Source organism: Pseudoalteromonas sp. M8, assembly GCF_018141365.1.
Classification (GTDB): domain Bacteria; phylum Pseudomonadota; class Gammaproteobacteria; order Enterobacterales; family Alteromonadaceae; genus Pseudoalteromonas.
The window spans coordinates 2,176,056-2,406,741 of record NZ_CP047240.1 but is presented as its reverse complement, the minus strand read 5'-3'; the positions used below and the strand labels follow the sequence as shown (position 1 = coordinate 2,406,741).

Genomic DNA, 230,686 nt, shown 5'->3' with positions numbered 1-230,686 from the left:
AATAACCTGAGCTGCGGATAATTAATGCCTTTCTAGCAGCCAGTTTTAGCACTAACTGCGTTGAATTCACTTCCAATAGCCAGCTATTGGAAGTGAATTCGCCTTGCCTACAGGATGTAGGTACCTTAGCGAGAGCAGGACGCGGAAGCGGTGTTTTCCCTAAAACTCTCTGGCTAGACAAGGAAAAACTAAGTTGTGCTTTAGCAACAATGAGTTGGAACACTCCTTATCCAAACCTCAGGTTAAATAACTTGCCTAACTTCCAATCGAACTTTACAGCGCTGACGGCCGTTAAGATTAAAACAATCCCAAGCGTTTGTAGTATCGAAATCGTGTGCTCGAATGCAATAAAATCTACAAACAGCGCCACGACCGGATAAATAAAAGAAAGAATAGCGATTAATGTGGTGCTTAAGCGTTGAAACGCATCATACATGATCACATACATAAACCCTGTGTTGACGACGCCTAAGAATAGGATATTGCCCCAGCTCGATGAAGTCTCTGGGAAATGTGCAAAGTCAACCCAAGGCAATAAAAATAAACCGCCCAAAAAGATTTGGATCACAGCAACCACACCGGATGGCACTTGGCTTACCTTTTTTGTCATCAGCGTTGTAATGGTATACAGAAATGCAGCTCCAAGTGCCAGTAGCAGACCAAAAACGGCTTGATTGCTCTCTTGTGCAAAAAGAACTGCGACTATTTCTTGATAGGGGATCCCCACAACCAACCATAATCCCACCACAGCGATGGTCAACCATAAAACGATTGCTTTACTTGGATACTGACGATAAAGCACCGCACTTAATAATACCAACATCAGAGGTTGTAGATGGTATGCGATGATTGAAATTGAAAAAGGAATATAGTCAAACGAGGCGAATAACAGCACCCAGTTTCCGACCAGCGCGATTCCGCCGAGCAAGATGGTTATAAAAACGGGACCTTTAAACACCTCTTTTGTCAGTTGCTTTGTTACGAGCACGTATCCGAGAAGACACAACGCGCCAATAACACAACGTAAAAATACCACGTTCCAATAGGATTGTTGTGCACTGACGACAAAGTATCCTATGGTGCCAGATAGCACCATAGCTATTATCATCTCTATCGAACCTTTTTCTTTATCTGAGCCAAACATTGTTCACACCTTGTCATATTCAATTCTATACTTGCATATTACTTAGGGTTTGCCGTATTGCTAATAGACAATAAAAGGCTAATTTTTCTATTTTCCTAAAAATGAAAGGCAAAAATGCGAAAATTAATTAATAATGAAAAATGGTCGCTTGATGCGATAGATAGCAAGCTTATAGCGCTGTTAGAAAACAACAGCCGAGTGTCTGTTGCTGAAATGGCTCGTGCTGTGAATATGTCTTCACCGAGTGTGAATGAGCGCATGAAACGTATGGAAGAGTATGGGGTAATTAGTAAATACAGTATTGAATTAGACCCAGCAAGCTTTGATTACCCGCTGACAGCGATTGTGCGTATTCGCCAGCATCCTGGTAAACTAAAACAACTTGAAGCGATGATCCAAAACATTCCTGAAGTGATTGAATGTGACAAAGTGACGGGAGAGGATTGTTTTTATGTGAGGTTGTGTTTTGAGAGTATGCCTAAGCTAGACGAAATTCTGGATAAAGTCTCCACGCTGGGTGATACCCACACATCGGTGGTGAAATCAACAGTAGTCAAACGCAGAAACGTGCCATATCAGATCCGCAAAAGGTAATCGCTAAGTATGGCGAGTAGTAACGTTTTGACGGGATAAGCAATGCACAGCTAAACGTCAACAAATTTATAGTTTGTCACACTTTTTATAGCAATCCTGCCATCAATCTGGTTTTGAGTATGTTAGTATCCGTGCAGCAGTTTTTTACGAGATAGATTATGTTTCAACCAGTTAGCCTCTTTGTTGGGTTAAGATATAGCCGTGCTGCGAAAGGCAATGCATTTATATCGTTTATCTCATTTTTCTCAATTGCGGGTATCGCCCTTGGCTTGATGAGTTTGATCACCGTCAGCTCAGTGATGAATGGCTTTGAGCAAACCTTAAAAGCCGCCATGCTTGATTTGATCCCGCATGTGCAAATTAAGGAAAATGAGCAACTTGATCAAAATAAATTACAAGCCATTGAAAATCATCCTTTGGTTAAGCAAGTTTCGCCATATGTTGCAAGTGACGTAATTCTACAAACCAATCAAGATTTGGTGGGTGTGCAACTTCAAGGACTATTTCAAGGGTATGAAACAGCGTTAGATGACGCCGTACGCGCAGGTAGCTTAACTCGATTGTATGAGCAAAAATACCAAGTGGCGCTGAGTCGCTATTTAGCCAATAAACTTGGCGTCAGCGTTGGTCAACAACTTCGCGTGATCATGCCTGAATTCACCACATACACACCGCTTGGCCGCACACCGACGCAGCGCTTATTCACCGTAGCTGCCATATATGATGGCCAAAGCGAAGCTGACACTTATTTGGCATTTGCCGACGGGAAGAGTTTACAGCGGTTAATGCGCAAGAAGCCAGAGCAATACGACCTTAACATTCATTTATATGATGCCTTTAGTCTGCCTGATTTTTATCAGCAAGCGGATAGCTTGTTACAAGGGCTCGAGATACAGGATTGGCAAACTCAGCAAGGCACATTGTTTGCGGCGGTTGCAATGGAAAAGCGCATTATGTCGCTATTACTTGGCCTTATTGTGATAGTGGCTGTATTTAATATCATTTCAGCGCTGTCTATGATGGTGAGTGAAAAGCAAGGGGAAGTGGCTATTTTGCAAACGCTTGGCTTTACACCACAAATGATAGCTAAAGTATTTATGGCGCAAGGGATGTATAACGGCATTTTTGGCACACTCATTGGTGTTGCTGGTGGATTATTGCTTTCGAACAATATTAATGAGGTGCTCCACCTCGCAGGCCTTCAGTTGCTTGGTGGCGCTGAACTTCCGGTCAAAATAGAACTAACAGATTTAACGATTATGGCAGTGGGCAGCATATTGCTAAGCTTTTTAGCAACCTTGTATCCAGCTAAACGCGCGTCGAGTGTGCTGCCAGCAGAGGTATTAAGATATGAGTGATTTAGTCATTGACTGCCAAGATTTGGTCAAAAGCTACCAAGATGGTAAAGCCGAAGTAACGGTACTAAAAGGCGTTGATTTATCTGTAACCCAAGGTGAGATGCTTGCCATTGTAGGTAGCTCGGGTTCAGGTAAAAGTACTTTACTGCATATTCTCGGTACCTTGGATAAAGCATCCACCGGCAGTGTAAAAATCAAAGGTGTGGAAGTTGGCAAGCTGTCACGTAAAAAGCAGGCGGAATTTAGAAATAAGCATTTGGGTTTTATCTATCAGTTTCATCATTTGTTGATGGAGTTTAGCGCGGTTGAAAACGTGGCGATGCCATTACTAATTGCCGGTAATAAAGCAAAACAAGCCCGCGAAAAAGCATTACTCATGCTTGATAAAGTAGGCTTGAGTCATCGTGCTGATCATAAGCCTTCAGAGCTTTCTGGGGGGAGAGACAGCGTGTTGCGATAGCGAGAGCGTTAGTAACAGAACCTGATTTGGTGCTAGCTGATGAACCAACCGGCAATCTTGATAAGCATAATGCGCTAAGGATCTATGACCTCCTAGCTGAACTCAATCAGCAACTAAAAACCAGCTTTGTTGTTGTAACACACGACCTAGAGTTGGCAGATAAGCTTGGTCGTGCAGTGCAACTGGACGATGGCAAAGTAGGTGTGTATCAGCATGCTTAGTTATTTTTTAAGCAAACGTTTTAGAGAGTCTAAACGTCAGCTTGGCTTTATTGGTTTTTTAACCCGTGCTTCTACGCTTGGTGTAATGCTGGGTATGGCAGTATTGATAGTCGCACTTTCTGTGATTAATGGTTTTGAAGAACAATTAGAGCAGCGGCTGTTGTCGGTGGTACCGCAAGTTAGTTATCAAGCACCTTACGACCCTATTCAAGCGTGGCAGCAAAAAGTAGAGATCTTGGAGAGTCAACGTGGCGTCGTAAGCGCGACGGCTGAAATTAACTTAACAGCCATGCTGCAATACAAAGGCACCTTAAAAGCGGCGCAGTTAAAAGGGATCGCACCGAATAGGCATCATACGGTGTCGAGCATAGGTGATTTTATAAAAGGCGCAGAACTAAAGGCACTAAAACCGGGTGAAGTGATCATCGGCAAAGGGATAGCTGACAAGCTTGGCGTCGTGGCTGGCGATAATATCCAGCTCTTGGTTGCTAACAAACATTCGGATAATCCACTCGCTGCGCCAAAGCGATTAACGGCGACGGTGGTGGGGCTTATCGATATGGGCGGGCCACTTGACCAAACATTATCCTTAGTGCCACTTAACGCACTGCAAGAAGCGATGGATTTTAGAGAAGACCAAGTAACGGACTTGCGTGCCAAGGTGAGTGATGTGTTTCAGGCACAGCAAATTGCGACATCAGCGGGCAGGGCATTACCCGATTTAGTGTACGTATCGTCTTGGTTTCGAACGCAAGGCGGACTGTATCAAGATATTCAGATGGTACGCACTATCGTCTATCTCGTGGTATTTCTGATCATCGCTGTAGCGAGCTTTAATATCGTCTCTTCTATGGTGATGGAAGTAAAAGAAAAGCGGGCGGATATTGCCATTTTGAAAACGATGGGTGCACAGGACAGTACGATTTTTTCGACTTTTGCGCTGCAAGGTGTGACGTATGCAGGGATAGGTGCACTGCTAGGCACAGGGATCGGCATTTTTATTGCTATTAATATCCCCGATATTTTTAAAGCCTGGATCAATATGAGTGATACCAATCCGCTTGAAGGCGTCTACTTTATTGAGTACTTACCGAGCAAAATTATTTGGACAGACATTTATATCAGTTTAGTCACGACTTTTGTTATGGCTGTCGTCGCAAGCTTATATCCCGCTTGGCAAGCCACCAAAACGGATCCTGCCAAAGTACTGGGAAATGGCTGATGATGGCAAAAATTTATAGCCGGTAAAACCGGCTATAACAAGTATATATTGGCTGCAGATAGATTAAATTCCCAATAGAAGAGGAAACGTTTGATCAAGTATCAAGATGTTTGCATGTGTTCACATCACTAAAATGTCAAAGTGACTCGCACGGCTGGACAGGCCCTAACCATCAAGCTTAAATATATTTTTTAATACCAATTTGTCTTAATACTAGCTCAATTTGAAGGTGTAAATCTGACGCTACCTGCGTTAAAAATTTCTTATTTAGAACAACTCAATAGCAAAATCTTTGCCTTGCAGATATGGATGTAGGCACCTTGGCGGTAGCAGGATGCAGTAGCGGTGTTATCGACAAAATTTTCTCGCTGCAGAATAGATCACTTAATAAAGCAAATTGATATAAAGCTCCCTTGTCCGCAAACTGTCCGGTGTCCGTCCAAACCCTCTCAATAAAGCCGTTAAATTACATAAATAGCATATAAAACAGTAAGATAAATTATGGCACGCTACTTGTTATTAGTTACTCATAATAATCGCGGACACCCTCTTGTCCGCAAGGAGGTAGCATGATTAAAGATACAAGTGCGCAAGATAAACAAATCGCAAAGAAACGAACCATAAAAAAGCCTGTGCTTGCGTTGTTGGCCGTTGGCATCACCTTAGGTGGATTGACCAGTGCTTGGCCAAGCATTAACACAATTTTATCTGCAGAGCAGACGGTATCGCGGGAGCAAGTACGTCTCGCCACGGTAGTGAGAGGTGATATCAGCGAAGATATTCGTGTTGAAGGGCGTACGCTGGCTGCGAATAATCCCGACTTATACGCCATCGCATCGGGCACAGTAACGCTAAACGTTAAACCCGGTGATGCCATCAAAGCAGGGCAAGCGTTGCTTAGCATAGACAGTCCAGAGCTTACCAACCGTTTACTGCAAGAAGAGGCGACATTTGAACGTTTACAAACGGAAGTTGAGCGCCAACGGATCTCGATTAAACAGCAGCTACTTGATACTAAACAACGCATGGAAATGGCGAAAGTAGACTTAGAAGCGGCAGAGCGGGAAATGGCACGCTCAAAACAAAGCATCGAAAAGCAAATTATCTCAAAATTAGAGCTTGAACAGTCAATGGTTGAACTTAAGCGCGCGCAGCTACAAGAGCGTCACGCCATCGATTCGCTAAAGCTTGAGCAAGAGCGACTTGCGTTTGAGCTAAAAAGTAGCGAGCTGAGCCTAACCAGACAACAGCATATTTTAGAAGAAGTGCAGCGTCAGGTAGCGGCACTTAACATTATATCGCCGTTGTCGGGTATTGTTGGTACGGTGCATGTCCAGCAAAAGCAGTTTGTACAGCGAGATGCGGCACTAATATCCTTGGTTGACCTTTCAGAGCTTGAGGTTGAAGCGCAAATACCAGAAATTTATGCCGACAATCTAGGTGTCGGCATGGCCGCTGAAGTATTTATCAATCAATACCAATACCATGCAAAGCTTGTCGCTATTTCCCCTGAAATCGAAGCTGGCCGTGTCAGTGCGCGAGTACGCTTTGATGAACAACCAAGTGGTCTTCGCCAAAACCAAAAGGTATCTACAAGAATTATCCTGTCGCAAAAGCAAGACGTGCTCAAAGTAAGGCGTGGTGCATTTGTTGAAACTGGCGCAGGGCGTTTTACCTATACGGTTGTCGGTGAGCAGGCTGATCAAACACCCATTCAGCTCGGTGTAAAAAGTATTTCTGAAGTTGAGATTATCGAGGGCCTGAGTGAAGGACAAGAAATCGTGGTTTCAAGTTTAGATCCGTTCAATAACAAAGCGCGAGTGTTACTCGGGAAGTAGCCTCATCTTGCGTACCGAATAAGAATGAGAAGGAATAGACAATGTTAAAAATGAATGAAGTAAGCAAAATTTATCGTACAGATCTGATTGAGACCCATGCGCTCAGCAATGTTAATTTAACCATTGAAGAAGGGGAGTTTATTGCGGTCACAGGCCCGTCAGGATCAGGCAAAACGACCTTTTTGAACATTGCCGGTTTGTTAGAGCGTTTTGAGCGCGGTGACTATTTTCTAGATGGTGAAAACGTTGCCAATCTTAACGATAGAAAGTTGTCTCAGCTAAGAAACGAAAAAATTGGCTTTATCTTCCAAGGCTTTAACCTTATCAGCGACTTATCTTTATATGACAACGTTGAAGTGCCGCTCATTTTTCGTGGGATTAAGGCCTGTGAGCGTAAAAAGCGCATTGAAGAAGCGCTTGAACTCGTTGGGCTTGCAAGCCGAATGAAACATCATCCCGCACAGCTAAGTGGCGGGCAACAGCAGCGTGTGGCTATTGCCAGAGCTTTGGCGGGGAAACCGCGATTCCTACTAGCGGATGAGCCAACGGGTAACTTAGACAGCTTAATGGCAAGGCAAGTGATGGATTTATTACAAGAAGTGAATCAGGCGGGTACAACATTGATTATGGTAACCCATGACAATGAGCTGGCACGACGAGCGGGTCGTAACATCCAAATTCTTGATGGTGAGCTAACCGACATCACCAAATCTCAGCTAACTGAACTGGCAGTGTAGGAGTAAGCGATGAAAGAGCTAATACTATTAGCTTGGCAGGGATTAAAGCAAAAACCCAAGCTAAGCGCACTGATGGTGATCAACCTTGCAGTTGGGATCACCTTGATGTTGACGATGTCAGCCATTGTAAAACAAAGCAGCAGTGAGGTGATTGGTTATAAGGGAGATCACTTGTACACCGCGGGCCTAAATTTTTTTGATGGCGACCAAGACGTTGTCGATTTTAACCAATTTCCACGCTGGACATATCAAGATGCAGAGGCGCTTAAGCAAGCGGATTTACCATACGAGCATCTATCATTTAACTACACCACAGAGTTTATTGTGGGGCTGGCGGATAACTCAGTTAGACCTATTAGTGTAGAAGCTTCTGGTACAGATAGAGAAATGTTTAGTGTACTAGATGCGCCGTTTATCCACGGAGCTTCTTGGAGTGAACAAAGCCAGCAAAGTGGTGAAGCGGTCGCTGTGATCAGTAAAAACGCTAATGACCATCTTTTTGGTGGGGCGAATTCTGTCGGGCAGTTTATTCAAGTTCAAGGCGAACAAATACAAGTCGTGGGCGTGGTTGATTTGAGCAATTATAAACGTCGTTTCCAAGATTTGAGCTTTAGTAATAATTACAATCACGATGCATTTATCCCGCTAAATTATGCCTATGCGCAAAACTTTCCAAGAACAGGGCAAGTATCGTGTAGAACCGACGATTTATACACCGCAACCAACCCGCGTAGCGGCAGTATCGACATGCTGAAAAGTGCTGAATGTGGTTATTTGACGGTTTGGTTCCAGTACCAAAATGATATGGGGGTGGCACATCTTGCAGAGCTAAAAACTTGGTTGAATAACTATACTGCAAATCAGCAAGTGGTTGGCCGTTTTCAACACAAAAATCTCACCGATTTTTATAGCATGGGTGAGCTCTATATTTTGATCCAGCGTTTTATGGCATGGGAAGCCATTTACCTAACGTTTTCATATTTACTATTTGCCATTTGTCTAGTGAACACTGTGGGGATCCTACTGGCCAAATTCCAAGCCAATCGTAAGCTTATTTCCCTTTACCGAGCCCTCGGTGCAAATCGTGGGGTGATCATGAAAATTCATTTTCTAGAAATTCTCATGCTCACAGTTGCATCTGTGTTGCTTGGTTTTGTACTCGCATTTGCAGGACTCGAGTTGATGTTCCATTTACGTATGTATCAGACGGATTATATGGCATTTGCCGAGCAGGTTCGTCAAATCTATCAGTTTGATGGTGAGCTGGCACTTTTGACCACCATAGGTATTTTCTTGGCGGTTGGGATATCTGGATTATATCCGGTATACCGTAGTAGCCGTGTATCACCAGCTGCAGAGTTAAGGGGGTAAGTATGGCGATTAAACATATTTTAAAACTGATCTTAAAACAAAAAAGTATTGCGCTGTTAATTATTCTACAAATCGCGATCACCGTGATGATTGTCAGCAATACCGCGTTTATCAGCTATGCAACGCTGCAAAACTGGCTAATTCCTTCAAAGTTGGAAGAGCAACAAATTCTCAATGTAACGACGCGTGTGTTTGATACCTCCGTAGACGTGCAGTCACTTATAGAAAAGGATATTCAAGCGATTGAAAATGTGCCTGGGGTCGTTGCCGCATCTTATGCTGGTAGAGAGCTGGTATTAAACAGCTTAGGCCCTGGATGGACTATTTTTAAAGATACCCAACCAGAAACGGATTACAGCGTGTTCGGCTACTTTGGCTTGGATGAAAAAGGGGTAGATGTACTTGGGCTTGAACTCGTTGAGGGGCGGAGATTTTATGCCAGCGAATTTATCAAAGGTGATGAGGCAACAAAAAATGCAGGCGTTATTATGATAAGTGACGACCTTGCCACGTCTTTATTTGGTGGTGACTCTGCCCTTGGGCAGACGGTGTATATTTCAAGACAACGCATTCCACATCAAGTGATTGGTGTTTATAAAGGTAAAATGCTTGGAGAAGGCGCAACATACAATCAACAACACTACAATTCAGGGGTTGTACCTGAGGTCATATGGGGTAACCGTCAACGAGCCAATTATTTAGTCAGGGTTGAAAAAGGTGTGTCTGAGCGAGTGCTAGAAGAAGTTGAAACGGCACTGTATCACACCAGCGGACGAATGGTTGAGCGAGTAGAGTTTGTTGCTAGGGCAAAAAAACGTTTGTGGGATGGCCGTAGCACCTTTGCACTCACCATGGCAGGTATAAGCATCATAGCATGCGTGGTCACCGCGCTTGGTATTGTCGCACTTGTCAGCTTTTCTGTTAGCCTAAGAAAGAAAGATCATGGTGTACTTCGTGCGTTAGGGGCATCTAAAGGCAAAGTGATGTGGTCTTTAATTAAAGAAAATACAATTTTAGTCTTTATCGGTTTAGTGCTAGGCTTTGGTCTCTCGATTTTGCTTTACTATTTTTTGATGAATAATGTTCGCGTGCAAAGTGTGGTAGAGATCCCGTTATTGGTTGGGGTAGCTATTTTTACTTGGCTTGTGAGTACATTGGCAGTGTACCTGCCTGCCAAAGAAGCTGCGAAAGTGTCGCCGGCGCAAGTAACTAAATCCAGTTAATAATAAAAACAACAAAGCCCCGAAAGGGGCTAAATCTACAAATTAGGATCAAAAGCGTTCATGAGTGTATTGGTAATTGACGATAATCCGGATGTAATTCAAGCCATTAAAGTCCTTTTGTTGCTCAATGATATTCCGTGTGAAGGTGTTACCTCTCCGCAGCTGGGCCTAGAGAAGGTTCGTAGCAAACAGTTCGACTTAGTTATTCAAGATATGAATTTTACCCGAGACACCACCAGCGGCGTGGAAGGTAAAGCCCTGTATAAAGCCATTCGAGATTTAGAGCCAGACTTACCCATCATCTTACTGACCGCTTGGACAAATCTTGAAATGGCGGTGGAGCTTATTAAAGATGGTGCGGCAGACTACTTAGCCAAACCTTGGAAAGACCATAAACTCGTCACCTCAGTGAAAAACTTGCTCGAAATGCGAGAACTACAAGAGCAAGTAAGTAGCGCTGCTAATCAGCGCAACGCCAGGTTACAAAAGCTAAAAGCGCAATACGACCTGTGTGGTGTGGTGGTTGCCGATCCTGCCATGTTGAGCTTGCTTGAAATGGCGACGCAGGTTGCGCACTCCGACGCGCCAATTCTGATCACAGGACCAAACGGCGCTGGTAAAGAGAAAATTGCAGAAATCGTGCAAGCCAATAGCAGCTATAAACATAAACCCTTTATTAAAGTGAATGCGGGGGCCATTCCGGCGGACCTCATTGAGGCCGAGTTATTTGGGGTTGAAAGTGGTGCTTATACAGGTGCACAAAAATCGAGGGCTGGACGTTTTGAAGCCGCCGATGGTGGCACTTTGTTTTTGGATGAAATCGGCAACTTGTCTTTGACAGGGCAACAAAAATTGCTAAGGGTTTTACAAAGCGGCGAGTTTGAGCGCGTTGGCAGTAACGTGACCAAAAAGGCGAGCGTTAGGGTGATAAGTGCTACCAACAGTAATTTACCAGAGGCCATTCGCGCAGGTACTTTTAGAGAAGACTTGTATTATCGGATCAATATGATTGAGCTTAAATTGCCGCCACTATCTGAGCGAAAAGAAGATATTGCCGTGTTAGTGGATCACTTTTTACCTAGCAATAAGAGTTTGAGTAACGCAGCAATGAAGCAGTTAAAGCATCATACTTGGCCTGGAAATGTCAGGGAGCTTGAAAACACCATAGGTCGTGCTGTGTTGCTGAGCCCCAGGCAAGAAATTGAGTGTGAGCATTTAGCAATTCAAATACCACAACATGAAGAGCCGCTTGAATATACACAAGCAGATATCGAAGCTGCATTAGACAGCGCTGATGGCGTAGTCAGTAAAGCCGCAAGAAAGCTTGGATTAAGTCGGCAAGCACTATACCGGAGAATGGAGAAGTTTGGTTTAAAATGACGGTGTCTCTTCAAGCAGCGGTGTCTGCATGCCTATTTGTATCACTATTGGTGTTTGCGGCTATTCTATGGCTGGCAGCTTTATTTGCAATACCATTTACTCTGGCAATTCCACTGGGGCTAATTGTTGCGGCGGTAGTAGGCATTGTCGGTATCAGTTACTTTTTCTCTCGCCAACAACGGATCATAGATTGCTTAACGGACGGGATCCGCAGTTTTAAAGATCAAGACTTTTCAGTTCAAATTACGCATTTTGAAAGCATAGAAATGTCTGATCTAATTTTGGAATATAATCGTTTATCGACAACATTAAAAAAGCAGCGCCACGCCACCAGCCAAAGGGAGTTACTACTTGATACCATTTTGCAGGTGTCACCGGTATCTATTTTATTACTAAACCAATTTGATCAAGTGGTATACGCTAATGATAAAGTAGGGAAATTACTTAATAACAACAAGTCGTTAAGTGGCCTTGTACTTCATCATGCCATCGCGAATGCAGATCCTAAGCTGCAAACAATTTTGCTACAAAAAGAATCCGGGTTTGTGACCTTTCAAGCCAATGATGAAAAGCAAAGCTATTATTTTTCAAGGCAGAGTATCACACTCAACCACCAGCCACATGTATTGCTAATGTGTCAAAACTTATCTAGCGAAATGAGCCGTCAAGAAGTAGGGCTTTGGAAAAATGCGATCCGCCTTATCAGTCATGAACTCAATAATTCATTAGCGCCTATTTCTTCGTTGACTAACTCCGCAAATACGATTGTTGAGCGCAGTGCTAAAGAACAAAATCATACCCTAGTCCAGTTGTTGCCTGATATGCTGGCAACCATTAATCGCCGCACCGAAAACTTGAGTGAGTTTGTCGCTAAATATAGCGAATTTGCGAGATTACCGGCTCCTAATATTTCAGAGCAACCCTTGCAGCCCTTACTTGATACCGTAAATAAGCTTTATGACTTTACTCTGCTGGCACCACTTCCTGTGGAGCGCGCTTTTTTTGATCCCATACAGGTAGAGCAGGTGATGATTAATTTGGTTAAAAACGCCCATGAGTCAGGATCTAAGATAGATGAAATAGGCGTGAAGCTGCTGGTTGATTATCAACGCCTGATAGTCGTGGTTGTTGACAGAGGTGTAGGAATGGAAGAAGAAAAGCTAGCAAACGCAGTACTGCCGTTTTTTTCTACTAAACCCAGTGGCACAGGCATAGGGCTGAGTATTTGTAATGAAGTCGCGATTGCCCATGGTGGACAACTTAAACTCTTTAATCGCGAGAAAGGTGGTCTAATGGTCCAGTTTGATCTACCCCTCGTTGCACCAAAAACATAGCGTTGTAATAACACTTACCCATATCAGGTGGGAGCGGGTTCACCCCGCGATCTTTTAGGTTTTTATGCCGCGGAAATCTTTTTGTCGTGATAAATCACGACCTACAGATAATATTGGTTGAGCGCATATCTATCGACAGGCAGAGGCAGAGCAGCGATACTCAAGCAAGTTGACAATATAGGGAAATGAACTTGAACACGAAAACTCAAACGACCAACCACTTTTTACTCTTCGCGGGTGTGTGTACAGCCATTGCGGCAGTGGCGCACATTGGCTGCATTATCTTTGGCGCGCCTTGGTATCGCTTTTTTGGTGCGGGCGAGGAAATGGCTACTATGGCCGAACAGGGGCTTATTTATCCGCACATTGTCACTGCCGTTATCGCTACGATTTTACTGCTCTGGTCATGCTATGCGTTTTCAGGGGCGAAACGGATCCGACAATTACCTATGCTTAAAATCGCCCTGTGTGTAATAAGTGCAATCTTTTTAATAAGGGGAATTGGCTTTGTTTTTATCATGCCAACGATCCCAGATAACAGCATGACGTTTTGGCTGGTGAGTTCATCAATTTGCTTGGTTATAGGTGGGGCTTATACGCTTGGAACCAAAAAGGCATGGTCACAAATCTAGCAGCTTTAAAAGCTAGCACTTCAGGTGCTAGCTTTTTGTTCAGACTAGGCAGTTAACCTTATTCATTCAGTGCTGTTCTAACACCGGCTTCAAGTTCTTCGTGAACAGATTTAAATAACCCAAGTTGGCGTTCAATGATATGTTCAGGTACACCCGCCATAGCGCGCGCTATGTTGCCGTACAAGCGCTGCTTTTGGGCATCATCAAATAGGCAATATAGAGCACGAGGCTGTGAGAAGTCATCATTGTCTTTGCGGTGGGCGTATCTATCCGCCATTCCTTCAAGCTCAAGAGCAGGGCGTTTATACTCTGGGCTCTCTTTTGGGCCTCCCATCGAGTTAGGCTCGTAGTAAGCATCTTCGTTACCACCCGGCTCATTGTTAAAGAACCGCATTGCACCGTCTTTGTGGTAATGGTGCACTGGGCATTTTGGACGATTAACGGGTAATGCCTCATAATGCGTACCGAGTCGGTAGCGGTGAGCATCGGCATAGGAGAAAATGCGTGCTTGCAACATTTTATCCGGAGAAAACCCAATGCCAGACACCACGTTAGACGGACTAAATGCAGCTTGTTCTATCTCAGCAAAATAATTGTCTGGTACGCGATTTAATTCGAGAGTGCCAACATCGATGAGTGGAAAGTCGCCATGCGGCCAGACTTTGGTTAAATCAAACGGATTGTGTTGGAACTGTTTTGCTTGCGCTTCAGTCATCACTTGAATTTTCATATCCCATTTCGGATAATTTCCGCGCTCTATGGCCTCAAGCAAGTCCTCTTGAAAACTCTCTCTGCTTTCGCCAATTACTGATTTTGACTCTTCATCGGTATGATGCTGGTGGCCTTGTTGGGTTTTCATATGAAACTTCACCCAAACTCTTTGGTTTTCCTCGTTAATCAAACTAAAGGTATGAGAGCCATAGCCATTCATATGTCTCACATCCGTTGGCAAGCCACGGTCAGACATTAAAATCAATACTTGATGCAGGCTTTCTGGCGACAGTGACCAAAAATCCCATTGCGCGGTGTTGGAACGCAGGTTGGTTTTTGGGTGGCGCTTTTGGGTGTGAATAAAATCTGGGAATTTATACGGATCACGGACAAAAAATACGGGGGTATTATTACCAACTAAATCCCAATTTCCTTCATCAGTGTAAAACTTTATCGAGAAACCTCTTACGTCACGCTCCGCATCGGCAGCCCCTTTTTCACCGGCTACTGTTGAAAAGCGCATCAGAATGTCGGTTTGCTTACCAACCTCAGCAAATAGCTTTGCCTTGGTATATCGGCTTATATCGTTTGTTACCGTAAATGTTCCAAACGCACCCCATCCTTTAGCATGCACGGTACGCTCTGGAATACGTTCTCTATTTTGATGCGCCAGTTTTTCGATTAACTGGTAATCCTCAACCAATAATGGGCCTCTAGGACCTGCGGTAAGACTATTTTGATTATCGGCGATTGGATTACCAGCTGTGGTGGTTAATGGACACTTGGTCATTGCTCGTTTCCTTCATATAAAATTTAGAAACTAACAGCAAGAAATGAACCAAAGAAAAATTCAATTTAAACAATTAGTTGAGTAGTAGCTTAGCGGTGGTTGTGATTTTTACAGAGCAAAGTTTTCAAACGCGTTGTAAGAGCTACGTAAGTGGTGAGCTAGGATATTGCTCACCACTTACTCATCTTAGTTACTGAGATTCGGCAAATGCATCAAGCTCACTTTCCATTTGCTCTCGCATTTTGAACTTTTGTAGCTTGCCTGTGACTGTCATCGGATAATTTTCAACGAGCTTGATATGTTTTGGGACTTTGAAATAGGCGAGTTTATCTTTTAAAAATATACGAATATCCTCTTCCGAAATATAGTGTCCGGGCTTAAGTTGAACCCAAACACATACTTCCTCACCATATTTTTCGTCTTTGATCCCAAATACAGCGGCGTCTTGAATATCATGATGATGATAAAGCACTTCCTCAATTTCTCTGGGGTAAATATTCTCGCCACCGCGAATGATCATGTCTTTTATGCGGCCGACGATACTGACGAACCCTTCGTTGTCCATTACCCCTAAATCGCCAGAATGTAGCCAGCCATCGCTATCAATAGTTGCCGCCGTTTTTTCTGGGTCTTGCCAATAGCCTTTCATTACGCAATATCCTCGGGCACATACTTCACCAGGCGTACCAATTGGGGCAATATGTCCTAGCTCGTCAATAATTTTGACCTCGGTATGTGGCATAGCGCGACCAACAGTCTGCACGCGTTTCTCAACAGGCGAATCGATTTCGGTAATATTATTGATTGGGCTGCACTCGGTTTGCCCGTAACCAATGAGTACATCGGTCATATGCATTTGGGTTTGTACTTGGCGCATGACCTTTTCAGGGCAGGTAGAACCTGCCATCACGCCAGTGCGCAGCGAAGATAGATCAAACTGTGTAAAGTCTGAGTGCTCTAATTGTGCGATAAACATTGTTGGTACACCGTGAAGCCCAGTGCACTTTTCTCGTTCAACAACTTCTAAGGTGACAAGCGGATCAAAGCTATCGTTAGGGAATACAGCGCACGCCCCTTTACTGATACAAACGAGATTACCGAGCACCATGCCAAAACAATGATAAAGCGGCACGGGAATACAAAGCTTGTCTTGCTCTGTGAGCTTCATAGCATTGGCGACGAGTAATCCGTTATTGAGGATATTACTGTGGGTGAGGGTGGCGCCTTTCGGGTTGCCTGTAGTACCTGAAGTGAATTGAATATTGATTGCGTCGCTGGCACTGAGGTTGGCTGCAATCGCATTTGCCTCAAGATAATTGGCATCATTAGCTTTAGATAACAGGGTGCTGAAATTCATTAGACCTGGTTCAATATCCTCGTCAATCAGCACAATCTGTTTGAGAGAGGGAAGGCGCTGTGAAGACAATTCGCCAAACATGCAGTCATAAGATTCTGGTGCCAGCTCTCTTATCATGTCAACGTAATGGCTATGTTTAAATGATTTCGCCATAACTAACATCTTACACTCAACGTTGTTTAGCACGTATTCAAGCTCGCTTGGACGATAAGCTGGGTTAATGCACACCATGATCGCGCCAATTTTAGCGGTTGCAAATTGCACTAGACTCCACTCAAGATTGTTTGGAGACCAAATCCCAACTCTATCCCCTGGTTGTATGCCTACAGCTAAAAGGCTTGCGGCAAGTTGATTTATTTTGGCGAGATACTCTCGATAATTTAAGCGAACAGATTGATGAGAGACAACAATGGCTTCTCTTTCTGGATAATTGTCGACAATATCTTCTAGGTATTGCCCTATGGTGAGTTGAGTAAGCGGTGCTACTTGGGGGCCTTTGAAGTAACTATTTGTAAGTGCACTTGCATTTATTAATTGGCTCTCTGTTGTCATATCTTGTCCTTGCTGTTGATCTCTAGTTTTTATCATTATGCTTTATCAGTGATAACCTAATTGTCGACAAAATCAAGTGCATTTGGACGAAAAGCATGAAATTACGACTAATGGCTAGTGATAAAGTGTGTGATGGTGAGGTAGCGGAAAGGTCAAGAGTAGCTTTTTTGGGGTATAAAAAACGCCTGAAAATTCAGGCGTTTTGTGGTTTCACTTAAGGGATGTTATTAAGCTAATCCTTCATCTGTATCGACATGCTCATCTTTATGATGCTTCGCGATTTCATCTGAAAGTTCTTGCTTAGAACGCTTCTCTGACATCCGTCTTGCCATTAGCCAATAGAAGAATAGTGGCAAGAAGAATACTGCGAGGAAGGTAGCCGAGAGCATACCACCCATTACGCCAGTACCCACACTGTGTCTTGCTCCTGCGCCAGCTCCAGAACTCATCACCAGTGGAACTACACCAAGTATGAAAGCAAGTGAAGTCATGATAATAGGTCTAAAACGCAGTCTTGCCGCTTCAAGGGCTGCAGTTGCTGGACTCCATCCTTCTTGATACTTCATGAGTGCGTACTCGACAATAAGAATGGCATTTTTACTGGCAAGGCCGAGTAGGGTAACCAAACCGATTTGGAAGTAAACGTCGTTGGTTAGCCCAGCGATCCAGATTGAGACCAATGCACCAAAAGTACCAAACGGTAGCGCTAACATAACCGAGAATGGCAATGACCAGCGCTCATAAAGTGCTGCGAGGATCAAAAATACCATGATCACGGCCATACCGAGTGCAATACCGGTTGTACCAGAGTTTTGCTTTTCTTGGAACGCGGAACCCGTCCACTCGTAAGTCATATCAGGTGGTAGCACTTTGTTGGCGATACGCTCAAACTCCGCGATAGCTTGACCTGAGCTGTAGCCGGGTGCTGCTTCGCCCATTAACTTAACTGCAGATAAGTTATTGTAACGATTCATGGTTTCCGGGCCACGACTATACTCAACATCCGTAAATGCAGAAATTGGTACCATTTCGCCACGATTGTTTTTCACATAAATGCGGCCAACATCTTCCGGTGTCATTCTAAACTCGGCTTCAGCGGACATAATCACTTGCCATGCACGACCAAATTTATTGAAGTCGTTGACGTAGTAATTACCTAAATTGGCTGCAAGTGCGTTAAACGCAGAATTGATATTAACCCCCATGGCACGCGCTTGTTCACGATCCATATGCACTTTTAGCTGTGGTGCATCAGGACGCCATAGCGTTTGAATGCCTGTAAGGATAGGGCTCTTCTGCGCCTCGGCCATGATCATCTGCATGCCTTGCTTCAATTTAGCGGGATCAGAGCCGCCTTTATTTTGCAAGAAGACTTCAAATCCGCCTGTTGTACCCAAGCCGAAAATTGGCGGTGGGTTAAACGCCAGCACTAATGCTTCGTTAATATGCGCGGTTTTCATAAATAACTCACCAACAAGTTCCTTCGCCGACACATCGCGTTCATCCCAATGTGTTTGCGTCACGAACATAGTCGCCGCGCTATTTTTGAAGCCACCACCGATGAAGTCCATCCCCGTAAACGCCACGACGTTTTCGTTAGCTGGGTTTGACTTCGCTGCAGCTATCACTTCATCGGCCACTTTAGCAGTGCGCTCTAACGAAGAGCCATCAGGCAAGAACACCGCTATCATATAGTAACCTTGGTCTTCATCTGGTACCAACGAGCTTGGTGTTTTTTGCCACAGGAATACCGTTGCACCAATCATCGCTACCATTAAGGTTAGGCCTACAAAACCACGGCGAACCATAAAGCTAACCGCACCAACATAGCGTCCGGTTACACGATGGAACCAGTCATTGAACCACAAGAAAAACTTGGCATCCTGTTTGTGCTCGTGCTTAAGCAGCAATACACAAAGTGCAGGCGTCATCGTCAGTGCAACCACACCGGATAAACTTACAGAGATGGAGATTGTGATCGCAAATTGACGGAATAGTTCGCCTGTTAACCCGCCTAGGAAAGCGATAGGTACAAACACCGAACACAATACCAATACAATCGCGACTACGGGGCCGCTTACTTCTTGCATCGCTTTAACTGCGGCTTCTCTAGCCTGCAAGCCTTGCTCATGCATAATACGCTCGACATTCTCAAGTACTACGATGGCGTCATCTACCACGATACCAATCGATAACACCATGCCGAACAGCGTAAGCGTGTTAATCGAGTAACCGAGCATATAGAGACCTGCAAATGTACCAAGTAACGAGACCGGAACTGCAAGCGTTGGAATTAGCGTTGCACGCCAGTTTTGCAAGAACAGGTAAACCACTAAGAATACCAAGATCATTGCTTCACCAAGCGTTTTTAACACCTCTCGAATTGAGACTTCTACAAAGCGTGTGGTGTCGTAAGAGTTAACGTGAGCGAGGCCTGTAGGGAACTGAGGTTTGATCTGTTCAATTTCAGCCTCTACTGCTTTAGCCACGTCAAGCGCATTCGCGCCCGGTTGTAAGAATACACCGAGTAATACCGCTTCCTTACCGTTAATAGTACCTTGGAAGTTATAGTCTTTAGAACCAAGCTCTACGCGAGCAACATCCTTAAGGCGCAGTGTTGAGCCATCTGGGTTTGCACGAACGATGATATTTTCGAACTCTTCAGCCGTCGATAAACGTCCTTTCGCGGTGACACTATAAACGAGCGATTGCGCGTCTTGAGATGTCGGTGTTGCACCAATACTACCCGCAGCATACTGAGAGTTTTGCTCTCTAATTGCACCCGCAATATCGTCAGCTGTGACTTGCAGTTGACTCATAATATCCGGGCGCAACCAAATACGCATGGCATAATCTTTAGCACCGAAGATCTGCACATTGGTCGTACCAGGAATGCGTTTGACGCGGTCAAGGATATTCATGGTGACGTAGTTAGATGTCCAGAGACTTTCTCGAGTACCATCTGGCGAATAGAATGCGTGTACTTGTAAGAAGTTAGAAGATGTCTTTTGAACCACCACGCCTTGGCGTCTAGTTTCTTCAGGGAGACGAGCTTCTACTTGCTTCACCCGGTTATTTACATCTACGGCAGCCTGATCAACATCCGTTCCAATCTCAAAAGTAACTGCGATCGTCGTTACGCCAGAGTTGGTACTGGTTGATGTCATGTACATCATGCCTTCAACACCCGTAATCGCGTTTTCGATAGGGGTTGCAACAGTTTGTTCTAATACATCTGCTGATGCACCAGGGTATACCGCACGTACCTCAACTTGAGGTGGTGCAATTTCGGGATACTGTGCAACAGGCAAACTGCGCATTGCAGCAAGCCCCGCAAGCACTATTACGATAGAGATAACAAAGGCAAAAATAGGCCTGTTTATGAAATATTTGGAGAACATCAGATTATTCTCCTTGCTCGCTCACAGACACTGGCATACCAGGGAAGAAGATCCTCGCCATACCTTCAACGATGACAGGTTGACCTTCTTTTAAGCCTTCGCGAATAACCCACATATTCTCATTATTAAGCTTGACCCACTCACCAACTTTGACCGGTGCAGGCAGGGCTACGGTTGTGCCTTGTTCATTTTTGGTGGCAATGTATACAAATTTACCCGTGCCGTTGTCTAATACCGCTCTTTGCGGAAGTACAATGGCGTTATTGCGTACCGCACCAGAGAGTTTAACTCGAACAAACTGACCCGGTCTTAACTCGCCATTTTCATTAGGAATACGAGCTTGTAACTCACTGGTACCCGTGAAGCGGTTTACCCGAACGTCGCTAAAGTTTACTTTACCGGCTTGTCCGTATAGTGAACCGTCTTGCAGAATAATCGTGGTATCAAATTCATTATGATCTGGTAATGACAATGAGCCATTTTCTACATCTTGGCGCATTGTTAGCTGCTCACGCTCTGAAAAGCCGAAGCGAGCACGAATGGTGCTAATGTCGGTAAGTTCAGTTAATAGTACACTCGGACCAGAAACATAACTGCCTTCTGACATCAGTTCACGACCAACAATACCAGAAACAGGTGCTTCAACTTTGGCGTATTCAAGGTCTAGCTTGGCTTCACTCAATGCGACTTTTGCAGATTCTAAATTCGCAACTGCAATATCGTAGGCCGATACTGAGTTATCAAAGTCGCGCTTTGATACTGAACGCTCGTTCTTCAAACGCTCAAGCCTTTCGCTCTCGCGCTTAGTTTGATCAACGTTTGCTTTTGCTGCCTGAAGTGCAGCCTGCGCTTTTTCTACCGCTAATTCAAAAGGTTTAAGCTCGATGGTGAATAATGAATGACCAGCTTTTACAAATTGACCTTCCTCAAAGTTGCGAGATTCGATGATCCCAGAAACTCGAGAACGAATTTCGACTTCTTTATCACCCGCGAGAGTGGCCGGAAGTTCGATATCGAAAGGCACTGATTGAGTAGTAACTTGTTGTACACTCACTTGCGCAGGTGGCATTGCATGGCCCCCTTGCTGTGGTGCTTCTGAACACGCTGACAAAGTGCCTAACGTGAGCATTAAAAAAGATAGGTGTTTAACACGACTGCGTATTGATGCTGGATACATGAACACTCCAATTCCTATATTATCATTTTATGCTGCCCCGGCTTTGACGGGGAACTACCTTGCAATTTGCCTTTAATAACGCACACTCAACTGGATGCAATCAGTCAAGTGAGTTCATTTCATACCTTAACCACACCAAAGTAAAGGCTATTTGTTCGACAATTAAACAAGTAAACGGTAGTGTATACTTAAAGAAATAAAAGGTAAACGGTTGCGTGTACTTTTCTTCAATTTAGGTATACGATCATGTGTACTTTTTATTAACGACTTTATTGATTAAAATAAAGGGAATGTTGATTTATTACGAAGAAGGCTTATCTCTGTATAGAGAGGTGATTCTCGGTATACAACTGACCATGTGAGTAGCAGCTATCAATGGCTCGCTTTTCCCACTATTAATTAAAGACAGAATAAGTAAATGACGCAACTTTCACCAAAACAGCAGTCAATTTTATGTGCAGCGATAGAAGAGTTCGCTCAAAAAGGCTTGCAGGCGACGACGATGGAGTCGATCAGTCAATCAGCGGAAGTATCAAAGCGCACGTTATACAAGCATTACTCGACCAAAGACGAGCTCTTTGATGCCGTTGTTGAGCTGTTAATTGAGCGAATTAAGCCGATAACTGCGATACAATTTATCCCAAACTATGACTTTTCAGTGCAACTGCAACATCTTGCGAAAAGCGCAATGACTTTGTTGAATGACGAGGATTATATGCGTTTGTCGCGTATTGTGATGATTGAATCGATGCGTAGCTTTGAGCAAGCACAGAATTTAAATGAAAAGTTTAGTCATTGTGAAGCCGCGATGATCCAATGGTTCGAAGATGCTGCGAATTCAGGGTGTCTTGGTAGTTTTGATGCGGACTTTGCCGCAGCGTACTTTTGGGGCGCACTGAAAAAGCTAGGCTATTGGGAACGCGCGATAAAATGGCAAGCTCCGCTTCCAGAAGCAGAGCTTGATATATTAGTTGAAAAGGCGGTCTCGCTATTTTGTAATGGCGTTACTCAACGCCAATAAATCCACCGGTTTGATGCGACCACAGTTTGGCGTAAATACCACCTAAAGCTAGCAAGGATTGATGGCTTCCTTCTTCTACTATCCGACCTTCATCCATAACGATTAATCTGTCCATTTGTGCAATCGTGGATAACCTATGGGCAATTGCAATAACGGTTTTACCTTCCATCAGTGCATCTAAGCTCTCTTGGATAGCTTGCTCAACCTCAGAATCCAAGGCTGAAGTGGCTTCGTCTAAAATTAAAATTGGCGCATTTTTTAGTAATACACGGGCAATGGCGATACGTTGGCGTTGGCCACCTGATAGTTTCACACCGCGTTCACCTACTTGTGCGTCAAAGCCAGTATTACCGTGACTGTCTTCTAAGTCTTGGATAAAATCGTAAGCCTGCGCTTCTTTTGTTGCGGCTATTAATTCTTCTTCTGATGCATCAGGGCGACCATAAAGAATATTGTCACGCACGCTGCGATGGAGCAAAGAAGTATCTTGCGTCACCATGGCGATATGACGTCTTAAGCTTTCCTGTTTTACTTTAGCAATATTTTGGCCATCTATTTCGATGCTGCCGCCGTCAGTATCGTAGAACCTCAGTAATAAGTTCACTAAGGTCGACTTCCCCGCACCTGAGCGGCCAACTACACCAATTTTCTCGCCGGGTTTGATATGTAGGTTCAAGTTGTCGATGACGTTATGTTGTCTCGCTGCATCTTTACGCTTATAAGCGAAGGTAGTGTTACAAAAGTCGATTTTTCCGGCTTTAAAATCTAACTGTGGCGCTGTTTGTTGGTCAACAATATCAAGCGGTCTTGAGAGTGTGTTCATGCCGTCTGCAACCGTACCAATATTTTCGAATAGGCCGCTAATTTCCCACATTATCCACTGCGCCATACCATTTAGTCGTAAGGCTAAACCCACTGTAATTGCGATTGCACCAGCGGTTATCGCATTAAAAGACCATAAGTAGATGGAAAGTGCCGCGACGGAAAATACCAAAAGATAATTTAAGGCTTGAATACTAACGTTTAAGCTAGTTGCTAAGCGCATTTGCTTATATACAGGTTGAATAAACACATCCATGCTGTCTTTGGCATATTCTTCTTCTCGTTTGGTATAAGAGAAAAGCTTTACGGTTGAAATATTGGTGTAGCTATCAACGATCCTTCCCGTCATTTCTGAGCGCGCGTCAGCCTGCTCACTAGAAACACGTTTTAGTTTAGGAACAAAATAGAATTGGAAACAGATATAGCAGGCAAGCCAAATAACTAGCGGGATCATCAAACGTATATCACTGCTCGCAACAAGTGCGAGCATGGCGGTGAAGTACACTAAAATATAAACCAGCACATCGAGTAGCTTCATGACTGATTCGCGCACGGCTAGGGCGGTTTGCATCACTTTAGTTGCAATACGCCCTGCAAACTCGTCTTGATAGAATGTCATAGACTGCTTTAGCAAGTAGCGGTGTGCCTGCCAGCGAATAGCCATTGGGTAATTACCCAATAAACTCTGATGTAAAATGGCGCTGTGAAAAAAGACTAACAGTGGCAGCGCCACTAACGTGATGACAGACATTCGAATTAACTCGGTTTGTTTAGCTTCAAATAGAGTTTGTGGTGTATAAGTGGAGAGCCAGTCAACTAAATCACCCATAAAGCCAAATAATGTTACTTCCAAAATTGCGAGGAGCGCAGCACTTAGCGACATAAATAACAAGGGTAATTCCATTCCCTTAGTATAGAAGCGACAGAAAGCCAACAAACCTTGTGGTGGCTGACCAACTTCTTGCTCGGGAAAGGGTTTGGTAAAGCGTTCAAATACTCGATACATGGATGATCCCTAAATTTGTTCAGAAGCTAGTCTACCTTGATAGTATGAAATGCGCGAGTCACAGATTGGTGCTCAATTTGCACGAATGATTATAGTTGTTTTTGGTTGAGTAGTTTTTGTGTAATGAGCTCACCAGTGACAGCATCATAGCTACTCAAAGTCAGTGGCGTAGAATAGTGCTTTAAATAGACCTGATCATGTGGTTTTTCTACTGTAATTTTGTCGATTGGGACGAGCTTATTACCGTCATCGACAAAAAATGACAGCTCTAAATAGCATGGAAAAACCTTTTTACATACACCAAGTGATTGTTGTTGTAGATCAAACGTTGAAGAGAGCCAGCTTGGCCTATTATTGATTTTCGTGGTTTTGGGCCAAGTTACAGAAAGATCAAATCGTTGCGGATCTGAAGAATAGTGCTGAGATTGGCTTGCTACTCGTGCGAGGAGCAAAGGAGTATTGCCACTCACTGATTGAACCTCAGATAAGCGAACCTGATCAACGGTGAGTGGATTAATTTTCAATGTTTGCTTGAGTTCACTTGCCAGTTGGTTTTGCTCATCTAGTTGAGAAAATCCGAGGTGAACGAGTAATTTTGCATCACGATTGTTATCAAATACTTTTTCTTTTAAGTGTTCAGCCGCGGCTTTGGCTCTACCTTGTTGTGAGTCGTGATCGTAACTAATAATCTCGTAGCCAAGTGATTTGGCTTCAAATATCAAGCTAGCGTAAGTCGCTTCCATGGTGTAGATCCCATGCTCATATGTTGTAAAGCCATGTTTATTTATTTGCTGCTCAACGCTTACCTGCGGGGTGAGTGCTTCTAATGCAAGATAGCGATAGCCTTGTTCATATAAAGGCTTCAATAGGGCAATCGTTAGGGCTCGGTGTTTAGCATTATGATACGCTTCGTTTACCATAGTAATATGCGTTTCAGTTGCCTTTTGCTCTATGATTTCTAGCGCAGGAACTAGCCGATAATCGTTTAGCAACATATCTGGATTGATCACCCCAGAGGTGAGTTTTTCTGCTTCAAAATAATTGCCGACAATAGAATGATAAGTTGCTGCATATTGAATGTTTGCTGAGCTGCTATCTAAATGCCCTTTGACTGGAATTTGGCTTTCAAGTGACTGTGTGTTTTCAAACACACGTTTATCTGAGTTAACACCAAAGATTAAGGAAGCAGGGTTAGCGCTTGAATTTGCTAATGCTGTTACGGATATCAGCGAACATGCGCAAAAAATAACGGCTTTTCCATATTGTTGAGGTAACACCTAAATCCACTCCTTGCGGTTTATTACGGTTATATTAATAGCATAAAAGCGCGGAGGGCTGAATCAAATAAAAGCAAATTTTTTACAAGTATTTTATATTTGAATTATTTACAGGGGACATAAATGTGGAAGCAAATAAAAAGGCCAGTAGCTAAGTAACTGCTGGCCCTTGATATGATTATTCTTCTTTGCCGTATGTTTTACGAAGAATATAAACATAGGCATTGATGAAAGCTTGCTCTTGAAACTTTTTCAACCCAGTGTCTTCATAGTCAACAGGAATTGGGTTTCTTTTTAATTGCTCTTTTACTTCAGTGCCAGAAAGTAACTGCACGTCGACACCTGAAATTAACTGGATTGCAGCTTCCATTTTAAAACCAGCCGCACTACCTGCGAATTTGCCTTTGTGTGGGCGTTGACGAATGGCGATAGAATCTACGCCGTAATCTTCTACTAGTTTTGCAAAGTCGAATTGGAACTTGCGCATTTCATCAAGTTCTGTCCCTTGATTACTTAACGTAAAGCGTCGCTGACGAATGTCTCTGATATCAAAAACATCATCTTCTTTCGTTAGCATACAAAGCAGAGCTTCGCTGCCTGAAATTTCAACCCCAAGTGTTCTCATTTTCGTGTCCAGATTATGCAAAAATTGAATTATCTCACAGTGTTATTTCTATTGCTATCGCTGCATGGTCAGAATAGCAAATATCTTCGTCCATACGCTTCGGATCAAGGTGAGCATCGTAACTGTAGTAATGTAACGACTTCACCTTGGGCGTTTCTCGGTTGGGATTGAATTCTTTTGAACAAAGAATGTAATCAAGTACGTTACCTTCACCTTGATAGTAATGACTGGCTGGTTTTTCTTTATGGTTGTTGTCGGCGTAAAGAAAACTGTCGAACAACCCGACACTATCAAAGCCATTACTAGCAAGGACGGGTGGAAAGGCTTGCGTCATAAAAGATAATGCCGGGCTGTCTAACGCATCATTGAAGTCGCCCATCACTAACGTTGCAGCCTGTTTCTCCCTTTGTGTCTTTAATGCATCGTAATAAATGATGGAAGCTTCGAGTGAACGTGAGATCTGCGACTGCATCGTACCAACGGTTTCGTGAAGCAATGTAAGTAGCGGGTCATCTTGATTGGAATCTCCCAGCATGTGGGCCATTGAATGCACGCGTTGAGACTTGAAGTGGACGGCATAACACGCCAGTAACCCGAAGCCTGGAATGTCGAACTTGCATTTTATCGGGGTGCGATTGAATTTAAACTGATGTTGATTATTAAGGTATTCGAGTAATTCGGGGCAGGGCTCTAACGGCGCAAAGGATTTAAATGGTAGTTTTGATGCGATAGCGACCACGGGTTTAAACAGTACCGACGGGTAGACGTGATCAGGACTTGGCGCATCTACAGTGGCAAAGTGGACAAGACCCAAGTCTTCGCACAGCATCTGTAAGCTATCAGGTGAGAAGACCTCTTGAAACACAATGACATCGGGGTTTATATGCTGAATGAGTCCCGTAATAAACTGAGTTTTGGTTTGCCACTGTGTTTCATTATAGTGCTCATGAAGTTGATAAAAAGAATAAGGCGGCGCTGCAAAATTTAGTAGATTAAAGGTTGCAAACCGATATCGCTTTTTGGCCACGAATAATCCCAAAATAGTTTTTGTAAATTAATAGATTAATTTTAGCTCTAGGCTTGCACTTAGCCAAGTAACACGCGAGAATAGTGATTCTTATTCGAAAGTCCTCGGATGAGCCGCGATAATTCGCGCAAGACAATGCTTATTCGTAAAAGCGTTGATAGGCACACTTTAAAATTAATTAAATACATGTGATGCATTGTAGGTGTCACCACTGTAAATAGGATTTATCATGCCAGTTATTACTCTCCCTGACGGCAGTCAGCGTATTTTTGAAAACCCTGTCACTACTCTAGAAGTCGCTCAAGACATCGGTCCTGGCCTTGCGAAAGCAACGATTGCTGGCCGTGTAAATGGCGTTCGTGTTGACGCTTGTGACCTCATCGAAAATGATTCAGCACTTGAAATCATCACCGCAAAAGACGACGACGGTCTTGAAATTATTCGTCACTCGTGTGCGCACTTGATTGGTCACGCTGTAAAACAATTGTTCCCAGAAGCTAAGATGGCGATTGGTCCTACCATCGACAACGGTTTCTATTACGATGTTGACTTAGAGCATTCGCTTACTCAAGAGGACCTTGAAGCGATAGAAAAGCGTATGTTGGAGTTGGCAAAAACCGACTACGACGTAGTAAAGAAAAAGGTGAGCTGGCAAGAAGCGCGCGATGCATTTGCAGCACGCGGTGAAACCTATAAGATGGAAATCCTAGACGAGAATATCGCGAAAGATGACCGCCCAGGTTTATATCACCACGAAGAATATGTTGATATGTGTCGTGGTCCGCACGTACCAAATATGAAGTTCTGTCACCACTTCAAGATTATGAAAGTGGCGGGCGCATACTGGCGCGGCAACTCAGAAAACAAGATGTTACAGCGTATCTACGGTACAGCTTGGGCTGACAAAAAGCAGCTAAAGGCGTATCTTAAGCGTCTAGAAGAAGCTGAGAAGCGTGATCACCGTAAAATTGGTAAAGCACTCGATCTGTGGCATTGGCAAGAAGAAGCGCCAGGCATGGTATTTTGGCACAATGATGGCTGGAGCATTTATCGTGAGCTTGAAGATTTTGTTCGCGAAAAACTACGCGAATATCAGTACGAAGAAGTAAAAGGTCCGTTGATGATGGACCGTGGTTTGTGGGAAAAATCAGGCCACTGGGACAAGTATTCAGATGCCATGTTCACGACTGAGTCAGAGAAACGTGAGTATGCTATTAAGCCGATGAACTGCCCAGGTCACGTGCAGATCTTTAACCAAGGTCTAAAGTCATACCGTGATTTACCATTGCGTATGGCTGAGTTTGGTTGTTGTCACCGTAATGAACCATCTGGTGCACTACATGGTTTGATGCGTGTTCGTGGCTTTACACAAGACGATGCGCACGTATTCTGCACAGAAGAACAGATCATGGACGAAGTATCAGCATGTATCAAAATGGTGTATGATACGTATTCAACTTTTGGCTTCGAAAAGATCGTTGTTAAATTATCGACGCGCCCTGAAAAACGTATCGGTGAAGATGAAATGTGGGACAAAGCAGAAGCTGCACTTGCAGATGCTTTGAAAGCCAATGACATCGAGTTTGAATATTTACCTGGGGAAGGTGCGTTTTACGGACCGAAGATTGAATTCACGCTATATGACTGTTTAGAGCGTGCATGGCAATGTGGTACAGTGCAATTAGACTTTGCACTACCTGGCCGTTTAGGGGCAACATATGTTGCGGAAAATAACGAGCGTAAAACCCCTGTTATGATCCATCGCGCAATTCTAGGCTCACTAGAGCGCTTTATTGGTATCCTAACGGAAGAATACGCTGGTCAATTCCCAACTTGGCTTGCACCAAAGCAAGTTGTGATCATGAATATCACGGACAAACAAGCCGATTATGTCCACGAAGTTGTACAAAAGTTGAATAAACTTGGAATAAGAGCTTGTGCCGACTTGAGAAATGAGAAGATTGGTTTTAAAATCCGCGAGCATACTTTAAAACGTATACCTTATTTACTAGTGGTGGGTGATAAAGAAGTCGAGCAACAAGAAGTTGCAGTAAGAACTCGTACTGGTGAAGATTTAGGTAGATTCTCGGTTGACGATTTCATCGCGAAAGTTAGCGAAGAGATTAAAAATCGACTATAAATATAAACTTGCGTGTACTTTACTTTTTCTGGTGCACGCATTTACTTTTGAATTTTTTGGAGGAACGTACCATTAGAGGCGGCAAAAAAGGGCAAAATAACGCTCAGAAAAATCGTATTAACGAAGAGATTACAGCGAAAGAAGTTCGCTTAATTGACGCTGAAGGCGAGCAAGCTGGCATTGTCTCAACAAGAGACGCACAAAACATGGCGGAAGAAGCCGGTCTAGATCTAGTTGAGATCAGTCCAAACGCTGAACCACCAGTTTGTAAAGTGATGGACTACGGTAAGTTCCTTTTTGAAAAAGCAAAAATCCAAAAAGAACAAAAGAAAAAGCAAAAGCAAATTCAGGTTAAGGAAGTTAAATTCCGTCCTGGTACTGATGTTGGTGATTACCAAGTTAAGCTACGTAGCCTTCGCAAGTTTCTTGAGGGTGGCGACAAAGCTAAAGTCACAATTCGCTTCCGTGGTCGTGAAATGGCGCACCAAGAAATTGGTATCGACCTGTTAAACCGTATCAAGACTGAGTTGGAAGATATCGCATCAGTTGAGTCTTTCCCGAAAAAAGTAGAAGGTCGTCAGATGATAATGATGATGGCGCCTATTGCTAAAAAGTCTTAATCTCGGCATAATACGCATCGAATTTAACGCAGGTCTCAAGTGCTAACGCCACCTGCGTTATCCGGTTTTAAAGTAAGGTATTGATCCTTCACCGGTTTTAGGTAGTAAGCTAGGCCTACAAGTGAGTTTATCTCCGCCTACTTACATTGTGTTAAAGCAATATCATTCGGAGTTATTGCAAATGGCTTATAAGCTAAAATCACACAGAGGTGCTGCTAAGCGCTTCAAAAAGACTGCTTCTGGCGGTTACAAGCGTAAACAGTCGCATCTTCGTCACATTCTGACTAAGAAATCTTCAAAGCGTAAATTACACCTTCGTGCTAAGTCTATGGTTCATAAGAATGACCTAGGCCTAATCGATCGTATGTTACCATTCGCTTAATAGAGGATATCAGAAATGGCAAGAGTTAAACGCGGCGTAGTTGCACGTGCACGTCACAAAAAAGTATTAAAGCAAGCTAAAGGTTACTATGGAGCGCGTTCACGCGTTTACCGCGTAGCTTTCCAAGCGGTAACTAAAGCTGGTCAATATGCTTACCGTGACCGTCGTGCTAAGAAACGTACTTTCCGTCAACTATGGATTGCTCGTATCAACGCAGCTGCACGTCAAAATGGTCTTTCTTACAGCCGTTTCATCAATGGCCTTAAAAAGTCATCGATTGAAATTGATCGTAAGATCTTAGCTGATATCGCAGTATACGACCAAGTAGCTTTCGCAGCACTAGTTGCTAAAGCAAAAGATGGTCTAGCTGCTTAATAAGCGGAACTAGAATTAGTCTTAGGACTAGAACTGGTATTGAAAAGGAGCCTTTGGCTCCTTTTTTAGTTTTATATTCGTTATAAACTCTAACGTTAGCGGTTTTTTATTAAGATTTTATCCAGCATCTTACTGCTCAATATTCGTTTCAAGTATCCCATCAAATAGGTCGGAAACGTGACGTAATATCTTGGCTTTGCAGTCTTAGCACTCAGCGCGTGTTGCAGCACTTTATAAACAGCTTCTGGCCCCAAAGTGAATTTTTGCGGAGCTTCTTCTGAGCTTAAGCGGTTAAGCTGCGCCTGATATGCATTGCGATGTACGCTATTTTCGTGATCGATATTCGCTAAAAAGGCGTGTTTCGCGTTTTCTCTAAATTTAGACACGATTGGACCTGGCTCTATTAGGCTAACTTGAATATTGCTACCTGAAAGCTCCATGCGTAGGGTATCGGTAAGTCCTTCAAGTGCAAATTTGCTCGCGTTATAGGCGCCGCGATATGGCAGTGCGACTAATCCAAGCACGGATGAGTTATGAACAATGCGGCCTGCGCCTTGCTTACGCATTTGCTCAACTGCGAGACAGGTGAGCGTATGCCAGCCAAAAAAATTAACTTCAAATTGTTGCCGTAACACGTCTGTAGGCAGGTCTTCTACCGCACCAGGTTGGCCGTAGGCTCCGTTATTGAATAAGGCGTCTAGCTGACCATTTGCGATTGTCAAAGCTTGGTTAAAGCCATCGTTTATACTTTGCTCACATGCTAAATCTAGCAGAATACATTGAATGTTTGTGCCTTCAAATTTATTCAAGTCTTTTGCATTTCTAACCGAAGCAATAACTTGATATCCTGCTTTTGACAATTGCACAGCGCAGTAATAACCAATCCCGCTAGAACAACCTGTGATTAAAATTGATTTTTGTACGCTCATTTGATCCCTAAAGTTATGGTTATCTGCGATTAACTGCAAATTTTTGTTGAATCACCGCACATTGTAAGCCGATATCTAAAATATTGATATAATTGGCAGATAAAAGCAGAGGAATAGAGAAATATGATGAGTTCCAGCATTATTATGCTTACTGCAATGCTAGGTATGAACGGTCATTTACCACCCTTGATGGAGTGGCAGGGCAAAAGCGAACAACTATTACAACAACAGGGCCCATTAACGACTGATTTTGAACTAAGCGGTGCGATAGATTCTCCTAATTACGCAGATACGATGGCATTTGTTGACCGCCTAGTGGCTGCCAATCCGACCCAATTTAAGCTAGAGACCATTGGGTTTAGCAATAGTAATCGCGCAATTAAGATGATTGTTGCAACGGAGCAGGGCGGTGATAAATCAAATGTTATTAATAATGGTAAGCCAACCATTTTAGTACAAGCTGGTATTCATGCCGGAGAAATTGACGGCAAAGATGCCATGTTTATGTTGCTTCGCGATGTTGCAACAGGTAAGCGCCGTGATATTTTGACGAAAGTGAATTTACTCTTTATCCCTATTCTCAACGTCGATGGGCATGAAAGGCGCAGTGAGTTTAACCGTATAAATCAACGCGGTCCGACTGTTATGGGCTTTAGGACCAATGCCAATAACTTAAATCTGAATCGTGATTACACTAAATTGGACACGCCAGGAGTCAAGGCGGTCATGCAGGTAATTAACGAATACAATCCGGATCTGTACATTGATGTTCATGTAACGGATGGCGCAGACTACCAATACGATGTCACTTATGGTTTTAACCCGACTTTTGCAAGTGAGTCACCGGCAATAGCTGAGGTGTTAGAGAATCAGATTTCGCCACAAATTAATGCCGCGCTTGCTGCTCAAGGACATATTCCTGGTCCACTTGTGTTTGTCATGGATAAACGAGACTTTAAAAAAGGGCTGGCTGGATGGGTGGCAACGCCGCGATTTTCAAATGGTTGGGGAGATTTAAAGGGACTGCCGACTATACTGGTAGAAAATCACTCATTGAAACCCTATAAGCAGCGTGTACTGGGCACCTATGTGTTTATGGATGGCGTTATCAGTGGCCTCTCAAGCAATATTCAGGCATTACGAGAAGCGGTTCAAAAAGAGGCCGAATTCACACCTAAACAATTGGTAGTTGAACGCAGCTATGCAAAAGAGCCCGACTACATTCAATTTAAAGGCATCCAATACAAGCAGTTTGAAAGTGCATTGTCTGGTCATTTGGAAGCTAAGTACGTAGGCGAGCCACAAAACTATGAGAAGCTGCCAATTTATTGGCAGAAGGAAGTAAAAACAGCGGTGAATGTACCTGAGCAGTTTTACATTCCACCCGCATACCCTGAAGTGGTCGAAAAATTAAAACTGCATGGAATAACCGTTTCTACATTACCAGATGGAACGGTAGTGGAAAAAGTAAGTCAAGCTACAGTAAAAGACTACAAGTTCGATACTGCTCCTTTTGAAGGGCGCTTTAGAGTGAATGCGACTTTCGACATTAAGGAGCTCTCAGATAAGGTCGATCTCAGTGGGTGGTATAAAGTGGCAACGGCGCAAAAATCTGGAGAGCTGGTGACTCACTTACTACATCCAGAAGCGCCTGACTCATTTTTTGCTTGGGGGGAGTTCAATACTATCTTCCAACGTACAGAATATGTTGAAAATTATGCACTTGAACCTTTTGCACGAAAAATGCTAAAACAAAATCCAGCTATGGCATTAGCCTTTGATAAAAAAATACGTGAAGACAAGCAGTTTGCAAACGATCCAAAAGCGCGGATGGAGTGGCTTTATGCAAGAACGCCGTTTTATGATAAAGCGTATCTTAAATATCCTGTTTTGATGTCGTTTGGAGCAAACTAACCATGCAAGTGTTTACCATTCCAGTTACACCATTTATGCAAAATTGTCGTGTCATTGTGTGTCCAGAAACACAAGCCGCTGCAATTGTAGACCCAGGTGGTGAAGCGGAAAAAATTATTGCGCAGTTGAACACACAAGGGGTAGCGCCAAGCATGATTTTGCTTACCCACGCGCACCTTGATCATGTGGGAGCAAGTACAGTATTAAGTGAGCATTTTAATATCGAGATTATCGGGCCTCATCAGAGCGACCAATTTTGGCTGGAAGCCTTGCCAATGCAATCACAGATGTTTGGTTTTCCTAATCATGAAGCTTTTTTACCATCTAAGTGGTTAAATGATGGGGATAAGGTTAAAGTGGGGAACCTCGCACTCGAAGTCAGACATTGTCCAGGGCATACTCCGGGGCATGTGGTTTTTTATGAACCAAGCTCAAAACAGGTCTTAGTAGGAGATGTGTTGTTTAAAGGCTCTGTTGGTCGTACTGACTTTCCAAAAGGCGATGCAGCCCAACTAAAACAGTCTATACAAGATAAGCTGTTTACTTTGCCTGATGAGGTCGTGGTGCATTCTGGCCATGGTGAAAATACCTCAATTGGCTTCGAAAAGGCGACAAATCCTTTTATGAGTGGCCGATTTGGTTAGATATAGTGGAAGTGGCATAGTAGTGATGTGCATTTTTTTATTTGCTATGCTTCAGGGAATAACAATCAGCATCGGTTAATAGACTGGTGTGCTAATTAAACTAGAATAGATATGTCATTAAACCAAGTAGATCGCCAGATACTGGCATTGTTACAGCAAGACGCAAGTCTTTCTACCGCTGAAATCGCTGATAAAGTAGGGCTATCTCAGTCACCTTGTTGGCGTCGCATCGCTAAATTAGAGCAAGACGGCTACATCAAAGGCAAAGTTGCATTGCTGGATGAGAAGAAACTCGGATTTGATATGTTGGTTTATGCGCATGTTAGGCTTTCAAACCATGGCCGCAACAACCTTGCCGAGTTTGAAAAATTGATCTTAAGTTATGACGAAGTGACAGAGTGCTACTCTATGGCAGGCACCATGGACTTTATGTTGCGTATCATTTCGAAAGGCATTGAAGGTTATGAGCAATTTGTTCGTGATAACTTACTTAATTTAGAGTTCGTCCAAGAAGTACATTCAAATGTTACAATGACTTGCGTTAAGCGCAGCACTTCCTTACCACTTTAATGCAATTTGTTGCCCTGCTCGTTGGTAGGGCTTCCCGTCATCTTTTCACCATTGTTCTATACTACAATACAGACCGCTTTATTAAGTTATGTATTGCAAGCGAGTTTGTGATACAGGCTTGTATCTTATTTGTTAAAGGCGCTGCTTTTTGCTAAAATCCGCCGCCTTTGTGTTCATAGTCAATTCACACCAGAGGATATTGATGTTTAATCTTATCAGCAAAGCGCCTAGCTCTGCTAAAAACGATGTACTGTCTGGGCTTACGGTCGCTTTGGCACTTGTGCCTGAGGCTGTGGCTTTCGCTTTTGTTGCACAAGTAGACCCATTAGTCGGTTTATATGCAGCATTTATTGTCGGTCTTGTGACTTCAATCTTTGGTGGTAGGCCGGGTATGATCTCGGGTGCAACAGGGGCTCTTGCCGTGGTAATGGTGAGTCTCGTTATTGATCATGGTGTCGAGTATCTTTTTGCAACTGTATTACTCATGGGGCTCTTACAAATACTCGCAGGTATATTTAAACTTGGCAAGTTTATACGTATGGTACCGCACCCTGTGATGCTAGGCTTTGTGAATGGTTTAGCCATCGTTATCTTTCTTGCGCAACTTGGTCAGTTCAAAGTACTTAATAGTGAAGGTGAGCTGACTTGGATGCAAGGGGAAACCCTTTATGTGATGGTGGGCTTGGTAGCATTGACTATGGCCATCATTCACTTTCTACCAAAGCTAACAACTGCAGTTCCGTCTAGCCTAGCGGCAATTTTAGTGGTAACTGGTATTGTTATTGGTTTAGATTTAGACGCTCGTAATGTGCTTGATTATCTGAAAGATATGTCAGGTAACGTAGATGCAACGATTGCCGGTGGTTTTCCTGCTTTCCATATTCCAGAAGTTCCTTGGACATTTGAAACATTTAAAATTATCTTCCCATACGCGCTTATCCTAGCGGCGATTGGTTTGATTGAATCTTTATTAACGCTCACGCTAATCGACGAAATCACCGAAACACGTGGTCACAGTAACCGCGAATGTATCGGCCAAGGTGCGGCTAATGTTACTTGTGGTGTGTTTGGTGCGATGGGTGGCTGTGCGATGATTGGGCAATCAATGATCAATATTAATTCTGGTGGCCGTAGCCGTTTGTCAGGTATCACAGCAGCATTATTACTACTTGTATTTATTCTGTTTGCAGCAAGCCTTATTGAGATGATCCCGCTAGCGGCGTTAGTTGGTGTAATGTTTATGGTGGTATTGGGGACTTTTGAATGGTCAAGTTTTAGATTAATTAGAAAGATCCCTAAATCAGATGCATTTGTAATCGTCTTGGTGTCGGGGGTTACAGTGATTACAGATTTGGCCATCGCAGTTTGCGTTGGTGTCATTGTTTCGGCACTGGTATTTGCGTGGGAGCATGCGAAACATATTTACACCAATAATTATATTGATGAGCAAGGCTCAAAAGTGTACGAATTACACGGACCTCTATTTTTTGGGTCGGTGAAAAACTTTGCAGAGCTGTTTGACGTTAATAATGATCCAAACGACATCATTGTAGAATTTAAACATAGTCGTGTTGCCGATCATAGTGCAATTGAAGCAATAGATACGCTAGCTGAACGTTATAAAAAGGCTGGTAAAACGCTTCATCTTCGCCACTTGAGCCAAGACTGTAAAGTACTGCTAAGTAAGGCTAAAGATCTCGTTGAGCTAGACGGCCAAGCAGATCCTACCTATAAAGTGGCATCTGACAAGCTTGCTTAAGAGCGACAGTTTGAATAGATGAAGATAAATTAACTGGTTAATTTATTTCAAAAAAAGGCACTGAGGTGCCTTTTTTATTTGCGGCAGGGCGTGTAAAAACTGAGACCACCAGCAGTGAATAGAGACGACATGCTGAGATATAATCCAGTTAAGATAGAAGAGGTATAATCATTTTGAAGTGGCAATCACTGGTTGATAACAGGCAGAGATTTTTCTGGGTATTACAAATAGCTGGTTGGCTGGGCTACGCGCTAGTTAACTATATTGGCTCAAAAGTCTTTGAAATGCGGGATATTTATGTATTTGTCATCGCTTTAAATGCCTACGCAGGTTGTTTGATGACCGTACCGCTACGATACCTCTATCGTAAAATTTGGAATGCAACACCGTTGGTGCTGATATTCGTTGTGTTTACGGCGTCATATGTAACTGGAACACTATGGGCGGTCGTTCAGAAGTTTAATCATTGGGAAATTTATCGTCACGGGTATAGACCTGATGAATGGTTTTATTACTTACAGCAGGGACTAGACTCTGTCTATATCATACTCTGTTGGAGTGGGCTGTATTTTGGTATTAAGTATTACCAGTTGTTACAAAGTGAGCGTCAAAAGGCGTTGAAAGCCAATACTATGGCCCATGAAGCGCAATTGAAAATGTTGCGTTATCAACTGAATCCGCATTTTCTATTCAATACCCTTAATGCAATTTCGACGCTTATATTGGTTGAAGAAAATAAAGATGCGAATCAAATGGTCTCAAGGCTCAGTGATTTCTTGCGCCATACATTAAATACAGATCCGATAAAAAAGGTACCGCTTGAGCAAGAGTTACATGCGTTGAGACTGTACTTAGAAATTGAAAAGGTCCGTTTTGATGAGCGCTTATCTATTGAGCTTGATGTGACAGAAGAGGCTGAACAGGCGTTGGTACCTAGCTTGATCCTACAACCACTCATTGAAAACAGCATTAAATACGCAATTGCCCATATGGAGCATGGCGGCAAAATTGAAATAAAAGCGCAGGTGTTTGCCAATGAACTACTCTTGGAAGTAGGAGACAATGGTCCTGGCGCAGAATTGGAAGATGGGCAACTGAAAAGTGCACAGGGAGTGGGTTTAGCGAATACCAAAGACCGTTTAAAAACCTTGTACGAAAACAACTATTCATTTGTGCTCTCGGATAATGAGCCAACTGGTTTGAAGGTAAACATTCGCGTTCCATATGAAAGGGCGAAGAAGTAATGAGCAAAATTAGAACACTAATCGTAGATGATGAACCGTTAGCGAGAAAAGGGCTAGCGGTAAGGTTAAGAGATTTTTCTGAAATTGAAGTTGTAGAATTGTGTGGCAGTGGTCAACAAGCAATCGATCTATGCAAATCTGAGGACATAGATCTGGTCTTTCTCGATATTCAAATGCCGAACATGAATGGCTTTGAAGTAGCGAGAGCGCTGAGTGAAAGTGTTAAACCATTGCCTGCTATCGTATTTGTAACCGCGTTCGACCAATATGCTGTAAAGGCATTTGAGATCCATGCGCTGGATTACATCTTAAAACCCGTTGATGACAACAGATTAAAACAGGCGGTGGAGAAAGTGCAAAGCTATTTAAAAACACAACAAGACAATGCGCATAAGAAAAAGCTAGCCAGCTTTGTTGCAGGGATCACTGGTAATAACTGTGAAGAAATCCTTAAAAAACTTGCAACAGGAGATACAATTGAAGATAAAAAATTCCCAGAGTCGCTCGCAGTAAAAGAGCAGGGTGAAATCATTCGAGTTTCGACATCGTCAATTCAGTGGATTGATGCAGCCGGTGACTATATGTGCTTACACTGTAGCGATGGTCAGACTCATATTTTACGTAAAACAATGAAAGATCTAGAACAAGAGTTAGATCCAACGTTATTTGTGCGCGTACATCGCTCTGCAATTGTTAATACTAAGCAGATTAGTAAACTAGTCACACAAAGCAGTGGCGAGTATTTATTGGTACTTGAGAATGGTCAAGAGCTTAAAGTCAGCCGTAGTTACCGTGACAAAGTAAAGGCCGCACTCGCAAGCTAATAAAAGCGCGAGCTAAAGTGATTTGCGCCGTGTTTAGCCTACGGTGACGTAGTGTATTTTATGTGCTTGTACACTTTAGAGTATTCTAAGGAAAGATGAACTAGGCAGCAAGGCTACCTAGTTCAACGCTTTTACACTGTGACGATTTTCAGCGTGTTACTGGCGCCGATAGTTTCCATCTTATCACCGTGTGTGATGATCACTGTGTCGCCTTTTTCCAATGAGCCAGCAGCAACTAGCGTATCAAGCGCTTCGCGAACAGTTGAATCATCTGAGCATTGCGTCGAGTCAAATCTTACCGGATATACACCACGATAGAGTGATGCCTGCCCAAGTGTTGATTGATGGCGAGACAGTGCGTAAATAGGCAATCCAGAACTGATACGAGACATTAATTTTGCGGTATTACCCGATTCAGTTAGTGCGACAATCGCCTTTACTGAATCTAAATGGTTCGCAGCGTACATTGCCGACAGCGCGATAGTTTCACAGGTATCAGCAAAACGACTGTCTAAACGATGTTTAGAGATATGGATCTGCGGTTGAGATTCAGCACCTAAACACACACGTGCCATTGCCGCGACCGTTTGCTCAGGATAATCACCAGCAGCGGTTTCTGCTGAAAGCATTACCGCATCTGTGCCATCAAGCACTGCGTTTGCAACATCCATAACTTCAGCACGTGTTGGCATTGGGTTGTCAATCATTGACTCCATCATTTGGGTGGCAGTGATCACAGTACGGTTTAGTGAGCGGGCACGGCTGATAATTTGCTTCTGTTTACCAACAAGAGCGGCATCGCCAATTTCTACACCTAAATCACCACGGGCAACCATCACCGCATCAGAAGCCAATACGATATCGTCAATCGCTTCTACGGTTTCAACCGCTTCTGCACGTTCGATTTTTGCAAGTAACTGTGCATTAGAACCTGCTTTCTCCGCCAATCCTCTAACGTAACGCATGTCGTCACCACTGCGAGGGAACGAAACCGCAATATAATCCACACCAATTTCAGCTGCTGTGATCAAATCTTCTTTGTCTTTGTCAGTAAATGCAGGTGCTGTTAAGCCGCCGCCTAAACGGTTGATCCCTTTATTGTTCGACAATACGCCGCCCACTTTAACACTAGTGTGAACCAAGTGACCTTGTACTTCTTCAACAACAAGCTGAATAAGTCCATCGTTTAATAACAGCAAATCACCTTGTTTTACGTCATTCGGTAATTCTTTATAGTCGATACCCACGGCTTCAACGTGACCTTGGCCAGGCTCCATTTTTGCATCGAGCGTGAATTTTACACCCACTTCTAAGAACACTTTGCCTTCTTTAAATGTTGAAACGCGGATTTTAGGACCTTGCAAATCTGCAAGGATCGCTACATTTACACCTAAGCGTTTAGCAATTTCGCGAACGGCTTCGGCTCTATTTTTGTGATCTTGAGCTACACCGTGTGAAAAGTTTAGTCTGACTACGTTGGTGCCGGCACGAATGATTTTTTCTAAGTTGTTATCTCTATCCGTCGCTGGCCCCAGTGTTGCGACGATTTTTGTGCGTCTAAGCATCAGATTCTCCTGTTAGCTTATCAAGGTAAGCAAAAACTTATGAATGTGTTAAAAGTAAATCAAAATTGCTGTTTTTTTACACATGCCACATTGTAAAATCACGATTTAACTAATTAGAGCATAAAGAATTATGCAAAACCCTTTTTAACACTCGAATTAAGTTATATGATCTATATGTCATCATTATGACACCGGTGTCAGTGGCCGTCAATCTCGAATATTCTACCTTACAGCTTAGGGGGACCATTTGAGATTTATCACAAAATTGGTGAATTCGTGCTGCTGTCACTATATTGCTATACAGTGAATTGTGTTAGCTGTCATATTTTGGGGACCGATATGATACCAGTGAATTGTGTGTCTCGCTGGTCAATCATGGTCGCTCAGGTATAATGCACATACACGAACGCATAAAGTTTTGATGTTACCGAGGAGGAAACTAAATGCAGGTTGCATTAGTTGGTTTGGGTGTGATGGGTAAAAACCTCGCGCTAAATCTAATTGAGAAGGGGATGACCTTAGTCGCTTATGACAAGAACCCCGAAGTAGGTGCGGAATTATTGAGTTGCGCACAGTCGTTAGGTATGGCGGAGCGCTTACACATAGTGTCTGATCTCGGTGATATGATCAGAAGATTAGAGACTCCTCGCTCGATTTTATTACTCGTTCCAGCAGGTGAACTAGTAGATAAAGTTTGTAGCGATTTGGTTGAAGCTGGAGTTGAGAAAGACGATATCATCGTTGACTGTGGTAACAGTAATTACAAAGATGGTATTGCACGTAAATTGAAATATCAGAATAAATTTGAGTTTGCCACTATGGGGATTTCTGGCGGTGCCGAAGGTGCACGCCATGGTCCTGCAATGATGGCAAGTGGTTCAGAAGGTGGCTGGGAGCGTATCGAGCCTTGGTTCGAAAAAGTTGCTGCGAGCTACAACAACGAATCATGTTTCGCGCGTGTAGGGCAATCGGCCAGCGGTCACTTTGTTAAAATGGTGCACAATGGTATTGAGTATGCGTTGATGCAGCTTATTGCCGAGCTTTATCAATTGCTACGCTTGGGGACCGGTCGCTCTCCTAAAGAAGTTGCTGAGATTTTTGAATCTTGGTCTGAAGGTAAATTAAATAGTTATCTACTTGCAATTTCTAGCCACATTTTAAGTCTAGAAACAGATCAGGGCGAGTCTTTAGTCGACCTTATCGACAATAAGGTAGGAGCTAAGGGCACTGGCCTTTGGACGGCGCAAAACGCACTGGAGCTTGGTATTGCCGTACCTTCGCTTGTGGCTGCGGTACAAGCTCGCCATCTCACCAATACTATTGATACTCCAGCTGCAAAAGAAATGACGTATGCGAATAAATCAACGCAAACAATTGAGGTTGATTTAGACGAGTTAAAAGATGCGTTTTATTTTGCCAGTTTGCTATGCTACCGCCAAGGTCTTGCACTGATTAAGGGCGCGTCTCGTGCACACCAATGGAAAGTAGATCTCAATAAAACGCTACAAACCTGGCGTGCGGGCTGTATTATCCGAGCTGATTACTTAGACGATATTGCTGAAGGTGTTGAATTTATCGATTCACTTGAGAAGCCTGCACTTGCACTACGTAGTGTTACAGGTAAAGCGGTGGCGACTGGTTTGTCTTTCCCAGTGCTTGCTGCGACGCAAACTTATATTGCAACACTGAGCACGCCAAGCAACGGACACTTGGTGCAAGCACAGCGTGATTACTTTGGTGAGCACGGTGTAAAGACACACAGTGGTGAAACTTGTCACCTTACTGATCTTGTCGATATCGAAGCAAAAGTTAGATAATAATCGACGTTCGGAGTAGTTCGAGCTGATTTAAAAGCCGTGGTGAAGATATCACGGCTTTTTTGTTGCGATACTTTTCGCTTTATTGATATCGATTACTATCGAGTTAGCTCGCCGCGCAGATTGTCTTGCATCAAATGGCGGATCGTTTCTAGCTCAAGCTGCTGGCTAAATAAATAGTGTAGCTTTGTTAAGCACGCTTCTAGTGTCATATCGTAGCCACTGATCACACCACAGTTTAATAACGCATTTCCTGTCGCGTAGCCGCCCATATTCACTTTTCCTTGAATACATTGGGTGAGGTTGATAATTACCACTCCGCGATCGCTGATTGCTTTAAGCTCAGTTAAAAAATGCTCGTCTTGTGGCGCGTTACCAACACCAAAGCTCAATAAGATTAATGCTTTCATCTCACCACGCATTAGGTTCTTAAGGATTTCTGTTGAGATCCCAGGATACAAATGCATTACCGCGATAGGTTGAGGTGAAATCTTGGTGACTTGCAAGCTTTGCTCAACGTAAGGGCTTAGCTTCCCTTCGATCAGCTGAATATTGATCCCAGCTTGTGCCAGCGGCGAAAGGTTTGGAGAGGCGAATGCATCGAAGCCATCAGCATGAGCTTTGATTGCTCTATTACCGCGGTAAAGTTTATTGTTGAAAAACAAACTCACTTCGGCGATAGGGTAGTTAGCAGCCAAATACATCGCGTTTAACAGATTCACTTGACCATCAGAGCGCAGTTGTGACAACGGAATTTGAGAGCCGGTCACTATCACAGGTTTAGTTAAGTTCTCAAACATAAAGGATAGCGCAGAGGCAGTATAGGCCATGGTATCTGTGCCATGGAGCACCACAAAACCATCGTAGTCGTGATATTTTGATTGAATGTCATCCGCGATAAGCTGCCAGTGATGCGGTGACATATCTGACGAATCAATTAACGGGCAATATTCATGAATATCAAAAAGCGGCATTTCATCGCGAGTAAACTCAGCGTTATTTTTTACCGTATCTGTTAGATATCCCGCAACCGGAACGTAACCGCGACTGGATTGCTTCATACCAATGGTACCACCGGTATAGGCGATATATATTTTTTTTCTTTTCATAAAAAAGCCCAGAATAAAATCTGGGCTCAGTATAACAATTACAGCACCACAATTGCAGTGCTTAATCGATTTTACTCAGGTGAAACGTTACACACTAAGCAAAGCGTATAGACATGGTTAGGGTCGTTAAGCTGGCCTAACATTTGAGTTTGTAGTGCTATTGTATTGCTAACGCTGTCTAGGGCATTTAATGCAGTTTTTGCGAATATTGATTGCTCAGGTACAAGGGCACTAATGGCACTTTGCACCATAGACGCACCAAATAATTGCTGCATCAGCTTTTCTTGCTCGGTGAGTGTTTGTTCAATAGTGATAACATCATACATCTCTAAATTAGCAAGACTTGCAGCCGCTTCAATGGCATCATTTTTGTTACCTAACTTATCGACTAGGCCAAAATCAAGCGCCTGAGTTGCTAGCCATACTCGTCCTTGCGCAACCTCATTAACCGCTGACTTATCAAGGTTTCGTTCGGTTGCAACCATGGAAATAAATTTATCATAGGCATCTTCAACGCCCATTTGGATTAGATTTTTATAGCCACCATCTATCCCTCTGAATGGAGATTGGCCTTTTAGTTCGGTTGTCGCGACACCATCAGAGTATATTCCTAATGAGTTTGCTGCATTTTCAAAGGTCATTATCATGCCAAATACACCAATAGAGCCGGTGATCGTACTTGGCGATGCCCATATTTCATTAGCTGATGCCGCGATCCAATAACCGCCGGAAGCTGCAACAGAACCCATTGATGCTATCACGGGTTTTCCTGCGGCCTTTAGTGCAATAACTTCATTACGAATGGTTTCAGAAGCAAACATGCTACCACCGCCGGAGTCAATTCTTAGTACGACGGCTTTCACTTTGTCGTTAAGGCGAGCCTTCTTAAGTACTGCTGCTGTTGAATCGCCACCAATAGCTCCCGCTTTACGCTTGCCATCAGAGATTTGACCTTTAGCAACAACCACAGCGACTTTCTCGGTAAATGGATTTTCTGCAAACTCTTTAGGCGGTAACGTCGATAGATATTGACTGAACGAGACCTGTTTAAAAGATTTTCCCTTTGCATCAAGACCAACTTCATCGATCAGTTTCTGAGCAAATGCTTGATTGGTGGTTAATGCATCGACCCATTGGTTGTCGATAGCATATTTGGCGGAATCGCCTTGTGCAGCTTCCATTTTGTCTGTTAATGCTGCGAAGGTTTCATCAAAATTAGCCACATCAAAACCGCGGTTTTCGGCTACTTCTGTTTTATATTGTGTCCAAAGCGGGGTGATCCATCCAAGATTTGATTCTTTTGCTTCTGGTGACATATCGCTGCGAATATAAGGTTCAACGGCCGACTTGTATGTACCAACGCGGAAAATATGCTGCGTAACTTTAAGCTTATCAAGCGCCTCTTTGAAATACAGCGGGTACATGCCAAAACCGGTGATGTTAACCCCACCGTAAGGATGTAGAGAAATTTCATCGGCTACTGAGGCGAGATAATATTGAGCTTGAGTGTAATAAGCGCCGTGAGCATAGATTTTTTTGCCTGTTGCTTTGAATTGCGCGAGCGCGTCTTTGATATCTCGTAATTTGTCGAGATGGGCGCTATGAAGACGTTGTAAATCAAGATACATCACTGTAATGCGGTCATCTTGAGCTGCTTTATTGATAACATCAATGACATCATCTAACAAAATTTCACTTGGCTCTTCTGAATCGGCGAAAGCATCACTCATGGCCGCCTCAACTGGGTCAACATAGGTCAATTGTTCGACTATGATACCGTTTAGGTTTAAACGTAATACGCTTTTACTTTCGACCTCAACCTGATCCTCACCAGATACAATGCTTATCACTATGGCGATAAGAATGAATAAAAACAGCAGATTTAGAATTAATCGCCTAGAAAAGTTCAGTGTGGCCCAAATGCCCTTAAAAATATTCGCTATCAGTTTCAAAATGATCCCTTATGCTTAACTTCAATACAACTCTATACATTTATCATATATCAGAGCGAGTTTCATGAATAATAGAAAAACGTAACGAAGTATTTTCATGATTGAAATATCGCCAATGCTGCCAAATTCGTTAATTTCTTTCTTCTTAAGACTTGCCAAATAATAAAAAAACGTTAATGTTCACAGGTAAGACCAGTTTTGTGGGGCGGCAAATGTTAGAACAAGAACTACAACTTAAACATACCAGTTTGCGAAATCGCTTGGTAATGGGATCAATGCATACCGGGCTTGAAGAAGGGTGGCACAACCGAAAGCGGCTCGCTGCATTTTATGAAGAACGAGCAAGAGGTGGAGTGGGCCTGATCGTAACTGGTGGTTACAGTCCAAACCTACGTGGTAAGTTGACACCAATTTCTTCTTCTTTTAACTCGTTATACGATGTAATTAAACACAAAGCATACACCGAGGTAGTACATAAACACGGCGGCAAAATTTGTCTACAGTTACTACATGCTGGGCGCTATGCTTATCATCCATTCAACACTGCACCTAGTGCGATCAAAGCACCGATTAATCCGTATAAACCAAAAGCAATGAGCTTAAGTGCCATCAAAGGTACGATTAAAGACTTTGCTCACTCAGCTAAGTTGGCCGAAAAAGCAGGCTACGATGGTGTGGAGATCATGGGCTCAGAGGGCTATTTAATCAATGAGTTTATGGCGGGTCATACCAATAAGCGCACTGATGACTATGGTGGTAGCTTAGAAAACAGAATGCGATTGGCAACAGATATTGTAAAAGCGGTTAGAGCGAAAGTGAGCGATAAGTTCATTATCGTTTTTCGCCTGTCGGTCATGGACTTAATCCCAAATGGCTCAACTCCAGAAGAAGTTGTGCTTCAAGCCAAAGCTTTGGTCGCGGCAGGTGTGGATATTCTTAACACCGGTATTGGTTGGCATGAGGCGCGCGTTCCAACAATTGCGTCGATGGTGCCTCCAGGTGCCTATCGTGAAGCGTCACACAGATTAAAACAAGCCGTTGATATACCTGTTGTAGCAGTAAATAGGATTAACACGCCAGATCTTGCTAATGACATTTTAGCCAAAGGTGATGCCGACCTTATTTCTATGGCGCGTCCGTTGCTGGCTGATCCTGAATTCTTTAACAAATATCAAGAGCAGCGCTCAGAGCAAATCAATATTTGCATCGGCTGTAATCAGGGTTGTTTAGACCATGTATTTAAAGGCAAACGAGCAACATGTTTGGTGAATCCACAAGCGGGATTTGAATTGGATTATCCACTTCAGAGTGCCCGAAGGAAAAAACAAGTACTCGTTGTTGGGGCAGGACCTGCTGGGTTGTCTGTAAGTTACTATCTCGCCAAAAAAGGCCACCAAGTTAAGTTAATTGATAAAGGTAGCGAGCTTGGTGGTCAGTTTAATTTAGCGATGCGAATACCAGGTAAAGAAGACTTCCAACATACGCTTAAATACTATGTCAGCGAAATAAATCGCTTAGGCGTTGAGCTTTGCCTAAATACATCATACGAAGAAACAATGGCAAACGCGTTTGATGATGTGGTATTTGCAACGGGTGTAAGTCCACGGATGTCGAAAATTGAATGCGCAGATGGGAAACGTGTGTTTGCCTATGACGAAGTCATAAAAGGTGAAGTAGAACTGGGCAATAAAATTGCTATTTTAGGTGCCGGTGGTATTGGCTTTGACATGGTAGCGTTTTTAACTGAACAGCGAGAACAAACGATCCCTGATTTTAAATCTCAATGGGGAATAGAATGCGAAGCGCAGCCTTCACAAGAGCAAAGGCCGATTTATATGTTAAAACGCTCTGAAGGACGTTTTGGTAAAGACTTAGGTAAGACCACCGGTTGGATCCACAGAGCGGTTGCAAAACACCACAATGTTCAACAAATTGCAGAATGCGAATATATCAGCTTTGATAATCAAGGTTTGACTGTAAGAGTTGCAGGTGAAGAGCAACTGTTAGATGTCGATACGGTCATTGCTTGTATTGGACAAGTTTCTAACGATAGCTTGTTCGATAAAGAGGCACTACCTGAGAATCAGCACGTTATCGGTGGGGCCAAACTGGCTGCAGCGATTGATGCTAAGCGAGCGATTGCAGAGGCACTTCAAGTAGCAAGAAAGATCTAACGAAATAACCCAACCCAATCTGCGGTCTATACTGATAATTCAAACATCAACTATGGACCGCATATGCTTGCCAACCTACTAAAGCCGTATCGGCAACTACAACATTTATCTCAACATTTTTCTGGTATCGCGCCATTACTCATGCGCCTTATTCTTGCGCCCGTTATGATCATTGCAGGTTACAATAAATTAAATTTGTCTAATCCGGACGCGACATTTTTACAACGCCTCCTCGCCGATCCCAATATCGTCGCATGGTTTGGTAATAGTGAATGGGGCTTAGGTCTGCCTTTTCCTGACTTGCTTGCCTTTCTAGCCGCATGGACGGAGTTTTTAGGTGGTTGGTTAATTTTATTCGGCTTGCTTACACGCTTAGTATCAATTCCGCTCATGGTGACTATGGTTGTTGCTGCAACGACGGTGCATTTGGAGCATGGCTGGTTTTCGGTTACACCAACAAATCCAGACACCAGCGCGGCTAAAGTACTAGATTGGCTAGGCTTTGAAGAAGCTAAAGTGAGCCTAGAAAATAGCGTAGCAGCAAAGCAACGTCTGGATTCAATTAAAGAGATAGTCGAAGAAAATGGCAGACCAAATTATCTCTATGAAAGAGGCAATATTGTTATTTTAAATAATGGAATTGAATTTGCGGCAACTTACTTTGTATTACTACTTTCACTATTTTTTACCGGTGGTGGACGTTATGTCAGTGTTGACTATTGGTTGAGGTTACTTATTGATAGAAAACAACGCCATTTACTTCCAGAGTAAAACGAAATATTGCAAGGATGCTATCCAGAAATCCGTGATGTCGCGTGGTCGAATTTAAGGGAAAATGATAGACTACAAGCCACGTAATACCAATTTGATTAGATAGGTGCTCTATTTCGAGACACATAATAAGTCAAATTGGTATAATTCACGGCCATTTTGAAGGCGCAACACGGGATGAGTTAATGGACGCCATAGAATTACTCTTAACACGCCAGTCAGATAGCAATCTGTCTTTTCCTGGACCTAGTCCAGCTCAGTTAGAAATCATTAAAAAAGCAGCACTAAAAGTGCCAGATCATGGTGGCTTAACACCGTTTAGATTTATTACAGTAGAAGAAAAAGGCCGCGAAAAGCTAGGTGAAATCTACTATCAAGCGGCGGTGAAAGAGCAGCAAGAGCAACGAGTAATCGATAGAGCGAGACAGCTACCAGAGCGCGCGCCAATGTTGATCATCGCAATATCTCCTTATCAAGAACATCCAAAAGTGCCTCGTATTGAGCAAATTCAAAGTGCCGGTTGTAGTGTACTTGCTATGCAGCAAGCCGCTTTTGCACAGGGGTTGTCTGGTGTATGGCGAACTGGCTACTTTGCTCAGAGTCTAGAAGTGAAAAAGCAACTTGGTCTCGCTGAAAAAGATGAAATTGTTGGCTATCTTTATTTAGGTACGCCTACGGTGCAGTGTGCAAAGCCAGTAAGGCATAAACCAGAAGATTTCTTTAGCAGTTTATAAGGATACGCAGCCATGGCATTACATGTAATTGATCACCCATTAGTTCAGCATAAACTTGGACTCTTGCGAGAGCAGGGTATATCAACCAAAAACTTTCGCGAAATTGTCTCAGAAGTTGGCAACTTACTCACTTACGAAGCAACAAAAGATTTGACGTTGAGCGATCAGGTCATCTCTGCTTGGGATGGTAACGAATTAACAGTTAAAAGGCTGACAGGCAAAAAGATCACCTTGGTGCCAATTTTAAGAGCCGGTTTGGGAATGCTAGATGGCATACTGCAGTTGATCCCAGCAGCTAAAGTAAGTGTTGTGGGTTTACAGCGTAACGAAGAAACACTTGAGCCTGTGCCTTATTTTGAGAAGTTGGTGGGCAATATCGATGCCAGACTTGCATTAGTTATTGATCCAATGCTGGCAACGGGTGGCTCACTGATTGCTACTATCGACATGCTAAAAAAAGCCGGTTCAAAAGAGATCAGAGCAATTGTGCTGGTGGCTGCGCCTGAGGGAGTAAAGCTGGTGGAAAAAGCACATCCTGACGTTGAAATATACACGGCAGCATTAGATAGCCACTTAAATGAGAAAGGATATATAGTCCCTGGGCTTGGTGATGCCGGTGACAAAATCTTTGGTACGAGAACCTAGCAGGTTTAGTGATTAACAGATTTTGTTTTTTGATCTAAAGCAATGATACAAAAAAATATGGTAGTAAAAACATGCTTTCCGCTCTATTTTTGTTAAAACAACAAAATAATATTAAGGATAGACGATGTATTTGCTACGTATTTTTTTGTGGCTAAGCTGCATTTCTGCTTCAGCAAGCGAGCTCCCCAGCATTGAAAAAATAGAAACATTTGCAACCAACTATCATCTCAATCTCAACATACATACACAAACAAGCAGTCTATCTGGCAGCGCAACGATAACGGTTAAAAATCAAGGAACAACACCAACTAGCGTAATCCCATTAAGACTTTATCGCTTGCTTAGTGTTGTCGATATCACTTCGGAAGCGGGTAAGTCCCTCAACTATACACAAGGAGTAGTAAGTAATATTGATGACTCACTATTTCAGTCTAATTATATTAAATTATCGTTATCTGAGGCGCTCCAACCCGATCAACAAACAACTTTTACTGTTAATTATTCTGGCCATATAAAGGGGTATGTAGAAACTGGGATGGCTTATATTAAAGATGACATCACCCCTTTGTTTTCTATTATTCGTATGGACGCATATGCTTATCCGCTCATCACAGTGCCTGATGATAGGGTCAATCGCGCGTCACGCTTTTGGCAGAAGCTGTATAACTACACCGCTAGCATCGAAGTGGATAGCGGCTTAGTAGTAGCAAATGGTGGAATTTTACTAGGCGTAACAGAAACCGAACAAGGACGAAAGGTTTATTCATACAAAAACCAGAAACCCTCATGGAGAATGGACTTCATGGTCGCACCATATACCGTGACAAAAGGGCATGGCTTTAAGCTATTTACGTTACCGGGAAATAAATATGCAACTGACTATATGGAAAAGGCAAAACAAACCATAACGTTGTATGAAAGTTGGTTTGGTCAACGTCAAAGCACTGGTGAGTTTAGCTTTATAGAGATCCCAAAGGGGTTTGGTGCTCAAGCTGATGTTACCGCAATTATTCAAGACAGCGAGGGGTTTGTGGAGGTAACTCGTTTGTATCACGAACTGAGTCATCTATGGGACCCACGTTCGAATGAAAGCTACTCACCACGCTGGAATGAAGGTAAGGCTACCTTTTTAGAGTATTTAACGGATTCACGGCTGAATAAAAGGGTGTCTTTAAGCTCGCATATGACAAACGTACTAAAACGAGCAAAAAACCAGTTCGTTAAACAGCCTAAATATTTAACGACTGCGTTTGAAGAGTATGGAAAAGCTGGACTTAATGCCTATTCGGTAGGGGCGCTATTTTTTGCGCTTTTGCATCATGAGCTAGGAGAGGAAAGGTTTAATCATTTACTACGTACTTTTTATGCAGCACATGTTAAAAGCGGAGCATCAACAGGCGACTTTATCCTTGCACTGCGTGATTTGAAAGATCCTAACATTGATTGGATATTATCTCGTTGGGTGAATAGCCATAGGTTCACGCTTGATATTTTAGACGCTACCAACTTTGAGAACTTCATCACGTTGAGTATAAGAAGTAGTAAAATATAAATAATCCAAATAAAAAAGCTACCCACAAGAGGTAGCTTTTTGGCTTCTATAAAAGAAAGGAATCGGTATTAAAAGTAGCCTCTAATGCCAAGCTTGATATTACGACCTGGAAGAGGGGCTTGCTCTTTGATAAACGAGCTATGCACAAAGCCTAGCTCATCTGTTAGGTTATCAAGGTTAACATAACCAACCATGTCACTGCCCATAAACTCAAAGTCATAGTTAAACGACATATCCACTAACGTATAGCCCTTAGTTTCACTTTCATAGCTCGCGATGTTGTCTTGCTTGAAGTAATGTGTCACCGTGAAGTTAGCTGTTAGGTTCTCGTAACTGTGTTCGTAATCGAGACCTAGCTTGTTGCTTGGAATACGTGGTAAATATTCGTCGTTATCTAACTTCGCTGTCAGCGAGTCACCAAACACTTTGACGCGTGCAAAGTTGCTTAGTTTGTAATGGGCATCAAACTCAAGGCCGTATAGCTTGGCATCACTGCTTTCAAACTTAAACACCGGAACAGCGCCTTCATGTGCATGATCCGCCACTTCTAAACCGTGCTCTGGACTATAGATATAGTCTGTTAATGCCTGATAGTAGAAGTTTTCGATGTCGTTATAGAAGAAATTAACGGTATAGCCAAAGTTACCTGAGAACTTTCTAAAGCTAATGTCTAGGTTGTTTGATGTTTCTTGTTCGATATCTTGCGGCTCAAAGTGTAAATGATCACCTTCTAGCTCATAACCAAGCCCTAGTTCATAGGTGCTGGTTGCGATATGAATGCCATTTGAAAGCAATTCGGCGGTTAATGGTGCGCGCTCCGAGCGAGACAGCGAAACAGCGACGTTTTGGCCTTCAGCAAAGTCGTACACGCCACCAATAGACAAGCTTAGATTGGTCATTTCCAGGTCATAAGAAATAAACCCATTATCTAAGTTACCACCATGGTCATGGTCGTGATCATGGTCGTGTTCACCTTCATGGTCATGATCTTCTTCGTACGCTTCCAGTTGATTGCCTTTGCTTGATAACTGGTAGTCTTCAATACGAGCACCTAACTCAAGTGTGAAGTCTCCAAAACGACGTTCTTCAAGGATATAAAGTGCGTGCGTTTTGGTATTGGTCGATGGCGTGAAAGCTTCTGCACCGTTTGCGGCGTAATCGCTGTCGGAGAAATGATAACCAACAGTGCCGTGCCACTCTCCTAAGCGGTGCTCTGCCGTTAAGCGTAACTCAGTTGTATCATTCTCAAATACAGTGCCAATGTTTCCATCTTCAATTTCAGCGTGTTCATAATCGGTGTAGCCGACACGTAGGCCAACAGATTCAAGCCAGTCACTGTGTACTGCATAATTTACAAGCCCTTGCCAACGGTCTTGTTTTACTCGAGCAAATACGGATTCTTCTTCGTGGTCATGCCCTTCCTCTTCATGCTCGTGATCATGGTCATGACCAATATGAGAGTGAGCAGGAATGCCATAGTCCGTATCAACACGGCCATAAGAGAAACCAACGGTCAGATGATCGCCAACGTAACTTGTACCTAAGTTAAATTGCTCAGAATCGATAAAGGTATTGTCGACGCGATTGGCGTACTCTGTTTCATGCTCTTCTGCTTCGTGGGCATGATCTTCGCCTTCATGTTCATGCTCGTGTTCTTCATGTTCGTCGTGTGGAAGCGCGAAATTAGGGGTTTCATAATCACCACCTTTACGCTTAACGCCATCGAAATGGAAGTTAAATCCGTCAAAGCCGGATTCTAATAATACCGCAAAGGTATTGGTATTTGAGTTGGTATCATGGCTATAGTCGGCAGCGCCCTGAAGGCTATCGATCACGTCTGTCGGAATACGATTATCAACAACATTAACCACACCACCGATTGCACCTGAGCCGTAAAGTAGGGTTGCAGGACCTCTTAGCACTTCAATTTGCTGCGCAGCCAGCGAGTCATTAGTGTTGGCGTGATCTGGGCCAACGCGCGAGGCATCGCTACTGTCTAACCCGTTTTGCGTGATTTTAACCCGAGGACCATCTAAACCACGGATGATAGGGCTTGAACTCACCGGACCAAAGTAACTAGCATTGATCCCTGGTTGGCCTTTTAGTGTTTCACCCAGTGTTGGTTTGGCACGGTTTTTTAGCTCATCCCCACTTAATACACTGACCGGAGAGGTCATTTCCATACTATTTTTATGTAGGGCAGAAGAGTAAACAACAATGCTCTCAACAGATGTTGGTTTTAGTTCGACTCGAACAAATCCTTGGGCTTCATCTACATCTACACGTTTATCAAGATAATTAGGCTTAGTAACGTGTAATTGAGAATCAGCATCTATTGCAATGGTAAATTGGCCATTCTTATCTGATTTAACTGACTTGCTTTTGCCATGAAGATGGATGGTTACATTACTAAGTGGTTGATTGTTTGCGTCAACAACTTTACCTGTTAGTTGTGCAGCATAAGCTGGCGCTGCACCTATTATTGAAATTAATGCGCTGGCGATAAGAGACTGCTTAAACATATTTTTATTACCACGAGTTAGGTTATGTATTGAACGAGTGAGCTGTTCGACTAATAGAGTGATAATATAACACTACAAATTTTGCGGATCAATAACGTTATACTATAACTTAGTTATTGTTGAAATTAGAATTACAGCTATAGTTAAGAAACAAGCTAAAGTGAGCACAACATAATGAACAAGCCATTTGTTTTCAAGGCAAGGATTAAGGTTGCTGACTTATTTCACCATAGCCACCATGAAGAAGCGTTTACTACCGCCATGTTGTCAAAAGAAAGTAGCGAGCATTTTGCGATGAAACTGCTTGGGATATGCGCACTGTCTTTTGATAAGCCGGCAAAGTGGAGCAAGGCGGAGAAAAAACATTGGCCGGACGTATGGCTAGAAGACGACAACGACCAGGTTGAAGTCGCTTTGTTTATTGGTACCTTAGAGGTTGATGAGATACTCAAGTATGAAAAGCTTTATGCTAAGGTTGTAGTGTTGTGTGCTGACGGTGAGCAATGGTTTGAAGAGCGTCGAGCGCAATTACAGTTTATTGGATCTTTCTCTGTGTTTAGTATTCCCACGGACTTTGTAGCTGAATTGTGTGAAATGCTGACGCGAAGTTTACATTGGGACGTGATTTTTGAAAATGGGGCGATGAGTGTTACTGATAGTGAACACTACATTCGTACTCAAATTACCAAGCTGATTTAACGCACTAGTTAACCTAAACTCGGGATAACGGCTGCTAGAGAACAAGTTGTTATGTCGCGGATTTTGGTTATTTACGGCAACTCTATTTTAATATGGCTTGTGGGTCTGCTACAGCACAATAAAATTTCCCCATCTCTCACAAAAGCAAGCGGCTCGTTCGCGTACTGTGTTTGTCCTTCAATGAGCTTGGCGCGGCAGGCGCCGCAAAAACCCTCGCGGCATTGATAGGGGACTTCAATATTTGCGGCTTCAAGGGTTTCGAGTATCGAAGACGAAGAAGCCACATATTCCAGTGGCTCCTCAATATTCTCAACCTGAATTAGGAAGGATGGCTTTTCAACCATTACAGGTCGAAATCGCCAAAGTCAGAGGCATCAACTTCAGAGTCGATTTGTCCAACAAGGTATGAGCTGATCTCAGCTTCCTGTGGTGCAACTTGAACATTGTCAGAAACAAGCCAAGCATTGATCCACGGAATAGGGTTCGATTTGGTCTCAAATTGCGTTGGTAAACCAACCGCTGACATACGAATATTTGTGATGTACTCAACGTATTGACACAAAATATCTTTGTTTAGTCCAATCATTGAACCGTCTTTAAACAGATACTCAGCCCATTCTTTTTCTTGCTCAGCTGCTTCAACAAACATCTTAATCGCTTCGTCACGGCATTGTGCTGCCACGATAGACATTTCAGGGTCATCTTTGCCTTCTTGCATGATATTCAGCATGTGCTGTGTGCCAGACAAATGAAGCGCTTCATCACGAGCAATTAGCTTGATGATCTTTGCATTACCTTCCATAAGCTCTCGCTCAGCAAAAGCAAACGAGCAGGCAAAACTCACGTAGAAGCGAATAGCTTCTAAGATGTTTACTGACATGATGCAAAGGTACAGAAGCTTTTTCAGTTCAAACAAGTTTATGACGACCGTTGTGCCGTTAATTTCATGCTTGCCTTCACCGTATTGATTATAAAGGCTTACCTTTTCAATCAGTTCGTCATAATACTTGGTCACTGCATCCGCACGTTCAACAATTTTGTCATTGCCCACGATGTCATCAAAGATTAACTCAGGGTTTTGCGTTACATTACGAATAATGTGAGTATAAGAGCGACTGTGAATAGTTTCACTAAATGCCCAAGTTTCGATCCAAGTTTCAAGCTCAGGGATGGAGACGATCGGCAAAAGTGCAACGTTTGGAGAGCGACCTTGCACACTGTCTAGCAATGTTTGATATTTTAGGTTGCTCAAAAAGATATGTCTTTCGTGCTCAGGAAGTGCCTGAAAGTCCAATCTATCCTTACTTACGTCTACTTCTTCTGGACGCCAGAAAAACGATAATTGCTTTTCAATTAGCTTTTCGAAAATAGGGAACTTCTGTTGGTCGTAGCGAGATACATTAACAGTTTGTCCGAAAAACATCGGTTCTTTTAATTGGTCGTTATGATTTCTGCTAAACGTAGAATATGCCATAAATGTGTTACTCAATACCTAAAAAAGCGGGTGATGACCACCCGCATAAAAAGTTATATTTTACAAGCGCCGCCTTCACAACCATCGTCTTCTGCTTCTGGTTTCATCTCATCTTGAGCATCCGAAGCACCGTCGCGGGTGTTATGGTAATAAAGTGTTTTAACACCAAGTTTGTATGCGGTGAGTAAGTCTTTTAGCAATAGCTTCATAGGAACTTTACCTGCTTCAAACTTACTTGGATCATAATTGGTATTTGCAGAGATAGTTTGATCGATGAACTTCTGCATAATACCAACCAGCGCAAGGTAACCATCGTTAGATGGAATATCCCAAAGTAGTTCATAGTTGTTCTTGAGGCGATCGTACTCAGGTACAACTTGCTTCAAGATACCATCTTTACTTGCTTTAACACTGATATGACCACGAGGTGGTTCAATACCGTTTGTCGCGTTTGAAATTTGCGATGATGTTTCAGATGGCATCAAGGCTGACAACGTTGAGTTACGCATACCGTGTTCTTGGATACTTGCTCTTAACGCATCCCAGTCAAGGCGTAATGGCTCTTCACAGACTTTATCAAGGTCACGCTTATAGGTATCTATTGGCATGATACCTTGTGAGTAGGTCGTCTCGTTAAACTTAGGACAAGCGCCGCGTTCTTTTGCCAGTTCATTCGATGCTTTCATCAGATAGTATTGGATCGCTTCAAATGTTCTGTGTGTTAGGCCGTTAGCACTACCGTCTGAGTACTTAACACCATTCTTTGCAAGATAATAAGCAAAGTTAATCACACCGATACCCAGTGTACGGCGTCCCATCGTTGCATTGTACGCAGCAGGAACAGGATAGTCTTGATAGTCTAATAGGTTATCAAGTGCGCGAACCGCAAGCTCTGCTAACTCTTCTAGCTCATCTAAAGACTTGATAGCACCTAAGTTAAACGCTGAAAGCGTACAAAGTGCAATTTCACCTTCAGGGTCATTTACATGGCTTAACGGCTTCGTTGGTAGTGCAATTTCAAGACATAGGTTTGACTGGCGGATCGGTGCAACCTTAGAGTCAAACGGGCTGTGTGTATTACAGTGGTCAACGTTTTGTAGATAAATACGACCGGTGCTCGCACGTTCTTGCGCAAACATTGAGAATAATTCAATCGCCTTAATGCGTTTCTTACGAATAGACTCATCTTGCTCGTACTTAACATACAGTTCTTCGAATTTATCTTGATCTTCAAAGAATGCGTCGTAAAGGCCTGGCACATCTGATGGACTAAAGAGCGTGATATAGTCGTCTTTAATTAGGCGGCTATACATGGTTTTGTTGAACTGCACGCCATAATCTAAATGACGCACGCGGTTTTCTTCAACACCACGGTTATTTTTTAGTACTAATAGGTTTTCAACTTCAAGATGCCAAAGCGGGTAGAATAGGGTCGCTGCACCACCACGCACACCGCCTTGAGAACAGCTTTTAACAGCTGTTTGGAAGTGCTTATAAAACGGAATACATCCTGTGTGGTACGCTTCACCATTTCTGATTGGGCTACCTAGTGCACGAATACGACCTGCGTTAATACCGATACCAGCGCGCTGACTGACGTATTTTACAATCGCAGAAGAAGTTGCGTTGATTGAATCTAGGCTATCAGCACATTCAATCAGTACGCATGAGCTAAACTGACGTGTCGGCGTACGAACACCAGCCATAATTGGCGTTGGTAATGAAATTTTGAATGTTGAAACCGCATCGTAGAATCGCTTAATGTAATCTAGACGCGTTTCTTTCGGGTAGTTTGCAAACAGGCTTGCAGCAACAAGAACATATAAGAACTGCGCACTTTCATAGATCTCACCTGTTACGCGGTTTTGTACAAGGTACTTACCTTCCAACTGCTTAACGGCTGCATAGCTGAAGTTCATATCTCGGCTATGGTCGATGTAGCTGTTTAGCTCATCAAACTCTGCTTTTGTGTAGTCAGTGAGAAGGTGCTGATCATAGCGCTTGTCTTCAACCAGCTTTACCACATGGTCGTGTAAGTGCGGCGGCTCAAAACAGCCATAGGCTTTCTTACGCAAGTGGAAAATAGCCAAACGAGCGGCTAGATACTGATAATCTGGAGACTCTTTTGAGATCAGATCGGCTGCAGCTTTAATAATCGTTTCGTGGATATCACCAGTACGAATACCGTCATAAAACTGGATGTGTGACTTTAATTCAACCTGAGAAACTGAGACGTTATCTAGGCCTTCTGCCGCCCATGTAATGACACGATGGATCTTATCTAGATCTAACGGTTCTTTGCGACCGTTTCTTTTGCATACAGATAGCTGTTGGTTCATGTTATGTGCCTGTATTCCTTAGGAACGCGCTTTAGATATCGCACGAATATAAAATTGTTTAGCAAACCACCACTATATATGGTGCCCTAGTGGCTAGGGATCACAAGATAGTGGGGTTGACGTGAATTTGCAAGAGAACAACTCGGGCAGAATTGTGGATAAGTTTGGGATAATTTATTTATGTAAGTACCCACTAACCTATGACAATCCACTTATCTGCCCACAAAGAAAAATCAACAAAAAGATGATGCTTTTCAGCAAAAATAAAAAAAAATTCTAACTGATTTTTTTCTACACAAATTCGTATCTATTATAGCAAAAACACAATATATGGTGTTTTATTTTTTTATCGACACTAAATATGCGATAACGTGTCTAATGGGTTAGTAAGATAGAGATCCGCATGCCAAGACTTAGCTTCGGATTCAGATGGAATGAATCCCCACATTGCTGCTGCACTAATCATTTTTGCGGATTTTGCAGCAATAATGTCTCGCTCAGCATCGCCAACATAAATACACTGCTCTGGCGAAATCCCCAATTTTGAAGCCACTAATAGCAAAGGTTCTGGATGAGGCTTGGCCACCGCCAGTGTATCTCCGCATACTACTGTCTCGATCTTTGCAAGTTCAGGGATCTGTTTTAGTAGCGGAAGTGTTAAAAACTCAGGTTTGTTCGTCATGATCCCAACCTGAATCTCTTTTTCTAAAAGTGCCGCTAATAACTCACCAATTTGCGCAAAGCATTGGGAATGTACTGATAAATTCGCCAGGTAGTAGTCGAGTACACCCTGCCGTAATATTTGAATGTCGTAGTGCTTTAATGACTCACCAAATCCTACTTGCAACATCGCTGCTACGCCGTTTGAAATCGCACTGCTATAAACCTGTTTGCCGACAGTAGGCATTTTATTAGCAGCTAAAACGTGGTTTAGTGCGGCTCCCAAGTCATCACTGGTATCCAGCAAGGTGCCGTCTAAATCAAATAGTACCGCCTGGATCATGCCAGCTTCTCAAAGTGTAGAATGTAGTTAACTGAAACGTCTTTAGTTAAGGTAAATGTTTTGCCGATAGGGTTGTAGTTAACCCCTGTCGCCGCCCTAACTTTGAGGTCGTATTTTTCAGCCCAATCAATTAAGGTTGAAGGGCGAATAAATTTATCATGCTCATGCGTGCCTTCAGGAACCATTTTAAGCAGTTTTTCTGCGGCGACGATAGCCAGTAAATACGCTTTTGTAGTTTTGTTTAAGGTAGAAAAAAATACATGACCGCCGGGCTTAACTAGCTGTGCGACTGAACGAATAATGGATTCTGGGTCTGGTACGTGTTCTAGCATTTCCATGCAAGTTACTACATCGAACTCACCTTGGTGCATGGCTGCGAATTCTTCCGCTGGCACTTTTTGATAGTCTACGTTAACGCCGACCTCTAATGCGTGGAGCTTTGCGACGTTAAGCGGCTCTTGCCCCATATCGATACCGGTTGCATTTGCACCCAGCTTAGCCATGCTTTCTGTTAAAATCCCGCCACCACAACCGACATCCAATACTGTTTTTGCGAATAGGCCTTCACACTTATCGTTAATAAAGTCCAACCTCAACGGGTTAATGTCGTGTAATGGTTTAAATTCTCCCTCTCGGTCCCACCAGCGCTCTGCTATTTCTTCAAATTTAGCGATTTCATTAGGGTCTACATTTTGATGTTCGGTCATAAAAAACTTCCTCGTCGAATTGAGCGCATTATAAAGGGGATTAGATAAAAATAGCACCTGTAAAACGGTAAAAAGTGTGTTAGCATGCTTGACGAATTTTATAATAAACAAAGCCCCCGCTGATACTCTGAGGCAATTCGGCTATTTTTTGAAGTGCGTTTAATTGGCGCTTCAGCAGAAAAAGCAATTTGCTATTCAGATAGCATCTCAACACAAGTTGTAGTGTGACACAAAAGGGGTGGACACTGAAGGAAAGTGGAGTCAAATGTCTGATCTCGCCAATGAAATCCTGCCAGTCAATATCGAAGATGAATTAAAAAATTCATACCTAGATTATGCAATGAGTGTAATCGTAGGTCGTGCATTACCTGACGTACGTGACGGCCTAAAGCCTGTTCACCGTCGTGTATTGTTCGCGATGAATGAACTTAAAAATGACTGGAACAAACCTTATAAAAAGTCAGCTCGTGTAGTTGGTGACGTAATCGGTAAATATCACCCGCATGGTGATAGCGCGGTTTACGATACTATTGTACGTATGGCTCAGCCTTTCTCTCTACGCTATATGCTCGTAGATGGACAAGGTAACTTTGGTTCTGTCGATGGTGACTCTGCAGCTGCGATGCGTTATACCGAAGTACGTATGGCGAAAGTCGCTCACGAGTTACTTGCTGACCTTGAAAAAGAAACCGTTGATTATGTACCAAACTACGATGGTACAGAGCAAATTCCAGATGTGTTACCAACTAAAGTGCCTAACTTATTGGTGAATGGTTCATCTGGTATTGCGGTTGGTATGGCGACCAATATTCCACCTCACAACTTAACTGAGGTGATCAATGGCTGTTTGGCTGTGATCCAGAATCCAGACATCACCATTGAAGAGTTAATCGACTATATTCCGGGTCCTGATTTCCCGACTGCCGCCATCATTAGCGGTAAAAACGGCATCGAACAAGCCTATAAAACAGGCCGTGGTAAGATCTATATCCGCGCGAAAGCTGAAATCGAAGTCGATGAGAAAACAAACAAAGAAACCATCATCGTTCATGAAATTCCTTACCAAGTTAACAAAGCAAGACTAATCGAAAAAATTGCTGAACTTGTTAAAGACAAAAAGGTTGAAGGGATCAGTGCACTACGCGACGAGTCGGATAAAGACGGTATGCGTATTGTTATTGAAATCAAACGCGGTGAAGTCGGTGAGGTTGTACTAAACAACCTATATGCTCAAACACAACTACAAACTGTGTTTGGCATCAATATGGTTGCACTAGACAACAACCAGCCTAAGTGTTTCAACCTGAAAGAAATGCTTGATGCGTTTATTATTCACCGTCGTGAAGTTGTAACGCGTCGTACTGTATTTGACCTGCGTAAGGCAAGAGACCGAGCGCACACGCTTGAAGGCCTCGCAATTGCGCTAGCTAACATTGACCCAATCATTGAGCTTATTCGTAAGTCACCAACACCAGCGGAAGCGAAAGCGGCGCTAACTGCGCGAGCTTGGGATCTTGGTAACGTTAAATCAATGCTTGAGCGCACTGGCGAAGAAAATGTTGCGCGTCCAGATTGGTTAGCGCAAGAATTAGGGATCCGTGATGGTCAGTACTATTTGTCTGAGCAACAAGCCCAAGCAATCCTAGACTTAAGACTACACAAATTAACAGGTCTTGAGCACGAGAAAATTCTAGCAGAATACAAAGAACTACTCGATCTTATCGCTGAGCTACTGTACATCCTTTCTACTCCAGAGCGTTTGATGGAAGTGATCCGCGATGAGTTAGTTGAAATCAAAGAAACGTATGGTGATGAGCGTCGCACAGAGATCACCGCTGCTGCGCACGATATCAGTTTAGAAGATTTGATCAACGAAGAAGACGTTGTCGTTACGCTTTCTCACGAAGGCTATGTGAAGTATCAACCTCTTAGCGATTACGAAGCTCAGCGTCGTGGTGGTAAAGGGCGATCTGCAACTAAGATGAAAGATGAAGACTTTATCGAACGTCTACTCGTTGCAAATACTCACGATACAATTCTTTGTTTCTCCACTTCTGGCCGCTTGTATTGGTTGAAAGTTTACCAGCTGCCGCTTGCATCACGTGCTGCGCGCGGAAAGCCAATTGTTAACTTGTTACCACTCGAAGCTGATGAGCGTATTACGACAATTTTACCGGTTCGTGAATACGAAGAAGATAAGTTTATCGTCATGGCGACGGCGAGTGGTATCGTTAAGAAAACACCTCTGACTGCATACAGCCGTCAGCGTGCAAGTGGCATTATTGCTATCAACTTGAACGAAGGCGATAGCCTGATCGGTGCTAACATCACCACAGGTGAAAATGACATCATGCTATTTACTGAGCATGGTAAAGTTGTACGCTTTAACGAGAAGCAGCGAGATTCTGAAACAGGTGAAGTGAAGCGTGATCCTGAAACTGGCGAAGAAATGTTGGCTTTACGTCCGATGGGCCGTACAGCAACAGGTGTTCGTGGTATCAAGATGCCAGATGACGTGAAAGTGGTATCACTAATCGTACCACAAGGCGATGGTGCAATCTTGACCGTAACTGAAAATGGTTATGGTAAGCGTACACCGCTTGAAGAGTACCCAGCGAAGAGCCGTGCAACACAAGGTGTTGTGTCAATCAAAGTAACTGAAAGAAATGGTTCTGTGGTTGGTGCGGTTCAAGTTGATGACAACGATGAAATCATGCTGATCTCAAACCGTGGTACGCTAGTTAGAACGCGTGTAAACGAAGTTTCTACGGTAGGCCGTAACACCCAAGGTGTTATTCTGATCCGTACGATGGAAGAAGAAAAGGTAGTTGGTCTTCAACGCATCGAAGAAATTGAAGTGGAAGCGTTGCCTGAAGGTGATGTTGCAGAGTTTGAAGGTGAAGCAACACCGGCTGCGGAACCTGACGCAGAGGAATAAAAAACCCTATCCAAAAAAAAGCGACTTCGGTCGCTTTTTTTCTTTCTGTCAATTTTTTCAATCTGTTCCTCTATGACAAGAGCCTGAAGCCTGATAAATTAAGGCTACCAACAATCCGACGTTTTAGTCGGGCAGCCCACTGTTCATCCAAAAAGTCATGAGAATAACGCTATTCTTTGGATGATCTAGATTATTTGGAATGAGGAAAAATATGACGGTTTATAATTTTTGCGCGGGTCCTGCGATGTTACCTGTTGAAGTTATGAAAAAAGCGCAAAAAGAATTTTTAGATTGGCAAAATTTAGGCGTGTCGGTGATGGAAGTTAGCCATCGTTCAGCGCCTTACTTGGAGATGGCGAAGCAGTGTGAAGCCAGCTTACGTCGTTTGATGAACATCTCTGATGAATTTGAAGTCCTGTTTATGCATGGTGGTGGCCGAGGTCACTTTGCAGCTGTACCGCTAAATCTACATGTTGATGGTGTACCTGGCGTATATATCGAGAACGGGATCTGGTCTACCGGTGCGACGAAAGAAGGTGAAAAATTCACGCAAACGCATGCGATTAATATTCGTACTGACGAAAATGGTCAATTCGATATTTTACCTGTCTCCGAGTGGAAGCTACCAGAAAACGCTTCATATATTCACTATTGTCCAAACGAAACCATCGATGGTATTGAAATATTTGACGTTCCAAAGCATGCAACCGCACCAATTGTAGCGGACATGTCTTCCAATATTTTATCTCGTGAAATTAACGTCGATGACTTTGATTTGATCTATGCTGGTGCGCAAAAAAATATCGGTCCTTCGGGTCTCAGTATCGCCATTGTACGTAAGACGTTATTGAAGCGTGAAGGGCTGCCAAGACCTGCTATCCTTGATTACGCCATTGAGGCTGATCAGCAAAGCATGTACAACACACCACCGACATTTGCATGGTATCTTGCGTTTGAGGTATTCAAGTATCTTGAAAGCATTGGTGGTGTTAAAGCTATGGAAGCGCACAATCAAGAAAAAGCAGCCATTTTATACGATTACATCGATGGCTCTGACTTCTATTCAAACAAAGTTGCAAAACATTGTCGCTCATTGATGAACGTACCATTTTGGTTAAATGATGACAGCCTAAATGCTAAATTCTTGGCAGAGGCAGAACAAAACGGTTTAATTGCACTTGAAGGCCACCGTTTTGTTGGCGGTATGCGAGCTAGTATATACAACGCCATGCCAATTGAAGGGATCAAAGCGTTAGTTGCATTTATGGATAAATTCGCACGGGAGAACTGTTGATGGAACAATTGACCCTCAAGCCTATTACTAAAGTCAGTGGCAGTGTGACGCTACCTGGCTCTAAAAGCTTATCAAATCGTATTTTGTTGCTTGCAGCATTGTGCGAAGGCACGACAAAAGTGACGAACTTATTGGATAGCGATGACATCCGCCATATGTTAGGTGCGCTATCCCAGTTAGGCGTTGAAGTAACGTTAGAAGACGATAATACGGTGGCACTGGTCAAAGGAAATGGTGGCAACTTTCACACCCCCGTTGAGCCGCTATTTTTAGGCAATGCTGGTACAGCATATCGCCCATTAACAGCAGTGCTTGCAGCTATACCCGGTGATTATGAACTGATTGGTGAGCCACGAATGGAAGAGCGCCCAATTGGCCATCTTGTCGATGCCATGCAAACGCTTGGTGCCGATATTCAATATCTCAAAAACAAAGACTACCCGCCGTTAAAAGTTGCAGGTAAGCAACTTGCTGGTGGTGAAGTTGAGATTGACGGCAGTATCTCAAGCCAATTCTTAACTGCATTATTGATGGCAGCACCGCTTTTTAGTGGCGATACGAATATTGCGATTAAAGGTGAACTGGTTTCAAAGCCTTATATTGATATTACCATTGGCGTGATGGCGCACTTTGGGGTTCATGTCGAAAACCACGATTACCAACATTTTGTGGTGAAAGCAGGCCAGCAGTATCAATCTCCTGGAACACTTATGGTCGAAGGGGATGCCTCGTCAGCTTCTTATTTCATTGCTGCAGCTGCAATCGCAGGTGGTGAAATTGAAATAAAGGGAGTGGGTAAACAAAGTGTGCAAGGTGATATCGGTTTTGCCAAAGTGATGGAACAAGTCGGTGCAGACATTGATTGGCATGATGAGCGTATCGTTGTCCGAAAAGGTGAGCTAAATGGTGTGGACATTGACGCCAACGCTATTCCCGATGCGGCGATGACGCTTGCAACTGTAGCACTATTCGCAAAAGGTAAAACGGCAATTCGTAATATTTACAATTGGCGCGTGAAAGAAACCGATAGGCTAGCTGCCATGGCGACTGAACTTAAAAAAGTAGGTGCTGAAGTGGTAGAAGGGCACGACTTTATCGAAGTTACACCACCGGCTAATTTTAATTTCACGGATGTAGACACATATAATGACCATCGTATTGCGATGTGTTTCTCGATGGTTGCTGTGGGTGGCCAAGCAATCACGATTAACGACCCTAAATGTACTGCAAAAACCTTCCCAACCTATTTTTCAGTGTTAAAAAGCATTAGTCAGTATTAATTTCATCCAAGGTGTTGAAGATCTTCAACACCTTAAAATCTTCTCTAAAATAGTCAATCTTAACAAAGTCAAATACACGGGTGTTTGATTGAGTTTTATTCAATCAAAGCCAGTTCGCACCTGACGTATAGCATTTTTCGTTGCACTAATAATTTGAGATATAACAAAAAATGACAGGTAAATAAGGATATATTCAGCAAATTGACGTATACTATGCGCCGTCAAATTCAGGTGAGCATTTTTAGGAGGTCTAAATGCAGGCAGCTATGCCAGTTATCACCGTAGACGGCCCAAGTGGTTCAGGCAAAGGAACTGTTTGTCGCTTGTTAGCTGAAGCATTAAATTGGGAAGTGTTGGATAGCGGTGCGATTTATCGCGTGCTTTCGTTAGCGGCATTACACCACCAAATTGCAACTGATAACGAAGAGGGTTTAGTCCCACTCGCTGCCAATTTGGATGTACAGTTTTCTATCGATAAAGAAACTAAAAAAAGCAAAATTGTACTTGAAGGTGAAGATGTTACTAACACTATTCGCAATGAAGAAGTAGGCGCAGCTGCGTCAAAAATTGCGGCATTGCCACGAGTGAGAGAAGCATTGTTACGACGTCAGCGCGCTTTTAGAACTGAAGTTGGCCTAATTGCTGATGGACGTGATATGGGAACGGTGGTATTCCCTGATGCTGAACTTAAAATTTATTTGACTGCAAGTGCAGAAGAGCGTGCTCGCAGGCGATTTGTTGAGTTGAATGAGAAAGGCCATGATGTTACACTAAGTGGTCTGTTAGAAGACATTAAAGCTCGCGATGATCGCGATATGAATCGCAAGGTTGCCCCATTAGTTCCTGCTAGCGATGCGATAGTTGTTGATACAACTGAGCATAATGCTGAGCAAGTGTTCAAAGAGGTTATGTCTTTTATTCAAGACGCCATTGTGGCCGGTAAACTTCCAAAAAGCTGTTTACCTAAGTAATTTATAATGACACAGGCAGGAAGCTAGTGTTTATTTAATAACCCCATGCAGCATGGTTGCTAATTGGTAATTTAACTTTATAGAGACGTATTTAGTATGTCAGAAAATTTTGCGCAGTTATTTGAAGAAAGCCTACAGGGTTTTGAAGTTGAGCAAGGCTCAATCGTTAAAGGTACAGTAATCGCTATTGAGAACAATGTTGTTCTTGTTGATGCTGGCCTTAAGTCTGAAAGTGCAATCCCTGCAGAGCAATTCAAAAATGCTGCTGGTGAACTAGAAGTTGCAGTAGGCGACGAAGTAGACGTTGCACTAGATGCAATCGAAGACGGTTTCGGTGAGACTATCCTTTCTCGTGAAAAAGCTAAGCGTCACGAAGCTTGGATCCGTCTTGAGAAAGCTTGTGAAGAGCAAGAGACTGTTACTGGTGTTATCAACGGTAAAGTTAAAGGCGGTTTCACAGTTGAAGTTGATTCAATCCGTGCATTCCTACCTGGTTCACTTGTTGATGTACGTCCAGTTCGCGACACAGCTCACCTTGAAGGTAAAGAGTTAGAGTTCAAAGTAATCAAGCTAGACCAGAAGCGCAACAACGTTGTTGTTTCACGTCGTGCTGTTATCGAGTCTGAGAACTCACAAGAGCGTGAAGAGCTGCTTCAAAACCTTGTTGAAGGCCAAGAAGTTAAGGGTATCGTTAAGAACCTTACTGACTACGGTGCATTCGTAGACTTAGGTGGTGTTGACGGTCTTCTACACATCACTGACATGGCTTGGAAGCGTGTTAAGCACCCTTCAGAGATCGTGAACGTAGGTGACGAAATCAACGTTAAAGTACTTAAGTTCGACAAAGAGAAGACTCGTGTTTCTCTAGGTCTTAAGCAACTTGGCGAAGATCCATGGGCTGCTATCGCTGGTCGTTACCCAGAAGGTGCTAAGCTTACTGGTCGTGTAACTAACCTAACTGACTACGGCTGTTTCGTTGAAATCGAAGAAGGCGTTGAAGGTCTAGTACACGTTTCAGAAATGGATTGGACTAACAAGAACATCCACCCTTCAAAAGTAGTTTCACTAGGTGATACTGTTGAAGTTATGGTTCTTGAAATCGACGAAGAGCGTCGTCGTATTTCTCTAGGTCTTAAGCAGTGTAAAGCTAACCCTTGGCAAGAATTTGCTCGTCTTAACAACAAAGGCGACCAAGTTTCTGGTAAGATCAAGTCTATTACTGACTTCGGTATCTTTATCGGTCTTGACGGCGGTATCGACGGTCTTGTACACCTATCTGACATCTCTTGGAACACTCCAGGTGAAGAAGCTGTACGTGAGTACAAGAAAGGTGACGAAATCACAGCTATCGTTCTACAAGTTGACCCAGAGCGTGAGCGTATCTCTCTAGGCGTTAAGCAAATCGACGCTGATCCATTCACTAACTACCTAGACGCCAACAAAAAAGGTGCTATTGTTAAAGGTAAAGTGACTGAAGTTGATGCTAAAGGCGCAACTGTTGAGCTAATCGAAGGCGTTGAAGGTTACATCCGTGTAGCTGACATCGCGCAAGAGCGTGTTGAAGACGCGACTGCTGCTGTTTCTGAAGGCGACGAAATCGAAGCTAAATTTGTAGGTGTTGATCGTAAGAACCGTACTATCAGCCTATCAGTTAAAGCTATCTACGAAGCTGAAGAAAAAGAAGTACTAGAGAAGCTTAAGAAAGATGAGCCTGCGTTCGAAAACGCAATGGCTGCAGCTTTCAAAAATGCTCAAAAAGACTAATTAATCAGTCTTTAAACTAGGAAGGGCGCTCAGCCCTTCCTTTTACACTAAAGGAAACATTATGACAAAGTCTGAATTGATAGAACAACTTGCACTGCAGCACGCTCACGTTCCTGTTAAAGATGTAGAGAATGCGGTAAAAGAAATCCTTGAACAAATGGCTGGCTCATTATCAGACTCGGAACGTATCGAAATCCGTGGCTTTGGTAGTTTCTCGCTTCACTTCCGTTCTCCTCGCACTGGTCGTAATCCTAAAACGGGCGAGACAGTAGAATTGGATGGTAAATACGTACCACACTTTAAGCCAGGCAAAGAGCTGCGCGATAGAGTAAACGAAAGCTTAAATAATTAAGTCTAACGGAGCTAAACTTGGTTGCAGTATTGAAAAAGGGATTAGCTGTTGTTGCCATACTGATTGCATTTTTAGTTGGAACACAAAATCCACAAGTTGTTAATGTCAATTTTGTAATTGCAAGTGCAGAGTTACCACTCGCAACCTTAATGAGTATTTGCTTAGCTCTTGGGATAATTATTGGTTTACTTGTAACAGCGTCGGTTTTATCTAAGCTTAAATGGCAAAATCATCGCCTAAAAAAAAGTAATAGTAAGCTTAGTCAAGCAGCCGAACGCTAGTTATGATCGAGCTGCTGTTTTTATTACTACCTGTAGCCGCCGCTTACGGTTATGTTATGGGTAAAAATAGAGCAAAGAATCAAGCCCTAGAGCAAAGTAGACAAATTACTTCTGAATACAGTAAAGGCCTAAAATTCCTACTAGATAGGGAAGAAGATCAGGGTCTTGAACACCTCACTAAATTACTTGAAGTCTCAGCAGACTCCGTCGACCATTATTTAACACTCGCATCGCTTTTTAGAAAGCGGGGAGAGTTAGATAGGGCGATAAAAATTCATGAGCTCCTACTTAAACAACCAAATCTAGATGAAGAAGTGGTGAAGTCCTGTCGCCTAGAACTTGCTCAAGATTACGTCTTAGCTGGCCTATTGGATAGTGCTGAAGAACACTTGGTCATTCTTGTAAAGTTTGGGTTTAAAGATGCACTCGATCCAATTTTAAACCTATACTCTCAAACTAGAGATTGGCGAAAAGGCGTTCATATGTATGAAGCGCATCCTGAGCTTTTCAAAAAGTCGTCTCATTGCGCCACTATTGCAAACTTCTATTGTGAAGCTGCAAATCAAGAAAAGAATCCAAGCCTATTCGAAAAAGCAACATCGCTCGCGCATGAAACAGTAAGACCCTTGTACGAAATGGGCAAAGATGCATACAAACATGATGACTACGTGAAGTGTATATATTATTGGCGAAAGCTCGTGAGTCAATTTGTATGTATGGCACCGCTAGTAATAGAAGACCTCGAATCCTGTTATGTTCAATTAAACATTCACGATCAATTCTTTGAGTTAGTCTCAGAGCTATTAGAAAAAGGAGGCGTGCTGATCAGAATTAAGTTTTGCCAAGGATTAGTCCAAAAAGGTCATATTTCTGAGGCAATAGAGTTTCTAACTGATAGTTTAAAGCGTGAACCATCAATTAGGGGCTTTAGTTATTTGCTGCAACTCATTAGCGGCAAAGATGCTAAAATAGACCACGTACTACAAGAAATAGATAAATTGGTTAAGTCTTATATTGCAACTAAGCCAAACTATCAATGTGGTCATTGTGGGTTTACAAGTCATACGATGTATTGGTTATGTCCCTCCTGCAAACATTGGGAGTCACTTGCTCCGAGCCGTGGGTTAGACGGTTTTTAGGTTTTTAATTTGGCCAAATAGGGTAACTATGTCGACACAAGATTTAAAAAAGGTTTTGATTGCGCTTGATTATGATAATGAAGAAGCTGCATTATCATTTGTTTCTCAGCTTTCACCTGACGAATGCCGATTGAAAGTAGGTAAAGAGATGTTTACCTATTTTGGCCCTCAGTTTGTAAAAAAACTGGTAGATATGAATTTTGATGTATTTTTAGATCTAAAATTTCACGATATTCCAAACACAGTTGCAAAAGCGGTAACTGCTGCGGCTGAACTTGGCGTGTGGATGGTAAATGTTCACGCCAGCGGCGGCCATGAAATGATGTCAAAAGCAAAAGAAGCGTTGGCAGCTTACGGTGATAAAGCGCCGCTACTTATTGCTGTGACCGTATTAACTAGTATGGATCAAGGTCAGCTACTAAAGCTTGGAATTGAAAAGACACCTCAAGAGCAAGTGCTATATCTTGCAAAATTAGCGAAAGAATCAGGTCTAGATGGCGTGGTTTGTTCTGCGCAAGAAGCCGAACTTTTAAAAGCTCAACTCGGTGAGGAATTTAAGCTTGTGACACCAGGTATCCGACCAGCAGGTGCTGATGCTGGCGATCAAAAACGTATTATGACCCCTGAAAAAGCAGTGAAAGCGGGTAGTGATTATCTAGTGATAGGGCGTCCGATCACTAAAGCTGACAATCCAGCAGGAGCTCTGGAAGCAATTAACCAAAGTATTGCTTCGCTTTAAACATGAGAGGCCAACATTATTGTTGGCCTCTTTCAATTTACGAGACCAGTTTAATCGAAGCGTTAGATTTTAACTTAATCTTCATTTTCCGTAGTTTCAAAGTTCAAACTAAATTGACCACTGCGCTGCACTGAGAAAATAGCCTTTTGCCAGTTCTCTTCTTGATTTGCTGTCGCATTTTCGAACAAGCTTAGAAAAAGGACGGAAATTTCATCACTTACAGGTATGACATGTGCTTGTTTGGGAGTGCTGGTGTCATAGTAGAAAGCGGAACACCTCGGCATATTGTCGTCATGATAGTCCAATACGAGTCGCGCTTCGCTCCACGGCTCTTTAATTTGTTGATACAGATATTGACCCAATTGTTGTGGGACTTGTCGGTTTTCTTCACGCATTCCAACTCCTTGTTATGTTCAGCGATAAATGTTGATCTGATTTTACTGGCGACTTTTGGCTTTAGTATGTGCTATAAATTTGTAGATCCCAAAACCGAATAGTATAAATATGATCGCCTGATCCGCGGCTTTACTTATCATAACCGCATTTGAGAATAGGTTTGATAGTATAGACATACAGATAAAAAACGAAAGTACTGATGTTAGTAACACGATGGCTTTTATCCAAGGTTGAACTAGCTTATGTCCCTGTTTGCTAATCGATACAGCAACGATAAAACTGATCAAAGAAACTAAAAAGCCAATAAAAATATTGTTCCATCGTGATCATTGTATTTTCTTATTAATCGATGTGTAAATTATTTTATTTATTTTCTGTCGCTTTCAAGAAGCGCTGAATGTTTCCGTAAGAACAGATTCTTAATCTCTTAATTTTGCTTTCGATAAGTTCAGTAAGATCTTTCGCCACATATATGAAAACGGCTGTGGTACCTGGCTCTTCCTCTGTATTTGGTCTGTCTCTGCAACGTTAAACTCATAACTAAAAAAGTGATCTGATCCAGTAAAACAGGACACTTCATTAAGCTACTTTCAGTTATTCAAATCTTTCAGGGCTTAGATAGCCAATAACACTATGCCTTCTCTTTTTGTTGTAATCAATTTCTAGGTACTCAAGTATTTGCTGAAACATCGCTTAACGATCCATAATTGGTTCGTATTGAACCGCCTCAACTTTCAGTGAATGGAAGAGGCTCTCAACACAAGCGTTGACGCTCCCAGCAGTTACCTTTGCGGCTCATGCTCTGAGTTAATCCGTACTGCTCAATCATATTCCGATTAGCATGAGAGCAATACTGGCTGCCACGGTCACTGTGAACAATAACTCCTTGGGCTTGTCGCGTCGCCAAAGCGCCATTTTTAGAGCATCACACCAAGATTGATGTGATGCGCTTACTCATCGACCAACTAACTACTGACCGTGAATATAAATCGGTGATGAAAGCTAAATTAAATAGAGCCAACCTTCGCTCGTTATTAAATAGGTGATGTCGCCTGCCCATTTTTGATTTGGCCCATCAGCGATAAAGTCTTGCTCAAGCAAATCCGGTGCAATAGGCAATGAATGTTTACTGTACGTTGTAACTTTAAACTTGCGGGCCGCTTTGGCTACAAGCCCTTAGCGCTCCATGCTGCACATAATGGTTTTAATATCATACTTCTCACCTTGCTCTTCAAGCTCAGCTGGAATGCGTCGAGCACTGTCCCGCTCAACTCATCTTTAATTTTTGTATCGCGGGCTTGCTTGCGCTTACTCAGCTGCTGGCACGATTTTAGCCATAAATAATACCCACTTGGCGACACGGACAATATATAGGCCATCCTGTGTATTGAGAATGACCCGCAGTTGTCTTTCATAAACTCAAATCGAGTTACTTTTGGTTTTTTGCGAAGTAGGTGGCCGCCTTTTTTAAGATTTCTAATTCCTTAGCTTGCTCAGCCAACTGGCGTCTTAACTTGGCACTCTCTGCGCTCCCGACATTACGCCAAGCATAGAGCCGAGATTCATAAACAGTGAGGTCTCGTGCAGCCTGTGCAATTCCAATTTTGGTCGCCAGCTTCAAGGCTTCTTACTTAAATTCGGCTGAATAAGTTTTCTGGTTTTCTTTGGGGACGTTATTTTCACCTCTACGAGTTAGTTTACTCACTTAATGAGGTGTCCAAAAGTTTTGGATCAGATCAGTGAGTCGTTTTCTAGTGCTGTACACACTGTGATAGCGTGGGGAGAGCTTTAGTGACTCGCCACTTTATACGGTTTTGTAAATAGCCGGCTATTAAAATAAGAGGGTTGTTCAAAGATTGTACATTGATTTTTACAAAAGCTTGACTTTTTTCTGTTTGTTTAAGTGGTTCTATCCTTGGCTTTAAGGTTAATTTATAAGAATAGGTACGCTCTGAAGTCACCCTTGCACGAATTTAAAAAAGGGGCATCCGTGGAAAAAGTGATTATTTGATCTGGCTTGATTGTTTCAAAAGTTACATCATTCCCAGTCGAAAGTTTGTCATGAATATCGGAACCTGGTTCTAAAGTACTATGGAAAACAAAACTTTAATTTATACAAGTGGTTAGTTCATAACTAGTGACCTTAGCACTTTGGATTGTGTCGTGAATGACCACCTTTGTGTGCATGAAATTTAGCCTTGGTTGATTTGAAAACTCTCACAACAATCCATAAAGCTTGGTTAATGTAGTGTAAATACGGTTTTTATGTGTAATTATCTGTTATTAAATTAATTTAATATAATAATGGAGGTTATTACATGGATTTGGTGGAGTGTAAGTGTGTTTTTTGGTGGTTGATAATATTAGTTTGATATTAAGGTTGATCTGTAAAAAGCGTTTGTGTATCTTATGCGCCGTTCGAGAATGTACATCAAAAGTCCAGATGTTTAGTGTGGTTTTTGTTTTCAGGGAAGTGTCTATCTCAACAAGTTGTAAGAAAGCTTAATGCAAACTGAATTGCTCATTAAGTCTCGTGACTTCCTCCCTGAATTCCCAATAGAAAGTAAAATCTATAAAAAACAATGGTTTGAATATTTTTTAAGAAGATTTTTGAATGTTAACTTAGTATTCAGTTACAAACTGCATACTTGTGTTCTGTAATTTCTTGTTAAATAGTTAAATCAAATGTATTTTTACTATTGTACTGGAAATTAAAAAGATTAATTGTTTCCAATAATCTAATTTGGATGTCTTATAATTGAGGCGGATATGGCTAGGAATGCTTTATTTATAATGGTTTTGTTTTTGACTGGTTGTATGTCTACTTACGTTAAGTTAGACGTAACTGCTACTGATAACATAAATTTAAACCAGTTTAACGAGCCACTACCTGTGGTATTAAAAGTATATCAACTTACTGATATTCAAGCGTTTAAAAATTCTACATTTGAACAGCTTTGGAAGTCCGATAAATCAATTCTGGCTAACACCTTAGTTACGGTGGAAGAACGTACCGTAAACCCCTCAGATCGTATAAAAATCGAGTTTGAACAAGCTGAATCTGCAAAGTACGTGGCTTTTGTTGCACTATTTAGAGATAGAACGGGTGGTAACTGGCGCGCATTTTATGACTTAAATGATTGGCCTGTGCCTTTATCTACTTCTCTAGATATTGAAATTACAAGTAACTCGCTTCGCCTACCTGAAGTTGAGGAGAATAAGTAATGCAGCACAACAACGTATACAAACCAGTTTGGGCTGAAGGTTTAATGCTAAGTCAGCAGCATTTACAACTGTTCGATCAATATCTGCAATCGCAACTAGCTGGTGTACAACAATGCCTTAGAGACAATGCATATGGTTTAGATCGCATTGTATTTGACGAATCAGCATTGGCCAAAGGTGTAGTCAAACTGCAAAGTATTACGGCAATCTTCAAAAGTGGTCGTCATATACATCATGTTTTTGCTGATAACGAAGCACCTATGTTTGAGCTTGAAGATAACAAAAGCGAATACATTATCAGTGTAGCGCTTGCGAACAATCATTCGGTAAGCAATATCCAAGGTTACCCCCAAACAGGGCAACTTAGTGCTTATGACTGTGATTTTGTTGAGCTTCAAGATGCACATGATCCAAACCGAAAAGCTGAAGTGATGGTTGCTAAGCCTAAACTTATGCTGGTTGAGTTCAGCGCAAGTAACAGTTTTATCGAGCAATTGCCTTGTATAAAAGTGACACGTGGTGAGCATGGGCAGTTTGAAATTGATTCAAGCTATATTCCACCACTGTTAAACATCAAAGCCCATGGCTATTTAGCCGAGCGTGTAAATAAACTAGTCAACATGGTTGAAGCTAAGTACACCGCGATGTTTACAAATCGCGCAGGTATGGGGATTGTGGAAGATTTTGGTCCAACAGAACTCAAACACTTTTTGCTATTACAAACATTTAGCTCTGTTTTTCCTGAGATTAAGCAGTTAAGTACTACAGCTAAAACTAGTCCTGATGCACTGTTTATGGCGCTAAATAAGCTGGTTTGCCAACTGATAAATTTCGAACCCGAAGCGACTAAGTTTGAGTTACCTGTTTATGACCATCAAGACTTAACGCGCAGCTTTGGTTTAATCGAATCTCATATTCACACTCTTATTGGTTCGATAAGCGCAGCACGCTCGTCTGATTTAGTACTCAGCGCAATCTCCCAGTCTATTTTTGAGGTTAAAGACATAGAAAGCAGTACCTTGACTCGAGGCGAGTTGTACATTGCGGCTTTCTATGAAAACGAATCTACGCAATGGATCGAGTTGTTCGCAGAGCAGGTTAAGCTGGCAGCACCTAGTCAGTTGGAAATCTTAATTGCTTCAGCACTTGGCGGTGTGAAGCTAACGCATTGCCAGCGCCCACCGAATAGAGTGTCAGTTAAAGGTGGGTATGAGTATTTTAAAGTGGAGCCACATGGCGCTGCTTGGGAACAAGTTGTACAGGAACTAGCGTTAAGAATCTTTGTGCCATTTAGCCTTCAAGGCGTGAAACTTGAAGTAGTTTCAGTGGCGAGTAAATAGTTAGTAGGTAAAGGTCATGGAAGCGTCGAAAAATAAATCTGAACTAGTCGCCTGCATTTCACCGGTGCTTGAAGTGCTTACTTCAATTCGCCAGGGCGGGTCTGATCATCAAGGAGTTGACGGTCTACGCAGTAAAGTCATGGATGCTTTTGATGAATATGAAAAGAGCTGTTATGACGCACGGATCAGTGCGTCAGACATGCAAGAAGCCAAATTTGCACTAACTGCTTTGGTTGATGAGCAAATCATGACGGCACAGAAGCCGTATAGTATGGAATGGATGGCGCGACCTTTACAATTAGAATTATTTGGCAATATGCGTGGGGGAGAAGCTTTTTTTGAAAAGCTTGAAAATATCCGCCGTGCAGCGGCGCAGCAACGTACATTACTAGAAGTCTATTTTGTTTGTTTACAACTGGGTTTCGAAGGGATCTATAAGATAAAAGGGGTCGAGCAACTCAAAGCGTTGATGTTGGATGTTAGAGCGCAATTAGAAGAGCTTGCTGGACCTGCAAAATTACAGCTTTCTGATAATGCAAAACCACAAGAAAGTATGGTTACTAAGGTGGGAAGAAATCTACCGTACTGGGTTATTTTGTCAGTAACGCTCGCCTTACTTGCCAGTATGTATGTTGGTTCAACGTATTTCATTGAGAATCGCGCGAACCAGCAAGTCGTGCAAATTGATAAGCATATTGAAGTACTAACGCAGTTAGAGAAAACAGGGAAAGCGAGGTAACATCATGTCAGGAGTGAATCGTAGTGGACTAGTGCACCTAGTCTTAGGATTTTTGTCATCTCGTGCGACGGCTCATTGGGTCGGCATATTCGCAATTTTGACGCTAATTTGGTTTGCAGGCCGGTTTATTGGTCTTGAAGATCAAAATCATCGTTTAATGGTGATGGGTGCTGTATTTGGTCTGTTTTGTCTTACTTTATTAGTTCGATGGTTATGGGTGAAGCGCTCTGGTGACAAGTTAGCGAAAGAAATTGCCAACAATCATGCGGGAACAGAAGCCGAAGTTGAAGAAATCAAAGCCAAAATGGAAGAAGCGCTGTCTGCATTAAAAGCTTCTCATTTGGGGGCCGGGTATCGTGGTAACGCTGCGCTGTATGCCTTGCCTTGGTATATGATCATTGGTCCGTCGGCTGCGGGTAAGAGCACATTATTTGCAAATTCAGGACTGCATTTCCCTTATTCAAAATCTAATCAACTGCATATCCAAGGTTTTGGTGGTACGCGTAATTGTGACTGGTGGTTTTCAGATCAAGCCGTTTTGATTGATACCGCAGGTCGTTATACCACTGAAGAATCAGATAACGATCAATGGTTGTCATTCTTAAAGCTGTTACGTAAATACCGTTCTAAACAACCAATCAATGGAGTGATGGTTGCTATTAGCGTTGCTGATATCTTGACTTCAGACAGCGAACAAATCCGTGACCACGTTAAACAGATCCGCGCTCGTATTGATGAGTTAATCAATCAACTTGGACTTATCTTTCCAGTATATGTGGTATTTACCAAGTGTGATTTGATCAGCGGCTTTGAGCCTTTCTTTAATGAACTAAGTGAAGATGAGCGTAAGCAACCTTGGGGCGCGTATTTACTTGAAGAAGATGGCACCAATACCGGTGAAGTGGCGAGCGAGAACTTTTCAAAGCATCTTACTGGCCTGTATGAGCGACTGTGTGATCAGCGCCTAGTTAAAATGACGCGTGAGCGTAACGCTCAACGGAAACAATTGATTTATGATTTTCCTAATCAGTTTAAAGCGGCGTCAGCTAAAGTCGAAGAGTTTATTGACACATTATTTAAAGAAAATCCATACCAAGAAGTACCGTGGTTTGCTGGTGTGTATTTTACCTCTGGTACACAAGAAGGTACGCCTATCGAGCGTAGCGCAACGAGTAAACTATCTACGTTTAGATCAGTATTGTTTGAGTATCGCCAAGAAAGCATTACCTCCGCATTTTTTATCAACCAAGTATTCAAAGATGTGTTGTTTAAATTGCAAGACCTCACTCGGGGTAACCGGAAAAAGCGCCGCGTACAAAAATGGCTAAAAGGCTTTGCTGTATGCTTATGTGTGACGTCGGTATTTGCTCTAGCGGGCTTGTTGGTTAACTCTTATACCCACAATCAGCAGCTTTTAACAACCAGTGATAAACTAACGACTGCTGTTGTTAATACACGAGTTGAAAACCAGCCGTTGGCCGAGCAATTTAACTCTACCTTGTCTCTTTTTGCACACTATCAAGAGCTAATAGGCTATGAGAAAAAGCTGCCTTGGTATTTCTTACTTGGTGTTTACAGTGCTGACAACACCATAAAGCCAATAGAACAGGTATTACGTCAGCGTGTACAAGCGCTCATTGGTGAACCAAGTTCGGAGCTTGTGCAACAAGCGCTGTTTGAAAGCCATCAAAACTGGATTGCACTGCTAAGTACAGAAGAGCAGGTTGCTAAACGTATCGAGCCAAAGCTACGTGATAAGTACTATCAAGCACTTAAGCTGCAACTCATGATGAGTAATGAGTTTGAGCGTTTAAACAAAGACTATGCTAAGTCTGAGCTATTAGACTACACGGCGGACCGCTTAGAGCTAACGCTAAACGAAGACACGCAAGTATTAACAGAACAACTGTCAGGACTGATTGATTTTTACTTAGCCCAATTAGCGGTTGAGCCTGCACCGCAGCAGCTTGCGATTTGGCAAAGTAATGATTTCTTAGTGAGTCAGGCTCGTTCAGACTTAATGAGTGCGCCAGAACCGACTGCGTTATATGAGCAGATCAAAGCAAAAGTAACGGTATCGAAAGCCGCACTAACGCTTGATCAAATGATGCAGCAAAACAACAAGACCTTTTTGCAGTCCAAGATCAGTATTCCATACGTTTACACCAAAGAAGCTTGGGAAAATGAAGTATACGACGCCATTAAGGTCATTGCGAGCAAAGCATTCTCTGGCGACTGGGTGATGGGCACAGACAACGCAGAAAGCCAAGGTTCTGTTGATGAAGCAAAAGCAAACGCTTTGGTTAAATCTATCCGTGCGCTGTACTTCAGAGACTATGCCAATGTGTGGTTTGAGTTCTTAAATTCAGTAGAGATAAGTCCATTTAATACGAGCAATGCAGCAAGTTTAACGCTCGCTCAGTTGTCATCACCTGAAGGTCCATTGGTTGATTTAATGGCTTCAATCGACAACAACGTGAACCTAATTGATTCGCCAAACAAAATGGTGGAAACAGAAAAATTAACTGAGCAAGCAAATGCGTTACTAGCAAAGTCTAAAAATAGAAAGGTTAAAGGTGCAAAGATAGAAACCGCTGCGAGAAAGCGTGTCCCTGAACTGTCGAGCCGTTTTGCCGATCTTCGTCGCTATACCGCAAAAGGAGAAGAGAACGCACGCTCTGATTACTTAGAGCAATATCTCGGTGCTTTGAGTGCATTTCATTCAGACATCAAAACGATTGCTGCGAGTAACAATGACGACTATATGGCGATGTCATTTACTCAAACGTTGTTAAACGGTGATAGCAAAAACCATGCGCTGCAAAGTGCCTGGGTGGTGGTAGAAAGCCAAGTAAGAGCGCTTGACCCAGATACTAAGCAAGCACTTGAAAAACTACTAAAAGCACCACTTTTAGCTAGTGTGCAGACAGTAATGAACGAAGCGAAAGTACAGCTTAATGAGCGTTGGTCTAATCAAGTATTCTTAACATACAAAGAAAATATCCGTGGTAAATATCCGTTCAATATCGACGGCCCAGATGTAGCGGTTGAAGATATTAGCGAACTGCTAAACCAAGAGTCAGGTGTGTTTTGGCAATTTATGGCTGAAAATCTATCTCCTTACCTTCGTTTAAAACGTGGTGAGTGGGTAGAGAAAACGTGGAATGGGATTGGTATCGGCTTTAAGCCTGGGGTACTAGACAAGCTAACTAAGGCGAGAAAGGTTACGCGTTCGCTATTTCCTCGAGACGGTTCTGAGGTGGGTATTAGCTTCCAAATGATGCCTGTGGCACAAAAGGGATTAAAAGAAACTTATATCGGCTTTAGTGACCAAAATTACCGTTATAGAAACGAACCTGAAGAGTGGCGTCGTTTTAACTGGCCTGCAAGAGCGGGCACTGAAAAAGCAGTGGTATATGGTTTAGACAGTGAAGGCCGCAGAATCGAAATCGAAAAGTCAGGACCTTGGGCATTCCTAAAAGTATTGAATGAAGCGAATGTGCAGTGGGTTCGTGGTACTGAATTTATGGCAACGTGGCAATTACAAAGAGAAGCTGAGGCTAGTGTTGAGCCAATCCAAGTTCAAGTTGCACTTAAGTCGAGCAGAAACAGTGGCATATTCAGTAAATATTTTATGACGTCATTTGCGCTGCCGGAGTCTTTGTTTGATACCAAGGTGAGTGTTGCTTCTAATGAAAACTTGGCGTTGAGGTAACGCAGGCATGTTCGGTTTTTTTAATAATAAGAAAGTCGCCAAGGTACCAACGACTCAGCCATTTGGATTTATGGGTAAGAACCCAATCCAAGCAGACTTCATTAAGTTTAACGTTGATTCAAGAGAAGCGATTACGCTTGAGCGCTGGCTTCAAGAAGGGTATGCAGACATGAGCCGACAGGCGTTGATAAAAGATGCATCTTCTCAAAAAGAGCAGTCAACGTTATTTTTTATCGCCTCAGGTCAAGACGAAAACTGTTTATTAGGCACATTACAGCCAAGCGAAGATAAAAGTGGAAGACAATATCCATTTTGTTCGTTCGTGTTATCGAGTAATGCGGACTACAAACAAAACCCTGCATTTTTATTTAGTGAATGTGGTAGTGCGTTTAAATCATTAAGCTTAAGCCATGAGCTGATCAGAAACTGCAGTAGTGTTGAGCAAATGCGTCATAGCGCGCAGGAGCTTAAGCAGGTAAGTGAGCTGGTTTCGCAACCGATTGATTTCGATAAGGCGATGTCTTCATTACGAGCTTCACCGATACAGCGTGTATGGGATGCACTTGAACTAGAAGATCTTGACCAGCGAGCACAATTAATAAGCCAAGTGATGTCTGCGCTCAAAATGATCAAAACACAAGGCTGTTTGCGTTGTCAGTTCGGGTTGAAATTACCGATGCCACAAGTGGGTGAAGATACTCAGCTGTTAGGTGCATTTTGGCTACATCTAATTACCAATATGGTGGCCGATCATCACTGGCAGCCTTGGTGTTTTTACAACTATGGTCAATTGAGCCAGAAAGCTTCGCTGGTGGTGTATTGCAGACCTATGCCAGCCTCGTATTTTGCGTCTGTTTGGCTTGAGCACAATAGCTTGTCAACGACCATTAATCTAACAGGGACTTTGCCTCAACATCCGGTGACACCGCATATGTATGAATTGGCAAAAGCATCAAATATGAGTGTTTTCGATGCGTTAAGGAGTTGGAGTAAGTTATGAGTCAACCACATAAGTATCAGAGCTGGCAGCAGTGGCATGAAAACTTATTGGCGCCTTTAGGCGGTATGCCATGCGGTGACGATTTAAAATACGAAGAGTCATTTAAATTACTAAAAGGTTCTTCATCTGGTGTTGCCGAGCCAGACTTCAAAGCCAACTTTATTTTGGCATCAGAACTGTTAGAAAAACAAACCAAAGATATTCGCATTGCGTCGTATCTAGCGTTGGCCGCTACCAATGAGTTTGGGCTTGAGGGTTTGATCCACTCGCTAGATTTGTTCAATCAGCTTTTGCAACAGTATCAGGCGCAGATCCACCCTGTGAAAGAACGTGCGAGAGCATCGGTTCATACTTGGTTCTTACAACAACAACAGCGCTTACTTGGTGTTGCTACAGCGCACAGCGCGACAATGCCGGAGCAGTGGCCAGAATTAAAGCGTGTACTTGAACAGTATGCAACAGATTCGGTGGCGATACTTGATGCAGACTCAGGGCCGCTTGCCGATTTAAAACACTGGTGTGAGCAAGGTTTGGTTTCGCAACCAGTTCCTGTACAACCTGTTGCGACGGTACGAGAACCTGTTGAAAACCCTGAAGTGGCAACCGCTGAACAGCCTCAAGTACAGCAATCTGTAGCGGCGACTTCACAGCCTACAGCTGTTGCTTCAAAGCCAGTTTCCACGCTTGCTATTGCCGTGGAAGCACCGCAGTCAGACTCGGCCTATACAGAGCAAGTTCGCAAACTATTGGCGTATGACAAAGAAAGCCAAAATTGGATGAGAGCGATTCGCTTGGCACGTGCAGTGAGGTGGGGGGCGCTTGCATTACCACCACATGATGGTGAGCTGAAAACGCGCCTACCAGCTCCCAGGCAAGCGGCATTTGTGCCTATTGAAAACGCCTTAGCCGCACAAAACTTTGCTCAGGCGTTAGAAAAGGCAGAAGCCTTATTTATGGAAGGGGCGATGCATTTTAACCTTAATTTACAAAGGCTAACCATCGCTGCACTTGAAGGGCTCAAGCTATTTAAAGAAGCACAGTGGATAGAATTAGAGTTAGCGGCAATTGCTGATCAGTATCCAACACTGTTAAGTCTTAAATATGAAGATGGAAGTGAATTCTGCTCCGCGGCGAATCGTGAGCGAATTGGTGAGCATAAACTATTAAGCCAAGGTGACGGTGCGAGCACAGACGGTAATCAGAAGATTTGGTTAGATAAATTTAAAGAAGCGCAGGCGCTTGTTGACCAAAATAAGCTTGCGCAAGCACTGCAGCTAATGGAAGGGTTTGCCCAAGACAAGTTCGATTTTGCAAAGCAAAAATTATATCAAGCGCGTTTATTGATGCGCAGTGAACGCGCTGATCTTGCCTATCCAATGTTTGAGCAGCTGCTTAAAGACATTGAACAGTACCGACTGGATCTATGGCATGAGTCGTTTGCTCTAGAGGTTTGGCGTTATGCCAAGCAATGTAATGAAGCAATATCCTTGGAGCAAGGGGATGAATTTGACCTACGAGCAACCGCGATAAAGCAGCAGATGCTCGTAACCAAAGTAAGCTCAGCGATTGACTGGGTTTGATTGTTAACCGCTGGGCTTGTAACGGCAGGCGCAACGACTGATTAAATAAGGAAAGACTATGTCTGATACGTTTCAAAAAGAGATCCCAAGAGCGCGGATTAATATAGCGCTTGAGCTGGAAACCGAAGGTGCAACGCAAAAGAGTGAACTACCGATGAAAGTTTTGGTTGTGGGTGATTATTCCAACGGCCAAAACGACTGTGACCTCGCTGAGCGAGAGCGCATTGCTATTAATAAAAATAATTTAGAGCAAGTGCTTAAAGACATGTCACCAAAGGCAAAGTTTCAAGTATCGAACAAAATCGCAGGTGACGGTGAAATCGGTATCAACCTGACGTTTGATGATTTTAAGTCATTCGACCCAGAGCAGGTTGCAGCGCAAGTGCCAGAGCTTAACAAGATGATGTCGATGCGTAACTTGTTACGTGATCTGAAATCTAACTTGCTTGATAACTCAACACTGAGAAAAGAACTGGAGCGTATTTTACAAAACAAACCAGAGCTAGATGAGTTAAAAGCACGCCTTAATGAGCTGGCGCCACTTTTATCTGAGCAAGAAAAACAACCGCAAGAGTAAGGATACTACCGATGAATATGCAAGAAACGTTAAACGTTGAAGCGCGTAAAGAAGAGACTTTGACTGCTTCAGCTTACGAAACAATCTGTAATCTTGTGTCTATTGAGCCGGTTTCAAGCGAAATCAGCATTGATAACTTCCGTGATGCTAATAATCTTGCGGAAACAGACACCAATGAGCGCTTAACTGCTGCTATCAATGTCTTTTTAGACATGGCCACGAATGACAGCAAAGAAGTGTCGCGTATCGACAAGTTATTACTTGATGACTACATCGCTAAAGTCGACAAAATTATTTCTGAACAGCTGGACGAAATTTTACATCATCCACAGTTTCAAAAAGTAGAGTCAGCGTGGCGTTCATTGCGTTATTTGGTGAATCGTTGTCCAAATAACTCAAACGTAAAGCTTGAACTACTTGATGTTGATAAAGAAACGCTACGTGACGACTTCGAAGAAGCACCAGATACCACGCAATCTGCGCTTTATAAGCAAGTGTATACGGCTGAGTATGACACACCAGGGGGCGAGCCAATTTCGACTATGGTGTCAAACTTTGAATTTGATTGTTCAGCGCCTGATATATCGTTATTGCAAGAAATTTCAAGGGTTTCTGCAGCAGCCCATTGTCCCTTCTTAGGTAGTGTTGGTGCCAAGTTCTTCTTAAAAGATTCGCTTGAAGAAGTGTCAAAAATTCAGGATTTGGGCTCTTACATGGAGCGTGCTGAGTTTTTACGTTGGAAGAACTTCCGTGAATCAGAAGATGCACGTTATATTGGCTTAGCGTTCCCACGCTTCTTACTGCGCTTACCATACGGCGACTTAAACCCAATTCGTCACTTTAACTATCAAGAAGACGTTAGTAGTGAGCATCACGAACGTTATCTATGGGGTAACGCGACTTTTGCGTTCGCCGCAAATATCGTCCGTAGCTTCCACCAAAATGGTTGGGCGGTAAATATTCGTGGTCCACAATCTGGCGGTCGCGTTGAAAATCTACCTCTGCATTCTTTTGAGGCAGGTCGTGGTCAAGAAACTAAGATCCCAACAGAAGTACTTATCTCTGAAACCAAAGAGCTTGAGTTTGCAAACCAAGGGTTTATCCCGCTGAGCTACTACAAAAACAGTGACTTTGCGTGTTTCTTTTCTGCAAATAGTGCGCAAAAGCCACAAATTTTTGAGACGCCGGAAGCCACCTCTAACTCGCGGATCAATGCAAGATTACCTTACATCTACTTGGTATCACGTATTGCGCACTATATGAAGGTGATCCAACGTGAAAATATCGGTTCAAGTAAGCCTCGTCACGAGCTAGAACAGCAACTTAATGATTGGTTAGGTGCATTAGTTACTAAGATGAATAATCCAGACGAGTCTCTAATTGCTACGCACCCGTTAAAAGATGCCAACGTGACGGTTTCGGAGATCCCAGGTAACCCAGGTTATTACCGTGTGAATACGTATGTGGTTCCACACTTCCAAGTGGAAGGTATCGACGTACGCCTCGCACTCGTTGGGCAAATGCCTGGCGAAAAATGAAGGCCACCTGAAGAACCAATGAAGCGTATTTAGGGCAGTGAATGCTGCCCATTATTAAGCATGACATTGAACCTTAATTGTAGAGTTTCGGAAGTAGCGGCAAGCGCTTTTGAGATGTTAGTTGAGCTTGCGTCTAAAAGTGCAAAAAGAAGAAGTTGTTAAACCCGGTTAGGTTGATAAGCACAATTATGGAAAACGGTTATCAATAAAAAGACCAAGTTTAATATGGTTGCTGGTATTAAAAGGTATATTTATGAATATAGAAGCAGACCATATTATTTGGAAATTTATATTTTTAATGCAATGTTCTTTAACTGTGTTTTCAATATACTACAATCAGCTTTTAACCTCGTCTAAGATTAGCGTCGCGTTTGTAGACATTGTTATCTTTGTCTTAGATAGCTTGGTTTTGGTAGCAAATTTATTGCTCATATTACAAGTTCGTGTGTTAAGTCAAAGAACATGGGGTTTGGTAGTTTGGGTGTGGTGGTTTGTAAATATATACTCGTTGTTAAACGAATTTTATTTGGGCGGTTATAGCTCGTCTGAAATGTTGTTTTTTGGGAATATAATCTGGATTTTAATTTTATTTTCCTTGCCTGTAGTTAAGTACAGAAGCTTTATAGGAGAACCAGTTAAGCCATGCATAAACTTAAAATAATAAATGCTTACTCGTTGTACTCCAAAACAAGTGTTGTGCGATAGAAGACTGAAATATCTGAGAGAAAGAAATTATGAGGCAATGGATTGTCATGTTTAAACGAAAAGTATGTAGCTGGTTGATAGTACTAAGTACAGCCTTGGTGACTAACTTGTCATATAGCCAGGAGATGACACCAGAGCTCTTCTTTGCAAAAAAGAAATTGCAAAAAGCAGCTATAGCTTACACCGCGGCGATGGAAACGTGTTTTGAGCATACTCCACGCGTTCGCCCAAGCGAGCTAGAGACAGACAAACTAGAGATAGAATTAGTCGTAGAGGCAGTAAATTACCTGCATTACGTGGTGCTTAATGATTGTATGCAAGACCATGATGTAAATTTTTTAAAAGCAGTTGAGCACTACAATCAGACGGCGCCAAAGGATGAGTTAATCACGGTAGACAGTTTTGTGACGCTTAGATGGAATGAAGAGCTTAGAGCTGAATTCGAATTTAAACAGTTACCCGAAGCGGTTCAGCAGCACTTTTTGCAGCTGGATATACTAAAAACGCCATTTGATGCGGCGACGTTAGTGATGGAATTACGTGGTGACTTATAACATGTAGTGAAAGATTGCCCCAAGTTGGCTGCCACCAACTTGGGACATGTTCCCAAATTGGCATAAAGCGTGGCGCTTTGTTTGGGGATCAAACGTGAAAAACATGCGTTTGATCAATGCCTTTAATAATTAGGAAACATCTTATCTTAAAAGGAGAAATTAAAAATGGCAATTCCAGCGTATATGTGGTTAAAGGACGACCAAGGTAACGACGTTAAAGGTTCAGTAACTGTAGCTGAGCGTGAAGGTTCAATTGAGATTTTGCATTTCGATCACGAATTGCGTATCCCAACTGATAACGACACGGGCGAGCTAACAGGTACTCGTAAGCACGAGCCTTTTGTTATCACAAAAGCTGTGGATGCTGCTACTCCGTACATGTACAAAGCGTGTTCAAACGGTCAAACATTAAAGCAACTTGAGCTTAAATGGTACCGTATTGATGACACTGGTACTGAGCGTGAGTACTTCCGCCATACGCTTGAAGACGTGAAAATCACTTCAATCACGCCAACAATGCACAACGTTAAAGATTTGGATAAAGAGCGTTATCCTCACCTTGAAACAGTGCACATGCGTTACAAGCGCATCACGTGGACGTACCTAGACGGTAACATTGAGTTCTCTGACTCATGGACTGAAGGTCGTTAATTTCGAGTGTTGGAGGCCTATTGGCCTCCTTTTTCAAGCTTACACTAGTTCGCGCAATGAATAGAGAGCGTATTTTTCTATGGCCTTATTTGATTTGCTAGCTCAGCCATCACGCCAAGCCTATAGCGATAACAATTTATCGCATCTAAGCGACAGCGTATGTAAACACCTAACGCAACTATTGAATGCGCGTAGGGGAGTGCTTGAGCACTTAGGTGATTACGGTTTACCGGATGTGGAAGATCTATATGAAGGGCTACCTTATTCGCAGCAAACACTTGCCAATGAAGTAAAAAGAACCATAGAAAAGTACGAACCAAGAATTACTAACCTCATCGTTCGACCCATCGACATAAAAGAGGAAAACTGTGTGATTCGATTTGAGATAAGAGCGCAATTAAAAACCGGCGAGATAATCAGATTGAATACTAAGTTTGCATCAGGTGGTAAAGCAAACGTCAATGCAGGAGGAGCAGACTAATGGATATGCAGCAATATTTTGATGCGCAAATGAGGCTGTTAACACAAGCAGGTAAACAATTTGCTCAGCAGTATCCTGAACATGCCGGCTTTTTAAATATTGACGCTTTAAAGGATAGAGATCCTCATGTTGAGCGCTTGCTCGAAGGAGTCGCTTACTTAACGGCATTTACGCAAAAGCGATTGGACGAAACGCTACCCGAAGTGTCTGAGCAGGTACTCAGACAGATTTGCCCAATATTATTAAATTATTATCCGTCTACGACGGTGCTAGAGTTTGCGCCAAAACTCACTATGCAAGGACTGGTGAGTGTGCCAAAAGGCGCGAAAATCTCTTCCCATAAAAGTGACAACGCCCCTGTGGCTTGTCACTTTACTACCACCGCAGAAACGAAAGTGCTGCCGTTTGAGGTTTACTCTGTGGACTATCATGAGATCCACACTGGTGCAACGTTAAACTTGCACCTCAAGCGGTTAGGCCAAGGCAGTTTAGATGATTACGATCTCTCTAAATTGCGGGTGTATTTACGTGGAGACACGCCGCTTTGTGCCAGTCTTTATCAAATGATGAAGAATCCAAATGCAGCGATAGAGGTTGAGACAGGAAAGCTTGGCAGTACGACGCAATATACCTTGAACAAGTCAAAAATTGATGCGGCTTTTCATAAAGACAGCACCGGAATGCTGCCGAATAGCGAACAGAGTCATCCCGCATATGCGTTGCTGCTTGATTACTTTAACTCTCGTGAAAAGTTCTATTTTGTTGAACTAACGGGACTGGATACGCTAAATATTGATCCAGACACTAATACTATCAGCATCAAAATAGCCAGTGATATTAAATTGCCGCCCGGTAACAAAGTAAACGCGGATAATATCCTGCTTAACTGTGTACCTGCGGTAAATATCTATCCTGTAGATGCCGAGCCTATCCGAGTCAGTGAAAACCAAACAGAGTACCAATTGCATCCAGTGCAAAATAAACTTGGAGAGAGTTTTTGTTATAGCGTGAAGTCGGTACAAGGCGCAAGCAGTAGCACTGGAGAAGCCATCGACTTTGTTTCTCGGTATAGCACGGTATATGAAGATAACGCCCATTTGTATTCACTGATAAGCCGTGATATTGGCGGGGTATCGCCACAGACGTACATTCAGCTTTCAATGCAAGAAGTGGGTGATATTACTACTTTATCGACTGATCTGTTGGCACATAACGCGGCGTGGCCAAGGCAAACACTGCAAGAAGGCGATATCAATGCGCAAAGCGCTGATGTGCCGTCGGTACTTAGCGTTAAAAATGTCGTAAGGCCGAGCAAGTTGCTTAATTCTCCTGATCAGGCTTTACATTGGCAGCTCATTAGCTTGTTGAATATGCGTTTCTCTCAGCTTGCGGAGCCAACCCAGCTGAAAAAGCTATTGGCGCTGTTTGATTGGTCGGAGCGCTCTGAAAATCGAAATCGTATCGAGAGCATCCAAGGCGCTGAGTCTAAACCTATCTCATTGCTACAAAAGGGCGTGTTTGTTAAAGGAATAGAGATACACTTAACCCTAAACGAAAAGAGCTTTGTTTGTACAGCCGACGCTTACCATTTTTGCGATGTGTTGCATCAGTTCTTTAAACTATATGCACCAATCAACGAGTGCTTAAAAACCCGAGTGACGCTGCTGCCAAGTTACCACGAGTGGGAGTGGGATGTGACTGCAGGCGATAGTTATCAGGTGTAAATGATGGAGCAGCAAAACCAACCTATTTGGGCAAAACTGCCAGAGCCAATCGCTAAATTGATGGCAACACCTTGGCGTTTTAGTTTGTACAAGGCGCTAACGCTTATTGAACAGCACTGGGCTAGCAATAACGAGTTACAAAGTGGCCACAGTCATCGCGTTGAAATTGCACCGTATAAAGAACTTGGGTTTCCAGCGTCAGACGTTAGACGCTGTGAATTGCAAGTAAGGCAACGAGGTAAACTGAGGCTCGAAACATCATTTCTCGGTTTATATGGCGTTGACGCTGCGATGCCGCACTACTTGTTAGAACAAGCCGCAGGAGACGAGGAGATAGGTGCTAGAACGCGTGCATTTTTAGATCTCTTTAATCATGTATTGTATTGCCAGCTATTTCAAAGTTGGAAGAAATCTCAGATAAACCTAGCGGGCATAGGTGCGCAGCAATTTGATCAAATAGTTGCTGCAGTATTTGAAAATAACCAGTCAGATAAGAGCAAATTAAACCTAATTAGTGCCAAACAAACCAGCGCAGCTGGGCTTGAGCAAGTATTAAAGCAAGCGCTACAAGACGAAAGCTTAACGATTAAAGATAATATCGTTGAGTGGGAAGGAATTACCGAAGCGGGTAAGTTAGGGTCAAAACAAAGCGGCTTTTCGTTGGGCGGCAATGGCATATTGGGCAAACGTGTATTGGTGACGGGCAATCGTATTTGCATTGAGCTTGGTCCAATGGACGAGGCTGAGGCGCAGCTATATGAGCCCGGTGGTGTAAAAGCCAAACGTTTATCACAATTATTAAATTGGCACACCTCAACCAAAATGAATTGGCAACTGGTAGTGCAGATCAATCGCCAAGCACGCGAGGGAACTCGGTTAGGAGCTGGCAAGCTTGGGATAAGTTGTGCGATAGGTAAAGTTAACGCACGCGTAGAGAAGAAAATATATTCACAATCACAGTTTTAATGCGAACGGGAATAGCAAGGATTAAAAGATGGACGCAACAGGCATAAAGAATCTCATAGACAAACTCAATCATCATAGCGCGACAGCGTTAGAAGCCGCGGCTGGATTCGCAGCGAGTCGAAAGCATTTTGAAGTGCTACCAGAGCATTACCTATTAAAGTTAATGGAAGAGCACAATGACGGCGATGTTGCGAAGATTTTACCTTTCTTCGAAGTTGATCAAGACGCATTGTGGAATAGTGCGCTCGAATTTATCAATCAACAAGATGCTGGTAACCCGAGCAAGCCGGTTTTCTCCCGTCGCCTCTATGAGTGGTTAGAAAAAGCATGGCTCAGCGCAAACATGCGCCATCAAAATGATTGGATCACAGGAGCTGCGCTGATTGACTCGTTCAAAGACATGGCGATATATAGCCCTGCATTTGGACTGGCACGCGAGTTCGACAAGATTGATACGCACTTCTTAAAGCAGAATTTAAATAAGATCTGTAAAGGTTCGACTGAGCGTCAAGTATTCAGTAAGCCAAATGCTGACAACACGGTGTCGAATAGTCGCTCACAAGGTGAAAGCGCGCTAGAAGCATTTTGTGAAGACCTCACTGAAAAAGCACGTTCTGGTGCAATTGACCCAGTCCTTGGGCGCAACGAGGAGATCCGCCTCGCTATTGATGTGTTGTGTCGTCGCCGTAAAAATAATCCAATCTTTGTCGGTGAACCCGGTGTTGGTAAAACGGCAGTGGTAGAAGGGCTTGCTCAGCGCGTTGTTGAAGGACAAGTTCCGCCAGAACTTAAAGAAGTTAAGATCTGCGTACTGGATATGGGGCTGCTACAAGCCGGAGCCGGTGTAAAAGGTGAATTTGAGCGTCGTCTTAAACAAGTCATTGACGAAGTAAAGAGTTCAGCGACCCCCGTTATCTTATTTATTGACGAAGCGCATACCTTGATTGGTGCTGGTGGCGACGCTGGCATGGGAGATGCCGCAAACCTACTAAAGCCCGCGCTTGCACGTGGAGAGGTAAGAACACTTGCTGCAACGACATGGAGCGAATATAAAAAATATTTTGAGCGCGATGCTGCACTTGAACGCCGTTTTCAATTAATTAAAGTCGATGAGCCAACCGAGCAAGCGGCAAAGCTCATGCTCTCGGGGCTGAAAGATAAATACGAAAAGCACCACCAAATTCAAATCACAGACAGTGCAATTGAAGCCGCGGTTACTTTGTCTGCACGATATATCACAGGTAGACAATTACCTGACAAAGCCATTGATGTATTAGATACCGCAGCTGCTATGGTCAGAATGGGACCAGCAACATCGCCTGTGGTGATTGATAAAGCCAAAGAACAGATCCGTTACTATCAAAGCAGAATTGAACGCTTGGCAATCGAATCAAAGCTTGGGATTGCAGATCAAACCTGTATTCAAAGTCTCACCGATGCGCTTACACAAGCCCAAGAGCAGCTTGCTGAGCTTGAGCAAAGTCGTGAGCTGCAAATTGATACTTATAATGCTTTACACGGTGCGAGCGACGAAGAGAAACCTGCGATTAGACAAGCGCTTGCTGCGTTAAATCAAGATGACAATGCGATTTTCTCCGAAGTGACCAGTGATACGGTAGCGCAAGTGATCGCAAGTTGGACTGGGATCCCTGTAGGTAACATGGTGAAAGACGAGCTGGAGAACTTACTTAAGCTTGAGCAATCACTGGCACAAAGCGTTGTGGGTCAAAATGCTGGATTGACTGCGATTGCACAAACCTTACGGGTAGCAAAAGCGGGTGTATCGGCCTCATCTGGCCCACTAGGCGTATTCTTATTAGCAGGTCCTTCTGGGGTTGGTAAAACCGAAACCGCAAAACACATAGCCGAGCTACTATTTGGTGGCGAGAAGTTCTTAACCACGATAAACATGAGTGAATATCAAGAAGCGCACACGGTATCACAACTCAAAGGCTCACCACCGGGCTATGTGGGTTATGGTGAAGGTGGGGTGTTAACCGAAGCTGTGCGCCAACGTCCATATTCTGTGGTGTTACTTGACGAAGTGGAAAAAGCCCACGCAGATGTCATGAATATGTTCTACCAAGTGTTTGAAATGGGCGTAATGCGTGATGGTGAAGGGCGTGAAATCGATTTTAGAAACACGGTTATCATCATGACTTCTAATTTAGGGGCTGAGCAAATCATCAATGCTTGTACACCAGAAACCGAGCAGCAGGCCATGCAACAAATGGTGGATGGGATCATTCAGCAAGGTGTGCCTGAAGGCGAAGAAGCACAAGACAATAACGAAGAAGAAACACCGTTTGAGAGACCGAGTTTTCAGCAGCTAGTCAGCTTAATTAAGCCAAACTTGCTCGCGCATTTTGCACCTGCGCTTTTAGCACGTATGCAGGTTGTGCCTTTCTTCCCGCTTGATACCGATGTGTTAAAACATATTGTGGCACTAAAGCTTGAAAAGGTCGCAGCACGACTTCGTGACAATCACGCAATACAACTGCGCGTAGATCAAACAGCGCTAGATTATCTAGCCGATAAATGCGCTATGTCTGATAGCGGCGCACGATTGGTTAACGCAACAATTGAACAACAAATTTTACCTGGGATCGCTCGCTCAATTTTGGGCTTTATGAGCGAAGAAGATATGCCAGATCTGCTGACGCTGACACTGGATGAAAATGGTGAAATTGAAGCCGTATTCGCCGACTTAAGTTAACGGTAGATACGAGTAAGGAGACAAAAATGGAAATGTTCGCATCACTTGCCGATAAACTACCTAAGGCAAACGAGAGTCACTTTGCAATCGAAATTGCGGGGTTGTCTGGGAGTTTATTTAAAGTATTGAGTTTTGAATCACAGAATGACAGCTTATGCAGCGACTACCGCTTCGATATTGAGGTGTTAAGTGAAGAGCTAATTGAGCCTGATCTAGTGATTGGTAAAGATGTTACATTTTCCATTACATGGGCTATGTCTGACAGAACGGTTTCGGGGATTATTACCGAATATATCTGCCATGGTCGCAGTCATCAAGGCTACGTGTATACCTTATCCTTTCAATCACTTTTGGTGTTGCTCAAGCATCAACGATCTAATCGCGTTTTTACCGACATGTCTGCGGATGCCATCGTTAAAAGTGTGTTAGACAAGGCTGGGTTCCCGTCAGGAAAATTGCAACTAAAGGCATCATCACCTTCCCTTGCTATGACAGTACAGTATGATGAAAGTGATTTTGACTTTGTAACGCGTCTAATGCGCCGCTACGGTTTTGTTTACGGCAGCACAGAGTCAACGGGTAGCCAAGCCAACCTATCGGTATTTGCCAGCAGCAGTGATTTTTCTTCAGAGATGGAAGAGATCACTTTGCCTTATGCGTCACCCACCGGACAGGTAAGACCGAGCGAGTCTGTCTTTGCCTTTTCTAAAAAAGCGAGTTTACTAAATAGCGGCTTTAGGCTGTATGACGAAGACTATGAAAAAGGCTGCGCACTGTCTGTAAATAGCAATAATCAAACAGAGGTTGGCGGCTTTGGTGAAGACAGTATATTCGCTGAAAACTTCATGACTGAAGGAGATGGCGATGCACTTACCAAAGTGCACCAGCAAAGTATTGATTGTCAGCGAAATCTTTTTGTAATCGATACTGACTGTCGAGCGCTTCGTCCAGGTGTCGCTTTAACCATAACCGATCACCCTAATTACAGCGGTCGTTACTTAGTGGTGTCTGTTGCTCATAAAGGCTGTCAAGGTGGCAGCGTTGAATATGGCTCCAAGGTAAAAGGCTTAACCTATAAAAACCAAGCGACGATCATCCCAATTGATGTGCAGTTTAAAGCGCCTGTGGTTAAGCGTAAAAAGGTCTTTGCATCGTTTAATGCCACGATTGAGCAAGAAGTGGATGACAAAGGGCGCTATAAAGTCAAGCTGCCATTTAACCAAGATGGTGAAGGGGAAGAGAGTAAACCGACTCGACTTATGCAGCACTATGGTGGACCTGGCGGGCACGGCATACACTTTCCTCTAAACAAAGGAACTGAGGTTATGGTGGCGGGCGAAAATGGTGACTTAGACAGGCCAGTTATTCTCGGTGCACTATTTAACGATGAAGCGCTAAGCCCGGTAACTGCAGAGAATGCCACTGAAAATAAATTGGTGACAAAGGCAGAAAACACCTTGTTGATGGATGACAAACAAGGCGAAGAGAAAATTCAATTGTTCACCAAATCGCAAGAAAATATACTCGAATTTAATGCCACCGAAGGTAGCGAATTTATCAAGCTTGAAACCAAAAAAGGTTACATCGATATTAAATCGAAAGAAGCGATGACGCTGCAATCACAAGCGAATATTGTGGCACAAGCCGACAAAGAAATAAGCATTCGCGCAGAAGATGCTGTTTATATCCAAAGTATTGAGTCCAATATTGAGATCAATGCCAAAGAGGCTATTCAACTCACCGCAGATACCGACATTAAAATTCAGTCTGCTGATAGCAATATTCAATTCGAAGCGCAGCAATCCATTAATCTAGAGGCCGCGCAAGACATCAGTTACTTCAGTGTTGACGGTAACGTCGAGCTTGCGGCGCAAAATGGTAACTTGACCATCAATGCCGATAGAAACATTTCTATCGTTGGCCAAGGTAGCGGCTCAATTCAGCTTTCTCAAGGCGGCGGTAAAATAGAAATTGATGCGGCAGGTAATATTACCATTGATGCGAACAACTTGAACTTAAGCGCCAGCAACATTTCAGTGTCTGGCTCTGCAATTAGCCATAACTAAGCAGGGAGCAAAGTCTATGAAAACCAATGTCGTACAATTTCCACCATCGTTGAGTAACATCGTATGGCGTGTATCTGCCATTGATAAATTAGGCAAAGTGTTACGAGTGAAGTGTGACGGATCTAATGTAGAAATGAAGGTTAAAGGTCAATTAGACAGTGTGACACGCGTAAGTATTGACGATGAAGTGTTGCTACATAGCGTGGCAATGCCTATCGTTATTGGTCGCTTAGCTGCACCGCAAGACTTTCCGGCGGCGTCGGTGACAAATAACAACGGCACCGTGGTGTTAAATGGCGAGCAAGAAGTCTGTGTCAAAACCAAAAATGGCAGCATTGCGATCAACGGCAATGGTGAGATACAGCTTGAAGGTAAACTGTTAAACGCCGATATTGAGCAAGATCTCAGCCTCCAAGGCTGGCCAATTCGATTAAATTAAGCTGATACGGTGTGACTATGTTTTTAGCTGCAACCAAATTGGCCGTTCACCGTCAGCAACTCAAGTCGCTTTGGCGTCATTATCAAAAGTTTAATGCACGCCAAGTAGTTGAGACTGGGCGTTTACATGCTCTTGAAAAACAACTATTAAATCATGTGTATACCTTAGCTGCGACGGACGAAGAACACTGGATAAATCGCTCCCAACTAGATTGTATCGCGCATGGGTCGATTGATGATGTATTTACGTTAACCCAAGAGATTGACTCACCTCAGCTGTTGTTACTTATTAACCATCTTTTTGGGACAAGAGCGCTTGAAGCCCAAGCTAGTGAAATCATCACGGCGATTAACAGCCAGCCTGCGCTTGCTGAGCTGCTCATTCATAACTTGTCAGCATGGCGCATTGATTTTGGTGATGCACTCAGACAGCGAATTTTATCAACAGATGAAAATTGGCCTACGAGCCTTATCTATTTAGCATTTAGTACGGCTAACTTGTCGCGCCACCAACTCATGGCCGCACTTGAACATAGCAACCCTGAAATTGCCTACACGGCATTGGTGAATATGTGGCTGTGTAATACAGAGCAACTTTCAGAGCACTTAGTGAAGCGGTTTGCGATGACCGATGATGCCGCGCTAAAAGCAAAACTATTGCAGCTGGCAGGTTTACTCGATGAGCCAAAATGGGATGAACCATGCTTACTTTATTGTCAGCATAATCCAAGCTACATTGCAGAAGTATTTCCATACTTTTCTCATACCCGTTCGTTACAAAATCTAGTTAAGTTACTCGAAGCCCCCAGTACCGCTCGTCCGGCTTACGAGGCGTGGAAACAAATCACCGATCTCGACTTGCCTGAAGAATTCGCAATAAGTGATGCGCAAACTGGCATTAAATCTCAAAAATCGCAAAAATTACCCAGTTTTAAGCAAGCAGAATACGAACGCCAAGCCTTAATTACAGCAAATACCCAACATCAACTCGCAGGGCGTAAAGTCTCTGAGCCAGCGGCTTGGTTACAACAGGGATTGGCTGGCCTTGCTATACAGCGCAAGCTTTCCAAAATTTCCTCGCATGCACTTGGCGCTGCGCTTTTTTACATGCCGATGGCTTATCTTCAATGGCAATCAGTAAAGCAGGAGTTGAACCATGCTAGTGAATGAATCCGAGTGGCAAAGTAGCACGGTTGAGGCTTGGGATGAGGAAAAAGATCCCATCGTAGTCATCGCTGTGAAGCAAAACTTTGAATACGACGTAAATGGTAATGTGTATCCCGATCCAACTGGAGCGCCTGTTGTACTTGCTGATGACTTCGACGGTGAAGGGCTTGAAGCCTGCCTAACCGCCGTTAGCGAAGTTCAGCCCTATAAAACCGGTTTTGAAGTATACGGCGAATTGACCTGTTTTCCACCAACCGACAAGCAAGCGCGAGTGATTGAAGTTGGACTAAAACTCGGCTGTAACGACAGGGTATTTGTTGATAAATTACTTCGAGTTACTGGTGAGCGTGTGTGGAAGCGATCGCTATTCGGGCCCGTGGCGAGCGATCCACAAGTATTATCGTCCTGTGTATTAAATTATCAACTTGCCTATGGCGGCACAAGTCCGTCGGATGAAGAACAAGTTTCTACCCAAAATCCCCTCGGTCGTGGTTATAAGCTCAAAAATAAAGAAGCGAAAGGCCAGCCATTGCCACAAGTGGAGTATGCTAATCAGGTATTAAAAAAGCCGAGCCACGACACTGCGGTTGCAAGCTTTGCAGCGATCCCAGCATTTTGGTCGCCAAGGGTGGATAAACTTCCTGAGGTTGACGAATCCCAAGCTTTAGCGGGCAAGTTCCCATTTAAAGCAGCAGTCCCTGCTGCGCATTATCAAGTCGCACCGCAAGACCAACAAACTTCAAACCCATTTAGTGATGGCTGGTGGATTGACATGATGGGCTTGACGCCAGATTTACCTTATGGACAAAGCCTAAAGCTAACGTTGCCCAGAATCGTACCTCGCTGTCGTTTGGTTAATGGCCCAGACGCCACGCCTATTGATATGCAGTGTGATACGCTGGTAATTGACTCGCAAACACAGCAGTTTTCATTAATATGGCGAGGAAGGGTAAAAAAGAGCCAAACAGGCAGTAACAGCGTGTTCTTAGTCGAAGTGGCACAAACGCAAGGAGTGGCACATGCAGTTTGAATTAATCGCGCTAGAAACCCCCGCCGGTAACCATCCTAGTGCTTTATATACCGCGGTCGCAAATAACATGCGCTTTTGCTCGCCAAGCAAAGCCATTGTTAGGTACGATATAAGCCTCGACGCGCCATACTTGCGCGCACAAATCGAAGAGATCTCGGTCACGTTACGTAAAGACCGCTGTTTAACCATTCTAGAATCTTTATTAAGCCAGACTAAGCAACGGCTTGATGGCAGTGCCAACGCGTGGGACGGCACCATTAATCTAATTACTGGCTACGCAAAATCAGAAGAGCCATATATAGAGCTTTCTGATGTAAGGATGCTTTGTGACCACCTTGAGCTGAACGTTGACGATATTCAGTTGAATAAAACGCTTGATATTGATTCGCTCTCGCCAAATAGCCTCTATGTATTTGTAGATAGTTGCGTTGGTTATGATGAAGCGTCAAAGCCAAACTGGGTAGGCAAGCTACAAGTTGTTGGCGGCCCTGAAGGTGTTGTATTAAGTGAAGGGGGCTGCGTACTCCTTGGTACAAGCGCTAGTAAGACTTCATGCCAGACCAAAGCATATCAGGGCGGCTTAGGTGAGCTATTAAAAGAGCTGCATGCAGAGATAAGCGAGCCCTATATTTCAACCTGCTTACTCAGTGAGCAGTGGCAAAGAGAATGGCTCAATGCCAGCCGCGCCTTGTACCAAGAGTATGACGCGTTAATAGAGCTAAACAACACTGCAAATACCATTGGGTATATTGGCGCTGGTCATAATGCAATGGGACTTGCGGTTGCCAGTAGTTATCTACATAACCCGTTAAATCGCCATATTGACAGAGTGTGGCTGATCACAGAGCAAGAAAAACCACAATTAATCTCAGTAACAAGGAGTGTGTTATGAGCTTTATCGCAGCAGTAAAGGGAAAAGAGCCAGATTCGATTCAGTACGATCAAGATGCAATGTCTGCGACGCTTCGAGTAGGCGGGAGTGTGTCGTGGCGACATAATAATCCTGCATTGTTAAAGCTTACTATCGCAGCGAAAAATAATGGCGCCATTGGTTGTGTAAATGGGATTGCCGTATTTCCTGACAAAGCCAGCGGTGAAAACGCATTTATAGATGAGATTGCGCGCGCTAAATATGGCGATATGATGCTAGGTGAAATGATAACCGAGTTTGCCAGTGACTATATTGTCCCACCGCCTAAGTGGAACGATGGAAAAAACGAGCCAATTCTACCTCATCAAGAGCCAGAGACTGGCATGGATATGCACATGCCCATTGACAACGCTCGGGCATTTTTAGATTTGGTTGAGCGCAAAATAGGATGGCAAGCTGGCACTGAGGAACAAATCGAAAAAGACACAGATAGCGAAGCACAGCAAGTCGGTATCGTGAGCGGCCAAAACGTATTAATTAATGGTCGCACCGCAGTCCATAAAGACAGTGGTGGCATGCTAAATACCATAGATGTGTGCTGGACTAAGATTGGTAAGGTTGTTGTGCCAATTCCTTATAGCAATCTCGCCAAATCAGGTGATGCAGCGAGCACCGCAAGCTCGGTAAAAATTAATGGCAACCCTGCAGCCAATATAAAAAGTAACTTTTCAAAAAGCACAGGTGACCAACCCGGTAAAAAGAAAGGCATTGCCAGTGGCACAATCAAAGGCAAAGCAGAGTTTATTACCAGCTCTTTTGATGTGTATATCGAAGGAAAACCCGCCGTGCGCCAAGGAGATCTTATGATCTCTAACAGTAAAAACACGCCACCTTCTCCCTTGAATCAACCGGGCGGTGCGACCCCTAGCTCACTGTCAGTGGCGAAAAGAGATGCAACCCCCGATAAATCAGGAAGTAAAAAGTTAAAAGTAAGCGTATCAGGTAAAGAGTATTACAAGGATGGAGTGAAACTAGGATGAGTGATTTTACAGTACCAGACTTAACGAATCTTGAAACCGCTCACAGAGAGCTGGTTTTTGAAGGGCTAGCAAACGACCAAGAGAAAGTGTCTTTGATGGTTGCTGATACTAACCCAGATCTTGGCACCTCGGGATACTACAAAATACCACTTGGTACTTCTTCGGCGAATGACACTGCACAAGATGCAGAAGTGGAGTTGGTCCATATTTATCCGTTGAGAATGGGGATAGACGGAGAAGATCAGCTAAGAGAAGGATTTATCTATATTTACGTTGACGGACACTTATGGCGAGAGCTGGAAGTACTTCCAAGGGAAAATGGTGAAGGTGTCGCGTTTAAAGATGTCAATTTAGCCTTTCAAAAGGGTCATAAAGTTATTCGTGTTGCTGAATATTCTTATAAAAAAGATAACTATGGCAAAGAGTGTAGTGTAGACAATACAGAATTAGCACTTGAGATGGTTGACAAAGGTGAGCGAAAAGCCACTACAGAAGAGCTCAGTACCATCATCGTCCCAAACAAGTTGTATGGCCAACAGTGTAGTGTTGAAATTGCTTATTCAGAAACGCAATGGAGCTGGAAGCAAATTGAAGCATTTGGCGGTATGGCTGAAACGGATCCGCGTTTAAATTATGGACCAAGTGTAAAGCCCGGTCTTAACGGAGACCAAGCGACCAACAGACGTGCCAACAGAATGCAAAAACTCGATAAACTGGCAAGTTTTAAGCAGGGTTACGATAATTCGACATTACCCGTTCACCTAGTTTTACCTGTTCCAGATATGTCAGGTGTGTATGTACCGGTACTAGCCGACAGTATAGGGTTAGCCCGTGACACCAGCGCCAGAGTTGCGATATATCGCAAGGAGTTGTTAAGCCTTCCCGTAACGTCAATACAACAAGATCCTGAATTTAAAGCAGAGTCTAAGACTGAACGTTTCGAACCTAGTCCAAACCAATTGGCAAAGCATTCGTTAGCAACTGCAATTCAGAGCACTTTCTTTCACTATCCAAAAGGAATAGAAAAGAAGAAGGCGCTCGGAGTGGAAGTTGATGAAGACGCTGAGGATCTTGCACAGCAGTATCGGGAGTATATAGAAGATAGCTTTAGCACCACTGAATTTAGAAAATATCTTCACACTGACCGCGCCTTTGAACTCGGTCTGCAAATTAATCAATCAAAAGCGAAGCTCTTTGAGATTATGAGCGACGAGCAAAAAAATAATTCCTTTTATTACTCTATTGAAGACTATGCCTACTACGATGATATACGCCGGTGCTTACTATACGCAGTATGCTCCGATGTACTCGGCCCAATAAAGGACTTAACCATTACCCTGATCAGTCATTTTGCGGTGTCAGACGATGATTTCAAAAAGTTAGATGAATTGGATGCGAATGACGTAGGGCAAGAGTGTTGGCTAAAAGTGATGGGGACGCATCCGACTGAAAGGCTAAGATTAATTGAGCTGCTCTATCCTAAAAAGATAAAGGATGAGATGACAGCGTATGAGTGCCGTCTTAAAGGTTCAAACGACGAGTTTGACACGCGCTTTGATCTTACGCTTATGCAAGATAACTTGCAGCCCTTACATGACCAAGACGCATCATATACAGATGCGGTAATACAAGTACTTCGAAGAGCCTCACAGGCGATGTGGGGATTCTTGGTGATTGGTCTCGAGGTGCCAACTGGATTAAATGCAGCGCAAGGGCAGGATATTAAATCGGTATACGGAGACCGTAAAGCTAAAGCAGAAACGCTAGCGCTTGATACAAATGCACTAAAAGATGAAAAAGTGGCACTAGAGCGCTCTATTGAAGCTAAACAAGCGGAAATTAATGCTTACAATAAAGCGCGTAACCAAATTTTAAATGCGGCTGTTGCAGGAGGGATGAATCCTGACTCAGTAGTGGCACAGCTAGACTTACAAATAAAACGCCAAGAGCAAGCATTACGTGATATCAAAAAAACTGCCTCCAATGTGCAATACCAACTAACGAATGCAAAGAGAGAGCTTAGTGCATTGTCAAGCTCTATAGAGTATGCAAAATCAGCTAGATTTGAAAACAGTGTCAGAGGGGATCTCTTTGGTCGATTTAAGCAATTAGTAGATGTTTCGACAAATGGTTTGATAAAAGAGATCAACCTATCAATTGCAGACTATTTAGATGGCAATTTACCTGAGGGATTTTTACCTCTGGATTTTCAGTCAAAAGCTGAACGAGCATCTAAGCGCCTCAGTGAGCTGGAAAAAGCGGCAGAGGCGTTTGCTGATAGTCATCAGAAGACCCCTGTAGCACACCCTTATGTCAGAACTGAGTTAGGTGGAGGACAGGTTGTTCAGCAACAGTTAGATCATATTTTGTCTCTGGATGGTACCTTGGGTGAAATTGAAAAAACACTGGAGCGACAAAAAATAAAAGCCGAATTTGCACAAAAACGCTTACAGCAAAAAGTATTGGTGTTGGATGCGAGTAGGATTGATGCATTGGAAAGTAATAAAGAAAGTGCCAATTTCAAACGAAAAAGCGTGTCTAGGCTTATCGACTTGAATATCTGGAAACAAGAAAGCATCCTAAAAGAAGTGGACTCCTTGGGAAGACTCTCAAAGTTTGCTGTAAAACCTCGCACATACAATATAGCATTAAACGGTGCACTATCTTTTGTTGCCGCATTAGAGGCAGTTAATTTATTCGATACAATGAAAAATGCCAGTGCAAGTGGACTTACAAAAGCCTCTGCAATTCTTGATTTTGCCGATATTATGATCAATATCGGTGCGAATGTGGTAGAAAAAAAAGCTGGATTACCAACCCCTAGGCAAGTAAACGCCATATTGAAAAACTCAGCATCGCATGTTTCAGGCATGGTCGTATTAAGAGGGGTATTGGTTTTTACAGCAAACGCGGTTTCCCTACTTGCCGCTGTCGTTAGTGCTTATGTTGCGTTTAAGGATGCGATGTTAGAAAAGGAAAGTGGAGATACTGCATTATATTATGCCAATATGACGATGATGGTGGGTTTTTTGTCACTAACCGCTTCAGCAAGTTTAGTCGCTGCAACACATTTAATTTCCGCTTTAAGTGTTGGCGCAGTCGCAACATTTGGCGCTATTGCAAGTGCGCTAGGGTTATTGGGTTTGTTGATTATCTTGATTGGTGCTGGTTTACTGCTTATTTTTCATGAGTCTGAAATTGAGGCTTGGCTAAATGCCTGTCCTTGGAGTAAAAATCGCCAACAAAAATATATAGACGATAGCAATAAGTGTTCTGCTGTAAGGGCATCAACATGGCAACACAAAATGGAAAATGCATTAACCGATTTTTATAGTATGTTGTACTCGCCTGCGATAAATATTCAAAGATTTTTAAGTGTGTTTAAAGTGCAGGTAAGCGCGCCCCTTACCAATGAGTTAGAAGGCTTTTCTGCTCGTTTTTATTGGTCAAAAGAAGGTGATGACAAAATACAGGAGATAAATCATCATCAGTTGGCCAAGCTTAGCAGTGGTTGGAAGCTATATCCTAATCGAACCGGTTATTACTTTGAGTTCACTGAAGGAAAACTCTGTGAACTGTTAAACCTAGAAGTTGGTAGCTCTATCGAGTTAATCATAGAAGTAGAAAGCTACCCCAATGGTAAAGGTAAAAAAGTGATCGAGAGCGCAACTGAGTTGTACTCCTTGCCAACGGTGGTGACCAAAAAAGACGATGGTTATTTGATCACTAAAGGGGTTAGATACATTAAAGAACTTTCAAGATTAAATCAAAAGTTCAGATTTCCTGAAAGGCCGCCAATCAGATAGAAGGAAACGACGAATGAAAAAGATTGAAGAGATGACTCAAGAAGAACTTGAAGAAATCATCAAAGAAGGCGACAAAAGAAGAGAAAGATATTATCAAGAAGAAGCTAGTGAAGCTGAGAAAAAAGAATTGGAGGAAATGCAAAGGTACTCAGAACGAAGGTTAAAATATATTAGAGAGGGAAATTTTTATGATGCGTTATCAAAAGACTACCTCCATAACCAAAGCTATAAGGAACGCTTAGCCAAGGCTGAAGAACTAAATGGCTGTAAGTTTAAAGACGCAAAACCCTGTAAAGACAGATTTGCGCCGAGAGACGACTTTAGTGGTGTAAGTTACCCTAGCCAATGCGATGGTCGGGTTGTTTCGGTACCGCGCTCACCGGGATTATGGTCCCTTAGGCTACATGGGTTGGTATTGGGCCCTATCATTGGGATTTGTCTGTTAGGGGTAAGTATGACAGACGACAGTATGCCAGCTTGGCATTCATGGTTGGGGCTGTTTTTACTGACTGCATTCCCTTTAATAATGTACAAATTAGGGAATGCAATTCGTATTGTGGATGCAATCGAGTTTAACCGTCATACCGGACTGGTAAGAACGCCCTACACCTTATTCAGAAAGCCATTTTATATCCCCATAGAAGACCTAGAGTATGTTGTTGGTCCAGAAGTAAAAAATATGCGAGGCAGCGCATCGATGCAAACGGGTTACTTAAGTTGTAGAAAATACCCCGAGCACTATTGGTTTGGAAATCGTATAGGTATTGCAGGAGGTGGCGATGCTCACGATTGGTCACAAATGAATAGGTTTATGGATATTACTCAACCAATTGACGAGTACTATCACAGTGCTATGGAGTATACGTTTAAAAAGAATAGGAATGCTCACGGCAATGGTCCATTTCCAGAGGTGATGAAAAAGTACTTTGATGCCGGCGACTGCCAAGTAAATCGCATGGAAGTGTGGTAGGGCGTTAATCATTACAAGTGCTTTCTAGTAGTCAGCTAAAAGGAGTTGTTGATGAAAAAGATTGAAGAGATGACTCAGGAAGAGCGGAATATTTATTTAATTGAGAGGGCTAAAGAAAGAAACAGAAAGTACCGTGAAGAAGCTACCGAAGAAGAAAAAGAAGACTTCGCAAAAATTGATGCGTATATAGATAGAGAAACAGGTTATCGCCGAAGTGGTGTTTTTTATGAAGAACTACCCAAAGATCATCTCCATAACTTAAGCTATAAGGAACGCTTAGCCAAGGCTGAAGAGCTAAACGGCTGTAAGTTTAAAGAAGCAAAACCCTGCAAAGACGCGTTTGCGCCGAGAGACGATTTTGATGGCCCTACACGCCTTTTTGGCGCATGGAATTGTGACGGTGAAAAAGTTGCGGTAGTTCGTCACCCAAGCCTAATACTTTTTAGAATGGTAATCACCATATTGTCTGCAATTGCGGGATTTATGTTGATTGTACTGACACTGGTTCATACATTTCCAGTAGACTATTTATACTTGAGTTTGGCAGGTCTTTTCATCACGCCTTTCTTGTTGTTTAAATTTTCTGACGCTTTACGGTTTATTGATAACATAGAGTTTAATCGTCACACCGGGTTGGTGAGAACACCTTATACCTTGTTTAGAAAACCATTTTATATCCCAATAGAAGACCTTGAATATGTGGTGGGCGTTGAGGTGAAAAGCGCAAGAGGTGGCGGCTCGTTCCAAACGGGTTATCTAAGTTGCAGAAAATATCCTGAAAAGTTTTGGTTTGGCCATGCGATTGGACTCGGAGATGGTGGAAACCTAAACGATTGGGCTCAGATAAATCGGTTTATGGACACTACCCAACCGATAGAAGAATATTACTACGAAATCATGGAGTATCACTATAAGCTCGATAAGAATGCCCACTTTAATAGCCCATTTCCAGAGGTGATGAAAAAGTACTTTGATGCAGATGACTGCCAAGTAAATCGCATGGAAGTGTGGTAGGGCGTTAATCATTACAAGTGCTTTCTAGTAGTCAGCTAAAAGGAGTTGTTGATGAAAAAGATTGAAGAGATGACTGAAGAAGAGCTGGATAGCTATTTGGCAAATAAAGCGAAGGAAAGAGAGCGATATTATCGAGAAGAAGCAACTGAAGAAGAAAAAGAAAAGAAAGCACAAAGAGATGCATACTTGGCTAGAGAGACAAGTTATCGTCGCAGTGGTATTTTTTATGAAGAACTATCCAAAGATCATCTCCATAACTTAAGCTATAAGGAACGCTTAGCCAAGGCTGAAGAGCTAAACGGCTGTAAGTTTAAAGAAGCAAAACCCTGCAAAGACAGATTTGCGCCGAGAGACGATTTTAGTGGCGTAAGTTACCCTAGCCAATGCGATGGTCGGGTTGTTTCCGTACCGCGCTCACCGGGATTATGGTCTATTAGGCTACATGGGTTGGTGTTAGGCCCTATCATTGGGATTTGTCTGTTAGGGGTAAGTATGACAGACGACAGTATGCCAGCTTGGCATTCATGGTTGGGGCTGTTTTTACTGACTGCATTCCCTTTAATAATGTACAAAATAGGGAATGCAATTCGTATTGTGGATGCAATCGAGTTTAACCGCCATACCGGATTGGTAAGAACGCCGTACACCTTATTCAGAAAGCCATTTTATATCCCCATAGAAGACCTAGAGTATGTTGTCGGTCCAGAAGTAAAAAATATGCGAGGCAGCGCATCGATGCAAACGGGTTACTTAAGTTGTAGAAAATACCCCGAGCACTATTGGTTTGGAAATCGTATTGGTATTGCGGGAGGTGGCGATGCTCACGATTGGTCACAAATGAATAGGTTTATGGATATTACTCAACCAATCAACCGATATTACTATAAAGCTATGGAGTATACGTTTAAGAAGAATAAGAATGCTCACGGCAATGGTCCATTTCCCGAGGTGATGAAAAAGTACTTTGATGCAGATGACTGCCAAGTTAATCGCATGGAAGTGTGGTAGAGCGTTAGTATTACAAGTGCTTTCTAGAGGTTGATTAAAAGGAGTTTATGGTGAAACAGATTAAGGACATGACTCACGAGGAGATACGTAATTATTTAGCAAAGAGGGCTAAAGAAAGAGAAGTGCTCTACCAAAAAGGAGCTACTGAAGAAGAGAAGCGGGAAGCAGAACTAGAAGCATACAGTGATAGACGAGTAGGTTACTGCCTAAGTGAAGCTTATTATGAAGATCTAACTAAAGACCATCTCCATAACTTAAACTATAAGGAACGACTAACCAAGGCTGAAGAATTAAACGGCTGTAAGTTTAAAGACGCAAAACCCTGTAAAGATGCATTTGCGCCGAGAGACAATTTTGATGGCCCTAAACGCCTCTTTGGTGCTTGGAATTGTGACGGTGAAAAAGTTGCGGTAGTTCGTCACCCAAGCCTAATACTTTTTAGAATGGTAATCACCATATTGTCAGCAATTGCGGGATTTATGTTGATTGTACTGACACTGGTTCATACATTTCCAGTAGACTATTTATACTTGAGTTTGGCAGGTCTTTTCATCACGCCTTTCTTGTTGTTTAAATTTTCTGACGCTTTACGGTTTCTTGATAACATTGAGTTTAATCGTCATACCGGGTTGGTGAGAACACCTTACACCCTGTTTAGAAAACCATTTTATATCCCAATAGAAGACCTTGAATATGTGGTGGGCGTTGAGGTGAAAAGCGCAAGAGGTGGCGGCTCGTTCCAAACGGGTTATCTAAGTTGCAGAAAATATCCTGAAAAGTTTTGGTTTGGCCATGCGATTGGACTCGGAGATGGTGGAAACCTAAACGATTGGGCTCAGATAAATCGGTTTATGGACACTACCCAACCGATAGAAGAATATTACTACGAAATCATGGAGTATCACTATAAGCTCGATAAGAATGCCCACTTTAATGGCCCATTTCCAGAGGTGATGAAAAAGTACTTTGATGCCGACGACTGCCAAGTAAATCGCATGGAAGTGTGGTAGGGCGTTAATCATTACAAGTGCTTTCTAGTGGTTGGCTAAAAGGAGTTGTTGATGAAAAAGATTGAAGAGATGACTGAAGAGGAGTTAGATAAATATCTAAAGGAAAGAGCTAAGGAAAGAGAACGGTATTATCGAGAAGAAGCCACAGAAGAAGAGAAAAAAGTAAGAGAAGAAATACGTGAATATGTTGATAGAGAAAGCAAATACCTTATTAGTGGTATCTATTTTGAGGAACTATCAAAAGATCATCTCCATAATCAAAGCTATAAGGAACGACTAGCCAAGGCTGAAGAACTAAATGGCTGTAAGTTTAAAGACGCAAAACCCTGTAAAGACAGATTTGCGCCGAGAGACGACTTTAGTGGCGTAAGTTACCCTAGCCAATGCGATGGTCGGGTTGTTTCCGTACCGCGCTCACCGGGATTATGGTCTATTAGGCTGCATGGGTTGGTATTAGGCCCTATTATTGGGATTTGTCTGTTAGGGGTAAGTATGACAGACGACAGTATGCCAGCTTGGCATTCATGGTTGGGGCTGTTTTTACTGACTGCATTCCCTCTAATAATGTACAAAATAGGGAATGCAATTCGTATTGTGGATGCAATCGAGTTTAACCGGCATACCGGATTGGTAAGAACGCCGTACACCTTATTCAGAAAGCCATTTTATATCCCCATAGAAGACCTAGAGTATGTTGTTGGTCCAGAAGTAAAAAATATGCGAGGCAGCGCATCGATGCAAACGGGTTACTTAAGTTGTAGAAAATACCCCGAGCACTATTGGTTTGGAAATCGTATAGGTATTGCAGGAGGTGGCGATGCTCACGATTGGTCACAAATGAATAGGTTTATGGATATTACTCAACCAATTGACGAGTACTATCACAGTGCTATGGAGTATACGTTTAAAAAGAATAGAAATGCTCACGGTAATGGCCCATTTCCAGAGGTGATGAAAAAGTACTTTGATGCAGATGACTGCCAAGTAAATCGCATGGAAGTGTGGTAGGGCGTTAATCATTACAAGTGCTTTAAGTAGTTAATCAAAAGGAGTTAATGGTGAAAGAGATAAAGGATATGACTCACGAGGAGATACGTAATTATTTAGCAAAGAGGGCTAAAGAAAGAGAAGTGCTCTACCAAAAAGGAGCTACTGAAGAAGAGAAGCGGGAAGCAGAATTAGAAGCATACAGTGATAGACGAGTAGGTTACTGCCTAAGTGAAGCTTATTATGAAGATCTAACTAAAGATCATCTCCATAATCAAAGCTATAAGGAACGACTAGCCAAGGCTGAAGAACTAAACGGCTGTAAGTTTAAAGGCGCAAAACCTTGTAAAGACGCATTTGCACCGAGAGACGACTTTAGTGGCGTAAGTTACCCTAGCCAATGCGATGGTCGGGTTGTTTCCGTACCGCGCTCACCGGGATTATGGTCCCTTAGGCTGCATGGGTTGGTATTAGGCCCTATTATTGGGATTTGTCTGTTAGGGGTAAGTATGACAGACGACAGTATGCCAGCTTGGCATTCATGGTTGGGGCTGTTTTTACTGACTGCATTCCCTTTAATAATGTACAAATTAGGGAATGCAATTCGTATTGTGGATGCAATTGAGTTTAACCGTCATACCGGACTGGTAAGAACGCCGTACACCTTATTCAGAAAGCCATTTTATATCCCCATAGAAGACCTAGAGTATGTTGTCGGTCCAGAAGTAAAAAATATGCGAGGTAGCGCATCGATGCAAACGGGTTACTTAAGTTGTAGAAAATACCCCGAGCACTATTGGTTTGGAAATCGTATTGGTATTGCAGGAGGTGGCGATGCTCACGATTGGTCACAAATGAATAGATTTATGGATACTACTCAACCAATCAACCGCTATTATTATAAAGCTATGGAGTATACGTTTAAGAAGAATAGGAATGCTCACGGCAATAGCCCATTTCCAGAGGTGATGAAAAAGTACTTTGATGCCGACGACTGCCAAGTAAATCGCATGGAAGTGTGGTAGGGCGTTAATCATTACAAGTGCTTTCTAGTAGTCAGTTAAAAGGAGTTGTTGATGAAAAAGATTGAAGAGATGACTCAGGAAGAGCGGAATATTTATTTAATTGAGAGGGCTAAAGAAAGAAACAGAAAGTACCGTGAAGAAGCTACCGAAGAAGAAAAAGAAGACTTCGCAAAAATTGATGCGTATATAGATAGAGAAACAGGTTACCGTCTTAGCGGTATTTTTTATGAAGAACTACCAAAAAATCATCTTCATAACTTAAGCTATAAGGAACGCTTAACCAAGGCTGAAGAACTAAATGGTTGTAAGTTTAAAGACGCAAAACCTTGTAAAGACGCATTTGCACCGAGAGACGACTTTAGTGGCGTAAGTTACCCTAGCCAATGCGATGGTCGGGTTGTTTCCGTACCGCGCTCACCGGGATTATGGTCCCTTAGGCTGCATGGGTTGGTATTAGGCCCTATTATTGGGATTTGTCTGTTAGGGGTAAGTATGACAGACGACAGTATGCCAGCTTGGCATTCATGGTTGGGGCTGTTTTTACTGACTGCATTCCCTTTAATAATGTACAAATTAGGGAATGCAATTCGTATTGTGGATGCAATTGAGTTTAACCGTCATACCGGACTGGTAAGAACGCCGTACACCTTATTCAGAAAGCCATTTTATATCCCCATAGAAGACCTAGAGTATGTTGTCGGTCCAGAAGTAAAAAATATGCGAGGTAGCGCATCGATGCAAACGGGTTACTTAAGTTGTAGAAAATACCCCGAGCACTATTGGTTTGGAAATCGTATTGGTATTGCAGGGGGCGGCGATGCTCACGATTGGTCACAAATGAATAGGTTTATGGATATTACTCAACCAATTGACGAGTACTATCACAGTGCTATGGAGTATACGTTTAAAAAGAATAGGAATGCTCACGGCAATGGTCCATTTCCAGAGGTGATGAAAAAGTACTTTGATGCCGACGACTGCCAAGTAAATCGCATGGAAGTGTGGTAACGACGAAAAACCAAAATAGGTACAACTCGGGCGTTAGTAAAGCGGGCATTCATTTTCGGCCGTCTAGAGTGCATGTTAAGTTTTTGTGGCTAGCCGCTGCATGTACTAAATGAGCCAAAATTTAGGAGATTATATAATGGATAAAAAATGGTTGTTACCATCGTTATTGGCATCGAGTAGCCTTTTGGTTGCTTGTGGGGGCGGAAGTGGAAGTGATACCGATCCGCAACCTGGTGATAACACAGGAACTAAAGGTTCAATAAAAGTCATTGTACAAGGCTTACCAGCTGGTGCAGATGCGGGCTTAACGCTAACAGGCCCTTCTAGCTATAGCGAAGACATTACAAGCACGACTACTCTAAATGCCTTAGCAAACGGGGAGTATAAATTAACGGCTACTTCTCGTTCTGTGGATCAAGCACTCTATCAGCCAAATGAAAACTCGGTTACTGTCGATTTGAGTGGTAATGAAGAAGAAACAATCACCATTACCTACCGTACATCAGTAAGTGCACAGGGAACTGTAACTGGGTTTGGCAGTGTATACGTAAACGGTGTGCGTTATGAGACGACGCCAGATCAACAAGCAAATCTTAAAGTGGGCATGCTGATAAATCTGCAAGGTAAGCAAGGCGCAGATGGCAATTTTGCAGTAGCTGACTCTATTATCTATGACGCAACTGCTAAAGGTGTGGTGACGGCAGTCGACTACGCCAAACAAACAATCACTGTGTTGGGTCAAGAATTTAGTGTTGATAAACGTACGAAATTAGAGGTAGCTTTCACAGAAATAACGACAGGTGATTTCGTAGAGATCAGTGCGTTGCATCAAGGGCAGGGTCAGTATGTTGCTACCCGCATTGATGTGGAAGAGCAAAATGGCGAATTTGAAATTGAAGGTAAGGTTGCTGAGCTAGATCTTGATGCGAAAACATTCAAATTAGGTATGTTGACTATAGACTATAGCCAAGCAACAGAAGTTGAAGGGACGCTTGAAAACAATGCAATAGTGGAGGTGGAAGCATCAAGTTTACCTATTGACGGTGTATTACTTCCAGACAGTGTAGAGGTTGATAGCAACGAGCCAGTATCAACAGGTGCGGTCGCCAAATTTGAAGGTATTGTAACTCAAGTCAGTGACGACACCTTCGCAATCGGCGGGCACAGCTTCACATTAAATGACGACACTGATTTCAAAAAAGGGGATGATGATGACCTGCAAATCGGTATGCGCGTATTTGTGCTTGCAGTTGCAACCGAAGAAGGTTTAATCGCAAAAAAAGTACGCTTTGATAAGCACTCTGAAATCGAATTAACTGGCGTAGTAGAAGATATTGACCTTGAAGCACAGACACTAACAGTATTTGGTAGCACCTATTTTGTGGATAGCTATACCCAGTTTGAAGATGACTCGGATGCAGAAGACATCGAACTTAAACTTGAGAAGCTTAGTGTAGGTGATGTCGTAGAAATTGAGGCATTTGGTTTTGAAGGTGCCTACGTTGTGAGAGATTTAGAGCGTATCTCTGCAAGCGATTTTGACGATCAACAAGAACATGAGGTTGAGGGAAAAATCACGGCTGTTAATGCTGGCGAGCAAACAATCACAGTAGGCAAACTTGTCTTTGCCATCAATGGTGCGACAGAGCTGGAACTTGAAGATGATGTAAACCTCACGACATTTTTTGAACAAGTGGCAGCAGGTGATATCGCGGAAGTTGATTATGTGATCCAAGGAGACTCATTGATCGCAACTAAAGTTGAAGTTGATGACAAAGACGATGACTTCGATGACCGTAGATTTGAGCTAGAAGGTAAAGTGGTTAGTTTTAATCCGGTCGACGCAACTTTTAGTGTTGATGGTAAGACAGTATTTTTTGATGGAAATACTGAGTTTAAAAACGGCTTATTTGTGATTGGCGATGAAGTTGAAGTTACCGCTATTCAGCGTGCTGATGGTTCAATCTTGGCACTTAAAATTGAAATCGAGTCTGATGATGGTATTGAACTTGAAGTCGAAGGCAAAATCACAAACTTTGTCTCAGCGTCTGAGTTCATGGTGAATGGTGTCTCTATTGCAACTGATGGCAACACGGAATTTAAAGATGGCAGTAGCAGTAACCTAGGAAACGGTGTAACGGTTGAAGTAGAAGGCGTGTTAACTGACGACAATGTATTGTTGGCTAAAAAGGTCGAGTTTGAGGAAGATGACGTTGATGAAGTCGAAATTGCGGGCTTAATTGAGGACCTAGTCAAAAACTCTGCGTTTGATTACGAGTTCAACCTTGGTGCGCAGCGCGTTCAAATTACGGCAGATACAAAGCTTAAGAATGGTAATTTTGAAAAGTTTTCAAATGGCTTGGCAGTTGAGGTTGAAGGTTACACAACCGACGGTGTCACTGTTATTGCTAAAGAGCTCAAATTTGAAGCCGTAAAATATGTGGAGGTTGAAGGTCCAATCACACAAGTTGAGACAGATGAGGCGTTTTACGTCCTTGGCCAAAAAGTCAAAGTATCTGAGCAAACTCAGTTTAAAGGTGGCAGTCAATCTGATATTGCAACAGGCAAAAACGTTGAAGTTGAAGGCTATTTAGTAACTAAAAATGGTGAAACTTATATTCAAGCTGAAAAGGTAGAGTTCGAAGACTACGCCTATTTTGAGCTCGAAGGTAAAGTTGCAAACTTGTCTGGCGACCAATTTACATTATTTGGAATGACGGTTCATGTAACCAATGACACCGTATTCAAAGATGGCCAAAAAAGTGACCTTAGTAATGATGTTAAGGTTGAAGTTACCGCTCAAATGGTCGAAGGCACGATCATCGCGCTAGAAGTCGATTTTGAAGATTAACTATTGGTAAATGTAAAAGTCACAATTAAAGCCTCCAATGTGGAGGCTTTTTTGTGTATATTTCACTTTAAAATTAATTCACTCCTCCTGACTTAGTAACGTCATATTTATCCCACTGAACTGCCATAAAAGCTTAGCTTTCTTGACTTTTTTCCCTCGTATAGTGACACCCGCCACGCAAAACGCAACGGTTTATACTGACTCGCTGTGCTTCTAGGTTCAGCTTCTATGAAGTGGAGTAAGAAGAGACGTGACTTGGTATTGCTGAAATAACTAAACGCATGCGCACGGGTATGCAAACAAAGTAAAGAAAGGACTTATGAAAACAAAACTACTTCCAATCGCACTATTGTGCGGTGCCACAAGCATTATTACTGGTTGCTCAGATTCAGATAACAATGTTGATATAAACGTGCCGAAAGGACCTGATATTCCAAAAGAGGGCACTGCGGTGTCTTTGCGTTTACTAGAAACCACAGATTTGCATGCAAATGTATTGAACTACAACTACTTTTCAGACAAGCAAGACGACAAAGTGGGTCTAGTGAAAACCGCGGCGTTAATCCATCAAGCGAGAAGCCAAGTTAAAAATTCCATGCTAGTAGATAACGGCGACTTGATCCAAGGTAGTCCGCTTGGCGACTATATGGCGAAAATCAAAAACCTCAAAGAGGGAGAAGTTCACCCGGTTTATAAGGCCATGAACACACTAGAGTACGATGTCGCAAATATTGGTAATCATGAGTTTAACTTTGGCTTGGCGTTTTTAGACGAAGCAATCGACGATGCGAATTTTCCCTACATCAGTGCAAACGTATTTAAGGTTGATGGCGACGAAGATGAAACAAATGATGTGCCGTTATTTAAGCCTTACCTAATTCAAGAAAAGCAATTCTTTGACGAGAATGACAAACTTCAGGTGATTAAAGTTGGCTTTATCGGGTTTGTTCCACCACAAATCATGCAATGGGATAAGGCCAATCTTGAAGGCAAAGTGATAGCCAAAGACATCGTAAAAATGGCAAAACACTACGTGCCTAAAATGAAAGCTGAAGGCGCGGATATTGTCGTTGCTATTCCGCACTCAGGTCTTGATGTATCTGCCGATAAGCCAATGGCTGAAAACGCATCTTATGCCTTATCTAAGGTGGATGATATAGACGCCATTATGTTTGGTCATGCGCATGCAAACTTCCCAGGTTCGGGCTATGCAGACTTAGCGGCACATGGTGTTGATAACGATAAAGGCACAATCAATGGCGTTGCGGCTGTAATGCCTGGTTTTTGGGGAAATCACCTTGGTGTAATTGACTTAGATATCCAGTTTAAGTCAGGTAAATGGACGGTGGTTGACTCACAGTCAACGCTTAAACCAATCTATGAAACGGATGAAAATCGAAACACGATATCATTGGTTGAAAGCGATGCAGCAATTGAAGCGGTAGTGCATAGTGAGCATGCTGAAACGCGCGCATGGGTGAATGAGCCTTTTGCTAAAATCACCAACACTGTGAACAGCTATTTTGCGTTAGTGAATGACGACCCCTCAATCCAAATCGTGACTGACGCACAAGCATGGTATACAGCAAAAATAGTGCAAGGTACTGAGCTTGATGGATTACCTATTCTGTCTGCGGGTGCACCCTTTAGAGCTGGGCGTGGCGGGCCAGATGACTTTACCGCAATTCCTGCAGGTGATATCGCCTATCGTAACGTTGCAGATATGTACATTTATCCTAACGTACTTAAGGTGTTGAAGCTCAAGGGCAGCGAAGTGCGCGAATGGCTTGAAATGTCTGCAGGCCAGTTCAATCAAATCACACCGAATACTGAAGGCGTTCAAGCGCTGATCAATCCAGACTTTCCTTCATATAACTATGATGTGCTAGATGGTGTGACGTATCAAATTGATGTCACTGAGCCTGCACGCTACGCGGCAAACGGTGAAAAGGTGTCAAACGGTAACCGCATTAAGGCATTGAAGTATCAAGGTGAGTTGGTGAAGGACGACCAAGTATTCTTGGTTGCAACGAATAACTATCGTGCATCTGGTGGCGGTAATTTCCCAAATATTAAGGGAGATAAAATCGTTGTCGACTCGCCAAATGAGAACCGTCAGGTCGTTGCTGACTATATTACTTTTGTTAGCGACCAAAATGGTGCCGCAGGACTTGATCCATCGGCAGATATGAACTGGTCATTTGCACCTGTAGTTGGCGCTAATATTGAGTTTTTTAGTTCAACTAGTGCGGATGCTGAAACCTACAGTCAGCAATTTAATCATATTCTACCTACTGGCAAAACCGACGAACGAGGTTTTGCACTTTATCAGCTGGATTTAACACAACCGCTGAACTAATACACTACGCCGCCATATTTTGGCGGCTTTTTTATCGCTTCTTTTTATAATTTTCAACGGGATTTGACGAATGAAACAAGTAAACTTCAAGCTTAGCAGCGTAGTTTTGGCTGCGGCTATATCCACATCTGTGTTTGCGGCACAGCCGTATGACTGGAATAACCATATTCCAGTTAAAACACCAACCACAAACAGCAATGGTAAGACAGTATTATTTGATGTGTCACACGGTGGCGTGGAGGGAAATGCCGATTGGGTTATTGACGGTGCGTTTTCAGACTTTGCGGATGCATTGGTTAATGAAGGATATACCGTAAAAGAATATCGCGGTGTTGATTTAAACAATGACGGCAAGATTAGATTCTTTGACGACCGTACCTCTCAAAGCAATCAAAATGAAGCGGTTATCAGCTACGATGCGATTAAAGATGCAGATGTCTTTGTATTGGCAGAAACTAACCGTCCTTTCACTCAATCAGAGCAAGCAGCGTTATTGCAGTTTGTAGCGGATGGAAAAGGGATATTTTTTATTGCGGATCATTATGACGCGGATCGTAATCTAAATACGTGGGATGCCACTGAAGTCTTTAACGGCTACAACCGCTCAGATCTGGCCAAGTATAATCTAGGTGGTGAGTACGGTGACTGGCGTAATCCAAAATCAGCAGACATGGGATGGCTTGCAGAAAATTTTGGGATCCGCTTTCGCTTTAATGCCGCTGACTACAAGCAAGGCGTAAGTGGTATTGAGTCTGCGAGCAAAACAGAAGGGATCACACTCGGAGTTACTCCTGTATTGATGGCCGCAGGCGCGACGCTTGCGATTGTAGATGAACAAAAAGCGAAGGGCTTGGTTTATTTTTCACCTTCAGATACACCAGCTAAGTGGCGTCATGCTAAAGATGATGGACTTTACTTTGGTGGTAGAAATGAAGGCCCGTATGTTGCTATCTCAAAAGCCGGATTAGGTAAAGCCGCGTTTATTGGTGATTCTTCCCCAATTGAAGACGCTACACCTAAATACAAGCGTCAGGATAATGGTAATAGTAAAAAGACTTACCCCGGCTGGACGGACAGAGGTAATGCAGCTGTACTTTCGGTCAACATCATCAATTGGCTAGCAACGCCTGAGTCGTATCAGTACTTTGATGGTACTAACGGTCATGCAAGCGGCGAAGTAACACCTGTGCCAATGGCGCCGCAAGAAATGTCTGATCCAAACAATGGTCAGCCATGGGGGACGCCTGCATCGGGTTTTGATGCATGGAATACAGATAGCTATAAAAATAACTCTTTCAATGCGCCTTATGGTTCAGGGCAAACCAATCCAGATCCTAATCCTAATCCCGATCCAAAGCCAACTCCTGATGGCACGATTTCTGTAGCACAGGCACTTGCTGCTTCAGCTGGGTCTAAATTTGCAGTGTTAGGTAAAGTGACAGCCGAAGTAAACGGTATCTATGGCCTATTACTCACAGATACTGCCAACGCATCGCTAAGTATCAACGTAAAGCTTGAATCTGCTCAGCGCAGTGACTTTAACCCGCAACTCAATCCAGAGATCCTTGGTCAATCAGTTATAGTGACTGGTACTCGAGACAGCTATATGGGTGAGGCTGGTATTCGTTATGTAAGCGATATTCAGATTGCACCAGTGGCATTGTCGGTTGAGCAGGCGCTTGCAACCGCCGAGGGCAATGAAATTGAGCTTGTTGGGCGTGTTAAATCTGCACTTAATGATATCTATGCTTTAGTACTTGAGGACAGCCAAAATCCTACTCATACGATAAATGTTAAACTTGAAAGTCACCAGCGTGCTGCATTTAGTCCGCAGCTTAATCCATCCATTCTTGATTCTACTTTAGTTATCAAAGGTGTTCGCTCATCGTATATGAGTGCACCGGGGATACGAGAAGTCAGTGAAATACAAACCGTTGGTACAACGACAGAGCCATCTAGTGATATGAGTGTTGCTGACGTATTAGCGCTAAATAATGGCTCAGCAGTGGTAGTCAGTGGCAAAATCACAGCTGCTGTAAACGATATCTATGCGCTTGAATTAAGCGACGCAACTGTCGTTGGCAACAAGCTATATATTAAGTTGGAAGCAGCTCAGCGTGATGCATTTAGTCCCAAGCTTAACCCGAGTTTGATTGGTAAATCACTGAGAGTTGAAGGAATTAAAAATGATTATATGAGTCATCCTGGTGTTCGTAATGTCACTTCACTTGTATTGTTAAATTAAATCACTGCAATTAACCCCTTAAAGTAGGCATAGCAACATTTATGTCTACTTTATTCCAAGCGTCATTTCTGTATGTTCTTTGTTCATTCATTATTTCACAAACTACACTTTTGAGGTCATTCATCCTGTTTAGATAGTAATGATTTTTATTTGTGTTAGTGTGTCGCGTTATAGTGATATAAACTCGCCAGCTGCAATGCTCAGTCGAGATCAGTAGGTACTTTTGCCAAGTGCTTACGAAAAGGAATAGTGCTTTTAACTTTGGATCAAACTACATGAAATGCGTTTGCTTAATATTCTCTCTTTTATCCTTTAACCTTTATGCTGCAGCGGTCAACGTTGTGGTCACTGATGTAAAGCAACAACAGCTTGAACGAACACTGTCTTTAACTGGCTCGATTAGTGCCGCACAACATGCACAAGTGTCAAGTTTAACCGATGGTGTAATCACTAAGATCTCAGCTGAAGCCGGCGACATTGTTGAAGCAAATGCTGTACTGCTGAGTCTCGATGCAGCTTTAGTAAAAGCTGAGCTGAAAAGTGTAGAAGCTGCACTTGAGCGTGCCAAGGTCGATCGCAACAATGCGATAAGGTTGGTAAAAGAAGCACAGTCTCTGTTTGCGCAAAAATTATTTGCGCAAACAGAGCTTGCTGACAGACAGGCAAAGTTACAAGCATCAGAAGCCTCTCTTTTAGAAGCACAAGCTAAGATAGCTTATCAGCGAGAGCTCGTTAACCGCCATCAATTAAAAGCGCCTTTTACGGGGATAATAGCGAGGCGCACGGTTAATTTAGGTGAGTGGGTGACGCGCGGACAAACGGTGTTTGAGCTAGTAAGTAGCGATATTCTGTGGCTCGATTTGCAAGTACCACAAGAGTACTTTCAGCTTATTAACCTTGGCCGCGTCGTTAATTTTAGTGTTGCAAGCGCGCCAAGCGTGCAGCATCAAGCTCATGTATTGGCAAAACTTCCTGTCGTTGACAAAACCAGTCGCTCGTTTCTATTAAGATTGGCAATCCCAACAGATGCGCAGTTGCGTGTCGGCGCATCGGCTACGGCAAAACTGCCGCTAATTCGAGCACAAGACCACAGCGTGATTATTCCTAGCGATGCGATTTTGCGTCATCCCGACGGTGGGTTCAGTGTCTTTGTGGCCGTTGACGGTCAAGCAAAGCGGTTAAACGTTCAAATTGGTGAGCGAATTAATGGTCATATTGAAGTTCTATCTGGCTTAGAGATAGGGCAACAAGTGGTGGTTGAAGGCAATGAGTTATTGCAAGAAGGCCAAGCATTAAACATTGTACCGGGTTTATAGGAGCGGGTGATGTTAAGAGCCAGTGTAAATCACGCCATTTTAGTTGCAGTCACGGTATTGATCTGTTCGATATTGGGTATTGTTGCAGCGTTTAAAATTCCGGTGCAAATGATCCCAGATCTTGAAGTAAGAACCATCACTGTGGTGACCAATTGGCCCGGTGCCACGCCACAGGATGTTGAAAAAGAAATACTTATAGAGCAAGAAAGGTATCTTCGCTCACTTGCGAATCTAACTCGCATGTCCAGTTATGCAAATACCGGTGAGGCAGAGATAGAGCTTGAGTTTCCATTTGGTGTCGACGTCAACGAAGCGCTCATAAACGTGAGTAATGCGTTATCTCAAGTACCAAATTATCCTGAAAACGTTGACCAGCCGGTGTTATACAGCAGCGCGTTTTCGAGCAATGCCTTTATGTTTTTTAATCTAAAGCCACAACCGGGAAATCCACTCAATCTTGATATCGATATGCTTCGTGATTATGCCGAAGACTTTATTCGCCCAGAAATGGAAAGAGTCAGTGGAGTATCTCAGGTTGGTGTGCGTGGTGGTGCACTCTATCAAGTACAAATTTTGGTAGATCAAGAACAATTGGCGAGCCGTGGAATTAGCTTAGTTGACGTTAGAAATGCAATACGCAGCCGTAACCAAGATGCCTCTGCCGGCGATATAGACAGTGGTAAACGCCGTTATTTGCTGCGTATGGTCGGCCGCTTTGAGTCAGCTAAAGCGCTAGAAGAGCTGGTAGTCAGTCACCGTGCGGGCACCACAATTAAGCTCAAAGACATCGCTCAGGTAAAGCTTGATCATTATGAAGTGCGCGATATTGCCTATAACAATGGCGAGCGAACCTTAATGCTCTCGGTGAGACGGGAAAGTGGTTCTAACGTGATGGCGATTAAAGAAGAAATGATGGAGGTAGTGGCTCGCATCAACCGTGACATGCTTGCAAGTAATGGACTACAACTGACGCTATTGAGCGATGATGTTCGTTACGTTAAAGGATCTGTTGAAAATGTTTGGACGAATTTAGCGCTAGGTGCGGTGCTTGCGACTCTGGTGATGTTTTGGTTTTTAAAGAGCCCACGCTCGACCTTTATTGGTGTGATGGGCGTTCCAATTTGTACCATCGCGGCATTTTTGGGCCTGTTGCTATTTGACAGAACGATCAACGTGATTTCCCTCGCCGGCGTTGCATTCGCCATTGGCATGACGGTTGATAACACCATTGTTGTACTTGAAAACATAGAGCAAGCCAGACGCCGAGGTCTCGACAAACTTCAAGCAGCCATTACCGGTGTTCAAGAGGTATGGCCTGCGGTGCTTGCTTCAACCCTGACCACAGTGTTGGTATTCGCACCTATTTTATTTATTCAGCAAGAAGCCGGACAGCTTTATTCCGATGTAGCAATAGCTATTTCTGCCGCAATCATCGCTTCTATGTTGGTCGCCTTGTTTGTGGTGCCTGCTGCTAATGCAAATTTTGCCTGTAAGGAAATCTCCAGTGGCATGTTGTCTACGCCTAAACTACCAACGTTTATTCCGGCGATGTTATCAAGTCCACGTGCTCGCATAGTGTGTATTGTATTCGGTAGTGTGTTGTTACTCGGTGGGGCGTGGTTATTTATGCCTAAAGCCGAATATTTGCCAGAGGGAGAGGAGCCAAAAGCGTTCTCTATGATGATAGCGCCTCCGGGCTATAACCTCAGCCATATGCAAAAAATTGCTGATGAACTACTTCCTTATTTAAATAAGCATTTGGAAAACGATGACAGCGATTTTGTATCAGGTAAAACGTCGTTGCCACCTTTAAAATATTATTCGATGTCCGTTGGTGTTGGTAGCATTTGGCTATTGAGTGAACCATACAACCGTGAATACATCGATGAAATGATGGAGGCAATCACGACCAAGTTTAGAAGCTACCCAGGAATGCGTGCATTTTCTTCACGAGGCTCGATTATCTCAAGTAATGATGGCGGTTCAAGAGCGGTCGCTTTAGATATTAGCGGTACAGATCAAACGGCGCTCTACCGGGCGGCAGATGCAGTGTACCGGTTAGCGGGGGAGGTCTTTGATAATCCACAAGTGGATTCTGCACCATCTTCTCTGACACTCGACCAACCGTTAATAGAGATTCAACCAAGATGGCAACGGCTGGCTGAAGTGGGTATGAGTGCTGACGAACTCGGCTATACGGTCGCAGCCCTGAGTGACGGCGCTTATGTTGATGAGTTGATTTTAGACGATGACAAAGTCGACGTCTTTTTATTTTCTGAGTCGGGTAATCAGCAAAGTCTTTCGCAATTAGCGCAATCTCCAGTTGTAACCAAAGCTGGACTGATCCCGTTGAGCGCTTTGGCCGATCTACGAGAAAAAGCAGACAGTGATAGTTTGCGCCGAGTTGATGGTCGTAGAACCGTGACTGTATATATTATTCCTCCAAGAAATGTTGCCCTAGAGGAAGCGCAGGAATTAGTAAGAACGGAATTACTACCGCAGCTTCAGATGCAGGGCGATCTGCTTCCTAGTGTCAATGTGAGTATAGGTGGTGCTGCCGATCAACTAGACAAAACCAAAGAAGCGCTGGGCAGTAATTTTATCGTTGCATTAGCGCTGTGTTACTTATTACTTGTCGCTATCTTCAAGCATTGGGGCTACCCGCTATTTATCATGGCAACAGTGCCGCTTGGCATGGCAGGGGGCTTACTTGGACTAATTACTATTAATGGCATTGGTAGCATAACAGGCACCTTCCACCAGCCTTTTGACATGATCACCATGCTTGGCTTTTTAATCTTGTTAGGGACTGTGGTTAATAACCCTATTTTGATTGTGGATCAAAGCCGCAGAAACCTTGAGAGTACCGCAATGAGTGTTTACGAGGCGGTGATCTCAGCACTACAAACGCGATTAAAACCGATTGTGATGTCAACGATGACAACCCTATGCGGTCTTGCGCCATTGGTGTTCATTCCAGGAGAAGGATCTGAACTTTATCGAGGCGTTGGCATGATAGTGCTTTGTGGTATTGCTATGGCAACTATCGTCACACTCACCATTTTACCCGCGCTATTAGTCAGCTTTTTAAAACGGCCGGTAGAGAGTTCTGTAAGCAAACTTTAACCGCATATTAATCACACTGTGGATATTATGAATGCCTTGCTTGAACAACGCTGTTCTGCAGGGCATTTTTATTGCTAAGTGGTATGAAAGCTTGAATTTCGGGTTTTTGCCCACAGTAAAATAAGATGCGTACAGGTTTATATAATAAAAAGAGCACAACATGACAACTAACATACGCTCTGCAATTATCGCTGAGGGTGGAGGTCAAAAAGGCATTTTTACAGCGGGCGTGCTTGATGCTTTTCTTGAGAAAAAATTTACGCCTTTTGATTTAAAAGTGGGTGTCTCAGCGGGTGCACAAAACCTCGCAGCCTATTGTGCTCGCGCAAGTCAATATGCGCAAACTGCTATCGAATCTCTGACGACGGAGCAGCAGTTTTTCCGTCCCGCGCGATTTTTTACCGGTGGTAATGTCATTGACTTGGATTGGTATTTTCAACAAGTAGAGCACAGCGGCAAAGTACGGTTTCCAACTGAGCCTAACCATCTCACGCCGGAAAGTAACTTTTATGCGGTTGCAAGTCACTTAGACTCGCTTGAGCCACATTATTTGCATACGTGGCACGATAACATGTTTACCCATTTAAAGGCTTCTAGTGCGATCCCTTTTTTATATCGTCCAGGCGTTAAAGTTGCGGGTCACGGAATGATGGATGGAGGCGTGGCCGATCCTTTACCCGTGCGCTGGGCACACAGTCAAGGGGCAAAGACGATTTGGGTGATCAGAACCATTGAGGCACATGACGATGGCAAAATGCCAGTGCTTGAGCGCTTAAAGCCAATCATGCGGCGCGTTAATCAATCTCCTCGAATGTTTGAAATGTATCATCACTATCAAAGTCGCTATGCCGATGCGGTGAACTTTATGAATTCACCACCAGAAGATGTTAACATCATTCAAATAGCGCCCAATAGACCACTGGAATCTATGATTTTAGGCTCAAGCCCTGAGACCTTAAAGTCTGATTATAAATTGGGGTTTGAGCTGGGATTAAAAGCGGTAGATAAATGGCGTGATATGCTTGAAGTCAGTGTAATGTAACAAGCAAGTCTCAGGTTGAGACTTGCTAAGTAACCTGAGCTGCGGATAATTAATGCCTTTCTAGCAGCCAGTTTTAGCGCTAACTGCGTTGAATTCACTTCCAATAGCCAGCTATTGGTGCGTAAATTCGCCTTGCCTACAGGATGTAGGTACCTTAGCGAGAGCAGGACGCGGAAGCGGTGTTTTCCCTAAAACTCTCTGGCTAGAAAAGGAAAAACTAAGTTGTTCTTTAGAAACAATGAGTTGGAACATTCCTTATCCAAACCTCAGGTTAAGTATTATGTGCGTTTAAGACTTGCGAATTGAAATAGAAGTCGCTTCGATATCAATTCGGCCATCTTTGAATAAACCACCGATGGCTTTTTTAAAGTTAGCTTTAGAGGTAGAGAAAGTACGCTTGATGGCGTCAGGATCTGATTTATCGCCTAGCGGTAAATAGCCGCCGCTTTCTTCGAGCTTGCTATAAATGATTTCCGCAAGGTCTTTAACCTTACCTATACCTGGCTTTTCTAACACGATATCAATCTTATCTTCGTCATGAACCGCTTTTACAAAGCCCTTCATGCGCTGACCGATATACATGCGCTTAAACACATCATTGAAAAAGACCAATCCAAAGTGTTTTTCATTGACGATCACTTTATAGCCAAGATCGGTTTTTGCCGCGACGATTAGGTCTACTTCTTCGAATTTTTCGTACTCGGCTTTTGATTTACTCAAAAATTTACCTAGCGCACTAGACGCACAAATACGCTTACTCGCGTTGTCTAGGTAAAGCCTAACCAAATAGCTATAGCCGTCGCGCATTTTCGGTTTTTGTTCATTGAAAGGCGCTAACACGTCTTTTTCAATGCCCAAATCCATAAAAGCACCAACCTTATTGATCTCTTTTACGCGAAGCAGAGCAAACTCACCGACTTGTGCAAGTGGCTTTTTGGTTGTTGCCGTTGCGTGTCCCAAGTTATCTAAATAGATAAATACTTCAACAGAGTCACCTTCTTCGGTGTGCTTTGGCACTTCTGCTCGAGGAAGAAACACATCGCCAAGCTCACCACCGTTTAAATAAGCCCCTTCCGCGGTAAGCTCTTCAATGGTTAACATTTTGATTTGACCTAACATGATTATTCCTCGTCAGTTTGTGGTTTTGGTTTGCGACGCATCGGCATAGTACCGTCAATATCAATTGGTGGCGGGACCACTTTTCTCGGTTGTGATTTTTTCACCGGCTTTTTCTTAGGTTTACTTGTTTGCTTTGGCGCAGACTCTGCAGAGCGATTTTTACTCTGCTGCGGTTTTTGCTTAAGTCCTTTGAATTTACCAACAAGACCGGGGACTTCTTCAAAACGTAGTGGCTCATCAAGATAGTTTTTGATTGCCACATAGCTATCCCAATCTTTGGGGCCAACAAATGAAATCGCAGTGCCTTTAAATCCGGCACGTCCTGTACGACCGATACGGTGGACATATTCTTCTGCCTGCTTAGGCAAGTCAAAATTCATAACATGGGTAACGGAGAGCAAATCGAGACCACGAGAGGCAACGTCTGTGGTAACCAGCACTTTATAAATCCCACGGCTGAAGCTTTCCATAATGTCTAACCGCTTATTTTGCGGCATATCGCCCGACAACGATACCGCTTTAATCGACATCTCATTTAACAGTTTGCTTAATCGGTCTGTGTCGCCACGAGTTGCGGTAAAGATAATGCACTGTCCTACGTCATCTTGTGTGATGAAGTGCTTAAGCAGCGCTTCTTTATGATCTAAATGATCGGCAAAGTAGAGTGCTTGCTTAATGTCTTCATGCTGCTGGTGGGCATTGCTTAACATAATGCGCTTTGGCGATTTAAGTAATTGACGTGATGATGCTTCAACTTGAGTATGGTCTAGTGTGGCTGAAAATAGCAGCGTTTGTCTTTGGCGGTGATCCGCAGAATCATTAATGACGTCCAACTGTTTTTCAAAGCCAAGGTCAAACATACGATCTGCTTCATCAAAAATAAGCAGTTCAAGACCGCCTAAAAATAATGAACGATTTTCAACGTGATCGGCAATACGACCAGGAGTACCCACCACAAAATGCGGGTCGCGGCGTAGCGCTTTTACCTGATCATTGTAGTTTTCACCACCCAAAATCTTACAGACTTGAATATTAGTGCCAGCACACAGTGCACGACACTCAGAGAATACTTGAGTCGCGAGTTCACGAGTTGGAGCTACGATAACAACGCGAGGATCGCGTTTACTCAGCGCTTTTTGTTTCATTACACGCTGTACGGCAGGCAGCAAGAAGGCTAGGGTTTTGCCAGAGCCTGTTTTAGACTGCGCAAAAACATCGTGGCCAGCTAGAGCCGTTGGGATGGCATGCGCTTGGATCTCGGTCGGTTCCGTGATCCCTTGGTGAGCCAATTGTTGTTCTAGGCGCGTATCTATCCCAAGTTCAGTGAATCTCAAGTCAATTTCTCCAAGTCTTGAATTTTAAAAACACGAGATTATACCAAAGCATAGACGCTATCGGATATAGAATTTGTGTTTTTTGCATTTTAATCAAAAATCCGTAAAATACGCGCCTCAGCGCCGGGTTTGCGACTCGGTTTTCGTGCTTTACACATCGTCATGCTTAATGTGTAAGCTAATCAAAGCTTAAATCTAGGAAAATACAATGTCAGAACAATACGTTGTTTGTGCTATGTACAAGTTTGTCTCTTTACCTAACTATCAAGAGATAAGACAGCCACTTCACGATGTGATGGAAGCGAATGAAGTTCGCGGTACGTTATTACTTGCCGAAGAAGGCATTAACGGTACCGTTGCCGGTAAACGTGAAGGCATTGATGCGCTACTTACATGGTTAGACAAACAACCGGGCCTTGATAACATCGTTTATAAAGAGTCGTTCGATGAAACTTGCCCTTTCTACCGCACTAAAGTAAAGCTTAAGAAAGAAATCGTGACCATGGGTGTACAAGGTATAGACCCTAAAGAAGTGGTTGGTACGTACGTAAAACCACAAGATTGGAACGCATTGATTTCAGATCCTGACGTTGTGCTAGTTGATACGCGTAACGACTATGAAATCGAGATCGGTACGTTTAAAAATGCCATCGATCCTAAAACCAAGACTTTCCGTGAGTTCCCTGAGTGGGCGCAAAATAACTTAAACCCAGAAAAACACAAAAAAGTGGCGATGTTCTGTACTGGCGGGATCCGCTGTGAAAAATCGACAGCGTATATGAAAGAGCAAGGCTTCGAAGAGGTTTATCACTTGGAAGGCGGCATTCTAAAATACTTAGAAGACGTGCCAAAAGAAGAAACCATGTGGGAAGGCGAGTGTTTTGTGTTTGATAACCGTGTTGCTGTCGATCATGATTTAAACAAAGGGTCTTATGATCAATGCCATGCTTGTCGTATGCCAATCACGGAAGCAGAGAAACAACTCGAAGAATATATGGAAGGGGTGTCTTGTCACCACTGCCACAAAGACTTAACAGAAGAGCAAGTTGCACGATTTGCTGAGCGCCAAAAGCAAATTGAACTGGCGAAGCTACGCGGCGAAGGTCATATCGGTCATGAAGCACAGGATGCTATTCGTAAGCGTAAGGAAGAAAAGCTAGCGCAAAAAGAAGCGCAACGTCAAAAGCGCTAAAGGTGCATTGTACTAAGAATACATAACAAGGGGACTGGATGGTCCCTTTTCTCAGCTAAACTTTCATTGCAAGCTATTTGCGCAAGCGCCATTCGCTCTGCAAACTTTTCATATTAGGTGTGTAGCCTTTTCTAATTCACGTATTCAAATTCTTTTAAATCTAATTCTGAAATTAAATTAATTCATAATAATCAATGGGATATTCATTATTCTCAGATTGGTGCCTTCCTTGCTTATTCAAAGGCTATCGCTGTAAATCTAAAAATTGATTTACGCCGTTAAATTTTTGAAGGAGCTTTATGATGTCAAATACGGTAACCACAATTAATCCTGCGACAGAGCAACCCGTTAACGAATACACTTTAATGAGCTTGGACGAGGCGCAAAAGTCGGTGGACTTAGCCAATGACTGTTATTCATTTTGGAAGAAAACCACATTTACGCAAAGAGCACAAAAGCTAAACAGGCTTGCTGACTTAATTGAGCAAAATAAATCCAAGTTAGTCTCACTAATGACCGAGGAAATGGGCAAAGTGACGGAGCAGGGTGAACAGGAAGTTTCCTTGTGTGCTGAAATTTGCCGATATACCGCTGAGCATGGCGAAAAAGAATTACAGGACGAGCATCGGGTATTTGAGCAGGGACATGCCATTATCACTTATCAACCAATAGGCGTGATCTTAGGAATACAACCTTGGAACTTTCCGCTTTATCAGGTTATCAGATACAGTGTTTCGAACGTGATGGCGGGTAATACCACGGTAATGAAACATGCCTCAAATGTATTTGGTATGGCTAAATTAATTGAAGAGCTGTATTTAGAAGCCGGTTTTCCAAAAGGTTGCTATCAATCACTGTTAATTGATGGTGAGACAGCAAGCGAGTTGATAAAGAATCCATATATTCGTGGTGTTACGTTTACCGGAAGCGATAAAGTAGGTAAACAAGTTGCCAAACAAGCTGCTGAGCTTTCTAAAAAAACCGTCCTAGAGCTTGGTAGTAACGATGCCTTTGTGGTGCTGGCAGATGCTGATATTAATAAAGCGGTGTCCGCGTGTATTCAAGGTCGTATTGTCAACAATGGTGAAACCTGCGTTGCCGCGAAGCGCTTTATTATCGTTGATGAAATTTATGACCAATTTAGAGAGGCTTTTGTGGCTGGGTTTAAGCAGCTTAAGGTGGGAGATCCAACCGCAGCAGACACCGACTTAGGTCCTATGGCGCGTAAAGATTTACGTGATGAATTACACCAACAAGTTGAAGCGTCCGTTAAGGCGGGAGCGACTTGTCCACTTGGTGGAGAAATTCCAAAGCAACAGGGGTTTTATTATCCTGTCACCATTTTGGAAGACGTCAAACCCGGTATGCCGGCTTATGATGATGAACTCTTTGGCCCTGTGGCCTCGCTAATTCGTGTGCATGATGAGGCTGAGGCAATGATGGTAGCCAATGATTCACGCTATGGTTTAGGTGGCGGCATTTTTTCTGAAGACACCCAACGTGCCACAGGACTTGCTATTAAGGAGTTTGACACTGGCATGGTGAATATTAATGGCTATTCGCTGGCACAACCAAATTTGCCGTTTGGTGGTGTTAAAGACAGTGGCTATGGTAGAGAGCATGGTGGTTTTGGGATAAAAGAGTTTGTTAACGTGAAAACCGTAATGGTCGCAAGCGCTGAATAACGCAAACCGATCCTAGTTTTTATGCTGGAGCCAGTAATACTGGCTCTTTGCATTTTAAATTGGTTATAATTCGCGTCCATTTTTTACACTGAGAAAGACACGTGGGCGAAGCAAGCTTAACAACCTTACATTTATTGGCAACCGATCCAAGCGCAGTGGCGCAAGCGGCTGAACTTGCACGTGATGGTCACCTTGTTGCGGTTCCAACAGAAACCGTTTACGGCTTAGCAGCAGATGCAAGGCAACCCGATGCGGTAAAAAAAATCTTTGCAGCAAAAGGACGCCCAGCTGATCACCCGCTAATCGTACACCTCGCTGACAAGTCTTTGGTCACTGAGTGGGTGGAAACATTGCCAGACTATTTTGATGCTTTAGCAGATGCTTTTTGGCCGGGACCACTGACGATCGTTGCCAAAAAGCAAGCACATGTGAGCGATGTAGTCACAGGCGGCCACCCAACCGTGGGTATACGTGTGCCAAATCATCCTGCAATGCTAGCATTATTGCAGCACATTAACTCCGGACTTGCTGCGCCCTCTGCCAATCCTTACAAAAAAATTAGTCCAACCACCGCCGAGCAAGTGTTGTTTGGATTGTCTGGCAAGATAGCGGCTGTGTTAGACGGCGGTTCATGTGAAGTAGGACTTGAGTCAACGATCCTCGATGTATCTTCAGACACACCGAGGATCTTGCGAGCAGGCCCTATTACTAAAGCTGCACTTGAAGCGGTGCTCAATATTGAAGTAGATGAGCCTGATGTGCACACTGTAGCCGTCCCTGGTAACGTAAAAGCCCATTATCAACCAAGCAAACCGCTTACCCTGTTGTCAACGGAAGAGTTAGTTGCTCGCCTAAACGGCCAGTGCGAAGCGAATACCGGTGTGTTGTATTATTCATCACAAATAGAACGAATGATCTCTGAGAATTCAGCAAACAACGAGCTGGTGGATCTCAAACTTGGTGCTGACAAAGCCAAGTATGCGCAGGGCCTTTATCACGGGTTACATCAATTGGACCAATCAAGTGCAACCGAGATTTTGTTGGAAGCACCACCAACGGCGCCCGAGTGGCGTGATGTTAACGATAGACTGATGCGCGCGGCCGCACAATAGTCATGATTTGGCGCGGTAGTCTATTGCGCCTCACTCTCCCTCAATCTTTACATAACTTTACCTTACTTTACATGGGCTTATCTTGCCTTTGAAACGCTGCAAGGCATACTGCATCTTATCGCACTTATCCTGTGTGTTATCGAATAGTTTATCTTGATGTGAGTGATTAACTGTTACACTCAAATATAGCTAAGAACAATGGAAATTATTAAGGTTAATATGTGTAAAGTAACGCGCTTGGTGGTTTTTACGGCCACTATGCTGATAACCAATACCGCTTTGGCGAAACCTTCGCAAGTGATTGCAGAGCCTATTCAATTTGAAAGTAGTAGCCAGCAAATTCAGGCAGTAGGTAATGCTGAAGCTATTCAATCGGTTATTTTGTATCCCGCAATTGGTGATAGGGTGACTGCGGTACATTTTAAACCGGGCGATCAGGTTAAAGCGGGTACTTTGCTATTGGAGCTAGACTCACGCCGCCAAAAAGCGGCGCTTGAAGAAGCTAAAATTCGTCTTGCAGATGCGCAGCGCACCGTCGACCGTCTAACCGATAGCCAAAAGCGCGGCGCCGTCCCAATTAATGAATTAGATAAAGCGGTAACGGACAGAGACTTAGCAAAGGTCGCCTTGATCCAAGCTAAGAATGAATTAGAAGACCGCCAAGTGATCGCCCCTTTTTCTGGCGTAATGGGACTCACCGACGTTGAGGTTGGAGATCGCATTACCACCCAAACCGCGATTGCGAGTATCGATAACTTTGATAAGTTGTATGTTCAATTTGCGGCACCGGAATCGGCGTATGGCATGCTTAAATCGACCGATAGCGTGCTGCTGACACCTTGGAATGATAATTCAACACGGATCGACGCAAAGATAGCGCAAATGGACTCTAGAATAGACCCAACAGCCCGCACACTAAAAATCAAAGCCATCTTTGAAAACCGCAATGACCGTTTTTTGCCTGGAATGAGCTTTAGAGTATCGCTAACGGTATTGGGTGAAGAGTTTGCCGTTATTCCTGAAGCCGCACTGCTTTGGGGCGCAACAGGTCCTTATGTATGGAAAGAAGTAGATGGCAAAGCTAAGCGTATTGATGTCAAAATCCAACAGCGGTTGCCGGGTAAATTGCTGGTATCAGGCGATTTGGCTGCAAGAGAGTTATTAGTTGTAGAAGGGGTGCAACGTCTTCGTCCTGGGCAAGAAATTGCGGTGACGAATGCACTGGCGAAGGAATAAATCGTGACTAAACCGGAGTTACCACAGTTACAAGATTTACCGTCGATGGCCATTCGCCGTCCAGTATTAATCGTTGTATTAAATTTATTGATTATTATTGCAGGTATTGCTGCTCTTGCCGGCGTTGAAGTTCGTGAACTGCCCGATGTAGATAGGCCGCGTTTAACGGTGTCCGCATCGTTTCCTGGGGGCTCGCCTGAGACTGTCGACACCGAAGTAACGAGTAAGTTAGAAGGGGCTGTTGCGCGTGTCAGTGGTGTAAAAAGCATTCGTGCACAAAGTGAAGAGAATAATGCGCGGATTGTTGTTGAATTTCGTCCGGGCATTAACCTAGACGATGCAGCAAACGAAACACGCGAATCTGTTTCTCGAGTACAAAGAGAGCTACCTGAAGAAGTTGAACGGGTGTCCATTATTAAAGCGGATAATGACGCAGAAGCCGTGGTGTCTTTAACTGTAAGTAGTGCCTCTTTAACACTTGAAGGATTGACCGAGCGAGTAGAAAAAGACTTAGCGCCGCAGTTTTTAACTATTCCTGGCGTAGCCGATGTGCGCCTGAACGGCGATAGAGAGCGGGTGCTGCGCGTAAGACTTGATCCGTTAAAACTGACAAGCTTTAATCTAACCGTTCCGGATGTTGCTGCGGCGCTTAGACAAGCACCGTTTGATGTACCCGCAGGCAGTTTAAAGTCAGACGATCAGCAGCTGATTGTCCGTGCCGATGCCACTTCTGTAACCGCTGAGCAGGTGAGTGATATCATCATTCGTGATGAGACTCGGGTGGGGGATATTGCCTCTGTGTATTTTGGACCGGCTGATCCTCGCTCTATGGTGAGACTCGACGGAGAGCCTGTAATTGGGCTTGAGATCATTCGCCAAGCACAGTCCAATACCATTGAAATCTCAGATGAAGTACTACAGCTCGTCGATAAGATAAAAGTACGCTTTCCAGATCTGGAGCTCTTTGTTACCTCCGATGATGCACAGTTTATTCGCTCATCCGTAGACGAAGTCTTGAGCTCGTTAGTGATAACCATATTGCTGGTGGTATTCACGCTTTGGGTATTTATCGGCTCGTGGCGTGCGACGCTTATTCCAGCTTTTGCAATCCCGGTCGCGCTTATTGGCTCTTTGGCGCTGATCTGGGCGCTTGGCTTCTCTGTTAATATTTTAACCTTGCTAGCACTTGTGTTGGCCACTGGACTTATCGTCGATGATGCGATTGTTGTTAGTGAGAATATTCAGCGTCGTCGTGGCGAAGGGATAGGTCGTCGCGCCGCGGCGGTACTTGGGACAAGAGAAGTCTTCTTTGCTGTAGTCGCGACAACCGCAGTACTTGCTGCGGTATTCGTACCGATTGCCTTTTTACCCTCGACTGCGGGCCGATTGTTCAGGGAGTTTGGTGGCGTGTTAGCTGGTGCCGTGATTATTTCTTCATTTGTGGCACTGTCATTGGTGCCAGCATTAACATCTAAGTTAAAAGTAAAGCAAGATAGCAAAAAGCATCTATTTTCGAGTATTGGTGTGAAACTCGCAGAAATGTATCGCGGTACGATCCACTGGGTACTTGACCATGCATGGCTAACCTTTGGTGTATTTGTGGTTATTGCGAGCTTATCTGGTGCGCTCTATTCGCAATTGGATAATGAGCTTTTGCCATCTGAAGACAGAGGTAAAATTCGCATTTTCGCAAGAGGGCCTGACGGTGTTGGTCTTAACTTTATGGATAGACAGGCCAAACAGATGGAGGACATCTTATTACCCTTTGTAGAAAGCGGAGAAATAGAGTCAATCTATACGGTTGTCGGTCAGTGGGATCCAAATATTGTATTTATCACTGTGCCATTAAAGCATTGGGATGAGCGTCATTTCTCGCAACAGGAAATTATCGATAAGATCAGAGGACCGCTTGGTAATATACCAGGTGCACCTGCTCGTGCCTTTGGTGCAAATAGCTTAAACCTAAGAGGCCAAGGTGGTGGTATCGAGCTTGCGCTACTTGGTAACGACTATTTAGAGATCTTTAAAGCAGCGCAACAATTTGCGGCTTTGGTTGAAAAAGAAATGCCAGACGTGGCTCCGGTGCAAATCTCTTATCAACCCTCACAACCTCAGCTGCGCGTAAACATTGACCGTAGAAGAGCAGAAGAGCTTGGCGTTAGTTTGAGTGATATCTCAACGACACTTAGGGCAGCCATTAATGGCGATGATGTTGCTGATTTGAATGTTGGCGACCAATCCATACCAATTATGCTGCAAGCTCAAAACCATACCATCAGAGACCCAAGTGATTTGGCTAACCTTTATGTTGGCAGCCGCTCTGGTGCATTGGTTCCGCTAAGTAGCCTTGCCGTTATTGTAGAAGAGGGCGTAGCTGCCGAGCTTGAACGCCATGCGCAGCGTCGTAGTATCGAGCTGGATATGAAACAGCCAGAAGACATGCCTATGGCAGAAGTGGTTGAAAAATTACGAACGCTAGCAGATCAGAGTTTACCCGACAGCGTGACGCTGGCGTTTAAAGGGGAAGCGTTAACGTTTGAAGAAACGGCCAACGAAGTGTTACTTACCTACGTGCTGGCGTTCTTAATTGTACTGCTCGTACTTGCCGCACAATTTGAAAGCGTGAATAGTGCCGTTGTAGTTATGATCACAGTTCCGTTTGGGATCACCTCCGCCATATTGGCTTTGTATCTTACTGGAACCTCGCTAAACATATATTCGCAAATCGGCTTAGTGATGTTGATTGGTTTAATTGCTAAAAATGCCATCTTGTTAGTTGAGTTCGCTGATCAGTTACGTGACAAAGGACGGTCAGTAAGACAAGCCGTTGAAGAAGCAGCAGTGATCCGTTTGCGTCCTATTATGATGACTTTGGTGTCCACATTGCTTGGTGCTTTACCATTGATTTTATCGGTAGGCGCAGGTGCTGAGTCGAGAAATGCAATCGGCTGGGTCGTATTTGGCGGATTAGGCTTAGCGGTTTTCTTTACGCTTTACCTCACACCTGTCGTTTATCTCGGTTTAGCGAGATTTACAAAACCGAGGGCGGATGAAACCAAATTATTAGTGGATGAACTTGATAAAGCTGAAAGTTAAATTCCGCGGGTAAAAATAAAGTAAGGTGAGCGCAGCAATAGCTGCGCTTTTTTTATACAGCGATTAATGTTGTGGTAACACATTCTTTGATACTTTTTGTTGAACTTTTCATTATTTAAACTGTCACAACCGATGTGGTTGTTTTATAGCCAGTATGTTTGCTACTCTAAGACAGTAAATCCTGTTTTCTATAACAATAATAAAAATAACAAGCTAATTGAAAGAAGATGTGTCATGGGTAATTTATTTTTAAAAGAACGGGAAAATTGGACCGCCTGGATTATTTGGAGCTTGATAGGATGCACGGCAACCGTTGCATTATCGAGTTATACCAGTGAGATATGGATGGGGCTATTAGCGCCTATTTTGGTATTAGGATTACTAACAACATGGATGAGTTACACCAAGCGATTTGATTTTTCCAGAGCATTCAAAGTGCTCAGTACCGTTGTGTTGTTTTCATCTATTCCGGTTATCATTGAAAAAGTGCTGCCTGCAAAAAACGCAGTCATTGGTATGATTGACTCGGGGATTATCGTGATTGCAATGGTTATCGCCAGTTGTATTTTTGCTTACATTGCCAAAAGGCCAAAGCAATATTATTGATTATTCGGCTATTATTTGCGCTTTTGAATGCAAAAATCGAAATAGTGCTTTACAACCGATGGATAACTCCATAAAATGCGCGCCAACAACGGAGAGATGGCTGAGTGGTTGAAAGCACCGGTCTTGAAAACCGGCATACGTTAATAGCGTATCTAGGGTTCAAATCCCTATCTCTCCGCCACCTCATTCCCAAAACCGCCTCCAAATGGCGGTTTTTTTCGTTTGGAGGCGTGTATGTCTGCGGCTAGTAACATGGCAATAATAAAACATAGTTCTATTTGGATTGTATTTAGTTATTTTTATCTTAGCGGCCTAAACATGGCGCTAACGTTGTCGATTGATTCGCAACAAGACCCTGATATTACGATGACGCTGCTGCATGTTTTTTTATTCAATTGCCTTGTTGGTCATCTGATCACTAAATATGAAAAATCCTGGCCAGAAATCGCCAGTGTGGTTATTGCATTATTTGGTGTGGTTGGATTTGGACACTACTTTGTTGGTAGCTTGGGAGAGTACAGTGATGAGCTTAATATAGGCCTTGTATTATTGCTGCCATTTGCAACCTTTGTAATGAAAAAAACTCAAACAATATGCAGAAGAGAAAGCCGCTAGCTAGCGGTTTTTTTGTGTCCGACGAATAGCTCGACTGCTTGATAATCAAGCAGCTCCGGTATCTTGCCTATTTTGGCTGTGATACAATCTAAGGTTCTTGTTAATAAAAAATATGGAAAGACTATGTCTCAATTCAACACAGACGCAGATAAAGCGAGCTACGGTATTGGTTTACAAATGGGTGAGCAACTTAAAGCAAACCCTTTTGAAGGTCTAAACCTTAACTCTGTATTCGAAGGTATGAAAGACGCTTATGCTGGTGACAGCTTCCGCGTTGAGATCCCTGAAATTCAAGCAGCATTTGAGAAGATCAATGCTGAAATCCAACAGCGTCGTGAAGAAGAAGCGAAAGTATTAGCAGCTGAAGGTGTTGCATTTCTAGAAGAAAATGCAAAGCGTGCTGAAGTAACAGTAACTGAGTCTGGTCTTCAGTATGAAGTAGTTGAAACTGGCGAAGGCGATAAGCCTGTTGAAGATTCAAAAGTACGTGTTCATTACCACGGTACTCTAATCAACGGTACTACATTTGACAGCTCTTACGAGCGCGGTCAACCAGCTGAATTCCCAGTAAATGGCGTGATCAAAGGTTGGACTGAAGCACTTCAAATGATGCCAGCAGGTTCTAAATGGCGTCTATACGTACCGCATGAGCTTGCGTACGGTGAGCGTGGTGCGGGTGCTGCAATCGCGCCTTTCTCAACGTTGATCTTTGACGTTGAGCTACTAGACGTACTTTAAGTCTATGCTTTGAGTGGATCTGTTGGATCCACTCTATTATTCCATTTAGCTTTAATATTCCCTCAAATTGAGCAACTAAAATAACAAAAACTTTTACCTTGCTGACACAGACGTCGCTACCTTGCCCACAGCTGTGCTATCGACAAGATTTTATCGCCTCAAAATGGGTCACTGAGCTACGCTAGCTGTTATTACTTTTTCGACATATTTTCTTTAACCCGCCTCATTGCTTCCATTCAATACTAAATACACATTCTCCCAAAGCTTGGCTAATGCAATTAGGTAGTCAGATGTTTGAAAATGGGGACAGACGCTGTCGCCATAGATCACGGCTTTAAGTTGTTCAAGTACGGCTAAGTTGGCTTTATCGCGCAATGTCATTATTTCATTCACTGTAAACGCATGTTGCTCAAGCAGGTAGTGGCTCCGCCACTCTTTACTGGACATAGTGATAGGTGAAGGTAACCACGTTAATGGACCATAAGTATCGCTTAGCAGTAATGTACCATGGTTAAATATGGCTGAGACTCTATGATTGATAAATGTTGCTGAGCCATCATCAAACTCAGACGCAAAGTTTTGACAAAGCAGCGAAATGGACATCGCCCCGCGTTGTAACAAAATACTAGCAAATGCACTCGGAGTAGCCTTGGGTTGAATGGCTACTGTCACATCAACTTCGTCGGTAAATAGACGACAAATTAAATCCAGTCCCGAATATAGTGTCCTGAGGTTGACGGCGAGGTCTAGATGCATACATTGGCCATGTGCTGCGGCACTGAAGTAGTTGTCATAGAAAGAGCGAATAGGGTACAGATCAGCGAAATGGGCGTTCACCCAGAATCTAACACCATTAGCTTTGGCAACTGCTAGTGCCTGTGCCATCGAGGTCGGCCCGATTGGATGTTCACAAATTACATGGATATGCTTTTCTAATAGTGCGATAGTAATCTCAATACCGGCATCGCCAGCGATAGCCACACAAGCAATATCCACTTGTTTGTCTGTTATCTGCTCTACATTGGTGTAATGTGGTACGGCAAAGGACTGAGCGTACTGTGTTGAGCGAAGACTACCAGTTGACAATATGCCACTGAGCATCAATCCCGTATTTTGAAATTGTAATGCCCGAATATAAGTAGCACCGTAATTGGTTCCGCATACTAAAACTTTCATAGCGAGTCCTTATGCAATGGGGTGTGGATACAAGTTAACCGCGCGGCCAGCCAAGAGTTTATGCAATCTTGGGTTGTCAATGCGCTTGAATTGTTCGCCAAAGTGAATGGGCTGCATATTAACACCAACAGCTCGAGCCACTCTAAATGGACTTAATGCAACGTCTGAAGCAGTGACATCAACAATGGCAATATCAACCCCCGCTTTGGTAATGCGCTGTCTTAGATCTGCGGCTCCCTCAAGAGTAGGATAAGGCCAGCATGATAGCGGTTTAGCTTCAGATTTAGGCTGTCTCATAAAGTTAAAGGTGGATAAGTGCGCGTTAGAGAAATAAAACGCGGCATGATCTTCTAACGTCCTGACCTGTTCTACGGTTTGTGGAGCTTTATGCCCACTCTGCATTAGGCTGCAAAGATAGGGCATAACATGACCTTGCTCTAATAATGCTTTGGTGACAGCCACATTGATGTTGTCATGGGTTGCTAGTGAAACTGATACCGCAGGCGTGGTGATGCCATCGCCTAGACCAAGGCAAACCACCGTTGGGATATGGATGCCGACGTCAAGAAGGTATAATTCTAGTGCTATGCCTCGCTGCGTTATCGATTCGACCATGAGCTTCAACTTACCAGTTAGCAAAGAGTCGGCATCTAATCTAGTGCAAGGGAGTTGGGCGTACCAAGTAAGCATCATCGCATCTCTTTCAATGAGTTCGAAGCAAGCTCTGATAGCGGCATCTTCGTTATCTTTACCTGCCGCTAAGCCATTGGAAGAAACTTGACTGAATTGTTCTTCATAAGGGCAACTAAAATTAAAGTAGCTCACTAAAGCGGGGACCCAAGTAGCGCGGTTTGTACCAATCCAATTGCCTTCAACCCAATGAATTTTTTGTTTACTTCGCCATTTGCTAAAGGGAAATCCAGGTGTTGCATACTGCTCGGGAGAATAGAGGACCAGATCTGCTGGGTTTACATAGTCTCCTTGAAGTTGATTTACCGTGGCATAACGACAGTTACGAATATCGTATCTCGCTGCTGAATAACGTTCAAGCGCTTCACCCACGGCACTAATATGAGCTGAAAGCGAGTCTAATCCTTTGCCTGAACCAACTTGGCCTTGTGTTCTCGGATCAAACTGACCACTTGTAAAACTACTTAGGCTTGCAGATGCGGTGACAGGGAGTTCAGGCAAGTGGGGGGCATGGCCCGTTAGTTGTTTTATCACGCCAAACTCTGGGTCTATCCAACCTCGCATCATTGTTTTAAATTGCTCAACTGTCTGTAATTCAGAAATGGCCGCTAAGGTGTTATTGCTAGCAGAGATATCTTGTTCGCTAGGGCCAGAGCATACTGGGCATTCAGGGACTGGAATAATAGGGTGAAGCGAGCTTTCGCCACTAACCAAATTGGTTGTTCTGATAGTATTTTGCAGCACAGATGACGTGTACTGTAACAAAATGGTTTGTATATCAGTTGCAGCCTGCATAGCGATGGATGCTGACATACTGCTTAAAATTGAATGGGCTCGAGCGCCGGAATGTGCTTTATTCGTGATCTCATCAATCTTGTGTGCAGTTTGCGGATTTATTGCGGTGCCAAGTTTTCGCAGCCGTAAACAGTTCCAGCATCCACCGCCTTGATTGGTAACATATGGACCTACATGCCCGGTTAGTCCATCAATTGAGACGTAAAAAGTAGGTAGTGCAAGCTTAGCTAAATGCGTGGCGATGTTGGTATGCGCACTGAGCGAGTCCGATGGCAGAGAAATAACAACCAGATCCCAGTTTTGAAGAATAACTTCATCTAATGGGGAGTTCAGTTCGGCAGTTTGTGCACTAACTTCTGAGTGAACAAAGCGTTGCTTTAGGTAGTCTGTGAAGGCATCGACCGTTGTAGTTTTACTTGGCAGGTGATTAACTGCATGATGATAATAGCCACTTTGGTTAGTACAATTAGCATCATCAAGAATATGAATATACCCCACGCCAGCATTTAACAGCTCTTCTAGCATAGGCATCGCCCAAGGCGTTAACCCTATACACAGAATACGGTTATTCTGGAGTGTTCGTGGATCACGCTTTGCCTCATTTTGCCACGCGTTATTAAAGCGGTATTGTTCAGGCCAAGGAGCTGAAGTTGAGTCGATAATAACGCGTTCAATGAGGCCTTTTTGCTCCAATAGGCGCAATAATTGCTCAACACTAGCGCTAGAGTATTGCGTTATTTGTGATGCAATCTCATCGAGGCCAAAGTCACCATTTAATAAAGGAATAATGTCGTCAACAAAAGTACTTATGTCTTTTCCGTGGAGTTGAAAGTCTCCAAGGTCAGAGCGTAACAATACTCCCTCATCGTTAGGTAAGATACTTGCGGCAGGTGATAGCCTTATTTTATCTTTATTCATATGCATCCTCTGTAAGTTATGGAAGCCCCGATAAAGAGGCTTCACTAATGTCTTTATCCTTGAACTGCACTCAACATACAGCAATAGATTGGACCTGGTGTACAGGTATAACATTGGTATGTTGGGTTACTTCCTGCACACAATTGTGCACCTTGAAAGTGATTAACTGAGGGTTGACACAACACACACTGTGTCGGCTGACAAGTAACGCACTGCGGTTGACATAAAACACATTGTGTTGGCTGGCAAGGAACACACTGCGGTTGACATAATACACACTGTGTTGGTTGGCAAGTTACACACTGCGGCTGACATAAAACACATTGTGTTGGCTGGCAAGTAACACACTGCGGTTGACATAAAACACATTGGGTTGGTTGGCAAGGCACGCACTGTGGTTGACATAAAACACATTGTGTCGGTTGACAAGTAACGCACTGCGGTTGACATAAAACACATTGTGTTGGTTGGCAAGTAACGCACTGCGGTTGACATAAAACACATTGTGTTGGCTGGCAAGTAACACACTGCGCAGGCTGACAGGTTACACAGAACGAAACGATGCAAGGAACACACTGTATGCTTTGTGCGCATTGAACGCTAGCGCCCCCTGAAGGTTGACACTGTAGACATTGCAGTGATGCAGATTCTGGCGTAGCAGTAGGCTGACAGTGAAGGCAGCAGTTACAGAAATTGACAACACAAGGGAGGCAGTTTGTGCAAGGCGAGCATGGAGTGCAAGGAGTACATAAATAGCAAGGACTGCACGTAAGGGCGCAAGCGTCGCATTTACGTACTCCCTCTGCTTGCTGCTCAGAATATTGCTTTTCTAATTCTTTAACTTTTGAACTTAGCTCTGTGAGCTGAACCTGAAGATCTTTAACGTCATTACTCATTTTCAAATCCTTTATGACCAAAGTCATGGCTTTAGATTGATGTTTGGTGCCGGGCGATAGACACCGCTAAATTCGCCATGGCAAATAACAACAAGGTTGAGACCTGACTAACTACACTGTAGATATCAACTTATATTTTGAACCTAAGCGAAATCCTAGTATCGCTATCCCACCTTAAACAGAGTGTTTGCAGTAATGTGGGGAAACAGTAGTTTGCTGTTTTTGGTGTTGTTAAACTGTAGCGAGATATTCTGTGTGTATTGCAGTTGCAACGCGCCATTGGATAACCTTTCTATCCAGTAAGTGGTAGAAAAGTTTGGAACGTCTACATGGTTTTTACAAAATGGGATACTTGAAACTAATCCATCATTGTCACTGTTAACGGTCAAAATATCCGTTTTAGTGATAGGGTTATATGCTTGGTTAACTAGCAATTGTTGTTCTAACACGATATTCGGATTGATATTTGGATTACTCGGTGAGTTTTCTCCATACAAACCCGCAATGGTAGTACCTGCCTTAGTTTCTGGTTGCGGCAGCGTGTTGGCAATGGGAATTTCTGGACGACCATCGACAAAGTGATGATTTCCAAGTGCTAAAATTGAGTTACCGTGTGGAATTGAAACCTGTTTGACTATCGCATGCTCTGGATTTTGTATTGGCACGTTTGCTCCACCTGAAGGAGCGGGGATATAAGGAGGGCGGTTGTATTTACCTGAACCTTGATTGGTGGTGGCTAAATTGAGCCAAGTGCCATTTTCAGCATGCACAAGTTGGTCTTTCTTGTCACCGTCGGCAAAAAATACACGTTGCTCATAAAAGATCGTATAACTATTTTGTTGATAATCTCCACCTCGATTTACTACTTTTCCTTGTGTGGCGCTAAAGGTGATCACCTCGTAGTAAGGGAAATTAAATAATATAACCCCTTCTGGAGCAGTTTCTTGCGGCAGCGGCATGACATTAAATCCCGCAAAACGAGCGCTTGCCCAAGTGCCGATGAGATCTGCCAATGGCCCAAGTGCGCTGAGGGTTTCTGGCTGGCTATTTCCTCCTCCTGTTGCGAGTAAAGGTATATTGTAATCTGGGACAAAACCTTGCTTGTTAGGTTGCAGCGCAGCTTGTAGGTGATCTGCTGTGGCTTTTGCTTGCTGATTGGTGACAGTATTAAACATAAAAAACTCCCTTTAAAAGGTTTGTTAATAAAGTGTTTTCAGTGTTTAATTTAAGTATGGTTATGCAATTTAATCGATTACATCACATTACATTGAGGGCTATGTTGTGCATATGAATGCTTAGGTGTTTGAATTGGCAGGGTTCTATGACCTCGGGTGAGCGCTATGTTGGTACAACTATAGTAAAGCGCTGATGTTATCATGAGAGCTCTCTAAACGCACAATGCAAAACGCTCCCATAAAAGGGAGCGTTTTTAGCAAAGCTGAGTTTGTGACGTTTTAGTAAGTCGCGCTGCCTTTAGTACGAGGGAAGGCAATAACGTCACGTACGTTGCCCATGCCAGTAACATAAGCAACCAAGCGCTCAAAGCCAAGACCAAAGCCTGAGTGAGGCACTGTTCCATACTTACGTAGGTCGCGGTACCAGCTGTAATCTTCTTTGTTTAAGCCCATCTCTTCAAGACGCGCATCTAGCACATCTAAACGCTCTTCACGCTGTGAGCCACCAATGATTTCACCAATACCAGGCGCAACGACGTCCATAGCAGCAACGGTTTTACCGTCTTCGTTTTGGCGCATGTAGAATGCTTTGATATCACGAGGGTAGTTTTTGATAACTACTGGTGCGTTAAAGTGTACTTCAGCAAGGTAACGTTCGTGTTCTGATTGTAAGTCGACGCCCCACTCAACAGGGAATTCAAACTCTTTATCACATGCTTTTAGAATTTCGATAGCGTCTGTGTAATCTACCTGAGCAAAGTCTTTATCGATGAATGATTCTAGGCGAGTAATGGCATCTTTTTCGATGCGCTGTGCAAAAAATTCCATATCATCACGACGTTCGTCAAGTACTGCTTTAAACACATACTTCAACATGTCCTCAGCGAGCGCTGCGATGTCGTTAAGGTCGGCGAATGCCACTTCAGGCTCAACCATCCAAAATTCTGCTAAGTGACGAGAAGTGTTTGAGTTTTCAGCACGGAATGTTGGACCAAAAGTATAGATTTTTGAAAGGGCACTCGCGTATGTTTCGCCGTTAAGCTGACCCGATACGGTCAAGAATGCTTCTTTACCAAAAAAGTCTTCTGAATAGTCTACATCGCCTTTGTCTGTGCGTGGTAGGTTGTTCATATCAAGTGTAGATACACGGAACATCTCGCCTGCGCCTTCACAGTCACTTGCGGTAATGATAGGCGTGCTGATCCACTGGTAGCCACGCTCATGATAAAAACGGTGAATAGCTTGTGCAAGACAGTTACGTACACGCGTAACCGCGCCCATAACATTAGTGCGAGGGCGAAGGTGCGCATGTTCGCGTAAGTATTCAATACTGTGGCGTTTTGCAGCCATTGGGTATGAATCTGGATTCTCAACCCAGCCTAATACCTCAACGCTGTTCGCTTGGATCTCAAAAGATTGACCTTGACCTTGTGATTGTACAAGCACACCAGTCACCGCTACTGAACACCCAGCAGTAAGACGAGTCACTTCGTCATAATTATTCAGCGAATTAGGGACTACGGCTTGAATAGGGTCAAAACAAGAACCGTCATGAACGGCTAGAAATGAAATACCTGCTTTTGAATCACGTCGTGTACGGATCCAGCCTTTTACTGTTACTTGGCTGTCAACCGCAACGGTGCCTGCTAGTAGCTCCGTTATCGCTGTGTGGCTCATCTTTACTCCAAATGATTTATTTTTTATTTGTAAATTAAAAGACAGAGTGTCTTATCGTCATGTAAGCCGTATCTTACCTGCGATGGACAAATAAAAAAACACTGAAATGCAAAAAACTGGGCTGAAAAGAATGAGTAAAAGCCATGAAAAAACAGTCGGACTGTGGCATTATGAATGTTCGATGATAAAAATAGCTTTATTAATACTAACAGTGACGTTCAAAACTCGATGAAACAAGTTTTTATTTTGAGGGGTCTACCTGGCTCTGGAAAATCGCATTATGCGCAAACGCTAGCCGACGACCTAGTCTCCGGCGATGAAACACAGTATTTTATCTGTTCAACCGATGATTATTTTCTTAATGAAAACGGCGAGTATCATTTTGAAAAACAACGCCTTTCAGAATATCACAACTTAAACTTAGCCCGGTTTATTAACGCCTTAGCTGAAGGTATCCCTTTGGTCGTTGTTGATAACACCAATATCAAGAAATGGGAGTTTGTTGCTTATGCGTCAGCTGCCGTGGCAATGGGTTATCAAGTGAAAGAAGTCATTGTCGGTGAAATCAAAGATAAGTCCCTACAGCACTTATATGCCAAGCGTAATAGCCATGGCATTGGCTTGAAAACAATTTCAAAAATGGCCCACCTTTTCGAATGGTGATCAAGCTTAAGGTAGAGTAGCCCTAACAACGCTCGTGTATGTTAAACAGGGTAGTATCATATCCGATCTTACAGTTAAAAAGAGCGGGTTTAGACTTCACCTTAGAGCAAACAAGAGACGGTCGTCAATGTTAGCCTTATTCTACATAGCGGCCGTTTAGTCAGCTCATTCCTGCCCCATTGCTATTCAGCAGTGTGATGTGCAACCAACTTTTTTAGCTTCAGTTGACCCAATTTTCGTAATGCTACTGAGTTTCGAAAGGGCTCTGACATTTATATTGTGTCTAACGGGCTAGTTGTACCCGCAAAATGTTGGCCAAGTACATGTGTATAGATTTGTGTGGTACTAACGTCATTGTGGCCCAGTAATTCTTGAACACTTCTTATAGCACGACCAGCTTTAAGCAAATGGGTTGCGAAGCTATGCCTAAACGTATGGCAGGTGACGCGTTTATTTATTTGAATATTACGCACGGCATTCCCGAGCGCTTTACGAATAACACTTTGATGTAAATGGTGCCTGCAAAGTGTTCCTGTATAAGGATTGATACAAGTAGTGCTGGAAGGGAAAATAAACATCCACCCATGCTGCCTAAACGCGTTGGGATACTTGCGTTCTACCGCATTTGGCAGAGATGGACCTATCCCGTGAAGGTTGTCATCCTGTTGAATCTTAATAGCCATTTCAATATATGTAGTGAGCTTTTTTGAGCATCTATTGCTGAGGATGGTTTGCCTATCTTTATGCCCTTTACCGTCTCTAACGGTCAGCGAAGCTCTATCAATATCAATATCAATATCTTGGATACGTAACCTGAGGCATTCTGAAACTCTTAGTCCGCTACCATAGAGTATTTCTATTATTAGTCTATCACGGCCATCAAGTTCATTTAGTATTAGTGAGATTTCTGATGGGGATAACACTGTAGGTAAATGTCTTTGTTTAGTGGCATAGCAAAAACCTAAATCCCCAAGCTCATGGTGCAAATGCTTCTGATACAAATAGGCTAACGCGTTAAGTGCAATTTTTTGTGTGTTGATAGCCACATTTCGTTGGTTGGCAAGGAAGGTTAAAAATTGTGTTACCTCTTCCGTTCCCATTGTCTCAGGGTGACGCTTGTGGTGAAAGTTAATGAATGCCTTAATCCAATATAGGTAGGTTTTTTCTGTTCTAATGCTGTAACCACGCATACGCATTTCTTCCTGAAGACCTTTCAGAAATGGGCTTTTTAGACTCATGATAACTCCTTAGCTCATATTGCTGTATATGTATACAGTATTATCTGGAGTTCTCGGATATCAAGGGAAATAATGAAAAAATTTTTGCGCGTTTATGCATGAATAAATTAAAAATATTATTTTTTATCAAAAGGTTATATGTCTTCGATTTGAAATAATAGGTTTGGGAAACGCGCATGCGCATTTTTCCAGATGGTATATTTAGCAGAATGCTGATAAGTTCTTTGCATACTGATAGTTAACTGTGCGCGTTTTCACTGGTCCAACGAGGTAAACGCGCATGCGCACGAATAAAATGTTAAATCTACAGAATAAGCAATGGAGTAATCATTTGTGAAGTTAGCAATAGTCGTAGGGGTAAGTGATTATCAGAACTGCAGCTCATTGAGTGCTTGTAAAAACGATGCTGAGGTGATGAAAGGTGTTTTTGAACGATTGGGGAAGTTCGATGATATCTGTGTGGTTTCTGACTCTCCTAAGGCTTTTGAAGCTAAACAGAAGCTGACAGAATTTATAAATAAACATAAGGCTAAAGAAATATCTGAGCTCGTGTTTTATTACTCAGGACATGGGGCTAGATATGATGATGATTTCTTCTATGTTTTTTCTGACTTCAAGGAAGATAGAAAGGAAGTTACAGGTCTTAGGAATACTGAGCTAGATGGACTTATAAGGAACTTAAATCCTGACCTTACAGTTAAAATAGTAGATGCCTGTTATTCTGGCTCTTCTTATGTGAAATCAGATTCAGAGATAAAGCCTTACTTGGAGAAATCAGCTAAAGAAAACAATCTTAATAAACTGTATTTCTTTCATTCATCGAGTTCAGAAGAAACATCACTTGCATCCGATGTTTATAGCTATTTTACCTATAGCTTTTGTAAATCTTTATCAGAGCATGAAGGCCCAATAAGGTATAGGGATATAATGGCGTTCGTCGCTGATGATATGGCGTTGTCGGGATTTCCAAAACCTACTTTTGTAGTGCAAGCTGATAATACCGAAATATTCGGGGAAGTAGATGTTAACTTACTTGATTATACGAAAACCACATTGAAGCTTGTTAGTACAACTGAAAGTGAAGAAGAAAACGCTCTTGAAAACCCTCAAACTGAAAGCAGCTTACTTGAACTGGTAGAAAAAAAGAGTAATGAAGAGTATTGCTCCTATGAGGAGGCTTCAGCCAATATTGAGCAAATAAAACTTAACTTACAGCCTGATTTTTGGCCACCAGATATAACTACTCTGTTTGATTTCGAAGAGTTTGAAATTGATACTACGTATCAAATCCCTAATTCCACCGAAATTGGCCGCTGGATCCATAAAAATAATAAAGAGGGTTTATTTGCTAAGCCGTCTTATTCAACACAAAAATATTTCGAGGAAGAGTACGTTGAAGTTCCGAGAAAACCAAACACATATAGAAGCGCTTTAGCTTCGCTAACTGCTTTAACAGCATTTGGCCTTGATGACGATAAAGATTATAAACTTGAGAAAATTGAGAAAGAACGTCAAGTGATCGATGGATTCGAGTTTACCGCTGAGGCACCTATTCGCTCTTTGAAATTTCACTTCAGACCTAAGCACGCTGCATTAGATAACTACTGCTTAACAATCGTTTTGCTATTTTCAAGGCGGTCTTTAGTTATATTTCACTCGAAAGAATCATTACCATATAAAAGTTGGGATTGTATTTCTAACCCATGCTGTCTTGACTGGAAAGTTAAATCAATAATGCTTAAAAATTCAGAAGGTATAGTGAATTATATTAAAGGGTTAATAGTATCCATGACTTCATATATTACAGAAGATATATCGCAGAAGTTGGAGAAATAAGATTTAACAAGCGCATGTTGTCGGACTGGTTTTCCGCTGCGCTCCAAACCAGCCGCAAATGCGGGCGTTATGCAACTTATCAGAATCAAGGAGAAGTATGTTAGGTATATGTATTCGTTGTCCTTCAAAAGATTGCGAAAAATCAGAAATAGACACGTTTGATTTTTGTCAATACGGTGTCGCATTTTACAACACAGGGGGTGTTATAAAAAAGAAAGAGGAATCTGTAACATTAAGACATATCTCTCATAACTTAAGACACGAATTGCATAAAGTACTTCAGACTATTGTTGCTGAAGCCTCTCGAATTGATCCTACAGTAAGTACGAAAATAATAGAACTTGATAAACCTGCTAGTAAAATTGTTGGAGCAACTGTAATAATTGATCAATTCATAGAAATGATTGCGGGGGTTAATGAGTTTCATCCCAGCTCCCATTATTCTGCAAATTTAGATAAAAAAACAAATCTTTTAAAAATTCTAGATAAGTATTCAAAAGTATTTTCTTTGATAGTGAATACTCGTAGATCAAAAAATTTAAAATTCGATTTTGATGTACATAAAAAAATCAATATAACTTTTGCCTCGCACATGATTGAATATATTATCTCAATCATGATGGACAATATTTGGAAGTACAGTATTGATTCTAGTACTGCAACAGTTTCTGCTGTCAAAAGTAAAAAAGAAGATATTACACTCAAGTTTACCAATATCTCTAAGCCAATTGTTGACTCAGAAGCAATCTTTGATAAAGGGTTTCAATCAAAGGATGAATCGGAAGGTTTTGGTTATGGGTTGTACTGGGCACAAGTGTTAATTCAGCATTATAACGAGCTAAGCAAAAGAACCTCTGACTTTTTAGAGTTAGTCCATGAACAACAAATAATTGATAACGAAAAAGCAAAACAAATATTTATTATTAGGAACCTAAGAGCATGAAGCATAAACCGTTAAAAGGATTGGGTAAGTTTCTTATGAAACTTAACAATGTAAATATCTGTATCGTAGATGATGAAGATATTTACTTTAATACAGATATGCTAAATATAGCTAATAACGCAGGCTTCAATAAAATAGACAGACATTCAAAAATAGATAATGTACTTCTAAGCAGATTACAAAAAAAACCATACGACATCGTTATATTAGATGTTCAAGGAATTACGGAACCTGATGTCGCAAAAGATGGGATGCAAATAGCGTCTTTACTGAGTAGAACGACTAGTAGTTACATCGTCGTAACTTCAGCACACCAATTTCATTTGGTTAATGATATGACAAAAGTTGATTATGTAATGGAAAACAAGATTCAAACTACAGCTGACTTTGTAGATGAATTGATAGAAATAGTTGATGATTTTCTAAGTAAAAAGTCTTCTTTTTATAAAAAAGTTCTTTTTAAAGTTGGATTTTCAATGCTCAAGAAAAGCGTTGCATAACAAGCTAATTAACAAGGACAAAAAACAGTTGGCTGTTTTCGTTCCTCAAATAAAACAAATGACATCCATCACAATTAGCATCAAAGCTAAGAAGATGAAGTAAAAGAGTATAAAAATACTTCAATCACTTTGGTCAAAAACGTTTATAGATAGACTAATTTTTAGCGCTCAGGCGAATCTCTTCACCAAAACTGGGTTATCGTGCACGACAAAGCGCTGTAAATACAGCAGTATGAAATTCTAGAGTTGAGAATGTGAATTTTGCTAAGCCAACAAGCGCTCGCAGTTTGTTAGGTTTGTACGTCGTCGTTTTTGAAGTGTTTCGCAGTAAGCGGTTATTGTTCGCTCTCGGCCAACGGCACCGTGAAATACCCGTGAAAACTGCGTAGTGAGTTTTATCCAGTTCTCCGGTTCGATATTTAGTCGAGTGAGTATGGGTTGTGCTTCGTTAATATAGCCTCGCTTGTCGGCGCGAATACATTGGCCTGTGAGTTCAACCAACTCAATATAGGATTTGAGCTCGAAAGGCAGTCCTTTTGGCATATGTTTTCGTGGGCTGCCAGCAAAGCGTAGTAGGCTTTTTGGCTGTTTACCTAATTTCGCATGGTCAATTCGCTTTTTGATGCTGGTGTAGTCTGAGGTTTCAGGCGTTGCGGCAATTTTGGCTCTAATGGGGTTCAAGTCTACATATGCTAGACAAGCAGCCAGTGCAGCCTCGTCTAGTAATGCTTGGGATTTAAATCGTCCTTCCCAAAACCGACCTGTCCAATTATCTTCTTTATTTGCTCGGCGGGCGATGTCTTCGTTAAGCACTCGCATAAACCAGCTAATATCTGCGAGCCTTTCTCTGTACTCATCAACCAGCTCATCTAGCATCAATTGCTCCGATTCATTGAGTGGCTCACCTTCAGTAAATTTTTGGCTTATCCAATTGCCTTTAAACAACTTGTGCCACCGCATCACAATTGCTTCATCCGACAGACGTTTCGCCTTTTTGTCATCAACATATAAAACAATGTGAGTATGATTACTCATCACGGCATAAGCACAAACATCAATGCAAAATATGGAAGCCAACATCAAGAGCTTTTCTTCAACCCAATCACGGCGGTGTTCGTATGATTTTCCAGTAAATTTATCTTTACCGCACAGAAATGCGCGCCTGACGCAACGGGAGATACAGTGATAATATTTGGTGTCGGTTAAACTGATTTGTCTTTTACGGGCAGTTGCCATAGTTTGGTTTCCTCAATCCATTGAGTGCAGAGCTAAAGCTTAGGTGGTATCTTAGGAAGGTGCAAATTAGAGGTGGGTGTCAGCGATTTGCAAGCGTCAAGAAGAAAACCAGATGCTGATTCGTTTAATTCATATCAGGTGGGCGCTTTGGACATAGCTACTAACAAGGCTATTAACTTCGCGCCATAGAAATTTTTATGCGAAACTCACCTAATACAGACGTTCTCCCAACTCGTTTTGTCCAAATACGAGTCAGTCGAGTGCCCTTTATCGCAATTGGGTTTAAGATATGGTGTTGCTGTTGAACCGCCGAGTTTGGCCCTTAAGCGATGTCATATTTGATTAATTCCTAGCAATCAAACCTGATAGATACAGTTAAAACATTATTCAAATTAATGCTTTTAGCAGCCAGTTATCTGCAAAACTATCTGGCTAGATAAGGAAATAATTCACTGTGATTTTAAAAGCAATGAGTTAGCTCGTATCTTATTCAAACACTAGGTTATTTAAATGCGCCAGATAAAATAAAAGCCAGAAATTTGCTGGCTTTTTGATATTTTTACATTTACATGGCGTCGTACTCGTCCTGCCAGAAGAATTTTTCTTCCCCAAATGCAGGTTTTAAGTCATCCAGCCAGTGGGCATTCTCGTCGAACTTGGCAAAGAATGGACGCTGCACCCAGTCAGGGTTTCGAGCTTGAATAAAGCGCAGCACAAATACTTTTTCGCCTGCGACTTCTGTTACGCCAGACACTTCAACTTTTCCAGGACCCGCACTCATTGATGGTCCTCTAACTGTACGACTCACACCGGAGACTTGCTTATAAGCTTCACGGAAAGTTTCCCACGTTTTATGTAACGGGATTTCAAAGTAACGCTTAGCGCCGGTATCACGCTCGATAAACATGTAGTAGGGGATCATGCCAAGCTGTGTTTGCTCTTTCCACATGTCAGCCCACATGTCAGCGTCTACGTTTATATTATTTAAAAGCGGTGCTTGTGTTCTGATCTGCGCACCAGTTTTGCGGATGAGTTTAATCGCTTCACGTGTGACATCAGTACGCAGTTCTTGTTTGTGGTTAACGTGCGCCATGATTGATACATGCTTTCCGGCATCAACTAGCTCTTTTAGTAAGGCTAACAGCTCTTGTGCATCTGGATCGGTGACGTATCTAAAAGGCCAAAAAGTGAGAGATTTAGTACCGATCCTGATGGTACGAATATGGTCAAACCTTGGTTCTTTTAGCGCCTCTAGGTATTTACGCAATTTAACGGTGCGCATTACCATAGGATCGCCACCAGTCATCAATAGATCGGTCACTTCAGTGTGTTCGGCTAAGTAGTTGTGGAGCAGCTCGGCGTCGTTATTATTGAAGCGAGTTGCCTTTCCAACAAACTGCGCCCAGCGGAAGCAGAAAGTGCAATATGAGTGGCAGTATTGTCCTTGAGACGGGAAAAACAACACTGTTTCTTTATATTTGTGTTGGATTCCGTCTACGCGTTCACCTTCATACTCAGGAACATTTTTTTCCATTTGACCAGCTGGGTGCGGGTTTAACTTTTGACGAATTTTGGTTGCGAGGTTAAACACTTCTTCTGGTGTATGTTCACGACTTAACAAGTTGGCCATTTGCTCGTATGACTCGTCATCCAACATACCGCGCTGTGGGAAAGTTAATTGAAAAACAGGGTCATTAGGCACTTTGTCCCAATCTATGAGCTCTTCAATGACAAAGTTATTAACGCGAAAAGGAAACACGTTGGCGACGACTTTCATTTGAAAGCGAAGGTGTTCAGGTAGTTTATCCAATTGCTCAATCTTATCAATTTGGCGGTGTTGGTAAACAGTAAAACGAGGGGGCTGATAAGCTTCAGCTGGCTGCAATTTGACGGTTTGCTGCATAGATAATATGTCTCTTTTCTCATTTGCTAATGATAAAAGCGAGCATGGTAACATACCATTGATGTCATTTCAGGTACAAAGCGAGGAAAGTTCGAAATAACGTAATTTTATTGATTATGCGCCATGATTTTAGATTGCATTGTTAGAATTAGGTCATGAAATAGACCTAATTCCAAATTTATTGTGTTTTAGAAGTGTTCGCCGTCAATGGCAATATAAATCGCGTCAATGAGTGATTCAATATCTTCATTTGAGGTGATATAAGGCGGCATAATATAAATTAGCTTGCCAAATGGTCTTATCCAGACACCTTTCTGAATAAAGAATTTTTGGATTTTTGCAACATCAACAACCCTTTCCACTTCCACCACGCCAATCGCACCAAGAACTCTGACATCTGATACTGCATTTAGATTAAGACAGCGCTTTAGTGCGTTAAGCGCGCTCGCGACTCGTTCAATATTGGCCATTGTTTCTTGGCGCTTTAAGATAGTGAGACTAGCAACTGCGGCGGCACACGCCAGCGGGTTTCCCATAAAAGTTGGTCCGTGCATTAACACTTTCGCTTCGCCTTGGCTAATACCTAAAGCCACATCTTCTGTTGCCAAAGTGGCCGCGAGCGTCATGTTTCCGCCAGTAAGTGCTTTGCCAACACACATAATGTCCGGTGCGATATCTGCATGTTCACAGGCAAACATTTTACCTGTACGGCCAAACCCAGTCGCAATTTCATCTAAAATTAGTAGCACCTCATACTTATCGCATAGCGCTCGAATCGCCTTGAGATATTCAGGGTGGTAGAAGTTCATACCGCCTGCATTTTGTACTATCGGTTCGATGATAAATGCCGCGACCTTTTCATGATGAGCAGCAAATGCGGTTTCTAACGTGTTAAGTTCATCTTGGCTTTGGCTGCCGTAAAACTCACTTTTAGGGGCATCGACAAACACTTGCTCAGGTAAAAAGCCTTGGAACATGGCATGCATTGAATTCACAGGGTCGCAAACGCTCATCGCCGCGAATGTATCACCGTGATAGCCCTTTTTGGCTGTCATTATTTGGGTTTTGTTCTTTTTGCCTTTACTCAACCAATATTGGATCGCCATTTTGATTGCAACTTCAACACTGACTGAGCCACCGTCGGCTAGAAATACTCGATTAAGTGGGGCTGGGGTTAGCTCCACAAGTAGTTTGCATAACTCCACTGCAGGCTGATGAGTTAGCCCCCCAAACATGACATGGCTCATCGTGTCTGCTTGATTTTTTATCGCCGTGATTATTTCTGGATGACCATAACCATGCACAGCACTCCACCAGGATGCCATACCGTCAATGAGAGTTTCGCCAGTTTCAAGCTCAATTTTGTTCTCGAATGTTCTTGCGGCTGGATAGACGGGCAGAGGGTCAATCATCGATGTATAAGGGTGCCATATATGCTTGCGATCAAATTCAATATCGATTGTCTGTTTATTGCTCATTTGTAAACCTTGTGGGCGCATGTAACGTTGACAATACTAAGCTAAGAAGTAGACTAAGCCAATCACCGTCAGTTTGACTGCGCTAAATTTAATCACTAGAAAATACTCGTGTTGTAAATTTAGGCAAGAATAAAAAGAGAATGAAAATATGGAATTAGGCGCGCTAAGACACGATTGGACACATGAAGAAGTAAAAACACTGTTCACCATGCCTTTTAACGACTTACTTTTTTATGCAGCAAGTATTCACCGCAAACACTTCAATCCCAATGAAGTTCAAATCTCCACTTTGCTGTCTATCAAAACGGGTGCCTGTCCTGAAGATTGCAAATACTGCCCACAGTCAGGTCATTACAAAACTGATCTTGAACGAGAGCGTTTGATGGAAGTGGAAAAGGTTGTAACTCAAGCAAAGCTTGCTAAAGAAAAGGGCGCGACGCGTTTTTGTATGGGCGCCGCTTGGTCTGATCCAAAAGACAGAGATATGCCTTATATCGCCAAAATGGTGAAAGAAGTTAAAGAGCTAGGTCTAGAAACCTGTATGACTTTGGGTAAACTGGATAATCAAAAAGCGCATACGCTAAGAGAAGCGGGCCTGGATTATTACAACCATAATTTGGACACCTCACCTGAATACTACGAGCAGATTATCACGACAAGAACTTATCAAGACAGACTCGATACCCTTGATCACGTAAGAGATGCAGGAATGAAAGTGTGCTCTGGTGGTATTGTAGGAATGGGAGAGCAGGCATCTGATCGTTATGGCTTGCTGATCCAATTAGCAAACCTGCCAAAACAACCAGAAAGTGTACCGATTAACATGCTTGTTAAGGTTAAGGGCACGCCACTTGAAAATGTTGATGATCTCGATCACTTTGAGTTTATCCGTACTATTGCGGTTGCGCGCATCATGATGCCACACAGTTACGTGCGTTTATCTGCAGGTAGAACGGCAATGAATGAACAGATGCAGTCGATGTGTTTCTTCGCTGGCGCTAACTCAATTTTCTATGGTGATAAGCTATTAACCACGGAAAACCCGGAAGCAGACGCCGATATGAATCTCATTAGAAAACTTGGGATGAACCCTGAAAAACGTGAAGATTATTCGGATGAGGCCTATGAGGCATCGTTAAGCTCTGCAATTGCGGACAAGGCGACATCAGAGCTATTTTACGAAGCCAACTAATCAATGTCGTTTGAGTATATTCAATCTGCCTTAGCAGCTCGTCACGCTGAAGGGTTGCTAAGAAAACGCATTGTGGTTGAAAAGGCCTCTGCAAGTAGAATTAAAATTGCTGATCAGCAATATATTAACTTTGCCAGCAATGACTACCTGGGACTTGCAGACTCGTTGGAATTTAACGCTCTCGCATGTGCTGAAGCCGGAAGCCGTAGTTCGGCGCTTGTTACGGGTTATCTTGATATTCACCGTCAGTTAGAGGATAAGCTTTGCAGCGTTTTGGGTTATGATGCAGCACTGTTATTTCCAAGCGGTTTTGCCGCTAATACCAGTGTGTTAAAGGCATTGTTCACGCCCCAAGAAAAGCAATTAAGCGCTGCGGTGTTCCAAGATAAGCTCAACCACGCCAGCCTGTTAGACGGTGGTTTAGCGGGTAGCGCTAAGTTTGTTCGCTTTAATCACAATGATTTGACGCACTTAAGGTCTCGATTAGAAAAAACCAAAGCCGACAGTAAACTCATTGTGACTGAAGGGGTGTTTTCTATGGATGGAGACAAAGCGCCGATATCTGAAATCAGTGTGCTGGCTAAGTCTCATTCTGCGTGGCTCATGGTCGACGATGCTCATGCGTTTGGCGTTGTGGGAGCGCAAGGACTTGGCACGATTGAAAGCGGCATTAAACCTGAAATTTTGGTGATCACCTTTGGCAAAGCGATGGGCTGTCAAGGAGCTGCGGTATTAGCAAGTCATGATGTGATAAATTACATGACGCAATTTAATCGTGAGTTTATCTATACAACGGCGTTGTCGCCTATTATGGCAAGCGTTGCATTATGCCAGTTGAATAAATTGCTTGCTGCATCTGAAGCGAGACACAAATTACAAGTAAACATCGACTATTTTAAGTCGTTAGTTGCACAAACCAACTTATCTCCCATTCCAAGTGATACGGCCATACAGCCTCTTGTGTATGGTAGCAGCGAAAATGTATTAGCGGCGCAACATAAACTTAAGGAAAAGGGACTTTGGGTTGGGGCTATAAGGCCACCAACGGTTCCGCAAAATACCGCACGATTGCGAATAACAATAACGGCACAGCACAGTCACGAAGATATAGACAATTTAGTTTCGGCCTTAGTGGAGGGAGCATGAGCAAAGCACAAAAGACGCAAACAGCAAAGTGCTTTTCAAAAGCCGCGCAATCATACTCTCAACACGCCAACGTACAAAAACAGGCCGCAGATGTACTCTTTTCACGTTTAACACAGCAAAATAGCGAGCTTGGTGCGGTGCGTATGTTTCCTAGGTTGCTCGATTTAGGATGCGGGCCACATGAAAACTTTCATAGATTAAACGCCTTCACGAATCATTATGTTGGAGCGGATCTTAGCTTGGCTATGTTGGCAAGCGCTGAAAATACGACAAATAGTGTTTGCTGTGATATGGATAAACTCGCTATTCAGTCAAATTGTATCGACTTAGTCTTTAGTAATTTTGCAATTCAGTGGTCTAATTCCCCGCAAGCGTTGTTTGCGCAGTTGTATGAAGTACTAAAAAAAGAAGGACGAGTGTTGCTAAGCTCAGTGCTTGACGGCTCGTTAAACGAAATCGATAGCGCATGGCGAGCCATCGATGAGTGTGGCCATATCAATTCATTTTATTCGCTGTCGGCACTTAAATCTTTTGCTCTACAAGCCGGATTCGCAGTGACTTGGGCGGATGAAGCGTTATTGATTGATAGTTATGACACACCGTTAAAGGCGTTGCGCTCGGTAAAAAATATCGGTGCCAACGATGTAAAAACCGCTTCTCGTCGACAAGGTTTGTTAGGCAAATCAGCTTACGCTCAGCTGCTGAGTAGCTACCCTGAGAGTGAAAATGGTTTTGATGTCAGTTATCAAGTCGGATTTTTGGAGTTAAGGAAATGAATCAAGCATATTTTGTAACTGGGACCGACACAGAAGTAGGTAAAACCTATATTTCTACTTTATTACTGAAACTGTTGGCTAAGCACGGCAAAAAGGCTTTTGGCTTTAAGCCGATTGCGGCGGATGCTGAAGAGGCATTTGGTGAACTAGTGAACGTCGATGCTATCAGTTTAATGGAAGCTGCGACGGTGCACGGTACTTACGAGCAAGTTAACCCATTTTGTTTTGCACCAGCAATTGCCCCGCATATTGCAGCAAGACAGGTAAATGTTGACATCACAGTCGATAAGCTACATGAGCGCTTTAGTGAAATTCAGCAACTGGGCGCTGAGTATATATTATGTGAAGGTGCAGGTGGCTGGGCATTGCCCATTAACGACAACGAATATCTGTATGATTGGGTCGTCAGAGAACAACTTCCCGTTATTTTAGTGGTTGGCATGAAGCTAGGCTGTTTGAATCATGCGTTTTTAACGGCAGAATCTATCAAGCAAAAAGGACTGAATTTGGTTGGGTGGATTGCAAACCAGATTGACCCTGAGATGTCTGTATTTGAAGAAAACCTTGAAAGTTTAAAGCTTCGCCTAGACTGTCCGTTGCTTGCAACAGCGCCTTACAGCGAGGGCACACCAAAGCTACAGCTTCGCTCAGCGTTACTAGAGTTGTTTGAGCTTAAATCAGGTACCAGTTAGTATTAAATAACCTAAACTCGGGATAACAATTTGTTCTCTAGCAGCTGTTATTCCTTACTACTGCGTTAAATTTGCTTGCAATAGGCCAGCTATTGACGCACAAATTTGCCTTGTATTAAGAAATAACTTCTGGCTAGAGTGATATTACGCTTTTGAACTTAGTGATTTTAGTGGATTAACTAACTTCTTATCCCGAGTTCAGGTTAAACAAAGCGGCTTCTAAAAGTAGTAAGCCGCTTTGAGTCTGTTAATTACAACCTTTTTGAATGGTTTGTGTTGTCACACTGACCTCAAAGTCATTGTAATCGTTATCGTTTTGATCTTCCCAACGTTGGTTGGTATCTGAGACTTGGTACTTGGTTGATAGTGTATTGCTGTTACCATCGATAGCGAGCACATAGGTAAATGATTGTCCTTGAAGGATGTCATAGCTGCCGGCACTTCCGTATTCATCAAGCAATTTAATATACTGGCCGTTTACTTTGATACCCCAGTCATTATTGAATAATGAGTCTTCTCTGACGAACGCGTAATTGATCCGCGTGTAGTTGTCAGGCACACACGCGGTTTCATTGTCGAGTATGTTTCCCGATAGGGTTTCATTGCCTGAGGTATTGCTCACGCCAGTTACGCCCAAAGAGAGTTCCCGATCGCCAGTGTACTCAGTATCGTCTATTGTTGCTATTTGAATGGTAGCAGTTGTGCTGCCCGTAGGTATTACCAATGAAGTAGGTGGTGCTACGTAGTCATTTGATTGCGTTGTCACATCATTGACCGCCACCGAAAAGCTGACGTCCTGCTCGAAGGCTTTACTTAAGGTAATTTGATAGCTAAGGGTACTTCCTTCATAAACCGTGTTTTCAATACTCGTTAACGTAAAAGACGGTGGCGAAGGAGGGGTTGGTGTGCCGCCGCAACCAGAAACGGTATAGCATGTACTGCTGCCATTTGGGTTATATGCAAGGTCATTTACTCGTATTGGTAATGTATTGATATAACAGGTGCTTCCTGTATCAGGGTTTAACTTATAAATTGCGCTTTTGTTGGTGTGTCCGGCGTCATTAATGATAACGCGACTGATAATAAGCTCTCCATTACTATTAAGGCTTGCCCCTGTAACAGCAGTTAGGTCGTGATCAGATAATTTAGTCACAGAAAAGTCATTGGTATTAACTTGGTAGACGGCTGCACTCGTGACTAGAATCAAGCGACCATTATAAAACTCAAGATCGCCGCGGTATTTTCCCGCCAATGAGGGGAGATCCGAGAGCTTAGTCGCGTCGCCTGTGTTTTTATCTATGCTGTAAATAGAATCGTAACTCGTTCCAATGAGTCTATCGTTTGTGCTGTCATATGCCAATCCCACCAAATAAGCCGTTCTACCGACTATGGTATGAGAGGTTCCATCAAAATATGCCAGTTGAACATAGCGATGTTTTTTACCTTCAATGGGAATATCTGCGTCAGCTGGTAAGTTTAGATGACTAGTGTCAACTTTATAATCGATTGGCCTTGGTGCGGATGCATAGTACCAACGCGCACTGCTAGTATCATAGGCGAGTGCTGCCGAACTAAAAGCGGCTAGGCTATTGGCGCTGGCTTGTCCTGCACCTTCATCTAGGCCAAACAAAATACCAATATCGCCACGGCCAGCGTTAATACCAAAAACCTGACCTGGGCAACTATCTGCATAGGTGTATGTGGAAAGTAATGTTGAGAGTAAACCAAGTGTTGTGAGTGATGCTTTTAACATAGCAGGAACCCTAAAAAGTGTACGTCCTGTAACTTAAAACAACACAAAGCAATGTCTTCGCAATTGAGTCCAACTCAATGCGATGACTTAATCCTTTAAGGCGGGCGCTTCCATTATTGACTTTGCAATCTAGCGCTATAATTGATCATAATTTACACTTTTACAACAGTAAAATAGTTAAAAAGTACTAATTATTTGATTCTTGCCTATTTTTAAAGTTTGGCAATAATGACTCAACAATTTCTTTTGCTGAGATGGTATAGCGTACGCCAGAAAACATCACTGATGCATTTTCATCGATCCCTGTAATGCCCGTTAAAGTCCAGCCTTCACCTCTCTCTGGGCAGTAAACCTTCGTCGTTGGTGGGATAACGGTGAACTCTTGACTCATATTCATTCTCCAAAAATGCTAAATTATAAAGCAATGCAAGCGATCATAATATTGAAAGGTATATGTGCTGCAATAAGTGCTACCATTGCGGCAGATACTTAGACCTGAGCATTTTATGGAATTTGAAACACCAAGGCTAGTCATCAGGCCCATAAGGCACAAAGATAATCCGCAGTTATTAGCGTTACTTAATTTACCGCAGGTAAAAGCGTATAACGATTACGGCGATAACCTCACTGAAGTAGACCTTAAATGCATGATCCAAATGGATATTGAGCGTCAATATGAAGGTATAGGTGGTCGTTTTTGCCTCGTGTGTAAAAGCACTAAAGCGGTGATTGGATGTATTGGTTTCTATCACGAAGACGGTGATATTGAGGGCCTACATATTGGCTATGAATTAATGCCTGATTATTGGGGTAAAGGCGTGATGTTTGAAGCTTTACGTTGTCTATTTGCAAACAAAAGCCAGATTGAGTTTGAGCTCAATGTGGTTTTGGCGCATGTATCGGCTGATAATCACCGTTCATTAAACCTACTCAAGCGTATAGGGTTTAGCGCTGTTGGAAATAATCTGTATAAAATTGAGCTATAAAAAAGGGCAACTTAATCGTTGCCCTAGTATGAATGTGAAAAGAGTTACGAAAGTGCTTTAATTCTTTCATCAAGTGGCGGGTGAGAAGCAAAGAAGTCTGCAATAGACTTACCTGAAGCAATACCAAAAGCCATCATTGAGCCTTCTAATTGCGATTCATGGTTGTGCTTCAAACGCTCTAGTGCTGAACGCATTTTTTGCGCACCGACTAAATCCGCTGCACCTTTATCAGCTGCAAATTCTCGTTTACGACTAAAGTAAGCGACAACAACAGAAGCCAAAATACCAAAGAGGATCTGGAATATCATATCAAAAATAAAATATGTCCAGCTTCCACCTGACTCTTCTTCATCGCCATTCAAGAAGTTATCAACAATACCCGCCAATACTTTAGCGAAGAATATAACAAAGGTATTTACAACACCTTGGATCAAGGTAAGTGTAACCATGTCGCCATTTGCAACGTGCGACACTTCGTGCGCAAGCACTGCCTCTGCTTGGTCTTGATTCATGTTGTGGAGTAGGCCAGTACTCACAGCAACTAAGCTGTTATTTTTACTCGGCCCGGTTGCAAACGCATTCATTTCAGGGCTGTCGTAAATCGCAACTTCTGGCATCGCAATTCCTGCTTTTTTAGCTTGCTCTGCGACAGTAGAAACTAACCAATGTTCAGTTTCGTTTCGTGGTTGCTCAATAACATGGGCACCTGTTGATTTCTTTGCAATCCACTTAGACATGTAAAGAGAGATAAAAGAACCACCGAATCCAAATACGGCAGCAATAACCATAATGCCTGTATAGCTTCGGCTAGAAATACCAAACACAGACATTAAGATAGATAACACAATTCCTAACACAAGCATTACTGCTAAGTTAGTGATAAGGAATAAGATGACGCGTTTCATTTTGACCTCGTTAGACAAAAATAAGGAACTAAGTAACTTTTCCCAAGCACTTGCTTATTACACTAGTCCTAGATGCTTTATATGGTCAGAAGTTCAAAAGCACAAGTAAATTCGTATGAATATTCAATAAAGAACACATCATACAATTTATTGATTAACCAGTTTCAACTTCTGAGATAGAGAATGCAGCATCTGGTCAACAGAACTATGCTCATTGCTTAACCCTTCTAATAAGGTCATAAAGTAGCAGTCCATCATAACGGTTGCTTTCAACTCATTGTATTCCTGCTCACTGAATAACAAGTGTTTGAACAAATTGAGTTGCCCCTTAAAGAATTCGCTATGCCAAATAATCCCACAAAGCAGCTCTTTACTGAAATCTCTATTGCTAAGATAAAAAGCAAATAAATACTTTGCATAGTGGCGTAACTTTAAGCTGGCACTATGCTGCTCATCTGATGTTTTCGCTTCATTAATTAGTTCATCTATTTGGTTATGCATTGCGACTTTGAGCATGTCGAGCTTAGTGGGGAAGTGAGAGAAAACCGTTCCCGTTGCCACGTTTGCTGCTTGGGCAATTTGCCGAGTAGTGGTGTTTTCAAAACCATTGTCTTGAAAAAGCTGCCAACTAGCACTGAGAATTTTATTGTACGTAATTTCTCTTTTTTTCATATGGTTACCTTTTTATTTGCGAAGAGAGTGTAGCACAGTTCCAGATTATTTAAGAGATAAAGTTTGCAAATAATGAGCGCGCTCATTATTATAATTGAGCGTGCTCATTAAATTTCAATAGGAGTTGTTATGCAATATTTGAGCTTATTCATCGGATACATTCTATTCATCCCTTTTATCTTTTTTTACAGCTATATTCTTGGCCCAGCTTTAAAAATTGTGCTGATCCCAGGTGGTCTCGCGGTGCTATGCTTAATTATGGGTCCTAAAACGTTTTTCTCTCACTTTAACCGTGCTAAAGCATTAAGTATTGAAGAATTGATAGTGTCTAAATAACTCAGGGTGTCATCGCGTGATAATTGCAATAAGTTGATTCTTCGCATTAAAGACGAACTCAGGTATAATGCCCGCAGCTAAGGTGTGAAGGACCTTAGCCCTGTATCGTTCAAAATTAGTCGAGGAATTATTATGACCGTTGGCATCATTATGGGCTCAAAATCAGACTGGCCTACAATGCAACATGCAGCTGAAATGTTAGATAAATTTGGTATTGATTATGAAACTAAAGTGGTTTCAGCTCACCGTACTCCACAGCTTTTAGCGGATTATGCTTCGACAGCAGCAGAACGTGGGATCAAAGTTATCATTGCCGGTGCTGGCGGTGCTGCACACCTACCAGGTATGGCGGCAGCATTTACAAGTCTGCCTGTACTTGGCGTTCCAGTAAAATCAAAAACGCTAAATGGCGTGGACTCATTACTGTCAATTTGCCAAATGCCTAAAGGTGTTGCGGTAGGTACGTTAGCGATTGGCGACGCTGGTGCTGCAAACGCCGGTTTGCTAGCTGCTCAAATTTTAGGTTGTCAGCAGCCTGAGGTTTTTGCAAAAGTAGAAGCGTTCAGAAAAGAACAAACAGAAACGGTATTAGCTAATCCAGATCCTGCGAAATAACATGAATATTCTTGTTTTAGGGGCGGGACAATTAGCCCGTATGATGAGTCTATCGTCAACTCATCTTGATATAAAAGTGTTGGCTTATGATGTTGGCAGTCAAACGGTAATAAACCCCGTTACTTTTGCAACAACACCAGAGTCATTACAGCAAGCCATTGACAATGCTGATGCCATCACTGCCGAATTTGAACATATTCCACATGATGTTTTAGCGCTTTGCGAACAAAGCGGTAAGTTTTATCCTGGCGCAGAAGCAATCGCCACCGGTGGTGATCGCGCGAAAGAAAAAGCACTACTAGATAAAACATCTGTTCCTTGTGCTCCTTTCAAAATCATTACGGATAAAGCGCATTTTCTCACAGCGATTGATGAGTTAGGCATGCCTTTGGTCGTTAAAACCTGTCAGGCAGGCTATGATGGGAAAGGGCAATGGCGAGTTAAATCAGAGTCTGAAATAGATAGTACTTGGGCCGAAATGTCCGAGTTTTTGCAAGCAGGCACTGAAGCACAGCCTCACTCTATCGTTGCTGAAAAAATGATACCGTTTGACCGTGAAGTGTCGATTATTGGTGTGCGAGCAAAAAATGGCGAATGTAAAATTTATCCGTTGACTGAAAACCAGCATACCAATGGTGTACTGACCTTATCAATTGCCGGGAAAGAGAAAGCCAATATTCAATCGCAAGCGGAAGACGCATTTGCGAAACTTGCGAATGCACTCAATTATGTTGGTGTACTTGCTATTGAGTTTTTCGATGTTGAAGGTCAATTATTGGTTAATGAAATAGCGCCTAGGGTACATAACTCAGGACATTGGTCTCAACAAGGTGCCCATGTAAGCCAGTTTGAAAACCATATTCGTGCCGTTGCCGGTTTACCGATTGGTGATACAAGGCTGCTTCGCCCAACCGCGATGATTAATGTTTTAGGGCAAAGTCACATTCCATCGCAAGTTCTTGCTGTTCCGGGGACAACCAGTCACTGGTATGGCAAAGATGCGAAACCGGGCAGAAAAATGGGGCATATCAATGTTTCAGCTGACTCACTGCATAAGTTAGGTGAAGCACTGGCAGAGCTTGCTGACATCTTGCCTAAAGCAGACTACCCTGGGGTTATGGAAACCGCTCAGCAATTAATTTTGAATTAGTACTACTGTATTTTAGCAAAAAAGGTCCATTGTTAACTAAAAACCTAAGCTTCTGATAACTATTGAGTTAGCTCATTCCTTTATCGAAGAGCTCAGGTTGGATATAAAAAATTTAATTTTTTACCGTAATTTTTGGAACTCTTTTCTGATAGTGCGGTCTACTATTGTGAGGCGCGGATAGGCCTCATTTCATACTCGTTGTCCATCAACGACTATGTGAGCGCAGAGAGTATTTGGCCAGCATCCCTATGCTGGCCTTTTTTTGTCCTACCCATTGTGCTTTTAATCTTAAATCTGTCGATATTCCGCTGGCTTTCTGCTTAAATTAGGCAAATTTAACTATTATAAGAAAGTCACATGTTGAAACTCTCTCTTATCTCGATGGCAGTCGCTTCAGGTTTATTCCTTTCTGGTTGTCAGACCACTGAAGTAAGCCCAAAACCACAACAAGTTGAAGCCAATTCACCAGTCCCACAAGTCGTTGCGACTCCTGTTGATTTTGGTGGTGAGCAGATCACCCTAAAACAAGCAATGGCCCATCCTGATTGGTTGGGAAGACAACCAGAAGGCGCGTATTGGGGGGCCGATAGCAAAACCGTTTTCTATAAGCGTAAGCAAGCTGGTTCAGAGTTAAGAGATCTATTTAAAGTCAGTAGCGCACAAACAAGCGAAGCGGTTTCGCTGTCAGATTTGCATGCCGTTGGTGCTGCAAACGCGATTTATAATAAAGAGCGGACGCTACAATCTTATGAATTTAAGGGTAACATATTCGTTAAAAACCTGAAGTCTGGCGCTTTAACACAAGTTACTCATTCTTCGAACTATGAGTATGCACCGCAATTCTTAAGTGATAACCGATTAGCTTACCGTTCAGGCAATACGCTGTTTGCGTTCGATTTAGCCACAGGTTTAACCAAAGAACTGGTAAAGTTACATTTATCGGATAAGCCAGAAGGGGTAAAAGAGCCAAATGGATATATCGCTGAGCAGCAACACGAACTGATTCAATTCGTCGCGCTAACGCACAAAAACAGCAAAGATCGAGAAGCTAGAAATCAAGAGATAGAAGCGAATAACGCAAGCATCCAAGATAATCAGTTTTATCTTGGTAAAGGAAAAACGCTTATCTCAGTTAGCTTAGCACCTACTGGTGACAAGTTAATCGCCGTGATCACCGATGATAAACCAAATCGTTCTGACTCTGACATCATGCCTAACTACGTGAGCCAAAACGGTGACATTGATCCGGTAAAAGCTCGCCGCCGCGTTGCAGACACTAAACCAATGAGTTCTGATGTTATTTTCATTGATTTAGCAAAATCAGAGCAAGTCACGCTGAGCTATGATACTTTGCCTGGCTTTGATGAAGATGTACTAGCCGAGGTGAAACGCGAAAATGCTAAGGCAAAAGGTGAATCATATAAGAGTGAAAAAGCACCACGTGATATCAACTTGATCGACACATGGGGCTGGAGTCAATCCGCTATCCAATGGAATAGTGACGGTTCTCAAGTCGCAGTGATGCTTGGTGCTTGGGATAATAAAGACAGATGGTTAGCAACTGTTGATTTTGATAAACAACAATTCGTTTCTCAGCACCGCCTACATGACAATGCTTGGATCAATTACACCTACAATGATTTTGGTTGGTTAAGCAACCAAGACGCGTTGTACTATCTTTCAGAGCAAACTGGATATAGTCAGCTTTATGTTAAGCCGCTTAACGGCAAAGCAAAAGCAATGACTTCAGGGAAGTTTGTGGTTTCTGAACCAACCTTAACCCACGATAGTCAATTTGTTTATTACAAAGCCAATAAAGATCACCCAGGTTTATACGAAATTTATCGCGTCAATTTAGCAAGCGGTGAAGATGAGCAGTTAACCGATTTAGATGGCCTGACAGATTACCAGCTAAGCCCAGATGAGCAAAAGCTGTTGTTAACTCACTCAAAAATCATGATGCCTCCAGAACTTTATGTGGCGGATGCAGCGCCAAAAGCAGCGGTGTCACGACTCACTAATACGGTCTCAGATGCATTTTTAAATAAGAAGTTAATTGCACCTAAGATTGTTGCGGTTCCTTCAAGCCATCAAGGTGAGCCTGTCTACGCAAAAGTATATTACCCAGCAGATTATCAAGAAGGTGAAACGGGTAAGAATCGTAAGGCTGTGATCTTTAACCATGGTGCGGGTTATTTGCAGAACTCACATATGGGTTGGTCTAACTACTTTAGAGAGTTTATGTTCCATTCACTTCTCGCGAGTGAAGGCTATGTCGTCATGGATATGGACTATCGCGGCTCTAAGGGCTATGGCCGAGACTGGAGAACGGCAATCTATCGTCATATGGGTAAACCAGAAATCGAAGATTTGGCAGACGGTGTTGAGTGGATGGTGAACAACGCTAATGTTGACCGTGGTGCTGTAGGTACTTATGGTGGTTCATACGGCGGCTTTATGACATTTATGGCGCTATTTACTCAGCCGGATCTATTCCAGGCAGGCGCAGCTTTACGTCCAGTCACCGATTGGGCCTATTACAACGACCCGTACACCTCAAATATCCTTAATCGCCCAGATGTAGACCCAATTGCATACAAACGTAGTTCGCCTATCTATCATGCTGAAGGTTTGAAAAACAAGCTTCTGATCAATGCACCTATGGTTGATGATAACGTGTTTTTCCAAGATGTGGTGCGCTTGGTGCAACGCCTAATTGAGCTAGAAAAGGAAGACTTTGAAACGGCGATTTATCCAGTTGAACCGCATGGCTTTAGACAGCCATCAAGTTGGTTGGATGAATACCGTCGTATATACAAGTTGTTCAAAGAAAACTTGTAATCAAATGAGCGGATAAAAAGCCAGCTTAAGCTGGCTTTTTTGTTTTATAAAATAAATAGATAACAGCTAAAACCACACCACCAACTGCACCAAATAGATGTGCTTCAATGGCGACTCTCGAGTCTATCAGTTTGGCTACATCTGCGCTAGCACCCGCATATTGTTCCCAGCATACCTTTGCCCACACACCAATAAACAACAGATATCCAGTTGTTAGCTTCCGCTTAATATCTTCAAGTGCTCCCCATACGATAAGCCCATGTAATAAGCCACTCAAGCCTGTATATACAACAATGTTTGGGGAAAATAGCAAGATCATGAGCCCGGTAAAGAGGCCAAGAAAAAGTACATTCAGCCAATATTTTCTTAGTCTTGTATATTCGGCATGTAATAGCCAAATAAATAAGATACCAAGCAGGTTTAACATCAAGTGATACCAATTGCTATGGGTAAACTGACCGCTCAAAATACGCCATATTTCGCCATCAGCAATTGCATTCCTGTCAAAATCTAAGTGTGGGCCAAGCCCGAACAACATTAGTATTGTTGACAATATCGCCAAAGACACAGGGCCAATGAGATATTCTTTGTTCGTTGGAAGTTCAAACATACGATTTCACGTTATTATTTTTGCATATTGTGCCTAATTGCTTTTATGATGCCAAATATAAGACGTAAGCAAAGTGGGTATTATGAAACATACACTTGCATCACTAACCGTGATTGCCGCATTCAGCTTTTCAACCAACACCTTAGCTGAGCAACAAAAAATCGAAATTAGAGAGCCGGAAGCCGCAACAGGTTTCCAATCTAAAGAAGCACGCACCGCAGAAAAGTACATGGTCGTTGCTGCCAATCCCTATGCGAGTAAAGCAGGTCAATTGATGCTCTCAAAAGGGGGAAGTGCGGTTGATGCCATGATAGCGACTCAACTTGTGCTTACCTTGGTTGAGCCGCAATCTTCGGGCGTAGGTGGCGGGGCGTTTATCCTGCACTACGACAAGAAAAGCAATGAATTAATTAGTTTTGATGGAAGAGAAACTGCACCAAAACTTGCAGGCCCTGATCTATTTTTAGATGATACGGGTAATGCGGTTAGGTGGATTGAGGCTGTTGTGGGCGGTCGCTCTGTTGGTGTGCCTGGCATTCTGCACGCGTTTAAATCAGCACATGACAAATACGGTAAATTGCCATGGCAGGAATTATTTAAACCAGCGATTGAATTAGCTCGAGAAGGATTTATCGTCTCTCCACGTTTAAATATGCTGCTTGAGAAAAAACTCAACCCAGGTTTGACAAGGCTCAGTCCCGCAAAAGAGTATTTTTATCCGGATGGTAAAGCACTACAACCAGGGGCCCTTAAAAAGAATCTGCCTTTGGCAAACCTATACTACAAAGTAGCAACACAAGGGATCCAAGCCTTTTATGAAGGGCAAAATGCCACTCAATTAGTAGAAGCTGTGCAAAAGTCTGAAATCGCACCTGGCAAATTGGCGCTGAGCGACTTAGAACATTATAAGAGCAAAACTCGAGACGCTATCTGTACGGAATATCGTGTATATAAAGTTTGCTCTATGGCACCGCCTAGCAGTGGTGGTATTGCCGTTTTGCAAATGATGAAGCTGTTGGAACCGTACGACCTAGGTAAGTATAAGGCAAATGACTCAGAAGCCTTGCACCTCTTTACTCAAGCATCTCGCCTAGCATTTGCCGATAGAGATTTTTACGTAGCCGATCCTGATTTTGTTGAAGTGCCAGCAAAAGCATTGCTTAACGAGCAATATCTATTAGGCCGTAGCAAACTTATCGGTGAAACGGATAATCAGGACTTTCCAATAGGCGACCCAACTTCGGGTACGCTCGCTTATGCTATGGATGATAGTTATGAATTACCTTCGACCAGCCATGTGTCGATTGTAGATGCTGAGGGTAATGCCATTTCAATGACAAGCTCGATTGAAATGGCATTTGGCTCAACGGTGATGGTCAACGGATATTTACTCAATAACCAATTAACCGATTTTGCGCTTTCTCCAAAAGTAGGAGATAAATGGGTCGCTAACCGGGTAGAAGCAAACAAACGCCCAAGAAGCTCTATGGCGCCCGTCATGGTGTTTAACAAAGACGGGTCGCTTAAATTGATAGTCGGCTCACCGGGTGGCAGCCGTATTATCAACTATGTTGCTCAAACCTTAGTTGGTGTACTGGACTGGGGATTATCTGTGCAGGCTGCGATTGATTTACCAAAAATCACCAACCGCAATAAGTACACAACGCTTGAAAAAGGCACTGAGCTGACAAAACAAGCACCTTACTTTGAGAAAAAAGGCCATGAAGTACAGATCCGCGACTTAAACTCTGGACTACATGCCATTGAGGTTCGTGGAACACATTTAATCGGTGGTGCAGACCCAAGAAGAGAAGGTGTTGCACTTGGCGAAAGCAGCGAATAAGCCGTGGTTTCTTAAGTGCTTTTAGGCTATAATTTCGCGTTCCAGAAAAATGCATTTAACGTGCTCTGGAGCGCGTTAATAATGGTCTGATGAGCACTAAATTCATTGTAATTTAATCCTTTTCGACAATAATGAACCCTTAGACTAAAAAATTAGTGTCAAGCTTGTAAATATGACTAAACAAACCGATCCAAATTATCTCTACATTCCCTATTCAGGTCCTACACTATTAGAAACGCCACTGCTTAACAAAGGGAGTGCATTCTCTCAACGCGAGCGTGAAAATTTCAACTTAGCAGGACTACTTCCTCCTCGTTATGAAACAATTGAAGAGCAAGTTGAGCGTTGTTATCAGCAATATTCAAGCTTTAGCGACAACCTAAACAAGCACATTTACTTGCGTGCTATTCAGGATAACAACGAAACGCTGTATTACCGTTTAGTACGCGATCATTTGGAAGAAATGATGCCAATCATCTACACCCCTACAGTAGGTGATGCATGTGAGAAGTTTTCAGATATCTATCGCAGCTCTCGTGGTTTGTTTATTTCTTATGAAGACCGTTATCAAATCGACGATATTTTACGAAATGCCACTAAAGGCAAAGTAAAAGTTATCGTGGTTACAGATGGTGAACGTATTTTAGGCCTTGGCGACCAAGGTATAGGTGGTATGGGTATTCCTATTGGTAAGCTGGCACTTTACACCGTATGTGGTGGGATCAGCCCAGCTTACACACTGCCTGTAATGCTTGACGTAGGGACAAACAACGAGAAGCTACTCAATGACCCAATGTACATGGGCGCAAGACACCCGCGTATCGGCCAAGCTGAATATGACGAATTCCTGGATCTATTCATTAAAGCGGTTAAACGCCGTTGGCCTAATGTGCTGTTACAGTTTGAAGATTTCGCACAACCTAACGCAATGCCATTATTGAAACGTTACCGCGATGAAATCTGTAGCTTTAACGATGATATCCAAGGCACCGCTGCGGTTACTGTAGGTTCGCTACTAGCCGCTTGCCGCGTGAAAGGAGCGAAGCTCTCGGAACAAAAAGTGGTGTTTGTTGGTGCAGGCTCTGCTGGCTGTGGTATTGCAGAGCAAATTATTAGCCAAATGATTTCAGAAGGGATAACCGACGAGCAAGCGAGAAGCCAAGTGTTTATGGTGGACCGTTTTGGCCTTCTGACAGAAGGCATGGAAGGGCTAAGAGATTTCCAAGAAGCGCTAGTTCAACAACAAGCCAACCTTGCGGATTGGACATACAGTGGTGAATTTGCATCTTTATTAGATGTAATGCACTGTGCAAAACCAGACATCTTAATTGGTGTGTCAGGTCAAGCAGGTTTATTCACTGAGCAAGTGATCCGCGCGATGCATGCAGGGTGCGAACAGCCGATAATTTTCCCACTAAGTAATCCATCACGCCAAGTTGAAGCGCATCCAAAAGATGTGATTGAGTGGACTGATGGTCAAGCAATTGTAGCTACGGGAAGCCCATTTGAACCTGTAGTACATGGTGAGCAAACAATTATCATACCTCAATGTAATAACAGTTATATCTTCCCAGGGATCGGCCTTGGTGTACTTGCAGCTAAAGCGAACCGTATTACAGATAGCATGTTGATGGTATCGAGCGAAATGCTTGCTGAATCATCACCACGTGCTAATACGGGCAAAGGTAGCTTACTACCAGCCCTAACTGAAATTGAGCCGTTGAGTAAGCGAATTGCTTTTGCAGTTGCTAAAAAAGCAATGGAAGAGGGCGTTGCACTTGAAATGGAAGACGACGCAATTTGGGCAGCGATAGAGAAAAACTATTGGCTCCCTAAGTATAGAAATTACAAACGCTGTAGCGTCTAATTACTTTTACTTAGGGCCTGTTGATCTTTCAAGTTTGTTTTTGCAGCAGTTTGACTGGTATTTATACAAGGCAGAGCCTGCGTAGCATAGTTATTCTATGTAAGTCAGGTGATAACACAGTAGAAATGCCAGTCAAGCGCTGCCCTTTGGGTTCACCTGAGTGCGCTTTGTTCATTGTTGCTCAACTTTTGCCTAGATTACTAGGCGGCAAGTCGAGCGTCGCGACCAAAACACACTCAGAAGAACAAAAATCAAACAGCAAAGGTCAACAGGCCCTAGCTAAAACAGAAATCGCCGCCAACTCATATTGGCGGCGATTTTTGTTTATCAATCACGCGCAAAAGTTGAGAGTATCACATATAACTTCTCAGAGTGATAATCACTCATTTTGTTAAAGTTTGTTACCTTGAAATCCAATTCAGTAGTTGTTAATTGAAATATGCTTGAATATGCAGGTATCACTTTTTAGGAGCAAAAGATGCGAATTTTAACTGGCTTACTGGCATTATGTTTATCTGGATTTAGCTTTGCAGGCGCATTGCCTGACTCGCCGCATTTATATGTTAAAGGTACTTCATTTATTCAAGTACAACCCGATGTTGCAACCATACGTGTCGCCATTACCGAAAAGCAAAAATCGCTACCCACAGCCAAAGAAAACGTCGATAAGATTATGGCTAAGGCCATAGAAATCGCTAAACGCTTCGATATTAAAGAAGACGATATTCACGCAGAGCAACTGAATGTTTACAGACAGACACGCTACAATCGTGAATCAAATGAAGAAGAGTTTGATGGTTTTCGTGTGAGCCGCAGCTTGACTGTGAAACTTAAAGACATCAAAAAATACCCAGAGTTACTTCAAGAGTTTGTAGACAGCGGCATCAATCAGTTCAATAACACAGAATTTGGTGTTGAAAATGAAGGCAAGTATCTGCAAAGTCTCAAAAAAGCCGCCATTAAAGATGCAAAGAAAGCAGCTAAAGAACTAGCAGGCGAGTTTGATGTTGAGTTGGCAAAGCTGTACTCAGTTTCATTCCAACCAATGCAAACGCCAGTTCAGCCTTACGTGCGCTCTGCAGCGATGGCAATGGAAGCAGATCAAGGCGCATACAAAAATGCGTATAACACAGGTGCAATTACATTGAACGCGGAAGTTTATGCTGTTTACTTAATTGAGTAATACTGGCTGTGAACTAATTAAACTTATACACTAAGCCCTCCACTGGAGGGCTTTTTATGATCACCGGTTTATATGCGGCATTACTGGCACTAATCTATATTAAACTCAGTTTTAACATAATATCACTCAGACACAGACATAAAGTATCGCTTGGAGATGGTGGTATCGATGAACTGCAAAGTGCAATTCGGATCCACGGCAACTTTATCGAGTACACACCTTTCGTACTGTTAATGATGTTGTTACTCGAAACTCAACAAATCAACCCATATCTACTTCATGCTTTTGGCATTGCTTTTTTGTTTTCTCGAGTTGCACACTATGTTGCACTCGGTAAAACCAACTTTTCAATCAGAAAAGTAGCGATGGCGACAACATATGGAGTAATACTTATTTTAGCGTCATTCAACCTCGTGTATTACTTTATCTAAATATGACAAAACACAAATTTCTGGTAACGGGTTTACCACGAACGGGCACAACAAGTCTGTGTATTGCTGCATTAGGTGCTGGATACAAAACAGCACACACGGCATACACAAGGCAAGCGTTAGACTGCGCTGAGTTTATTGCTGACACGCCCGTTTTTGCTGACTATGAAAAACTATATGCTTTATATCCTGAAGTTAAAATAATACATTTGACACGAGATTTTGAGCAATGGCTTCCCTCAATTAAGCGGTTGATGACGGCAATGAAAGAAAATTTACTGTCACGAAAAGGGGCTTTAACGACACCATTAAGCGTTGTTATTTGGAAACTTTTCCTGATTTTGACAAACATTTTGAAGATGATGGTTATTGGCGGGATTGTTATAGCAAGCATCATGATAGGGTGCTTAGCTTTGCAAAAATGAATCATATTCCTATTATAATGGTCAATCTAACCGCGACTGATGCCGAGCAAACGCTTGCCGAATTTATAGGCGTGACTCAAGAAAAAGTGACCATTCCGCATGTCAATATCGGTGGTAAAGTCACTGCATGGAAGTGGTTTTCACACCCTAATAAAGTGGAATCGACACGTAATGGCAAAGCAGATAAAGACACAGCGCTCTTTAGCATGCAAGTTCGCTCGAGCGCCTGAGTTTGTTATACTCACCACAAGCTGTATATACAAGATAGAATTATGTTTGAATTAAAATATCACACACCTTTTAGCTGGACTGAAAAAGTCCTAGCCGACTTTGATACCTTTCTTCAAGATCACGCCGCTGCAGAAAAAAAAGCAGCCGGAATGGCGATGGCAATGCTTGGTCATTACCCAGACAGGATCAAGCTAGTAAAAGCGATGGCTGATCTAGCAATAGAAGAAATGATCCATTTTAAACAGGTACTTAAGATCTTAACCGAGCGTGGTACGCTACTAGGGAACGATCAAAAAGACCCCTATATAAAGCAAATGCGTGCATTGTTCCGCCAGGGCACAGATGAATATTTAATTGATAGATTGCTGATTGGCGCAGTAATTGAGGCTAGGGGCCATGAGCGTTTTTCTTTAGTTGCAGAAGCGCTTCCTGAAGGCAAAGAGAAAGACTTTTATGTTGCCATTGCCAAGTCAGAAGAAAAACACAAAAACCTCTTTGTGGAGCTCGGCTACGAGTATTTCGACAAATTAACGATAGACAAACGTTTAGAGGAAATTCTCATCGCAGAAGCGGATATTTGTAAGCGTATTCCATTTAGCGCAGCGCTTCATTAGTATGAAATAACTGGGATTAAATAATAATAACAAGGATATAATAATATGAAATTAAATGCTTTTTTATGCTTCAGCTTCCTTTTAACAACAAATTTTGCTGCAAGTGCTGAGACTTTTAGCGCGTTGGATGCGTGGAAAGAACTCGATCATAACTTGCAAACCCATTACGCATATCTAGATGATTTTAAAGGTTACCAGCAAACTCGGCAGCTATTTGAGAATAAGTTAAATAATTTAGATTCAAAGCAAGCCTTTATTGATTTAAGCCAAGCATATTTACGCCACTTTACAGATCCGCATCTCAATCTTGGTCCATTAAATGAAGAGGATTACAGTGTGTATCCAACAGGTGCAGATATGTATGTCGAGTTTAATGATAACAGCGCACTTATTATTGACGTAAAACGGAGCAGCGATGCAGACGTTAAAGGGATAAAACCCGGAGATAAAGTGACAAGGATAGATGGCAATACAATATCGCAAGCCATCCAAGACGTAATGCAGGTGCCATTGAGTCAATTAAATAAGGCTCAGAAGAGTTACGCACTGAATATTGCGTTAGGAGGGAAACGTTATCAAAAACGCGAAATTGAATTTCAACGGGATACAAAGCTAGCAACTGTCGAACTTGCCGCAAGTTACGATGCGATAAATGCGCTAGGTAATGGGCCTAAAGTATCCTACGAAAAAATAGATGAATTTGGTCATATTCGATTTAATAACGCCATGGGCAACGCCCAAACCGTTGATGAGTTCAAAGCTGCATTAAAGTCCCTAGGTGAAGTGAAAGGTTATATTATTGACCTTAGAAATACACCCAGCGGCGGGAATACTGGTGTCGCAGAACCCATACTTGGACATTTTACTGCTGCGCCAAGCGTGTATCAAAAGTACCGTACTCAAACGGGATCTGTACAATTCAACAAAGCAGAGTTAAAAGACGCGCTCACTAAACCAGCAAAGCAACAAATAAAGGTACCGTTTGTTGTACTTGCTGGGCGCTGGACTGGCAGTATTGGAGAAGGCATGACAATTGGCTTTGATGCTTTGGGTGCGGACGCAGTAATTGGCGCACCGATGGCTGATTTGCTTGGCGGCATCAAACGTCTCGTCCTTGATCAAAGTAACGCTTGGGTTGAAGTTGGGTTTGAACGCTTATATCACGTAAATGGTAGTTTTCGTGAAGACTTCGAACCAAATATAATTGTAGCTGGCGATATGGACAATAATGGTAGGGATGTAGCACTAGAAACAGCGGTGTCAGTTTTACATTCGAAAACGGATAAGCAGGTCAAAAAGTAGCCCATAAACATCCAACGAAATTTTGATTGTATAAGAGAGTAAGCTAGTCTCTCTTTTAATTTATTGTATTTAACATAATATAAATTATGAGCTGTATGGTTTGTAGTAATTGTAGTATCAAGAATGCCAATTTAATTACTTCTAATATGTCCAATACTAGACGGTATCGGACATTACTGAAAGTTTACTGTATTTTCTATTGAGCTATGGTTTCGCTTTTTATAGTATGTGGTTGAATTTGTAATTTGAAGTATCGACATATGGAATTTGTAAGACCGCTAGAACCAATCTTGATAATTGATGACGCAGCTGAGATCAGAGATTTTCTGACACAGATTTTGGAAAACTTAGGGTTTGAAGAAGTTTATGGTTGTGAAGACTTTGATTCCGCAAAGCCACTACTAAAGCATAAACAGCCCAGTGTTGTCTTCTTAGATATTGAGCTTCCCGATACAGATGGTACCGAGATCCTATCCTACATTAACGAAAATTTTCCAGTAGCCCATGTCATCATGTGCTCAGGTCATAATAGTATGGAGAATGTTCAAAATACTTGGGAGCTTGGTGCTAAGGGCTTTATCGCTAAACCTTTCAATGCACATAAAGTGGATTCGGTAATGAAGCGTTTAGAGCTGGTTACATGAATGAAGAAATAAAGAAACTTACCGATGCGCTCTCTACCGTTATTTTAGAAAAGCCTGAACAAATAAAACTCGCGATCTGCAGTCTTTTGTGTCGCGGCCATCTTCTAATCGAAGATTTACCAGGTATGGGTAAGACGACGCTATCTCATTCTCTTGCTGATGTGTTAGGCCTGACATATCGTCGCGTGCAATTTACTAGCGATCTACTCCCAGCTGATATTACCGGCACTTCTATTTTTAACCGTGAACATCAGTCTTTTGAATTCCATCCTGGTCCAATTTTCAGCCAAGTTTTACTGGCCGATGAAATTAACCGCGCAAGTCCAAAAACTCAAAGCGCGTTGTTGGAGTCCATGGAAGAACATCAAGTAACCATCGATGGCGTAAGCCATGAGCTCCCTAGCCCATTTTTTGTGATTGCAACGCAAAATCCTCAGCATCAATCTGGCACGCATCCACTGCCTGAGTCACAACTAGACCGCTTTTTTATGCGTATAAGCTTAGGATACCCCTCGGAAATGGCAGAAGCGCAGCTAATTAAATTAGCTGGGAAAGCGAGAAAACTGACTCAAGCACCACAAGTGATCGATGGTAAAACACTGTTAGCCTATCAACAAGTTGTGCCTAACATTGTGCTAAGTGACGCTATTATTGATTACATCCTTCGCTTAGTTAACTACACACGCAGCTCAGGTCAATTTAGCGATCCTTTGTCGCCAAGAGCTAGCATCGCACTTGCAGCCGCAAGTCGTGCATATGCGTTTATTAGTGGTCGAGATTTCGTCATACCCGATGATGTTCAAGCCGTTTTCACTTCAGTCTGTGCCCATCGACTTGGCGTTACCACGACTAATGAAGCAGAAGTTCAGACACAGGTCTTTCAAAACGTACCGGTACATTAAGCATGATTAACCGCTTGAAACGGAAAGTTAAGCAGCATATTTATAAACGACATCAACGCTCAGAAATACGGTTATCTCATAATAATATCTACATACTGCCATCTAAGGATGGCGGTTTTTTTATCGCTGTGGCTTTGCTTAATTTTGTATTGGGGATCAACTATCAGAATAATCTAATCCTTGCAGTGTCCTACATTATGGCTGTGATGATGATAGCCGCCCTATTTTTAGGTTTTTTTAACTTGAACAATACAAATGTCCGATATTTGGGAAGTAATGCTAATTTTAGCCCATATAGTTCATCTATTAGACTCAGTATTTCATCTAGCGCAGAGATCCAATCACTTCGACTTTCAAGTGAATACAACCAAACGACTACCCATATTTCCGAAGTGAGTGATGAGAAAATTCTCGAGCTAAGTGCCCCTGAATTACCTCGTGGCGTATATGATACGGGGGTAATTAAAATCCTCAGCTACTTCCCATTTGGCCTTATTCGTACCTGGTCGTATATAAAACCAAACGATACTTTCTACGTGTACCCTACTCCATTGCCCGTTGTAGACACAGAGTTTAGCTTCGGCAGTGCCTCGAATACTAGCCAAAGCATACAACAGAAAGAGCGTTCAGTTGAGTTCGACCATCTCTCGCAATATCAAAAAGGGATGAGTTTAAGCCGCGTTTCTTGGAAGCATTACGCCAAGACGGAACAGATGTTAATTAAACAGAATGCACCGGAGTCGGCCGATTTACACCGCATTATTTTCGATTATTCTAAACTTTCAGGCAGCAAAGAAGAACGTCTGAGTAAACTTTGTACTATGGTGCTTGACGCCGATAAGCAACAAACAAGTTATGCCCTGTTACTTCAACAAAACAGGATCCCGTTCGGTCAAGGTGAAACCCATAAACTATGTTGCTTGGAGGCATTAAGTGAATTCTAGCTTCCCAAAATGGTACTACAGCACGTCACTATTTTTATGGCTGCTGAGCATTATTCTTGTCGATGATTTTGGTATCGGTTTTGTCGGGTTATGTACCGTTTTAACACTATGGCAAGCATCGAGGTTGGTGACTAAACCAAGCGTGTTAAGCATTCGCTTTATCAACTTGGTCACTTTACTCGGCGCCATTGCAACGGCCTCATTAATAGGTATAAAAAACAGCGTGAATGTTTTTGTGGCTTTGATGTTGGTTGCATCGCTACTGAAACAAGTGCATGCCACGCAAGCTCGCCAATTTACACAAATATGTATTTTGAATTTCTTTACTTATCCGTGCTTATTTCTTTTTACACAAAGTATATTTGCAGCATTTCTTGTATTGATTTTGCTGGCTGTTAATTTAGCTATCATGCTTAATCTCGAGCAAAACCTAAGGTTCAAACCTGCGCTTAAGGTAAGTGCAAAGGGATTGGTATTGGTGCTGCCTGTAGCTACCTTATTAGTCGTTTTTTTACCAAAACTCCCGGCATTTTGGCAGTTACCTGCACCGCAGAATCAAGCAAAAACAGGATTATCTGAGAATGTAGATCCTTTCAATATCGCAAACTTATCCCAGTCCAGCGACTTGGTGTTTAGGGCGTCATTTGAGAACACTCAACAAACTGGACCTTTCTATTGGCGTGCAATTATTCATGATGAATTTGACGGACGGCAATGGAAAGTCTCTGAGTATCAAGGTACTAATATCAGAGCGTTGCCCAAAGAGCCGATCGGCGCAGCAACCATTATTGCGCAGCCAAGTCAACTTCCTTGGTTGTATGGCCTGTCATACTCTTATTCGAAAAACGCTAAGTTGAATAGTAACGTGTTTGGCACGGTCTATTTGAAAAACCTATCAGCAAAACCTGTCGAGTATCAAATCGATTTCACTGACTTTGAACCCCAAGACTCGTTAAGGCCTTGGTATTATAGGCGTAACACCGCATTACCTGACGGCATTAATCAACAGGCAAGGCAACTGGCGCGCGACTGGGACAGTCAATCGACAACAACGAGCCAATTCATTGAATTAATGAAGCGCTATTTTTTGCAAAATGGTTTCGTCTATACCTTAACACCAACTACAGCCCAATCGAGCGATAGGATTGATGACTTTCTATTTAGCTCGTTTAACGGTTTTTGTGGTCATTACGCCTCTGCTGCGGCGTTTCTACTGCGAAGCGCGGGTATCCCCGCTCGCTTAGTATCAGGCTATCTGGGCGGTGAAAAAAATGACAATCAAGGCTATTACAGCGTTTATCAATATGACGCACATGCTTGGGTTGAATATTTTACACCGGGAATTGGCTGGCAACGCTTAGACCCAACTGCCTGGATTGCCCCAGAACGCATGACAGGGAGTCTTTCTCAGTTAGAACAATTATCGAGCGAGTTTAAAAGTGGTTTGGGCTACAGCTTAATTGGGTTGTCTAATTGGCAATCTATTAATTGGTTGCGATTACAGCTCGAGGAGCTTGACTATCAGTGGACTCGCGTCGTCATTAATTTTGACAAAGAAAAGCAAGGCGCACTGTTTAAAGAGTGGTTTGGGAGTAATGGTCAATTTTGGGCTGGGATATTTTCCCTGTTTATGCTGCTTTTGCTCTCAATTGCGCTATTTTACCTTAGCAAGCAGCTTACTCGGCATAAACGCCCTATCGAACTTGTCTATTACAATGCTATAGTGTCCGATTTCAAAGAGCACCTAAGTGGCACTACGGCGAAACAACATATTGTTGAGTTATGTAAGTTATTTCCTGAGTTAGAAGCGTCGCTTTGGCAGTTTTATCAATTAATTGAAAAGTCACAGTATCAACAAAAACCACTTAATAAACTTGAGCTTGGTGAGTTGAAGAGGTTGTATAAATCAATAAAAAGAAAGGCAAGAAAATAGTATGAATGCTGTTATTTTGGGCGTCTTGCTCATGCTGGGGTTAACCCTCTTTAGAATAAATGTAATTGTCGCCATGACAGTTAGTGCAATAGCTGCGGGCTTAGTGGCCGGTTTAGATTTGAAGACAACCTTAAACGCCTTTAATGATGGGCTATCTGGCGGCGCAGAAATAGCCTTAAGCTATGCCATGTTAGGTGGGTTTGCAGTTGCTATTTCAAAGTCTGGCTTAACTCAAATCCTCGCGCAAAAGCTGCTCAAATTGGTTAATGCCAATGATAGCGAAGGTTCAACGTTTTTAAGCATGTTTATAATGGTCATCATCTTGGCTTGCTCGATTGCCTCGCAAAACCTTGTGCCTGTCCATATTGCGTTTATTCCGATCCTCATTCCACCGCTATTAGTCGTACTGAACAAGCTGACGATAGACCGCCGTGCGATTGCGTGTATTTTAACGTTTGGCTTAGCGACCAGTTATATGGTGTTGCCATATGGATTCGGTGGCATTTACCTTTACTCTATTTTGCATAAAAACCTTGTAGATAATGGTTTAGAATTGGTTAAGTTCGACGTGCCATACGCTATGGTGATCCCAGCGCTTGGTATGTTGATAGGACTGTTGGTTGCCGTTTTCATTACTTATCGTAAAAAGCGAGATTATGAAGTGAGTCAACAGCAAAGTACTCAGTCAAACACTGTACCTGAAGGCCAAGAAGCAACTAAAGTCATGATCGTCGGCGGTGCTGCGGTGCTGGCTTCTCTCATTGCACAAAATAACAGTGGCTCAATGATATTAGGTGGGCTCGTTGGCGTGATGATTTTTAGCCTCTTTGGCATTGTGAAATGGGAGCAAAACTCCGATGTTTTCAGTAAAGGTGTGGCAATGATGGCAATGATAGGTTTTATCATGATCTCTGCTCAAGGCTTTGCTTCTGTCATGAAAGCAACGGGCGATGTGGCAAGTTTAGTAGCAAGTTGTGCCGATTTTGTTGGCGATAATAAACCTCTTGCCGCTGCGATGATTTTGCTTGTTGGATTACTTATTACCATGGGAATTGGCAGTTCATTTTCAACCGTGCCAATCATTGCCACGCTATTTGTACCTTTGTCTCTAGAGGTTGGCTTTTCCGCTATGGCTACCGCCGCTTTGGTGGGAACCGCAGGTGCATTAGGCGACGCGGGCTCTCCTGCATCAGATTCCACACTTGGACCCACTTCTGGCTTAAATGCCGACGGCCAGCACGATCACATATGGGATTCCGTGGTGCCAACATTCATTCACTTCAACATCCCACTACTCTGCTTCGGCTGGATAGCCGCGATGGTGTTATAGGTTTATATATCCATGATCGTATCAAGGCTCCCCGCCTTGATACCTTTAGCTCACAAACATACTCTATTTTCTTTGTCTCTAATGTCGCTTTTGTCTTATTAGTTTTCTTGTGCTATACCAATATGTAAGAGAATTAAAGCAATAAGACTATGCAAACACTTAAACCAAGCGAAATCGCCAGCTACTGTAACGTACACCAACGCAGTGTAAGTCGTTGGATTGCCAATGGCGAATTAAAAGGTCATAAGCTTCCTGGACGCGGTAACTACCGTGTCTTACTTGAAGACTTTTTATCCTTTTTAAACAAGCACAAAATCCCCCTTTCGCAAGACTTTATTAGCGACTATCAAATCGCAGAAAGTGGTCTACACTCTGATAAAGAACGGGATTTAGCTAAGGTGCTTATCATTGATGACGAGCCCCAATATAGAAAAGCGATAAGACGAGTGATAGGCAACGATTATTTGATACAAGAAGCTGGGGATGGCTTTATGGCAGGCATTGCCATCTCTGAGTTTAAACCAAGTTTAATCACGCTCGATCTTTCCATGCCGGGAATGGATGGCTTTCAAGTGATCTCATTTATCCGCGAAAAAGAAGAATTTAAAGCGATTAAGATTTTGGTGATCTCTGCGCTAAATGATGTAGAACTTGAAAAGGCCAAAACGATGGGCGCCAACGATGCCCTTTCTAAACCGTTTGATAACTCTATTCTGTTAGAAAAAATTAATGCGCTAATACAGGGGTAGCTATGAATGCACCTATCATGTTGGTTGATGATGAAATTGATATTCTAAAGTCGCTTAAGCGCACTCTGCGTTTACAGCATTATGAAGTGGTATATACCGATGACCCAAGACAAGCGCTCGGTTTAATACAAGAGCACAAACCGCATGTGCTTATTACTGATTTCAGAATGCCCAACATGAATGGCCAAGAGCTTATCCAAGAAGTGAAAAAGCATGATCCCAGTATTGAATGCATCGTGCTCAGTGGGCAAGCTGATTATGACGATATGAAGTCGCTGATCAACGCGAATAACACCTTTAAGTTTTTATCCAAGCCTTGGAATAACGAAGAACTGTACACTACGATAGAAGCGGCACTCACAAACCATCACAAAAACGAGTTAAAAACCCAGATATTGCGTAACAATAATGCACCTTTAGTCGAAGTTAATACCATAGGTAATATCATTGACTGTAATTACGCTTACACGGAATTAGTGTTGAACGAGGTCAATAAAGGCAACTTCTTTCAACTGTTTAATTTTGAAAGTGATAAATGCCTTGATGATTTTACTGAGCGCAGAATTGCAACATTAAAAAGCTCTGGGGTGTTATGTCAAGTTGAGCTCAAGCTAAAAACAGAATCCAGCTACCTACTTATCATTAAACCCCTCTCCAGCGAGCAGGATAAATATCCTAACTTTTATCAGAGCAAACTGGGCTTTCTCGAACATATCAATCGCACCGATAACTCTGTCATGATCTGCCTGAAAATTCGAGACTTGTTGGTTAAGAATATTATTTCTAATACCCCAATATATTCAGATACGTTTAAAAAAATCATAGATCATGCTCTACTGAGCGAAGCGACTCATTTTTCGATGCTTGAAATCAGCTTTGACCAAGCTATTTTCTGGCTAGATTCAGTACAAAGTGAAATTGAGGTACACAAATTTTTAGATGAGTTAATCAACTCAATTAAACAATTTTTCATTCGCAAAAATATCCAAATCAAGTTCTCTGTCTCGTACACCATGATTGAGCCTGAGCAACCACTATCGGAAGCAATAGACAGCTTAGTTATCTATACCCAATTTGTTTGCGAGTCTCGCACTGACTTCTATATGCGTTATTCGCAATCACTGCTTTCAGAAAAGCTAAACGAGCATAAAGTCTCTGAGGCATTATTTAACGCCGTTGATAATGATGAGTTTTATCTAAGGTTCCAGCCTAAGCTTAATTTAAATGAACATTCAATCAATAGTTGCGAAGTGTTAATTCGCTGGAAGAACACCCAGTTTGGCGCTAACTCACCAGATTATTTTATTCCGTTGGCAGAAAAAGACGGACAAATAGTCAAAATAGGAACTTGGGTACTTGAGCAGGCGTGTATCGCACTGTGTGAATGGCAAAAGGAAGAACTTGAGATCCAAAAAGTTGCAGTGAATGTTTCACCTTATCAACTTTCCGATCCCTGCTTTGTACAAACCATGTATTCGATTATTGAAAGGTATTCGCTCAAACCCGAGCAATTCGAGTTAGAAATCACCGAGAACTTTGTTTTAGAAAATCTCGAGCAAGCTAAAACTAAATTACTACAATTAAAAGAAATCGGATTCTCCATTGCCATCGATGACTTTGGTACGGGATATTCCTCACTGGGCTATATTTCAAAATTGCCAGTGGATGTTATCAAAATTGACAAAAGCCTGATTGAAAATATCGACAGTTCAAAATCAGCTCGAGATCTTGTCCAAAATGTTATTCGATTAGTTCACGACCTTGAATTAAAAGTTGTCGCTGAAGGTATAGAAACCGTGGAACAGCTTGAAATTCTAGAACAGTTAAAATGTGATGAAGTACAAGGATATCTCATCGGAAAACCTGTTTTGCTTGAGGAGTTTACTCACTATGTCTATTAAAAGCCAAGTGCCACGGATTGTGCTCGTTGATGATGATGAGTTAATGTTGAAGTCGCTCCACCGCCACTTCAAAATCAGCATGGAAGGCGCTGAGATACTGACCTTTTCATCACCTAAACAATTCATAGAATCCCTAGATACGTTAGCGAGCATAGACATCTTTGTGAGTGACTACCTTATGCCATCGATTAACGGTGTTGAATTAATCAATATCGTTAGACGCCGTTATCCGCAAGTCCTCACCGTGTTATTAACGGGCGATACCACGGGCAAGGTACTGTGCAAATCTTCAATTTCTGCGACCTTTATCATCGCTAAGCCATTTCGAAGAGAAGAATTCGATGAGGTTATCACCGCTTTTTATCGACTCAATGAGCTGCCTTTAAGAGAAGCAATAAAGCGTGCGTTAAATGAAACTTTCATTGAAAACGAATTGCCTATCTTGCTAAGTAAAATTGAAGACATTGATTTAGATTTTCATAAGCTTGAAGCGATGCTAGAACAAGAGGTGCTCATTCAAGCTAAATTATTCCACCTGTGTAACAGTGCTTATGTGGGATTATCGACGAAGCAATACTCCCTCTCTACCGCGATTAAGACGCTCGGTGTAGATTTAGTGTCTGCAATTATTGTCTCTGTGTGTTATCACAATATGGTCGCAGCCAGATATGATATCGCGAACTGTGAGCAGTTAAGCGATATTAACTTTAAAAAGGTCAAGTTACTTAAGGAATTGGTACACAAGCTACATGACGCATCAATTGACTCTGAGCGTGTTGTTTTTCTTCAATCCTTATTATTTCTAGGTGAGCTCGGCTCAGAAATATCTCAGCTTATAACCGAAAGTCAATGTCATTCCCCACAGAGTTGCTATATCGAGAAATTACACATCGCCCTTTATACAGCCACGTTAATTGGCTACGAGTCAGCTATCACAGATCAATTGTATGCGCTCATTAATGCCCTAGAAACGGGTAGCTCAGATTGCAATGCCACTAAGCTATTGTTGCTTATAGACACTATCACTAATAAAGACGTCAATCAGACGGTGATCAACACCTTTTTTGATCAAAAGAGCCAAGATTGGTTGGAGCTTTTCTATGAACTCAGAAGCAAATACTTTAGTTAGTTACAAAGTACTGATATTAGACGATGAAACGTCAATACTTAAGGCGTTAAAGCGAGTCATACGGCTGCCTTCGGTAGAGGTTGTCAGTTTTGATAATCCTTTTGAAGCTCTTGAGTACATAGACACGCACCCCGTTCAGGTTATTATCTCTGATTTTAGAATGCCGCTAATGAATGGTGGAGATTTTCTAAAACGAGCCAAAAAAATAAACCCTGGTGCAATTGGCCTAATTCTTAGCGGTTATACCGACTCCGATATGCTTATTGATATGATTAATAGCAAGGTTGCGCATAAGTTTTTGTGTAAACCATGGGAGAACGACAAATTACTCGAAGAAGTTAATGCAGCAATAGACGTATACAATAATAATTATTTTAAAACGGTTTTACAGGAACAACTAAAAAAGCGTGATTGTCCACGGGTATTAATCAATAATGAAGGCCAAGTTATAGAGCATAATCTCAGCAAAGACATAGAATCTCAGATACTTGCAGAGTTCTCGGCATGCTTTAGTGGTAATGGCATCTACCACACTCCTCTTGGTGTTTTAAGATGTGAGATCCGCAGCAATCCAAAAGACGAAGAGTTCTATCTGATCACCATAGAAAAAGTCGAAGTAACAGACGAAATTAACGTCTATGAAGTTATCACCGAACTGCTATTATGTTACTCGATAAACCCCGTTCTCACTTACTATGCGTTGCCAACTTGCGAACTCACCACACCGAAATTGGCAGCTGCAGCTCAAGAAGTTTTCAGAAACTACAAAATATTACCATCACCGACCCATAACTATCTATTCGTACTGGATAACATTGAGCAATCCTTACTGCCAAGAAAGCAGATAGAGCTAGAAATTCAGTTGGAAAAGTTACTCGATACCGCGCTACCTCACGAGATACAAAGTAACACCACTCAACTTGCTGCATTTTTAAATAATGGAGAGTAGGCGTGGATACTTTTGCAAAAGTTGAATTAACACAAGATTTAGTCGAATCAAGCTTTCCGCTCGCCGACCTCAATACGCTACTTACCTCCCTATCTGATTATTTTGAGGTACCAATAACTTTAGTCACTGTAATCGAAGGGCAATGGCAACATCTGATCGCCAGACATGGGATCCTAGCCGATAGGACACCGGAGCAAGATGCTTTTTGTAAGAGCTTAATCAAACATAACAGGTCTTTGCTTGTTCCAGATACCGCCTTGGATGAAAATTATGCCAATAACCCGCTCGTGACTGGCGAGCCCTACATTCGCTCATACTTGGGTGTACCTTTTAGACTCGACGGCAAGCCAATCGGTGGCGTATGTTTAATCGATACCAAACCGAAAAACTATGCCGAGCGAGATGTTCATTTACTCGAGACGATCAGCGGTCTTATCACCAATATTTTAGAGCTACAAAAAAACTATTCGTTATACCTCGAAGATCAAGAGTTAATTCGCTTTTCACCAATCGTGTTAATTAAGTGGAAGTACAATAATGGGCTGCGCATTCGTACGGTTTCTCCGAATATTGAGCGCGTGATTGGTATTGACGCTTTTCACTTATGCTCCGGGGAATTGCATTTTGAAGACTTACTCACCGAGCCAAGTGTTGAGAAATTTCATTTTAACTTACAAAACCACTTGGATGGTTTAGAAGCGTCTGAAATTTTGCTAGAGATGGCATTAGACTCAAAACAGATCTGGATCCGTATGATCACCGTGGCGCACTTTAACCACGACGGCAGAATGACAAGCATTCAGGCTTTTATTACCGAAAATACTGCGCAAAAGTACACCGAAGACAAACTCAATGAGACGAACCGACAGATGCGCCTGTTGTTAGAAGCCTCGGAGCTAGGTACATGGGATTGGAATATTCCAGCAGATATCAATAAAGTTAATAAAAAGTGGTGTGATATGCTTGGAATTGAATTTGAATACGTTGAGACCAGTGTTAATTACTTCCGCCAACTTATTCATCCAGCCGATCGTAGTCACGTAGAAAGAGACCTAGCCAAACACCTACAAGGGTTAACCGATGCCTACACCACGTCCTATAGAATGAAACATGCCGATGGCCACTGGGTGTGGATAGAAACCTATGGCAAAGTGGTTGAACGCGATAATAGTGGGAGAGCACTGCGCCTTGCTGGTACTCACCGGGATATTACCTACCGGATGGAAGCACAGTTGCAAGAGCGAAAGCAAAAGCAATTACTGTCTTTTATCAGTAAAGCACAGTCAGCCTATTTAAAGACAGGTGATCTGTCTAAATCATGCCGTGAAATTCTAGAAGAGCTCATCGACATTGCGGATAGCCAATTTGCGCTGATCGGCGAGCTTGAGCATACCGCCGGTGTACCAAGGCTCTTTATTCATGCCATTTCAGAAATGCAGTGGAATGATTTAAGCTCTCAATTGGTACAGAGATATTATGATAACGATCTCTATTTTACTGATTTTAATAATCTGTTTGGATCAGTGATCCTGACGGGAAAAACCGTCATTAGTAATGAACGAGGCAAGCACCCTGCGTCGAAAGGCACGCCAAAAGGACACCCAAGGATCTCTAAGTTTTTAGGGCTGCCGATAAAGCTCAATGGCGAATTGGTCGGTATGATAGGACTTGCGAATAAGTTTTTTGACTATACCGAAGAAGATGCAAAATTCTTACAACCACTGGTCGATTCTCTAGCGGGTTTATACTATGCGGTTAAACTCGATAAAGAGCGCCAAGAAGCAGAAAACAAACTGCTTGAACTTGCAATGACCGACACCTTATCAGGCCTGCCCAACCGACGTGCCTTTATGGAAAAAGCCGCCGAAGTTGGTGAGATATCCTTCCCCTATTTAATTGGTATGGTAGATATCGATAACTTTAAGTCTATTAATGATACCTACGGTCATGATGCTGGTGACAAAGCTATTAAACTGATTGCTTACACCATAAAGGATGCGCTACGCAGTGATGATTTTACTGCGCGAATGGGAGGTGAGGAGTTTGCATTTGTGTTACTTGATGCCACACATGGATCATCTAGCGGACTGATCGAGACCATCAGAGAATCTATATCCAACTTGGAAATTACTCTGTCAGAAGAAGAGAAAATACATCTCACGGTCAGCATTGGTGTAAAAGCAGTACTTCCCGAGATGGAAAAAATGTCTATTACAGGACATTTAAATGATGCTGATAAAGCTTTGTATGAGGCTAAACATACTGGCAAAAATAAAGTAGTTTGGTTCGAATAACAAAATATTTCATATTGCTTGATATACTTTAATTTCGCGTCAGAAATAAAAATGGAAAAATGATGAAACAGCTCTCACTTAACCTAGCTGCACTTGGATTTTTAGTCACCTCATCTGTAGCTTATGCCGATTATACTGCTGAGTTAGAAATTGACCGAATGCAGGACACACCGTTTAAAGAGTGTAGCGACTACACTTTTCGCCAAGTTATGAATAATTTTTTTACCGAACTCACTTGGGATTATCTCACAAGCGATTGGGGTAGAAACTACATAAATATTGATGGTTATGTAGAAGAAGAAGGCGAAAAGTTTGATTTTCTTCTTCAATACGAAGTCAAATCTGATGGGACGTTTGAATTTAACGCTATGGAGTTCTTAGGAAAAGCAAAAGACGACTCGTTTATTATCATGATGCTCGACAAGATTTGCTATCATTCAACCGGTGATTAGCGCTTCAACTCGAAGCGCTAATCTGCTTCTAAATTTAGTCTACTGTAACTTTGCACTGGATGGGCTGTTGATAATAACCCCAAGTTAATATTGCTACATTACTTTGTACTTTAAGGTGATAATCGCCACCGCGGTAATGAGTATCACTGGCAGAGTTATCGATGAACATCAGCTTTTCACTGTCATTAAATTCTGCGACTATGCTTAGTGGCTGAGTATCATAGTAAAAAACGGATAATAACTTATCGTTACAGAGATACGTCGTATGCCCGGAGCTAGTCACTAATGCAAAACGAGCCTCAAGCTCGGCAATACGGTGAATATACGACTGCTTCAAGCAATGCGTGCTATCGCTAGATTTCCAACACGCATTGCGCCCTTTTATCCACCCTCTTTGCTCGGCTTTAAGCTGCTTCGAATGCGGCTCTTTTACAATTTTTTTATACACAGAATTTAGCCTGCGATCCAGTCGAGACAACGCCGCACTATCACAAATAACGGCTTCCATGCTTCCTGCTCTTACCTCGTTACAAGCGAATGAAGGCGTATGTAGGGTATGTTGTTTTAAGTGCTCGTCAATATAGCGACACCAATCCTGCGTGCTACGGTCAGGCTTATCCGAGTAACTTCTTACACCAAGTTTAAACTCAATGACCGATTGCCATTCTTGGCTGCCAAGATCAGGACCATGCCCGCTACCATCGCCACTTATTAAAAGATCATCGACCTCTGTCATCCACTGCTCGCCACAGTGAAACGCTTCAACGTTCAATTTCTCGGTGGGTGTTAAAACTGTCCTATTTTGTGACGCACATCCAAATAGAGTGATGGCTATAACTACAGCCAATCCATGATAAAAATTACGGGTTAATGTAGTCGCTTTCAAGCTAATTTCCTTTTAATCGCGTAAACAAGAGTTGAGCTCACCCCAACAGTAACGTCATGAAAAACATTGAGTTATTGTCATCGGCACATCCGCTAGAGTCACTTCTTTACTGTGAGCATTTAGCTTAATGGCCTCTTTTGGCATTCCAAATACAATGCTGGAGTTTTCATCTTGTGCATAAGTCTTCGCCCCCGATTTCTTCATTTCTAACAAACCAAATGCACCATCTGCGCCCATTCCGGTTAATATAAATCCGATAGCATTGCTTCTAACTTGCTTCGCAACAGATTGAAACAATACATTGACCGAAGGCTTATGGCGCTGCACTGGCGGCCCATCTTTAAGCTGAGTGTAATAGAATGCACCACGACGAACAAGCTGAAGGTGATGGCTTCCTGGCGCGATGTACACATGGTTAGCCAGTACGCGTTCGTTATGCTCAGCCTCCTTAATCTTTAATTTTGAAATATCATTTAGCCTTTGAGCAAAGGCTTTAGTGAAGTTGGCTGGCATATGTTGTACCACCACAATACCAGGCAATTCGGGTTCTAATTGACTAAATATGTACTCAAGCGCTTGCGTCCCCCTGTCGAAGTGCCGATGGCTACCACTTTATCAGTGGTATTAATGGCAAGGTTGGTAGTGCTCATTGCAACATTGATAGCAGGCGCACAGCTTATGTCTTCCGTAGAGGACTTTGGTCTGTAGAATCTCGCTTGCTTAACCACTTTAATAAATTGCTCGCGTTGAGACTCAAGAAATGATTTTAAGCCACACTCTGGTTTAGTTAAGATTTCAAATGCGCCAAGGGAGAGTGCCTCTACCGACAATTGAGCACCTGTGGTTGTTAGCGATGAACAAATGATCACGGGGATAGGTTTATTGGCCATGAGCCAGCGTAAAAAGGTAATACCATCCATCTGTGGCATTTCTATATCAAGAATAATTACATCTGGCGGCTCTGCCAACACGCTGGGCTGCGCCAAGACAGGGTTGCTAAACACCTTAGTCACGCAGATTTCAGGCGAATACTCCAACATCGCAGTGACCGTTTGCCTTACCACAGCAGAGTCATCGATAATATAGACGGAAATTTTATTCGACATCAGGTTGCTCTCCTGCTCGATAACGCAACATGAAAACGGTCTACCCGGCAAGCGCCGTCCTTGAGATCCACTTGAATTCTCCGATAATAAGGGCCGCCAACATCACGCGCAATAAGCCTAAATCCATAATCGTCAATCAGCTTATGGCTCATTTCGATGTTTCGCATACCGACAGTCTCTGAACAAGACGTTTTGAACATCTCTCCACCACCAAAAAGCTTAATCTCCACACAACCCTCAGGGATACTAAACCGCTTTAAATATTGGCGAACCAACGAAAAAGTCTTATCGACATATTTAGCCGGCTCATCGTCATTCGGCTTTTCTGTGGTTGGCAATAGCATATGACTCACAACAACTAGTTGGTGCTGCTTAGACACTAAAACAAATGAAACACAGGACCCCAGCAAGGTATTGAGCGTTGCTGGACGAAATGACTCAATCGCCAAACTACCCGGCTGCAAAAATATTGATTCAACGTCTCTGTTTGGCATCAACATTTTGCATACACCGCAGGGGCGATTGATTCAAATTTGTCATACACGCCATTTAAGCTCTCGGAGTGTCCTAAAAACAAAAAACCTTGCTTCGGCATCGCCCTATAAATATTTTCTAGGATTTTTACCTTTTCATCTTTTTCAAAATAGATCAGTGCATTACGGAGGAATATTATGTCAGCTTTACCACCGATATAAGGCACAAGTAGATTATTTTTGAAAAAATTAACTTTATGATAGAGCTCATCATTCACCATGATATAGCCGGTCTTCTCTCCGACGCCATTTAGACAGTATTTCCTTAGGTATTCGTCAGGAATGTTTTTAGCACGATGTAAGGGGTAAATTGCCTTTTTCGCTAAATCCAGCATCCGCTCAGAAATATCGCTGGCACGCACCACCCAATTCCCGTGACCATAATGCTCCTGCGTGCACATGGCCAAGGTGTATGCTTCCTCGCCAGAAGAGCAAGCCGCACACCAAATATCTGGTGCAGACTTTTGGTAGTACGTGGTAAACAGCTCTGCGAGCTTTTCAAAGTGTTTACGCTCTCTGAAGAAATAGGTTTCATTGGTAGTCAGCAAGTCGATGCACATATTTCGCTCACCTTTGTTATTGGGTATTTTTAGATACTCAATGTACTCACCATAGCTACTTAATCCTAAAATCCTCAGTCTTTGATTTAGTCGTCCACAGACTAAGTTCTTTTTATGATCCCTAAGATGTATTCCTGATTCGGCTTTGAAGAAGTCAGCAATACAGGTAAATTCTTGATCGCTAATAAAGTCCCCAATCATATGGCACCTCCTTAGAACTGTTCAAAGTGCTCTTTTGAGCGAGCTTGCCCAGCACTCACTTCTTTTCGCTCGGCGACGGGTTTTGCTTCTGTTTGCGGTTTTCCGCCTTCTAACACTCGGATTTTGCTTTGGCTTTCAATGTCTCCGATCTTAAAATAGGCGACGAGTTGGGTAAGCGTCTCTGCTTGACTGGACATTTCTTCCGCGGTGGCTGCAAGTTCTTCTGACGATGACGCATTTTGCTGCGTTAGCTGGGTGATTTGATTCATCGAGTCGTTGATTTGGCCAACACCTGCCGCTTGTTCGTCTGACGCTGCGGAGATCTCTTGTACTAAATCAGAGGTTTTACCAATTGCAGGTACGATTTCAGCAAGTAGACTGCCTGCCCGCTCGGCTTTGCTCACTGAGCCAGATGCTAACTGAGATATTTCCTGCGCGGCAAATTGAGAACGCTCAGCAAGCTTTCTGACTTCTGCAGCCACCACAGCAAACCCTTTACCATGTTCTCCAGCTCGAGCCGCTTCTATGGCAGCGTTGAGTGCCAACAGATTCGTTTGATAAGCAATGTCATCGACAATACCTATCTTAGACGCAATTTGTTTCATGGCCGATACGGTCTCTTCCACGGCGCTACCGCCTTCTTGTGCTTCACCTGCCGCTTTTGATGCCATACCGTCGGTGATTTTGGAGTTTTCTGCATTTTGGGCAATGGATGCCGTCATTTGTTCAACAGAGGCTGATGTCTCTTCAACTGATGAGGCTTGTTCGCTTGCACTCTGTGCCAATGACTGTGCTGTAGAAGAGACTTCGGTAGATGCCTGCGCTAGCGACTCTGAGTTAGAACGAACATCACAAATAATGCGACTTAAACTGGAGATTGTACTATTGACGCTTTGCTTCAACTCGTCATAGACACCTGAATAGCTTCCTGCAATCTCAACATCAAGGCGACCTTCTTTTAACCCCTCCATGACGTTAGCAATTTCTTGAATCGGTTTTTCAGTCGCTTCCAATACCTCGTTAAGACCATCAGTCATGGTTTTAAATGCGCCGGCATAGTTTGAGGTGTCTGCGCGATTTTGGATGTTTCCTTTGACCGCTTGCGAAACCAACTCGACGATATCGGTCGCTAAAGTATCTAACACATCGGTGAGATTGGCTGTACGTTGCGCCAGCTCACCTAAAAGCCCTTGTGCTTGTACTTTGGGCTTTAATAATAAGTTACCTTCACTCACTGCGTTGAGCACGGCAAAATTGTCCTCAAGTACCGATTCCAGCACTTCCATCGACTTATTATATGCCTCTGCAATTCTGCCTATCGATCCCTCTAACTCATTGGCTTCAATGCGTCTGTCAAATTCCCCGCAAGCTACCGCTTGGAAGGCAACACCAAACTCTTCTTCTAACAAGCGCTCTTTGCGCTTTTCATCAGTTACGTCTTTCCACTCAACCGTAGTAGAAATACGCTTATTGCTTTCATCAAATACGGGGGTGATCATGAGCTCCAAGCTGTGCTCGCCAAACCCGAGCTTTGCAACGTGCGTAGAGGTTAAACTCGCTAACATAGTGCGCTGGTGGCTTGGATTACGGTGGAACTGGTCGATACTTCCTCCCACCAGTTTGTCGACGCAAAAGGTAGGTAACGTGCTTTGGATCGCAGTTTCTAACCTGAGTAACATGTCTCGCATGGCACGATTTATATAAACAATATCGTAATTTTCATCAGCCAGCATAATACAAGCGGTACTGTAATCCATGGCTTGCTTATAAAAATCGCTATTACTTCCAGCGCTCAAACTCGATTGGCTGATTAATTTAGCCACGAAACTACAGTTAGCAATGGGCTGTGCTAATTTCATGATTTCTAATTGATAAGATCCACTAGGTATATTAACAGTGGTTGCTTTGTCTATCAGCTCGGAAAAGTTATTGTGCAATGACAGCATATCAGTAATATATCCACCATCACTTTGTGCGTTATTTGCAATAAGCTGGGTAAATTGATTGCTTTGATGAACAATCCGACCAGCACCATCTAGGAGAGCAGCAAATGTGCCTGTGGTCTCGATAGCCGTTAATTCTGCATTACTTTTAAGCAAACTTAATATATTGGTCGCGAGTGTTTTGGCTTCCCCTTCATATAAAGCGGGGTTTACTTGGGTAAGATCTGAGTGTTCAATCGCGTTTACGACTGCCTTCGACAGTTGAGTAACTTGTTTGTCAAAGATTGCTGGTAAAATTCCCATTATGTATCCCCTTATTAAGAGTTAGCTAATTTTCTAGATTCAGGTTCATGAGCAAAATCATGAATAAGCTTTGGTACATCAAGAATGAGCGCAATGTCTCCTGACCCTAAAATACTTGAGCCACTGATCCCCGACATCTTTTCAAATAACGCACCGAGTGGTTTGATGACCGTTTGAAACTCACCTAACAGCTGATCGACGACGATGCCTGCTCGCAACTGACCGTACTTCACAACGACAATACTTGGTCTGATCTTAGGGTTCGTTGGTAAGTCGAAAATACGACTCAAATGAATAAATGGCAGCACCGTACCGCGAAGATTAATGTAATCGGTTTGACGAGTTGCCCCATTGCCAAGCGGAAGTTCAATACACTCTGTAACCATATCGAGTGGAATGACGAACTTAGCATCCGCAACACTCACCATAAAACCATCGATAATGGCCATGGTTAACGGCAACCTGAGTTGGAAACACGTACCTTGGTGCTCGACAGATTCAACACTCACCGTTCCACGTACCGCTTCAATGTTTTTTCTCACCACATCCATGCCAACGCCACGTCCCGAGATATTTGATATTTTTTCGGCTGTGGAAAAGCCTGGCTCGAAGATTAAGTTGGCAATTTCTTTGTCGGTAAGCTCAGTATCAGGTGAGATCAGATTACGCTGAATTGCTTTTTCTTTAATTTTTTCTTTGTCTAGCCCGCGTCCATCGTCACTGATCTCTATTACAATACTGCCTGAATCATGAAAGGCTTTGAGTGATAAAGTACCGTATTCAGGCTTTCCACTGTCCGCTCGTTGTGCTGGTGACTCCATACCATGATCAATGGCATTGCGAACTAAGTGCGTAAGGGGGTCGACTATCTTTTCAACCATTGATTTATCAAGTTCGGTTTCAGCCCCCATAATTTCTAAAGAAACCTGTTTTTCTAACTCCTTTGAGGTGTCGCGCACTACACGGCTAAAGCGATTAAACGTTTCGCCTATCTGTACCATTCTGAGTTGTAGTGTACTGCTTTGCACATCACTAACGAGTTGTTGAATATGCTCAACAATTTCAGTAAGGGCCGAGTCACGTATTGTTTTAGTGTGATCTTCAAGTGCCGCAGACACGATAACCAGCTCGCCAAGTTCATTGACTAATTCATCTAGCTTCTGCGCCGGTATTTTCATCATTCGCTCGGGATTCTTTGGTTTGACTTTGTTATTTTTGGTGGGCTGTTTATCAGTTTTGACAAGTGTTGGCGTTGGCTTATCATCTTCAATTGGGGCTATCTCAATATGTGATTCTGCAGCAATAAACTCAAATGCTTCATCGATATCTTCTCGCGTAGAGTGATGTATCTCTAGCTGCATTCTAAAATGGCATAATTCTAGTTCATCTGGTGTGACCGCGTTAAGCGCAGGTACCTCATCAATTAGCCAATCTACTTCTACCGTACTACCTTTACTTTCGATGTAGCGAATAATCGAGAGCGGATCAAAACCATCCACCATGCAGGCCTTATAAAACTGCGCTGAGACTCGAAAGCTCTGCGTTGCTTCTTGATTTTCGACAACGGTTTGCTCACTTGAGACTTGGTCTTGCAAACCACTATATGACTTTAAACTTTCTAGCAGCCCAGTTTCAGCATCGGTCAACGCCTGAGGAAAATCTTCGTTTGACTCTAAGCACTTAATTAACGCATTTATATGGTCATTACATTCGAGCAAAGTCGAAATCAGTTTTTCGCAAGGATTTAGCGCGTGATCACGAAGAAGCTCCATTGTTGCTTCAACAAAATGCGTAAAATCGACAATATGGTCATAGCCAACAACACCGGCTGAGCCTTTTATGGTATGTGCAGCACGAAACGCCTCGTTTATGATCTCGTCGTCACTATTTGGCAGTATAGACTCCATTGCCAAGAGACTTTCTTCAAATTGAAGTACCAACTCCTTGGCTTCTTCAATAAAGACCGCTTGAATTTCGGATAAATCAACCATCTTACCTCCTTTGCGCGCAGTTTGATGCAACTAAGGTATTGAGTAGCCATAAGGCACAAGGTGAGTGATGCTCATCGACACCTATCACAGATAACGGCTTTTCCGTACAACACTGTGCGAGTGCTACAACTAATTGAAAGCCTGCAGCGTCCACCTCCAACAGCTCGCTAAGGTCAATTGCTATCGCCGTCGTGTCATCGCTTAACATGAGCTGCCATTTTGCTGCCACTTTGCTCACTTCATAAATGGTCAATACTTCTGGCAGCACAATGGTTAAGTTGCTCATATTTATGCTCCTACGCCAAAATACGTGAAACGGTATTAATCAGCTTTTCGGGTTTAAACGGCTTTATCATCCAAGCCTTTGCTCCCGCTTGCTTGCCTTGACTCACGAAATCCGAGCCCGATTCTGTGGTTAGCATCAAAAAAGGCGTAAAGCGATATTGGCCCATTTCTTTCACCTTCTTCAACAAGCTCAGCCCGTCCATGTTTGGCATATTCAAATCACTAATGATCAGGTTGATTTTGCCGTCATCTAGTTTGTTGATTGCGTCGAGACCATCACAGGCATCAATGACTTCATAACCTTCAGCGAGTAGTGTCATTTTTGCCACCTGACGAATTGAAGCTGAATCATCTACTATCATAATTTTCTTAGTCATAAGACCTCCTAGAAAAATGTTACTTCGTCTTCAACATGGTCGTGTTGAGACGTATTTTCAGTGGTTGAAACATGACATTCCCTTTCTTCTTTCATGGTGTAAGAGTTGAACATTTCTTGCTGTAATGCAGCCAACCCGTCCTCGCCTAGCTCACCTTCGGTCCTGTATAGTGAGACTAATGAAGTAAGCCCTTTGCAAATGTGCTCTAGCTTTTGGCTCACTCTATCTTGAAATTGAAAATCGGTTATCGCGTCGTCGACGTTCGCTTTTATCTTGCTTGCGGTATCATCTAATCCATGTACCGATTGCGTCAGCTCATTAGCGACCGTCGCCATCTCATTGAGCACTTTTCGGATATGTAATTCAGCGTCATCCATAAGCGTAACGTCTTGTGCCTGTGATTCGGTGAGCTTTTCAGTATTGTCAGCAACGGCATTGGTTAAGCCGTTCATCTTTTCAATAATAAGCTCTGCAGCTTCTGAGGTAATATCCGAAAGCTCACGCACCCTTTCCGCTACCACGGCAAACCCCCGACCGGCTTCCCCCGCTCTTGCAGCTTCAATTGATGCGTTGAGTGACAATAACGTGATCTCTTTTGATATTTTTTGAATGGATTTGGTTTGCTCAGTTAGTTCTTTGGCAGCATGACTTACAGCTTGATTGGAATTGACGACCTCGAGTTTTGAACCGAGAGCCACGCGCAAACTATGCAGGACTTCATTGAGTTCTTCTTGACTGTGTTTGGCAAAACAGTGTTCATCATCACCAAAATTTTCTACAGAACCTCGTGCCGATTCGATCGTGTTATTTAGTGCCTGTCTTAGCTCTGAAAACTGCAAGGTCAGCCCAGAAACCGAGTCATTACCCAAGGTTTTAATACTGTAGACCTGATTAATAACGGTTTCTAAAATCGCGGCAACAGATTCTGTATTGTGCTGCTCCACCTCGCAATGCTCTTGCATCTCACTCGAATAACTAGCAAATGCCTCACAATCAAGAATGACTTTTGCAGTTAAATGACGCTGCCTTAACGTTACCGCTAAGAGTGCACTGGTGATGAGCACAGAAGATAGCGACAAAATATCAACGCGAACACTGAGTAATAGCGTTAGAGACAATACTAGGCTGAGCAACACCGCTGCGCTAATGTAGTACTTGTAGATTGCCTTTAGCTCATTAATTGGAAGTATCTGCATTATGCTGACTCCCCAAGATGACTACCACGCTCGCTTAACTCTATCAGCTCCGCCATCTCTTCAACTGAGAGAACTTTTTCAAGGTCTAGCGCGATGAGTAGCTCATCTCCGCGTCTTACCATGGAAGCAATGAAGTCGGCTCTGATTTGCGCGCCAAACTGAGGTGAGTTGGTTAGATCTTTTGCGTCAACTTCTATGACTTCATTAACGCCGTCAACAATGACACCCATCTCAATGAGGTTGTCAGAAATACTGAATTCACAAATGATAATGCAGGTTCGTCTGCCAACTTCTATTACTTCTCCACAAAGCCGAGCTGACAGATCGATAACGGGTACGACTGAGCCTCTTAAATTAATCACTCCTTTAATAAACTCAGGCATCAAAGGGACTTTTGTCACGGAGCCCAATTCAATAATCTCCTTTATTGACAGGATCTCAATTGCATAGCAATCCTGTCTTGACTGAAAAGTGAGATATTGCAATGACTGTGTGTTTTCTGTGATCGCTTGCATTTTTCGCCCCGTCTCATTTGTCTTATATGTTACTTTAGTCTCACATTTCTTATCTGTCAAAATTTGAGCAACAATTTATTTTATCTATTTTTGAGTGGTAAAAATAAATTTAAAAACAGCTAGTTATAAATTATTTTTCAGTATTTAGCATTGTCGCTGTGACGGTTTTGCATTGGATTTTATGATGATGAAAGCGTCAGAAAGCTAAAGCCAAATAATTGAAAACTGGATAATCAGAACAAAAACAATAAGGGAGTACATGAATTGCAAAGAAACGCTAACCTAATGAAGGCTAATTTTATTTATGAACTGGGTTTGATTGATTAATTATCCGTAAATTCGTCGGAGAAATCTGCTTCGCTGAGCTTAGGAAAGGATACCGTAAACGTTGTGCCGACACCGACTTGTGAGTCAACTTGAATGCGACCCTTGTGCTTGGCGACGATGCTATATGATAGAGACAGCCCAAGGCCAGTGCCTTGACCAACAGGTTTGGTGGTAAAAAATGGATTAAAAATTTTATTGATGTCCTCAGCAGGGATCCCTTTGCCAGTGTCTTGGATGGCAATAACCACCTCGTTTTGTTTATCTTCGATAGAGATAGTTACCGTACCGCTTGACGCTATTGACTGCGCTGCATTGATAATTAAGTTTAAAAATACCTGATTAATCTGCATTGGCTGACAATATAGCAACACTTCATCATCGAGAGAGTAAGTTTTGTTGATAACCGCATGGTACTTAATTGAATTGTTTGCTATTTTCAGCGTACTTTCAATCCCTTTAATGAGATCTGCCTCTTGCCACTCCTGGTTATCAACATGAGAAAAGGATTTTAAACTCTCAACTATCTTAGAGACTCGGTCCAGCCCTTCTAAGCACTCTTGCAGTAATTCAGGCACATCCTCCTTTAAAAAGTCGATACTATGCTGACTTTGGAGCTGCTGCTCCTGCTGTGCTAAATCACTGTCGGCAAGTGTACTAAAATTCGATTCATAAAAATCGAGCATCGCAAACAGTCCGCTAGCCTGGCCTTCTAAACTTTGAATATTGGAATTCACAAAACCAATTGGATTGTTGATTTCATGCGCCACGCCAGCGGCTAGTTGGCCAATTGCTGCCATTTTCTCAGACTGTAGTAATTGGTTTTGTGCAGCTTCCAACTTAAGGTTGAGTGTTTTTAACTCCTGCTTTTCTATCTCCAATTCTTCGGTTAGACGTTTTTGCTCTTGATAATAGCTCGCAAGCTCCGTCACATCTTGTATGATCACGCATACCTTTTTCACTTCTTCAGAATGCTCAAAAATCGGCACATATTGAATATTCTGATACATTGAAGTTTCATCACCAGTAACAGGACGGCTGCTGCTTAGTTCAAAAACATGAGGACGATGCTCCCAGTAGCTAAAACTTGCTGCTTTTAAAGCAAAAACACTCTTCAATTTCCGCTTAATGATTTTTGCAGCTTCAGGAAATACCTCATCGATAGACATGCCCTCAATATTTTTGGAAGTGTTATCCGGTAGGCGGTTTTTCAAAAATTCATTCGCAAAAACCACCGTATGTGATTGGTCGAGTACACAAATTCCAACCGGAATATAACGCTGCAATTCGTTAAACACAGTCAGTCCTCTATTCCAAGCATGGCATTGAGTTTTTGGATCACAGTTTTAATGGATTTCTCATCCAAACAAATAATCACTCTCGAATCAAAAGCAATAGACTCGATTATAAATGCAATTTTCATCACCAATGTGGTTTTCCACTCGGCAATGTCGTCGGATAGTTGATGTTTGTAAATAGTCGGCATAGTCAATGAGGTTTTAAGCTCTAACTGACTAGAAAAGCCGTTTAAACATGCACCAGCCAAGATATTAGATAAATCTAATAAGACTTCATTAAGATCAGAGTCATCCAGTGGACTATCGTAGTCCATAAGTTCGGCTATTTCTTGTAAGCCTTGCGGTGACAATAGATTAATGACTTCACCTTTAATTTCCCCTAAAAATGACTGCCTCGTTCTGTAAACATGTGCGGTATTACAGATCTCATTGAGTTGATTTGGGCTGACCGAAGTAATTTCAGGGATAGATAAACTAATTTTCGTTTCAATTAATCGAGCTAAAGAGTTCGCTGCTTGGCCCATGGATATATTCATTAGCTCTTGCAAGCCGTCCCTTTGCTCTTCACTGAGTGGCATGTTCATAATAAACCTAGCTCTTGTAGCGTGTTATGTAACTCTTCTTTTTGTAATGGCTTTTGCAAAAAGCGAAATGCGCCGAGTTTATCTACCAACTTCTTCGCTTCGGGCTGAATATCGGCGGAAATAACGATTACCACGGTTTTTGCATGGTGTTCGTGTAGATGCGTAAGAACTTCAAAACCATCCATTTCTGGCATAGTTAGATCCAAAAATAACACCTCTGCTTTGCCCTGCTCAACCATCACCAATGCTTCTTTGCCATTTTTTGCCTCACTGACTTCGACATCCCAGTCTTCAGGTATTGCCCTAAGCACAGCCTTTCTCGACATCATAGAATCGTCTGCAACGGTTACTGGAATTGCCATGAGCACCACTCCTATTTCACTATATTGGTAAAAAGTATGGTCTTTGGCTTTTTGACTGTCAAAAAATTATGAGTAAAAAATGACTCATTTGTCCTCTGAACGAAAGAGATTCAACTTAGAAATAACAAATAATGGCTCGATTAATTATCGTAAATGAGTTTTAGCGGTTCTTGATGAGTAGCAATTTTACAATTTTGTATGATGTGTTCTTTTGGATCGGTAAAATATAGGGCTTAGCCCTATATTTGCTTTAGAGATTTTAAAAACAAAATCTTAGCGAAAAACTAGCTATCAAAGCCGTTTAGCATTTTGTCACAAACAACAGGAGTTGGCCTATGATTGTCATCTACGGCAACAAAGGTAAAACTACCTGTAATTGCTAAGTGTTTATCATCTTTGTGCATTCTTTCAAGATAGATTTCAACATCAACCTTTAAGCTGGTATTACCAACATGCACTACCTTCGATACTAATTCTGCGAAAGTACCTGCAGGAATTGCCTCTTTGAAATCAACTCTGTCTGAAGAGATAGTCACCAAAGGTTTGCGGCAAAAACGCGTTGCAGCAATAAAGGCAACTTCGTCCATCCAAGCCAGTGCGTCACCACCAAATAAAGTGTTATGGTGGTTTGTTCGGCCTGGGAAAACGGTCTTTGTTACATGTGTGATTGAGCTTTTGATGCGTTGCTCAACAATGGCTTGTCTTTGTTCGTCTGTCATTTTTTTACTGCTTTATCCGCTAGTGTATCTTTCATAAGTAGAGCTGGATCGAGTCGTTCCCCGAACCAATTAAAGCGCCAATCCAAATGCGGGCCAGTTACCCTGCCCGTCGCGCCAATTTCAGCGATTTTATCGCCTGTTTTTACCGTATCGCCAACCTTAACATCCAGTTTACTAAGGTGGATATACGTAGAGGTAATGCCGTGACCGTGATCGATAATCAAAGTGCCGCCACTGTAATAAAGATCTGGATTTGCAAACACCACTTTACCCGATACCGGCGCTAAGACCGGCTCACCCGTTTTATTTGCGATATCCAATCCAAAATGTGGTCGTTTTGGCTCACCATTAAAATATCTTTGGCTACCATAAACACCTGAAATACGGCCCTTCGCAGGTCTGAAAACAGGGTCTTTAAAGAATAATAAATCCGAATTGCCTTGTCTTGCTTTTGACACAGCTTGTGCTTCTTCACGTATGCGCTTTAGCACCGAATCAGGTGGCGAAACATACTTTTTCGCCACACCCGTGATCTTGTCTATATCGTAATCTCGTTTCGTGATCACTATCGCTTGGCGATGCTTTTGGCCATCATCAGATTGCCAACTCAAGATGTGGTTAAGTTCAGCATCACGACCAAAACCAAACACGAAATAGCCATCTTTAGAGCGCTTTAATTCTGTTTCGTTTAGCTTTATCTCAGTTGCATTTTCAAGCTTGCCGACGACCAAGCCACCTTGTGTCAGATTACCTTTTAATTCAAGCGCCTCAGCAAATAATGTGGTGCTCGCTAGCAATATAACAATTGCACGTTTAAGCATACGCGATCGCTCCTTTTCCAACCCCTTCGTACGCTCTTACTTCAACCTTATCATGTGGGTTTTGCAGCTTTATTTGGCCAGCAAGATAGTCCGCAATACATTCAACTGTTGTATCGCAAGGTAATATATCGCAACGTGATTTGCTGATCGCCAACTCAAAATATCCCTGCGACGAGGTATACGCGAATGCATAATCTTCATCTTGAGCGGTTACATACTGAAGCAAACTAGGATCAATCAAGTCTTCTTCACTGCCAAGATAAATATCTTGCCATTTATCCGCCCATTGCTTTTGTAATCTAGGCATGCTGATATCGTTGAGCTTCACACCAATCAATGAACGGTGACCATGAATAATACGTTGACAGTTACCATCGTGTTTCTTTAAGCCATGGCTATAGTGATAATAGAAGCCAGTTGCGGCCTCTGGACGCAGTGTTATATCTAAATCTTTCACGTTTTCAGGCATATGTGGCATAATAACAGACTTAAGGTAAGCGATTGCATTGGCTTCATTGATTTCATCCCCTTCCACTACACACACCGCTTCTTCCGGTGCATTCATGGCTAAGTGATTTCCATCAAATTGCATATCAAATTCGAATCGGCCTTCACTGTGTTTTGCATTACACGCAAGCGCGCTGGGTACCGCTAATTTGTGGTCCAGCTTTTCGTCGATAATACGTTTGATTTGCTTTTTAACTTTTGCAAAGTCTAACACCATAGACTCTTCGTTTAGCTCACCATGCAACACAATATCGGTGATCCAGCTTTCACCTACCGCACCACGACGTGGGCAAAGGTACGAAAAATCAATTACGGTCAAAGAGTCAACAAAAAGGATCATAGATCACCTAAAATAGCCTGCTAAAAAATCATCACCGATTATAATGATTTTCACATTATAAATCGCCCCTAATTGGAACTGATTTGCATTTAATCTCTTCAATTTTTTGAAATTTAATCAAATAGACATATCTTTAGCGCAAAATTTACAAGTCTCCGTACGCTTTTTAACTGTTCGGAGTTGTTTAGCGTACATCTGTACGCTAAAGTAGCGTCAATTTGCAAGTTAAGAAGAAGATTTATGGAATCGAAGAACAGCTATACAAAAGAAGAACTTATTTTATGTGGTCGTGGAGAAATGTTTGGTGAAGGCAACTGCCGCCTACCTAGCGACAACATGCTGATGATGGATCGCATCGTTCAAATTAATGATGACGGTGGTGAGCATGGTAAAGGTCAAATTATTGCTGAACTCGACATCAACCCTGATCTGTGGTTCTTCGACTGCCACTTTAAAGGTGATCCAGTAATGCCTGGTTGTTTAGGTTTGGATGCGATGTGGCAATTGGTAGGCTTCTTCCTTGGTTGGTCTGGTGGTCCTGGTCTTGGTCGTGCACTCGGTGTGGGCGAAGTGAAGTTTACGGGTCAAATCTTACCGACTGCTAAAAAAGTGACTTATCGCATTGAAATGAAGCGCGTTATCAAACGTAAGCTATTTATGGGTCTAGCGGATGGTATCGTCGAAGTTGATGGTCGCGTGATTTATGAAGCAAAAGATTTGAAAGTAGGTCTTTTCCAAGATACCAGCGCATTTTAACTTTTTCGCTGTTATCGTTTTATAGCTTTAAAAACACACAAAGCCCCATCTGGGGCTTTGCTCTCCTAAAATTCGGTATCAGGTTTTAAAGATGTTGCGATTATCCATCGCTTCTCGCCATCCGCCTAACCATTCTGATCTGTGTTCTACTTGTTGATAGGGACAATTTTCTTTCGACCGACCGGCTAATCCTGCCTTAAATCCTTGTGAATGTGCTCTTTCTAAACGGTCTCTTTTCTGTCTCTTCATAGGTAATATCCTCACCTTTTTCTCGATCAGCATTAGCGTTTCTAATACTGTGTAGTTCAAACTTAAGCGAACGTCATTCAAAACGAAGATAGTGACTTGCGATATAATGACAATTCGTACTAACAATTTAAATTAAAGATTTTATTGAGAAAAGTTAAACACGAGCGACATCATATTTCATACAGATGTGCTACTTACCGATGAGATTTGGCCAAACCCATACCTTCAATAAATCACATCTCAGCGAGTCATGCAATGATCAGAAATGTAATTCTTGTACAGCTGACCACAAAAAGCATAATTATTTTAATTTTATATAGATACCTAGATACTCAAGACGTAAATTATTGGTTGATGATCTTATTTTTCTATATTTCCCTGTAAAAAAACATTCATAATATAGTAATAAAAAGAGGCTGGACGAATCCAACCTCTTTTCAATAACTTGAGTTTTTAAATCGAGCAAAGCTCAATTAAGCAGTACTGTCTTAGCTTGCTTTAATAACCTCTACACCACCCATATATGGTTTTAGTGCATCAGGCACAATAATTGATCCATCTGCCTGCTGGTAGTTTTCTAAAATCGCAACTAGAGTACGACCTACCGCTAAACCAGAACCATTAAGAGTATGAAGTAGTTCTGGCTTCTTCTCACCACTACGGCGGAAACGCGCTTGCATACGGCGCGCTTGGAAATCCCACATGTTTGAACAAGAAGAGATTTCTCTGTAGGTATTTTGTGCTGGTAACCAAACTTCCAAATCGTACGTTTTCGTCGCACCGAAACCCATGTCTCCAGTACAAAGCACCACTTTTCTGTAAGGTAAACCAAGTGCTTGTAAAATTTGCTCAGCATGACCTGTTAACTCTTCAAGCGCTGCCATAGAATCTTCAGGTTTTACAAGCTGGACAAGTTCAACCTTATCAAACTGGTGTTGACGAATAAGTCCGCGCGTATCACGGCCATAGCTACCTGCTTCGCTTCTAAAACAAGGCGTGTGCGCCGTCATCTTAATCGGCAGCTCTTTTTCATCATAAATAACATCGCGAGCGCAGTTAGTTAACGGTACTTCTGCAGTTGGAATTAAACTAAAGCCATCTTGGTCTTCAGATAATGCTTCTGTGTGGAATAAATCTTCTGCAAACTTAGGAAGTTGACCCGTGCCAAACAAGCTCGCTTTATTCACAAGATATGGTACATACATTTCTGTATAACCATTTTGCTCCGTGTGGGTATTCAGCATCAGTTGTACAAGTGCTCTATGCATACGTGCTACGCCACCGCGCATCACTGTAAAGCGGGAACCACTTAGCTTAACACCAGTTTCGAAATCGAGACCCTTATCAAGCGCTTCACCAAGGTCAACATGATCTTTAACTTCAAAGTCAAATTGCTTTGGCTCACCCCAAGTGCTTATTTCAACATTCTCAGACTCATCAGCACCTGCAGGTACCTCTTCAGCAGGGAGATTTGGCAACGACATTGCGTAGTCATTAAGTTCAGCAAGAATTTTATCCTGCTCTTCTTTCGCTGCACTTAATTGGTCGCCCAAGTTTGCAACAGCATCTAGTAAAGGTTGAACGTCTTCCCCTTTCGCTTTAGCTTGACCAATCGCTTTGGAGGAACTGTTACGCTCACTCTGTAATTCCTGAGTTTTGGTTTGTAGCGCTTTGCGCTTTTCTTCTAATTCGGTGATCTTAGCAACATCGAGTTCAAAACCACGCTTTTTCAAACGCGCAGCGGCTTCCTCGATGTCTTGACGAAAGTATTTAGAATCTAACATTGTTTTTTTAACCTTTTTGCATGATGAGGCAAAGACCAACCCAGGCCATAAAGATACACGCCACCACGTTTAATGTGACGTTAAACGCCATTTTCACATATTGCCCTTGTTGAAGTAACAACAAGGAATCCATTGAGAATGTAGAAAAAGTAGTCAGCGCACCTAAAAAGCCAATACCTATCAACGTTTTAGATGGAGAAACTGAAATAACTTCTTTTTCAATTAAACCGTAAAGCACACCCATCAATAATGAACCAAGAATATTAACGATCAACGTCCCAAAAGGGAATCCCTTACCTAAGAGTTTTATCGACATATCGCTGATAAAAAAGCGTAACATTGCACCAAACGCTCCACCTAGCGCAATTGTGAGATAATTTATTAGCATCGCTACTTGTACCTCTTGGTGCTACTTTGCGCATTTTGCGTCTGTAGATAGTTGAGCTTGTCGGCTATTTGTTTCTCAAGTCCCCGATCTGTCGGATGATAGTATTGTCGCTCTTGAATGGCTTCTGGAAAGTAATTTTCTCCGGCGGCAAAGGCGCCAGGTTCATTATGTGCATAACGGTATTCTTCGCCAAAACCGAGCTCTTTCATTAGTTTTGTCGGTGCATTTCTGAGATGTTCAGGTACGGGGTAATTCGGATCACTTGCAGCATCACGTTTAGCTTGATTGAACGCCATGTAGACCGCATTGCTTTTTGGCGCACTCGCGAGATAAAGCGTTGCCTGTGCTATCGCACGCTCTCCTTCACTTGGCCCAACACGATGAAATATATCCCAAGCATTTAACGCAACTTGCATCGCTCTTGGGTCTGCATTGCCGATATCTTCCGTGGCGATCGCCAGCAATCGCCTTGCTACATAGAGCGGATCGCCTCCGCCTGCTAGTATTTTGCAATACCAATAAAGTGCCGCATCTGGTGCGCTGCCACGAACTGACTTATGAAACGCTGAGATTAGGTCATAATATAGGTCGCCCTTATTATCATAACTTGATAATTGGCTGGGCAACACTTGTTTTAGTACAAGTTCATTCACCAAATGAGTGTTTGAATTTGGCTCAAAACTTAAGTCAACCGCCTGCTCCAGTAGATTAAGCGCCTTTCTCGCATCTCCCGAAGCGGCTTTGGCAATGAGTTCAAGTGCACTGTCATCAATGGTGATGGCTAATTTCGACAGCTGTTCATCTCGTGACAACGCGTCTTTAAGTACTTGACCTAGTTCGTCCTCTACAAGCGATTGTAAGGTATAAACACGCGCGCGGGACAAGATCGCGTTATTCAGTGCAAAAGAAGGGTTTTCGGTGGTCGCGCCAATAAAAATAAAGGTGCCATCTTCAATGTGAGGTAAAAATCCGTCTTGCTGGGACTTGTTAAAGCGATGTACTTCATCAACAAATAACAGCGTACGTCTACCAAATTGAGCTAATCGGTTTTTAGCATCGACGACCGCTTCACGAACCTCTTTAATTCCTGCACTGACAGCGGAAAGCTTGATAAGCTCTGCATCCGCATAGTTGGCAATGATCTCAGCAAGGGTGGTTTTACCCACTCCGGGTGGCCCCCAAAGGATCAGGCTATGACAGCGTCCAGATTCAATCGCACGATAAAGTACAGAGCCTTTGGACAAAATATGACTCTGCCCAACATAATGCTCTAACGAGGTTGGCCGCATTCTTGCGGCCAACGGTCGTACATCTGGTGTAAAATCAAACCCTAAACTAGTCACTGCCTCTTTGGTCGTCTACGACCACTCCTTGTGGAATTGTAAACTCAAACAAACTCTCTTTTACTGGCGCATTGACTTTGCTTTCCTTAAAGCTAAACGTAGAGACTTGACCTGAAATATCGTTCACTTTCAATAGTGCTAAACCATCGTTTTTGTCATCAAAACGCAGTGTTAATTGCTCTACCTGCGAGTCTACTTTATTTTTTGGCGTGATCAGATATTCTTGACCGTTAAGTGCTACGTTGTACTTCAGCCATTGACTGTCCTCTTGTGTCGTAAGTAGCACAAATGGCGTAGTATCAATAAGTTTAGTCGTATCTAGGATGGTCACTTGCTCAGCAAACGTATCGTAGTAATAGGTTGTTGCTCCGCTTGATACAAATAAAGTGTCATCCGGCATCTCTTGTTGCCAGCGGATTTTTAGTGGCTGCGCTAAGATTATCGCCCCTTCACCGGTTTGCAACTCATTGCCTTCTTGATCTTTAACTATTTGCTCAAACTTACCTTGAAAGCTGGTTAATTCAGCCAGTCTTCCTTTTAGACTTTGCATCGCAGCCTCATCAGCCCACACAGGCTGAATAAGGAGGTTTGATAGTACCGTTAGCAATGCAATTTGCTTAAATTTTTTCATTAATTGGCTCCACCTTTTACCAATACATCTCGTGCACCATTATGACCAGGAGCACTTACCACTCCCGACATTTCCATTTGCTCAACTAATCGAGCGGCACGGTTATAACCAACTCTTAACTTACGTTGTACACTCGAAACAGACACTTTGCCTGTTTCAATAACAAACCCAACGGCTTCATCATAAAGTGGGTCAGACTCTTCATCCCCACCTTCCGGTGCTTCGCCTGGTAGTAAAATATCCTCGGTTGCTTCACCGCATAGAATTTCTTCTACGTAGTTTGGTTTGCCTCTTGCTTTCCAGTCACTTACTACGGCATGTACTTCATGATCGTCAACAAACGCACCATGTACACGAACCGGAACACTCGTTCCTGGCGGCAAATAGAGCATGTCACCCATACCCAACAGGTTTTCTGCACCTTGCTGGTCTAAGATTGTACGTGAATCAATCTTACTTGATACTTGGAACGCCATTCGCGTTGGTATATTCGCTTTGATCAAACCTGTAATGACATCCACTGATGGACGCTGTGTTGCCAGCACTAAATGTATGCCGGCCGCTCGCGCTTTTTGTGCAATACGTGCTATTAACTCTTCTACTTTTTTACCAACAATCATCATCATGTCGGCAAATTCGTCTATAACGACCACGATACTCGGTAATTTATCTAGCTCTTGTGGTTCATCCGCCATACCGTCTGTATCTTTAAAGAGTGGATCTAAGATTGGATGACCCGCTTCTTTGGCGTCTTTAATCTTTTGATTGTAACCTTTAAGGTTACGGACACCGAGTGCCGACATCAGCTTGTAACGGCGTTCCATTTCCCCCACACACCAGCGTAGCGCGTTTGCAGCCTCTTTCATATCAGTAACCACTTCACATAATAAATGTGGGATACCTTCGTAGACTGAAAGCTCAAGCATTTTTGGGTCTATCATGATCATTCGCACATCTTCTGGCGGCGACTTATATAACAAGCTAAGGATCATGACATTAACGCCCACTGACTTACCAGAGCCGGTTGTACCGGCCACCAGCAGGTGCGGCATTTTGGCTAAATCAGCAACAACCGGCTGGCCTGCGATATCTTTACCAAGCACCATAGTCAAAGGAGATGGATTTTGTTCAAACTTAGGGGCATCTATCACTTCGGACAAACGTACGATTTCGCGGTGTTTGTTAGGCAACTCTAAACCCACATACGTCTTGCCTGGGATAACCTCAACTACGCGCACTGAGACTGCAGATAATGAACGCGCTAAGTCTTTTGCCAGACCGGTGATCTTAGCAACTTTAATGCCCGGCGCGAGATCTAACTCAAAGCGCGTAACGACAGGGCCTGGATACACACCAACTACCTGTGCTTGGACATTGAAGTCTAATAGTTTAGTTTCAACTAACCGCGAAACCTGATCTAACTCTTCTTGCGAAATTGGATTCTTAGCCTTGTCCGGCCTATCCAACAAATCTAATGAAGGCAATGGTTCTGCAGGTGGCTGAGCCTCTAGAAGCGCTTCAAATTGCTCTTTTGCACTTGGTGGAGGCTGATAACCATTGGCCGCCTTTTCAGGTGCTTTAGGCTTAAGAGGCCTTGCAGGAGAAACCACTTTGGTTTCGTGCACAGGTGCTTCATCCAAGGCATTTAATGCCGCGACAGTATCCAGTGGCTCATCCTCTATCGCTGAAAAGTTGATTTCTTGCTCAAGGATATCATCTAGCTCATCGAACACCGACGGTTCTTTCTTCTCTTGTAGATCAGTGTGCTGTGCAGACGAAGTTTGAGGTGTAGATTCAGTGTTCGTTTTGCGGAACAATTTATCTTTTAATTTACCAAGTCCACTAGGTTCTTCTTCAACATCGAAGTCAATATCAGTTTCAGTATCGGTTTGCTGCTGGAGAGCCTGCTCATAATCATTTTTTTTCTCGGGAGCTATTATTGGTGTCTCACTGTCTACTCTATCCGTTTTGGTGCCAGCACCCTCAGGTTTCTGTGAAACTAACTGCGTTTGCTCTATATTGCGCTCTGCTGTCAGTCTATCGCGTAACCATCTAAAGCCGGCGAGTACCTTTTCACCCAAATAATCAACAAATTCAACCCAAGACACACCGGTAAGTAGCGTCATTCCTGCAAAGAAAAAGCATAGTAACAGTATAGAAGTACCGGTAAAGTTAAAGGCGGGCATCATGGCCCCTGCAACCACATCCCCTACTACCCCACCAGATGAGAAATTATAGATATCATCAAAGTTGATACTGCTGATTGCACTCGCAGAGGTGATAAACAATGTTGCGCCAATAAGGCGTAAACCTAGCGTGGTGTAATCGAGTTGCAGTAGCTTATGCGGCTTTTTAAATAGCAGATAACCAAGAAACTGCAGCGCCGCTGGGATCAAAAACGCCAGCCACCCGAAACTCAGCAGCATAATGTCTGCCAGCCAAGCTCCGGCAGCACCCGTTATATTGTTTACTTTTACGTACTCACCGGATTGAGTCCAAGCAGGGTCTGCTGGGTCGAAACTTATCAACGCACACAACATAAATATTGCTGCAGCCGTGCTTACAATCAAACCTGTCTCTAAGAGGCGTTGCACACCATTTAAGCGCATTGTAATTAAACCTTTTTTCTGTTTCTTTTCTGGACTATGTAAGCCCAAAACGTCAGCAAATTAGTGATTTGCGTTAGTATTGCTGTATATACTTACACCTTACCAAGAAATACCTCAAGGTGCACAAGGTTTTATTACTTCTCCTTCTTCTCCTTTTACTTCTTCCATGACCACAAAAGTGCGACTTTCACTGATACTTGGCAGCTTAAGTAAAATTTCTCCTAATACTCCTCGATATTCTGACATGTCGGTCACTCGTGTTTTCAATAGATAGTCGAAACTACCGGACACAAGATGACATTCAATAATTTCGTCATGCTGCTTTACTGCTTGATTAAATCTATCGAATACATCAGGCGAGTTTTTATTCACTGTAACTTCAACAAACACCAAAAGTCCCTGTCCAAGCTTAGCAGGATCGACTACGGCTTTATAACCCCGAATAAATCCTTCTCGTTCCAGCTTTTTAACGCGCTCCAAGCAAGGCGTAGCGCTCAATCCTATGCGTTTGGCTAATTCTACGTTTGAAATTCTGCCATCTTTTTGAAGTTCGACTAAAATCTTTCTGTCGATTCTGTCTAGTTGTTGATACATAGTGTAGTTTTTTATCCTGAATGAATCATTAATTCAGAGTATATCACTACATTAAAATATTAAAACAGTGAGACACACTGGCTATAGGTAAATATAATAGTCAAAAATTTTACCCCGTTCTTATTTTGAGGCGAATATTATGATTATTGGTGTACCTAAAGAGATAAAAAACCACGAATACCGCGTAGGTATGGTTCCTGCGAGCGTTCGTGAACTAATCAATCACGGTCACGAAGTCGTTGTTGAAACAAATGCTGGTATCGGCATTGGTTTTACTGACGAAGATTATGTTCAAGTTGGTGCTAAAGTTTTAGACACTGCAGCAGCCGTTTTTGCTACTGCTGATATGATTGTTAAAGTAAAAGAGCCTCAAGCTGTTGAGCGCGCCATGTTACGTGAAGATCAAATCCTATTTACTTACCTTCACCTAGCACCAGACCTTCCACAAACAGAAGATCTAATCAAGAGCGGTGCTATCTGTATCGCATACGAAACGGTAACTGATGCGCGTGGTGGTCTTCCACTGCTAGCGCCAATGTCAGAAGTTGCTGGTCGTATGTCAATTCAAGCTGGTGCTCAAGCGCTTGAAAAGTCGCGTGAAGGCCGTGGTATGCTGCTAGGTGGCGTGCCAGGTGTTGAACCAGCTAAAGTCGTTGTGATCGGCGGTGGTATGGTTGGTCGTAACGCAGCGCAAATGGCTGTAGGTCTAGGCGCAGACGTTACTATTCTTGACCGTAACATCGATGTTCTACGTTCTTTAAATGCACAGTTTGGTAGCCAAGCTAAAGTTATCTACTCAACTGCTGATGCACTTGAAAAACACGTACTAGAAGCAGATCTTGTGATCGGTGGCGTACTAATTCCAGGTGCAGCGGCTCCTAAGCTTGTAACTGCAGAGCACATCAAAGCGATGAAGCCAGGTGCTGCTATTGTTGACGTTGCAATCGACCAAGGCGGCTGTATTGCTACTTCTAAAGCGACTACACACGCAGATCCAACATACATTGTTGATGACGTAGTTCACTACTGTGTAGCTAACATGCCAGGTGCTGTACCTCGTACTTCAACGTTTGCACTTAACAATGCAACGCTTCCGTACATCATCAAGCTTGCAAACTTAGGCTACAAACAAGCGCTACTTAATGACAAACACTTTATGGACGGCCTAAACGTTCTGAAAGGTCAAGTAACGTGTAAAGAAGTGGCAGAAGGCTTCAACATGGAATATGTTGACCCACGCGCTGCACTAGAAAATGCTTAATTTTGAATTTTAAGTAGTAAAAAGGGCTTCAATTGAAGCCCTTTTTGTTTGCTGTTAGTTTGTCTCAAAATTCACTTCGGTATCTTGCGTCAACGTAACGTCTTTTGTTTGATACAAACTAAAATCTGCATCTATCGTTTCGGCATCATCTAAATGACCTAAGCACGAATACCCTAGTTTGTAGTCTCCAGAACCAATAAATGCTATCTCATATTCACTCTCAGCATCTAAGTTTGCAGTTGCTACTGGCGCTGAATCTTCATCACTGATGTCGCTTGGCACTGCAACATCCGTTTTATAAAGATAAACAACATGTTTGTACTCTCCGACAAGAGGGGCTAAGTCTGCGTTATCTGCTATACATGCATTTTTCACAGACTCGCTAACCATACCCTCAATCTCGAAACTGGTTAACAAATTTTCCAAACGGACAGCTGTTGGTTTTAGATAAACGGTGTCATCATTTGTGCGCTTCAATAGCGCCTTATTTAAGTCAAACTCCAATACGATTTGGTTTTCACCTTCATTTAACGAGAAGTTATTGAGTTGGATTTCACCCACACCATCATTACCTTTACGGGTTACGGCTAGCGGTGCTTGGCTACCATCTAAAAAACGCACGCTAGAGGTTAAATCAAAATTAGACCCCGCACCACCGTTTACAACATCGGCTCTAATCCACTCATAATCACCGGCATCGATCTCTTGGTCGTTTACAACCAAATAGATATCATCACCCGTATACTCAAGCAGATTGATCTTCATTGGATTACCCTGCGCATCCAAGGTATCAAATGTCACATCTTCTTTTCCAGATGCTCTAAATGTCAGCCGTTGAATAACAAGGTTGACTTCTGCAAGATTATTCACAGCAGCATCTGAAACACCAACACTTACGGTGGTTTTTTGAGTTGGTTGTGAGGTGTTGTTGTCGTTTGAGTCAGAACCTGAACCGCCACCGCATGCAGCGAGTATCATTGCCGAGGCAATCGCTGTTAAAACTGGTTTGTACATGATGTTTTCTCCTCTTCTAAGTCTTAAAGAATAGGAATTGCGCCATGAATAAATAATTAATATAAACGCAATAATTTGAAATACCTTCAAATGCAGTGCAGAAGGTTTGGCATTTTCTTATTAAATGTCATAAGTTTAATGTATCAAACTTATTGGAGTGTGGCCGTGAAGTTTAAACACAAAGTCGTATCCGTCTCTGCGCTTGTGCTGCTTGCAGCATTACTGATCTTATCTGTTATTCAATATATTTCGGTGCAATCAGCAATCAAAGCGCAAGCCGAACAAAGTGTGAATGAAATAATTCAGGGAATTGGTAATACTGTCACTGCGCAAATGAAAGGAGCAACCGATCTCGCCGCTCTTGCTACCAACCTCGTAGCTTCCACTGACACCTTAGACGCGGCCTTCCCTATTCTCTCTCAGCCACAGCTCACAACCTCTTTCCTACTAATAGGTTATGGCGAAGAGCAAACAGGAAAGTATGTCGCTAGCGATCCAAAATGGAACCCAGGTGCAAACTGGGATCCGAGAAAGCGGCCTTGGTATACCGACGCAAAAACTGCACGAAAGCTCATTATCACAGCACCTTACGCTGATGCTGTAAGTAACGAAATCGTGGTATCAATTGGTACACCTGTGTTTAAACAAGGCCAATTTAACGGCGCAATTTTTTACGACGTTAGTTTGGCAAAACTCGGCGAAATGATTAACTCGTTTAACCTGCTAGGCGCAGGCTTTGCCTTTATGGTAAGTAAAGACGGATCGACTATCTCACACCCTGATGTAAAACTAAATGGTAAGTCTTCTCGTGCATTTCTCGGTGACATAAGTATCTCAGAAAATATCCAATACGTTGAAGTTAACGGCGAAGACAAATTAGTGCAGTTTAAAGAGGTCGAAGGCTTAGATTGGTATTTAGGGGTGATGCTGGATGAAGACACCGTTTTTGCTGCACTTTCACGACTGCAAAGAGATGCAGTCATATTTGCCTTTATTTCTGTGGCACTCGCGACTGTGCTACTTTCTTTTGTGATTAGTTTATTATTAAAGCCACTTGATGAAATCAACACCGCCATGGCTGCTATCGCACGCGGTAATGCAGACTTAACCGTACGATTAAATACCGAGCATGAACCCGAATTTGCAGCACTGGCACAAAATTTTAATGCCTTTACCAGCAGCTTACAGTCTTTGATAGCGAATATTCAAGGTTTAGGCCATGAGGTATTAAACGATGCTCAACAAACATCTAAGGTCGCAAATAAAGCCAAACTTTCCATTCAAGAGCAATTAGCGAGTATCAAAGTCCTTGATGAAGCAACAACACACATGTCTGCAACTGAGCATCAAGTAACACAATCTGCCCATGAAGCCGCTGAAGCAATTAAAACCACCGATCAAGTTGCCCGCCAAGGAGAAACAATCGTTGCAGAAACAACGGAAACAATTCAAGAGCTATCTAATCAAATCAGTTCGGCAATGACCGTAGTTACTGAGTTAGAAAGCTCGTCTACGGCTATTGAACAAATACTATCTGTTATCAACAGTATCGCCGAGCAAACTAACCTTCTGGCGCTCAATGCAGCCATTGAAGCCGCAAGGGCTGGTGAGTCTGGTCGCGGCTTTGCCGTCGTTGCAGACGAAGTGAGATCGCTTGCACAAAGAACACAAGAAGCCACAACTGAAATCCGTGGAATGATAAGTCAACTGCAGTCGGGTTCAGAAAGCGCGGTCACTGTAATGAAGCAAAGCCAACATTATGTCGATAAAACGGTTGAAAAGGCAGACCAAACCAAAGCCGCGCTTGAAGATATGCGCAGCGCCATTCGCCACATTGTCGATTTGAACTCTCGTATTGCTGATATGCTGAATGAGCAAAATGACATTGTAAATAACGTGAATAGTAGTAGCTCATCAATTCGTGGTATTTCCGAGTCGGTGTATAGCGAAGCTAAGAGCGTTGATGCCACCATGCAGTCTCAAGTAGAAAAGATAACAACCCAAGAACAACTACTAGAGCAATTCAAGGTTTGATTATCGGTAAACTAAACCGTTACTATAGAGACAGTTGTAAAGCGGCGCGATGCCAAGAGATAAAACATGAAAGCGAATTTGCAGGAATTATTTGAACAGTATTTTCAGATAGCTGAACAGGTTCAGATCAACCTCTATCCGGTTGATGACAATATGGTTCCAGAGAACGAATATCAATTAGAAGCTGCAATTCCGCCGCTATTTAAGCTCGCGAACGAAATTAATGAGTTAGATCTTAATGCCCTGCGACCACTTCGTAATCTGGGTGATATTGCCAATGAGTTAGCAGCTTATTTGCAGGCGCAATCACGTAAGATTGATTTAATTATCAGCCACATTCTCGCAACTGAAGAACCTGACGACAGTCATCTATTTTGTGACAGCTACGGCGGTGGCGGCCTGACCGCAACGTTAGAAGCAGATTATGAGGTCGGACAATCATTGCGAACTAAAATATTTTTGCGCAATGAAGCCAGTGCTATCTTTTGCTACTCAGAAGTCATTGCCAAGCAAGATGGTAAATTCACTCTCGCCTTTACCGCTATTAGAGAAGCGGATCAAGAGTTACTCGTACGGGCGAGCTTACACGCCCAGACCAGACAACTTAAGCTAAAGCAGCAAAAAGACCAATAAGGCATTTAACGCATTAGGTGCCTTCTTTAAATGCTCAATTATCTTCATAAAACTTACTGACACACCTGAGGTTAATGATAAACTATAGGCTTATTATTATATGGTGATGATTTAATGAGTTTTACTTTACTCCCAGAATGGGCACCACAAGATGCAATCATGCTTACTTGGCCGCATTCTGATACCGATTGGAGCGACATTCTCAGTGACGTTGAACCTGTGTACGTTGCACTTTGCCAACATATTACCCAAGTTCAAGAAGTCGTTATCGTGGCGCATAATGAAGCGCTAAAACAGCATATCGAAAACTTACTCAGCACAGCTGAGGTTAGCTTAGCTAAGAGTCACTTTGTTGTTACGCCTTGTAATGACACATGGGCCCGTGACCACGGTCCACTTACGACGCAAACAAGTACAGGAAATCTATGTATCAAAGATTTCACCTTTACAGGTTGGGGTAACAAGTTTGCTGCGGATTTAGACAATAAGATCAATCAGCAGCTTGCCAAACAGGTCCTCAACCCAAACTGTACCTTTGAACAGGTCAACGTGGTACTTGAAGGCGGCGGTATTGAGATTAACGAGTCTAATGTCTTATTGACCACTTCAGAGTGTCTGTTGAACCCAAATCGCAATCCACATCTAAGTAAAACCGAATTAGAACTATTGTTGCAAAAAGAGTTGGGTGCTGAGTCATTCTTGTGGGTAGATCATGGATACTTAGCCGGTGATGATACTGACAGTCATATCGACACTTTAGTGCGTTTTGCACCGGATAACACCTTGGTATATGTTAAGTGCGATGACAAATTAGACGAGCACTATGATGCCCTCAATAAAATGGAACAGCAGCTACGCACATTCCGCACCCCAAATGGCGATCCATACCGTTTAATTAGTTTACCTTGGCCTAGTGCTAAGTTTGATAACGAGGGTGAGAGATTACCTGCCACCTATGCAAACTATCTGATCTTGAATAAAACGGTGTTAGTACCTATCTATGGCGACGACAAAGATCAAGAAGCACTGGACAAAGTCTCTCTTGCCCACCCAGAAAGAACGGTAATTGGCGTTAACTGCCTACCAATCATCCATCAATTCGGTAGCCTGCACTGTATTACGATGCAGTTACCAAAAGGTTTTTTAAGGTAAGTACCATGACTGAAAAAAACATCAAAGTTGGTATTGTTCAACATAGTAACTCTACAGATCTCGTAAATAACTTTGCGAAAACCTGTGACGGTATCCGAAAAGCCGCTAGTCAGGGTGCTAAGCTTATCGTGCTACAAGAATTGCACCGCAGCTTGTATTTTTGCCAGACTGAAGACACCGCTCTCTTCGACTTAGCGGAAACCATTCCAGGCCCAAGCACAGACTCACTAGGCGCACTTGCAAAAGAGCTTAATGTTGTCATCGTTGCGTCGTTATTTGAAAAGCGTGCAACAGGGCTTTATCACAACACCGCTGTTGTACTTGAGTCTGACGGTACGATTGCCGGCAAATACCGTAAAATGCATATTCCCGATGACCCAGGTTTTTATGAAAAGTTTTACTTCACCCCTGGCGACATGGGCTTTACTCCAATTCAGACTTCTGTTGGCAAATTAGGCGTACTGGTGTGTTGGGATCAATGGTTCCCAGAAGGTGCGCGTCTGATGGCGATGGCAGGCGCTGAGTTTTTAATTTACCCAACGGCAATTGGCTGGGATCCTCGCGATGACAAAGCAGAGCAAATCCGTCAACGAGATGCTTGGATAATTGCACAGCGTGCACATGCAGTGTCGAACGGAGTACCTGTGATCAGCGTTAACCGTGTTGGCCATGAATCAGACCCTTCAGGTCAAAGTGAAGGTATTCAATTCTGGGGCAATTCTTTCGTTACCGGTCCACAAGGCGAAATGTTATTGCATGCATCTGAAGCAGCTGAGGAAATCTCGGTTGTTGATGTTGATCTTGCACGCAGTGAATCCGTTCGTCGCATCTGGCCGTATTTAAGAGACAGACGAATCGATCACTATCAGGATCTTTGCAAAATTTATCGCGATTAATAAATAGGAGTAATCAATGGCGAATGTGCAATGGAACAATTTACCTTGGGTAAAATCAAACAAAGATAAAATTTCGTGGGGTAATTTGGTTGGCAGTAGCTTATCACTGTGTTTGAGTGAGCACATCCAACAACATGACAACTTAGTTGTACTCGTCACCCCCGACACCCCCTCTGCACTTCGTCTTGAGCATGAACTGGCGTATCTTTTAAAAGATACGCCAGTCATGATGTTTCCTGACTGGGAAACATTACCCTATGATCACTTTTCACCACATCAAGACATTATTTCTCAGCGTCTTGCAACGCTAAATACACTCAAACAGGAAAAGCAATCCGTACTCATCATTCCTGTTTCAACCCTTATGCTACGTACCGCACCACCTAGCTTTATCCACGGCATGAGTCTTCAGGTAAAAAAAGGTGACACAGTAGACGCACAAAGCTTGCGTGATACCTTAACTCAAGCGGGTTATCGTCATGTTCAGCAGGTAATGGAACATGGTGAGTTTGCTGTTCGAGGCTCCATTATCGATTTATACCCCATGGGTAGCCCACTCCCCTTTAGACTAGATTTCTTTGATGATGAGTTAGACTCAATTCGTCATTTTGATATCGAAAGCCAACGCTCAAATGATGAGATTGATGCTATCGATTTATTACCGGCGCACGAATTCCCAACCAATGCAGAAGACATTGAACGCTTTAGAATTAATTACCGCGAAGCGTTTGGCGCAAGTAGTGAAAAAGACAGCATCTATATGCAGGTTAGTAAAGGAAACTGGCCTGCTGGTATAGAGTATTATTTGCCGCTCTTTTTCGATTCGTTAGCGACGGTGTTTGACTATTTGCCTGAAGATACCGTATTTATGCCTTTTGGCGACATTGAATCTGCGGCGCAAACCTTTTGGCAAGACGTATCTAAACGCTACGAAAGTCGCCGGGTTGACCCACTTCGTCCGCTACTTTCACCAGCCAAGCTATATCAGCCAATAGAGACCTTGTTTGAAGGCCTTAACGGCTTCTCTCGAATAAAGCTTAGTCAAGCGATGCTGGGGACCAAAGCGGGCAATAGCAATGTCGCAGCTGAATTAATCGACGATGTTCGCATTGAGCATAAACAAGCTAATCCATATCAAAAAATCCTCGATTACATCGCTGCTGAGAAAAAACAAAAGTCTCGCGTGTTATTCAGTGTTGAATCAGAGGGCCGACGAGAGTCACTGCTTACCTTATTAAAACCAACAGGGCTAAAGCTTAAGCCTTATAAGCGCATTGCAGAATTTGTATCTAGCGACTCAGATGTTGGTGTGGTCGTCACTCCACTCGCTACCAGTGTGAAACTACTGGATAAAAAATCGCTGTCTATCATCACCGAGCAAGAACTGTTAGGTGTTAAAATCTCCCAAAAACACCGCCGCAAACATAAATACGAGCAAGGGCAAGATGCGCTGATCCGAAACCTCGCTGAGTTAAAAGAAGGTCAACCTATTGTTCACTTAGATCATGGTGTAGGTCGCTATTTAGGGCTAGAAACCATAGATGCAGCGGGTATTGCTACCGAGTTTGTGACTATCATCTATGCCAATGACGCTAAACTTTATGTGCCTGTCTCTTCACTCCATATGCTCAGTCGTTACTCTGGAGGTGAAGAAGCTTCTGCACCACTTCATAAACTGGGTAATGACGCGTGGGAAAAAGCAAAACGCAAAGCGGCTGAAAAAGTCAGAGATGTTGCTGCTGAACTCCTAGACATATACGCAAAACGTCAAAGTAAACCGGGTTATGCATTTAAGCTAGATGCGAGTGCCTATCGAGACTTTTCCGATAGCTTCCCATTTGAAGAGACAGACGATCAACGCAATGCAATTACAGCCGTACTTGCGGACATGCAATCAAGCCTAGCGATGGACAGACTTATTTGTGGCGATGTTGGCTTTGGTAAAACCGAAGTGGCCATGCGTGCTGCGTTTGTTGCCGTCAACGATAGCAAACAAGTGGCCGTCTTAGTGCCAACTACGCTACTTGCCCAACAACACTTTGAGAACTTTAAAGACCGTTTTGCCGATCTGCCAGTTGAAGTCGGTGTGCTTTCGCGCTTTAACTCAGCGAAAGAACAAAAAGAGACGTTACAAAAACTTGAAGAAGGCAAAATTGATATTGTGATAGGCACCCATAAGCTTATTCAAGAAAACATCAAGTTCGCCGATTTGGGTCTGCTGATTGTCGACGAAGAACACCGCTTCGGTGTGAGACAAAAAGAAAAGATTAAGCAGCTAAGAGCAGATGTCGACATTCTTACCCTGACCGCAACCCCAATTCCGCGTACGCTGAATATGGCGATGAGTGGCATGCGTGATCTCTCTATTATTGCAACACCTCCAGCCAAACGATTAGCGGTAAAGACCTTTGTTCGAGAGCGCAACGACGAGCTTATCCGCGAAGCAATTCTGCGTGAAATAAAGCGCGGTGGACAGGTTTACTTCCTACACAATAACGTCGAGACGATAGATAAGGTCACCGCTGATATCTCGGCACTCGTGCCAGAAGCTAACGTTACTACTGCCCACGGGCAAATGCGTGAAAAAGAACTTGAGCACTTGATGGGTGAATTCTATCACCAAAAGTATAACGTGCTTGTATGTACAACCATTATTGAAACCGGTATCGATATACCCTCTGCTAATACCATCATTATGGATAGGGCCGATAAACTCGGATTGGCACAATTACATCAGCTTCGCGGCCGTGTAGGACGAAGCCATCACCAAGCATACGCATACCTGCTCACGAAGAATAGCCAAGCCTTAACCAAAGACGCGGTCAAACGATTACAGGCTATAGAACAACTCGAAGACTTAGGCGCAGGTTTTGCTCTCGCCACCCACGATTTAGAGATCCGTGGTGCGGGTGAGTTACTGGGAGACGACCAAAGCGGTCAAATTCAAACCGTTGGCTTTACGCTGTATATGGAAATGCTGGAACAAGCAGTTGAAGCTTTAAAAAATGGTAAAGAGCCGACTCTCGATAACCTACTCCAGCAGCAAAGCGAAGTTGACCTGAAGTTCCCAGCACTGCTACCGGATGATTACATTCATGATGTAAATATTCGCCTTAGCATGTATAAACGCATTGCTAGCACAAAGTCGCTGACAGAGCTTGATGAGCTACAAATTGAATTAATCGACCGTTTTGGGCTGTTGCCAGATGCGGCTAAAAACCTCTTTGCGGTTCAGTCTGTTAAGCTAAAGGCAACCCAATTAGGCATTAACAAGGTCGAAGCAAACCCCAAAGGTGGCTTCTTCGAGTTCAGTAGTCATACAAAAGTTAACCCAACATTCATCATAGGGTTGATACAAAGTAGCCCGTCTACCTATAGAATGGAAGGCGCGAATAAACTGAAGTTCCTGATCGAAGAGAAAAATGGCCAAGAGAGATTAAAACTGGTTAATGCGATGATTGATGACTTTGAGAAAAAGGCTGTAGCATGAAAACAATAAAAAGTCTGGCCATCCTAGCGGCTTTGGTAAGTAGCGCGTCTGCACATGCCACCCGTTGGTTTGAAGTAGAAATGATAGCATTTGAGCAAGAGCCTAGTTTCTCTTTGCGAGAAGACTTTAGTATTGAACCTGAGCCGCTCAATCAAAAAAACATCAAGTCACTATTATTCGACGGTTTTAATACCACCGGCTATAAACTATGCTTAGAAGGCAGTGAGCAGTTTGCTGAGCACGATTTTATTCGTGGATTAACGTCGGGTGCGCGCTCCAGCTCTTGCGACCCAGATGCAAACTATGTTGAAAAATTCGGCACTTTGCCTCTTTCACCAAAAGTTGATCCACAAGAACACATGGACTCTATCTACTTGTTGGATGAGTCCCAGCTTAATTTTTCCAACAAGATTGCAGAGCTAAAACGTAAAGGGCTCAAGCCACTGTTGCACACTGGTTGGCGATTCCCAGAACAAAGTAATAAGCGTGCTCCTAATATCGAGATTATTGCTGGCAAACAGTTTGCATCGCCATCCAGTTATAGCGTAATAGAAAATGACGATCAGTTTTCGTCACTATCGAAGCGTTTTAATATCGAAGAATCGAAAGAGCATGTGCATTGGCAGCTTGAAGGCTTGATTAAAATTCACGTGAGACATTACCTTTACGTAACCACAGATTTAGATTTAAAGTACGAAGACGGTAACGATATTCGTACTGCTCGTATGTCTCAATATACGCGCGTGTATAGCGGCGACATACATTACTTAGATCACCCTAAACTTGGGGTCATCTTTCAAATAAGAAAATACAAACATTAGACGGGCAACCCTATGAAAAAATTACTAACTGCTGCTGCGCTACTTACCCTAGTCGGCTGTTCTAAAGTAAGTTTAGAAAACTACAACAAAATAGAAGTGGGCATGGACAAAGCTGAAGTTGAGAGTATTCTTGGCTCTGCTGATAACTGTGAAGAGAAAACACTACATACCAATTGTATTTGGGGAAGCGAAGACAAGCATATTAAAGTAACGCTACTTTCTGACAAAGTCACCCTTTATTCAAAGAAAGGGTTAAACTAACCACAACTCAGTGCTTTATCGTTTATGTGATAGAGCACTCTAGTGTTGAGTTCCGAGAAACAACTTAAGCTAAACCTAAAAAATCGTGTAAATTTCATATAGTACTAATCAAAATCACAATTTAGGAAAAGCGAAAGGTATTCCTTCAAATTCGCTTCGCAACAAAACCACCAGAGTAAAGTGGAATAAAGAGCACACATGTAGGCAAGTTTAATAACGATTTGTCTTAATACTTACTCAATCTGTAGGAGCGAATCTGACGCTAACTGCGTTAAGAACTGCTTATTTAGAACAACTAAATAGAAAAGCTTTTGGCTTCCCTAGATGGATGTAGGTACCTTGGAGAGTAGCTGGATGTATCGGTAGTATTATCGGCAAATATCACTTAATTAAGCAAATTGGTATAAGTGAAAGTTTATGAAAAAAGAGTACTACTTTGAGTACTCTTTTCTCGTATTTAGATTAGAAATTATATTTCAAATTCACAAACACTTTACGACCCCAAGGATCATAGAGTGAAGACTCTGCACCTCGGCCATCTACATAATCTGGTAGAATTTTGTCGAATACGTTTCTAAACCCAACCTCTACTGAAGCTTTGTCGAAGCGATACTTAGCAGAAATGTCATGCGTTATAAAGCTACCAGTATATGAATGCTCTTGGTCTTCTTTCGACTCGCCTCTTTCTTCTCCAGATTCAGTCAGTGTATCTTCTAAATCAATCAAAGCTGAGCGATCAATAAATCTTGCATACCATGTTGCAGACCAGTTATCTTGAGCATAAGTTGCTCTGAACGTGCTTTGCCATTCTGGATCACCAAGCTCGCCATGTTCGCGTTTTACAAGCTCAGGACGGTTTTGGAATTGGAATGTATTTCTTTCGATCAAATGGCTAACAAACCACTTTAATTTCAGATCACCAGGAAGTCCAATAGATGTCAGATCTGTATTATAATGAATATCAGCTTCAACACCTTTAACTTTTAGTTTAGCTGTATTTAAATAGCCAGACTCAACACGCGTAATTGACATAGTAGCCGGATCGCGAGTTACTTGTCCGCAGAAGACAGAATCTAGATCAGGACCATCTACACAGTTATCCGCTACGGTTTGTATTGTTAGCGATTGAATTGCGTCTGTGATCTCGATATCAAAGTAATCAATACTCGCCGACAGCCCCTCAATTGGCGTGAATACAAAGCCTAAAGTTAACGACTCAGCTTCTTCTGGGTTAAGATTTGGGTTACCGCCTGTAAGCGTCTCTTTTGATACATTATCTTCAGCTTGGAAATTAGCCGGGATCCCTAATGCCGCACAGTTCTTGATACGGTTTGGGTTATCGGAAATATTATCGACGTCACATGGATCGGTAACTCGACCAAAACCTGGTGATCGTGGAGAGAATGACTCTGCAATGTTTGGTGCTCTAACCGCTTCGCCGAAAGTACCACGTAAGCTATAGCCTTCTAATGGAGACCACATAAAACCAACTTTCCAAGCATCAGCCTCACCGGTATGTGAGTAATCTGCTCTTCTGAACGCTGCATCAACAGAAAGTTCATGGGCTAAAAATACATCAGCCAAAATTGGTAGGCGTGTCTCGACGAACCATTCTGATACATCATACTCGCCATATACATTTGGTGTAGCAGAATTTGATAATACATTTGAACGAGTTAATTCATCGGTGATAGTCTCTGACGACTCCCAACGCTTTTCATAACCAAACGCAAATCCAACTGCACCACCTTGTAATTCAAAAAACTCAGCGGTATCAAACGATGCAGAACCACCCACGAAACGCTGTTTCACAGCATCGCTTCTGGTAACATCGGCTGTGATCCAATCCATAGCTTCAGCTGAGGCTTGGCCAAATCCAAATGGATTGTAAGGTACACATCCGCCAATATTTACTGTCTCGGGACTCTGGTAACCTTCCGGCTGAGCTTCAGAAACATTGCTACGGCAGTCTGCTTTACCCGTATTCGGATCGATCACCGCATCGATTGCTGCCGCCCAATTCCCCAAAATTAAATCATTTTCAGTAATTCGGTCATTTTCAGTGCGGCCGTATGAGTAATACACATCGTAATCAAATATTGTGTCACTCAGAGTAAAGGCACCACGTAACCCAGACATAAGCGTAAACGTTTCTCGTTTGTTTTTAGCTGAACGGTTACCAATTTCGTCTAGAAATTTATTAATTTGAACTTCTTCTAGTCCACGATCTGCAAATACTTTCTTATCTGCAGCAGATAAGTAAGGGTTATCTGCCACTTTGATTCTATTTTGGCCAAATCGAAAGCTTGGCTGGTATTGTTGAGCGATATCAGAGCGAACGTACTTGAAATCACCATAAAGCTCTACATTATCGTTAAAGGCATAGTTAAACAACGCCCCTGTTGAAACTTTGTCACGCTGAGGAAGATAGTTCACATAGTCTTCAGGAGAGAAACAATATTTACAACCATCAGGGAAGCTTGCAAACGCACTATTGGCGAATAACCCTCGAGTTGGCATGAACTCACCAATGCCGTCATTCGAGAATGTGTAGTTAATACCGCCACCTCTCAATACACCATTAGGGCTAATATACTCCGACACAACGTTTGGAACCCAAAGTTCATCAAAGATCCCGTCATCTTCACCAGTATTTTCAGGATTTGGCATATGAGCACCAAGATTGAAGTTTGGCATATCTTTTGTCATAACTTCTTCTATAGCGTCTTTTGTTACGAAAAAGGTTACATTCCCTTTGCCGTCCTCTGAATTCACACCACCAACTAAGCTATATGCACTATTTTTACTGCCCACGCCCTCTGTTGAGTCGCTGTAACTAGCGCTTAGCTCTAGACCTTCAAAATCTTTCTTCAAGATAATGTTAACAACACCTGATACCGCATCAGAACCATAAACTGCTGATGCACCACCAGTCGTCACTTCAACTGTTTTAATCAATGCGGAAGGTATAGTCGATAGGTCAACTGTAGAAGAACCGGCTTCACCCGAAACATGTCTCTTACCATTAACGAGCACAAGGGTTCTGGCTACTCCAAGCCTTCTCAAATCTACAGTACTCATACCTGCAGAACTGTTACTATTTGAGTTGGCTCGAATTGTTCCGGTCGCACCAATCGCAGGTAATTCTGCAAGTACAGAAGCTAGGTCTGGAATACCCGCTTGTTCAATTTCCTCACCAGTTATTGAAATAATGGGCGCTGGTTGACTCAACTCAAAACGGGCAATACGTGAACCTGTAATCTGAATCTTTTCAACTTTATCAAGTGATTCATCTGAAGCAACTTCTTCTGCAATCGCTGTTGATGCAATGATACCTGTCAATGAGATGGCTAATGCAGAGTGAATAGCATTACTCAGTTTGCTTTTTTTCATATAGACTTTCCCTAATTATACTTTTTCTTTGAGACAAAATTAGTCTCGCGATCAGATTAACTTAATTTAAAAAAAAGCAAATACAACTAAACGCAATTTCCATTATCCCCAAAAAGTGTACAAATTTATTTTTACACTTTTACTACACAGAGCTAACCCGCATCCATTGTTAATTAGTTGAAAAAATACCATTTTAGTCATCCCACCCACTCTAGTAATCGTAAAGAAATAAATACGAAGTACAATTATTGTAATGGGATCTTTTTAATATTTTTTTGCAAAATAATTAGCAGTTGCTTCTTAAGCTCTATTCCAATTATCTTTTATATACAAAGAGTTAGAATGTAGAAATGCAGATAATATCTAATAAACTTTCGCTCAATTTGAAGGAACGAATATGACGCTAACTCCGTTAAGAACTTCCTACTTAGAATAGAGTTTTTTGCCTACATGAATGTAGATACTTTGACGATAGCTGGTGACGTAGCAGTGTTATCGAAAAGGCTTTCTTGCTTCAGAATAGCTCTCTAAATTAAGCAAACAGGTATTACAAGTTTGCTTTCACGGTGGTTTACATATATATATGGCGGGAAATAAAAAAGGGCCGTAAAGGCCCTTTACAACAAGTAGAAACTAGCAAAAACAAGGATTAGCGCATTGCCATCATCATTTTAGCCGGTTCCTCTAGGAAGGTTTTCCATAAATTATTGAAACGTGCGATCGTGCCACCATCAATAATACGATGGTCGCCAGACCAACTTACTTGCATGATAGAGCGCGCAACTACATTACCTTGTGCATCGAAGCGGGGTAACTGCTGCACTTTGCCAAGCGCGACGATAGCAACTTCTGGTTTATTAATAATCGGTGTAGCAACCGTGCCACCAATCGCCCCTATATTTGAGATTGAGATAGTACCGCCTTTCAGTGAATCAGGAGATACACGCCCTTCTCTCGCCGCTTCTGTCAGCTCAGTAACTGACTGGGCAACTTCTACAATCGATTTACTTTGGCATGATTTAATGTTTGGTACAAGAAGACCCAGCTTGCTGTCCACCGCCATACCAATATTGTGGTCATCAAAATAAGTGATTTCCGTACAGTCATCATTTACTTTTGCATTCAAAATTGGGAATTCGTTGATAGCAAGTGACAACGCCTTGATAAAAAATGGCATCATAGTAAGCTTCACGCCTTGTTTGGCATATTGCTCTTTCAAAGCACCACGAAGCGCTATTAAATCGGTTAAGTCAATCTCGTCACAGTAAGTGAAATGTGGGATCGTCGAAACAGAGGCCACCATCTGTTTGGCCATCGCCGCTTTCATACCACGTAGAGGCTCAACTCTTTTACCACCTTCTGAGGTAGGAGTCGGCTTTTGTGTTTGAGACTGTATCGTTGTGTTAGCTTCATTCGTGGTCGAAGCACCACTTACACCGTGCTCAAGGAAATGTTCGATGTCCTCTTTATACACGCGACCATTTTTACCTGAGCCAGGCACTTCAGAGAGGTCAACACCAACTTCGCGCGCCTTGCGGCGTACTGCCGGAGAGGCAATCGCTTTACCATTTTTCGGTAAACTACGCGTAGCCTCATCGTTTGCAGTAGCAGCTTGTACTGTACTTTCTTTAGGCTTGTGGACATCAGCGATTGGATCGTCTGATTTTCCGGCGTGAGATGACGCCAACTTCATTTGAAATAGCGGACTATGCACCTGTGCTATTTCACCTTTTTGATAATAGAGTTTTTCAACAATACCATCGTACTTGGCTGGAATTTGCACTAGCGCCTTGTCAGTCATTACATCACAAACGGCCTGATCTTCTTTGATTTCATCGCCTTCAGCAACAAGCCATTCAACGATTTCGCACTCAACAATGCCTTCACCAATATCAGGTAAGATAAAGTCTTCAAGTACAGCACTGGTTGAAGTAGTTGGCGAGGACTGAGGTGCCGATTGCTCCGGCTGAGCAGCTTGCTCGCCGGCAACATCCATTGCAAACAAAGGCTCATGCACCTTTGCAATTTCACCTTTTTCGTAATGCAGCTTGGTGATCACACCGTCATGTACCGCAGGGATCTGCACTAGTGCCTTATCCGTCATTACGTCACAAATAGGTTGATCTTCTTTTACTTCGTCACCAACAGCCACCAACCACTCGACGATTTCGCACTCTACGATGCCTTCACCAATATCTGGTAAGATAAATTCTTTAGCCATAACTTATCCTTAAAATTCCATAGAACGTTTGATAGCGGCGAACACTTTCAGTGCATCTGGCACATACTCTTTTTCAAGTGCTAGAGGGTATGGCGTATCTAATCCACAAACTCGCTCAATTGGAGATTCTAAATGCAGGAAACACTCTTTTTGTATGGTTGCTGCGATCTCAGCACCAAAACCATTTGTGATTGGCGCTTCGTGGCTCACGACCAAACGACCCGTTTTAACCACTGACTTGGCTACCGTGTCCATATCCCAAGGAAGAATACTTCTTAAGTCGATTATTTCACAGCTAATACCCGCTTCTTCAGCTTTTTGTGCCGCTTGTTCGATGATTTCCATCTGCGCGCCCCAAGCCAATAGCGTTATGTCAGTACCTTCTTTAATTACTTCAGCTTTACCAAGCTCAATGCTGTAATCTTCTTCTGGCACTTCACCAACAGAAGCGCGATATAAGCGCTTAGGTTCAAAGAAAATAACCGGGTTATCATCTTTAATGGCAGCACGCAGTAGGCCTTTTGCTTGATACGGGTTACGCGGTACTACAATTTTAAGACCTGGTGTATGTGCAAAGTAAGCTTCTGGTGATTGTGAATGATATAGACCACCTGCAATACCGCCACCGTATGGCGTACGAATTGTTAAGTTACCCACATCAAACTCATTACCTGAGCGATAACGGAACTTGGCCGACTCGTTCACGATTTGGTCAAATGCCGGGAAGATATAATCCGCAAATTGAATTTCAGCAAGCGCAGGAGCACCAAACGCTGCAAGACCATTGGCAAAACCCAAAATACCTTGTTCAGTCAATGGCGTATTAAAAACACGGTGTTTACCATATTTTTCTTGAAGGCCTGAAGTTGCTCGGAATACACCTCCAAAGTAGCCGACGTCTTCACCAAAAATACAAGCCTGTGGATGCTCCGCCATCGTGATATCTAGCGCCGAATTAATGGCGTGTAGCATGTTCATTTTAGCCATTATTTAATTCTCCCTGCTGTGACTGGGTATGCGTCTGGATAAGCTTTAATATGCGCTTTCAATTCATCATATTGTTTCTGCAGCGATGGAATTGGCGTGTCATAAACATCTGAGACCAGATCTTCTAATGCAGGCTTCTGTACTTTTTCTGCAACCTTCAATGCAGCCAAGATATCTTCACGGATTTTCTCTTTTTCCGCATCATCTTGGGCTTCATCCAGCCAACCTTGTTTTAGAAGCCATTGCTTAAATCGATTTACTGGGCAACTATTTTTAAATTCAGCTTCTTCGTCTTTAGTACGGTAACCAGACGGATCATCAGATGTTGAATGTGCACCCAAACGATATGCGATAGACTCAATCATCACAGGCTCACCGTTTTCAACTGCGATTTTACGCGCGGCTTGTGTTGCGGCGTAAACGGCAAGCGCATCAGCACCATCCACACGGATGGTCTTAATACCATAGCCCACACCGCGAGCGGCAATACCATCACCTTTGAACTGTTCATCCGCAGGTGTTGAAATCGCATAACCGTTATTACGTGCATAAAAGATGACCGGTGAACCATGCACCGCCGCCATGTTTAGACCAGCGTGGAAATCACCTTCTGACGCAGCACCTTCACCAAAATAGCAAATCGTGACGTTATCAATTTCAGACGTTAGCTCACCGGTTTCTTTATCAATGTGTTTTAGCTTTTGGCCGTACGCATAGCCCGTTGCTTGAGGAATTTGCGTTCCTAGCGGCGACGAAATAGTCAGGTAATGTAATTCTTTAGAACCATAATGCACAGGCATTTGGCGGCCTTTGCCTAAGTCCTTCTCATTCGAGAATAACTGATTCATGAACTGCTCAAGCGAAAAACCACGATAGTGAATTGCGGCTTGCTCACGGTACTGAGCCATGATCATGTCATCTTCTTTAAGCGCCGCAGCACTTGCCGTAACAGCGGCTTCTTCGCCAAGACATTGCATGTAGAAGCTAATACGTCCTTGACGCTGAGCCCCTTGCATACGCTCGTCAAGTAAACGGATAAACCGCATTGTTGAGTAAATTCTTAATGCCGTTTCTTTATCAATATCTGGTGCTGTTGCACCGTCTAAAACATCGCCTTGGTCACTTAAAATCTTTAATGTAGGGATATTGAGTGCATGACCATCTATAAATTCCAGCGCGTGGCTGATATTTAAGGATATATTATTGGGGTTAGTCATAACCTACCTTCTCTTGTTGTCATAACAAACTTACGGAGTTCAAACCCGACTTTCTCATACGAGATCTGGCTTCAGATTGCGTAAGACGAAAAGAGTCTTAACTCACCTCGCATTTATGATTGTGTTAATTGGTCTTGATCACATTCGTGGTTAGTATGAATAACTGGTCTAACAACTTATCAAAGACTGAATAATATTTGCGATTTAAGTAAGTAAATTAAATTAAAGCGTTTCAACTTTACGTTAACGTAAACGGTTATTCAACTAATCCTAGATGAATAACCGTGAAAATGCATCAATGTTTTTGGAAAGATTTTGATACGAAGGCAAGTAGAATTTTACATCTATGATTTATATAAAGTTTCCATCAACCTCTAACGGGATAACCGTTAGTAATGCACGTTGCCCCAAAGCAACATTGGCATTTGGGAAGATAATAGCTTCCCCCTCAACTTCAGCGAAATATTGCTTATCTCCGTCCGTCGCTAGTAATTCACCTTTCGAAAAGCCTGTAAAATTCTCAGCAGAATCAGCGAATGGAAAAGAAAATTCGGCTTGAGTACGATTGATTGTACGATGAACCGTAAACAGCTCGAACTCATCTGCATTAAATTTTTTATATTCTACTTTTTCTTGGCTAATTAATGCTTTTAGCGTTT

The 230,686-nt window shown here is 42.8% G+C and carries 186 protein-coding genes, 1 tRNA gene and 2 pseudogenes (1 of these 189 running past the window's edge); 122 read left to right on the top strand and 67 right to left on the bottom strand.

The window, feature by feature from the left end:
* Positions 1-226 precede the first annotated feature (226 nt).
* Entirely contained in the window at positions 227-1,144 is a 918-nt protein-coding gene (locus GSF13_RS15395; protein WP_211866171.1) for a DMT family transporter, read from the bottom strand.
* A gap of 114 nt (positions 1,145-1,258) precedes the next feature.
* Between GSF13_RS15395 and GSF13_RS15390 the strand changes: the two genes are divergently transcribed.
* From GSF13_RS15390 to GSF13_RS15340, 11 genes and pseudogenes are all read left to right on the top strand, one after another.
* Positions 1,259-1,738, top strand: a complete 480-nt coding sequence (locus GSF13_RS15390) for an Lrp/AsnC family transcriptional regulator (protein ID WP_102056889.1) — start codon at positions 1,259-1,261, stop codon at positions 1,736-1,738.
* 158 nt (positions 1,739-1,896) lie between these two features.
* The gene (locus GSF13_RS15385; RefSeq protein WP_010604888.1) at positions 1,897-3,096 is read left to right on the top strand and encodes a lipoprotein-releasing ABC transporter permease subunit; all 1,200 of its coding nucleotides are present in this window, start codon (positions 1,897-1,899) and stop codon (positions 3,094-3,096) included.
* Positions 3,089-3,777, top strand: a pseudogene (gene lolD / locus GSF13_RS15380) (lipoprotein-releasing ABC transporter ATP-binding protein LolD). Before GSF13_RS15385 ends, lolD begins: the two are co-directional and overlap by 8 nt.
* On the top strand, positions 3,770-4,999 hold the full coding sequence (locus GSF13_RS15375; protein ID WP_010604886.1) for a lipoprotein-releasing ABC transporter permease subunit: 1,230 nt from the start codon (positions 3,770-3,772) through the stop codon (positions 4,997-4,999). The pseudogene lolD and the gene GSF13_RS15375 overlap by 8 nt, the downstream one beginning before the upstream one ends.
* A gap of 569 nt (positions 5,000-5,568) precedes the next feature.
* On the top strand, positions 5,569-6,837 hold the full coding sequence (locus tag GSF13_RS15370) for an efflux RND transporter periplasmic adaptor subunit (protein WP_211866169.1): 1,269 nt from the start codon (positions 5,569-5,571) through the stop codon (positions 6,835-6,837).
* Between the two features lie 41 nt (positions 6,838-6,878).
* On the top strand, positions 6,879-7,574 hold the full coding sequence (locus GSF13_RS15365) for an ABC transporter ATP-binding protein (RefSeq protein ID WP_211866167.1): 696 nt from the start codon (positions 6,879-6,881) through the stop codon (positions 7,572-7,574).
* Between the two features lie 9 nt (positions 7,575-7,583).
* Entirely contained in the window at positions 7,584-8,945 is a 1,362-nt protein-coding gene (locus GSF13_RS15360; protein WP_174168801.1) for an ABC transporter permease, read from the top strand.
* Positions 8,946-8,947: 2 nt separating this feature from the next.
* A complete protein-coding gene (locus GSF13_RS15355; protein WP_174168802.1) occupies positions 8,948-10,168 on the top strand; it encodes an FtsX-like permease family protein in 1,221 nt (406 codons plus the stop codon).
* A 60-nt stretch (positions 10,169-10,228) separates the two neighbouring features.
* Positions 10,229-11,548, top strand: coding sequence for a sigma-54 dependent transcriptional regulator (locus GSF13_RS15350; RefSeq protein ID WP_174168803.1), 1,320 nt, complete (start codon positions 10,229-10,231; stop codon positions 11,546-11,548).
* On the top strand, positions 11,545-12,882 hold the full coding sequence (locus tag GSF13_RS15345; RefSeq protein ID WP_211866165.1) for an ATP-binding protein: 1,338 nt from the start codon (positions 11,545-11,547) through the stop codon (positions 12,880-12,882). The genes GSF13_RS15350 and GSF13_RS15345 overlap by 4 nt, the downstream gene beginning before the upstream one ends.
* 185 nt (positions 12,883-13,067) lie before the next feature.
* Positions 13,068-13,514, top strand: coding sequence for a hypothetical protein (locus GSF13_RS15340; RefSeq protein WP_211866163.1), 447 nt, complete (start codon positions 13,068-13,070; stop codon positions 13,512-13,514).
* Between the two features lie 58 nt (positions 13,515-13,572).
* On the opposite strand, the gene GSF13_RS15335 is transcribed toward GSF13_RS15340, so the two are convergent.
* The 4 genes from GSF13_RS15335 to GSF13_RS15320 all read right to left on the bottom strand — a co-directional run bounded on the left by GSF13_RS15335 (position 13,573) and on the right by GSF13_RS15320 (position 21,502).
* The gene (locus tag GSF13_RS15335; protein ID WP_211866161.1) at positions 13,573-15,015 is read right to left on the bottom strand and encodes a catalase; all 1,443 of its coding nucleotides are present in this window, start codon (positions 15,013-15,015) and stop codon (positions 13,573-13,575) included.
* A gap of 190 nt (positions 15,016-15,205) precedes the next feature.
* A complete protein-coding gene (locus GSF13_RS15330; protein WP_211866159.1) occupies positions 15,206-16,924 on the bottom strand; it encodes an AMP-binding protein in 1,719 nt (572 codons plus the stop codon).
* Between the two features lie 227 nt (positions 16,925-17,151).
* Positions 17,152-20,325, bottom strand: a complete 3,174-nt coding sequence (locus tag GSF13_RS15325) for a multidrug efflux RND transporter permease subunit (protein ID WP_010604876.1) — start codon at positions 20,323-20,325, stop codon at positions 17,152-17,154.
* Positions 20,326-20,329: 4 nt separating this feature from the next.
* Entirely contained in the window at positions 20,330-21,502 is a 1,173-nt protein-coding gene (locus tag GSF13_RS15320) for an efflux RND transporter periplasmic adaptor subunit (RefSeq protein WP_102056877.1), read from the bottom strand.
* Positions 21,503-21,920: 418 nt separating this feature from the next.
* Between GSF13_RS15320 and GSF13_RS15315 the strand changes: the two genes are divergently transcribed.
* Positions 21,921-22,523, top strand: a complete 603-nt coding sequence (locus GSF13_RS15315; RefSeq protein WP_010604874.1) for a TetR/AcrR family transcriptional regulator — start codon at positions 21,921-21,923, stop codon at positions 22,521-22,523.
* Here GSF13_RS15315 and GSF13_RS15310 read toward each other — a convergent pair.
* From GSF13_RS15310 to GSF13_RS15295, 4 genes are all read right to left on the bottom strand, one after another.
* Positions 22,507-24,351, bottom strand: a complete 1,845-nt coding sequence (locus tag GSF13_RS15310; protein WP_211866157.1) for an ABC transporter ATP-binding protein — start codon at positions 24,349-24,351, stop codon at positions 22,507-22,509. The genes GSF13_RS15315 and GSF13_RS15310 overlap by 17 nt on opposite strands.
* An 89-nt stretch (positions 24,352-24,440) precedes the next feature.
* Positions 24,441-25,628 (bottom strand): hypothetical protein, encoded by a 1,188-nt coding sequence (locus GSF13_RS15305; protein WP_211866155.1) that lies wholly within the window; start codon positions 25,626-25,628, stop codon positions 24,441-24,443.
* A gap of 178 nt (positions 25,629-25,806) precedes the next feature.
* A complete protein-coding gene (locus GSF13_RS15300) occupies positions 25,807-26,253 on the bottom strand; it encodes a DUF3010 family protein (RefSeq protein ID WP_010604871.1) in 447 nt (148 codons plus the stop codon).
* Between the two features lie 34 nt (positions 26,254-26,287).
* On the bottom strand, positions 26,288-27,280 hold the full coding sequence (locus GSF13_RS15295) for an endonuclease/exonuclease/phosphatase family protein (protein WP_211866153.1): 993 nt from the start codon (positions 27,278-27,280) through the stop codon (positions 26,288-26,290).
* Positions 27,281-27,509: 229 nt separating this feature from the next.
* Here GSF13_RS15295 and thrS point away from each other — a divergent pair, with 229 nt between their 5' ends.
* The 4 genes from thrS to rplT all read left to right on the top strand — a co-directional run bounded on the left by thrS (position 27,510) and on the right by rplT (position 30,797).
* Positions 27,510-29,420 carry a threonine--tRNA ligase gene (gene thrS / locus GSF13_RS15290; protein WP_211866151.1) on the top strand — a complete coding sequence of 637 codons (1,911 nt, stop codon included), beginning with the start codon at positions 27,510-27,512 and terminating at the stop codon, positions 29,418-29,420.
* A 56-nt stretch (positions 29,421-29,476) separates the two neighbouring features.
* Positions 29,477-30,040 carry a translation initiation factor IF-3 gene (gene infC, locus GSF13_RS15285; protein ID WP_095729294.1) on the top strand — a complete coding sequence of 188 codons (564 nt, stop codon included), beginning with the start codon at positions 29,477-29,479 and terminating at the stop codon, positions 30,038-30,040.
* A 181-nt stretch (positions 30,041-30,221) separates the two neighbouring features.
* Complete coding sequence (rpmI, locus tag GSF13_RS15280; RefSeq protein ID WP_010604868.1) at positions 30,222-30,422, top strand: 50S ribosomal protein L35; 201 nt, start codon at positions 30,222-30,224, stop codon at positions 30,420-30,422.
* Between the two features lie 15 nt (positions 30,423-30,437).
* The gene (gene rplT / locus GSF13_RS15275; RefSeq protein ID WP_010376973.1) at positions 30,438-30,797 is read left to right on the top strand and encodes a 50S ribosomal protein L20; all 360 of its coding nucleotides are present in this window, start codon (positions 30,438-30,440) and stop codon (positions 30,795-30,797) included.
* A gap of 95 nt (positions 30,798-30,892) precedes the next feature.
* Here the strand turns inward: rplT and GSF13_RS15270 are convergent, their stop codons facing one another.
* Positions 30,893-31,726: an SDR family oxidoreductase gene (locus tag GSF13_RS15270; RefSeq protein ID WP_211866148.1), complete on the bottom strand. Its 834-nt coding sequence runs from the start codon at positions 31,724-31,726 to the stop codon at positions 30,893-30,895.
* A 126-nt stretch (positions 31,727-31,852) separates the two neighbouring features.
* Between GSF13_RS15270 and GSF13_RS15265 the strand changes: the two genes are divergently transcribed.
* From GSF13_RS15265 to GSF13_RS15240, 6 genes are all read left to right on the top strand, one after another.
* Positions 31,853-33,640, top strand: a complete 1,788-nt coding sequence (locus GSF13_RS15265) for a M14 family metallopeptidase (protein WP_211869035.1) — start codon at positions 31,853-31,855, stop codon at positions 33,638-33,640.
* Positions 33,641-33,642: 2 nt separating this feature from the next.
* Positions 33,643-34,284: an MBL fold metallo-hydrolase gene (locus tag GSF13_RS15260; RefSeq protein ID WP_010604865.1), complete on the top strand. Its 642-nt coding sequence runs from the start codon at positions 33,643-33,645 to the stop codon at positions 34,282-34,284.
* A 111-nt stretch (positions 34,285-34,395) separates the two neighbouring features.
* Positions 34,396-34,854, top strand: a complete 459-nt coding sequence (locus GSF13_RS15255) for an Lrp/AsnC family transcriptional regulator (protein ID WP_010376979.1) — start codon at positions 34,396-34,398, stop codon at positions 34,852-34,854.
* 202 nt (positions 34,855-35,056) lie between these two features.
* Entirely contained in the window at positions 35,057-36,613 is a 1,557-nt protein-coding gene (locus tag GSF13_RS15250; RefSeq protein ID WP_211866146.1) for a SulP family inorganic anion transporter, read from the top strand.
* Between the two features lie 173 nt (positions 36,614-36,786).
* Complete coding sequence (locus tag GSF13_RS15245; RefSeq protein ID WP_010604863.1) at positions 36,787-37,857, top strand: histidine kinase; 1,071 nt, start codon at positions 36,787-36,789, stop codon at positions 37,855-37,857.
* Positions 37,857-38,681, top strand: coding sequence for a LytTR family DNA-binding domain-containing protein (locus tag GSF13_RS15240; RefSeq protein WP_010376983.1), 825 nt, complete (start codon positions 37,857-37,859; stop codon positions 38,679-38,681). Before GSF13_RS15245 ends, GSF13_RS15240 begins: the two co-directional genes overlap by 1 nt.
* Positions 38,682-38,812: 131 nt before the next feature.
* Here GSF13_RS15240 and pyk read toward each other — a convergent pair whose 3' ends face one another.
* A complete protein-coding gene (pyk, locus tag GSF13_RS15235) occupies positions 38,813-40,246 on the bottom strand; it encodes a pyruvate kinase (protein WP_102056869.1) in 1,434 nt (477 codons plus the stop codon).
* Between the two features lie 443 nt (positions 40,247-40,689).
* On the opposite strand from pyk, the gene gndA reads away from it, so the two are divergent.
* The gene (gene gndA / locus GSF13_RS15230) at positions 40,690-42,063 is read left to right on the top strand and encodes an NADP-dependent phosphogluconate dehydrogenase (protein WP_174168812.1); all 1,374 of its coding nucleotides are present in this window, start codon (positions 40,690-40,692) and stop codon (positions 42,061-42,063) included.
* A gap of 98 nt (positions 42,064-42,161) precedes the next feature.
* Here the strand turns inward: gndA and ansA are convergent, their stop codons facing one another.
* Positions 42,162-43,172 carry an asparaginase gene (gene ansA / locus GSF13_RS15225; protein WP_010376991.1) on the bottom strand — a complete coding sequence of 337 codons (1,011 nt, stop codon included), beginning with the start codon at positions 43,170-43,172 and terminating at the stop codon, positions 42,162-42,164.
* A 71-nt stretch (positions 43,173-43,243) separates the two neighbouring features.
* On the bottom strand, positions 43,244-45,124 hold the full coding sequence (gene sppA, locus GSF13_RS15220; RefSeq protein ID WP_211866144.1) for a signal peptide peptidase SppA: 1,881 nt from the start codon (positions 45,122-45,124) through the stop codon (positions 43,244-43,246).
* Between the two features lie 212 nt (positions 45,125-45,336).
* On the opposite strand from sppA, the gene GSF13_RS15215 reads away from it, so the two are divergent.
* The 5 genes from GSF13_RS15215 to GSF13_RS15195 all read left to right on the top strand — a co-directional run bounded on the left by GSF13_RS15215 (position 45,337) and on the right by GSF13_RS15195 (position 51,000).
* Positions 45,337-47,298, top strand: a complete 1,962-nt coding sequence (locus tag GSF13_RS15215; protein WP_211866142.1) for an NADPH-dependent 2,4-dienoyl-CoA reductase — start codon at positions 45,337-45,339, stop codon at positions 47,296-47,298.
* Positions 47,299-47,361: 63 nt separating this feature from the next.
* Positions 47,362-48,069 carry a DoxX family protein gene (locus tag GSF13_RS15210; RefSeq protein ID WP_211866140.1) on the top strand — a complete coding sequence of 236 codons (708 nt, stop codon included), beginning with the start codon at positions 47,362-47,364 and terminating at the stop codon, positions 48,067-48,069.
* Between the two features lie 185 nt (positions 48,070-48,254).
* Positions 48,255-48,803: an NAD(P)H nitroreductase gene (locus GSF13_RS15205; protein WP_211866138.1), complete on the top strand. Its 549-nt coding sequence runs from the start codon at positions 48,255-48,257 to the stop codon at positions 48,801-48,803.
* 12 nt (positions 48,804-48,815) lie between these two features.
* The gene (gene upp, locus GSF13_RS15200) at positions 48,816-49,448 is read left to right on the top strand and encodes a uracil phosphoribosyltransferase (RefSeq protein ID WP_211866136.1); all 633 of its coding nucleotides are present in this window, start codon (positions 48,816-48,818) and stop codon (positions 49,446-49,448) included.
* A gap of 124 nt (positions 49,449-49,572) precedes the next feature.
* Positions 49,573-51,000, top strand: coding sequence for a M1 family aminopeptidase (locus GSF13_RS15195; RefSeq protein WP_211866134.1), 1,428 nt, complete (start codon positions 49,573-49,575; stop codon positions 50,998-51,000).
* Positions 51,001-51,068: 68 nt separating this feature from the next.
* Here the strand turns inward: GSF13_RS15195 and GSF13_RS15190 are convergent, their stop codons facing one another.
* Complete coding sequence (locus GSF13_RS15190) at positions 51,069-53,522, bottom strand: TonB-dependent receptor (protein WP_211866132.1); 2,454 nt, start codon at positions 53,520-53,522, stop codon at positions 51,069-51,071.
* Between the two features lie 174 nt (positions 53,523-53,696).
* Between GSF13_RS15190 and GSF13_RS15185 the strand changes: the two genes are divergently transcribed.
* Positions 53,697-54,221, top strand: coding sequence for a YaeQ family protein (locus tag GSF13_RS15185; RefSeq protein ID WP_039495785.1), 525 nt, complete (start codon positions 53,697-53,699; stop codon positions 54,219-54,221).
* A gap of 71 nt (positions 54,222-54,292) precedes the next feature.
* Here the strand turns inward: GSF13_RS15185 and yfaE are convergent, their stop codons facing one another.
* From yfaE to ubiG, 5 genes are all read right to left on the bottom strand, one after another.
* Positions 54,293-54,565, bottom strand: a complete 273-nt coding sequence (gene yfaE, locus GSF13_RS15180; protein ID WP_010604851.1) for a class I ribonucleotide reductase maintenance protein YfaE — start codon at positions 54,563-54,565, stop codon at positions 54,293-54,295.
* Positions 54,565-55,695 (bottom strand): class Ia ribonucleoside-diphosphate reductase subunit beta, encoded by a 1,131-nt coding sequence (nrdB, locus tag GSF13_RS15175; protein ID WP_010604850.1) that lies wholly within the window; start codon positions 55,693-55,695, stop codon positions 54,565-54,567. The genes yfaE and nrdB overlap by 1 nt, the downstream gene beginning before the upstream one ends.
* Before the next feature lie 53 nt (positions 55,696-55,748).
* Positions 55,749-58,034 carry a class 1a ribonucleoside-diphosphate reductase subunit alpha gene (nrdA, locus tag GSF13_RS15170; RefSeq protein WP_174168816.1) on the bottom strand — a complete coding sequence of 762 codons (2,286 nt, stop codon included), beginning with the start codon at positions 58,032-58,034 and terminating at the stop codon, positions 55,749-55,751.
* A 355-nt stretch (positions 58,035-58,389) separates the two neighbouring features.
* Entirely contained in the window at positions 58,390-59,037 is a 648-nt protein-coding gene (locus tag GSF13_RS15165; RefSeq protein ID WP_174168817.1) for an HAD-IA family hydrolase, read from the bottom strand.
* Positions 59,034-59,744, bottom strand: coding sequence for a bifunctional 2-polyprenyl-6-hydroxyphenol methylase/3-demethylubiquinol 3-O-methyltransferase UbiG (gene ubiG / locus GSF13_RS15160; RefSeq protein WP_174168818.1), 711 nt, complete (start codon positions 59,742-59,744; stop codon positions 59,034-59,036). The genes GSF13_RS15165 and ubiG overlap by 4 nt, the downstream gene beginning before the upstream one ends.
* 265 nt (positions 59,745-60,009) lie before the next feature.
* On the opposite strand from ubiG, the gene gyrA reads away from it, so the two are divergent.
* From gyrA to pyrF, 9 genes are all read left to right on the top strand, one after another.
* Positions 60,010-62,682 (top strand): DNA gyrase subunit A, encoded by a 2,673-nt coding sequence (gene gyrA / locus GSF13_RS15155; protein WP_206473192.1) that lies wholly within the window; start codon positions 60,010-60,012, stop codon positions 62,680-62,682.
* 211 nt (positions 62,683-62,893) lie between these two features.
* On the top strand, positions 62,894-63,976 hold the full coding sequence (gene serC / locus GSF13_RS15150) for a 3-phosphoserine/phosphohydroxythreonine transaminase (protein WP_102056857.1): 1,083 nt from the start codon (positions 62,894-62,896) through the stop codon (positions 63,974-63,976).
* Positions 63,976-65,256 (top strand): 3-phosphoshikimate 1-carboxyvinyltransferase, encoded by a 1,281-nt coding sequence (gene aroA, locus GSF13_RS15145; protein ID WP_206473193.1) that lies wholly within the window; start codon positions 63,976-63,978, stop codon positions 65,254-65,256. The genes serC and aroA overlap by 1 nt, the downstream gene beginning before the upstream one ends.
* A gap of 254 nt (positions 65,257-65,510) precedes the next feature.
* A complete protein-coding gene (gene cmk / locus GSF13_RS15140) occupies positions 65,511-66,227 on the top strand; it encodes a (d)CMP kinase (RefSeq protein ID WP_211866130.1) in 717 nt (238 codons plus the stop codon).
* A 96-nt stretch (positions 66,228-66,323) separates the two neighbouring features.
* On the top strand, positions 66,324-67,991 hold the full coding sequence (rpsA, locus tag GSF13_RS15135; RefSeq protein ID WP_010604841.1) for a 30S ribosomal protein S1: 1,668 nt from the start codon (positions 66,324-66,326) through the stop codon (positions 67,989-67,991).
* A gap of 61 nt (positions 67,992-68,052) precedes the next feature.
* On the top strand, positions 68,053-68,343 hold the full coding sequence (gene ihfB, locus GSF13_RS15130) for an integration host factor subunit beta (protein WP_010377033.1): 291 nt from the start codon (positions 68,053-68,055) through the stop codon (positions 68,341-68,343).
* A 17-nt stretch (positions 68,344-68,360) separates the two neighbouring features.
* The gene (locus GSF13_RS15125; protein ID WP_010377035.1) at positions 68,361-68,624 is read left to right on the top strand and encodes a LapA family protein; all 264 of its coding nucleotides are present in this window, start codon (positions 68,361-68,363) and stop codon (positions 68,622-68,624) included.
* Between the two features lie 2 nt (positions 68,625-68,626).
* Positions 68,627-69,763, top strand: coding sequence for a lipopolysaccharide assembly protein LapB (locus tag GSF13_RS15120; RefSeq protein ID WP_211866128.1), 1,137 nt, complete (start codon positions 68,627-68,629; stop codon positions 69,761-69,763).
* A gap of 28 nt (positions 69,764-69,791) precedes the next feature.
* Entirely contained in the window at positions 69,792-70,502 is a 711-nt protein-coding gene (pyrF, locus tag GSF13_RS15115) for an orotidine-5'-phosphate decarboxylase (RefSeq protein WP_010604839.1), read from the top strand.
* Between the two features lie 74 nt (positions 70,503-70,576).
* On the opposite strand, the gene GSF13_RS15110 is transcribed toward pyrF, so the two are convergent.
* Positions 70,577-70,897, bottom strand: coding sequence for a hypothetical protein (locus tag GSF13_RS15110; RefSeq protein WP_010604838.1), 321 nt, complete (start codon positions 70,895-70,897; stop codon positions 70,577-70,579).
* A gap of 595 nt (positions 70,898-71,492) precedes the next feature.
* Positions 71,493-72,519: pseudogene (locus GSF13_RS15105) on the bottom strand (IS3 family transposase).
* 1,196 nt (positions 72,520-73,715) lie between these two features.
* Between GSF13_RS15105 and tssJ the strand changes: the two are divergent.
* The 34 genes from tssJ to GSF13_RS14935 all read left to right on the top strand — a co-directional run bounded on the left by tssJ (position 73,716) and on the right by GSF13_RS14935 (position 122,788).
* Positions 73,716-74,123, top strand: a complete 408-nt coding sequence (gene tssJ / locus GSF13_RS15100; protein WP_238536701.1) for a type VI secretion system lipoprotein TssJ — start codon at positions 73,716-73,718, stop codon at positions 74,121-74,123.
* Positions 74,123-75,463 carry a type VI secretion system baseplate subunit TssK gene (gene tssK / locus GSF13_RS15095; RefSeq protein WP_010604832.1) on the top strand — a complete coding sequence of 447 codons (1,341 nt, stop codon included), beginning with the start codon at positions 74,123-74,125 and terminating at the stop codon, positions 75,461-75,463. The genes tssJ and tssK overlap by 1 nt, the downstream gene beginning before the upstream one ends.
* Positions 75,464-75,479: 16 nt before the next feature.
* Complete coding sequence (gene icmH, locus GSF13_RS15090; protein ID WP_010604831.1) at positions 75,480-76,202, top strand: type IVB secretion system protein IcmH/DotU; 723 nt, start codon at positions 75,480-75,482, stop codon at positions 76,200-76,202.
* A gap of 4 nt (positions 76,203-76,206) precedes the next feature.
* Positions 76,207-79,917 carry a type VI secretion system membrane subunit TssM gene (gene tssM, locus GSF13_RS15085; RefSeq protein WP_211866126.1) on the top strand — a complete coding sequence of 1,237 codons (3,711 nt, stop codon included), beginning with the start codon at positions 76,207-76,209 and terminating at the stop codon, positions 79,915-79,917.
* Positions 79,918-79,924: 7 nt separating this feature from the next.
* On the top strand, positions 79,925-80,917 hold the full coding sequence (gene tagF / locus GSF13_RS15080) for a type VI secretion system-associated protein TagF (RefSeq protein ID WP_010604829.1): 993 nt from the start codon (positions 79,925-79,927) through the stop codon (positions 80,915-80,917).
* Positions 80,914-82,497, top strand: a complete 1,584-nt coding sequence (locus tag GSF13_RS15075; protein ID WP_174168824.1) for a TssA family type VI secretion system protein — start codon at positions 80,914-80,916, stop codon at positions 82,495-82,497. The genes tagF and GSF13_RS15075 overlap by 4 nt, the downstream gene beginning before the upstream one ends.
* 58 nt (positions 82,498-82,555) lie before the next feature.
* Positions 82,556-83,074, top strand: a complete 519-nt coding sequence (gene tssB, locus GSF13_RS15070) for a type VI secretion system contractile sheath small subunit (protein ID WP_174168825.1) — start codon at positions 82,556-82,558, stop codon at positions 83,072-83,074.
* 11 nt (positions 83,075-83,085) lie between these two features.
* Positions 83,086-84,612, top strand: a complete 1,527-nt coding sequence (gene tssC, locus GSF13_RS15065; RefSeq protein WP_174168826.1) for a type VI secretion system contractile sheath large subunit — start codon at positions 83,086-83,088, stop codon at positions 84,610-84,612.
* Positions 84,613-85,364: 752 nt separating this feature from the next.
* The gene (locus GSF13_RS15060) at positions 85,365-85,871 is read left to right on the top strand and encodes a hypothetical protein (RefSeq protein WP_227387104.1); all 507 of its coding nucleotides are present in this window, start codon (positions 85,365-85,367) and stop codon (positions 85,869-85,871) included.
* Positions 85,872-86,036: 165 nt separating this feature from the next.
* A complete protein-coding gene (locus tag GSF13_RS15055) occupies positions 86,037-86,522 on the top strand; it encodes an Hcp family type VI secretion system effector (protein WP_010377064.1) in 486 nt (161 codons plus the stop codon).
* Between the two features lie 79 nt (positions 86,523-86,601).
* Positions 86,602-87,003, top strand: coding sequence for a type VI secretion system baseplate subunit TssE (gene tssE / locus GSF13_RS15050; RefSeq protein ID WP_039495807.1), 402 nt, complete (start codon positions 86,602-86,604; stop codon positions 87,001-87,003).
* Positions 87,003-88,727: a type VI secretion system baseplate subunit TssF gene (gene tssF, locus GSF13_RS15045; protein ID WP_211866124.1), complete on the top strand. Its 1,725-nt coding sequence runs from the start codon at positions 87,003-87,005 to the stop codon at positions 88,725-88,727. The genes tssE and tssF overlap by 1 nt, the downstream gene beginning before the upstream one ends.
* Positions 88,728-89,693 carry a type VI secretion system baseplate subunit TssG gene (gene tssG / locus GSF13_RS15040; protein ID WP_227387105.1) on the top strand — a complete coding sequence of 322 codons (966 nt, stop codon included), beginning with the start codon at positions 88,728-88,730 and terminating at the stop codon, positions 89,691-89,693.
* Positions 89,694-89,721: 28 nt separating this feature from the next.
* Positions 89,722-92,409 carry a type VI secretion system ATPase TssH gene (gene tssH, locus GSF13_RS15035; protein ID WP_211866122.1) on the top strand — a complete coding sequence of 896 codons (2,688 nt, stop codon included), beginning with the start codon at positions 89,722-89,724 and terminating at the stop codon, positions 92,407-92,409.
* A gap of 26 nt (positions 92,410-92,435) precedes the next feature.
* Positions 92,436-94,475, top strand: coding sequence for a type VI secretion system tip protein TssI/VgrG (gene tssI / locus GSF13_RS15030; protein ID WP_174168831.1), 2,040 nt, complete (start codon positions 92,436-92,438; stop codon positions 94,473-94,475).
* A 16-nt stretch (positions 94,476-94,491) separates the two neighbouring features.
* Positions 94,492-94,914, top strand: coding sequence for a hypothetical protein (locus GSF13_RS15025; protein WP_174168832.1), 423 nt, complete (start codon positions 94,492-94,494; stop codon positions 94,912-94,914).
* A 17-nt stretch (positions 94,915-94,931) separates the two neighbouring features.
* Positions 94,932-96,083, top strand: a complete 1,152-nt coding sequence (locus GSF13_RS15020) for a hypothetical protein (RefSeq protein ID WP_206473213.1) — start codon at positions 94,932-94,934, stop codon at positions 96,081-96,083.
* Complete coding sequence (locus tag GSF13_RS15015; RefSeq protein WP_249122680.1) at positions 96,070-97,110, top strand: DUF2169 domain-containing protein; 1,041 nt, start codon at positions 96,070-96,072, stop codon at positions 97,108-97,110. Before GSF13_RS15020 ends, GSF13_RS15015 begins: the two co-directional genes overlap by 14 nt.
* Positions 97,100-98,002 carry a hypothetical protein gene (locus GSF13_RS15010; RefSeq protein ID WP_211866112.1) on the top strand — a complete coding sequence of 301 codons (903 nt, stop codon included), beginning with the start codon at positions 97,100-97,102 and terminating at the stop codon, positions 98,000-98,002. The genes GSF13_RS15015 and GSF13_RS15010 overlap by 11 nt, the downstream gene beginning before the upstream one ends.
* A complete protein-coding gene (locus tag GSF13_RS15005; protein ID WP_211866110.1) occupies positions 97,999-99,021 on the top strand; it encodes a DUF4150 domain-containing protein in 1,023 nt (340 codons plus the stop codon). The genes GSF13_RS15010 and GSF13_RS15005 overlap by 4 nt, the downstream gene beginning before the upstream one ends.
* Positions 99,018-102,827: a toxin VasX gene (locus tag GSF13_RS15000; RefSeq protein ID WP_211866108.1), complete on the top strand. Its 3,810-nt coding sequence runs from the start codon at positions 99,018-99,020 to the stop codon at positions 102,825-102,827. The genes GSF13_RS15005 and GSF13_RS15000 overlap by 4 nt, the downstream gene beginning before the upstream one ends.
* A 13-nt stretch (positions 102,828-102,840) precedes the next feature.
* Entirely contained in the window at positions 102,841-103,797 is a 957-nt protein-coding gene (locus tag GSF13_RS14995; protein ID WP_211866106.1) for a hypothetical protein, read from the top strand.
* A 51-nt stretch (positions 103,798-103,848) separates the two neighbouring features.
* On the top strand, positions 103,849-104,811 hold the full coding sequence (locus tag GSF13_RS14990) for a hypothetical protein (protein WP_211866104.1): 963 nt from the start codon (positions 103,849-103,851) through the stop codon (positions 104,809-104,811).
* A 51-nt stretch (positions 104,812-104,862) separates the two neighbouring features.
* Positions 104,863-105,819: a hypothetical protein gene (locus GSF13_RS14985; protein ID WP_211866102.1), complete on the top strand. Its 957-nt coding sequence runs from the start codon at positions 104,863-104,865 to the stop codon at positions 105,817-105,819.
* A 47-nt stretch (positions 105,820-105,866) separates the two neighbouring features.
* Positions 105,867-106,829 carry a hypothetical protein gene (locus GSF13_RS14980; protein WP_249122679.1) on the top strand — a complete coding sequence of 321 codons (963 nt, stop codon included), beginning with the start codon at positions 105,867-105,869 and terminating at the stop codon, positions 106,827-106,829.
* Between the two features lie 51 nt (positions 106,830-106,880).
* Complete coding sequence (locus tag GSF13_RS14975; RefSeq protein ID WP_211866099.1) at positions 106,881-107,837, top strand: hypothetical protein; 957 nt, start codon at positions 106,881-106,883, stop codon at positions 107,835-107,837.
* 50 nt (positions 107,838-107,887) lie between these two features.
* Positions 107,888-108,841, top strand: a complete 954-nt coding sequence (locus tag GSF13_RS14970; protein ID WP_211869029.1) for a hypothetical protein — start codon at positions 107,888-107,890, stop codon at positions 108,839-108,841.
* A 51-nt stretch (positions 108,842-108,892) separates the two neighbouring features.
* Positions 108,893-109,849, top strand: coding sequence for a hypothetical protein (locus GSF13_RS14965; RefSeq protein ID WP_211866097.1), 957 nt, complete (start codon positions 108,893-108,895; stop codon positions 109,847-109,849).
* Positions 109,850-109,985: 136 nt separating this feature from the next.
* Positions 109,986-112,700 (top strand): DUF5666 domain-containing protein, encoded by a 2,715-nt coding sequence (locus GSF13_RS14960; RefSeq protein ID WP_211866095.1) that lies wholly within the window; start codon positions 109,986-109,988, stop codon positions 112,698-112,700.
* Between the two features lie 319 nt (positions 112,701-113,019).
* Positions 113,020-115,059: a bifunctional 2',3'-cyclic-nucleotide 2'-phosphodiesterase/3'-nucleotidase gene (locus GSF13_RS14955; protein ID WP_102056837.1), complete on the top strand. Its 2,040-nt coding sequence runs from the start codon at positions 113,020-113,022 to the stop codon at positions 115,057-115,059.
* Positions 115,060-115,129: 70 nt separating this feature from the next.
* Positions 115,130-117,304 carry a DUF6359 domain-containing protein gene (locus GSF13_RS14950; RefSeq protein WP_211866093.1) on the top strand — a complete coding sequence of 725 codons (2,175 nt, stop codon included), beginning with the start codon at positions 115,130-115,132 and terminating at the stop codon, positions 117,302-117,304.
* Between the two features lie 275 nt (positions 117,305-117,579).
* Positions 117,580-118,620, top strand: coding sequence for an efflux RND transporter periplasmic adaptor subunit (locus tag GSF13_RS14945; protein WP_211866091.1), 1,041 nt, complete (start codon positions 117,580-117,582; stop codon positions 118,618-118,620).
* A 9-nt stretch (positions 118,621-118,629) separates the two neighbouring features.
* A complete protein-coding gene (locus GSF13_RS14940) occupies positions 118,630-121,746 on the top strand; it encodes an efflux RND transporter permease subunit (RefSeq protein ID WP_211866089.1) in 3,117 nt (1,038 codons plus the stop codon).
* Between the two features lie 160 nt (positions 121,747-121,906).
* Complete coding sequence (locus GSF13_RS14935; protein WP_102056833.1) at positions 121,907-122,788, top strand: patatin family protein; 882 nt, start codon at positions 121,907-121,909, stop codon at positions 122,786-122,788.
* A 288-nt stretch (positions 122,789-123,076) separates the two neighbouring features.
* Here GSF13_RS14935 and GSF13_RS14930 read toward each other — a convergent pair whose 3' ends face one another.
* Both GSF13_RS14930 and GSF13_RS14925 read right to left on the bottom strand, forming a co-directional pair.
* Positions 123,077-123,907, bottom strand: a complete 831-nt coding sequence (locus GSF13_RS14930; RefSeq protein ID WP_010379092.1) for a S1-like domain-containing RNA-binding protein — start codon at positions 123,905-123,907, stop codon at positions 123,077-123,079.
* A gap of 2 nt (positions 123,908-123,909) precedes the next feature.
* Positions 123,910-125,241, bottom strand: coding sequence for a DEAD/DEAH box helicase (locus GSF13_RS14925; protein WP_211866088.1), 1,332 nt, complete (start codon positions 125,239-125,241; stop codon positions 123,910-123,912).
* Positions 125,242-125,449: 208 nt separating this feature from the next.
* Between GSF13_RS14925 and GSF13_RS14920 the strand changes: the two genes are divergently transcribed.
* The 9 genes from GSF13_RS14920 (at position 125,450) to GSF13_RS14880 (ending at position 135,521) form a co-directional block, all read left to right on the top strand.
* Positions 125,450-126,433, top strand: coding sequence for a rhodanese-related sulfurtransferase (locus GSF13_RS14920; protein ID WP_017217357.1), 984 nt, complete (start codon positions 125,450-125,452; stop codon positions 126,431-126,433).
* 302 nt (positions 126,434-126,735) lie between these two features.
* Entirely contained in the window at positions 126,736-128,118 is a 1,383-nt protein-coding gene (locus GSF13_RS14915) for an NAD-dependent succinate-semialdehyde dehydrogenase (protein ID WP_211869027.1), read from the top strand.
* Positions 128,119-128,219: 101 nt separating this feature from the next.
* Positions 128,220-129,230, top strand: a complete 1,011-nt coding sequence (locus GSF13_RS14910; RefSeq protein WP_211866086.1) for an L-threonylcarbamoyladenylate synthase — start codon at positions 128,220-128,222, stop codon at positions 129,228-129,230.
* A 198-nt stretch (positions 129,231-129,428) separates the two neighbouring features.
* Positions 129,429-130,466 carry an efflux RND transporter periplasmic adaptor subunit gene (locus GSF13_RS14905; RefSeq protein ID WP_211866076.1) on the top strand — a complete coding sequence of 346 codons (1,038 nt, stop codon included), beginning with the start codon at positions 129,429-129,431 and terminating at the stop codon, positions 130,464-130,466.
* Positions 130,467-130,511: 45 nt separating this feature from the next.
* Complete coding sequence (locus GSF13_RS14900) at positions 130,512-133,562, top strand: efflux RND transporter permease subunit (RefSeq protein WP_174169085.1); 3,051 nt, start codon at positions 130,512-130,514, stop codon at positions 133,560-133,562.
* Positions 133,563-133,796: 234 nt separating this feature from the next.
* Complete coding sequence (locus GSF13_RS14895) at positions 133,797-134,168, top strand: hypothetical protein (RefSeq protein WP_010379077.1); 372 nt, start codon at positions 133,797-133,799, stop codon at positions 134,166-134,168.
* Between the two features lie 90 nt (positions 134,169-134,258).
* Positions 134,259-134,349: transfer RNA gene (locus tag GSF13_RS14890), tRNA-Ser, on the top strand.
* Between the two features lie 53 nt (positions 134,350-134,402).
* The gene (locus GSF13_RS14885; RefSeq protein WP_249122677.1) at positions 134,403-134,783 is read left to right on the top strand and encodes a hypothetical protein; all 381 of its coding nucleotides are present in this window, start codon (positions 134,403-134,405) and stop codon (positions 134,781-134,783) included.
* A 123-nt stretch (positions 134,784-134,906) separates the two neighbouring features.
* Positions 134,907-135,521: an FKBP-type peptidyl-prolyl cis-trans isomerase gene (locus GSF13_RS14880; RefSeq protein ID WP_010604796.1), complete on the top strand. Its 615-nt coding sequence runs from the start codon at positions 134,907-134,909 to the stop codon at positions 135,519-135,521.
* A gap of 213 nt (positions 135,522-135,734) precedes the next feature.
* Here GSF13_RS14880 and GSF13_RS14875 read toward each other — a convergent pair whose 3' ends face one another.
* The 5 genes from GSF13_RS14875 to asnS form a co-directional block, all read right to left on the bottom strand.
* Entirely contained in the window at positions 135,735-136,697 is a 963-nt protein-coding gene (locus tag GSF13_RS14875; protein WP_211866074.1) for a Gfo/Idh/MocA family oxidoreductase, read from the bottom strand.
* A gap of 9 nt (positions 136,698-136,706) precedes the next feature.
* Positions 136,707-139,100, bottom strand: a complete 2,394-nt coding sequence (locus GSF13_RS14870) for a TOMM precursor leader peptide-binding protein (protein WP_211866072.1) — start codon at positions 139,098-139,100, stop codon at positions 136,707-136,709.
* A gap of 295 nt (positions 139,101-139,395) precedes the next feature.
* Positions 139,396-139,626 (bottom strand): hypothetical protein, encoded by a 231-nt coding sequence (locus tag GSF13_RS24760; protein ID WP_249122676.1) that lies wholly within the window; start codon positions 139,624-139,626, stop codon positions 139,396-139,398.
* Between the two features lie 534 nt (positions 139,627-140,160).
* Complete coding sequence (locus GSF13_RS14860) at positions 140,161-141,171, bottom strand: heme-binding protein (RefSeq protein WP_211866058.1); 1,011 nt, start codon at positions 141,169-141,171, stop codon at positions 140,161-140,163.
* 279 nt (positions 141,172-141,450) lie between these two features.
* Positions 141,451-142,848 carry an asparagine--tRNA ligase gene (gene asnS / locus GSF13_RS14855; protein ID WP_010379069.1) on the bottom strand — a complete coding sequence of 466 codons (1,398 nt, stop codon included), beginning with the start codon at positions 142,846-142,848 and terminating at the stop codon, positions 141,451-141,453.
* 228 nt (positions 142,849-143,076) lie between these two features.
* Between asnS and GSF13_RS14850 the strand changes: the two genes are divergently transcribed.
* Positions 143,077-143,511, top strand: a complete 435-nt coding sequence (locus tag GSF13_RS14850; protein WP_026000942.1) for an AAA family ATPase — start codon at positions 143,077-143,079, stop codon at positions 143,509-143,511.
* 272 nt (positions 143,512-143,783) lie between these two features.
* Here the strand turns inward: GSF13_RS14850 and GSF13_RS14845 are convergent, their stop codons facing one another.
* The gene (locus tag GSF13_RS14845) at positions 143,784-144,749 is read right to left on the bottom strand and encodes an integron integrase (protein WP_211866056.1); all 966 of its coding nucleotides are present in this window, start codon (positions 144,747-144,749) and stop codon (positions 143,784-143,786) included.
* 333 nt (positions 144,750-145,082) lie between these two features.
* Between GSF13_RS14845 and GSF13_RS14840 the strand changes: the two genes are divergently transcribed.
* From GSF13_RS14840 to GSF13_RS14830, 3 genes are all read left to right on the top strand, one after another.
* The gene (locus tag GSF13_RS14840) at positions 145,083-146,585 is read left to right on the top strand and encodes a caspase family protein (protein ID WP_211866054.1); all 1,503 of its coding nucleotides are present in this window, start codon (positions 145,083-145,085) and stop codon (positions 146,583-146,585) included.
* 97 nt (positions 146,586-146,682) lie between these two features.
* Entirely contained in the window at positions 146,683-147,528 is an 846-nt protein-coding gene (locus GSF13_RS14835; protein ID WP_211866051.1) for a HAMP domain-containing histidine kinase, read from the top strand.
* Positions 147,525-148,028, top strand: a complete 504-nt coding sequence (locus tag GSF13_RS14830; RefSeq protein ID WP_211866049.1) for a hypothetical protein — start codon at positions 147,525-147,527, stop codon at positions 148,026-148,028. Before GSF13_RS14835 ends, GSF13_RS14830 begins: the two co-directional genes overlap by 4 nt.
* A 264-nt stretch (positions 148,029-148,292) precedes the next feature.
* On the opposite strand, the gene GSF13_RS14825 is transcribed toward GSF13_RS14830, so the two are convergent.
* The 3 genes from GSF13_RS14825 to bioA form a co-directional block, all read right to left on the bottom strand.
* Positions 148,293-149,264, bottom strand: a complete 972-nt coding sequence (locus tag GSF13_RS14825; protein ID WP_211866047.1) for a transposase — start codon at positions 149,262-149,264, stop codon at positions 148,293-148,295.
* Between the two features lie 565 nt (positions 149,265-149,829).
* On the bottom strand, positions 149,830-151,167 hold the full coding sequence (locus GSF13_RS14820; protein ID WP_102056818.1) for a lysine 2,3-aminomutase: 1,338 nt from the start codon (positions 151,165-151,167) through the stop codon (positions 149,830-149,832).
* A gap of 188 nt (positions 151,168-151,355) precedes the next feature.
* Complete coding sequence (gene bioA / locus GSF13_RS14815; protein ID WP_211866045.1) at positions 151,356-152,645, bottom strand: adenosylmethionine--8-amino-7-oxononanoate transaminase; 1,290 nt, start codon at positions 152,643-152,645, stop codon at positions 151,356-151,358.
* Between the two features lie 148 nt (positions 152,646-152,793).
* On the opposite strand from bioA, the gene bioB reads away from it, so the two are divergent.
* From bioB to bioD, 4 genes are read left to right on the top strand one after another with little or no spacing between them, the layout of a single operon-like run.
* Complete coding sequence (gene bioB / locus GSF13_RS14810; RefSeq protein ID WP_010604783.1) at positions 152,794-153,837, top strand: biotin synthase BioB; 1,044 nt, start codon at positions 152,794-152,796, stop codon at positions 153,835-153,837.
* 3 nt (positions 153,838-153,840) lie between these two features.
* Positions 153,841-154,983, top strand: a complete 1,143-nt coding sequence (locus GSF13_RS14805; protein ID WP_010604782.1) for an 8-amino-7-oxononanoate synthase — start codon at positions 153,841-153,843, stop codon at positions 154,981-154,983.
* The gene (locus GSF13_RS14800; RefSeq protein WP_010604781.1) at positions 154,980-155,759 is read left to right on the top strand and encodes a methyltransferase domain-containing protein; all 780 of its coding nucleotides are present in this window, start codon (positions 154,980-154,982) and stop codon (positions 155,757-155,759) included. The genes GSF13_RS14805 and GSF13_RS14800 overlap by 4 nt, the downstream gene beginning before the upstream one ends.
* Entirely contained in the window at positions 155,756-156,451 is a 696-nt protein-coding gene (gene bioD / locus GSF13_RS14795) for a dethiobiotin synthase (protein ID WP_102056815.1), read from the top strand. The genes GSF13_RS14800 and bioD overlap by 4 nt, the downstream gene beginning before the upstream one ends.
* 247 nt (positions 156,452-156,698) lie before the next feature.
* Here the strand turns inward: bioD and GSF13_RS14790 are convergent, their stop codons facing one another.
* Positions 156,699-158,204 carry a hemolysin gene (locus GSF13_RS14790; protein ID WP_211866043.1) on the bottom strand — a complete coding sequence of 502 codons (1,506 nt, stop codon included), beginning with the start codon at positions 158,202-158,204 and terminating at the stop codon, positions 156,699-156,701.
* 187 nt (positions 158,205-158,391) lie between these two features.
* Positions 158,392-158,595, bottom strand: coding sequence for a hypothetical protein (locus tag GSF13_RS14785; protein ID WP_010604778.1), 204 nt, complete (start codon positions 158,593-158,595; stop codon positions 158,392-158,394).
* A gap of 115 nt (positions 158,596-158,710) precedes the next feature.
* On the opposite strand from GSF13_RS14785, the gene GSF13_RS14780 reads away from it, so the two are divergent.
* A complete protein-coding gene (locus tag GSF13_RS14780; protein ID WP_206472957.1) occupies positions 158,711-159,190 on the top strand; it encodes a GNAT family N-acetyltransferase in 480 nt (159 codons plus the stop codon).
* A 44-nt stretch (positions 159,191-159,234) separates the two neighbouring features.
* Here the strand turns inward: GSF13_RS14780 and htpX are convergent, their stop codons facing one another.
* Entirely contained in the window at positions 159,235-160,095 is an 861-nt protein-coding gene (gene htpX, locus GSF13_RS14775; protein ID WP_206472955.1) for a protease HtpX, read from the bottom strand.
* 147 nt (positions 160,096-160,242) lie between these two features.
* Positions 160,243-160,767, bottom strand: coding sequence for a TetR/AcrR family transcriptional regulator (locus GSF13_RS14770; RefSeq protein ID WP_010604775.1), 525 nt, complete (start codon positions 160,765-160,767; stop codon positions 160,243-160,245).
* 129 nt (positions 160,768-160,896) lie between these two features.
* On the opposite strand from GSF13_RS14770, the gene GSF13_RS14765 reads away from it, so the two are divergent.
* The 4 genes from GSF13_RS14765 to GSF13_RS14750 all read left to right on the top strand — a co-directional run bounded on the left by GSF13_RS14765 (position 160,897) and on the right by GSF13_RS14750 (position 165,709).
* Positions 160,897-161,103: a hypothetical protein gene (locus GSF13_RS14765; RefSeq protein WP_010604774.1), complete on the top strand. Its 207-nt coding sequence runs from the start codon at positions 160,897-160,899 to the stop codon at positions 161,101-161,103.
* Between the two features lie 132 nt (positions 161,104-161,235).
* Entirely contained in the window at positions 161,236-161,718 is a 483-nt protein-coding gene (gene purE / locus GSF13_RS14760) for a 5-(carboxyamino)imidazole ribonucleotide mutase (RefSeq protein WP_102056812.1), read from the top strand.
* Position 161,719: 1 nt separating this feature from the next.
* Positions 161,720-162,868 carry a 5-(carboxyamino)imidazole ribonucleotide synthase gene (locus GSF13_RS14755; protein ID WP_211866041.1) on the top strand — a complete coding sequence of 383 codons (1,149 nt, stop codon included), beginning with the start codon at positions 161,720-161,722 and terminating at the stop codon, positions 162,866-162,868.
* Between the two features lie 357 nt (positions 162,869-163,225).
* Positions 163,226-165,709, top strand: coding sequence for a prolyl oligopeptidase family serine peptidase (locus GSF13_RS14750; protein WP_211866039.1), 2,484 nt, complete (start codon positions 163,226-163,228; stop codon positions 165,707-165,709).
* Positions 165,710-165,734: 25 nt separating this feature from the next.
* Here GSF13_RS14750 and rrtA read toward each other — a convergent pair whose 3' ends face one another.
* A complete protein-coding gene (rrtA, locus tag GSF13_RS14745) occupies positions 165,735-166,319 on the bottom strand; it encodes a rhombosortase (protein ID WP_174168864.1) in 585 nt (194 codons plus the stop codon).
* Positions 166,320-166,401: 82 nt separating this feature from the next.
* Between rrtA and ggt the strand changes: the two genes are divergently transcribed.
* The 19 genes from ggt to GSF13_RS14650 all read left to right on the top strand — a co-directional run bounded on the left by ggt (position 166,402) and on the right by GSF13_RS14650 (position 187,442).
* A complete protein-coding gene (gene ggt, locus GSF13_RS14740) occupies positions 166,402-168,162 on the top strand; it encodes a gamma-glutamyltransferase (protein ID WP_211866037.1) in 1,761 nt (586 codons plus the stop codon).
* 172 nt (positions 168,163-168,334) lie between these two features.
* Positions 168,335-170,029, top strand: a complete 1,695-nt coding sequence (locus GSF13_RS14735) for an NAD-dependent malic enzyme (protein WP_138583474.1) — start codon at positions 168,335-168,337, stop codon at positions 170,027-170,029.
* A gap of 478 nt (positions 170,030-170,507) precedes the next feature.
* The gene (locus tag GSF13_RS14730; protein ID WP_174168866.1) at positions 170,508-171,212 is read left to right on the top strand and encodes an SIMPL domain-containing protein; all 705 of its coding nucleotides are present in this window, start codon (positions 170,508-170,510) and stop codon (positions 171,210-171,212) included.
* Positions 171,213-171,268: 56 nt separating this feature from the next.
* Positions 171,269-171,643, top strand: a complete 375-nt coding sequence (locus GSF13_RS14725; protein ID WP_017217387.1) for an MAPEG family protein — start codon at positions 171,269-171,271, stop codon at positions 171,641-171,643.
* Between the two features lie 2 nt (positions 171,644-171,645).
* Positions 171,646-172,068 carry a sulfotransferase gene (locus tag GSF13_RS14720; RefSeq protein WP_211866035.1) on the top strand — a complete coding sequence of 141 codons (423 nt, stop codon included), beginning with the start codon at positions 171,646-171,648 and terminating at the stop codon, positions 172,066-172,068.
* The gene (locus tag GSF13_RS14715; protein WP_249122675.1) at positions 171,966-172,298 is read left to right on the top strand and encodes a sulfotransferase; all 333 of its coding nucleotides are present in this window, start codon (positions 171,966-171,968) and stop codon (positions 172,296-172,298) included. Before GSF13_RS14720 ends, GSF13_RS14715 begins: the two co-directional genes overlap by 103 nt.
* A gap of 42 nt (positions 172,299-172,340) precedes the next feature.
* Entirely contained in the window at positions 172,341-172,913 is a 573-nt protein-coding gene (locus GSF13_RS14710; protein WP_010604765.1) for a tRNA-(ms[2]io[6]A)-hydroxylase, read from the top strand.
* Positions 172,914-172,958: 45 nt separating this feature from the next.
* A complete protein-coding gene (locus GSF13_RS14705) occupies positions 172,959-174,215 on the top strand; it encodes a S41 family peptidase (protein WP_211866031.1) in 1,257 nt (418 codons plus the stop codon).
* Positions 174,216-174,475: 260 nt separating this feature from the next.
* On the top strand, positions 174,476-174,859 hold the full coding sequence (locus tag GSF13_RS14700; RefSeq protein ID WP_206472947.1) for a response regulator: 384 nt from the start codon (positions 174,476-174,478) through the stop codon (positions 174,857-174,859).
* Positions 174,856-175,761 (top strand): AAA family ATPase, encoded by a 906-nt coding sequence (locus tag GSF13_RS14695; protein WP_010604759.1) that lies wholly within the window; start codon positions 174,856-174,858, stop codon positions 175,759-175,761. The genes GSF13_RS14700 and GSF13_RS14695 overlap by 4 nt, the downstream gene beginning before the upstream one ends.
* A 14-nt stretch (positions 175,762-175,775) precedes the next feature.
* Complete coding sequence (locus GSF13_RS14690; RefSeq protein ID WP_248298726.1) at positions 175,776-176,705, top strand: DUF58 domain-containing protein; 930 nt, start codon at positions 175,776-175,778, stop codon at positions 176,703-176,705.
* On the top strand, positions 176,695-178,638 hold the full coding sequence (locus GSF13_RS14685) for a DUF3488 and transglutaminase-like domain-containing protein (RefSeq protein WP_206472943.1): 1,944 nt from the start codon (positions 176,695-176,697) through the stop codon (positions 178,636-178,638). The genes GSF13_RS14690 and GSF13_RS14685 overlap by 11 nt, the downstream gene beginning before the upstream one ends.
* A gap of 1 nt (position 178,639) precedes the next feature.
* On the top strand, positions 178,640-179,968 hold the full coding sequence (locus tag GSF13_RS14680; RefSeq protein ID WP_010604756.1) for a Na+/H+ antiporter family protein: 1,329 nt from the start codon (positions 178,640-178,642) through the stop codon (positions 179,966-179,968).
* 149 nt (positions 179,969-180,117) lie between these two features.
* Positions 180,118-180,717 carry a response regulator gene (locus GSF13_RS14675; protein WP_206472941.1) on the top strand — a complete coding sequence of 200 codons (600 nt, stop codon included), beginning with the start codon at positions 180,118-180,120 and terminating at the stop codon, positions 180,715-180,717.
* 2 nt (positions 180,718-180,719) lie between these two features.
* The gene (locus GSF13_RS14670) at positions 180,720-182,618 is read left to right on the top strand and encodes an EAL domain-containing protein (protein WP_211866023.1); all 1,899 of its coding nucleotides are present in this window, start codon (positions 180,720-180,722) and stop codon (positions 182,616-182,618) included.
* Positions 182,608-183,747: a response regulator gene (locus tag GSF13_RS14665; protein ID WP_211866014.1), complete on the top strand. Its 1,140-nt coding sequence runs from the start codon at positions 182,608-182,610 to the stop codon at positions 183,745-183,747. Before GSF13_RS14670 ends, GSF13_RS14665 begins: the two co-directional genes overlap by 11 nt.
* Complete coding sequence (locus GSF13_RS14660) at positions 183,719-184,696, top strand: response regulator (RefSeq protein WP_211866012.1); 978 nt, start codon at positions 183,719-183,721, stop codon at positions 184,694-184,696. Before GSF13_RS14665 ends, GSF13_RS14660 begins: the two co-directional genes overlap by 29 nt.
* A gap of 2 nt (positions 184,697-184,698) precedes the next feature.
* Positions 184,699-186,990, top strand: a complete 2,292-nt coding sequence (locus GSF13_RS14655; protein ID WP_211866005.1) for a diguanylate cyclase — start codon at positions 184,699-184,701, stop codon at positions 186,988-186,990.
* A 59-nt stretch (positions 186,991-187,049) separates the two neighbouring features.
* Positions 187,050-187,442 (top strand): hypothetical protein, encoded by a 393-nt coding sequence (locus GSF13_RS14650; protein WP_225739576.1) that lies wholly within the window; start codon positions 187,050-187,052, stop codon positions 187,440-187,442.
* A 34-nt stretch (positions 187,443-187,476) separates the two neighbouring features.
* On the opposite strand, the gene GSF13_RS14645 is transcribed toward GSF13_RS14650, so the two are convergent.
* From GSF13_RS14645 to GSF13_RS14570, 17 genes are all read right to left on the bottom strand, one after another.
* Entirely contained in the window at positions 187,477-188,328 is an 852-nt protein-coding gene (locus GSF13_RS14645; RefSeq protein WP_206472930.1) for a lysozyme inhibitor LprI family protein, read from the bottom strand.
* Positions 188,329-188,382: 54 nt separating this feature from the next.
* Positions 188,383-188,853 (bottom strand): CheB methylesterase domain-containing protein, encoded by a 471-nt coding sequence (locus GSF13_RS24755; RefSeq protein ID WP_249122795.1) that lies wholly within the window; start codon positions 188,851-188,853, stop codon positions 188,383-188,385.
* 23 nt (positions 188,854-188,876) lie between these two features.
* A complete protein-coding gene (locus GSF13_RS24750) occupies positions 188,877-189,434 on the bottom strand; it encodes a response regulator (protein ID WP_249122674.1) in 558 nt (185 codons plus the stop codon).
* Entirely contained in the window at positions 189,434-189,934 is a 501-nt protein-coding gene (locus tag GSF13_RS14635) for a chemotaxis protein CheD (RefSeq protein WP_227387129.1), read from the bottom strand. The genes GSF13_RS24750 and GSF13_RS14635 overlap by 1 nt, the downstream gene beginning before the upstream one ends.
* Complete coding sequence (locus GSF13_RS14630) at positions 189,928-190,728, bottom strand: CheR family methyltransferase (RefSeq protein WP_010604746.1); 801 nt, start codon at positions 190,726-190,728, stop codon at positions 189,928-189,930. Before GSF13_RS14630 ends, GSF13_RS14635 begins: the two co-directional genes overlap by 7 nt.
* 11 nt (positions 190,729-190,739) lie before the next feature.
* The gene (locus GSF13_RS14625) at positions 190,740-192,974 is read right to left on the bottom strand and encodes a methyl-accepting chemotaxis protein (RefSeq protein WP_211866003.1); all 2,235 of its coding nucleotides are present in this window, start codon (positions 192,972-192,974) and stop codon (positions 190,740-190,742) included.
* 14 nt (positions 192,975-192,988) lie between these two features.
* Positions 192,989-194,965 carry a chemotaxis protein CheA gene (locus tag GSF13_RS14620; RefSeq protein ID WP_211866001.1) on the bottom strand — a complete coding sequence of 659 codons (1,977 nt, stop codon included), beginning with the start codon at positions 194,963-194,965 and terminating at the stop codon, positions 192,989-192,991.
* Position 194,966: 1 nt separating this feature from the next.
* On the bottom strand, positions 194,967-195,251 hold the full coding sequence (locus GSF13_RS14615) for an STAS domain-containing protein (RefSeq protein WP_010604743.1): 285 nt from the start codon (positions 195,249-195,251) through the stop codon (positions 194,967-194,969).
* Between the two features lie 10 nt (positions 195,252-195,261).
* Positions 195,262-195,627 (bottom strand): response regulator, encoded by a 366-nt coding sequence (locus GSF13_RS14610; RefSeq protein ID WP_010372802.1) that lies wholly within the window; start codon positions 195,625-195,627, stop codon positions 195,262-195,264.
* 8 nt (positions 195,628-195,635) lie between these two features.
* Positions 195,636-196,823: a methyl-accepting chemotaxis protein gene (locus GSF13_RS14605; protein ID WP_193522450.1), complete on the bottom strand. Its 1,188-nt coding sequence runs from the start codon at positions 196,821-196,823 to the stop codon at positions 195,636-195,638.
* Positions 196,823-197,338 carry a chemotaxis protein CheW gene (locus GSF13_RS14600; protein ID WP_010604740.1) on the bottom strand — a complete coding sequence of 172 codons (516 nt, stop codon included), beginning with the start codon at positions 197,336-197,338 and terminating at the stop codon, positions 196,823-196,825. The genes GSF13_RS14605 and GSF13_RS14600 overlap by 1 nt, the downstream gene beginning before the upstream one ends.
* 323 nt (positions 197,339-197,661) lie before the next feature.
* A complete protein-coding gene (locus GSF13_RS14595; protein ID WP_206472926.1) occupies positions 197,662-198,960 on the bottom strand; it encodes an ATP-binding protein in 1,299 nt (432 codons plus the stop codon).
* Positions 198,961-198,962: 2 nt separating this feature from the next.
* Complete coding sequence (locus GSF13_RS14590; protein WP_010604738.1) at positions 198,963-199,544, bottom strand: chemotaxis protein CheX; 582 nt, start codon at positions 199,542-199,544, stop codon at positions 198,963-198,965.
* Positions 199,541-199,906 (bottom strand): response regulator, encoded by a 366-nt coding sequence (locus tag GSF13_RS14585; RefSeq protein ID WP_010372787.1) that lies wholly within the window; start codon positions 199,904-199,906, stop codon positions 199,541-199,543. Before GSF13_RS14585 ends, GSF13_RS14590 begins: the two co-directional genes overlap by 4 nt.
* A gap of 284 nt (positions 199,907-200,190) precedes the next feature.
* A complete protein-coding gene (locus GSF13_RS14580) occupies positions 200,191-200,625 on the bottom strand; it encodes an acyl-CoA thioesterase (RefSeq protein WP_010372783.1) in 435 nt (144 codons plus the stop codon).
* Positions 200,622-201,446: a M23 family metallopeptidase gene (locus tag GSF13_RS14575; RefSeq protein ID WP_095726867.1), complete on the bottom strand. Its 825-nt coding sequence runs from the start codon at positions 201,444-201,446 to the stop codon at positions 200,622-200,624. The genes GSF13_RS14580 and GSF13_RS14575 overlap by 4 nt, the downstream gene beginning before the upstream one ends.
* Positions 201,439-202,293, bottom strand: a complete 855-nt coding sequence (locus tag GSF13_RS14570; protein WP_206472924.1) for a 6-carboxytetrahydropterin synthase — start codon at positions 202,291-202,293, stop codon at positions 201,439-201,441. The genes GSF13_RS14575 and GSF13_RS14570 overlap by 8 nt, the downstream gene beginning before the upstream one ends.
* Before the next feature lie 240 nt (positions 202,294-202,533).
* Between GSF13_RS14570 and fabA the strand changes: the two genes are divergently transcribed.
* Positions 202,534-203,049 carry a 3-hydroxyacyl-[acyl-carrier-protein] dehydratase FabA gene (gene fabA, locus GSF13_RS14565; protein ID WP_174168883.1) on the top strand — a complete coding sequence of 172 codons (516 nt, stop codon included), beginning with the start codon at positions 202,534-202,536 and terminating at the stop codon, positions 203,047-203,049.
* Positions 203,050-203,127: 78 nt separating this feature from the next.
* Here fabA and rmf read toward each other — a convergent pair whose 3' ends face one another.
* From rmf to lrp, 7 genes are all read right to left on the bottom strand, one after another.
* A complete protein-coding gene (gene rmf, locus GSF13_RS14560; protein WP_010372771.1) occupies positions 203,128-203,298 on the bottom strand; it encodes a ribosome modulation factor in 171 nt (56 codons plus the stop codon).
* A 488-nt stretch (positions 203,299-203,786) separates the two neighbouring features.
* Positions 203,787-205,082 (bottom strand): serine--tRNA ligase, encoded by a 1,296-nt coding sequence (serS, locus tag GSF13_RS14555; RefSeq protein WP_045988497.1) that lies wholly within the window; start codon positions 205,080-205,082, stop codon positions 203,787-203,789.
* Positions 205,083-205,089: 7 nt separating this feature from the next.
* Positions 205,090-205,470, bottom strand: a complete 381-nt coding sequence (crcB, locus tag GSF13_RS14550) for a fluoride efflux transporter CrcB (protein ID WP_010604733.1) — start codon at positions 205,468-205,470, stop codon at positions 205,090-205,092.
* Positions 205,471-205,472: 2 nt separating this feature from the next.
* Positions 205,473-206,813: a replication-associated recombination protein A gene (locus GSF13_RS14545; protein WP_010604732.1), complete on the bottom strand. Its 1,341-nt coding sequence runs from the start codon at positions 206,811-206,813 to the stop codon at positions 205,473-205,475.
* The gene (gene lolA, locus GSF13_RS14540) at positions 206,806-207,444 is read right to left on the bottom strand and encodes an outer membrane lipoprotein chaperone LolA (protein WP_010604731.1); all 639 of its coding nucleotides are present in this window, start codon (positions 207,442-207,444) and stop codon (positions 206,806-206,808) included. Before lolA ends, GSF13_RS14545 begins: the two co-directional genes overlap by 8 nt.
* Positions 207,444-210,053: a DNA translocase FtsK gene (locus tag GSF13_RS14535; RefSeq protein ID WP_211865999.1), complete on the bottom strand. Its 2,610-nt coding sequence runs from the start codon at positions 210,051-210,053 to the stop codon at positions 207,444-207,446. The genes lolA and GSF13_RS14535 overlap by 1 nt, the downstream gene beginning before the upstream one ends.
* 114 nt (positions 210,054-210,167) lie before the next feature.
* A complete protein-coding gene (lrp, locus tag GSF13_RS14530) occupies positions 210,168-210,647 on the bottom strand; it encodes a leucine-responsive transcriptional regulator Lrp (protein WP_095726862.1) in 480 nt (159 codons plus the stop codon).
* A 139-nt stretch (positions 210,648-210,786) separates the two neighbouring features.
* Here lrp and ald point away from each other — a divergent pair, with 139 nt between their 5' ends.
* Positions 210,787-211,908, top strand: a complete 1,122-nt coding sequence (ald, locus tag GSF13_RS14525) for an alanine dehydrogenase (protein WP_211868934.1) — start codon at positions 210,787-210,789, stop codon at positions 211,906-211,908.
* Positions 211,909-211,962: 54 nt separating this feature from the next.
* Here ald and GSF13_RS14520 read toward each other — a convergent pair whose 3' ends face one another.
* A complete protein-coding gene (locus GSF13_RS14520) occupies positions 211,963-212,922 on the bottom strand; it encodes a DUF4382 domain-containing protein (RefSeq protein WP_206472913.1) in 960 nt (319 codons plus the stop codon).
* A 165-nt stretch (positions 212,923-213,087) separates the two neighbouring features.
* Between GSF13_RS14520 and GSF13_RS14515 the strand changes: the two genes are divergently transcribed.
* The 7 genes from GSF13_RS14515 (at position 213,088) to GSF13_RS14485 (ending at position 222,209) form a co-directional block, all read left to right on the top strand.
* Complete coding sequence (locus GSF13_RS14515; RefSeq protein WP_206472912.1) at positions 213,088-214,956, top strand: methyl-accepting chemotaxis protein; 1,869 nt, start codon at positions 213,088-213,090, stop codon at positions 214,954-214,956.
* A gap of 66 nt (positions 214,957-215,022) precedes the next feature.
* On the top strand, positions 215,023-215,589 hold the full coding sequence (locus GSF13_RS14510; RefSeq protein WP_010372743.1) for a hypothetical protein: 567 nt from the start codon (positions 215,023-215,025) through the stop codon (positions 215,587-215,589).
* 114 nt (positions 215,590-215,703) lie between these two features.
* Entirely contained in the window at positions 215,704-216,741 is a 1,038-nt protein-coding gene (locus GSF13_RS14505; protein WP_206472911.1) for an agmatine deiminase family protein, read from the top strand.
* A gap of 5 nt (positions 216,742-216,746) precedes the next feature.
* A complete protein-coding gene (locus tag GSF13_RS14500) occupies positions 216,747-217,637 on the top strand; it encodes a carbon-nitrogen hydrolase (protein WP_206472910.1) in 891 nt (296 codons plus the stop codon).
* Positions 217,638-217,653: 16 nt separating this feature from the next.
* Positions 217,654-221,127 carry a transcription-repair coupling factor gene (mfd, locus tag GSF13_RS14495; protein WP_211868928.1) on the top strand — a complete coding sequence of 1,158 codons (3,474 nt, stop codon included), beginning with the start codon at positions 217,654-217,656 and terminating at the stop codon, positions 221,125-221,127.
* Positions 221,124-221,948 (top strand): CsiV family protein, encoded by an 825-nt coding sequence (locus GSF13_RS14490; RefSeq protein ID WP_211868926.1) that lies wholly within the window; start codon positions 221,124-221,126, stop codon positions 221,946-221,948. The genes mfd and GSF13_RS14490 overlap by 4 nt, the downstream gene beginning before the upstream one ends.
* Before the next feature lie 12 nt (positions 221,949-221,960).
* Positions 221,961-222,209 carry a hypothetical protein gene (locus GSF13_RS14485; protein WP_010604723.1) on the top strand — a complete coding sequence of 83 codons (249 nt, stop codon included), beginning with the start codon at positions 221,961-221,963 and terminating at the stop codon, positions 222,207-222,209.
* A 462-nt stretch (positions 222,210-222,671) separates the two neighbouring features.
* On the opposite strand, the gene GSF13_RS14480 is transcribed toward GSF13_RS14485, so the two are convergent.
* The 5 genes from GSF13_RS14480 to astE form a co-directional block, all read right to left on the bottom strand.
* Positions 222,672-225,602: a TonB-dependent receptor gene (locus GSF13_RS14480; RefSeq protein WP_211868920.1), complete on the bottom strand. Its 2,931-nt coding sequence runs from the start codon at positions 225,600-225,602 to the stop codon at positions 222,672-222,674.
* Between the two features lie 649 nt (positions 225,603-226,251).
* On the bottom strand, positions 226,252-227,823 hold the full coding sequence (locus GSF13_RS14475; protein ID WP_174168894.1) for a dihydrolipoyllysine-residue acetyltransferase: 1,572 nt from the start codon (positions 227,821-227,823) through the stop codon (positions 226,252-226,254).
* 9 nt (positions 227,824-227,832) lie between these two features.
* Positions 227,833-228,810, bottom strand: a complete 978-nt coding sequence (locus GSF13_RS14470) for an alpha-ketoacid dehydrogenase subunit beta (protein WP_010604720.1) — start codon at positions 228,808-228,810, stop codon at positions 227,833-227,835.
* Positions 228,810-230,027, bottom strand: coding sequence for a thiamine pyrophosphate-dependent dehydrogenase E1 component subunit alpha (locus GSF13_RS14465; RefSeq protein WP_010372716.1), 1,218 nt, complete (start codon positions 230,025-230,027; stop codon positions 228,810-228,812). The genes GSF13_RS14470 and GSF13_RS14465 overlap by 1 nt, the downstream gene beginning before the upstream one ends.
* Before the next feature lie 351 nt (positions 230,028-230,378).
* Positions 230,379-230,686: the 3' portion of a succinylglutamate desuccinylase gene (gene astE, locus GSF13_RS14460; protein WP_211868918.1), read on the bottom strand. Its footprint extends 727 nt past the window's final position; the window shows 308 of its 1,035 coding nt (coding positions 728-1,035); its start codon lies off the right edge, out of view; it ends in the stop codon at positions 230,379-230,381.

Excerpts from the sequence above, each read along its gene's own strand:
- GSF13_RS15365 (WP_211866167.1), top strand. The coding sequence starts at position 6,879 with ATGTTAAAAATGAATGAAGTAAGCAAAATTTATCGTACAGATCTGATT.
- GSF13_RS15375 (WP_010604886.1), top strand. The coding sequence starts at position 3,770 with ATGCTTAGTTATTTTTTAAGCAAACGTTTTAGAGAGTCTAAACGTCAG.
- tssC (WP_174168826.1), top strand. The coding sequence starts at position 83,086 with ATGAATATGCAAGAAACGTTAAACGTTGAAGCGCGTAAAGAAGAGACT.
- GSF13_RS14615 (WP_010604743.1), bottom strand. The coding sequence starts at position 195,251 with ATGAGCAACTTAACCATTGTGCTGCCAGAAGTATTGACCATTTATGAA.
- GSF13_RS14850 (WP_026000942.1), top strand. The coding sequence starts at position 143,077 with ATGAAACAAGTTTTTATTTTGAGGGGTCTACCTGGCTCTGGAAAATCG.
- GSF13_RS15020 (WP_206473213.1), top strand. The coding sequence starts at position 94,932 with ATGTTTTTAGCTGCAACCAAATTGGCCGTTCACCGTCAGCAACTCAAG.
- GSF13_RS14940 (WP_211866089.1), top strand. The coding sequence starts at position 118,630 with ATGTTAAGAGCCAGTGTAAATCACGCCATTTTAGTTGCAGTCACGGTA.
- aroA (WP_206473193.1), top strand. The coding sequence starts at position 63,976 with ATGGAACAATTGACCCTCAAGCCTATTACTAAAGTCAGTGGCAGTGTG.
- GSF13_RS14475 (WP_174168894.1), bottom strand. The coding sequence starts at position 227,823 with ATGGCTAAAGAATTTATCTTACCAGATATTGGTGAAGGCATCGTAGAG.
- GSF13_RS14705 (WP_211866031.1), top strand. The coding sequence starts at position 172,959 with ATGAAATTAAATGCTTTTTTATGCTTCAGCTTCCTTTTAACAACAAAT.
- tssH (WP_211866122.1), top strand. The coding sequence starts at position 89,722 with ATGGACGCAACAGGCATAAAGAATCTCATAGACAAACTCAATCATCAT.
- GSF13_RS24750 (WP_249122674.1), bottom strand. The coding sequence starts at position 189,434 with ATGTCGAATAAAATTTCCGTCTATATTATCGATGACTCTGCTGTGGTA.
- GSF13_RS14750 (WP_211866039.1), top strand. The coding sequence starts at position 163,226 with ATGTTGAAACTCTCTCTTATCTCGATGGCAGTCGCTTCAGGTTTATTC.
- nrdB (WP_010604850.1), bottom strand. The coding sequence starts at position 55,695 with ATGGCATATTCTACGTTTAGCAGAAATCATAACGACCAATTAAAAGAA.
- GSF13_RS14465 (WP_010372716.1), bottom strand. The coding sequence starts at position 230,027 with ATGACTAACCCCAATAATATATCCTTAAATATCAGCCACGCGCTGGAA.
- GSF13_RS15195 (WP_211866134.1), top strand. The coding sequence starts at position 49,573 with ATGTATTTGCTACGTATTTTTTTGTGGCTAAGCTGCATTTCTGCTTCA.
- tssG (WP_227387105.1), top strand. The coding sequence starts at position 88,728 with ATGATGGAGCAGCAAAACCAACCTATTTGGGCAAAACTGCCAGAGCCA.
- ubiG (WP_174168818.1), bottom strand. The coding sequence starts at position 59,744 with ATGACCGAACATCAAAATGTAGACCCTAATGAAATCGCTAAATTTGAA.
- GSF13_RS14605 (WP_193522450.1), bottom strand. The coding sequence starts at position 196,823 with ATGCAGATACTTCCAATTAATGAGCTAAAGGCAATCTACAAGTACTAC.
- GSF13_RS15185 (WP_039495785.1), top strand. The coding sequence starts at position 53,697 with ATGAACAAGCCATTTGTTTTCAAGGCAAGGATTAAGGTTGCTGACTTA.
- htpX (WP_206472955.1), bottom strand. The coding sequence starts at position 160,095 with ATGAAACGCGTCATCTTATTCCTTATCACTAACTTAGCAGTAATGCTT.
- GSF13_RS15395 (WP_211866171.1), bottom strand. The coding sequence starts at position 1,144 with ATGTTTGGCTCAGATAAAGAAAAAGGTTCGATAGAGATGATAATAGCT.
- ansA (WP_010376991.1), bottom strand. The coding sequence starts at position 43,172 with ATGAAAAGAAAAAAAATATATATCGCCTATACCGGTGGTACCATTGGT.
- GSF13_RS14955 (WP_102056837.1), top strand. The coding sequence starts at position 113,020 with ATGAAAACAAAACTACTTCCAATCGCACTATTGTGCGGTGCCACAAGC.
- GSF13_RS14700 (WP_206472947.1), top strand. The coding sequence starts at position 174,476 with ATGGAATTTGTAAGACCGCTAGAACCAATCTTGATAATTGATGACGCA.
- serC (WP_102056857.1), top strand. The coding sequence starts at position 62,894 with ATGACGGTTTATAATTTTTGCGCGGGTCCTGCGATGTTACCTGTTGAA.
- GSF13_RS14480 (WP_211868920.1), bottom strand. The coding sequence starts at position 225,602 with ATGAAAAAAAGCAAACTGAGTAATGCTATTCACTCTGCATTAGCCATC.
- GSF13_RS14590 (WP_010604738.1), bottom strand. The coding sequence starts at position 199,544 with ATGAACATGCCACTCAGTGAAGAGCAAAGGGACGGCTTGCAAGAGCTA.
- GSF13_RS15110 (WP_010604838.1), bottom strand. The coding sequence starts at position 70,897 with ATGCGTGAAGAAAACCGACAAGTCCCACAACAATTGGGTCAATATCTG.
- GSF13_RS14510 (WP_010372743.1), top strand. The coding sequence starts at position 215,023 with ATGAAAGCGAATTTGCAGGAATTATTTGAACAGTATTTTCAGATAGCT.
- lolA (WP_010604731.1), bottom strand. The coding sequence starts at position 207,444 with ATGAAAAAATTTAAGCAAATTGCATTGCTAACGGTACTATCAAACCTC.
- GSF13_RS15075 (WP_174168824.1), top strand. The coding sequence starts at position 80,914 with ATGAGTCAACCACATAAGTATCAGAGCTGGCAGCAGTGGCATGAAAAC.
- GSF13_RS14985 (WP_211866102.1), top strand. The coding sequence starts at position 104,863 with ATGAAAAAGATTGAAGAGATGACTGAAGAAGAGCTGGATAGCTATTTG.
- GSF13_RS14780 (WP_206472957.1), top strand. The coding sequence starts at position 158,711 with ATGGAATTTGAAACACCAAGGCTAGTCATCAGGCCCATAAGGCACAAA.
- GSF13_RS14950 (WP_211866093.1), top strand. The coding sequence starts at position 115,130 with ATGAAACAAGTAAACTTCAAGCTTAGCAGCGTAGTTTTGGCTGCGGCT.
- rmf (WP_010372771.1), bottom strand. The coding sequence starts at position 203,298 with ATGAAGAGACAGAAAAGAGACCGTTTAGAAAGAGCACATTCACAAGGA.
- GSF13_RS14765 (WP_010604774.1), top strand. The coding sequence starts at position 160,897 with ATGCAATATTTGAGCTTATTCATCGGATACATTCTATTCATCCCTTTT.
- GSF13_RS15210 (WP_211866140.1), top strand. The coding sequence starts at position 47,362 with ATGCTTGCCAACCTACTAAAGCCGTATCGGCAACTACAACATTTATCT.
- GSF13_RS15345 (WP_211866165.1), top strand. The coding sequence starts at position 11,545 with ATGACGGTGTCTCTTCAAGCAGCGGTGTCTGCATGCCTATTTGTATCA.
- GSF13_RS14735 (WP_138583474.1), top strand. The coding sequence starts at position 168,335 with ATGACTAAACAAACCGATCCAAATTATCTCTACATTCCCTATTCAGGT.
- GSF13_RS14730 (WP_174168866.1), top strand. The coding sequence starts at position 170,508 with ATGCGAATTTTAACTGGCTTACTGGCATTATGTTTATCTGGATTTAGC.
- GSF13_RS14610 (WP_010372802.1), bottom strand. The coding sequence starts at position 195,627 with ATGACTAAGAAAATTATGATAGTAGATGATTCAGCTTCAATTCGTCAG.
- GSF13_RS14935 (WP_102056833.1), top strand. The coding sequence starts at position 121,907 with ATGACAACTAACATACGCTCTGCAATTATCGCTGAGGGTGGAGGTCAA.
- GSF13_RS15340 (WP_211866163.1), top strand. The coding sequence starts at position 13,068 with ATGAACTTGAACACGAAAACTCAAACGACCAACCACTTTTTACTCTTC.
- GSF13_RS14835 (WP_211866051.1), top strand. The coding sequence starts at position 146,683 with ATGTTAGGTATATGTATTCGTTGTCCTTCAAAAGATTGCGAAAAATCA.
- GSF13_RS14800 (WP_010604781.1), top strand. The coding sequence starts at position 154,980 with ATGAGCAAAGCACAAAAGACGCAAACAGCAAAGTGCTTTTCAAAAGCC.
- GSF13_RS14895 (WP_010379077.1), top strand. The coding sequence starts at position 133,797 with ATGGGTAATTTATTTTTAAAAGAACGGGAAAATTGGACCGCCTGGATT.
- GSF13_RS14670 (WP_211866023.1), top strand. The coding sequence starts at position 180,720 with ATGAATGCACCTATCATGTTGGTTGATGATGAAATTGATATTCTAAAG.
- tssE (WP_039495807.1), top strand. The coding sequence starts at position 86,602 with ATGGCCTTATTTGATTTGCTAGCTCAGCCATCACGCCAAGCCTATAGC.
- GSF13_RS15055 (WP_010377064.1), top strand. The coding sequence starts at position 86,037 with ATGGCAATTCCAGCGTATATGTGGTTAAAGGACGACCAAGGTAACGAC.
- serS (WP_045988497.1), bottom strand. The coding sequence starts at position 205,082 with ATGTTAGATTCTAAATACTTTCGTCAAGACATCGAGGAAGCCGCTGCG.
- tssJ (WP_238536701.1), top strand. The coding sequence starts at position 73,716 with ATGTCTACTTACGTTAAGTTAGACGTAACTGCTACTGATAACATAAAT.
- GSF13_RS15010 (WP_211866112.1), top strand. The coding sequence starts at position 97,100 with ATGCAGTTTGAATTAATCGCGCTAGAAACCCCCGCCGGTAACCATCCT.
- GSF13_RS14960 (WP_211866095.1), top strand. The coding sequence starts at position 109,986 with ATGGATAAAAAATGGTTGTTACCATCGTTATTGGCATCGAGTAGCCTT.
- GSF13_RS14630 (WP_010604746.1), bottom strand. The coding sequence starts at position 190,728 with ATGATTGGGGACTTTATTAGCGATCAAGAATTTACCTGTATTGCTGAC.
- thrS (WP_211866151.1), top strand. The coding sequence starts at position 27,510 with ATGCCAGTTATTACTCTCCCTGACGGCAGTCAGCGTATTTTTGAAAAC.
- tssI (WP_174168831.1), top strand. The coding sequence starts at position 92,436 with ATGGAAATGTTCGCATCACTTGCCGATAAACTACCTAAGGCAAACGAG.
- GSF13_RS15335 (WP_211866161.1), bottom strand. The coding sequence starts at position 15,015 with ATGACCAAGTGTCCATTAACCACCACAGCTGGTAATCCAATCGCCGAT.
- pyrF (WP_010604839.1), top strand. The coding sequence starts at position 69,792 with ATGTCGACACAAGATTTAAAAAAGGTTTTGATTGCGCTTGATTATGAT.
- GSF13_RS15385 (WP_010604888.1), top strand. The coding sequence starts at position 1,897 with ATGTTTCAACCAGTTAGCCTCTTTGTTGGGTTAAGATATAGCCGTGCT.
- GSF13_RS14805 (WP_010604782.1), top strand. The coding sequence starts at position 153,841 with ATGTCGTTTGAGTATATTCAATCTGCCTTAGCAGCTCGTCACGCTGAA.
- GSF13_RS15370 (WP_211866169.1), top strand. The coding sequence starts at position 5,569 with ATGATTAAAGATACAAGTGCGCAAGATAAACAAATCGCAAAGAAACGA.
- GSF13_RS14875 (WP_211866074.1), bottom strand. The coding sequence starts at position 136,697 with ATGAAAGTTTTAGTATGCGGAACCAATTACGGTGCTACTTATATTCGG.
- bioD (WP_102056815.1), top strand. The coding sequence starts at position 155,756 with ATGAATCAAGCATATTTTGTAACTGGGACCGACACAGAAGTAGGTAAA.
- GSF13_RS15260 (WP_010604865.1), top strand. The coding sequence starts at position 33,643 with ATGCAAGTGTTTACCATTCCAGTTACACCATTTATGCAAAATTGTCGT.
- GSF13_RS14825 (WP_211866047.1), bottom strand. The coding sequence starts at position 149,264 with ATGGCAACTGCCCGTAAAAGACAAATCAGTTTAACCGACACCAAATAT.
- crcB (WP_010604733.1), bottom strand. The coding sequence starts at position 205,470 with ATGCTAATAAATTATCTCACAATTGCGCTAGGTGGAGCGTTTGGTGCA.
- upp (WP_211866136.1), top strand. The coding sequence starts at position 48,816 with ATGGCATTACATGTAATTGATCACCCATTAGTTCAGCATAAACTTGGA.
- bioB (WP_010604783.1), top strand. The coding sequence starts at position 152,794 with ATGGAATTAGGCGCGCTAAGACACGATTGGACACATGAAGAAGTAAAA.
- GSF13_RS14675 (WP_206472941.1), top strand. The coding sequence starts at position 180,118 with ATGCAAACACTTAAACCAAGCGAAATCGCCAGCTACTGTAACGTACAC.
- GSF13_RS15360 (WP_174168801.1), top strand. The coding sequence starts at position 7,584 with ATGAAAGAGCTAATACTATTAGCTTGGCAGGGATTAAAGCAAAAACCC.
- ihfB (WP_010377033.1), top strand. The coding sequence starts at position 68,053 with ATGACAAAGTCTGAATTGATAGAACAACTTGCACTGCAGCACGCTCAC.
- nrdA (WP_174168816.1), bottom strand. The coding sequence starts at position 58,034 with ATGAACCAACAGCTATCTGTATGCAAAAGAAACGGTCGCAAAGAACCG.
- GSF13_RS15120 (WP_211866128.1), top strand. The coding sequence starts at position 68,627 with ATGATCGAGCTGCTGTTTTTATTACTACCTGTAGCCGCCGCTTACGGT.
- GSF13_RS14820 (WP_102056818.1), bottom strand. The coding sequence starts at position 151,167 with ATGCAGCAAACCGTCAAATTGCAGCCAGCTGAAGCTTATCAGCCCCCT.
- GSF13_RS14920 (WP_017217357.1), top strand. The coding sequence starts at position 125,450 with ATGTCAGAACAATACGTTGTTTGTGCTATGTACAAGTTTGTCTCTTTA.
- rpmI (WP_010604868.1), top strand. The coding sequence starts at position 30,222 with ATGGCTTATAAGCTAAAATCACACAGAGGTGCTGCTAAGCGCTTCAAA.
- GSF13_RS14500 (WP_206472910.1), top strand. The coding sequence starts at position 216,747 with ATGACTGAAAAAAACATCAAAGTTGGTATTGTTCAACATAGTAACTCT.
- GSF13_RS14710 (WP_010604765.1), top strand. The coding sequence starts at position 172,341 with ATGTTTGAATTAAAATATCACACACCTTTTAGCTGGACTGAAAAAGTC.
- GSF13_RS14620 (WP_211866001.1), bottom strand. The coding sequence starts at position 194,965 with ATGGTTGATTTATCCGAAATTCAAGCGGTCTTTATTGAAGAAGCCAAG.
- GSF13_RS14535 (WP_211865999.1), bottom strand. The coding sequence starts at position 210,053 with ATGCGCTTAAATGGTGTGCAACGCCTCTTAGAGACAGGTTTGATTGTA.
- GSF13_RS14845 (WP_211866056.1), bottom strand. The coding sequence starts at position 144,749 with ATGAGTCTAAAAAGCCCATTTCTGAAAGGTCTTCAGGAAGAAATGCGT.
- GSF13_RS14770 (WP_010604775.1), bottom strand. The coding sequence starts at position 160,767 with ATGAAAAAAAGAGAAATTACGTACAATAAAATTCTCAGTGCTAGTTGG.
- GSF13_RS14830 (WP_211866049.1), top strand. The coding sequence starts at position 147,525 with ATGAAGCATAAACCGTTAAAAGGATTGGGTAAGTTTCTTATGAAACTT.
- GSF13_RS14995 (WP_211866106.1), top strand. The coding sequence starts at position 102,841 with ATGAAAAAGATTGAAGAGATGACTCAAGAAGAACTTGAAGAAATCATC.
- GSF13_RS14945 (WP_211866091.1), top strand. The coding sequence starts at position 117,580 with ATGAAATGCGTTTGCTTAATATTCTCTCTTTTATCCTTTAACCTTTAT.
- GSF13_RS15060 (WP_227387104.1), top strand. The coding sequence starts at position 85,365 with ATGTTTAAACGAAAAGTATGTAGCTGGTTGATAGTACTAAGTACAGCC.
- GSF13_RS14980 (WP_249122679.1), top strand. The coding sequence starts at position 105,867 with ATGGTGAAACAGATTAAGGACATGACTCACGAGGAGATACGTAATTAT.
- GSF13_RS15250 (WP_211866146.1), top strand. The coding sequence starts at position 35,057 with ATGTTTAATCTTATCAGCAAAGCGCCTAGCTCTGCTAAAAACGATGTA.
- GSF13_RS14790 (WP_211866043.1), bottom strand. The coding sequence starts at position 158,204 with ATGTTAAAAGCATCACTCACAACACTTGGTTTACTCTCAACATTACTT.
- GSF13_RS15310 (WP_211866157.1), bottom strand. The coding sequence starts at position 24,351 with ATGTATCGAGTATTTGAACGCTTTACCAAACCCTTTCCCGAGCAAGAA.
- GSF13_RS14485 (WP_010604723.1), top strand. The coding sequence starts at position 221,961 with ATGAAAAAATTACTAACTGCTGCTGCGCTACTTACCCTAGTCGGCTGT.
- tssB (WP_174168825.1), top strand. The coding sequence starts at position 82,556 with ATGTCTGATACGTTTCAAAAAGAGATCCCAAGAGCGCGGATTAATATA.
- rpsA (WP_010604841.1), top strand. The coding sequence starts at position 66,324 with ATGTCAGAAAATTTTGCGCAGTTATTTGAAGAAAGCCTACAGGGTTTT.
- GSF13_RS14625 (WP_211866003.1), bottom strand. The coding sequence starts at position 192,974 with ATGGGAATTTTACCAGCAATCTTTGACAAACAAGTTACTCAACTGTCG.
- tssK (WP_010604832.1), top strand. The coding sequence starts at position 74,123 with ATGCAGCACAACAACGTATACAAACCAGTTTGGGCTGAAGGTTTAATG.
- asnS (WP_010379069.1), bottom strand. The coding sequence starts at position 142,848 with ATGAGCCACACAGCGATAACGGAGCTACTAGCAGGCACCGTTGCGGTT.
- mfd (WP_211868928.1), top strand. The coding sequence starts at position 217,654 with ATGGCGAATGTGCAATGGAACAATTTACCTTGGGTAAAATCAAACAAA.
- GSF13_RS14785 (WP_010604778.1), bottom strand. The coding sequence starts at position 158,595 with ATGAGTCAAGAGTTCACCGTTATCCCACCAACGACGAAGGTTTACTGC.
- cmk (WP_211866130.1), top strand. The coding sequence starts at position 65,511 with ATGCAGGCAGCTATGCCAGTTATCACCGTAGACGGCCCAAGTGGTTCA.
- GSF13_RS15015 (WP_249122680.1), top strand. The coding sequence starts at position 96,070 with ATGCTAGTGAATGAATCCGAGTGGCAAAGTAGCACGGTTGAGGCTTGG.
- GSF13_RS14470 (WP_010604720.1), bottom strand. The coding sequence starts at position 228,810 with ATGGCTAAAATGAACATGCTACACGCCATTAATTCGGCGCTAGATATC.
- GSF13_RS15320 (WP_102056877.1), bottom strand. The coding sequence starts at position 21,502 with ATGTATCCAGCATCAATACGCAGTCGTGTTAAACACCTATCTTTTTTA.
- rplT (WP_010376973.1), top strand. The coding sequence starts at position 30,438 with ATGGCAAGAGTTAAACGCGGCGTAGTTGCACGTGCACGTCACAAAAAA.
- GSF13_RS14930 (WP_010379092.1), bottom strand. The coding sequence starts at position 123,907 with ATGTTAGGTCAAATCAAAATGTTAACCATTGAAGAGCTTACCGCGGAA.
- GSF13_RS14585 (WP_010372787.1), bottom strand. The coding sequence starts at position 199,906 with ATGGCAATTCCAGTAACCGTTGCAGACGATTCTATGATGTCGAGAAAG.
- GSF13_RS15215 (WP_211866142.1), top strand. The coding sequence starts at position 45,337 with ATGTTAGAACAAGAACTACAACTTAAACATACCAGTTTGCGAAATCGC.
- GSF13_RS15265 (WP_211869035.1), top strand. The coding sequence starts at position 31,853 with ATGAGTTCCAGCATTATTATGCTTACTGCAATGCTAGGTATGAACGGT.
- ggt (WP_211866037.1), top strand. The coding sequence starts at position 166,402 with ATGAAACATACACTTGCATCACTAACCGTGATTGCCGCATTCAGCTTT.
- icmH (WP_010604831.1), top strand. The coding sequence starts at position 75,480 with ATGGAAGCGTCGAAAAATAAATCTGAACTAGTCGCCTGCATTTCACCG.
- GSF13_RS15205 (WP_211866138.1), top strand. The coding sequence starts at position 48,255 with ATGGACGCCATAGAATTACTCTTAACACGCCAGTCAGATAGCAATCTG.
- GSF13_RS14665 (WP_211866014.1), top strand. The coding sequence starts at position 182,608 with ATGTCTATTAAAAGCCAAGTGCCACGGATTGTGCTCGTTGATGATGAT.
- gyrA (WP_206473192.1), top strand. The coding sequence starts at position 60,010 with ATGTCTGATCTCGCCAATGAAATCCTGCCAGTCAATATCGAAGATGAA.
- GSF13_RS15355 (WP_174168802.1), top strand. The coding sequence starts at position 8,948 with ATGGCGATTAAACATATTTTAAAACTGATCTTAAAACAAAAAAGTATT.
- tssF (WP_211866124.1), top strand. The coding sequence starts at position 87,003 with ATGGATATGCAGCAATATTTTGATGCGCAAATGAGGCTGTTAACACAA.
- GSF13_RS14570 (WP_206472924.1), bottom strand. The coding sequence starts at position 202,293 with ATGATCCTTTTTGTTGACTCTTTGACCGTAATTGATTTTTCGTACCTT.
- GSF13_RS15350 (WP_174168803.1), top strand. The coding sequence starts at position 10,229 with ATGAGTGTATTGGTAATTGACGATAATCCGGATGTAATTCAAGCCATT.
- GSF13_RS15330 (WP_211866159.1), bottom strand. The coding sequence starts at position 16,924 with ATGACAACAGAGAGCCAATTAATAAATGCAAGTGCACTTACAAATAGT.
- gndA (WP_174168812.1), top strand. The coding sequence starts at position 40,690 with ATGCAGGTTGCATTAGTTGGTTTGGGTGTGATGGGTAAAAACCTCGCG.
- GSF13_RS14905 (WP_211866076.1), top strand. The coding sequence starts at position 129,429 with ATGGAAATTATTAAGGTTAATATGTGTAAAGTAACGCGCTTGGTGGTT.
- GSF13_RS15390 (WP_102056889.1), top strand. The coding sequence starts at position 1,259 with ATGCGAAAATTAATTAATAATGAAAAATGGTCGCTTGATGCGATAGAT.
- GSF13_RS14600 (WP_010604740.1), bottom strand. The coding sequence starts at position 197,338 with ATGCAAGCGATCACAGAAAACACACAGTCATTGCAATATCTCACTTTT.
- GSF13_RS14975 (WP_211866099.1), top strand. The coding sequence starts at position 106,881 with ATGAAAAAGATTGAAGAGATGACTGAAGAGGAGTTAGATAAATATCTA.
- GSF13_RS14880 (WP_010604796.1), top strand. The coding sequence starts at position 134,907 with ATGTCTCAATTCAACACAGACGCAGATAAAGCGAGCTACGGTATTGGT.
- purE (WP_102056812.1), top strand. The coding sequence starts at position 161,236 with ATGACCGTTGGCATCATTATGGGCTCAAAATCAGACTGGCCTACAATG.
- GSF13_RS14580 (WP_010372783.1), bottom strand. The coding sequence starts at position 200,625 with ATGACAGACGAACAAAGACAAGCCATTGTTGAGCAACGCATCAAAAGC.
- GSF13_RS15315 (WP_010604874.1), top strand. The coding sequence starts at position 21,921 with ATGACGCAACTTTCACCAAAACAGCAGTCAATTTTATGTGCAGCGATA.
- pyk (WP_102056869.1), bottom strand. The coding sequence starts at position 40,246 with ATGCTTAGACGCACAAAAATCGTCGCAACACTGGGGCCAGCGACGGAT.
- GSF13_RS14900 (WP_174169085.1), top strand. The coding sequence starts at position 130,512 with ATGGCCATTCGCCGTCCAGTATTAATCGTTGTATTAAATTTATTGATT.
- GSF13_RS14885 (WP_249122677.1), top strand. The coding sequence starts at position 134,403 with ATGTCTGCGGCTAGTAACATGGCAATAATAAAACATAGTTCTATTTGG.
- GSF13_RS15300 (WP_010604871.1), bottom strand. The coding sequence starts at position 26,253 with ATGAGAACACTTGGGGTTGAAATTTCAGGCAGCGAAGCTCTGCTTTGT.
- GSF13_RS14990 (WP_211866104.1), top strand. The coding sequence starts at position 103,849 with ATGAAAAAGATTGAAGAGATGACTCAGGAAGAGCGGAATATTTATTTA.
- GSF13_RS14860 (WP_211866058.1), bottom strand. The coding sequence starts at position 141,171 with ATGTTTAATACTGTCACCAATCAGCAAGCAAAAGCCACAGCAGATCAC.
- GSF13_RS15165 (WP_174168817.1), bottom strand. The coding sequence starts at position 59,037 with ATGATCCAGGCGGTACTATTTGATTTAGACGGCACCTTGCTGGATACC.
- yfaE (WP_010604851.1), bottom strand. The coding sequence starts at position 54,565 with ATGGTTGAAAAGCCATCCTTCCTAATTCAGGTTGAGAATATTGAGGAG.
- GSF13_RS14720 (WP_211866035.1), top strand. The coding sequence starts at position 171,646 with ATGACAAAACACAAATTTCTGGTAACGGGTTTACCACGAACGGGCACA.
- GSF13_RS15190 (WP_211866132.1), bottom strand. The coding sequence starts at position 53,522 with ATGTTTAAGCAGTCTCTTATCGCCAGCGCATTAATTTCAATAATAGGT.
- GSF13_RS15025 (WP_174168832.1), top strand. The coding sequence starts at position 94,492 with ATGAAAACCAATGTCGTACAATTTCCACCATCGTTGAGTAACATCGTA.
- GSF13_RS15000 (WP_211866108.1), top strand. The coding sequence starts at position 99,018 with ATGAGTGATTTTACAGTACCAGACTTAACGAATCTTGAAACCGCTCAC.
- GSF13_RS14965 (WP_211866097.1), top strand. The coding sequence starts at position 108,893 with ATGAAAAAGATTGAAGAGATGACTCAGGAAGAGCGGAATATTTATTTA.
- GSF13_RS15240 (WP_010376983.1), top strand. The coding sequence starts at position 37,857 with ATGAGCAAAATTAGAACACTAATCGTAGATGATGAACCGTTAGCGAGA.
- GSF13_RS14870 (WP_211866072.1), bottom strand. The coding sequence starts at position 139,100 with ATGAATAAAGATAAAATAAGGCTATCACCTGCCGCAAGTATCTTACCT.
- GSF13_RS15255 (WP_010376979.1), top strand. The coding sequence starts at position 34,396 with ATGTCATTAAACCAAGTAGATCGCCAGATACTGGCATTGTTACAGCAA.
- GSF13_RS14695 (WP_010604759.1), top strand. The coding sequence starts at position 174,856 with ATGAATGAAGAAATAAAGAAACTTACCGATGCGCTCTCTACCGTTATT.
- GSF13_RS14635 (WP_227387129.1), bottom strand. The coding sequence starts at position 189,934 with ATGTTGATGCCAAACAGAGACGTTGAATCAATATTTTTGCAGCCGGGT.
- GSF13_RS15005 (WP_211866110.1), top strand. The coding sequence starts at position 97,999 with ATGAGCTTTATCGCAGCAGTAAAGGGAAAAGAGCCAGATTCGATTCAG.
- tagF (WP_010604829.1), top strand. The coding sequence starts at position 79,925 with ATGTTCGGTTTTTTTAATAATAAGAAAGTCGCCAAGGTACCAACGACT.
- rrtA (WP_174168864.1), bottom strand. The coding sequence starts at position 166,319 with ATGTTTGAACTTCCAACGAACAAAGAATATCTCATTGGCCCTGTGTCT.
- GSF13_RS14660 (WP_211866012.1), top strand. The coding sequence starts at position 183,719 with ATGAACTCAGAAGCAAATACTTTAGTTAGTTACAAAGTACTGATATTA.
- GSF13_RS14915 (WP_211869027.1), top strand. The coding sequence starts at position 126,736 with ATGTCAAATACGGTAACCACAATTAATCCTGCGACAGAGCAACCCGTT.
- GSF13_RS14755 (WP_211866041.1), top strand. The coding sequence starts at position 161,720 with ATGAATATTCTTGTTTTAGGGGCGGGACAATTAGCCCGTATGATGAGT.
- tssM (WP_211866126.1), top strand. The coding sequence starts at position 76,207 with ATGTCAGGAGTGAATCGTAGTGGACTAGTGCACCTAGTCTTAGGATTT.
- GSF13_RS14575 (WP_095726867.1), bottom strand. The coding sequence starts at position 201,446 with ATGCTTAAACGTGCAATTGTTATATTGCTAGCGAGCACCACATTATTT.
- GSF13_RS15270 (WP_211866148.1), bottom strand. The coding sequence starts at position 31,726 with ATGAGCGTACAAAAATCAATTTTAATCACAGGTTGTTCTAGCGGGATT.
- ald (WP_211868934.1), top strand. The coding sequence starts at position 210,787 with ATGATTATTGGTGTACCTAAAGAGATAAAAAACCACGAATACCGCGTA.
- lrp (WP_095726862.1), bottom strand. The coding sequence starts at position 210,647 with ATGTATCAACAACTAGACAGAATCGACAGAAAGATTTTAGTCGAACTT.
- GSF13_RS15325 (WP_010604876.1), bottom strand. The coding sequence starts at position 20,325 with ATGTTCTCCAAATATTTCATAAACAGGCCTATTTTTGCCTTTGTTATC.
- GSF13_RS14725 (WP_017217387.1), top strand. The coding sequence starts at position 171,269 with ATGATCACCGGTTTATATGCGGCATTACTGGCACTAATCTATATTAAA.
- fabA (WP_174168883.1), top strand. The coding sequence starts at position 202,534 with ATGGAATCGAAGAACAGCTATACAAAAGAAGAACTTATTTTATGTGGT.
- bioA (WP_211866045.1), bottom strand. The coding sequence starts at position 152,645 with ATGAGCAATAAACAGACAATCGATATTGAATTTGATCGCAAGCATATA.
- GSF13_RS14490 (WP_211868926.1), top strand. The coding sequence starts at position 221,124 with ATGAAAACAATAAAAAGTCTGGCCATCCTAGCGGCTTTGGTAAGTAGC.
- GSF13_RS14650 (WP_225739576.1), top strand. The coding sequence starts at position 187,050 with ATGATGAAACAGCTCTCACTTAACCTAGCTGCACTTGGATTTTTAGTC.
- GSF13_RS14520 (WP_206472913.1), bottom strand. The coding sequence starts at position 212,922 with ATGTACAAACCAGTTTTAACAGCGATTGCCTCGGCAATGATACTCGCT.
- GSF13_RS14680 (WP_010604756.1), top strand. The coding sequence starts at position 178,640 with ATGAATGCTGTTATTTTGGGCGTCTTGCTCATGCTGGGGTTAACCCTC.
- GSF13_RS14505 (WP_206472911.1), top strand. The coding sequence starts at position 215,704 with ATGAGTTTTACTTTACTCCCAGAATGGGCACCACAAGATGCAATCATG.